Raw genomic sequence first — 230686 nt, forward strand, 5'->3', positions numbered from 1 at the left:
TATTCTCTTCATACCCTTCAGGCAGACCATCACCAAAATTCCAAGACCAATCCTGTCCTTTATCCGCATCAGGAATCAAGCTATATGTACTCCTGTCACTTTCACTGAATTTATATTGAAACTTGTAACGGAATTGCAAGAAAGTGGCTTTCGCAACCGGCTCACTATAGGTCAATTCTGCTGTATAACCATAACTTTGAGTGGGAGAAGTAGTATACCGTTTACGATCATCATCCTTTTTTTTCGCGTTATCATCAAAATAACGCGTCAACGATTCACTAAACTGTTCACTATCATTATCTCCATAACTAAAAGTACCACGAAATGTAATGTTTCGCCCCTGATTATTCAATTTCCGATTCACCTGTAAAGAACCGTTCGCAGAAAGAGATTGACCTTCGGATTTTGATTCACTATTACTAGCGTTAACACGAATAGCATCCAAAGGATCGTTTGTATTTCCCCAAAAAATCTTATTCAAAAACTCATTAGGATTAGACACCAGATTAAATGGATCTTCATTAAAAGTACCCGATTCGGATATGGAATAGCTATTAGACTTTCCATAAGAAATGTTCGGACGGAAAATAATGTTAGTCAACGTATCCGGTTTCCATTCCAAACGAAAGTCAGCATTGAAGTTTATATTCTTGTTACGACCTTTACTGTTTGAGTTGGAGTAAGAATTTCCATTTTGAAGGAAACGTTCCGAGTAGTTTGTGGATGTTGCATCCCGATCACTGAAGTTATAACGGGCACTACCACCCAGTTCCAGTTTATCGGTCTGAGTAGCAAAGTTAGCTCCAAGCATCTTGGTAGCAGTTAAACCGTTACTGTTCCGGAAACGAGGTCTACCACCTCCGCCGGAAAATCCCTGATCATTTACATTGTTGGCCGAACCAATTAAAGAAAATTGGCTATTTTCGACAAAACGATTCAACATCAAGTTACTTCCATAACGGTCTTCTGTGCCACCGGCAACACCTGCGTTACCAAACCAACCTTGATTCATACCTTTCTTAACTTTCAGGTCAAGAACCGTTTCTTCTTCCCCATCATCTATCCCAGTAACACGTGCCAGATCCGATTTCTTATCATATGTTTTCAGCTTATCAATCATGTTGACCGGCAAGTTCTTCAATCCGGTTTTCACATCACCACCAAAGAACTCTTTACCATCCACCATAATCTTCTTTACTTCCTTACCATTGATTTTAACATTACCGTCATCATCAATCTCGGCTCCCGGCAATTTTTTCACCAGTTCTTCGAGCATCGCTCCTTCCGGGGTACGATAAGCCGCCGAGTTATATTCCAAAGTATCTTCTTTTACAGTCACCTGTGGAGCCTCACCGGTAATCACTGCTTCCTTCAGCATAACAGCATCCGGATCCAATGCAATGGTTCCCATTTTTTTATCAGTGGTATTAGCTGATAATTGCACTGGTACAAGTTTGGTACGAAACCCGATATAGGAAACTCTCAACACATATTTTCCGGCCTTCACTTTGGGAAGAGTAAACCATCCCTGATTACTACTGGCTATACCGGCAGCATAAGCGCTATCGGGTAATGATAACAATTGAACTGTAGCCTGCGCTGCAGGCTCTTTTGTGTCAGCTTCCACCACACGTCCCGAAACGGTAATAACCTTATTCTGTGCAAAAATTGAGAAGGTGCATAGCAACATCAGCACCAACCCTGCTGAAAATCTTTTCATTTACCTTATTTACGATTATATTAGTAGCAATAACAATGTCTTTTTGACAAATCGAATCGCAAAAGGTTTAATTGAAAAGAAAATTATCTTTTAAAGAATCGATCAACAAGCGCTTTTTTCAGACCAAACTCCAGGCAAAGCACATTAAAAACTAGAAAAGTCAGGAAAGAGGAAGTATCGACATTTATCACATCTCCTTGTATAACACGCCACAACATGCCACCAAAGACGAACAAAAATGTTAAAAAGATGGCATTACGAACAGACAAATTACGAATCTGCTCCGTTTCACGGCTCTCATTTTTGCTGAATGCAAAGATTATCAACAAGCATCCCGCCATCATCAGTAATTTTGTACATTCTTTGTAAAACAGCAAGTTATTATCAGTTACTACTCCCTGCATCATTAGAATAAAAGGGATGAACAGAGCTACCAACAAGACCACATATCCTAAAGGACGACAATACACAGGTAATAATGCTTTCATAATTGAACGTTTTAATGAGACAAAAGTAAGTAAAAAAAATATTTTATATACATTTGCAAAATAAAAAAGCAAAAGAATCATGAGTAAACAAGAAGTTATTCTCTGCGAAAGCTTGGAAACAAGCCTCGGTCGTGCCATTGAATCATGCCCACATGACAAATTATTCGTCCTCACAGATGAGCATACCCAGCGTCTTTGCCTTCCTTCCTTAAAAGCATCGGGCTTACTGAAAGATGCCATAGAAATCTGCATCGGAGCTGAAGATATGCACAAAACTCTAGAGACGCTTGCCTCCGTCTGGATGGTATTAAGCAGACAAGGAGCGACCCGGCACTCTTTGCTTATCAATCTCGGAGGAGGAATGGTGACGGATCTCGGAGGTTTTGCTGCAGCTACATTCAAACGTGGTATTTCTTATATTAATATACCGACTACTCTGCTGGCTATGGTAGATGCATCAGTAGGTGGTAAAACAGGAATCAACTTCAACGGACTGAAAAATGAAATCGGCGCCTTTGCGCCAGCAAGCAGTGTATTGATTGAAACTGAATTTTTACGTACACTGGATGCACACAATTTTTTCTCCGGATATGCTGAAATGCTAAAGCATGGTTTAATTAGCCATACGGCACATTGGGTGAAATTACTCCATTTCAACACTTCCAATATTGACTATGCAGCTCTCAAACAATTGGTAGGTCAATCGGTGGAGGTGAAAAAAGATATTGTAGGCCAGGATCCCTTTGAACATGGAATCCGCAAAGCATTAAACCTCGGACACACTGTAGGACATGCATTTGAAAGCATGGCATTGGCAGAAACCCGTCCGATATTGCATGGATATGCGGTAGCTTGGGGAATCGTATGCGAACTATATCTTTCCCATCTTAAAGCAGGTTTCCCGAAAGAGAAAATGCAACAAACGATCCAATTTATCAAAGACAATTATGGTGTATTTACTTTCGATTGCAAGAAGTATGACCAACTATATGCATTAATGATGCATGACAAAAAGAATACTTCAGGTACAATCAATTTCACTTTATTGAAAGACATCGGAGATATTTGCATCAATCAAACAGCTGATAAGAATACCATCTTCGAGATGCTCGATTTCTATCGCGAATGTATGGGAATTTAATCCATCCGATATCAGATATATCGCAAAATTAAAAATTATTGCCTATTGTGAAGCAATTGTCCTCGCTATTATTCAAAGCTACTTATTCGATACTGTGAAAGCGACATTCCTGTATGCTTTCTAAAAAAACGTCCAAGCGACGATTGATTCGCAAAATTCGTTCTAATTGCTATTTCCTGAATATTCAGACTTGTATTTTTCAATAAAGCCTTGATTTCTAATATAATGTACTCAACAATCCAATCTTTGGCAGATTTTCCACTTGTTTCCTTGATTACCATAGTCAGGTATTTGGAAGTAATACACAGTTTGTCTGCATAAAAAGCAACATCCTTATTTTCCTTAAAATGCTTCATGATAAGCCTAAAGAATTTATTAGCCAACTCTTCCTTACGGGTATCCCCGCGGACAGTCATCAAGCTCGATTCCTCTTGATAAGTATTGAACAGTCCCAAATACAGATACCTCAACAAATGAATAATCAGCTCCCGCCTATATATATCTTGAGAAGTAACTTTATCTTTTATCATACCTAGATAATTATACATCCGTGGAATGTCGCATTCCGATTGCGGATACCAATAATGACTCCGCATATAGAAAAAGAAATGCGGCGAAAATCTAGGCACGCCACTTAACACATCACTAAACAGTGAAGTAGATATTGCCATTGTAATGGTCGAAAAATCTTCACTTGGCTCACTAAATGAGACAAAATGTCCGGGTAATAATATAATCAATTCCTCCGGTTGTGTCCAGTGTACATCCTCATGCACTGTGATCTTAGCCGTTCCACTTAAGCAATATATAATCAACGCTGATTGATTATTAGAAGGATAAGAAGTCAGAGGGAGATATTTCAGATTTTGATAGAATTTAAAATCGTCACCCAAGACGTATATCTCTAACGTCTCTCTATTTCTAATGTCTAACATTTAACACCTTTCTAAACTAAGTCTTTTTTTACAAATGTATAACTTCCTGAATTACTACACACCCCATATGGAAATATAGTATCACACTAAGGAAATCAAAATCTTTTTATTCACATTAATTCATAAACAAACTAACAGAGAGTTAGTTCATCTGTCATTCTCCTATTTTAGTTTTATTATAGACTCCCCAGCTTTTTTATAATGCTTTTAATACAAAGAATCAGAATCATATCCATAAATCATATTAGAAAATTCAACGGATTATTTGCTATTTAAAAATTAATGAGTACCTTTGCATCCGCAATTCGGGGTGTAGCTCAGCCCGGTTAGAGTACGCGTCTGGGGGGCGTGTGGTCGCTGGTTCGAATCCAGTCACCCCGACTGAAAGAAAGGCATTGATAATCTGACGATTATCGATGCTTTTTTGCTTTATTGGCTGTTTCTTAAATCTTGCGGTTGACGCTATGGTTGACGCGAAAAGTCAACCAAGAAGTCAACCAAAATTTTATGAAAGCATCAGTTTCTGTAATCTGCTACAAGCATAAAGTGCTTGCAAATGGTGAATCACCACTAATGTTAAGAATAGCAAAAGATGGCAAACGTATCATGAGAAGTTTAGGATTATCCGTAAATCCTATCTATTGGGACTTCGGTAAGAATCAGCCCAAAAGTAATTGTCCGAACAGAAATCTCATCAAACAACTAATTCTTAAAACTGAAATGGAGTATCAATCAAAGTTACTTCAAAAAGAAATGAAAGAAGAAGAATTCACAGCCTCATCGTTAATCCACGAAAAGAAAGATGAAATCAAAGCTATGACTGTAGATGATTTTTATAGACTGATTATCAAAGAACTTAAAGAGAAAGGGCAGATAGGCACAAGTTATGCTTATCTCAACTCTTACGACACCCTCAAAAACTTCAATAAGGGTAAAAAGTTGAACTATACATTTAGCTATATTGACGTAACTTTCTGCAAGAATTTTGAGGATTGGATGCGCAGAAAAGGTAACAAGGACACCACTCTAAGCTATCAGTTTCGAACTTTAAGAGCCGCATACAATCGTGCCATTACTGCCAAAGTCGTAAGTAAAGATAAAAATCCATTTACTGAGTTCAAGTTAAGCCACCTCAACACTAAGACCATGAAGCGAGCTTTGTCTAAAAATGATATTCTCAAAATAATGAACGCAGATTGCCACGACAAAAGCGAGCTAAGCCAACTTGCACATGATTTGTTCTGTTTCTCTTATCTTTGTGGCGGAATCTCATTAGTTGATATGGCTAATCTGACACCACTTAATATTATCGAAGGTCGATTGATATACCAACGACAGAAAACACACGGCAACATCAATCTACAGTTATCAGATAAAGCCATGCAGATAATCAACAAGTACAGCAATTATCAGAAAGAAGCCGACTACTTCTTCCCCATCCTACACTGTAAGCGACATATCACACCGATGCAAAAACATAATCGTGTCCGAAAGTTCTGCCTACATATCAACCATGAATTAAAGATATTGGCAAAAGAGCTAAACATTACAGCCAACGTAACAACTTATGTTGCCCGCCATTCTTTTGCTACCATTCTTAAAAAGTCTGGAGTAAACATCGGCATCATATCACAAGCATTAGGACACCAAGACATAAAGACAACCCAAATCTATCTTAGCAAATTCGACAATGAGCAGGTGGATGAAGCAATGAAAAACCTGCTATAATATCAAATAATCCTGTCTGTAATTGCCATAGGCAGGATTATTAGCTATTTTTGCAAGAAAACAGTAATATGAAATATATAGAAATACCGATGTCCGCTTTCCTCATAATCGAGCCAATGACAAAGGAATGTTACGGGATAGACCGTCACACAATCTCCGGACATATATGCGATTCTGTTGATGCACGTACTTTAAAAGACGATCCAAGAGTTTCCGGATATTGCGATGAAAACAATACGGTGAACTTGTTCTCATACGCAATGGACACAATCGAAAAGATTTTAATACCTGTATCCGATGAATACGACATGGAAGAATTTAATCAGTTCTACGGGAACCATCCTGTAGATGATATTTCGAGAACGGTCTTACAGTTTATGTACATATTGACAATGAACAGGAGGAAAGACCGTCTTACAGAATCCGAAGAGGCGGAAACGGCTTATTGGGAATACGTCAGATACATACGTCCCGAAATGCTGCGATTATACATCGCCCTGCAAAAGAACCACCTACGTTACCAATGCAAAATCACAATAGGATATGACAAACCGGTAGTTATTGACAAGCAAGAACCGTGGGCACAGATGGCATTGGAAAACTATTTAAATAAATTTCTTGGCGTGGATAGTCTGAAAGATGCAGAACGGGAGCTGATGACCATTTACGGAAAGAAAACGGGTGTGCCACTGGATAAAGAAGAAACTCGTTATATGTGGGGAACATACCAGCTATTGCAAACAATAACCACGATGAAATCCAACAAGAAAAAATCGGTAACTAATGAACAAAGCAGGTTTATAACCGATTACCTTATACTTAACAAAATGATTGGTGTGGATGAAGCGGACAGCAACAACATACGTGTACGACTGAAACACTTTCTAAAGAACTATGACACTCTTGAAGAATTATTGGACGAACAAAATTACAAGACATCGCCCAATAATCCCGATTCGAAATACGGGATATATTTTTAAATCATTAAATATCAAACAAATATAAAGCACTTTTCCGATATGGCAAGGTGCTTTTTTTATTGTGGTAAAAAACTCGCTTAAACTCCATTGATTTTTTTACCGACTTCTCCTAACAAGCCTTACTAATTTTGCAACGTCAAAAAGGAACAAACGAGCAAGTGCGCATAGCTTCAGTAGTTCTTTAATGATATTATTATCTATATGTTAAATATTTAAAAATGAAAATTATGAAAAATATTAAATTTTCAGAAGAGTTAAATAACAAAGTAGAGAACATAGTAGAAAACACTAAAGTAAGTGCAGAGTTTGTGCAAGCATTGAAAGAAGCATTTCTTATGTTCCCTGTCAAAACGGACATGCGTTTCAAACAATCTTCAAAAGGCGAACTGGTCATATCGGTCACAGTCGTTTACAGTTCCGGCATGACACAGCATTTTGAAGGCGCAGGAGATGCAGACCTTATTTCGGCAATACATCTCGGTATGGCTAAAATAATAAACGGCTTACATGACTACAAAGCGGAGGAGCACGAGGTAGAGACTGCCAAAGAGGGGGAAAGCCTGATGATGGAACTATTCAAACAATACATGAACTCTACCATGAGGGGCTATATTGAAGCAGACTGGTACAGTAACAGCGGGGAGCGTTACCGTTGCGTGAGATTCTCATCCACATTCAACGGGAATGTGAAGTTCTGTATGAAAGCAACGGATGAAGTGAACAGTCTTATCAGGGAAGCCTGCAAACCCGAATGGATGAAGAAAACGGAAGCCGAACAACAAGTTACCGGACAGAATGAGGTAGCCTAAGCAGTCAGTCTGAAAGAAAGTCGAGACAATCTCGGCTTTCTTTTTTAATTGGAACAGAGGAAATGAAACAGATACAATTTACCCAAGCATATAACAATGAAGTTGCACACAGGCAGGTGAAGCTGTTGATGAGGCAACACAAGCAGCTTTATATCCAAATGAACGGTGAAGCATGGATAAGCAGCCAAGGGGCAACGGGAATAAGGTACCAACTCAACGAACAAGGCTGGCAATGGATTCTTAACTATCTGCAAACAGGAGACTATGAGGATTTCGGAATCTTTCCGTCCGATACTTCACATACGATTACAGACTTCCCGACAATTTGTCTTAAAGAACTGATAGAACAGAAATACAACATTGCAAGAATCCCATTTTTACGGGAGACCGAAGCCTATATAAAACTTAGGGGGCTGTTCCGTTTCGGAAAGCTCTTTTTCAGCATAACCAGAACCGATGAATTTATGGATTATCTAAACAGCAAAGGATTATGATTACACTGCACAAAGGACAATACTTATCAGACGTAATGGATAAAATTCCGTCAGACTGCATACTTTCCAAAAGAATACCCGGCTGTGGTGCCACGACTTTGGAACTTGAAACCAAAAGACATTCCATTATCGTAGTTCCCAATGTACCCGTTATTAAAAGCAAATGCAAAAAACACCCCAATCTGTTAGGTGTTTATGAAGATGTCACAATAGATAAGATCCGAAATTATCTGACTAATAACAGACTGCATAAAATAATGACCACACCCGAAAGTTTCGGCAAAGTGAAGACCGCCTGTAGCAATATCGACATCTACAACCATTTCTTCCTGCTGATGGATGAATGTCAACAGCTGATTAAAGACGTGGACTACAGGATAGACATTGTGCTGCCCATGAATGACTTTTTCCGCTTCAAAGGCAAGGCGCTTGTTTCCGCCACCCCTATCGGATTCAGCGACCCGAGATTTAAAGGGTTTGAAACCGTGGAGGTAAGTGCCGATTATGATTACAGGCAAGAAATAACGGTTAAACATACTTATAATATAGCCAAGGCGATTGGCGAATATCTGGAGAGCCATAACGGGACTATCTGTTTCTTCATCAATTCGATAGTTGAAATCTACTCTTTAATGAAACACTTCAATATGCTTGATGAGGCAGCCGTTTATTGTGCTCCCAAAAGCCGTTTGAAATTGAAAAGTGAATACTCCTTTGATAATGCCTATAATGATTGGAGCGCAGATACCATGAAGAGATACAATTTCTTCACCGGCAGGTTCTTTACGGCATTTGACTTGGACCTGCCCTATCAGCCCGACTTGGTGATGGTTACAGACCCTTATGTCTCCGAATACACCCTGCTTGACGTTGATACGGACTGCATACAGATTTGCGGAAGATTCCGTAACGGCATAAAATCGGCAACACATATCTACAGAGTAAATCCACAAATAATAACTAAGGACAGGGAACAGATAGAATGGGAAATATCAGCGCATGAATTTGCCTATAACACGATACAGACTTTATATAACAGTGCCGATAACAGGGAAAGCAGGTTCGCGTTCGGTGCCGTACTTGAAACTATGCCATTCCGCAAATTCCTATATCCCGACTTTACAAAGAACTGGTTTGCCATAGACAATGAAATCAACTCAGTATTGGTGGACAACAGATACCGGTCAAGGCAGGAAATAATGAACTGGTACAATGACTGCCATTTCTTCAATCCCATATTTGAGAATTGCGAATATAATGGGAATGACGAGAAATTAAAGATTATCAAGGCTGCACGCTCGGTAAAGGACAAACGCAGAAAAATGGTGCAAATCCTTAGTGAAATGGAAACCCCCAATTCAGAATACGCCTTAGACTTCATTAATGATATACGGAAGATTGACCCGTTCATTGTGGAAGCGTTTGAAACTTTGGGCAAAGAGAGGATAGAGGAACTGAAATACAACAAGAAGAAGATGAACGAGGAAATGATACTCTCACAACGCAAAGGGAACAAGGTTGTCAAGCTCATTAAGAATATATTTAAGGTTGGAAACAGATATTCCAATGAATTTATAGTAAATGAGTTGACCCGGATCTTTGACTTGATGAACATACACCCCGAAAAGGACATCACACCGAAGATGATTAAGGATTATTTCCAAGCCGTGAATTGTTGGGCTGGCAAGGAGAAAGGTTATCAGCTGGTAAGTGAGCTGGTTTAGCCAATACCAACCTTTTCTTCAATTCTTGTATTTACTATACCCGATACAGAAATTCGCAAAAAGGTTGGTCGTACCCTGACCTATTGACAAAACCGCTGCATAACTGATGATTCTGAATCTTTAACTTGGGACTTTTTCAGGATATGAATACAATAACACAGACAGGCAATCAGAGGAAACGGCAGTTCCGAAAAAATCGCCAAAACCTAATTCTAATGTCCGAAAAAGTGGTGTTCAATTTAGCAGGTGCGGAGGGTTCAAATCAGCAGGCTTACTTACTGATACCTATATACTAATACCTATTGTTCAGACTTTATAGGAATAGATACCCTACTATATTTTCAGAATCTTAGTAACCATATACTAACTTTTATAGTGGACTGATACAGAGCCGTAGGTGAACAAAAACTTGCGGCTCTTACTGTTTGGTTGGCGGACAACCCCAAAGCCTGCAAAAGGCTGGATCGGAAATTTTAATGGGTTCGGGCTAAAGTTTAGATTTTATATGGCATACTCCAAAACCAGCCCAGCATGAACAATGCCATTAAAATGGCTGATTAATGAATGAAAAGCCATCCCCCAATTTAGCTGAAAGCCAAGGGTATGAGAATTCCCCCAATAAAGCCCCCTCCCATAAAGTTACTATACCTTATTATATTATAGAGTTAGTCAAGAGAGGGTTCTACCATTAAAATTCCCCTCCCTATGGACTTATTGGAAAAACAAATGATAAATAACCGTATATAATCCCTGACATAATTATAGTAAACAAAAAGTATCATTTAAAATTTTATACATTATGAAAGATTTAACCATTATGCCTGCTATGGCAAAAAAACGTGAGAGAATGAACTGGGGTGAATATGCGGAAGAAGCTACCATAATTGTAACCGCAAAACCAAGTGTCAGTTTCTTGGAAGCCAATACAGATTCCATCACATTGGACGAGCTTGCAAACAAATGTGTTGTTCCGACTTGGGCTAACCAGGAACTGACCATCGCACACCAAGACTTTATCTCCTGCGTGCATGATGCGTCTTGTTCATTCTACGCCGGGGAAAGAGTGAACACTCCGGAAATAAGAGTTTCGCACATTGTACGCGGCAGGATACCCTCCGCACTGGGAAAAAAGGCTTCGGAACTGCTGGAATGTGAAAAGACACAATTCTATCAAAGACTTGCGTTTGCTTTCACTGTTCCAACCATTTTTGAAACAATTAGAGGACAGAAACTTGAATTGTGCATCGGTGGGGTAAGGAATTATTCAGACCTCAATCTTTATCGTGCATCCAAAGGATTGGAGAAGTTTTCTGTCTTTATCGGTTGGAGAATGAAAATCTGTTCCAATCAGATTCTTACCGGTGAGGGTGTCAAATTCAACATGGAAGTAACCAACATCAGTGAACTTTACAGAAATGTGCTGGAATTGTTTAACAGCTTCAACCCTGCAAAGGAAATACATTTGATGCAGGCATTATCAGAAACTTATCTGTCCGAAACACAATTCGCACAGATTGTTGGAAGAATGAGAATGTTTCAGGCACTTTCACCAGCAAGACAGAAAGCAATACCCAGACTTTTAATCACTGACAGCCAGATAAACAGCGTATGCCGTGACTATTACACAAACGAAGTGTTTGGAGTGAAAGATAATGCCATATCTCTTTTTGATTTTCATAATTTACTCACCCAAGCAAATAAGGCTAGCTATATTGACAGCTATTTACTACGAGCCGTAAACGCCACCGAAGTCAGTGTAGGAATTAACAATGTCCTGCAAGGGATTGACAACAAATACGCTTGGTTCTTGGGCTGAGTGGATGATTGATTGGAAGAGGGCATCCGATGGGTGTCCTTTTCCTGTTGTCTTACCGATTAACTATAATACAGATGAATACAGATTATAAAGTCGCAGAAGTGGAACTTAGCTATAAGAACAGGGTTCCAAAGAAAGACAGGAAACAGGTACTTGATTCATATACTGCCTACAAAGTCCTGATAGGAAGCTTTTCAGATGGTACGATAGATTACAGGGAGACGTTCAAAGTCCTTTACCTGAACCATAATTGCCAAGTCCTTGGGTGTTCCACAGTTTCAGAAGGTGGGATAACCAGCACCATGGCAGATGTCAGACTGATTTTGCAAGGCGCGTTGCTGACCAATGCGACCGCAATGATATTGGCGCACAACCATCCGAGCGGCAACCTAAAACCGAGCAAGGAGGACGACACGCTGACCAAAAAGATTGTGGATGCCGCGAAGTTGCTGGATATAACAGTGACAGACCATATCATCCTGACAAGTGAGGACTTTTACAGTTACAACGATGAGGGGAGAATCTAATACCTTATTATATATATGGAAACGAACTATTTGATACTGCTTGATTATTCCGTAGGTGAAATAATCAAGATTAGATTGACAGAACAAGAGAAGGCAGAATCCGAAAGCTATGAAGATTTCGAGGAATTTATCCGCACATTGGAGAAGAAATACGGTTTCCGATTATCTGACTGCTCTTGGATGAGTTGCGAGGTCTTAAGTGAACGAAGTTATTAAACAATAAGGAGGGGGCACCGAAATGTCCTTTCCTTAAATAACTCTATATAAATTTTGAGGTCTCATTTTTTAGACCTATATTTGTGTTACATTAAAAAAGAATAAACATGCCAACAATATTAGTGATATTTGGATTACGTTTCTATTTCTTTGCCAATGAACATTTACCTATCCACGTTCATTTGGAAAATGCAGATGGTTTGGCAAAGATAGCATTGGAACCCGAAATAAAATTGGTAGAAAACAATGGCATCAAGCCCAAAGACATCAAAAGGGCTATGAGCATTGTTGAACAGTATAGAGAAGAATTTATTGAGAAGTGGAAAGAATTTCACGGTGAATAACTTAAAACAAAAGATTATGGCTAAGATTGAAAAACTTTGGTTTGATTCTGATAGAATCTGGATTACAACAGACGAAGGACAGACGCTTAGTCGCCCTTTGGAAGCTTTTCCTACCTTGAAGGACGCTACGGACACGCAACGTTCAACTTTTAAGATTGGACGTTTTGGAAATACCATCCGGTGGGAAGAAATAGACGAGGATATTCACATCAGTAGTTTCTATGATACGGAAGAACCGGACTATGATAATGAAATAGCAAGAATATTCCGCAGATTTCCGCAACTGAATGTTTCGGAAGTAGCAAAAAGCATGGGAATCCATAAAAGTTTGCTTTACAAATATATCTATGGAATGAAACGACCGAGTGAACAAAGGAAAGCACAAATCAAAGAATCGCTTCATTTATTGGGACAAGAATTAATGGCAGTCTAATAATACATTTAATAAGAGAAAGGATATCTATCCAGTCAGGTGTCCTCTCGTTACAGTATTAAATATTGCAATTATGAAAAGAATAATTACCTTTGTAAAAAATATGTTTGAAAATGAATGATAAAGTTACATATTGGATAGAAATGTCAGATTATGACTTGGAAACCGCAGATGCAATGTTGGTTACGGGTCGCTATCTGTATGTTGGCTTTATGTGCCATCAAACTATTGAAAAGATTCTGAAAGCATATTGGAGTAATTGTTTGGAAGAGGTTCCATTAAAAATTCATTCATTATCAAGATTGGCTGAAAAAACGGGAATCGACCAAGAATTATCAGAAGAACAGTTTGATTTTATTGATAGACTTGAGCCATTAAATATAGAAGCTCGTTACCCATCATACAAGGAGCGACTAATGAAAAGTCTATCTAAAGAATATTGCCAACAACTTCTTAAAGAAACAAATGAGTTACAACAATGGATAAAGAACAAGCTATAAACCTCGCAAAAAAATACAAGGAAATGGTGGCTGAAAAGTTGCCATTAAAAGCTTTATATCTTTACGGCTCTTACAGCAAGGGGAATTATAGAGAGGATAGCGATATTGATATAGCTGTCGTTGTTGACCATTTGAACGATAACTATTTTGAAGATACTCCGCTATTGTGGCAATTAAGACGCAAGATAAGCAACCTCATTGAACCGGTCTTATTAACAGAGGATATGAATAATCCGCTTTATTGCGATATTACAAAAACAGGAATACTTATTTAATCAGTTACTAATCAAGAGAAAGGACATCCATTCAGTCAGGTGTCCTCTTTTAACTAATAATATTTGTAGGTACGCGAATAAGTACATATATTTGTAACTGAATAAAAAGGAAGTAATATGAGAACAGCCAATTACACAGATTTCAGAGCCAATTTAAAAGGTTATATGGATGCCGTGATTGATGATTGCGATACAGTTATTATCAACCGTGGCAATGACAAAGGTGTGGTATTGATTTCTTTGGAAGAATACAATTCATTAAAGGAAACAGAATACATCATGTCTTCTCCCGAAACAATGGAAGCTATCCGTAAAGGTGACGAAGATATTAAGAACGGCAATTTCATTTCCCAAAATGAGGGTGAAAGCATCGAGGATTTCTTGGAACGCATATCATGTACAGAATAACATTATCAGGACAGGCGCAAAAGGAATATCGCTTTTTCTGCCAATGCGGAAACAAAGCTGTTCTTAACAAGATTAAAGATTTGCTGAATGACATCGCGGAGCATCCATATACAGGAATAGGAAAACCGGAACCGTTAAAATATGCTTTGGCAGGAAAATGGTCAAGAAGAATCAATTCGGAACACCGTTTGATATATTCCGTGAATGAGGATATCATTACGGTTTATGTGTTCTCCATGAAATACCATTATCCCAAGAAATAACATTTATCATTTATAAGAGAAAGGGCATCTATTCAGTCAGGTGTCCTTTTTTAATATCCAAACATTCGGATTTATGAGTAGAATTATAGAACATATAAGAGGATTAGTCAAGCTGATAGAACTGTTTAATCATAGTTCCATTACTAAAAGATACTTGGGGAGAAGAACTGTTAAATACTTATGACTGTCTAACTTTCTAATCAGTTGGAAAGGGACAAAGTTTAAGATTTCTGTTGTTATCATACCATTTTCAGAAATAAAGAACTTTGTCCCGTTCTCTAATATACAGCAATTATCAAAAATTGCAATGTAAGAAAAACTAAAAATAATGGTTATATATAAATATGATAGGGCATAGTTCCAAGCAAAACAGATGGCGATAATGTAGCTAGTTCCGCATTGAAGCGAGCGTAAGAAAAATATCCTTCTAAATAGTCGTTATAATGCTTATAGGTTATCGTCTTATATACCCTCCCCCAATTTTTATACCGCTATAAAGTTACGAAGAAAAGATACTGATGACTTAGTTAGAATACAAACCTATATACCTTCTTATATATATCTTAATTACTTCTTTAGTCTGATTTGAGTGTCAATAAAATACAAGTCTTTGTCAATACCATACAGCACATTGTTAGGGACAACGTCAAACACTTCATATTGGTCGTTATGAAATTCGTCTATACAATCCATTTTAAAGCCAAGAGCTTCCATATATTCAGCAATTTCATCTTCTGTTGCTTCCCGTTCTGCTAATATATAGGGCTGTATGAGAACTGCACTGAACTCTTGGCGGCTGTTATAAGAGAAGCCAATCATCTGATAGGGCACATTACTAAAGAACCTATTGTGCGCGGTAATGCGAATAAAGAAGTTCTCCAAATCATCCCCTGCGTACTCAAAGTTGTTCAGCTTGATAACAGACACATTACTGTCATGGAACACTTCATTCTCACCGCCCTTATCCATGTAGGTAATGTTGAGGTGTGATAAGTCAATCCATAAATTGTTGACATTAGCAAATTCTATCAATTCTTTAATTTGCCTTCCCTTATAGCCCTCTGTTGGTTCAACTTCTCCTGTTGTTTCTTTACTTCTTCTGATGATACAGGCTGCTTGCTCCAAGAGATTATCGATTGGCGGGTACGCTCTATCCATTGCTTGTGAAATTCATTAATATATTCCATAATTCATATAATCATGAGTGTATGCAAATGTAGTCAATCTATTTGAATCTGACAATATAAAGGTGTATTAGTGTACTACCTTTTAATAAGATAAGCCTTATTGCCCTCAAATCTGAATTATGAAATTTTATTGTGGAATATTTGCAGATTATAAACAAATAATATATATCTTTGTGCAGATAGTTATAAAAGGTGGTATGATACAAGTTCCCACACCTTATTTTTTATTAACTGCTTTCTCCGGGGAATTGGGAAAGCACAAAGCATAGTTATTATGGAGAACAATAAAATGAACATTTTAGTAGAATTTGAACTTAGTGGAGAACCTGTCAGTTTGCCTTATTACACATCTGGCAATTTTGAAAATGGGGATGAGGAATCTGCTTTAACAGCTGTATGTACAGTGCTTCAACATAGAAAACAGAAAGCAGGCTGCGTTGTCATTCACAACTTAAAAATTCATTATAATGGTCAACTGGTGTTTGAAAAGTCTGAATACTGCATACCTAACTACACTCCTGCATTATAGTTTTAGAAGTCAAAAAGAGGAAGATATATTACTTGTTGCTATAATAGGTGTAATTCTCCCACCTCATTTTTACAATCCGCTTTCTTTGGAGAATTTGGGAAGCATAAAATATAAATTCATGAATAAAACGCAGATACAAGAGTACTACTATCAACTGTCCGAAGACACACAACTCTGTCTGTATGTTGACAAAGACGAATGGAAAGATTCTTTTATTGCCATACAACGCTATGATATAGTTTATATACTTCGTGGTGAATCCGTATATCGAGCAGACGAAAGTCCTGTTAGAAGTGTTATCGCAAATCTGAAGACTAAAGAAGATTTCGAAATTTCCAATCTTACAAAAATTCAATCAAACAAAGTTAACCCTGATTTCAAAAAACTCATTAAAAATTTTATCGATAAGAAAAATGAAAGTATTTAGATTAATTGGAATGGCGTTATTAGCCTTGTGTATGAACTTTGCTTCTTGCAGCAATGATGATGATGAAAACAATGCCGGAGGTACTGTTGTATCAGGCAAATTATTGCTTAGAATGACAACGACAGATAGTGGTAATAGACCTTTTCAATTTAACTATAATGAAAAGAGACAATTAACTTCTATACCTGTCACTCCTTGGGATGAAAAACTGGATATTGAATGGTTAAATTCAAAAGTCTTGGCAAAAACGGTAAGGACAAGCGACAACTCTTCTTTGGAAGAAGCGTATTTTACAATTGACAAAGAGAAGGGAGTTGTAACCCATACAGACGTAATGTGGGTGGGCGACTACAGGGGGCTTCAGACAACTACTTTAACTTATGACAAAGATAATCATTTAATAAAAACAAGTGGTGCACACAAATGTACATGGTCGTGGGAAAATGGGAATGTTGTTAAATTCACTCTTTATAGCAACGATGGAGTTACAATAGACCACACATGCACTTTTACTTACCACACAGATAAGGAGAATAAACATCCAGTTATGGATATTGAGTGGGTAGGGTTTTACTATACCAGTACTACTGAAATGGCAGACAAATTATTCGTAGTTCATCCCTACCTTTTAGGAACACCTAACAAAAACTTGCTGAAAAGCGTAACTAGGACTGACTACTGCCACAATCCCAAACGGGAATGGACAACTAGTTTTACTTATGAATTTGATAGTGACGGCTATCCTATCAAAGTTATACGTAATAGTGATGATAGTAAATATGGTAATGAGACTTACACTCTGATGTGGGATTAATCAAATTTCTCTTCTATTAACAACAAAAAGCCAACCTGCCCAATTGAAGTATGCACCTCAAACAAATGGATAAGTTGCTTTTCAAATTCTAAACAAATATCTATTAAAGTAACGTGCAAAAAGAAATTGCCACACTTGGACAAACAATTGACTTATTAATGAACGATTCCAGCTAAAAGTAAAGCAGTTTTTTTTAAGTTACTAAACAATAATATTTGAAAATTATAGAAACAACTTAAAATCAAACAGAAATGAAAACATTCAGATTAATCGGAATGGCTTTAATAACCATTCTTATGTGCATTACAGCTTGCAGTGATGACGATGATGATGACGAACCGGAAACCACAACGCAGCAAGCACTTATAAAAACTGTGACGCTAAAAGCTGCCGGAACCTTAGAGAATCTGCTTGGAGACCAATATCTCGAAATCGAAACATTGAAAATTATCGGTCCTTTGAATAGTGATGATATTCGTATTATTAGAGAAATGGGAGGTAGTGATTATGAAGGTCTTCCTACTTATGGCAAATTATCTTACTTGGATTTGTCTGAAGCTTCGATAGTAGAAGGAGGGGAGTATTATTATCACGATTTTGATAAGCAGTATTATTTTACTTCCAATGATAAAATAGGGAACTATATGTTTCGCAGTTGTTATCAATTAAAAACTATCACGCTACCTAATAGTGTGACGACTATTGGATATGCTGCTTTCTCGGAATGTACAGGATTGACAAGCATTACCATTCCGAATAGTGTTACTACTATTGGAAGTTATGCTTTCTATGATTGCACTGGATTGACAAGCGTTACTATTGGTAGCGGTGTTACTACTATTGGAAGTTATGCTTTCTATGATTGCACTGGATTGACAAGCGTTACTATTGGTAGCGGTGTGAATACTATTGAAGAGAGTGCTTTCAGGAATTGCAGAGGATTGACAAGCATTACCATTCCGAATAGTGTAACGACTATTGGAAGTTATGCTTTCGAGTATTGCACTGGATTGACAAGCGTTACTATTGGTAGCGGTGTGAATACTATTGAAGAGAGTGCTTTCAGGAATTGCAGAGGATTGACAAGCATTACTATTGGTAATAGTGTCACTACTATTGGAAGTTATGCTTTCGAGTATTGCACTGGATTGACAAGCGTTACTATTGGTAGCGGTGTGAATACTATTGGAGATTATGCTTTTGGGGATTGCACAGGATTAACAAGCATTACTATTGGTAATAGTGTCACTACTATTGGATATGATGCTTTCCGGGATTGCACGATTAAAAATTGCCATATTTACGCCACAACACCTCCTAATACATACCAGTCTTTTAGTACTGTTTATGCTGAATCAACGCTATATGTTCCAAAAGGATATGCAGAAGCTTATAAAGATTGGTTTAGTTACTTTTATAATATTGTAGAAATGGAGGAATAACAAATGAAAAAATTAGATTATACATTTCCAATAGAAAAGAGAGGAATATTACCGCCAGATGAGGAACATTTTTTTTATTACGATATTATGCGCAATACGGAAAATAACAATCAGAATATTTATAACTGGAACAGTGATATTCAAAAATTCTTGGATAATAAGGGAGTGATTGTAGATACAAAAGAAACTCTTCCTGATAAAGCTATGAAAGATGAATTGTATTTTATTATAGAAAAGAAGGATAAAGAGAACAAAGCTGCCGCATTTTTTAATCATCTGCGAAATGCTTTCGCTCATTTCCGAATTGTACATGTAGGTGAATATTTAAGAATAGAAGACGGACGCTGGGATACTAAAAACAAATGTTTGGAAAGAACCATGATAGGACAGATTAAATATGAAGATTTAAAAGAGCTATGTTTTTTATTCTTTCAGCAAGAAGATAAGTTCATAGAGGAAAACAATATTTAAAGCTGTTACTCTATTAACAACAAAAAGCCAGCCTATCCATTTGAATTTACCATTTCAAACAACGGATAAGTTGGCTTTTTCTGTTCCGGTATTAACGCTTTCCCTTTTTGAACTTCATGGCTGGATTAGGGCTAAGTCCATACACACTTTTAGGAAAATAAGTCCGGAGAAATTCTTCACTTAAACTATAAGTGGGATGCGTTTTCATATAACCCTTTGTGTCTTTTTTCATCAAATCTTTCATAGCTATAAAATTTTAAGTTTCACATATACAAGAATATACAAAAAATAGGAATAGTACAACTGAATTGAACGATACTTGCTACATGATAAGTGGGGATAAAATAATCTCTGAATATTGAGTGATTAGAAAGCTTCTATATACTGGAATATATAGTAAGTTGAATCGTAGAGATAAATGATAGCCCAACAATCTACTAGACAATAATAATTTTGATAATTACACAGATTATCGCTATCTTTGTGGCGGTAATAATAAGTTTAATGGATTGACTATTCAAAGTCAACCATAAAGTCAACCATAAGAAAAGGGAAGATAGCCATCCTACTGATAACCAAGATTATAATGACTTTAATAATAAAAGTCTGGGGGGCGTGTGGTCGCTGGTTCGAATCCAGTCACCCCGACTGGTGAAAGAGGTTGGAAGCCGGATGGATTCTAACCTCTTTTTATTATAGAAAACAATGAAAGAAGATCCTAAACATATCCATATCAGTGAATACAGTTATCCTCTTCCGGATGAACGTATTGCAAAATACCCGTTGCCTACCCGTGACCAGTCCAAACTCCTAATATATCGTCGTGGAGAAGTAAGTGAAGATATTTTCACCTCTTTACCGGAGTATCTTCCGCAAGGCAGTCTGATGATATTCAATAATACGAAAGTCATTCAAGCACGTCTTCACTTCCGGAAAGAAACAGGAGCACTGATTGAAGTATTCTGCCTCGAACCTATTCAGCCGAATGATTATGTATTAAACTTCCAACAGACAGAACATACCGCCTGGCTTTGTATGATTGGCAACCTGAAAAAATGGAAAGATGGAGAATTAAAGCGAGAGATGACAGTCAAAGGACTTACGATCACATTAACCGCCGCCAAAGGAGAAAGCAGAGGAACCAGTCACTGGGTAAATTTCTCATGGGATAATCCGGAAGTAACATTTGCCGATATTCTTGAAGTATTTGGAGAACTTCCTATCCCTCCTTACTTAAACCGGAATACGGAAGAAAGTGATAAGGAAACTTATCAGACTGTTTACTCTAAAATTAAAGGTTCGGTAGCTGCACCTACGGCCGGTTTACATTTCACCCCGCGAGTGTTGGATGCACTACAGAAAAAAGACATCGATCTTGAAGAGTTAACATTACATGTAGGAGCCGGAACATTCAAACCTGTAAAAAGTGAAGAGATCGAAGGTCATGAAATGCATACAGAATATATGTCGGTCAATCGGAGCACGATAAAAAAATTAATAGACCATGACGGTTGTGCCATTGCCGTAGGAACTACTTCTGTACGCACTCTCGAAAGCTTATATCACATTGGGGTTATTTTAGCAGATCATCCGGATGCTACGGAAGAAGAACTGCACATCAAACAGTGGCAGCCCTATGAGAAATACGATCAGATTCCTCCTGTAGTTGCCCTGCAAAAGATATTGGGTTATCTCGATAGAAATGGTCTCGAAACTCTCCATACGAGCACACAAATTATTATAGCTCCTGGATATCAGTACAAGATAGTAAAAGCGATGATTACTAACTTTCATCAGCCACAAAGTACCCTGTTATTATTAGTTTCAGCTTTTGTTAAAGGAAACTGGCGTACGATTTATGATTATGCTTTATCACATGATTTTCGATTCCTAAGCTATGGAGATTCCTCCTTATTAATACCATAATATATACATCCAATAGAATCGTTCTAGTTCACTAAAAAAGTACCATGTTAAGCGATAATAATCAAGAGATGTTTCCTGTCGTAGACGAACAAGGAAATATCACCGGGGCAGCCACTCGTGGGGGATGTCATAGCGGTAGCAAACTACTTCACCCGGTAGTCCATCTTCATATTTTCAATACCCGTGGAGAGTTGTATTTGCAGAAACGTCCGGAATGGAAAGACATCCAACCTGGGAAATGGGATACAGCCGTAGGCGGGCATATAGACTTGGGCGAAAGCGTAGGAATCGCTCTAAAGAGAGAAGCCCGTGAAGAATTAGGTATCACGGACTTTACTCCTGAACTACTTACCAATTATGTTTTCGAATCCGAACGTGAAAAAGAACTTGTCTTTGTTCACAAAACAGTTTACGATAGAGAAATCCATCCCAGTGAAGAACTTGACGGAGGACGATTCTGGACTATCGAGGAAATAAAAGAGAATTTAGGAAAAGGACTTTTTACTCCCAATTTCGAAAGCGAATTGCAGAAAGTCTCTCTCATACCTTCTCTATCCAAGTAAGTTAGAAAATATCCTGTCATTCAATAACAGCTGCAAACCCTCCATTTCTAACCATCTTTATAGGTAACTGCTCTCCGGCTTTCACCTGCGATGACTTGCAACGATAATCCATCGCCTGACGTCCTGCGTTGATACCATCCTCAAAAGACGTCATCTGATAAGAACGACCTTTATTCAGGAAATCCAACTTTATGGTAAACTCACGTTCCTTCTCGCTATTGTTAGTCATTCCTCCTATAAACCACTTATTGCCTTTCCGTTTTGCTACAATGACATATTCGCCCACTTTAGCTTCCAGTGGCACAGTCTCATCCCACGTCACAGGAACCTGCGTGATGAAACGGGTACAATCTTCATTACGATAATAAAGAGTCGGATTATCCGCCAACATCTGCAGACCGCTTTCAAAGACCACAAATAATGCCAACTGATAAGCACGTGTTCCGATACTGGCAGCATTAGGGCGCTCTGCTCTATATACATTAGGCTGCATACTAATCATCGCTCCGGGAGTATAATCCATCGGACCGACAGCATTACGCATAAACGGTAAATACAGACTATTATCAGGATAACACCCTCCCATTTGTTCCATACCACGTACTCCTTCGTAGGACAGCACATTCGGGTATTTATATTCCAATCCGGCGGGTTTGAAAGAACCATGAAAATCAACAAACAAATGATACTTGGCTGCTTCCCGGGCTACCCGTTCGTAATAGTTGACCATCCACTGATCGCTTCTGTCCATAAAATCAATCTTAAGTCCTTTTACTCCCCATTCACTGAAAGTCTTGAATAGATCAAAATTGTTTTCTACAGTCAACCATGTCAACCAAAGCACAATCCCTACATTTTTTTCTTTGCCATAACGAATCAACTCGTGTAAGTCTACTTTGGGATTAGGCGTATAAGGATCACGTGTACTTTTAGCCCAGCCTTCATCCATAATGATATATGGAATACTGAATTTAGAAGCAAAATCAATATAATACTTATAAGTATCCAAGTTATAACCGGAAACAAAATTCACATCCGGTCCGTAAGGAGAAGCATCATTCCACCATTCCCAGCTCACCTGTCCCGGTTTAATCCATGAAACATCCTGAAGTTGGTTCTTTTCAGCCAGTTTATAAGTCATTGTGTTTTCAAGCAACTGCTTATCATTTTTACTTATCACAAAGTAACGCCAAGGATAGTTTCTCGCACCTTTTGTTTTAGCAATGTAATCAGCTTCTTGAGTAATCTTCACGCTACGGTCACTGCTCTCGGCAAACGCAAGCGGAGCTTTAGGAAAAACAGAGATTGCTCCGTTTGTACCCGTTCCTTTGAGAAACATGCATGGATAATCAGACAAATCCGACTCACTGATTAATATTTTATAGTCTTTGCGTGTATCAATCAATGCCGGCAAAACAGCTATCCGTTCTTCAGGCTTCCACATATTACTTTGAACATGTGTGTAAGGTTCTTCATAAGCAGTGTGGAATCCTCCCGGTTGTTGCAAATGAAGCAAATAATCCGACGGAAAGTTAATAGCAAACTCTTCGTCCATTACTTCAACATCACCTTTTTGTGAGGTTATAAACCGGTAAGCAACCCCATCGTCAAAAGCGCGGAATTCTACTGAATAGCCTTTGAAAGTCAGTAGCAATTGATTATAACGATTAGTAATCTCCGAATACTTCAAAGGAACAACAGGGGTCAACCGTTCATCGACACTCATACGCTTCTGACGACGCAACTTAGGGTTCTGTCCCAACACTTGATTTTTCAGGACCAACAGAAGAGAGTTGTCTTTCAACAATACATCTCCGTTATAATCTATACTGTAATAAATTTTATCCGAGAGCTTTAATGACACTTTCAGCTCTCCATTGGGAGAAGCTAACTCTAACCGGTTCTGCGCATGAAGAAATGATACTAAACACAAACACACAATTAACAGGATATACCTTCTCATGATTCAGATTTTTAATTAATAATCGTTTTATATTGGCAAATATAATAAAAACATCACTCCGTACTATCAAACGGGTTGGGTAATACTCCTTCAAAAGTCATTTCCACTGGTTTGATATATCCGTTCTCATCAAAATACATCCGGTCGATGCAAGTTTCACGACTATTGGCTGCTGTTTCACTTAACGGACGACGATGATAAACAATATACCATTCATCTTCTCCGGCTCCTTTTATCACCGAATGATGTCCTGCTCCGGTAGCTACCGAAAGGTCCTGCTTCAGGATTTTACCAACTCTTTTGAATGGACCAAAAGGAGAATCTGAAATGGAATATGCTACACTATAGTTCGGGAGTCCCCAGCCACCTTCCGACCACATAAAATAATATTTCCCATTACGTTTCAACATGAATGGTCCTTCCACATAGTTTTCCGGGGTAACTTCCTTATACATTGTTCCGTCCTCAAAAGGAACAATACTCAATAAATCAGGAGCCATTTTCACCATATTACAATGTCCCCAGCCACCATAATACATGTAATATTGCCCGTCATCATCCTTAAATACAAACTGATCAATAGGTTGAGCTCCATGAACTATCTTATTAATCAACGGTTTACCCAAAGCATCCTTAAAAGGTCCGGCAGGACTATCTGATGTAGCTACACCAATCCCTCCTATTTCATCATTATTCTGGATATCATTCGCTCCGAAAAACAGATAATACTTATCGTTCGCAAAAAGCACCGCCGGTGCCCAAAGGGCACGACGAAGCCAACTAATATTCTCTTTTGATACTACTTTCGGATGCTTTGTCCAATTCACCAAGTCTTTAGACGAAAAAGCATCCATAAAGGTTTGCTCATCATAAGGCGCCGAATACGTAGGATAAATCCAATATTCATCTCCAAACACGACTCCTTCCGGATCGGCATACCAACCTTTAAAAACAGGATTACCACTCTTTTTCTTCTCTGAAAGAGTTGCCTGATATTTCATTGTCTTTTCAGGCAACGACAAAGAAGGGGCTACCGCTTCATCCGATACCGCACGTTTATAATTCGGTTTACTGCTCATGACAAAACGTAGTTTCACACCATCACGTATATCCTCATATTTCAAATAAGATTTGTCATACTTCTTGCCATTCACATACAACTCCTTTACATACACATTCTTCGGCGACCAATTATCTGCTACCATTTCAATCACCTTTCCATTACTCATCCGAACAGTTATTGCCTCAACGCAAGGAGAACCGATGTTATACATATTGCTTGAAGGAGCCACCGGGTAAAAGCCAATGCAATTGAACATATACCAAGCCGACATCTGTCCGCAATCGTCATTACCACTTAATGCATCCGGAGTATCGCCATAGAAACGTTCAGCAATCGTCCGTACCCACTTCTGACACTTCCAAGGTTCTTTCAAGTAATTATAAAGATACGCTACATGATGGCAAGGTTCATTTCCGTGCCAATAAGCTCCAATACGTCCTTGAATATCATGTGCTCCCGGAATGTCATCCGGCAACTCTACTGTAAACAGTTCATCCAACCGGTTGCGGAACCAGTCTTCGCCAACTTCGTTCATATATCCTTGTACATCTTGTGGCACATACCAAGTATATTGTACAGTAAAGCCTTCCGTAATATCCCCCCATCCATTTACAGAACCGGGTCCCTGATAAGCTACCGGTGTAAATGGTGTACGCCAGTTGCCCCGACTATCCTTGCCACGCATATACTTCGTTTCCGGATCAATCAAAGTCTGATAAGAGAGTGCACGATTCAAAAAATAACGATAATCCTCCTCTTTCCCCAAAGCCTTGGCAGCCTGTGCCATGCAATAATCATCATACGCATATTCCAAAGTTTTAGATACTGATTCCGCCTCTTTATCGAAAGGCACATATCCCATCATACGATATTCCGGCAAACAGTCATAATTCGGATTCATCGCTGTGGTCTTCATTGCCTCATACGCACGTTCGTAATCGAACCCTTTCACCCCCTTCACAATCATATCAGCCAATACAGAAACGGCATGATAGCCAATCATACACCAAGTTTCATTTCCATAAAACGACCAGACAGGCAGCATTTTTTCTACACTTTTATCATAATGAGCCAGCATGGAATTAGCAATATCGGCATTTACTTCCTGCTGTACCAGATTGAACCAGGGATGCAAAGCCCGATAGGTATCCCAAAGAGAGAATACCGTATAATTAGTAAACCCTTCGGCTTTCTCTATGTTTTTATCTAATCCGCGAAACTGTCCGTCTGCATCCTGAAAGATAAACGGATGCAAAGCCGCATGATAAGCCGACGTATAGAATGTTCTTTTCGTTTTACGATCGGCAGTAAGCTTATATTTTCCAAGTTCTTTTTCCCATAGCGCTTCTCCTTTGGCCTTCAGATCATCGAAAGTGAGTCCGGCAAGTTCCGCCATATTATTCTTAGCCCCATTTGTACTGACCGATGAAATAGCTGTTTTTACAATCACTTCCTCTCCGGCTTTCGTATCAAAAGAGAGACAAGCCATCAGATTCTTGCCCCAAGCCTCATAACAACTACGAAACCGGGAGGTATTGTAAATCACCGGCTTCTTATTCTGCATAAAGCGCACGCCGGTCAACTTTTTAGAGAAAGTAGCCGTAAAATAGATATGCCGTTCCGGTCCCCAGCCTTTTACCAATTTATATCCGGTAATGGTAGAATCATTTTCCATGCGTAGATTCGCCCATTCGCAAGATTGCCACAACGTATGATTCATATCGATCATAATAAAAGCTTTATCCGATTGAGGATAGGTGAAGCGAAACATTCCACTACGTACCCCCGAGGTCATTTCAGCCTTTACTCCATAATCAGAAAGCTCCACTGCATAATAATTAGGTGATGCCCACTCCTTTTCATGAGAATAACGTGAACGATATCCCTTTTCCGGCTCCTCACCTGTCCCCGGCTCCAATTTCATCTCTCCTGTTCCGGGAATAAACAAAAAGTCTCCCAAATCAGGTATACCGGTCCCGCTTAAATGAGTCAGACTGAATCCTAACAAGGTGGAATGATTATATTTATAACCAGAGGCCGCATCATAGTACTTACTATCAGTATCCGGACTCATCTGGATTCCCCCGAAAGGAATCTGCGCCCCCGGATACACATTACCATAACCATCTGTTCCTACAAATGGATTCACATAGTCAATCAGTTTCCCGGTTTGAGCCATGCCCGGCAACATACTCACCAGACACGACCAAACCAAAAACAATCTTTTTTTACCCAATCTACTGAACATCTTTATTCTTATTACGCCTGTATATCCCCTACTGCAACTTGATATTCATGCCACAGTTCATCAATATTGTATTCATTCCCTAAAACATGTTTGATAGCACCATCAAACGACCAAGGTACCACCTCCAACGTACTGCGATTGAACTTACGCAGGAATTCAGGATCTTTGTTATCACGCAGCCAGACAAAGAAATAACCCGCCGTACGATATCCATCCATATAATTTCCACCTTTCGGACGGGCATTGGGACCATCGAAACCACCGTTTGCCACACGTACAGCATCGGCCATACCTTCAATAAAAGCCCAGAACACACGGTTAGTTCCATAAGAACCAATTCCCTGCGGCTCCAGCTGATAGGCATGTGTCAGTTCGTGCAGCAATACTCCGCGCGTCTCGAAAAACAACTTTGCCGTATCATTCTTCGCAAATGACTTCTCAATATGCCGCGTACTATAGAAGATCGTAACATCACCATTACCACCGCCTTTAGCAGAAACGCCTTCAATATCTTCCAACGTATAATGTATCTTATTCACTGTCGGGATACTATCAGCCGGAGAATTATAAAGAGTAGCCAAAACCTCACGTGCCTGGGCTTTGATATACGATTCCGCATCGGGAATAATCCGGTGATAAATATCCGATCCTTTCGTTTCCGGTGCTTTGTCCTCAAACTGGATAGTACCCACATTATATTTTCCCCATGCGTCCGTCACAACTTCAGACTGCTTCTTTGAAGTTGCCGAACAAGCTCCCATAGCAATAAGCATACAGGTTACATAAATCAAGTTTTTCTTTTTCATATTTTTATTTTATTATTTACTTATTCCATCGGTTAACGAGTAAGGTTTGTCTTCTTTTGCCAAACCACGATGCTTGTTGGGCGATGCAGACATCTTAAACTCCCATACTCCACCTTTTAATATATCCTCATGTGTAATGTACATCTTATCATATACCGTCCCGTTCAGTTTCAGAGATTGTACATAACGTTTCTTGTCACTGACGCCCGGTGCTTTGATTTCCAATGTATTTCCATTGGGAAGCTTCAGCTTCAAATAAGGCAAATACGGGGCTCCCAATACATACTCGTCCGTTCCGGGACAAACCGGATAGAAGCCCATTACGGAGAAAAGATACCAGGCAGACATCTGTCCGCAATCATCGTTGCCCCCCAATCCATTGATGTCATTACGATACATTTTATTCAAAATTTCACGCAGCCAGTACTGCGTTTTCCAAGGTTCAGAGGTCCATGCATAAAGGTAAGGAACATGATGGCTCGGTTCATTACCATGCACATATCCGCCAACCAAGCATTCTTCCGTTATATCTTCATTGTGCTCATAATACTTTTCCGGCAGATGCATGGAGAACAGCTTATCCAGTTTGTCAACAAACACTCTTTCCCCTCCCATCAGGTCCATCAGCCCCAAGACGTCATGCGGCACATGGAAAGAAAAGTTCCAGGAATTTCCCTCAATGAACCCCTCACCATAAGTCTGCAACACATCAAACTCCTTCTTAAATGAACCGTCACTACATCGGGGATGGGCAAAACCCATTGTCGTGTCATAAATATTACGGTAGTTCAAAGCACGTTTCCGATACGTTTCGGCAATCTCTTTCTTTCCGGATTTGATGGCAGTTTGATAAATAGTCCAATCATCATACGCATATTCCAGTGTAGACGAAGCTGCCGTACCACTTTTATCTAGCGGGATATATCCCAGTTTCATATAGTCTGCCATTCCTTCATAATAAGGTACGGTAGAAGTACTGACCATTGCATCCAAAGCTTCGTCTACATTCGAAAATATTCCTTTAGTAAAGGCATCCGCCAACACCGATACGGCATGGTAGCCACTCATACACCAGTTTTCATTACCCATCAGACTCCAAACAGGTAGCATCCCGTGCACACTTTGCTGTTCATGCTTAATCATGGATTCCACCATATCTGCACTGCGTTCCGGCTTCACCAGATTCAGGAACGGATGTTCCGCACGGTAAGTATCCCACAGTGAAAATATGGTGTAATTAGTGAAATCTTTTACCTGATGAATATTGTGATCCACCCCACGATAAGAGCCATCCACATCCATATAGATCGATGGATTAATCATCGTATGATAAAGCGAAGTGTAGAACATCGCTTTCTGGTCCTCTGTTCCTTCTACTTCAAAAAGATCCAGTTCATTGTTCCAATCCGTTCGGGCTGCCTCCGCCAGTTCTTCAAAGCTTTTTCCGGAAGCTTCGGCATGTAAATTCTTGATAGCTCCTTCGGCACTGACAGCCGACAGTGCCACCTTTACAACCAATTCGGATTCTTTGGCTATATCGAAATTCAAGTAAACCACAATCTTACGTCCTGTAATCTCCGGAAAGTTCTTTTCCATATTGAAACGACGCCAAAAGCCATTATAACGTACTTCTTCTTTATCCTTATACCCATATTCCCTTATAGGTTGTGAAAGAGAAATTGCGAAATAAGTATAGTTCGTTCTTGCCCATCCGTTTGTTATGCGATAGCCCGTAAGTAAGGTATCATTTTCAACCCTCAGGTTTGCCCATAATACCTTACCATCATAGTTATAGATACCATGTACCAGATCCAGAATCAGATGACCGTCTTTTCCTTTCGGGAAAGTATATTTATGCACACCTACACGTTGCGTTGCGGTCAACTGTGCCTTAATGCCGTAATCATCCAGCATCACTTCGTAATATCCGGGGGTAGCTTTTTCCGTGGCATGATTAAAACGGGAACGGTACCCTTCACCCGGATAATCCGCCCTGCCGGGATTCAGTTTCAGTTCACCGATGGCAGGCATCAGTAAAATATCTCCCAAGTCAGAATGACCGGTTCCACTAAGATGCGTATGACTAAAACCCACAATTGTCTTATCCCGATATTGATAACCGGCACAATACTCATAAGCATTTTTCTGATAGGCCCCGTTTACATTATGTGGAATTGTGTCTGTGTCCGGACTCAACTGTACCCATCCGAAAGGCGTGCAAGCACCGGGAAAGGTATGTCCCATTCCATTAGTACCGATTATCGGATTCACATAATCCACCGGCTGTTGAGCCATGGCGAACGATACTGTAACCGCCGCCATAGCTATAATCCCTAATCCCTTCTTTATACCCATATTCTGTTAGTTTTAGTCACGAGAGAAAGAATACGGATAATCTGATTCATTCACTCCTCTTTCCATATTAGGTTTGTTATCCATATTAAATAGTAGCCGCCCACCTTTTAATAAATCAAAATGGTTCAAATAGTTCTTCGTATAATTCTTTCCATTATAGCTTAATGAACGGATATAACGATTTTCATCACTATTCTTGGGAGCAGAGATTTCCAGCTTCTTTCCATTTTCCAATGTAATAGTTGCCTTCTTAAAACAGGGAGTTCCCACCACATATTCATTGCTGCCCGGACATACCGGATAGAGGCCTAATGCCGTAAAGACATACCAAGCAGAAGTTTGTCCGTTATCCTCATCACCGCAATAACCATCGGGAGTAGCAAAATACAGGCGGTTCATCACCTCACGCAACCAGTATTGTGCTTTCCAAGGTTCGCCGGCATAATTATACAAATAAATCATGTGTTGGATAGGCTGGTTACCATGCGCGTAATTCCCCATGTTGGCAATTTCCATTTCGCGGATTTCATGGATTACCCCACCGTAGTAACTATCATCGAATACCGGCGGAAGACTGAATACGGAATCAAGCATACTGACAAACATCTTCTTACCCCCCATCAAGTCGATCAATCCCTGTACATCATGGAATACCGACCAAGTATAGTGCCAGCTATTCCCTTCAGTAAATGCATCACCCCATTTGAAAGGATTGAAAGGTTTCTGAAATGTACCATCGGCATTCTTTCCACGCATCAGTTTCGTTTCCGGATCAAACAGGTTGCGATAGTTCTGACTTCTTTTTTTATAAACTTCCAGTTCCTCGGCAGGACGTCCCAGCTTCTCTCCCATACGGTAGATACACCAGTCATCATACGCATATTCCAATGTACGGGCTGCGTTCTCATTGATTTTTACATCATAAGGCACATACCCCAGTTTATTGTAATATTCATACCCACGACGTCCGGTAGTAGAAACCCGTGGATGCACGCTATTGGCTCCTGTCAACAGTCCTTCATACATTTTTTCGGCATCTGCTTTAGTGATATTCTTCATAAAAGCGTCCGCCACTACCGAAGCAGAGTTATTGCCAATCATACATCCTCTATGTCCCGGACTTGCCCATTCCGGAAAGAAGCCACTTTCAAGATAAGTATTCAACAAGCCTTCTTGCATTTTCTCTCCCATGGAAGGATATACCAGATTAACAAATGGGAACAAGCAACGGAAAGTATCCCAAAATCCGGTATCTGTAAACAGATAACCCAAACGGACTTCACCGTTATAAGGGCTATAGTGCACAGTCTCACCTTTGCCATTTACCTCGTAAAACATACGGGGGAAAAGTACGGAACGATACAAACAAGAATAGAAGGTACGCATACGGTTCTCATCGCTATCCTCTATCTTGATACGCCCTAACACATCATTCCAGACTTTGCGTCCGGCTTCTTTTGTCTGTTCGAAAGTCTTATTGCCTATTTCTTTCAGGTTCAGTTCCGCCTGCTCCGGACTTATAAAAGAAGAAGCCACTTTGGCATGTACCTGCTCACCTTTTTTCGTTGCAAAACCGATGGCTGCACCTACATGATTGGATTGTAATTCCAAGTGTTTTTCCACCAGATGATAATCTGCCCAAACTTTATTGAACGTGAAGGGTTTATCAAACTCTATTACAAAGTAATTCTTGAAGTTTTGAGGAACACCACCACTGTTGCGTGTCGTATAACCGATGATTTTATTTTCTTCGGGAATCACTTTCACGTAAGAACCGCGATCGAAAGCATCAATGACAACATAAGCATCCTTCGTTTCGGGAAAAGTAAAACGAAAATAAGCACAACGTTCTGTCGGAGCAATTTCCGTTGTCACGTTATATTCTGACAGATATACGCTATAATAATAAGGAGTTGCCTTCTCTGCCTTATGCGAGAACCAACAGGCACGCTGTTCCTGGTCAATCTTTAATCGTCCGGTCATCGGCATGATGGAGAACTGACCGTAGTCATTGATCCAGGGGCTGGGCTGGTGAGTTTGTTTGAAGCCTCTGATTTTGTCAGAATCATAAGTATATGCCCAGCCATCCCCCATTTTACCGGTTTGCGGCATCCAGAAGTTCATACCCCACGGCAGTGCGATAGCGGGGTATGTATTCCCATTGGATAACGAAATCTTAGAATCGGTTCCCATTAAGGGATTCACATAATCTACCGGAGTTTTTTGCGCAAACGCGGAAGCGCCCAACAAAAGCGCAAGAGAGAGAGAAAAAAAATTCTTTCTGTTCATAGTTTATAAGTTAAGTTATTTAAAACTTAGTTATTCAGAGTACATCGTGTCACAAATAAGGGCCGTATAATAGGATAGTAATTAACACATATACAAAAAAGTATGGTCAAATAGAGGACAACGAGAGTACACGGTTAATTTACAAAGAATGGGCAAGAAAGCCAAGCTTTCCTTGTGTCTTCCTGCCCAATCTGCAAACTAATACTAACTATTTTATCCTAAACCATTGGCCTGTTACCGGGCTAACAAAGTATGTATAGCCTTCATTATCTGAGAGTAAGCAAAGACCTTTTTCTGATTTACAAAGATTCAAGAATTTTCCATAGTCACGTTCCACAAGTGCATAATCATTCGGATTGTTGTTCCAACCGAACAAATCGAAAGGATCTGCCAACTTTATGAAAATACGTCCAGTTTCATTATCTGCAGTGATGGTAGGTTGGAAAGTAATATAAGAGCCCATGCCATTCCACGGACATGCAATAATATTTCTCGGAGAACGATCGTCAAATTCCACATCCGCATGGAATATCCCTCGTAAATCTGCATGGATATTATCCCTATCCACTTTATTCGTTTTCCAATTAGAAGTATAAGTATTCAACCAATCCACACCGTTGCGCAATGCAAAATTAGAAGAATGAAAATCTTCAGAAATGCTAACATCAGAATTACTTGTGCTCAAAATCTTGTCTGCATAGCGATAATTGATTGACTGAATAGTAAACGGAGAATCCGTAACAGCCATCACCATATACTCGTCGCCTGTCATATCAAGAGAAACAGCACATGTTTTATTCTGTACTTTCCCATCTTGGAACCAAGTAAATTCAACATTCCATTCATCAGCATCATTCCAAGTAAAAGCATATTGAGCAATAAATGCCTCCGAAGAGTTACGTAACAATCCATTAGACAATTGTTCTTTCAGCACTTTTACAGACTGTGCTTTATTATATGCAAGAATAGCCGAACGCTTTTCCTCTTTCGCCTGTTGCAACTGAGTGGCAGTAATGGCAGTCAACACCATTTCTTCTCCGTATGTACTTCCTGTTGCTTCAATATTCCGATCAGAAAAAGAAGAAATTCGCCAAATCTGTTCTGAGGTTTCAGTCAAGAATTGCAAAGCACCAGAATTATCCAAATCCAATGTAATGATGTCCTCGCCCTGAAAATCGAGATGATATACTGATGACACCTCATTCTCAAAAATAGTCTTATCCGTATTAGAGATTACGGTGTTATCGTCAGCAAATTCAAAATAGAACTTCTTACCTTGATAAGTCATTTCCCATCCATCAGCAGCACAAAGAATCTTTTTTAGTTCTGACGGCCGTAAACGGTCTTCACTCATATTACCTTCGTTCTCCCATTCTTTCCAGGGTTCTGTCATGCCACAACTATAAAGAGCAAAGCAGCACAACGAATACATTATATAAATTAATTTTTTCATACTATTCTTCTTTTAAGATTTGAAATTAAAAATTAGGAATATATCCTCCCAAGTCTGGTCCTACACCATAATTTTTGGCTGCTCCCGGTGCACAAATACGCAAATCAATCATCGGCGGAATCCGGTTATCATTTTTCACTTTCATGACTCCGTCAGTAGTTCCTCCCCAAGGATTACGCATCTTGAATAGATGAGAGCCATCATCCGGCAAAATAAATGTATACGCATGTCCACTAGTAGTCTGCCAGTTTTCGTCCACCTGTTCACCACTTCTTGTGAAACCACCAATAACCAAACGACCTTGTTTAAGTGATACTTCTACAGCACGTTGCAAGTCTTCAGCAATTAATGCACCTGCGCCAAAGCCTACGCTCTCTCCATCACCGGTAAAGATTGCAGATACATATTCCGTACCGATACCTCCGATATTAGAACTGCCCAAATAAACCTGACGCCACTTCATCATCGCCTTTTCAAGTATCGTAGCCCAAGTAACTTCCTTATTTCTTCCACCTAATGCACCTAAATCACCACTGTTACCGATAAAATAATCTCCACCGACACCCACAGGTATTTGCTTTCCTGTCGGATCATACATAGTAACCGTATATGTCTTGTCTTTATTATCCTTAATAATATGCTTAATGAAGCGAGGATAAAGATAGGCCATCGAAGCAAACACTGCACATGCACAACAATCGCCCACCCAACGTTGATTTACATCAGACAAAGCGGGACTTCCATTTGGATAAAGCGATACTACATTAAATGTATTCCAAGCCATCTTCTTTCCGTTGTCTCCAAATGGTTCCGGTTCTTCCATAGGATCAGCAAGCCATTTCAAATCCGCTGCCGTAGCCTCCAAATCATTTTCATGCTGTTTACCCATTGGAGTAATAGCGCTAAACGTGCTGGATCCTTTACTGGAAATCAAGTCATTAATGTTTTCTGTATATGAACGCATAGCCACCAACTTCCATTCGGCTATTTGCGTAGCAGTACCACCATTGTTTGCTTCCACAAGAAGTTGGTAATAACGATAGGCAGTTGCATTATCTACCTCGTAGTTTTTTTCTTCTTTTCTCGCTGCAAAAATTTGGTTATCCTGTACATCCAATATCGTCCACGTCTTATTATCATTCGATCCGTAAAGTGTCCATGCTTTCGGATCCATTTCAGGTGTATCAGCAGCAGATGTCAGAGAATATGCAGTCATGGCCTTACTGCTGTTCCCGTTCCAAGTGATACGGAAACTGCTATGGTAAGTGACATACTTCGTATCAGCATTATCATCTACCAAACCCTTAATCTCCGAACCAACAGGAGCATCCGCATATTCAGCAACAATTGTACCACTAGACGGCATGTTAGTATTTCCCGAACCGAGTACATAAGAAACCGGAGTTTTTCCGTTCGAGTCTTCTCCTCCATTGCCTCCTCCATCGTCGTCAGATGAACAACCGGTAAAATAGACAGGAATGAATAAGACAAAAAGAAAAAAGAATTTCTTCTTTATGCTCGTACCGATCAATCTTATTTGAGATATCTTCATTGTTTTCTTCTTCTTAGATTCTAAAATTATTTATAGATTGGAAAACGGAGTATATTACTCCGCTGTCCATCCAAAATTTTGTACCATCTTCGGATTACGACGTACATCTTCGTCCGGAATCGGGAAAAGATAATGTTTAGGTAAGAATGTACGTGTCTCCACCACAACTTTCTCAAAGAATGCAGGAGCATCTGATCGGAATGCCATACCATGAATAGCTCCACCTTCTCCCCCTCTGTGATAGCTAGGATAAATCCAGTCATCACCAACAGCCATATTGGCCACTTTCCAACGACGCACATCAAAGAAGTGATTCCATTCAAACATCAGCTCGATCAAACGTTCACGACGGATACGTTTGTCCACTCCATCACGTGTATCTTCATAAGGGATGCATTCAAATCCGTTATCATCTGTTGTACCTGCTGCACCATACCCCGGGATACCAGCACGGGCACGTATTTTATTCACATATTTGATGGCTTCAGCACGTTGTCCACATGCACTCAATGTTTCAGCATATCCCAAATACATATCGGCCAAACGAAGCAAAGTAGCACAATGTCTATTAGCCCCACTACGTCCTTCTTTCGGTGCCATTTTACGCATACCATAACCCGTATAAGGCGCATCCCAATTAGCATTCGCATAACCGGAATTACCGTTAAAAGTTAGCTCTGTCGTTACCTCTCCACGCGGAGTATCCGTCTTCAACCAAGTAGAACCATTAAATGTGATATTTGTATAGAAACGCGGTTCGCGATTAGCCCATTGTTTCAATGTCTTATTTGAATTGGCTTTGAAATAAGTTCTAGTATTCACGACAGCATCCTTATAATCTGTAGGCCAACCCAAATACTCACTGGAAGGTACCCCATTATACTCTTTATAGTCCTCATCATCCACAATTCTACGACCGTCTTTCGTAAAATACAAATCCACCATCTCTTGAGGTACGCCATATCCCAAACCACCTCTCAAAGCACTACCGTTATCATCATATCCTTTATGATAAGGTGTGGTTTCATAAGCACGCATATCATGATCTGCCAACCGAATAAAGATCTGTTCCTTGTTCTCGATACCATAAAACACCCCTGATGTTACTTTCCTGTATGATTCATAAAAATCAATCTTTCCATCAGCAGTCTTTTCCGTATACAGAGAGAAAGTGCTTCCATATTCATTGAAAAACTCCTGATAAGCATCGCGTGCAGCCTCCCACTTTGCCTTTTCCTGTGATTTATCTTGTGGGAAAAGCTGTTTACCACTTTCCGGATTAACGATACCGGCATAATCTGCATTACAATTAAACAACGGACTTGCTGCATACAACAACATTTTCGCTTTAAAAGCTTTACAAACAGCTCTGTCTATACGCCCCAAGTTAGAACCATCATATCTATCAGGGAGATCATTTGCAGCAGCATCAAATTCCCCTACCATGAAATCCACACACTCGTCTACCGAATTACGTTCCTTCAACAGTTCACTTGTTGAAATATCCAACGGTATAGGTTCTTCTCCCAAAATCACAAACGGACCATAAGAACGGAAAATCATGAAATAATAGAAAGCACGCAACGCTCTGGCTTGCGCCTTCCATTGTTTGCGTTGTGCAGCCGAAGCTTCCAGACAACGATCTACATTCATTATAAACGTACTAGCGCGAGAGATACCTTTGTAATACTCAATATACCAGAAGTTAATCCATGAAGAACCTGCATAAGTAGCTCCAGAAGCCCACTCGCTACCATTATTTCCATCCCATGAAAGTTTACATTCTAACGATCCGGTCGTCCAGATTCCCGACATTGTATTTCTTGCACTACGTTCAAGTGTTTCATCGGGTACATAGTTATACACATTATTCAAAAACTGTTCTGTTTTTGAGCGATTGGTAAACGTATCCTCCAAATCATATTGCTGACCGGGGATTGCATCAAAAAAGTCATTGCATGAACTAAATCCGACTGCCAAAAACAGTGCCAAAGTTCCTATCTTAAATATATTTTTCATATCCTTGCTAACTATTTATAATTTAAAAACTCACATTCACACCCACTGAATATGTGCGTACATTCGGATAAGATGTACCATTATTGGTATTCAACTCCGGATCCCACAACTTAAATTTAGAGAATGTCAGCAAATTAGTTCCCATCAAATAAATACGCGCACTCTTCAAAAATGACCGGTTAATCAATTTCTTTGGAAGTTGATAGGCGATTGTCAACTGTTTCAGACGCAGGAAACTGACATCTTTCTGCCACCATGTACTAGTTTTCATATTATTCTGATTAGCATTATTTCCATGATGCAGACGCGGATAAAATACATCCTGATTAGTCGGGTCATCGGCAGACCATCTATCGGTAATGTTCGCAAACAAGTTAGTAATACCCGAACCATCGTTAAAAGGATAAATGGCATTGCCTCCCAAACAGCGATCCGCCTTGGCATTACCGGCAAAGAGTGCTCCAATAGAGAAATCACCTAGTTGCAAATCTGCACCGAAACCATAATAAATTTTAGGCACATCTCCCTGTCCTATCAAACATTGGTCATCATCGTTAATCACTCCGTCACCGTTCAAATCTTTATATTTAATGTCGCCTACTTTAGAAATCTGTCCCGGATATCCTTCGCCAAACTGCTTGGCGTGGTCCATAATTTCTTCTTCACTGGTGAACAATCCTTCAGCAATCCATCCCCAGCGTCCGTTTACGTTTGTTCCTCTCTTTTCCAACCATGGATACCGTACAAGAGGATCATCGTTTTCAATGATTTTATCCTCATTCCATGAGAAATTTCCGCGAACAGTCAAGAAACTTTGTTTACCGAGTTGTTGGGTATATTCTAATGTAGCTTCAAATCCTTTATTGTCTACCACTCCCAAATTAGCATAAGGCATTTCTACAAATCCTGAATAATCAGGAATAACACGTCGAGTAATAAAGATATCCTTACGATGTTCTTTAAAGAAATCAAAAGTCAATGAAAGATTGTCTTTGAGGAATTTTAAATCAACACCCAAATCTTGCTTACGAGAAGTAGACCAACCTACATTAGCTCCATATTTACTGAATCCCCAACCACCAACACCATTATTTTGGTCGCCAAAACGATAACCATCTACACTAGCCATCTGATCGAGATACATAAAACGACGTCCCGTCACAGCGTCCGTACCTACCAAACCATCTGTATAGCGTACCTTTAAATAAGAAACAACATCTTGCAAAGGTGTCCACCAAGATTCATTAGAGACAGCCCAACCAATACCAAATGCAGGGAAGAAACCGAAACGTTTGTCGGGACTAAAATTCTCGGAACCATTGTATCCGGCATTTGCTTCAAAGAAATAGCGGTCATTCCAGGAATAAGTGACACGAGCAGCTAGACCTTGTTGTTTATAAGGTAAAGAGCCTACCAGATTATCGGAACTTGAACGATAAATTTTCTGATTATATAACAAGAGTCCACCTATACGATGCAATCCCCAAGAACGGTCATAATTTAAAGATGCCTCAAAATAGGTACTTCTGGAATCAGAAGCACTTTGTTCGAAAGCCAAATCCTTATGTCCGGTATATGTCAACGCATAACGATAATCACCGTTTTCATCAAATACATCGTCATTCCATAACCCGTTTTCATCTTTGGTTCCAGCAAAGTTATATGTATCTTCACGCTTGTTGTATTTTAGATCACGACTGTTATGCACGTCGAAAGCCAACATGGCAGAAACGGTGAGTCCTTTACTCCATTTCCAAAAGCCAAGATCTTGTGTCAAACGAATGTTGGAGTTCAACTGATTTCTTGATTCATTCTTATAACCACGACGAGTCAAATCTGCATACGGATTGCGAAGATCACCATTGGTAGAAATTCCAGGTATGGAACCATCAGGCATCATCAACGGCAAATACACCGGATTGATTTCCATAGCTGACGCAAACAATGCGCTGGTAGACTGTTGAGGATAATTACCCATAGAAAGAAAACCGTTAAAACCCAAATCAACAGTAGTTGTTTCCGTCGGCTTCAAATTTAAGTTAGCTGTGTAATTATAGCGGTCGTAGCGTATATTAGCATCATAATTTTCCATTTCAGCAGTACGTGTCAGACCTTTTTCATTATAATAGCTTAATGAAACGTAGTAAGTAGCATTGGGCACACCACCACGTACACTAACATTTACACGACGATTGTGTCCCCAGTCATTAAACAATTCGTCCATCCAATTCACATTTGGATATAGATAGGGATTGAACATTAGCGGATTATCGTTCGGCAGCAAGCCATGGGCTTTCTTTGTGGCTTCAATGTATTGCTGCGAATACAACATACTGCCTTTGGTATCCATATAAGCTTCGTTAGCCGCATCCATATAGGTAAAAGCATCTGCCATTTCCGGTTTTTTAGTCAATGTCACAAAACCTTCATAGTAATCGACTGAAAACTGAGGTTTCCCTACTTTCCCCGGTTTAGTTTTAATCAAAATTACCCCATTAGCACCACGCACCCCATATACAGCTGTAGCAGAGGCATCTTTCAAAACTGTAAATGATTCAATATCTTCAGGATCAATATTGTTGAAACTGCGTTCTACACCGTCCACCAATACCAAAGGCTTAGAATTTTGACCAGTCAATGTAGAAATACCGCGAATCCAAAGATCCGAATCATCGTGTCCCGGCTCTCCTGTACGTTGTACAGCCACTACCCCCGGTAAACGACCGACAATGGCAGAAGACAAATTGGCTGTCGGCATCTTTATGTCCTCTATCTTCATTGAAGACTGCGCTCCAACTACTGATACCTTACGCTGATGCCCATAAGCCACGACCACTACCTCATCCAAAGCAGAGATATCTTCTACTAAAACTACATCAAGCACTTTCTGCTTAGCAACCTTTACTTCCTGAGACTTATATCCTATATAAGAAACTACCAAAATAGGATTTTTAGAAGATAACTTAAGATTATACTGCCCATTGGTATCAGTAATAGTACCATTGGAAGTACCTTTTTCCTGAACACTCACTCCTATGAGCAACTCCCCTTTTTCGTCAGAGACACGTCCTGTAACCGAAGTGCCTTGTGCACACACCGTTGTACTAAAAGCTATCAAGACTGCCAATAGCCACAACGACTTCATGTGATGTTTTTCCATTCTGAACAAACTCATGTTACTTGTTTTTAATTAATAATAAGGTTATCAAACATGTTTAATTTCTTGTTAACGGGGCAAATTAAATACATTTCCAGTTATTATTAGTCCTCTAGCGTGACAAAAAACAGGGAAAAATCAGATGTCCATTCAGAGCACAAACGCAAAAATTAGAGCACAAACTAAAATCCTAATTATCATATATATATCATTCCATTAGTACAATGAGCGCACAGATTAAGATACAAAATATTTATTATTATTCTAAGTTATTCATATATCTTTCGAGATAAAGTGCAAGAAATAGAACAAGAATTGCTTTAAAGGTGTTTTAATATTCAGCGATTTCAGTCTCTATTTAAATCAGGGAATACCAACATGCGATGCCGTGTTACTTCGATCCAATGGTAAATTTGGAAATGAAAGCATCACCTTTGTCTAAAGCGATGCTTTACGCCTCTTAAAGCAATGCTTTAGACTTGCTAAAGCTTAGCTTTAGAGTTAATACAATACCATGTTCTTACGGGAAAACAGGTGTTTCCTTACAAAGGAACAGGTGATAGATGAAAGATGCGGTGATAGGTTAACAACAACCTATCACCGCTCTGTAACTACGATGGATAAAGAGTTTCAGAACGATGGTGATAGGTTGAAAGAGGAATTGACGAAATCAATAGGAAGGAGGATCGGTAATAACACCCGTTGATGCATCAAATAGATCTGCAGTAACCATGGCACATCCAACCCTCGGATGTCGAATCAAGAAAGGAAGTTTCCTAATTCTTCGTTGCTGTAATACATAATCAAGCGGTATCAATGTTACAGCAGCGAAAGTAATCGTTATTACTCAATCTGTGCTTGGACGCTTACTCAAGTTCATTATCTTAATTCTTTTTTAGTGACCACATATTCAAAAATAATGAATGGCATACGCCTTTTCTAATTTATTCTCCAAAATATCCATATTGCGATTATTTAAATAATCCATGGTATCCTGTTGAGTAAAAGGCGAAATATTCTCTGCAGGCATCAGGAACACGTTACTTCCTTTGCCATATCTCTCAAATGTTCTCGTCAGCATCAATGGCCCGGTTGTATCCAATATTTCTAAATTCCGATGTGAATAAGACGCATCGAAATTTCGTTCAAAAACTTCAATGATGATTCTCTTCATAAAGGCATGATTGGGTACAGACATCATTATTGCGTTATTTATAAGTAGTGGAAGTCCCAAAACAGCAGCATGCTCTTGTGGCTCCACCGAAAAACAACATTCTTTATCTTTAAGAAAAGGGTCAAGAGATTTCAAACATTCCGTATCGAAATCTGCATATATTCCTCCTATCTTGTCAAGAATTAAATAGCGTATAGCATCCCAACGTTGAATATTGTATTTAAAGTTCTGGTAAACATTCCAATATTGAGGATAAAAATCCAGAATGAAAGTATTTATTCTCCCATGATCCCAAAGTTCATATTTCCAATCCGGATGATGCTCTTTCCATGTTTCTCCCAATGCCCTGAACTTTTCCGGTAGCGGATTTTCAATACCAGACCAAATTTGATGTATAATTCGAGGTATTCCAGCCATGCTCTATAAACTATTATATAAGGTTAGCATTTTATTTCTAAACAAAGATATTTCATATTTCTCAAGAAATTCTTTTCGCCCGTTTTCCGCTATCTCCGATGCGTATCGTTCATCTTCCAGCAATAATGCTATTTTTGCAGATAAGACTTGATAAGATATAGTTCTTTTTCTTTTGAATGTTATTATAGGTACTTTGAGTCCGGTTATATTATCCTTAATTATTTCCGATAATCCTCCTGTATTTCCTACAACAACCGGCAACTTATACATCATCATCTCTATTGCTACCAATCCAAATTCTTCGTGAATGGAAGGGACCACTCCTATATCCGCTATTTGATACAACTCTTGAATCTTTTTTTTACTGAGTCGGCCGGTAAATGTTATCCGAGTACAACATTCGAAAGCTTCAGCGAGCAATGGATTATAATTCCCATCTCCCACTAATATTAAATGAATATCGGAATGAGATTGAAGTATCTTTTTAAAAGCCTTGATAAGAGGACTGACGCCTTTGATCTCATCCAGACGTCCGACAAACAATATAACTTTTCTGTGATCAGCTATCCACCATTTGGCTCTCAAAACTCGTTTTTGAGTAGTGTCAAGTTCCTTGTAGTCGTCCTTCAATGCATTATTTATAATTTGGCATTTTGTTTTTTCTATGTCACTTACTTTTAGAAATGTATTTAAAGTATGTTCGGCAACACAAACAAAACGGTCACATTTCCGGATCATTCTGATGTCTTCTTTCAATTCATTATAATTTAGTTTATCGGCAAGACTCTTTCTTTGTGCACTCTCTTTTACTATGGTTAATAATCTTTTTTCATCTCCAAGTAAAGAGAAACTCCAATTCGTATAATGGCAAACCAAAATTATCTTACAGTTATATCTTCTTTTTAAAGCAGATACCAAAAGAGGGTTTGTCATGAAGTTTAGGTGAAATATACATTGCGTATCCTTACTTTGAATGATATACTCATCCAACAAATAGGCTACATTCCTATAATAATATCCGGCTTCTTTGACGCTTCTATAGCGAGCGGCAGATATCAATATTTGGCGATACCCTTTTTCCTCCGTAACAGCCACCTCTCTCCCTTCTCCATTTAAATATATGATATCGAAATCAATGTCAGAGTTCTTTAAATATGAAGTTAACTGATTAATATATGTGCCTATCCCATAATTTGCCGCTCTGCTGGCACTATTGAATATATAAACTTTTCTCTTTTTCATTTTTCTTTCAAAATTAGCTGTAATCCTATGCCTGCATATCCGTTATTACTAATACCGAGAGGGCGATTTTCATTAAACAGATTTTTTCGAGTATACTTAGTCTTGTGTATCAAATCCGTCAATACGTTATCTTTCATTCTACAACATTCACCCGCTACAGCATTTTTCAGTGTAGCAACCATTCTTTCTCTCCCGTTTTTTTCCAAAGCCATGCATAATTCTGATATATAATCTCCGGGAATGGCAATACTTCTAGTAGGTTTGCCCGTACAACGGGCTAATACATAATAAGCTATGCCTTCCAAACAACTTCACTTATATAGATTCCCATTTCCAACGTTGTTGTTTTTCGCAATTATTCAACTTGATTTCCTGCATTCCGGTAATGAGTTGTACCATGTTGCTTTGATTGGTGGAGGCTTGGGTGAATCGGGCGTTATCCAACTTCCGACGGTAACGCATGAAAGAAAGTATCCACAATACATATAAAGCATTCCCTACGAGAAACACTGTCAATATAGCCAGGTTGTAGTAAGCCATAATAAAGGCAAAGATAAAAAAGTTAAAGAAGGAGAATACGGTTGATAAAGTTGTTCCAGTCATGAATGACTGAATACGTCCATAATCGCCTATTCGTTGCATGATATCTCCTATATTTTTTGCATCAAAAAACCGGATAGGTAATCTCATGAGTTTGGCAAGAAAATCCGAAATTAAAGTTATACTTATTCTGGTATTCATATGGAGGCTGATCCAACTTTCAATAAATCCCACTCCCATTTGAGTCAACGATAGTACAAGTTGCGCTATAAGTACCAGAGTTACAAAACTTAGATTACTGTTTCCAATACCTTGATCCACCACAGCTTGCGTAAGAAAGGGAAAAATCAGAGAAAAAACACTTCCTAACAACATTCCTACAATGAGCTGGAATAATTGCGATTTATAAGGAAGCAAATAGCCAAGATAAAATGACAAGTTTCTTTTTTGTTGTTCTTTATCATCCATCCGTTCGTAAAAGTCGGGAGTCGGGAATAACAACAGGGCTACTCCCGAATCCTTCCCTTCTTCTTTAGTGCTGACCCAACATTTCTCAAATCCGCCTTTATCAAGTTGATATTTACCCTTTGCCGGATCAGATATGCAGAATTTATATTCTTTTTCTTTCCCCCAAACCATCCTTCCTCTTTTAATGTCATATAGAACAACAAAATGGTTCTGATTCCAATGAAGGATGCAAGGCAAAGGTACATCTTCAATAAGTTGTTCAATCCCTATACGGACTCCCTGTGACCTCAAACCTATACTTTCAGCCGCATCACTGATTCCCAGCATGGAAACTCCCTGACGAGTAATAAAACTTCGTTCCCGCAGATTTTGCAAAGAATAGCTACGGCCGTAGTATTTGGCAATCATACGCAGGCAGGAAGGACCGCAGTCCATAGAATCTAATTGTTGGTAATAAGGAAAAGTTTTTTGCATCTCTATTTTTACAGATTCCTCCACAAACTTTCGCACCGCCCGAATTTTCTTTCCAGCCACAGGTAGTTGGCGTTCCATACTGCCCTCCTACTACATTTCTCATCTCAAAATCACTCATTTCATGAAACTCTTTTAAGTTTTAAATTTCTCATTTTTTCATATAAACATACTTATAAATAAAACCATGGCGTAAAAGAAATATTATTCACAACACTTACTATTCATAAGTTCATTTACTGTTCTTTTCAAATCTTCCCCTCTAAGATCTACTGCTATAATTTTCCTGTCCTCATCAAGCAAAAAGTTTGCAGGCAAACGAGTAATTCCAAATAGATCTTTTAACATGTTTGCTTCTGTTGTTCCGGGTATAGCATTGACGTGAATAAATAATTGTTCAGGATCAAGCCTTCCTACCGCTTTTTCCCATAATGTATACTTTTCATCAATAGAAATTGCGTAAATGTTCAATGAATCCTTATATTTTGTCCGTACTTCAAGTAATTCTGGATAACTTTTACAACAAGGGGCACACCAGCTTGCCCAAAAATCAATAAGAATATATTTTTCCTTAATATCAAAAAGCCTTTGAGATTTTCCATTAATATCCTTCAATTCTATGTCGGTAACTTTATTCCCTAATACATAATGAGGAGACTTATTATTTGATAAAAACTCTTTGGTAGGAGAATAAAAAGACTTAAAGGATTTTGTTCGTCTTTGAATAATTTCCCTATACCTTTGAAATACAGCTTCTCCTTTTTCTGTAGCAGGGGCAGGAATTGAAGAAGAAAAATATTGTTTAACAGATTCGCTATCAGGAAAACGTTTAAGCATTACGTTCTCTAAACTATCTAACAACTCTTTAGGAATAGTATTATCATCACGCATAACAAGTAGTTTAGTACAATAGTTTTGTGCTGATTTTGTCTCTTTCAAGAATTGGAGTTGATGCCCTATAGCTCGAAATTCCGTGTAATATTGTATACTATCCATTATATTCTTATATATAGCACTATCTTTCATATTTATCAATGCACTCCCTAATTGCTCAATTTTTTGATTAAGCCACTTACGTTCTTTTACATATTTATATTGTTCCATTGTACCAATAGAACCGACTGTCAAAGGGAATCTAGAAGTTTCCGAGGTTGCATACACTGTGACATGCTCTTCCGGTTCCAATATAAGTTCCATTTGTAAAGGCCCCTTTTTTTCAAAAGTTATCCAACTCATAAAACAATCATTTTCCATTTCTTTTTCAAAATAGAAAGTTTGTTGTCCCTTTTCTAAAAAGAATGAATCTACTAAACATTCATTTTCTATAAGAAAAAACCAGTATATCCATTGAGAATCAATAGTAAACTCATCATTTACTATTCCTTTTATCTGTATCGTTTTTTTATTTAATGTAAAAGAAGAACAGAGGATACACAATAATAACAGTCTAAATTTCATATCTCACAATTTTATGAAAGGGGATAAATATCACCTATACTTCAAAAACTATATATAGATATTTTTATATACTACTAAACATAGTACTAAAAATTAGCTATTTGATGAATAGATATTTACCCCTTATCCTTTTATTTATCTACACGAAACTCCAAAACTCTCTACTCCTTGCTTAGATAAAGTTTCTCTCACTTTCTGACTAGCTTCCCTGCAGGTTCTTGCACAAACAGCACCCAATTCGACAGTTGTTTCCGGATCTCCATATGTGGGACCGACAAAATCAGCCATACAATAAAATAAATATTCTCCTTGGGAGTACCATGAAGACTCTGTGTATTCCGCATGTCCTCCCACAACATTTCTCATCTCAAAGTCACTCATTTCATGAAACTCTTTTAGTTTCAGTTTACTTAACTTTTTCATACAATTATAAATTAAATGATGTTACAGTTTTTTCTTACTCTGTAACTTTAGCAATGTTTATTTAGGACCGATCTCTAAATCAATAAAAAGGTTCCTCGCCTTGTTCTCTTGCATTTATATACTGCATAGTGAATATAGTTTCTTAAGTTGTTCATTATCTCTAATTTCTATAAATTCCCATGTTTGATTTGGATAGACTAGTATACAATGAGGTACTCCAACAACAAAATATTTATCCTCAATATTTTTAATATCCTTGTATGCCAATAAGGTACGCCATGGAATCTTTTCTTTATAAATTAGTTGCTGAAAAGAAGCACCTTCATTTTCCTCATCCAAAGATATATAGGTAATATCTAAGCAAGAATTTAAATCCTTGTAAATCTGCTTTAAAAGAGGAATTTCCTCTATACAAGCATGACACCATGAAGCTGTAAATACAAGTAAATTATATTTTAAACTATCTTGAACAATATTTTCATAACCTGCATTGTCGAATGTTGGCAGAGAGCTATTTGAGAATTTTGAATATAAATAACGCTCTATCTTTTCACCCCAATGGGTATTTTTAGAGCTATCAGAAAGATTTTGGTAAATACTCAATACATCTTCTTTGGTCTTAAAAAGATAAAGTGAAGAAGCAAGGCTACTTATCAAATACCAAGAATCCGGATATTTCTGTGATAATCTCACATACTGTTTCATATATTCATCATAAGAAATATCTTCATTCCTAGAATTAAGGAAAGCACAAAAAAAAGGGTCTTGTGATCTAACGGTAATATCTGAATTATCCTCTTTGAGAACTAGTTTAAAATCTTCATCAACAAGCTCTCCCAACATAATCGTATCTTTTTCCCCTATTTTAGTAAAGAAATACTCATTCGGGAATATACTTTCTCCTACATAAATTGCATGAATATAGTTATTTCTGCCTTGTACGCCAATATTACCAATAACGTTCTTCTTACCATTAACCTCATGAAGAAATCTTATCGATTTAGATTGTTTGTTTATATAATCGTATTTAGATAATTTTAAACGCATATCAGTAGAATTATGGATTATACTATCAGGTATCGTAAATTCCCATGTAAATTCACTTGTTTTTTCTCCGGAAAAAAACAAATACCTATCTTGGGTACACTCAAGAATATATAAAGAATCAAAAGGCGCATTCTCTAACGTAACATATAGTTTATAATTATCGGAATGTGAAATAGCTTGACAGGAAATTAATATCCATATCAACAGAAGCGAATATACTTTTTTCATAAACTATGTTTTATATCACTTTTAGAGAATAATGAACAAATTTTATCAGCCACATTACTATGGATATTGATTTGCTTCTCTACCAAAAGATAACCAATATATACTCCTGCTAAATTTAGTATCAACAAGAGGAATAGCCCGGCATTTTGAAGAATATGATTTTCATAAAGTGCTATACCTGTCAAAACGATCCCTGCTAGCAACAATAAAACTTTTTGAATAGAGGTTGCCAACTCTTCCTTTCTATGCTGCTTATATCCGGATTCAATTGAGTTTTCATCAGCTTCTTCGACAAGCAATGTTCCCGACCATATATAGAAAAAATCGTCTATACGAATCGTGAGATCTTTTTTATGCCATAAATAACTGATTTTTTCTTTGGAAAGTTCGTTAAAGTATGCATTAGCATGCTTATTTGTATACTTTACATCTAATAAAGAAAGTATAGACGTTAAAGTATTGGTGGGTTGTTTAGAAAGTATTGTCATATATAATTCATATTAGCCTAACATCTAAAGCATAATTTTTTTAAGGTGCACAAATTAAGTTCTTTTGAAATAAATATCTGTGCTCTATCGTGCCAAAGTTTAAATAAAATACAATTGTAAAATTAGAGCACAACAGAAGTAATTAGAGCAAAAATTAAATGTCTGATTATCAAACAACAATATAATTCACTGTCTCATTAAAGCACAAGTAGGTAGACAAACCAATTCTTATTAAAATTGGATAGAAATACTTTTATCTGACAAAAGGAGTATCCAAGGCTAGAAAAAGGGCAGAAACCTTATTCTCTTAGCTATGTGATCATAAACAATATATAGATAAGTTATATGTGATTAATACGATAGAAAAGTGGAATGGTTCTCCTTTGAAGAATAAGCAAAGCTGGATTTTAACGAGTATAACTTTCGTAAACCATAATAATTATAAAAGTGTGCAAGTTTTGTACTGAAAATATTGCTTACAAGGAATGGAGCTAATGTTTTTGTTTTTGAAGAGTCAGAATAATAAAAACGCTCAATAATTGTAAAAGTCAAATACACAAGTGTTTTTTGAATAAAAGTACTCATATTGTCAATCATTTTATATATCTTTGCATTTAAATTAAAGAATATTGCGAATGAAAGATTTGAATCGCATCAAAGTTGTGCTTGTTGAAAAGAAACGAACGGCTAAGTGGCTTGCTGAGGAATTTGGAAAGAATCCTGCCACCTCTGTATACATTAGACAAGATTGCAATGCTGCTCGACATTGACAGACGAAAACTCATAACTAACTGGTAAAGATTAAAGCTGTGACAGATATTATACAAATTCAAGAATCCGAGTATGATGCAATTCTGCGACAGGCTGTCGCAGTTATTGACCGGACAAGAGCAATAGTGGCAACAACAGTATGTTCTGCAATTGGTACTGCTCATTGGGAAATAGGAAAGTTGCTACACAACACAAAAGTTGAAAGTAAACATGGAAGTGGTGTGGTCAATCGCTTGTCTTATGATTTGAAACAACGTTACCCACAGATGGGTGTTTCTCCAAGAAATCTGTGGGACATGAAGAAATTTTATGAGCGCTTCTGTAACAGCGATCCAAAACTGCGACAGGTTGTCGCAGTTTTACCATGGGGACATATACTGACCTTGATGCGCAAATTCGGTGAAGATGACAATGCCATATTATATTATGCCCAGGAAATCACATCAAAAGGCTGGAACCGTGAGCTTCTATCAAGTGCTATCTCTCTGAAAATACACATGAGAAAGAACGAACTATCGGACAATAATTTCAAGCAAGCGTTACCTGCTACACAGGCGATGTTTGCTAATGAAGTGTTCAGAAGCGGTTATAATCTGGGATTTCTTGGTATCAAAGACCCTATATTGGAAACAGAACTTGAAGCTCGATTGGTAGAAAAAGTAAAGCAATTCCTTTTAGAGCTGGGCAAGGGCTTCACCTATATTGGCAATCAGTATGTGCTCGAATACAACGGAAAACGGAGCAAAGTTGACATGCTTTTCTTTCATCGTGAGCTGCATTGCCTTGTAGCTATTGATTTGAAGATTGGCGAGTTTAAGCCGGAATATGCAGGTAAGATGAACTACTACTTGTCATTACTTGACCGTTTGGAACGCAGAGCAGATGAAAACCGTTCTATCGGCATCATTTTATGCGCCGAGAAAGATCGTGTGGAAGTGGAACTGGCATTGGAAGATATAGGTAAACCTATTGGTGTCGCTGATTATCAACTGATAGTTCCACAGGAAAAACTAAAGAAAATAATAGCAGAAGAAGTAGAGGCCTTCGGGAAGGAACTTCCTCTTCGTACTGAAACGGAAGAGGGTGTCAAACAAGAAGGGAAATGACACTGCCGAGGCAATGATTCAACTTGCCTTATGTAAAATCATGCTTAACAAATTTATTGGATAATTTTTAAACAATTTCTAAAATTGGATAGAAATACTTTTATCTGACAAAAGGAGTATCCAAGGCTAGAAAAAGGATAGAAACCTTATTCTCTTAGCTATGTGATCAATTTATGATTATACGCAATTATGCGCAGGGAATACTAATATGTGATGCTGTGTTACTTCGATCCAATGGCAAAGTTAGAAATGAAGGTATTAGCTAAGAGGATAATCAAATTAGCTCATTAGCAAAATAATTTTAGCTAATAGCTAATCATAATCTTCCTAATATTTGCAGACAATCATTGGGACGTTTATTTCAAAAATGCTAAATGATTAAAACAAACTTTGCGATGATTGTAGACGGTACAAAACTTTAGTATTATAGTTCTGTACGTGAAGGATAGCAGATACTACTCCCCATTATTAGCAAAATTATCAACCATATTTTTCTGCCATTCATTACCTTTATTAATATCCATCACATTCACATTTATATTGATTAGTTACCGCCAACACCACTTATATATCCCCATTCTCTACCTGTACCACATCGGAATTATTCTTCCTGCGAAAATCTTTCGGTGTCATCCCAAACTTCCGGGTAAATTCTTTGTAGAAATAGGAACGGCTGGAGATACCTACAGCCGTAATGACGTCTTGAATGGAAAGCTCTTCATTCTGCAAAAGGCGGGCAGCTTTCTCCATGCGATAATTTTTAATCAGGTCGCTAGGAGAAACAGGAGAGATTTCTTTAAATCTACGATAGAATTGACGCGGACTTATAGACATACAATCGGCAATCAACGTAGTACCAAGATCTTCTTTATCAAGATTCTGTTCGATCACCCGTAATAGTTTTCGAATAAAGTCTGCCTGCTCTGATGTCGTATAGGTAAACAGCCCGGACAATTCTCCCAAATCCTCCAAATAAATCTGCGCAGGTTCCCGTCTGCCATAGATAGCTTTATTCACCGCCTCTTTCAAAAAAAGAATATCATAAGGCAATACGATATAAGAATCTGACCATAAAATCAATTCACGCTGAATGGCTGAACTGGCTTTCCATGTCAGCATCGGAATAAAAACAGTTTTCGACAACACGGAACGATTCTTTCCTACATATTCCATAAAAGAACTTTCGGCCTCTGTATACATCGCCATATCAACTAGAAAGACTGCGGGAGCGGATTGACTAATTTCATCAAATGCGGTTTGCACACTCTTGACAACAGAGACGCAATATTTCTCTGAGAGCAGCCCTGTTATTAACCAAACCATTTCTTCCCGATCCTCTAACAGTAAGATTGTCATCTTTTCTTTTGACTGTTCTTCTGTTAATGCCGCAGGCGTAAAGACAAGGGTCAGACTACAACAACCGGATTCCATTACTTTATAATGTAGAGAGGTATGGAGTTGTTCCAAAGCAGATTGCACAAAACAAAGCATCAATTGGCTACTAAATGAGTGATCGATATCTTTTTTATCAGGTACAGAACACTGCGTACCAGTCAGCTGTTCATACAAATTTTTAAGTATATCATTGGCGGCAGACGACAATGTTAACCACATTGTTTCCTCCTTTTCCTGCGCATCAATTGTGACTTCTGACGATTTTGACTGTAAGCAAACATATTGATAACAATAATACAAGATACAACGCAAAGCGTTCTTGTATACAGGGAAAGTAAAACCAACAGAAATGGATGAATGCAGGGAAGAAGTATCAACCCCTTGTCCCTGCAATGTATGCAACACCTCCATTGATAATTCTTGCATACACATGCGAGCGGAAAGGATAAAAGTAGTAGGATAGAAATGCTTCAACTTCTCCGAATGGAGCGTTTCCGGACGGAACAGGGTAGCCATAGCAGTTTCCCGTATCAACTCAACCTGTTGATTCCGTTGCTCGTAAGAAGTATTTTCTGCACGCAATTGATCGCAAGCATGATAAATAAGTGTAAAACTATCAAGCAATTCTCGGCTATAAGTAACATGTCCTGTTACACTCTGTTGACTTTCGGTATGAAGTAACCGTTTCAATATTCTTTCATGAAGGAAATATCTGCGAATCAAATAAAACAGATAGCCAGCAAGGAGGGTTAACACCAAAAGATAAAAGAGATAAGCCCATACTGACTGATACCAAGGAGGAAGAATATGTATAGGAATAGAAAATAATTTATATTCCGTATCGAACACATCTTTCCTATAACGGACTTTAAAAATATAATCACCTGCAGGAACATCAGTATATGAAGCCTCATTGATGCTGCTGAATGAAGTCCATTGATTTTCATATTCTTCCAGGATGAATGAATATTCCACTTCTTCACCGGTTAAATAATCAGGCACGACAAAAGAGAGAGAAAAAGAAGCGGCGTCTCCGTCCAGTTGCAAACTTTTTCCGTCGGCTGCATAATAATCGCCTAAACTTACTTCCTTGCGCCCTATCCACAGACGACGCAGCAAGATGTCGGGGTAAAATTCGGGGGCTGCCGCCACCTTACGGTCCAGATAAAGTAATCCGTTAATACCTCCAAAGAAAAGACTGCCTGTATAAGGGCATTGGTAATAAGCGTCATCGCTGAACTCACCAATCTGTACACCAGCTGTATAATAATAATCGTGCGATGCACCATTTTGGGGATTATATTTGATAAGTCCGCGATTAGTTCCTAACCAAAGAAAACCATTCCCATCTTCCAGTACGCCATGTATCATATCATTAAGTAGCCCCTGCTCTCTACCGATATAGCTAGCCTGTATTTTCTTCTCACAAAAGGTTAGACAAACCAAACCAGAAGTAGTTCCTACATACATTTTACCATCTTGAGCCCAATGCAAACTTAATATATCATCCACCGATTTATGAAGCATCTCCTTCAAAGATATAACCTGATATTCTTCCGTCCGTTTATCAAAACGGACAAGTCCTTTTTCTCGGCTTCCTAACCATAAAATAGAATCACCTTCTGCCAACATGGGATAGAACATCGTAATTTCCTGTTGTTCATGAAAGAAATGATAGCGTTTCTGTTTTCGCACACTGATAGTTTTCGAGCCTTTTTCTATTATCAACTTATAAAATCCCACTCCTGCCGTAACAGCATAGAGCACACTATCGCTTCCTTCATAAATATCATGTATCTCGATAGGTGGATAATCTAAAGCATTTTCTACTTGATGTATCTCGTCATCTTTAAATGAGTAATAATACAATCCCGGATTTCCGGCTCCAATCCAAAACCTATCGCTGTAGCGACTTTGTACCAATTTATAAACATGGAACTCCTGATCCCATTTCACATACGAAGATATAGACTGCTTTTTCCCGGGAGAATAAGCTGTAGCATCTACAAGCATGTTCTTGTCTGCATCCCGAAAATTAGGCAGATGCAAAAGTCCATCTCCTTTTGTTCCAAACCATAATCCTCCATACTTATCAGTCATGACCGAACGTACCTGCCGGCTCAAATTAGTCGACATACGGTTCAATATCAGATTAGTGGCAATTGAATATTTTTTTGCATAAATCACAGCTCCTTGTCCATCCGATGCAATCCAAAGCATACCTTGAGGCGATCCACGATACATTCCATAAATACGGATATTTCGATTAACGATCTCTTCTTCGTATTTTCTCGATGTACGTAAACGAACTAAACCGTTTGCACGAAATCCAATAACAATATCTTCATAAAAGGGAACGATTCCTGCTATTACTCCATATTTTTGTACTAATGATGAAAGATTACGAATATAAATTTTAGATTTACGGGAAATATCATACATATACAAATCTTTGTCGCAATCTATAAAACAAAAAACACCATTCTGATAGAAAATATTTTCAATAACTTTCGAATGAAATTGTATGGGTGAGACAGTCAATTTCGCTGATAAGCTATCAGTATCAAAAGCGTTTAGTGAGTAATATTGAATCTGTCCAGTATGAGGTGGGAAAAGCCAAAGTACCCCATCATCAGTTACAAATGCCCGCTGCTCCATACCATCCATCGATAATGCAGCTGTGCCTACTGAAACAAATTTCTGATATTTTGTATTATAATAGAAAATTCCATCGTCCGTAAGTGCCCATGTATTTCCTTGCTTGTTAGAATGAACGTAATAATTACCCTGAAAATCGTAATTACCAACAATTTGCTTCGTTTTTTGTGAGAAACGATTTATTCCTAAATGGGTGGCAATCCACAAACAACCGTTATCTGCCTGAGAAATAGAATGGATAACATTGTTACTTAACGTCTTATCTACTGAAAAATCGGTTCGAAACACCTCCATGGTTTTACCATCCCAACAATTGACCCCATCATAAGTTCCAAACCACATCAGTCCATCATTATCTTGAAAAAGACAAAGCACTGCGCTATGAGATAATCCTTGTTGATAATCTACCTTTGAAAAGAAATAAGAATCTTTCTCATTATCAGCAACAACAATCATTGAAGGTATTAGCGCAATAAGAAATATAATCAGACGTGTTTTCACCATATTTTCCAAGTTATATACATCGGTTAGATAGTAATATTCATAATAGCGCAAATATACTAAAAAAATAAATGATATCTTAACAAAATATGGTAATAACCAATATTGTCCTAAATAAATTGGGGGAACAAATAAAAAGGAAGTAGAACTAAGGTAAAATGACTACCTTAGTAGCGAGCCACCAACTCATCTACTTCCTATGGCAAATATAACACTTTTCGCACAGGTAATATCACATCTCCCGAAAGAAAATATCAGGAAAATCATAAAATCTTCGGGGTCAGACAAGCATTGCAAGGGCTACAATACATGGAGTCAGTTTGTTAGCATGATTTTCAGCCAATTCTCAGGATGTGATTCAGTCAGAGATATCTCAAACGGGCTGAAATCAGCCACCGGCAACCTCAATCATTTGGGAATCAACCGTGCACCATCCAAGTCAACGGTAGCATATCAGAACGCCAACCGAGACAGTTCGGTTTTTCGAGGCATATTCTACTCGTTGTTTCAGTATTTCGGACAGCAAGCCCTATGGCAACGAAGAAAGTTCCGTTTCAAGATGCCGATAAAACTGCTCGACTCCACATTGGTGTCATTGACTCTGTCAATATATGACTGGGCACATTACACTACCACCAAGGGGGCGGTCAAGATGCACACGCTATTGGACTATGACAGTCTTTTGCCGGAGTTCGTGAATATCACCGATGGCAAAACCACCGACAACAAAGCTGCTTTTGATATTGAGTTACATCCGTATAGTATTGTAGTAGCCGACCGAGGCTACTGTGACTACTCATTGCTGAATAATTGGGACAGCAGCAACGTGTTCTTTGTAGTGCGTCATAAAGACAATATCCGGTACAAAGCCATAGAGGAGTTGCCTTTGCCTGAAAAACACGCTCAGAATGTACTTATTGACGAAATAATCGAGTTCGAACTCTCGGCGGCCAAATCCAAATATCCCAAACGTTTACGTCGCATCGCAGTATGGAACGATGAACACGGTTTTGAGGTTGAGCTACTCACAAACAACTTCACATTGGCAGCATCAAGCATAGCGGCTCTGTACAAGGCTCGGTGGAACATAGAAATCTTCTTTCGCAACCTCAAGCAACTGCTACGCATCAAGAGCTTTATCGGCACATCCCGCAATGCCGTAGAGACCCAAATATGGACTGCTATGACTACAATGCTGATTCTGACATGGCTAAAGCACATCGCAAGATACAAATGGGCATTGGCTAACCTTGTGGTCACCCTCCGGCTGAACACATTTACCAAAATCGACCTCCAAAAATGGCTTGATCAACCATTTACACCACCTCCCGAAACCATCGAAAACGATTAGGGGGGATTGATTTTGAACTCTCGAGGCTATACTTAACAGTATAGTCAGTTAGCTCATGCTCAAAATTTATTTAGGACAATATTGGGTAATAACAGAAAAGTCGTATCAAAAATGATACGACTTTTCTGTTATTATGTGTTTTTAGTTACTTCTTATTTCTTTGCCAATTCATTAATCACATCCATTATTTTCAGACCGATTTCTTCAGCCGCCTCCATAGTAGATGCTTCGCTATATACACGGATGATTGGTTCCGTGTTACTTTTACGTAGGTGTACCCATTTATCGGCAAAGTCAATCTTCACACCGTCGATATCGTTGATTTCTTCATTCTTATAGATTTCCTTCACTTTGGCAAGGATGGCGTCTACATCTGTGTCAGGTGTCAAATCAATGCGGTTCTTTGCCATAAAATAAGGAGGATAAGTGGCACGAAGCTCGCTAACTTTCTTTCCTTCATGAGCCAGATGGCTAAGGAACAAAGCGATACCTACCAATGCATCACGACCATAGTGGCTGGCAGGATAGATCACTCCACCATTTCCTTCACCACCGATAACGGCATTGGTTGCTTTCATCTTCGTTACAACGTTCACTTCGCCTACAGCAGAAGCATTGTATTCCATACCATATTTACGGGTTACATCACGCAGGGCACGGGTAGAACTCAGGTTAGATACGGTATTACCCGGAGTATGTTTCAGTACATAGTCAGCCACAGTGACCAGTGTATATTCCTCACCGTACATTACACCATTTTCGCAAATCATTGCCAAGCGGTCAACATCAGGATCTACAACGAATGCTACATCGGCCTTGCCCCCTTTCATCAGGTTCATAATGTCACCCAGGTTCTTTTCAAGCGGTTCGGGATTGTGCTGGAAGTTTCCGGTAGGTTCACAGTAGAGTTTTTCTACCTGTTTCACACCCAGACGTTCAAGAAGTTCGGGAAGAATGATACCGCCTACCGAGTTTACGCAGTCGATAGCTACACGGAAATTGGCTTTCTTGATAGCTTCTACATCTACCAGGTCAAGAGCCAATACACTGTCAATATGCTTTTGATTATAAGTCAGGTCTTTGCGGTAAGATCCCAGATGATCGACATCGGCATAGTCAAATTCCTCTGCTTCCGCAATACGAAGTACTTCGTTGCCTTCGGCTGCATTCAGAAATTCACCGTGTTCATTCAGGAGTTTCAATGCATTCCACTGTTTGGGGTTATGAGAAGCTGTCAGGATAATGCCACCACAAGCACCTTCCATGGTAACAGCAAGCTCTGTGGTGGGGGTAGAAGCAAGATCAATGTCCACTACATCCCAGCCCATTCCCATCAAGGTGCCTACTACCACGTTTTTTACCATTTCACCAGAGATGCGGGCATCACGTCCGACAACAATCTTGTTGCTATTCACTTTGCAGATCTTACGAATCAAAGTGGCATAAGCCGAGGTGAATTTTACAATGTCAAGCGGGTTCAGTCCTTCTCCCGCTCCTCCGCCGATAGTTCCGCGGATTCCAGAGATCGATTTGATTAGAGTCATCGTTTTTAACTAAAATATTTATTTAATGTTAGTGTCTCAACTTTTGGCTTTCTCAAACTTCCAGATATCATAGAAGTAGGGATTGACATATTGTTGCGCAGTTGTATGCCCCATCTTAGAGGGTACAATCAAGCGTACATGAGCATCGTTACGTAAATATGGTAAAGCAATCAACCATCCGGATGGAATCGCAGTTCCATAACCATTACTATTCCATAATAAATCGTAATTCAAAGCATCGGATAAAACGATTCCATAAACAGTAGACGCATTTTGTACATAACGGAATGTTAATGGAAACTTGTAATAATCCGGATAATCCATCCATTCTTCCAAAGGTACATTGAAACAGGTAATCTCTCCTTTCATCATATCCTTTTCCACATAACGAGTACAAATGATATCATTGTCAGCAAAAGTATCTGCCTTATTAATAAATTCCGTTCCATTCTCCCCGATCTCCTTTCCGCCACGATCTACGATCTGCATATATACCCCATTGGAGAAAGCAACATATTCGTCATAATCATCCCCAGCATCTTTCGAAGCCGTAACAGTGTCCCGTTCAAACTCTTCCAGTGAAATGACATGGATATCATTATCTTTGATGAACTTATTCACCGCATTTTTCTCATCTTCCAGCATTTCCGCATAAGTCTTCGAATCGTCGCATGCCAGAAACAGACTTCCGGCGGTTAACAAAGAGAGAAATAAAAATACAAGTTTCTTCATTATCTGTTATTTAGCTATATTCCGTACAAATGTATCTCAAAATCATTAAAAGTTGAAAGAGGAAAGTTGAAAGTTCGTATCTTTTAACCTTTTCACATTCACTTTTAACCTTCCATTTTTAGCTTTTCGCTGTTAGCAAAGATTTATACTTCTCAAGCGCTTTCTCAAAGACTGCTTTTGCCTCTTCCATCGTTCCGAAAAACTCACCACCCGAAGCATTCAAGTGACCTCCTCCATGGAAGAACTCGGCAGCCAACTGATTGCAAGGAAAGGTTCCTACTGAGCGAAGGGATATTTTAATCATCGGTTTCTCCGTATCTTCCCTCAAGAAACAAGAGAAACAGACATTCTTAATGGAAAGGGGAATATTTACAAAGCCCTCGCTATCGCCTTTTATATAGTTGAATTTACTTTGTTCAGCTTTCGTCAGTGTGATGAGTGCCGAATTGTAATCCGAATACACGGTCATGTTCGACAATACATATCCCATCAAACGTAGACGACTCTCTGAATAAGTATTATATACCTTACGGTAAATATCATCTTTATCAATCCCCTTAGAAAGGAGTTCACTGATGATAAAATAAATTTCCCGGTTGTTCGAGTTATAAGTGAATCCGCCGGTATCTGTCATCATCCCTGTGTAGATGCATTCTGCACCCTCCTTAGATATATCACTGAAATACCCCATACGACAAATGAGACGAAATATCAGTTCGGAAGTAGAAGATATTTTAGGATAGGACATCACTATCTTACAGAACTCTTCGGGATGCAAATGATGATCAATCATTATTTTACGTGCCGGAGAAGCAGCCACGACATCTGCCATATCGCCAATACGTTTCAGCGCATTGAAGTCGAGACAACAAATGACGTCTGCTTCGGCTATTAATTTATCTGCAAAATCTTTGTAACGGTCATACAAAAGAATATCCTTGGTGCCCGGCATCCACCGCAGGAAATCAGGAAAGGCATTCGGCACAATGACGTTTACAGTTTTTTCCTGTGAATCCAAGAAATGATATAGTCCCAGTGAAGACCCGATAGCATCACCGTCAGGAGAAACATGAGATACAATTACTATTTTGTCAGCTCGTTCAAACCATTTGATGAAATGGTCGATTTTAGCTTGTTCAATTACTTTCGTCAACATACTCTTTATACTTTATCACGGTGCAAATGTACGATAAATCTTTGTACTTAGAGCAAAAAGCGGACAGAACCTTCGTCGGATAGCGAGATAAACCGCAGACCGGATTTTTTACATTCGCTTTCAAGAAGGTGTTTGCGGTATTCCGGGAGAGATGCGTCCAATATGACGTAAGAGAAAGAAAAGACCCGGTTGAGTTCCTCCAGACGTCCGTCATATCCTTTGCATAAGTAAAGATAATGAATATATAACGGAGAAGCGGTGGTTTTGTTGCGCCAACGATTGTCATTGATCACACCAACATGACAACCATGATAAGATACAATCTGCTGCCGACGGTTCAGTTCAACATACCGGCAATCGGTAGTTATTTCTTGGGGAGGCAGAAGGTGATGACGTCTCCAATAATTAGCAGCCACGCGTTCCAGACGTTTTTTATCGGGGATAGAATCTACATAGCTTATCCAAGAGCGCCCGTCATTCCCTATGCAATGCACTGCAGGACAACCGCGCACGTTATAAAAGACCAAGCCCGTCCGAGGACGATCCAACCCATACAATGTTGCATGATAAGTACCCAGTAATAAGAGAGAAAAAAGACCAATCAATAAATTCCGATATCGACGATTCTTGAAATAATAAGCCCATAAGCAGCCGACAATATAAATACCCCATATTTCCGACTGATAAAGCCAGATTCCATCGATAGAAGCGTAAGGAAGCTGTTCCACCCAACGGACGAAAAAATTAAGTCCTTCCAATAGCTTCTTGACACCTTCGGCCACTATCACCTGAAGCCATGAAAGAGGAGTCAGAAGAAGCATCACGACAGCAGCGTATAAGAGAATCGTAATCAAAGAGATAACGACCAGATTCGTCAATAGGAAATGCACAGAGAATCGGGAGAAATAAAACATGACAAGCGGTGCCGTTCCTATTTGTGCGGCAATAGACACACTCATCACTCCCCAAACATACTTTCCGACTCTACCTTTCACCGTAATCAAGTGATAGATCGACTTTTGCATCAATAGAATGGAAGCAACAGCAAGAAAAGAGAGTTGAAAGCCAACATCAAACAACCATGCCGGATTACAAAATAACATCAACCATGCAGCTGCTGCCAGTGTATTTAGAGATAGCGGTTGACGCCCAACCACATCTGCCATTGCTAAAATAGAGAACATACTGACCGACCGTACCACAGAAGGAGAAAGTCCTGTAAAAAAGGCAAAAGCCCACAATAGAACCAGAAGAAGAACAGAACGCATACCTCTACCTATATTTCCTCTTCGGGCAACGGGCTGCAAAATGAGAAAGAGCAGTGTATATAAAAGCCCGATATGCAAACCGGATAAAGCAAGAATATGACTGGCACCGGCTACAGAGTAACTCTCACGAACCGAATCACTTAATTCAGTCTTGTCCCCTATGGTCAGTGCTAAAAGTACAGCCAGCTCATCACCGGTAAATCCTAGTTCCCGATAAAGTGAGATCACCTTTCTTCGGCAAGAACCGGCTACACTTTTGAGATCAAGGCTATTCTTTCCACCCCGTTGCAAAGAGACAGGGGAGTTACCCGGAGATAATGGTGGTTTGTTTGAAGCTAAGATTGTCCATTTCCCAGACGCAACATATCCTGTTCCACAGATTCCTTTGTACATCAGGAAGCGTTCATAATCAAATTCATCAAAGTTCCGATTGTTGTGAGGAGGAGAAATACGGGCAGAGATCAACAGTTCATCTCCATTCTTTAACAGGGCGGCAGCCGAATCTTGCTGTAGATAAAGAAGCACAGCACGCCCTATCGGATATGTACCGATAGTGTCACGACGTTCTTTCAATTGTGTCTGACAAAGATACGTATGTTCTTTTGCTTGAGGTGCATCCGTTATCAAAATCCGATACACAGTTTCATCTTCAGGAAAAGAGTAAACAGCCTGTTGCAATTGCCAAGTTATCCCAAGCCATCCTCCCATGAAACAAAGGATAGAAACTGCCAATCCAAAGCACCATCGCAATGAATAGCGTTTCAGGAAATAAAGGACAAACAATAAAGCAATGCAAAGTCCAAAGGTCAGCACAGGCCATAAGAGTTCCCATGAACGGTCAAAAAAATGATCACCACAAAAAACGCCTGCTACCCAAGGGATAATCAGGCGTATATAAGGATATCGATGGATGTAAAAAGTACTCAACAAATCAGTTACAGTTCGTGTAGCTGACGAATCATAGCTTCCGGATCCGGTGCCGCAAAGACAGCATTACCAGCCACTAGCGCATCAGCTCCTGCCTCAACCAAGCGGGCACCTGTTTCCAGATTCACCCCACCGTCTACTTCAATCAGTGCTTTCGAGCCTATCCGTTCAATCAGGGCACGCAGTTCATGAACCTTTTCTACAGAGTGTTCAATAAACTTCTGCCCACCGAATCCCGGATTGACGCTCATGACAAGCACCATATATACCTCCCGTATAATATCTTGTAAAAGAGCTACCGGAGTGGCCGGATTGATCGTTACAGCAGGTTGCATCCCTGCTTCTCTGATCTGCTGAATCACCCGATGCAGATGCGGGCAGGCTTCATAATGCACATTCATCGTATGAGCACCCAGTGCCTTCACTTCCGGAATAAACTTTTCCGGATTCACAATCATCAAATGCACATCCAACGGTTTCTTGCTCAACTTCGCCACATATTTCAGTACCGGAAATCCAAATGAAATGTTCGGAACAAATACTCCGTCCATAATATCAATGTGTACCCACTCCGCTTCACTGCGGTTTAACATTTCAATATCCTTTGCCAGATATCCAAAATCGGCAGAAAGGATGGAAGGAGCGATAATTGGTTTCATCATTTTTCTATTTTTAGGTTATAGTCGTCTCTTATTTTAATCACCTCATCGGATGAATCACCTCCATCTTACAATCATCTCCCAGGTGATACCCACGAAGAAATTCATCTACTTTCAGACGTTTTTTACCGGGAAGCTGTAACGAAAGAACAGACACAAATCCATCCGTTACAGCCACTTTCATGAATTTCTTCCCATCTGTCAGGATTGTTCCTGTGGCCAATGAATGTGATTCATACACCTTCTCACTTTCAAATATCTTCACCACCACTGCTGTCTCTTCTTTAGAAGTAATCAGTTCACTCCAAGCAGCAGGATAAGGTGATAATCCACGGATAAAGTCGTATATCTTCTTCACCGGCTGATTCCAGTCAATCCGGCAAGTCTCTTTAAATATCTTTGGAGCCGGACGAAGTTCACCGACAACTGCCATCTCTTCTTGAGGAATCGTTTTTACCATTCCACTCAATATGGCATCCACCGTTTCAAGAACCAGTTTTCCTCCCAACATCATCAGCTTATCATGTACCACTTCCACATTATCGGTATCTGCGATAGGCACGCGCACTTGCTGAATCACTTCTCCGGTGTCTATCTCATGTTTCAAAAAGAAAGTGGTAATCCCCGTTTCCGTATCACCGTTGATAACCGCCCAGTTGATAGGAGCAGCGCCACGATATTGAGGGAGCAAAGAAGCATGAAGATTAAACGTGCCCAATCGGGGCATATTCCATACCACTTCGGGCAACATACGGAAAGCAACTACAATTTGCAAGTCCGCCTTCCATCCACGCAACGCTTCTACAAAAGCCTCATCTTTCAATTTCTCCGGTTGAAGCAACGGCAAGTTTTGTTCAAGCGCATATTGCTTTACAGGAGAATACTGAATCTTATGTCCGCGTCCGGCAGGCTTATCGGGCATAGTAATCACCCCCACCACATTATAACCGCCTTCTACCAATTGACGCAGGGCCTCTACCGCAAAATCGGGAGTCCCCATATATACAATTCTTAAGTCTTCTTTTTTCATTAATTCGACATGTTATCATTACTTAAGCACGAATGATTGCCCTTACGGTTGTTAATCTTCAGAGAAATGCACCAATACTTGCCGGTATGAATTAAATATCTTCGATTTAGAGACAAACCCCTGATATCGTCCTTCTTCATCCACTACCGGAAGATTCCAGGCTTTCGTCTCATCAAACGTCTGCATCACCTGTTCCATTCCATCCGTATTGAATATCTTGGCAGGGGCAGATGTCATCAATTTATTAACAGTGAAACGATGATAAAGTTCTTGCCGGAACATGATGTTACGAATGTCGTCGAGAAGTACGACTCCCAGCAATTCACCCGTCCTCTTATCTGTCACCGGGAACACATTTCGATGAGAAGCAGCAATTGCTTTCACCAATTCGCCCAAATCCATTTCCGGATGCACAACAACGAAATCGTCCTCCACCACATTTTCCATTTTCATTAATGTCAATACGGCCTTATCCTTATGGTGCGTAATCAGCTCTCCCTTCTTGGCCAGACGCATCGAATAGATGCTATGAGGCTCAAAAGCAATGATAGTCAGATATGAACTAACGGATACAATCATCAACGGAAGGAATAAATCATATCCACCGGTTAGTTCGGCTATCAGAAATACCCCTGTCAACGGAGCGTGCATGACGCCACTCATCACTCCCGCCATTCCCATCAACGCGAAATTCTTCTCCGGCAGATAAGCAGAGAAAGCAAAATCATTGCTGAAATGAGAGAAAACAAACCCGGCAATACACCCCAGATAAAGCGAAGGTGCAAAGATTCCACCACAGCCGCCGCCACCATTCGTTGCACTGGAGGCAAATACTTTCAGCAAAATTATCAACATCAAATAAACCAGCAGCAGATTACCGTAACCGTAAAACATAGAATTGTTCATCACCGTATCCCACTCTGCCGCAGATGTTCCATTCAGCAAAAGCTCAATCGTATCATATCCTTCACCATAAAGAGGCGGGAAAAGGAAAATCAACACACTCAACATCACACCACCGAAAGCCAGTTTCTTATAAGGGTTATTAAGTTTACCAAAGAGGCCTTCCACCGAATTCATGGCACGCGTAAAGTACAACGAAATCAGTCCGCAAAAGATTCCCAACAAGATAACAAAAGGAATACGTTCCAGTTCGAATGGCTGATCAAGATGAAACTTAAACATAGCTTCCGTACCGGTAGTAATATAAGATACGGTAGCCGCGGTCACTGCAGAAATCAGCAACGGAAGCAAAGAATACATAGTCAGGTCAATCATCAGGACTTCCAATGTAAACACGAGCCCGGCAATCGGAGCTTTGAAAATACCGGCAATGGCACCTGCCGCTCCACATCCCACGAGCAGCATCAGCGTGCGGTGTTCCATCTTGAAGACGCTACCCAAATTGGAACCGATAGCTGAACCGGTCAGCACAATCGGCGCCTCCGCCCCGACCGATCCTCCAAATCCGATAGTGATGGCACTGGCGATAGTAGACGACCAGATATTATGTCGTTTGATACGCCCCTGCCTGCGGGAAATGGCATATAGAATCTTGGTGACTCCATGACTGATGTCGTCCTTGACTATATTGCGCACAAACCAGCCTGCCAAAAAGATTCCGACTACCGGATATACCAAATACAGGTAGTTGGCTTGCGTCGCACTGAAATTATCGGTCAGGAAATTCTGTATCTGATGAATTAAGAATTTCAATATTAATGCAGCAAACGCTGTAAAGATTCCCACAAGGAAACTTAATATCAGGATAAATTGCTTCTCCTTTATATTCGCTTCCCGCCATTTGATGCAACGCTGTAATAAACTAAGTTTTTCTTCTTTCATTTATTCGCGAATTATCTTTATCACTCCACCTTTTTCCAACTTAATAATACTTGAGGGTTTCGGCCGGCTCCTATCATCCTGACGAAAGCCAACGATATAATCTACCGCCGATTTGATTTCATCACTGATTTCACTAAAATTAGCCGCACCCGGCTGCCCGCTGACATTCGCCGAAGTAGAAACAATCGCTTTGCGAAACTGTTGACAGAGTCGTTTGGAGAACTCTTCATTCGTCACCCGAATCCCCACACTGCCATCTTCGGCGAGCAAATTCGATGCTAAGTTACGCGCTCCGGAATAAATTATCGTCAACGGCTTGTCGGCAACTTCAATCAAATCCCATGCAACATCAGGCACCTCCTGTACATAAAAATCCACTTTAACCGGAGAGTCTACCAAAACCAGCATAGCCTTACTGTCAGCGCGTTTCTTGATCTCATACACGCGGCGTACAGCCTCTTCATTCGTCGCATCACAGCCTATACCCCATACGGTATCGGTGGGATAAAGGATCACCCCCCCTTCATTCATCACCTGACAGGCTTTTTTAATATCTTCTATCATTTCTCGATTAATTTCCGTTAAGAACGAATGGCAAAAATAACACTTTTATTCCATTTAGTGAAATCTATCCCAACGTTTTTAAGTCCACAGACACAAACATGAAGGAAAAGACAAGCTCTCCCACAGGTAAAAATGAAAATCCTCTTTCATCCTATCACCGTCGTCCTGAAACTCTTTATTCATCGCATCTACAGAGCGGTGATAGGTTGTTATTAACCTATCACCTCATCTGTCACCTATCACCGCCTGTTTTTTTGAAGAAGTGTTTTGAGACATGAAAGCGTGGTTTCGCTCAATGTCAAGCGGAGTATATAAATAGAGCCTCTATCGGGGTAAAACAGAGGCTCTATTTAGGTGAAACAGAGCCTCCGTTTGGGTGAAATGCAAGCTCCGTTTCACTAAAACAATTCCTTTATTACAAGATATTGTAGTAAAAAAGGCTGAAACCATACACTTTTGCATTCAGGTGTGCCTTCAGGCAAAACCTTCGATGAAAAGGGCTTTTTTGAATAAGCTGAAGGCTGAAAGCAGTTTTCTACTTGTATTATTTAGTAGTAAAATTGACTGCAACAAGCATGAAACTCTATGAAATGATGCAATGGCTATTCATAAACATAAATGATATTGGACACTCCGCGTTCTCCGGCATGATCGAAACGTTTATTATCACAAGGATAATTGACAACGCCATTCTCCGGTGCTCCCGACAGCCATAATGTTGTGGAACCGCCGCCATCGAGGTTCAACGCATCCTTACCGCCTAATATCCGAAGCAGGTGTGCCAGTTCGGGGATATTCACCCCTTCGGCACGCCCCGGAAAACGTCCGTTCACCGTGACGAGCAGTATCTTTCCGTCCTTCGTCATGCAAACAGCGCTACGGGGATGCTTGGTCCGTACGAAGTCCGGACCACACAAGCTCCAGTCGCACACCCGACCGTCCTTTAATAATAACGGACCGGCTGCCAATACTGTACCCGCCTTTCGCTTATATTCTTTTTCTATCTTTCTGTTCCAAGGAATCAGCTTCATCTTTCCTTTCCGTTCATAAACGGCTCCCGTGACACGCAGTTTAAACTCGCTTATCGTTGTCGTATCCATCACTTGCCTGCCCGTCTTCAGGAAACAGACAGAATTCCCATGCTTCATATCAAAATAAGAGCCATTGATTGCTGCAAGCGCATGATGTTCGGAAGCTATCCGGCTTGTCTTTTTCATACCGTCCGATAGGGCAATACCCGTCTTCATCCCTCTGCCGGGGTCAATCTCTATCAGGTTGATAACCTGGGGACACTGATAAAGCTGCGGTATAGATGCGCTCTTGCAGATAATTCCCTTTTGAGAATGTACTATCTCCCATTGGGCAGAAACGATTGCCAGAGAATCTGATGCAGTCTGCCCTTTCAATGTTCCGATGGAACAGAGAGCAAAGACAAGGATACCGAAGTATTTTCTCATTGTAAACAGACAGATAAATATGTTAAGTTAATAAATTAATTAACAAAGATAGATAAAAGAAGTTATCTTCCCAAAGCCGGTCTTGAAATATTTTCGTCATATCTACTTCCACTTCCGGTTTTTTTCGTACTTTTACCCCTCGTTGGGAAGAAGTGCCTTTCTCAACCCTTGAGAACAGAAAAAGAAAAAACAATATATAAAATGAATCACAAATGGAATTATCGGCCCATTACACCCGAACAGACAGAGACAAGCCGGACATTGGCCCAGGAATTAGGGATTAGCCCGATCCTTGGACAACTTCTGGTACAGCGGGGAATAACGAAGGCAACGGATGCCAAGAAGTTTTTCCGTCCGCAATTGCCCGACCTGCACGACCCGTTCCTGATGAAGGACATGGATGTGGCAGTAGAACGTCTGAACAGGGCGATGGGAAAGAAAGAACGTATTCTAATTTATGGAGATTATGATGTAGACGGTACTACTGCTGTGGCATTGGTCTACAAGTTTATTCAACAGTTCTATTCGAACCTTGATTATTACATACCCGACCGCTATAACGAAGGGTATGGCATCTCGAAAAAAGGAATAGACTATGCCGCTGAAACCGGTGTGGGACTGATTATCGTACTCGATTGCGGAATAAAAGCTGTAGAGGAAATTACGTATGCCAAAGAGAAAGGGATTGACTTTATCATCTGCGACCATCACGTGCCGGATGATATTCTCCCGCCTGCCGTAGCTATTTTGAACGCCAAACGCCTGGACAACACGTACCCGTACACCCACCTTTCCGGCTGTGGAGTCGGTTTCAAGTTTATGCAGGCATTCGCTATCAGCAACGGCATCGAGTTCCATCACCTGATTCCTTTGCTCGACATTGTAGCTGTGAGTATTGCATCGGACATCGTTCCGATTATGGGTGAAAACCGGATCCTCGCCTACCACGGTTTGAAGCAACTGAACAGTAACCCGAGTATCGGCATGAAGGCTATTATCGATGTATGCGGACTTTCTGAAAAGGAAATCACCGTCAGCGATATTGTGTTTAAAATCGGACCGCGCATCAATGCATCGGGACGTATTCAGAACGGTAAAGAAGCTGTAGACCTGCTGACGGAAAAAGATTTCTCGGTAGCGCTTGAGAAAGCCGGACAAATCAACCAGTACAACAAAACCCGAAAGGATCTTGACAAGAGTATGACGGAAGAGGCGAACAACATCGTTGCCCATCTGGAAGGGTTGGCAGACCGGCGTTCTATTGTGCTCTACAACGAAGAATGGCACAAAGGAGTGATCGGTATCGTAGCTTCTCGCCTGACAGAAGTGTATTATCGCCCCGCTGTAGTACTGACACGGACGGATGACATGGCGACAGGCTCCGCACGTTCTGTTTCCGGATTCGATGTGTATAAAGCAATCGAGCATTGCCGCGACCTATTGGAGAACTTCGGAGGGCATACATACGCCGCCGGACTATCGATGAAAGTGGAGAATGTGGAGGCTTTCTCCAAACGGTTCGAAGAGTACGTTTCACAGCATATCCTGCCGGAACAAACCAGTGCTGTGATTGACATTGACGCTGAAATCGACTTCAGGGATATTTCGTCCAAGTTCTTCAACGACCTGAAGAAATTTAATCCCTTCGGTCCCGATAACACAAAACCTATTTTCTGCACTCATCATGTCTATGATTATGGAACGAGTAAAGTGGTGGGACGCGATCAGGAACATATCAAACTCGAACTGGTGGACAATAAATCGAATAATGTAATGAACGGCATCGCGTTCGGACAGAGTTCACACGTGCGTTATATCAAAACGAAACGCTCGTTCGACATCTGTTACGCCATTGAAGAAAACACGCACAAGCGTGGTGAGGTGCAACTTCAAATCGAGGATATAAAGCCGATTGAATAAGTACCAGGAGATATTAAAACAATATTGGGGATATGACTCCTTCCGCGACTTGCAGGAGGAGATCATCACCAGTATCGGCGAAGGCAAGGACACGCTGGGACTCATGCCGACCGGAGGCGGTAAGTCCATCACTTTTCAGGTGCCTGCTCTCGCTCAGGAAGGGATTTGCATTGTCATTACTCCACTTATCGCCCTGATGAAAGACCAGGTGCAGAATCTCCGCAGACGTGGTATCAAAGCTCTTGCCGTATATTCCGGCATGACGCGGCAGGAAATCCTCACGGCATTGGAGAATTGCATATTCGGTGATTACAAATTCCTCTATATTTCTCCGGAACGTTTGGACACGGACATATTCCGTACCAAACTACAATCGATGAAAGTCTCCATGATTACAGTTGACGAAAGTCACTGTATCTCACAATGGGGATATGACTTCCGACCCGCTTACCTGAAAATTGCCGGGATACGGGCGCTGTTACCGGGAATTCCGGTACTGGCACTTACCGCCACCGCCACTCCGGAAGTGGTGAAAGATATTCAAGCCCGCTTGAATTTCCGTGAAGAAAATGTTTTCCGCATGAGTTTCGAGCGGAAAAACCTGGCGTATATGGTCCGACAAACGGATAACAAGACGCAAGAGCTGTTGCATATCTTACGAAAGGTACCGGGCAGCGCCATTATTTATGTCCGCAACAGACGACGGACCAAAGAAATCACGGAACTACTGGTAAACGAACAGATTACCGCCGACTTTTATCACGCCGGACTGGATAACGCCGTAAAAGACCTGCGTCAAAAACGGTGGCAAAGCGGTGAAGTTCGTGTGATGGTAGCAACAAATGCCTTTGGAATGGGAATCGATAAGCCCGATGTACGTATCGTATTGCATCTCGACCTCCCCGATTCTCTCGAGGCCTACTTCCAGGAAGCCGGACGTGCCGGAAGAGACGGCGAGAAAGCGTATGCCGTAATCTTATACACTAAAACGGACAAAACGGTGCTACACAGGCGGGTAATGGATACTTTTCCCGACAAAGAATATATTCTCAATGTGTATGAGCATCTGCAATATTACTACCAGATGGCCATGGGCGACGGTTTCCAATGTGTCCGTGAATTTAATCTGGAAGAGTTTTGCCGGAAGTTCAAATACTTCCCGGTCCCGGTAGACAGTGCACTGAAGATACTGACTCAAGCCGGTTACCTGGAATATACGGACGAACAGGACAACGCCTCCCGCCTTCTTTTTACGATTCGCCGGGACGAACTGTACAAACTGCGGGAACTGGGAACGGAAGCCGAGGCACTGATACAGATGATTCTCCGTTCTTACACCGGAGTGTTTACCGATTATGCCTATATCAGCGAAGCCACCCTATCCGTACGTACCGGACTGACCCGGGAACAGATTTATAACATATTGGTCACGCTTTCCAAACGCCGCATCGTGGATTATATTCCGCACAAAAAGACTCCTTATATTATATATACGCGCGAGCGGCAGGAACTTCGTTTTGTGCACATTCCCCCTGCTGTCTACGAAGAGCGTAAAGCCCGGTATGAAGATCGCATCAAAGCGATGGAAGAATATGTCACTTCGGAGAATGTATGCCGTAGCCGGATGCTACTCCGCTACTTCGGAGAGAAAAACGAGCACAACTGCGGACAATGCGATGTTTGCCTTAGTCACCGTGCAACAGATACGCTGACCGGGGAATCTCTTGAAGAACTGAAAAAGAAAATAGCAGAATTACTTGTCCAAAAGCCGCATACACCGGCAGAAATAGCTGAAAAAATAGAAGCGGAGGCAGAGAATATCAGTGAAGTCATCCGGTATTTATTGGAAGAAGGTGAGTGGAAGATGCAAGACGGAATGATACATATTCCAAAATAAGTTACTACCTTTGCGAGGTAACTCAAAAATAACACACCATGTCGAACTTTTTTAAATCTTTCTTCTCCGGAAAGTCGGAAACGCCGGAGAGTGAAAAACAGAAAAACGATCAGAAAAACTTCGAGATCTTCAAATATGACGGTTTACGTGCGCAACGCATGGGACGTCCGGATTATGCAGTAAAATGTTTCACAGAAGCTCTTGCCATCCGGGAAGAGTTTGAAACAATGGGCTATCTGAGCCAACTCTACATTCAGATGGAAGAAATGGGAAAAGCCCGTGAACTGTTGGAGAAAATGGCTGCCATGGAGCCTCAGGTCACAAGTACTTTCCTGACACTGGCAAATGTATGTTTCATCCAGGAGGATTATCAAGCCATGGAAGAGGTCGCCCATCAAGCAATTGCCATCGAAGAGGGAAATGCCGTAGCTCATTACCTGTTAGGAAAAGCCCGCAAAGGACAGAACGATGATCTGATGACGATTGCCCATCTCACCAAAGCAATCACGTTGAAGGACGATTTCATCGAAGCCCGTCTGTTACGTGCGGAGGCTCTGCTAAATCTGAAACAGTATAAAGAAATGATGGAGGATATAGACGCTGTACTTGCCCAAAATCCGGAAGAAGAGACAGCAATGCTCCTACGCGGAAAAGTGAAAGAAGCTAACGGTCAGGACGAGGAAGCGGAAGAAGATTACAAACTGGTGACGGAAATAAACCCGTTTAACGAACAGGCATACCTTTACTTAGGGCAACTTTATATCAATCAGAAGAAGTTGACGGAAGCCATCGGACTGTTTGATGAAGCGATCGAACTGAATCCCAACTTCGCAGAGGCCTACAAAGAACGCGGACGTGCTAAATTGCTGAATGGTGATAAAGATGGTTCCATCGAAGACATGAAAAAATCTCTGGAGCTGAATCCGAAAGAGGAAGCCGCACTGAACGGAGAATTCAAGAATCTGGGACCGAAACCGGAGACACTTCCGGGTATCTTCTAAGTATCCTTTTTATATATTTTAGGTAAGGAAACAAAAAAAATATCGTTTTTTGTTTGCATCTAACGGAAAATTATTACTTTTGTCCCAGAATTAGAAACCAAAGCAAAAAAGATTCAATGAAATCATTTACTTATGCATATTACTTCTTTTTTTACTTTTACTTTAGCAGCAAAGTAGAGCGGGAGTTTGTATGTATCAAGTGACAGTGATGCTTAAGGACTGAATAGAGAAATCAATCATATAAATCCCGCTCCAAGATGGACGCGGGATTTTTTTATATAATACATTTAGAACAATGAAGAAAATAGCAATTCAAGGAATACTCGGCTCATACCATGATATCGCCGCACACAAATACTTCGAGGGAGAAGATATAGAGTTAATCTGTTGTGCCAACTTCGAAGACGTGTTTACTTCGATACAGAAAGACAATCAGGTTATCGGAATGTTAGCTATCGAAAATACGATTGCGGGAAGCTTGCTGCACAACAATGAGCTGTTGCGACAAAGCGGCACACAAATCATTGGTGAATACAAACTGCGTATCTCGCACAGCTTCGTCTGTCTTCCCGATGAGAATTGGGAAGATCTGACTGAAGTCAACTCCCACCCTATTGCCCTGATGCAATGTCGTGAATTTCTGAATCAACATCCGCAATTGAAAGTAGTGGAAAGTGAAGATACTGCCGGCAGCGCGGAAATCATTATGAATGAAAATCTAAAAGGGCACGCCGCCATCTGCTCCAAGGCGGCAGCCGAACGTTATGGCATGAAGGTCCTTCAGGAAGGCATTGAAACGAACAAACACAACTTCACCCGTTTTCTGGTAGTTGCCGATCCCTGGCAAGTGGATGAGCTCCGTCAACATCATGCCAATGCAACCAACAAGGCGAGTATGGTATTCACTCTTCCGCACGCGGAAGGCAGCCTGTCACAGGTTTTGTCTATTCTATCATTCTATCATATCAATCTGACAAAAATCCAATCGTTGCCAATCATCGGACGAGAATGGGAATACCAATTTTACGTAGATGTAGTCTTCAACGATTATCTAAGATACAAGCAATCTATTGCCGCAATCACTCCATTAACCAAAGAACTTAAATTATTAGGCGAATATGCAGAAGGAAAGTCAAACGTATAAAATCGCTCCTGCCGACAGATTGGCGAGTGTTAGCGAATACTACTTTTCAAAGAAACTAAAAGAGGTAGCGCAGATGAATGCTGAAGGAAAAGATGTCATCAGTTTGGGCATCGGCAGTCCTGATATGCCTCCTTCAAAGGAAACCATCGAAACATTGTGCAACAATGCTCATGATCCCAACGGACACGGTTATCAACCGTATGTAGGTATCCCCGAACTGCGCACAGGTTTCGCCAATTGGTATCGACATTGGTACGGAGTAGAATTGAATCCGAATACGGAAATACAACCATTGATCGGTTCGAAGGAAGGAATCCTCCATGTTACACTGGCATTTGTCAATCCGGGTGAACAGGTGTTAGTCCCCAATCCGGGATACCCCACCTATACTTCTTTGAGTAAAATACTTGGAGCGGAAGTTGTAAATTATGACCTGAAAGAAGAAGACGGTTGGATGCCCGACTTTAAGGCACTGGAGAAGATGGATCTTAGCCGGGTAAAACTGATGTGGACCAACTACCCGAATATGCCGACAGGTGCCAATGCTACTCCGGAAATCTATGAGCGTCTCGTTGATTTTGCACGCCGAAAGAATATCGTGATTGTGAACGACAATCCGTACAGCTTTATCCTGAATGATAAACCTATCAGTATCCTAAGTGTACCGGGAGCCAAGGAGTGTTGCATTGAGTTTAACTCTATGAGCAAGAGTCATAATATGCCCGGCTGGCGCATCGGTATGTTGGCATCGAACGCGGAGTTCGTGCAATGGATATTGAAAGTGAAAAGTAATATCGACAGCGGTATGTTCCGTGCCATGCAACTGGCTGCAGCAACTGCTCTTGAAGCAGAAGCTGAGTGGTACGAAGGCAACAACGAAAACTATCGCAACCGTCGCCACCTTGCCGGTGAAATTATGAAAACATTGGGATGCATCTACGACGAGAAACAAGTAGGTATGTTCCTTTGGGGAAAGATCCCCGCTTCCTGCAAAGATGTAGAGGAACTGACGGAAAAGGTATTGCATGAAGCAAGAGTGTTTATCACTCCGGGATTTATTTTCGGCAGTAACGGAGCAAGGTATATCCGTATCTCTCTTTGTTGCAAAGACAATAAGTTGGCGGAAGCATTGGAAAGAATTAAAAGAATAATAAACAAATAAGAATATGGAACTCGAATCAATTTTATTACCGGGCATTGAAGCTAAAAGACCGATTGTCATTGCCGGCCCTTGCAGCGCAGAAACAGAAGAACAAGTAATGGATACAGCCAAACAGCTGGCTGTCAAAGGACAGAAGATATATCGTGCCGGTATTTGGAAACCACGCACCAAACCAGGAGGTTTCGAAGGTATCGGTGTAGAAGGCCTTGCCTGGTTGAAAGAGGTGAAGAAAGAAACAGGAATGTATGTTTCTACGGAGGTAGCAACAGCTAAACATGTTTACGAATGTCTGAAAGCGGGAATCGATATTCTCTGGATAGGTGCACGTACCACTGCCAATCCTTTCGCCGTACAGGAAATCGCTGATGCGCTAAAAGGGGTTGATATCCCCGTATTGGTTAAGAACCCGGTGAACCCGGATCTCGAATTATGGATCGGAGCACTGGAACGTATCCACAACGCCGGTTTAAAACGTCTGGGTGCTATCCATCGTGGGTTCAGCAGCTATGACAAGAAGCTCTACCGCAATCTTCCCCAATGGCATATTCCGATCGAGCTGCGCCGTCGCATCCCTAATCTTCCGATTTTCTGTGATCCGAGCCATATCGGTGGCAAACGCGAATTAGTAGCTCCGCTTTGCCAACAAGCAATGGACTTGAACTTCGACGGTCTGATCATAGAAAGTCACTGCAACCCGGATTGTGCCTGGAGCGACGCTTCTCAACAGGTTACTCCGGACGTACTCGACTATATCCTCAATCTGCTGGTAATCCGTACTGAAACGCAATCTACGGAAAGTCTGGTACAACTCCGTAAACAAATTGACGAATGTGACGACAATATCATTCAGGAACTATCAAAAAGAATGCGAATAGCCCGCGAAATCGGCACCTACAAAAAGGAGCATGGAATCACCGTTCTCCAAGCCGGACGTTACAATGAGATTCTGGAAAAACGTGGCGCACAGGCCGAACAATGCGGTATGGACAGCGAGTTTATGAAGAAGATCTTCGAAGCCATCCACGAAGAATCGGTTCGTCAACAGATGGAAATTATTAATAAATAAACATGATGAGAATATTAATCCTTGGAGCCGGTAAAATGGGCTCTTTCTTTACTGATATATTGAGCTTTCAACACGAAACGGCCGTGTTCGACGTCAACCCGCACCAGTTGCGCTTTGTTTATAACACGTATCGATTCACCACATTGGAGGAGATTAAAGAATTTGAACCGGAACTGGTTATCAATGCTGTAACAGTGAAGTACACGTTGGATGCCTTTCGCAACATTCTACCTGTATTACCCAAAGATTGTATCATTAGCGACATTGCCTCTGTGAAAACAGGACTGAAGAAGTTCTATGAAGATAGTGGTTTCCGCTACGTCTCCAGCCACCCGATGTTCGGCCCCACTTTCGCCAGTCTTAGCAATCTAAGCAACGAGAATGCCATCATCATCAGTGAAGGCGACCACCTGGGAAAAATATTCTTCAAAGACCTCTATCAGACATTGCGTTTGAACATCTTCGAATATACGTTCGACGAACACGACGAAACAGTAGCCTACTCGCTTTCTATTCCGTTCGTATCTACTTTCGTATTCGCTGCCGTGATGAAGCATCAGGAAGCTCCGGGAACTACGTTCAAAAAACACATGGCAATTGCCAAAGGCCTATTAAGCGAAGATGACTACCTGCTTCAGGAAATTCTGTTCAATCCACGCACTCCGGGTCAAGTAGCCAATATCCGCACGGAGTTGAAGAATCTTCTCGAGATCATTGAAAAAAAAGATGCGGAAGGAATGAAAATGTATCTGACAAAAATCCGGGAAAAGATTAAATAATCCGTATTGGCATAGATAAGATTTAACGATCCCCTGTAAAAAAGTGCTTTGCAGGGGATTTTTTTATATGTACCTTTGTATCCGCAAAACGGATTCACAAGAGAAAGAATGATAGATCAAGTTACCATAGACCGGATATTAGACGCGGCACAAATTATGGATGTCGTTTCGGATTTTGTCACCCTACGCAAACGTGGAGTCAATTATGTCGGTTTATGCCCGTTCCATGATGATAAGACTCCTTCTTTTTATGTCTCTCCCGCCAAAGGATTATGCAAATGTTTTGCTTGTGGAAAAGGTGGAAATGCCGTGCACTTCATTATGGAGCATGAGCAAATGTCTTATCCGGAAGCATTAAGGTACCTTGCCAAGAAATACAATATTGAAATCAAGGAACGGGAATTAAGCGATGAAGAGAAGTTGGTGCAAAGCGAACGCGAAAGTCTGTTTATCGTCAACAACTTTGCACGCGATTATTTCCAGAATATACTAAAGAATCATATAGACGGCCGTAGTATCGGTATGGCTTATTTCCGTAACCGTGGCTTTCGCGACGACATTATTGAAAAATTCCAATTAGGCTACTGTACCGAAAGCCACGATGCATTCGCTAAAGAGGCCGTACAAAAAGGATATAAGAAAGAGTATCTGGTAAAAACCGGACTTTGCTACGAAACGGACGACCACCGGTTACGGGATCGTTTCTGGGGACGTGTTATTTTCCCTGTCCATACGCTTTCCGGTAAAGTGGTGGCTTTTGGAGGACGTGTACTTGCCAGTGCAACGAAAGGGGTTAAAGTTAAATACGTCAACTCACCCGAATCGGAAATCTATCATAAAAGTAATGAGTTATACGGTATCTATTTTGCTAAGCAGGCGATTGTAAAACAAGACCGCTGCTTTTTGGTTGAAGGGTATACGGATGTAATCTCCATGCATCAATCCGGCATAGAGAATGTGGTTGCTTCTTCGGGAACAGCGCTTACACCGGGACAAATCCGTATGATTCACCGGTTCACCAACAACATGACTGTGCTTTATGACGGTGATGCGGCAGGTATCAAGGCTTCTATCCGGGGAATTGATATGTTATTGGAGGAAGGTATGAATATCAAAGTCTGTCTTCTTCCCGATGGGGACGATCCGGACTCTTTTGCCCGCAAACATAACTCTACGGAATTTCAAGCCTTTATCTCGGAACATGAAACGGATTTTATCCGCTTCAAAACAAACTTGCTGCTGGAGGATGCAGGAAAAGATCCCATCAAGCGTGCGGAACTAATAGGTAACCTGGTGCAAAGTATTTCTGTCATCCCGGAAGCGATCATTAGAGATGTCTATATCAAAGAATGTGCGCAACTACTTCATGTAGAAGATAAATTGCTGGTATCGGAAGTTGCGAAAAGACGGGAAACTCAAGCAGAAAAACGGGCTGAACAAACGGAACGGGAACGCCGGATGGCTGAAAGAACAGCTATAATGTCGCAAGAGACTACTCCTTCTGAAAATGCTCCAATGCCTAACGGAGATATTCCGTTGTCTCCAGAAGTGGATGGAGGGTATACAGAGGTGCCTCCCACTTTGCAGGAAGACAACTATGATTCTTTTATCCCCCAAGAAGGAAAGGAAGGGCAAGAATTTTACAAATTCGAACGACTGATATTGCAAGCGGTAGTTCGTTATGGAGAAAAAATCATGTGTAACCTGACGGACGAAGAAGGAAACGAAACTCCGGTGACCGTCATAGAATATGTGGTTAATGATTTGAAAGGGGACGAGCTAGCCTTCCATAATCCACTACACCGCCAAATGTTATCGGAAGCTGTCGAACACATGCACGATCCCAATTTCATTGCCGAGCGTTATTTCTTGGCACATCCTGATCCGGTGATCAGTAAATTGAGTGTAGACTTGATTAATGTGCGTTATCAGCTTAGTAAATATCACTCCAAGTCACAGAAAATTGTTACAGATGAAGAACGCCTCTATGAACTGGTTCCAATGTTAATGATTAATTTTAAATACGCAATCGTAACGGAGGAATTGAAACACATGCTTTATGCTTTGCAAGATCCTGCTCTTGCCCATGACAATGAAAAATGCAACTCACTCATGCAACGCTATAATGAGTTGAGAACAGTGCAAAGCATCCTGGCAAAACGTTTGGGAGACAGGGTTGTTTTGCGATGATTCCTCATCGGTGCCGAGACATGTCCTCATCGATGCCGGAACAAAGCTGCATTTCTTACCAGTTTTCTCTACAAAGTCCCATGCTGAATGAGATTCATAAACTCTTCACGAGTCTTTGCCTGATTGAAAGCCCCGGTAAAATCTGAAGTAGTAGTAATAGAGTTTTGTTTTTCCACACCACGCATCTGCATACACATGTGTTTGGCTTCCACAACTACCATTACACCCAGTGGATTCAGTGTTTCCTGGATACACTCTTTGATTTGCAACGTCATGCGTTCCTGCACCTGCAGGCGGTGAGAGAATATATCGACTACACGGGCTATTTTACTCAACCCTGTGATATAACCGTTAGGAATATAGGCCACGTGCGCCTTCCCGTAGAATGGCAACATATGATGTTCGCAAAGAGAGAAGAAATCGATATCTTTCACAATCACCATCTGGCTATATTCTTCTTGGAATTTAGCAGAGCGAAGCACCTCATGGGGATCCATGTGATACCCTTTCGTCAGACTTAACATCGCCTTAGCCACCCGTTCCGGAGTTTTCAGCAGCCCTTCCCTTTCGGCATCTTCACCCAATAAAGTTATAATACTACGATAATGACTCTTCAACTCCTCCAGATTCGGAGAAACAATTTCTTCTTTTTCTAACATAATATAATTATAAAGGAATATTGATCTGGTCTTTTACAATGGATACCTCTTTAAACACACCGGTAGCTTTCAACCGACGCATCATTGCGTCCGCCTCTTCAATGCTCTGGAAATCACCTACGCGACAAAGCCAACGAGGTGGATTGAACGAAGTATATACCGTCAATTCAGGAAAATACTCTTTCACGCGTGATGCCACATGATAAGCCTCATTCTTCGCCTGACGAGTATTGTTTCCGGCATACGCCTGTATTCTGAACCCGGAAGTCTTTATTACTTTCTGTTCACCTGTTGCAGGACGTTCCATCCCTATCAGAGCCTCAATACGGGGATCTTGATGAATAGTCACCTTTCCTTGTCCCGGGACATTGCGTTCCAGACTTTTGACAATGTTCTGTGCCTGTACACCGACAACTGCCAATACCAACAACAAAGTAAGTAAAGCTAGCTTTCTCATTTGATAAGGAGATAATTCACCACAGATTTCACAGATTAGCACAGATTAACTCCATCCAATCAAAATCTGTATTAATCCATGAATCTGCGGTGAAAGTTAATTATACGTTAAAAGCATCAATGATGCCTTTGAAATCAGATACTTTCAAAGCAGCACCACCAATCAGACCGCCATCCACATCCGGGTTAGAGAACAGTTCTTTAGCGTTAGAAGGTTTGCAGCTGCCACCGTAAAGAATAGAAGTATTGTCTGCGATTTCTTTGCCATACTTGTCAGCTATGATAGAACGGATGAAAGCATGGATTTCCTGTGCTTGTTCAGGAGAAGCAGTTTTGCCTGTACCGATAGCCCAAACCGGTTCGTAAGCCAATATAATTTTAGAGAAGTCCTCAGCCGACAGAGAGAATACAGATTCCATCTGTGCAGCAACCACTTCGTTCTGCTTGTTAGCTTCGCGTTCTTCCAGCACTTCACCGATACAGAAAATCGGAGTCAGGCCGTTAGCCAAAGCCAATTTTACCTTTTCTTCAAGGATAGCAACTGTTTCACCATAATATGCACGACGCTCAGAGTGTCCTAAAATTACATATTTTGCACCAGTAGAAGCAACCATTTCAGCAGAAACTTCACCTGTATAAGCACCTGATGCTTTGTCTGCACAGTTTTCAGCACCTACACCAATCTTAGCAGCGTCTACCAAGGGAGTAACAGAAGCCAGGTGGATAAACGGAGTACAGATGATCACATCACAGTTAGGCTTTTCGTTAGCCAGTACTTCGTTCAGTTCTTTAGCCAAAGCGATACCCTCTTGAAGGGTTTTGTTCATTTTCCAATTTCCTGCAACAATGTTCTTTCTCATTTTGTTTTTTATTTTAAAGGGTTAATAAATCGACGATTTCACGATTGACCATTGAAACGATTCAGGTTAGTGCTCGTTACAGAGGGTCGCTCGTTATCATTTATTTTTTTTCTTCTTGTTCTTCTACTCCTTGATTATTTTCTTCCGGTTCTTTGATTTTCATCTCTTCTTGTTGCTGCCGCTTCGCGATTCTCCGTTCCCGACGGCGAACGACCAGCACATCCACCCCAAGCACTAACAACAATGGAATAACAAACCACAAGAAGACATATCCTATGGTATGAGCGTCGCTGCTCATTTTCTGCTTTCCTATCGGCAGATTTTCCAGTTTGTCCGTCAGTACGTATTCATCCGGTATATCCTCATCACTCCATTTATTCAGAATTGTTCCGTTCTTAATCAAGATCAATCCCGGATTAGAACGAACCATCGTCTTCAATGTAATATCATCCATCTGACAGAAAGGATATTCGGCTCCCGACTTGTCCTTCCACAATTCTATCTGTTCCTCCGATGAAGAAGTGAGGCAATAAAAATTATAGCCATGCTCCACCGAATAGTCATATATCTCATTAATCAAATCAATGTTACTATCATCCGCCTCTTCAATCCGATGTGTAACCAACAGAAAAGTATATCCCATATCCGTCAGTACATCTTCTGTGATATCTTCGCCCGTATTCAGATCTATCATAGAGAAATCATGAATAGCCGGCTCATATCCTTTTTCCTTAAGGATGGTACGCGTATCGACAAATGTCCAGGTACTATCCGGATAGTTCTCCAACGTAAATTCTTTCTTCTCTCCCTCCTTCTCCAGGATAAAGATGGTTTCATATACGCTTGGTTTAGCTCCTTCGGGCATTGTCATCCCCTCCGGAATATTCTTTCCGATCTTGTAAGGGCGAAAATCTAAAACCGGCAGACGGTCCAGGCAATAGAACGACAAGGTAAACACAAAAAACAGCGTATAAAGAGAAACCAGCCACTCCATCTTCACACTGATAAAACGAATCAGCATCTTCTTGTGAAGGAAAACCATTATTGCCGCAAGCAACAGAATGATATTCTTACCGAATGTTTCCCAGTTCGTCAACACCCAGGCATCGCCAAAACAACCGCAGTCCGAAACCGGATCAAAGATGGCAAGATACAAAGTCAGTGGTGTCATGAAAATCATCAGCATCAAAGCCAATGAAGTAGCCAGCGTTCTTCTGATAGCAAAGAACAAGGAGATACCAATAAAAAATTCAACGGCTGATAAGGTGATTCCTCCCAACAAAGGGAAGAATGAAGGAAACCAGGAAGCCATTCCGAATGCGGTCAGATAATCCTGTATCTTATACTGGAACCCCAGTGGATCAACGGCCTTTACAAATCCGGAAAAGATGAACGATGCTGCCAAAAGAAAACGACAGACATTCGCTGCTACCTTCTGAATGATATGTAAGTTCTTATCCTTCAAATTCTATCTTAATCAGTCCGAAAACAGAGTAATTAATCATATCCATATAATTGGCATCGACCCCCTCAGACACCAATGTGTTACCGGCCAGGGTCTCAATCTGCTTGGTACGGTAAATCTTCATCAAGATCAAATCGGTATACGAGCTGACACGCATACTCCGCCAAGCTTCATCATAATCATGGTTTTTGGCAAGCATAAGTTCTAATGCCTCTTTTGCATACTTATCGTATAGAGCCATCGCTTCTTCATTGCTGATGTCGGCAGATTCGGCATACCCCAGTTCCAACTGGATAAGTCCGACAATACCATAATTGACAATCGCAATAAACTCGGCACGGATTCCCTCGTCAATCAAAGTCACCCCTTTAGTTTCAATACTACGAATCCGATTGGCTTTAATAAAAATCTGGTCAGTCACCGAAGCCGGACGCAGGATACGCCATGCAGGCCCATAATCGTGCAGCTTCTTGGAAAATAGGTCACGGCACAAAGCGATGACATGTTCAAATTGTTGCTTGGTATCTTTCATCTTCTTCCAAATAGTGCGCAAAGGTAACAATAATTAAGTAAAAACAGAAAGAGGGCACTCTAAATTATATTAAAGTGCCCTCTTCTAAAAATATTGTATTACTGTTTTATAAGCTATATTTCTTATGAACAACGCAAAACCTGTCCGATACGCAAAATGGTAGTCGGTTTGATACGGTTCAGTTTGCAAAGTGTGCTGACTGATACACCACGCAACTTAGCAATACGGGACAATGTATCACCGCTCTTCACCTTATGATAACGAATAGCGCCATCAGCCACTTGGGTATCGTGAGAACCGGCACGTTTTACACCTTTTGCTTTGCGGAACGTATAAGTATCGGCAACGATATCCTGTTTCGGGAAGTCGAACATATAAACCGGATTAATGGCAATTCCCAAGAAACGGGTTTCGAAATGAAGATGCGACCCCGTAGAACGTCCAGTATTACCACCCAGCCCGATTACTTCTCCGGCTTTCACCAGTTGGTTTTCTTCCACCAATTGCTTTGACAAATGGCCATACACTGTTTCCAATCCATTATCATGACGGATAACGACATACTTTCCATATCCTCTACGCTCATATTTCACAATACGTACTTTACCGTCAAAAGCTGCTACGATAGTATCACCTATGTTCACCTTCAAGTCCAACCCATTATGCATTCTTCTCCAACGAGGACCGAAAGGCGAAGTTATTTTTGTACTTGGAGTCGGCATGTGAAAACCCGTCAGGTCGATTGTATACGTTTCAGGGATAATGGCATTTCCGTAAGCATGCACATACTGATTGTTCCAGTTTGGATAAAGACTTAGGGCGGGATATTCGGACTGTTCGGCACGGATTTGCCTCTGCAATGCCAAAGAGTCTACTGATTTTAATTTCTTGTCTATCGGTGCTTGACGGGCAATCAGGTCTTGCGAGAAAGAGCTCAGGCTGACCATCGCCGCAACAACGACTAATCCTGTTTTAATAATGCTAAAATTCATTCGTTCTTCGTCAATTCAATTAATATTCGTCGTTCGCGTACAGGTAGTCAAATGTTGCCTGCTTGTAATCGAATATCTCTTCCGGTTTAAAAAATCTCGTCAATTCAATAGCTGCAGTCTCCGGAGAATCGGAAGCATGAACGATATTCTCTTGAAAGCTCATACTGTAATCCCCACGAATAGTGCCCGGGGCAGCTAAACGTCCATTCGTCGGTCCCGCCAACATACGGACAGTCTGGATAGCATCCACACCTTCAAAACAACAGACAATGACAGGAGCTGCCATCATCGAATCTTTCACACGCTGAAAAAAAGGTTTGCAGCTAAGGTGAGCATAATGTTCGCTTAACAATTCATCAGTCAGTTGCATCATCTTCATGCCAGCCAACCGTAATCCTTTACGTTCAAAACGATGAGTAATCTCACCAACCAATCCCCGTTGAAGGGTACACGGTTTTAAAATGACCAGCGTTTTTTCAAGCATAATACTCGACTTTACTAATGGTTAAACAATACATTTACTAAAAAATTCCCTCAAAGGTAGTATTTTCCGATGAAAAGGCAAAAGGATTATTAACTATTTTTCAGACGCTTAGTACGAAAAGAGAAGGCTTTCGGAGCATTAAACGCCTATAAATAGGGAGGATAGAGGCAAAACATGTTTTGCAACACATTTACGTAAACAAGCTGCATGTTTAACCGTTTTTCAACTTATGGCAGCCCAGTTAACATTCGTTTTCCGCAAAGCCTTAAGCTGGCGCCACAAAATTTCATTCTCGGGATTCTGTGCCGCAGGGTCTTGCTCCACAATATTTTCAGCTATGGCGCGAACGTATTGTAACAGTTGCCCGTCGCGAACAATATCCGCAATCTTCAAATCGAAAGCGATGCCGCTTTGCTGCGTACCTTCAAGATCTCCGGGACCACGCAATTTCAGATCAGCCTCGGCTATTTCGAAACCATCATTAGTGCGCACCATGATTTCCAATCGTTTCCGGGTGTCCTCCGTCAACTTATAACTCGTTACCAGAATACAATACGACTGTTCCGCTCCACGTCCTACCCGGCCACGCAACTGATGCAACTGCGAAAGCCCGAACCGTTCTGCATTTTCGATAATCATCACGGAAGCATTCGGAACGTTGACCCCCACTTCGATAACGGTGGTAGCCACCATAATCTGCGCTTTGCCCGAAACAAAAAGCTGCATTTGCTCATCTTTCTCAGCTGGTTTCATTTTACCATGCACTTTACAAACCGTACACTTCGGGAACGCTTCCAAAATATGCTGATACCCTTCTTCAAGATTCTTCAAATCAATCTTCTCGCTCTCTTTAATCAGCGGATAGACAATATAAACCTGGCGCCCTTCGTCGATCTGCTTACGTACCGAACGATACATGCTTTCCCGGCGATTGTCGAATTGATGAATGGTAGTAATCGGTTTTCTTCCGGGTGGGAGTTCATCGATAACAGACACGTCCAAGTCCCCATACAATGTCATTGCCAAAGTACGTGGAATCGGGGTAGCAGTCATCACGAGCACATGTGGAGGTTGACTATTCTTACTCCAAAGGCGGGCACGTTGGGCCACGCCAAAACGATGCTGTTCATCAATCACAACGAAACCTAAAGAAGAAAAATTGACAGTATCTTCGATAACGGCATGTGTACCTATTAATATATGCACATCTCCGGTCAACAATCCGGTCAGAATCGCTTCTCTCCTTTTTCCTTTAATAGAACCCGTCAATAACTCGACACGGATATCCATGCCGAAAAGCAGTTCTTTGATTGTCTCATAATGCTGGTTTGCCAGGATCTCGGTAGGTGCCATCATACAAGCCTGATACCCATTATCCAATGCCAGCAACATACTCATCAAGGCAACCAGTGTTTTTCCGCTTCCTACATCTCCCTGCAAAAGGCGATTCATCTGCCTGCCACTGCCGACATCGTTCCGTATCTCTTTCAATACCCGTTTCTGGGCACCCGTCAGTTGGAAAGGGAGATTCTTGGTATAAAATGTATTGAACACATCTCCCACTTTCTCAAATAGGTATCCACGATACCTTTTCTGCCTGTCTTTGGCATATCGGAGAATGTTTAACTGAACATAAAACAGTTCTTCAAACTTAAGACGGTATTGTGCTCGACGGAGGAGATCGGGATTGGTCGGGAAATGGATATTCCGGAGCGCTTCCGTCAAAGGCATCAAATGATGCTCCTTCAGCAACTTGGGAGAAAGTGTTTCAGGCAAAGGCTCCTGTATCTGCTGAATCACTGTAGCCATCATCTTCTCAATCGCGTGAGAGTTGAGGAAACTGCGTTTCATCTTCTCCGTCGTACTATAATAAGGCTGCAACCCCACCGAGGAAAGTTTCAAATCATCCGGCTTATCGATATCGGGATGCGCCACATTGATACGTCCGTTGAAAACAGTCGGTTTACCGAAAATGATATATTTCTCGTGAAGTTTATACTTTCCCAAGATATACTTTATGCCTTGGAACCAAACCAAATCCACGACTCCTGTGCCATCCGAAAAATGCGCAGTCAGACGGCGTTGTCGTCCTTCACCAAAGGTCTCGAAACCGAGGATTGCTCCTTTCAACTGGATATACGGCATATTGCCATCTATTTCATGAATGTAATAGATGCGGCTCCGGTCAATATATTTATAAGGGAAATAATAAATTAAATCGTGTAAAGAGTAGATTTCCAGCTCCTTATTTAATACAGCGGCTTTTTGAGGGCCTACACCGGAGATAAATTTTATGTCGCGTGTGGCTAAATCGAACATTTATAAAAGAGCCCTCCCCACTTTTAAATCGAAAGGAGTTGTTATTTTTATATTTTCACGGTTGCCTTCCGCCAAATAAACAGGCACTCCCATCGCTTCCACAACGGAAGCATCATCTGTAAAGAAGGGGGTAAATTCCCGGGCATAGGCTTGTTTCAGCAACTTGACATCAAACACTTGCGGTGTTTGTACCAGTTTATAATCAATCCGGCTGACTGTTTCACTTCCTGTAGCTGTCAAATGACGAAGCGTCTCTACCACATCCACCACAGGAATCACGGCTTTTTGCACCTCTGCCAACTCATAACATCGGCGAATCACTTCTACTGAAACAAACGGGCGTACCCCATCATGCACTCCCACCAGTCCCGGTTCTTGCACCAGTGCCAAACCATTCTTTACGGAATGGAAACGTGTTTCCCCTCCTTCCGCAAGGAGATGTTTCACCGTAAAATGATGTTTATCGCAAAGTTGCTTCCAGAAACTCTGTTGCTCCTGCGGAAGTACCAATATGATTTGAAGCGTCTCGTCATATCTCCTGAAGACTTCCAGCGTATGCATCAACACCGGTTTATCACCTATGGGAAGGAATTGTTTGGGGAGATCACTTCCCATTCGCAAGCCCTTTCCACCGGCGACAATGATTACATATTTCTTCATGGGCAGTTTAGCGTTTAACGCACATCGCTTCTACCAGCTCGTCTACTTTTTCTTTACCTACCAACAGGTCGACGATTGCCAAGGCAAATTCCATAGCAGCCCCCGGTCCCATACCCGTAATGATATTTCCATCACGTACAACAGGTGCATTTACACATTCGGCACCATCCAGATATGGTTCAAACCCCGGATAACAGGTAGCCTTCTTTCCTTTCAGCAACCCCAGTTTACCCAGCACCATCGGAGCAGCACAAATGGCAGCAATGGGTTTACCTTTTGCTGCAAAATCAAGAATCACTTTACGCAACCCTTCGTGCTTGTCAAGTGTAGCAGCTCCCGGCATTCCTCCCGGCAACAACAAAAGTCCAGCATCGAAGAAATCGCAATTCTCGAAATTAATATCGCAAAGAACAGATACATCATGCGCTCCCACTACAATTTCATCCGGTGTAACGGATACAATTTCGACATTCAGTCCGGCACGTTTCAACGTGTCAATAGCAGTAAAGGCCTCAATTTCTTCAAAACCATCTGCAAAAAAAGCGTATACAGTTCCCATAATGCATATATATTTGGTTAATGATACTATCTCAAGTTAAAATAATAAGTGATTGTCCCTGTCTGGTTACTCACTCCATCGATTGTATTAAAACGGGCTTTCTTAGCTGCATCCTCCGCCGCCTTACGTAAAGCGGAATTTACAGTATTCGTTTGAGGGCTAATGCTGGTCGACACCACTCGTCCTGCAGGATTCACTGTGATATTCACCACTACACGCCCTTCTTCCTGCACGTTATATACAGGTTTCGGCAGACTACCCGTACCTAAAGAACGTCCGCCAAGGTCAAATGTTCCATAACCACCGGTTCCGGTTTTCGCTCCGGTAGAAGAGTTCCCCTCCTTGCGACCTTCAGTTCCCGTGCCACCGGCTGCTGTTCCTTTATTTCCTGTCATCTGTGCTCCTTTTCCAAACGCACCGGCCACCCTCTTTCTGGCAACTTCTTCGGCAGCCTTACGTTCACGCTCCGCTTTTTCTTCTGCCAGTCGTTTCGCCTCCGCGGCTTTTTCCGCTTCCGTTTTTTCGGGCTTCTTCACCGGTTCTTTCGGCTTGACCACCTCTTTAGATTTCACCGTTTCTTTTTTCGGTTCTTCCGTCTTAGGTTTCAGAGTCACTGTTTCCTCTTCAGTCTGCGTCAATAAATCCTGTTCCGAAGGAAGATCCGGTGCTGTTTCCGCGGGTGCTGCCGCATCTTGATCCATGATATCCACGTCTACCAGAGAGGGATCATCGAAACCACTCGCTGTGTCTACATTTCCCAGCATCACAGGCACTCCACCCGCATCCTCATCCGGTTGGGGGACAGTAAAACTCACCAGAATCAAAAGAGCAATCACTGCCATATGCACCAACAGTGCACCCAGCGCTCCTATGTATTCACCCTTTTTTCTTCTGTCCATTGTTTCTTATTTATTTTCGGGCGGGCGGGTAGCCAGCACCATCTTAAAATGATTCTCGTTTGCAATGTTCAATACCCTTACAATCTCACGGTAAGGCACCGATTCATCCGCATACAGTGCCACATACATTTCCGGTTCCTTCTCCGCGCAGCTCTGCAGGAATGAGGTCAGATCGTTCAACGCCACCGGCCGCTCTTTCTCATTGCCGAAAGCGGCATAGAAATTCAGGTCTTTATCGATAACCACCCTTGTCAGCGGTTTGGCCGAAGTCTGCTGCTTGCCTTGCGGCAACAATACCTTGATGGCATTAGGCGACACCACCGTGGAGGTTATCATAAAGAATATCAGCAACAGGAAGATGACGTCCGTCATGGAAGCCATGCTGAAATTGGGCGATACTCTATTTCTTCTTTTTAATCCCATCTGCCAATTATTTTGCAGGCTCGTTCAACAAGTCCATAAACTCCATTGTACGAGATTCCATTTTATTTACCACACGGTCTACCAGCATCACCAGATAATTGTAGGCAAACATAGCGATGATACCGACAATCAGACCACCGACCGTCGTAATCATAGCTTCATAGATACCTCCGGAAAGCAAGGTGATATCAATGTTCCCACTTCCGGCATTCGCCATTTCGTAGAATGCACGTACCATACCCGTCACCGTACCGAGAAATCCGAGCATCGGAGCACCTCCGGAAATAGTTGCCATAACAGTCAGTCCTTTCTCCAGCTTCGCAACTTCAATATTACCCACATTCTCAATAGCTACCTGCACATCGTTAATAGGACGTCCCAGGCGGCTGATTCCTTTTTCTATCATACGTGCCGAAGGTGTATTCATCGTACGGCAATAGTTAATCGCCGCTTTGATCTCTCCACTATGAATATAGTCTTTAATCCGTTCCATAAACATAGGGTCTTCTTTTCCAGCTTTGCGGATCATGTAGTTACGTTCAAACAGGATATAGAAACAGATAACCGACAGCACCCCCAACAAAACCATAATCCATCCCCCCTTGACAGCCATATCAAGCATGTTCATTTCAGGAGCATTTACCTCCGTCAGCACGGGGTTGGCAGTAGCCAGTGAGTCAGCCATATTCATAGCCCCTTGGGCTAACAAGATCATTGCATTCATGAGCGTAGACAGCTTTTATATTCCTGAATGGTACGTTCGAGCCCCAGATACAGTGCATCGCTAATCAATGCATGCCCGATAGACACTTCATCCACCCAAGGAATGTTTTTATATAAATAATTTAAATTCACCAGACTCAAATCATGACCGGCGTTCAATCCGATACCCAGTTTACGGGCACTCTTCGCAGCTTCAATAAAAGGAGCGATGGCAGCTTCCGGATTCTTTAGATACCCCGTTGCATAAGGTTCGGTATACAGTTCGACACGATCCGCCCCTGCTTTTGCTGCATATTCCACCATTTCAGGATCGGCCGCCACAAAAACGGACGTGCGAATACCGGCACTGTTAAACTGATCGAGAACTTCCGTCAGAAATTCCTGATTTGCTTTGGTATCCCAACCGGAGTTGGAGGTGATCTGTGAAGGATCATCTGGAACTAAAGTAACCTGATGAGGTTTTACTTTCAACACCAAGTCTATAAACTCCGGGGACGGATAACCTTCGATATTGAATTCAGTCCGCAACAGAGGACGCAGATCATATACATCCGAACAACGAATATGGCGTTCGTCAGGGCGGGGATGAACAGTGATGCCGTCTGCCCCAAAAGATTCACAATCAAGCGCCACCTTTACTACATCGGGCACATTTCCTCCGCGAGCATTTCTCAGTGTAGCGACCTTGTTTATGTTTACACTTAATTTAGTCATAGTTCTACGTTATATTTGCCGCAAAAATACAAATATTATTATTAGTTGCCTAATAATACGAAACGCTTTCTCTACTCTTTTTGGGTTATTTAAAGCAGAAATCCAAGAAAAAATGCCAAATTTGCATGCTGAACTAATGATATTGCTTATGAAATTTGCCATTTTCGGAAATACTTATCAGGCTAAAAAGTCTGCTCATGCTGTCACCCTGTTTAAACTTTTAAAAGAACAAGGGGCGGAGATTTGTATGTACAGGGAATTCTATCAGTTCCTGACTACCGATCTAAAAATGGGAATAGAGGTCGATCACTTATTCGACGGTGATGATTTTACAGCCGATATGGTAATCAGTATCGGAGGCGACGGCACATTTCTGAAAGCTGCCCGCCGCGTAGGAAGAAAAGGGATCCCTATTTTGGGAATTAATACAGGGCGACTGGGGTTTCTGGCAGATATCTCCCCGGAGGAAATGGAAGAAACATTTAATGAGATCCGGGCCGGCAGATATAGCGTGGAGGAACGGAGCGTACTTCAACTGTTCTGTGAAGACACACATCTCCAAGACTCTCCTTGTGCCCTCAATGAAATAGCCATCCTTAAACGGGACAGCTCATCCATGATTAGCATTCGGACAGCAATCAATGGCGCGTACCTGAACACGTATCAGGCTGATGGACTGGTGATTGCCACTCCTACCGGTTCCACGGCTTACTCTTTGAGTGTAGGCGGTCCGATTATCGTTCCCCATTCCAGTACCATCGCCATTACGCCGGTAGCTCCGCATAGCCTCAACGTCCGCCCCATCGTTATCCGTGACGATTGGGAAATCACACTGGATGTGGAAAGCCGGAGCCATAACTTCCTTGTCGCCATTGACGGACGAAGCGAAACTTGCAAAGAAACAACTCAACTCAAGATTCGGAAGGCGGATTACAGTGTAAGAGTGGTGAAACGCTATAATCATATCTTTTTCGATACGCTCCGCAGTAAAATGATGTGGGGAGCAGACGGAAGACGATAAATACGTCATGCCACTCACGACAGTGGTAACACGCAACAATTTAGTTTAACGTAAACGTCTGCGAACCAATCAGATTTCCCCCTTCGAAAATATCCACACGATAGTTTCCGGCATACAGGAATTCTTCTACATCCCAGAATACATTTACAGGTTGTTCTTCACCATTGTATTCGATATACTTCTTGATAGAGTAAGTCAAAGTACGGTTCTCATAGGAGAACGTATCGGATGCACTCTTGGTCAGTACATCGTTATCCGGTTTAGTGATGCGGATATAAAGGGTACGTTCACCGTTTTCAGCAGTTATATTCTTCACGATCGTGAAACTGATAGCGAATTTTACCACATCTTTCACTTTCTTCGCTATTTTACCACGTTTGTTGCGTGGTTCAACACGAATATTAGTTGCATCCAACTGCGCTGCCAGCGTCACTTTCTTACTCAGGTTCTTCTTTTCTTCGGAAAGATTACTGATTTGCTGTGAAGCCTGATTATATTTTTGGGTCACTTCTGCTATGACTTGTTTCTGTTGTGCAGTCAGTTTATTCAATGAGTCAATCTGGTTTATATAACCAATCATCACCTTACGCAAAGTAGCCAATTCTTTTTTCAAACGACGGATTTCCGTTGCATTCGAGCTTTTCACCGTACGAAGTTCTTCCAGGAGACGTTGAGTTTTCAATTGTTCCTGCTCCAGTAATTGAGATAAAGAGTCATTAGAGATCGTCATCTTTAACTCATCATATTGTTGTGCAAAACGGGTATATTCGTTTTCCAGTTCTTCCTTATCTAATTGGAATTCCTGCACTAACTCCCGGTTAGCTTGTTTCTCGGTAAACAATAAATAAGTAACACCAATCATAGCTATCACCAAGACAGCCACGGCCGCAATAAGAAGGCTTTTTTTATTCATAGTTTCAGTTGTGAATTGATAACGTGCGCAAAAGTAATCATTTCGTGACAGAAGTCAAGCAGAAAAGCAGAGAGTTTTTTATAACTCCCTGCCAATCCATGTAATTTTAACTAATCACCCTATCAACCAACCTAAACCAGCAGGCGTCATTACAACCCAAGGATATTCGTTCGTAATCCTCCTTTTTCTTCAAAGGTAGAGAGGATGAAATATCAATCCCGGAATACATTCCGCTACGTACTTAAGATTCTCTACCAAGATACGCTCTTTACTTATTCCTCTGCCTACTATTATTAATTTCATTGCCTATTATTACTTCGTTATACTATAGTCTCCCTTTCGGATAACTATAGTTATACGCAAGGGAGACTATAGTTATCCTTGCGTATAACTATAGTCAAACGAAGTAAGGGTAGCGAACGAAGTAAATCCGGATAGGCAAGCAATGATAAAAAAACAGCTTCTCTTGCCCTTGCTTTTCATCCTACCTATTATATTATGGGAAAGTTAGACCTTTAACTAAAATTATTACGGAAAAATTTCTTTAATTAGGATTATCGTTGTAATTTTGTCGCGCTAAAAAGAGAAAACAAATTATCAACTTTTTAAATAGATAGTATTATGTCAAAAGTAACCGTAGTAGGCGCAGGTAACGTAGGTGCTACATGTGCAAATGTACTTGCTTTTAATGAAGTAGCAGACGAAGTAGTAATGCTGGACGTTAAAGAAGGCGTTTCAGAAGGTAAAGCAATGGATATGATGCAGACAGCTCAATTGCTGGGCTTCGACACTACATTGGTAGGCTGCACGAACGACTATGCTCAGACTGCTAACTCTGACGTTGTTGTGATTACTTCAGGTATTCCTCGTAAACCGGGTATGACTCGTGAAGAACTGATCGGTGTGAACGCCGGTATCGTTAAATCGGTAGCGGAAAACCTGTTAAAATATTCTCCTGATGCAATCATTGTTGTTATCTCTAACCCGATGGATACAATGACTTATTTGGCATTGAAAGCTCTGGGCTTACCGAAGAACCGTGTGATCGGTATGGGTGGCGCTCTGGATAGCTCTCGCTTCAAATATTTCTTGTCTCAAGCTATCGGTTGCAACGCCAATGAAGTGGAAGGTATGGTTATCGGTGGTCACGGTGATACTACGATGATTCCTTTGACTCGCTTCGCTACTTACAAAGGTATGCCTGTAGCTAACTTCATTTCTGCAGAAAAATTGGAAGAAGTTGCTGCCGCTACAATGGTAGGTGGAGCCACACTGACCAAATTGCTGGGAACTTCCGCATGGTATGCACCGGGTGCGGCAGGAGCATTCGTAGTTGAATCTATCCTTCACGACCAAAAGAAGATGATTCCTTGTTCAGTTTTATTGGAAGGCGAATACGGTGAATCAGATCTTTGCATCGGTGTTCCTGTAATCCTTGGCAAAAACGGTGTCGAAAAAATCGTTGAACTGAACCTGAACGAAGACGAAAAAGCGAAGTTCGCAGCTAGTGCAAAAGCTGTTCACGGAACCAACGCTGCTTTGAAAGAGGTCGGTGCTTTGTAATTAATCCCCTTACTGTATATATCAAGAAAGGCTGTTCTTCACGATGAGGGACGGCCTTCTTTCTTTTCAACAGAATCTATCCTCACTATATTTCTAAAAAAAGCTAATTCGTTTTGAGTTCTCATAGAAAGCGCATACATTTGCATCGTTGTTTATGCAATTATTGTCGAGGCCAACAAGTTCAAACAAACGGACCGCTCCAATAAACAAATCGCATAAGAACAGGGTTATTTAAAATAGAAGTATTATCTTATTAATATACGCAAGATGCAATGAAAAAAGTCTTTCTTTTGACAATTTTGTCAAGTCTCGCTTTTATAGGAAAAGCGCAGAACTTACTAAGTCTGGATAGTTGCCGTGCATTAGCTCTTGCCAACAACAAAGATTTGTTGATAAGCAATGAAAAAATAAATGCTGCTCATTATCAACGGAAAGCTGCATTTACAAATTATCTGCCTAAATTCTCGGCAACCGGAGCTTACATGAGAAACCAGAAAGAGTTTTCACTATTAAACAATGACCAGAAAGCCGCGCTTTCGGGATTAGGAACGAATCTGGCCGGTCCCATCCAACAAGCTGCCACCGAGATTGCGACAGCACACCCGGACTTGGCACCCCTGATTTCCTCCCTAAGCGGAAAACTGGGAGTGGTGCTGCCCGCTCTCGATCAGGCGGGAAACTCTTTCGTGGATGCACTCCGCACAGACACCCGAAATGTCTATGCTGGCGCCATCACATTGACACAACCTTTATACATGGGTGGAAAAATCCGGGCATACAACAAAATAACAAAGTATGCCGAAGAGTTGGCCCAAGAGCAACGTCACGGTGGCATGCAGGAAGTAATCATGAGCACAGATCAGGCTTATTGGCAAGTTATTTCACTGGTTAATAAAAAGAAATTGGCGGAAGGTTATTTAAAGCTTTTGCAACAGCTGGACAGCGATGTCGAGAAAATGATCAATGAAGGAGTAGCCACCAAAGCAGATGGTCTGTCTGTACGTGTTAAGGTAAATGAAGCGGAAATGACACTGACTAAAGTGGAGGACGGATTGAGTCTTGCACGAATGTTGTTGTGCCAACTATGTGGAATAGATCTCAGCTCTCCCATCACGCTGGCAGATGAAAATATGGAAGATATTCCATTACTGACAACGGACCCTCATTTCGATCTATCCACCGCTTATGAGAATCGTCCGGAAATACGAAGCCTCGAATTGGCGACACAGATTTATAAACAGAAAGTAAATGTAACCCGTGCGGAGCATCTTCCATCTATCGCATTGATGGGCAATTACATGGTAACCAATCCTTCTGTCTTCAACAGCTTTGAAAACAAATTCAAAGGTATGTGGAATGTGGGAGTGATGGTACAAATACCGATATGGCACTGGGGAGAAGGTATTTATAAAACCAGAGCGGCAAAGGCCGAAGCCCGCATTGCCCAATATCAGCTTCAGGATGCACGTGAAAAAATAGAGTTACAGGTCAACCAGGCTGCATTCAAGGTAAAAGAAGCCGGTAAGAAACTGGTGATGTCCTCTAAAAATATGGAAAAAGCGGAAGAAAATCTACGCTATGCAACACTTGGTTTTAAAGAAGGAGTGATTGCCACCAGCAATGTTCTTGAAGCACAAACTGCGTGGTTGTCTGCTCATTCGGAAAAGATCGACGCACAAATAGATGTGAAGCTGACGGAGATTTATCTGAAGAAGTCTTTGGGAACACTGAAATAATTGAAATCATTTATAATCAAATAATATGGCACCTATAAAATCACAAAATAGCAATATGCTGCTTGCATTTCTTACTCTGCTGGGAGTTATAACAATCGTTGCTGTCGTTGGTTTCTTCATGCTCCGCAAAGGTCCTGAAATAATACAGGGACAGGCTGAAGTGACCGAATATCGCGTTTCAAGTAAAGTTCCGGGGCGTATACTGGAATTTCGTGTGAAAGAAGGGCAAAGTGTTAATGCCGGAGATACGCTGGCCATTTTGGAAGCCCCTGAAGTGATAGCAAAAATGGAACAGGCACGTGCTGCTGAAGCAGCTGCACAAGCACAAAATGCAAAGGCAATCAAAGGCGCACGGGAGGAACAAATCCAGGCGGCTTATGAAATGTGGCAAAAAGCCCAAGCGGGTGTTACCATTGCCGAAAAATCATATCAACGTATCAAGAATCTCTACGAGCAGGGAGTGATGCCAGCACAGAAGTTAGATGAAGTGACTGCACAACGGGATGCAAGTATTGCTACAGAAAAGGCAGCCAAAGCACAATATACCATGGCGAAAAACGGAGCGGAACGTGAAGACAAGATGGCTGCGGAAGCTTTGGTAAACCGGGCGAAAGGAGCTGTTGCCGAAGTTGAATCGTATATAAAGGAGACTTATTTGATCGCTCCGGCTGCGGGAGAAGTCTCAGAGATCTTCCCGAAGGCAGGCGAACTGGTGGGTACCGGTGCTCCTATCATGAATATTGCAGAACTCAACGATATGTGGGTAACATTCAATGTACGCGAAGATCTGCTCAAGAATCTGACGATGGGCTCGGAGTTCAAAGCGGTCATTCCTGCTCTGGATAATAAAGAAATCCGACTCAAAGTATATTATCTGAAAGATTTGGGCACTTATGCAGCCTGGAAAGCAACCAAAACAACCGGACAGTTCGATCTGAAAACATTCGAAGTGAAGGCTTCGCCGGTAGAGAAAGTGGAAAATCTCCGTCCGGGTATGTCCGTTATCATTGACAAGTAACCATGAGAGAGAGAAAAAAGAAATATATGGCTTTGTGGCAGGTCATGCAAAGAGAGTGCCGGCGATTGGTATCACGTCCGCTCTACCTCTTCTGCATGGTCATCGCCCCACTGTTTTGCTATATATTCTTCACCACTTTGATGGATTCGGGACTCCCAAAGGACCTTCCTGCGGGAGTAGTCGACATGGATGATTCGTCTACTTCCCGTAACATTGTCCGCAATCTGGATGCTTTTTCACAGACAGGGGTTGTAGCTCATTATAGTAATGTGACGGATGCACGTATCGCCATGCAAGAGGGAAAAATCTATGGATTCTTCTACCTCCCTAAAGGTTTATCGGCAGAGGCACAGAGCCAACGGCAGCCGACAATCTCCTTTTACACCAATTATTCCTATCTGATTGCAGGCTCCCTATTGTTCAGAGACATGAAAATGATGGGAGAACTCACCTCCGGAGCTGCCGCCCGGACAATGCTGTATGCCAAAGGTGCTACGGAGGAGCAGGCTATGGCCTATCTGCAACCGATTGTAATTGATACACATCCACTAAATAATCCGTGGCTGAACTACTCGGTATACTTATGCAATACAATGATACCGGGGGTACTCATGCTATTGATATTTATGGTTACCGTTTATTCGATCGGTGTGGAAATCAAGGATCGTACTGCCCGCGAATGGTTACGGATGAGCAACAGCTCCATTTACATTGCATTGACGGGGAAATTGCTACCCCACACTGTAATCTTTTTTATCATGGGGATATTTTATAATGTATACCTGTATGGATTCCTGCATTTTCCTTGCAACAGCGGCATATTCCCGATGATATTTGCCACGCTGTGCCTCGTACTGGCCTCTCAATGTTGTGGCATTGTCATGATAGGAACCCTGCCGACCCTACGCCTCGGATTAAGTTTCGCTTCCTTATGGGGAGTCATATCATTTTCCATTTCCGGCTTTTCATTCCCGGTCATGGCCATGCATCCTGTTTTACAGGCTTTGAGTAATCTATTCCCGTTGCGGCATTACTTCCTTATTTATGTCGATCAAGCGCTCAACGGATATAGCATGGCTTACTCATGGAGCAACTATATGGCACTATTAATATTTATGATGCTCCCCTTCTTTGTGATACATCGCCTGAAGGAGGCATTGGTTTACTATAAATATATACCCTAAATGAAAGATATAAAATTAAAAGATAAGATAGCCCAAGGCATCAATGACCTGTTTTATATCTGGAAGCGGGAGTTTCAGACAACTTTCCGCGACCAGGGTGTACTGATATTCTTTATACTCGTCCCGTTAGGTTATCCGTTGCTGTATAGTTTCATCTATGACAACGAAGTAGTGCGTGAAGTTCCCGCTGTTGTTGTAGACGATTCACATTCATCTCTGAGTCGTGAATATCTGCGCAAGGTAGATGCCACGCCCGATATTCAAATCGTCTCTTACTGTGCCGATATGGAAGAAGCCAAACAAATGCTGAAGAACCGGCGTGCGTATGGTATCATTTATATCCCTTCGGATTTCAGTGACAATATCGCCAAAGGAAAACAGACACAAGTGAGCATCTATTGCGATATGAGTGGATTGTTGTATTATAAATCGATGCTGCTTGCCAACACTGCCGTTTCTCTGGATATGAACAGGGATATCAAAATTGTACGTAGCGGAAACACGACCGACCGTCAGGATGAAATCACCGCCTATCCGATAGAATATGAAGAAATCTCCATCTTCAACCCTACTGCCGGATTCGCCGCTTTCCTGATTCCTGCTGTATTGGTATTGATCATCCAACAGACATTGTTGCTCGGCATCGGTCTCGCAGCAGGCACAGCTCGTGAGAACAATAGATTTAAGGATCTTGTACCGATGAACCGTCATTACAACGGAACTTTACGAATTGTGTTAGGAAAAGGGTTGAGTTATTTCCTGATTTACATACTGGTAGCCTTTTATGTACTTTATGTAGTTCCAAGATTGTTTAGCCTCAACCAAATCGGGCAACCCGGTTCGTTACTGTTGTTCGTTGTTCCCTATCTTGCGGCTTGTATTTTCTTTGCGATGACAGCTTCTATTGCCATTCGTAACCGGGAAACGTGTATGCTGATTTTTGTATTCACATCAGTCCCCTTGCTATTTATTTCCGGTATTTCCTGGCCGGGAGCAGCTATTCCTCCTTTTTGGAAGTATATATCCTACATCTTCCCCTCAACGTTTGGAATTAACGGCTTTGTAAAAATCAACAATATGGGAGCCACTCTCAGTGAAGTCGCTTTTGAATACAAAGCTTTATGGTTACAAGCTGGTATTTATTTCCTTACCACTTGTTGGGTATACCGCTGGCAAATACTGATGAGTCGCAAACATGTAATAGAGAGATACAAAGAGTTAAAAGAGAAGAAGACAAAAGGCTGTCTAACAGGTCTCAGCAATTAGAAGTCGAGGGTGTGTAAAAATCGTTAAAATAGGATTTGTTGGACAGCCTCATTTAATAAGTCAGGACCACAAAAGAGGGATAAAAAAATCCCTCGTTCCAAGAGAGTATGGAACGAGGGGTTTTAAAGATTATTATAAAGAGAGTATAATAAGTTTAGAACTTGTAGCCTACACCAATAGAGAAGTTCATGTTCTTCACGCTTGTTTTTTCTCCTTTAGCATTAATACCATCACAAAGTTTGGTCAATCCAAAGCTACCAGTCAAGTCTACAAAGAATTTGTTTATTTCATAAGCAACACCGACTCCAATACCCAAATCAAATTTCTTAGCAGCAGCGTAAATATCGCCATCTTCATCTTTAGTATCCTTGAAGATATCATACTTAACTTCAGCACTTTCCTCACCATCAGACCAGCTATTTTTAACCTTACCTCCAATACCATATGCAAGATATGGACCAGCTTTAACTACAATATTCTGATTCTCTGCAACTGCAAATCTTGCAGCAGCCATGATAGGTAATTCCAAGTACATCGGACTATAAGTAGATTCATATTTTTCGCCATTCTGGCTAAAATCCTGTTTTGCTCCTTTCGCAGAAAACATCAAAGATGGTTGAATAGACCACATTTCTGTGAACTGATATTCCATTCCAACACCAACATTGAAACCTACTTTCATTGAACTTTCCTCCAAACCTGAAAGATTGCTCATGTTCATTCCCACTTTGGCATTCCAAGAAATCTGAGAATAAGAAACGATAGAAACCAGTGCAAATAGCACAAAAATCAACCCTTTTTTCATATCATTCATTTTTTAGTTTGCCTTCCTCTTCCCTTTTGGTTGGCATTATTAATTAATAGTTATGTTAAAGTGCGAGGGAATTATTCGCAACCGATTAAAGTATTGAAACGCACCCTTTCGTATTTTAACGTATATTTTGCAGCCGCAAATATAATTCATTTATTTTATATAAAAATTCTTGAGAGGCCATTTTTTTGTATAAAGGTTATTAAATAGTGACTATATAAAAGAATGTTCATCCGGTCTTTTTTATGCTTAAATGATTTCCGAGCAACCATACGATCCAAATATTCTTGCAAAATTTACACATTTGCAATTATTAACCGGCTAGTTATTGACAATTTACGAAACATTCGTAAATTTGCGAAGTATTCGTAATTAAACAATATATCCATGGAAAAGTTAACTATACAAGAAGAAGAAGCAATGATCTACATTTGGGAGTTACAATGCTGTTTCGTAAAAGACATTGTTGCAAAGTATACACAACCGGCACCTCCTTATACCACAGTAGCATCTATCGTAAAGAATCTCGAGCGGAAAGGATATGTTACACCGAAACGTGTGGGTAATACCTACCAATATACTCCTGCCATTCAAGAAAATGAATATAAACGCCATTTTATGAGTGGCGTAGTTCGCAACTACTTTGAGAACTCTTACAAAGAAATGGTTTCTTTCTTTGCCAAAGACCAGAAAATTTCGACCGATGATCTCAAAGATATTATCGAACTTATTGAAAAAGGAAAAGAAAATTAATAGGAAACATTCATCACCATGACTCCGGAACTAGCTTATTTCCTAAAGATAAATGTAGCGATAGCCCTGTTCTACGCATTCTATCGGTTATTTTTTCATAAGGACACCTTCTTCCATTGGCGTAGGATCGCTTTGCTAGGTTTCTTTGCCACCTCTCTGCTTTATCCCTTGCTAAATATTCAGGGATGGATAAAAGCTCACGAACCAATGGTGGCAATGGCAGATCTTTATGCAACCATCATCCTTCCGGAGCAAGTCGTTACTCCTTTACAAGAGCCTGCAATGGACTGGCAAGAGGTGATCATACAGTTCTCGAAAGTTATCTACTGGAGCGGAATATTATTACTCGCCACACGTTTCTTCGTGCAACTGGGTAGCATCATCCGGTTACACCTCCAATGCTCAAAAAGCACAATACAAGGAGTACGCGTACATCTATTAAAGAAAGAAACCAGTCCTTTTTCTTTCTTCCGCTGGATATTCATACACCCGCAATCACATACGGAATCTGAAATCAGTGAAATCATTACTCATGAAGAGACGCACGCCCGTCAATACCACTCGGTAGATGTGCTCATCAGCGAGGCAATGTGTATCTTTTGCTGGTTCAATCCATTCGTCTGGCTGATGAAACGGGAAGTCAGAGGAAACCTCGAATACATGGCGGATCACCGTGTATTGGAGACGGGACATGATTGTAAATCATACCAGTACCATTTATTGGAGCTGGCACATCACAAGGCTGCAGCAAATTTATCAAATAGTTTCAATGTTTTACCACTTAAAAATCGTATCAAAATGATGAATAAACGAAGAACGAAAGAAATAGGAAGAACAAAATATCTGATGTTTCTTCCCTTGGCTGCTATCTTGATGATTATCAGTAACATCGAAATGGTAGCGCGTACCACTGAAAAATTTGCAAAAGAAATGATGGGACAAGTGACGGAAGAAGTTGCCATGCATACTGAGGCCACAAATATTCCAGAACTTCCTACAGAGAAAATTGAAGGAGCCGCACTTCCAGTGGCTAAGCAAGGAAAAGAGAGGATGGAAACTCAAATCAAAAATGTACCAGACTCCGTTGTCTTCCAGGTTGTAGAAGAAATGCCCGTTTTTCCGGGAGGAGTACAAGCACTAATGGAATACTTGTCGCAGAATGTCAAATATCCGGCTGAAGCACATGCAATCGGTGCACAAGGACGCGTGATTGTAAGCTTTACAGTTAAAAAGGACGGAAGTATAACCGATACGAAAGTGGAGCGAAGTGTCAATCCGTATCTCGACAAAGAGGCCATGCGTGTAATTGCCGCGATGCCTAAATGGAAACCCGGTAAACAAAGGGGGGAAGCGGTAAATGTGAAATTTACGGTTCCTGTTGTTTTCAGACTGACTGGTCCGAAACTTCCCAAGGCAGAAGAGGTAAGACAGTCCGATATGGATGAAGTAATCGTAGTGGGCCATGCCGCAAAAGATGATTCAACTCCAGAAGCAGTAAGTGCAAAAGGAGAAAATGAAGACGAAGTATTCACCATGGTAGAAACAATGCCTAAATTTCCGGGAGGACAAGCCGGCCTGCTCCAGTATCTAGCTAGAAGTATCAAATATCCCGTTATCGCTCAAAAGAGTAAGGAGCAGGGCAAAGTCATCATACAGATGGTTATTGGTAAAGACGGAAGTTTGTCGAATATCAAAGTCTTACGCAGCGTATCTCCGTCACTGGATGCAGAAGCCATACGCGTAGTAGGCAATATGCCTAAATGGGAACCAGGAATGCAAAAAGGACAACCGGTTTCTGTCAAGTACACCATTCCTATCGTATTCAGATTACAGTAATTTCTCTTTCTGGTGTCGCTCCCTTCCTCATCGGAGAGAAACGGGAGCGCACCACAAAAGTCCTCCAAACGCCCCACACCTTTATTTATGTATTTCTACGATTTGAGTCGGAGCCATCTCTACATTCCGGCGATCTACCTGACGGACAACACTCGCAGCCAAGGATAAGAAAGCACGTCCGGTTACAGAGTCTTCATTCAATGCAACGGGGGTACCATTATCTCCTCCTTCACAGATACTTTGTACGATAGGTATCTGTCCCAACAAAGGAACCTTCATCTCCTCAGCCAGTTTCTTGGCACCTTCCTTACCAAAGATATAATATTTATTCTCTGGAAGTTCGGCGGGAGTAAACCAAGCCATATTTTCAACCAAACCGAGAATCGGCACATTCACCTTATCATTAGTGAACATATTGATTCCCTTACGGGCATCTGCCAAAGCAACCGCCTGCGGAGTGCTGACAACAATCGCCCCCGTCATAGCCAGTGTTTGAACAACCGTTAAATGAATGTCGCTGGTTCCGGGAGGAAGGTCTATCAGGAAATAATCCAAATCTCCCCAAGCTGCATCAGCTATCAACTGTTTCAACGCATTACTTGCCATTCCGCCGCGCCACAAGGTTGCCTGATCCGGATCGACAAAGAAACCGATAGACAATAATTTCACACCATACTTCTCTACCGGAATAATCATGTCACGACCATCTATACGTTCAGCATAGGGACGCGCATCCTCCACCTGAAACATCTTAGGCATAGAGGGACCGAAAATATCTGCATCGAGCAAACCAACCTTATAGCCTAATTTAGCTAAAGAAACTGCCAGATTCGCAGACACCGTAGACTTACCCACTCCACCTTTACCGGAAGAGATACCGACTATATTCTTTACTTGCGGAAGGAGCTTGCCAACTTCCGGACGAGCAGCTTGTTTACTCTCTGTTGTGATGGTTACCTGCACATCAGGAGAGACATACGTATGAATAGCTGTCTCCGCCGCCTTCAACATCGATTTCATAAACGGATCGGTCGGTTTCTCAAAAATCAATGAAAAGCTGACAGCCATACCATCAATACGAAGATTATCGGCAACCATCTCCGCTTCCACCAGATTCTTTCCCGTACCGGGATAACGCACCGTTGCCAATGCATCCAATATCAATTTAGGATAGAGAGTCATTTGAATAAAAAATTAAAGATTAAATTTTAAAGATGGAATCCGCAAACTCCTTGAACAATTAAAAGGAGATGCGGAGACCCTATATTAATGCTGTTCTATTTACTTGTATTTAGTCCACTACGCTTGCTACGGTTATAACTACGATAAGGATCAAGCTCTATTTCCACATCCGGTTCTTGCAATTTACCTTCCTGCGGAAGCCGGAACCTGATATACTTAATATCTAAGCCGCGATCCAACCACTGTTGTTCATAATAGGTCTTAATACCGAGAATATGATCTACCAGACCGGAATGATATAAATCTTCAGTCATAAACTCAACGGGAAACCTGTTCGCTTCAATCATGTACTTTGTATAGGTAAACATGAAGTTGCTGTCCGTTTTCAGATGGATAATACCATTCGGCTGCAAGAATTTGCGATACCGCTCCATAAAATAGGTAGAGGTCAGTCGTTTGGTTGCTTTCTTCATTTGCGGATCAGAGAAAGTCAGCCATATTTCACTCACTTCGCCTTCGGCAAAAAAGCGTTCGATGATTTCAATATTGGTGCGCAGGAAAGCAACATTCTTCATTCCGGCCTGTAATGACTCCGTTGCTCCCGTCCACATACGAGCACCTTTTATATCCACTGCTATAAAGTTCTTTTCGGGAAACATCTTACCCAAGCCAACGGTATACTCGCCACGTCCGCAACCCAGTTCGAGCACAATCGGATGATCGTTTTTAAAAAACTCCTTGTGCCATTTCCCCTTCATGTCAAAAGGCACGTTATCTACTGCCGAATAAGGATATTCGAATACGTGCGGATAACTTGCCATATCGGCGAACTTTTCTAATTTATTCTTTCCCATATCCATCCTGATTAGGTCGCAAAGGTACTGATTTTGATGCAACCGACAAAAAGAAATGGAGTACAGATCTATTTTTGAAAAGCACAAAACATCTGCCATCTGCAACAAAATCATGCTAAATCAATGAATACGAACAACTTATGCTGTTGCAGATACCTGTTGCAGATGGTTGCAGATAAAGTTATCTGCAACATACTATTCAAATACCGGATTTGTACAGGTTACCTACACACGCAAAGTGTTCAGCGCTTTGAAACAAAGTGTTCAGCGCTTTGAAACAAAGTGTTCACCGTATTGAAACAAAGTGTTCCACCTTATTGAAACAAAGTGTTCAGCGCCTTGAAACAAAGTGTTCCACCCTGTTGAAACAAAGTGTTCACCATATTGAAACAAAGTGGTTCGCTGAAATAACAACAAATACAAAATAGCAAAGCATACGAGTTTACTTGTGAGATTGAAAGAGTAGTTTATCATGTTGTCAGACCATCATGAGCTAAAACAGATGTGTTGCAGATACTTGATCTGCAACATATCTGCAACAGGTATCTGCAACGCCATAAGATATTATGTTTCAATCATATACAACGAAATTGTTGCAGATGGCAGATAATTACCATAAATATATTCTTCTGTGTAGGAATCGGATGTAGGTTCCTCCGGTATTCCTTTCTGAAGGAAAATCCTACGAATATATTCCTGTTGTTCAGGCGACAAATACCTCTCTTTACGGTAAACGGAACCTTGACACCATCCAAAGGATTGTTCACGCTCTGTTCGCTATTTGGAAAGGATGCCGCAAAAAGAGGTCTGACAAAAGAAAAGGCATGGCTGAGCTGATGAGGGGATTCTCCTTGAATTTTACCAAGCTGCTGCAATTCTTGGTCCCCAAATAAAAAAACGAATTTCAATAGAAAGATAATTGACTGACAGACAAACATCAACAAATTACCCGGCTCACATTGAACCGGGTAAAAGGAAGTATGGCTATATTTTATCTTAAATGAAAGAGCCATGCTCCATTCTTCTATCATACTAATTTGTCTTATCCAATCTCAACATTCACTTCAACGTCTACTTTACTTCCGCATTTCCGCTTTGTTGTGCCTTCAGATCTTCATAAAAAGCAGAGCGGGAAACACCCACATACGGTTGTAAAAAGAGGAATCCAATACCCAAAGTAAAGAGACAAAGGATAGCCCAACCAATGAAACTTAAATCAAGCAGGAACAACTTCATCTTATTTCCATCCATCATAGCCATACTTTTTTCGATAGCCGCGTTGTTTTTCATTTCCGGTTCATCTTTCAAGATAAAGTCGGTCATTGCATAAGAATAAGCCTTAATGATACCCGGTATAAGCAGCAACAGTGACCACAAAAAGGTATAGACCCCTTGAAGCAGCTTAGTGACAAAAATACGTCCATAATCCTGAAAACCTTCGAATAAAGTACCAAAGTCAATGTCTTTGCCTCTACATACGCCAAGCATTACAATAGCAAAACCGTACGCAACCGGTAATCCGACAAATAACGAGCATAACCCTCCAATCACAGGAATAACTGATAAACCACCGACAATAACTGAATAAATAAGTGCAGCTACAGCCGCCATCACCCACTTACCTCGAAGTGCCTCACGTGCCTGCGCACGCAATTCTGAATTCTGTTTTAACATAATGAATAATATTAATTGATACATGTGACATTTTCAAAAATACAGTTATTCCACTATGGTCACCCAGCCATGCGTATCCGGTTCGTCACCATACTGAATTCCACGTAACTTGTTATACAATTTCGTACAGATGGGTCCCGGCTTACCGTCTTTGGAGATCACATAAGATTTTCCATTTTCCAAATCATCGATACGTTGAATAGGGCTGATTACTGCGGCAGTACCACAAGCACCGGCTTCTTCAAATGTTTCCAGTTCTTCTTCCAGTATCGGACGTCGTTCTACCTTGATACCCATATCTTCTGCCAACTGCATCAAGCTCTTATTGGTAATGGAGGGTAAGATAGAAGATGATTTAGGAGTGATATACGTATTATCCTTAATACCGAAGAAGTTGGCAGCACCGCATTCATCGATATACTTCTTTTCTTTCGCATCGAGATAGAACTCGCAGGAATAGCCCAGATCGTGTGCTTTCTTGTTAGCACGAAGACTGGCAGCATAGTTACCACCCACTTTATAAATACCTGTTCCATGAGGAGCGGCACGGTCAAACTCACGAATAATAACATACGGATTGGTTGAAAAGCCACCTTTGAAGTACGGTCCTACCGGAGTTACGAATACAACAAACATATATTCATCGGCAGGATGTACGCCCACCTGGGCACCTGTTCCGATCAACAGCGGGCGAATGTAAAGAGAAGCACCGGTTTCATAAGGAGGAATAAAACGTTCATTCAGCTTCACCACTTTCAGAATTGCCTCTTTGAATCGTTCTGTCGGAAGTTCCGCCATCAGAATTCCCTGACAAGTAGATTGCAGACGGGCAGCATTTTCTTCCAAACGGAAAATACGAATTTTACCATCTTTTCCACGGAACGCTTTCAGCCCTTCAAAGGCCTCCTGACCATAGTGTAAACAGGTTGCCGCCATGTGCAAATTAAGATATTCTTCACTGCTTACCTCCAGTTCTCCCCATGCACCATTACGGAAATTAATTCTCACATTGTAATCTGTTTTCATGTATCCAAACGACAGATTCGCCCAGTCTATTTCTTTCATACTGTTATGTATTAGTTTATTTTCCATGCAATCAAGTCACAAAAATAGCTTTTATTCTTCAGATAGCCTCTTTTCTTGCAATAATTTTTCGACTTCTCGGTCAGCTTTTGTCAGTTTATCCTTGCAAAAGGCGATAATTTCATTGGCTTCTTTTATTTTTTCACTTAAAATATCGATATCCAGTTCGTTGTTGTCTATCTGGCGAACGATCTTTTCAAGACGTTCCATTGCTTGAGAATATGTTTCTTTTTTTGCTCTCACGATATTGATATATAATGTTAATGATGAATGTTTTTACAAATACACGTTTAGCGGATAGTTACTTTTCTACCACCGAATGAACTTCTCCTCTCGATAGCCGGGTTATCAAATGGTCTCCCGGCTTCAGTGAAGCCGCATCCGTCACCGCCTTCCCATTCTTTATTGTAATACTATATCCCCGACTCAATAGTTTATCAGGAGAAGCATCCGCTATTCGTTGTTGCAAAAGTTCCAGACGGTAAGATTGACGGGCTACCAATGCTTTCATCACCTGTGACAAATCTTTCTTTACTGCCAGCAAAGAAAAACGGGCGTCCGCAAGTTTGCGAAGAACAAGATTGGGAATACGGGTTTGGAGAGTTTCCAACTTTCGTCGTTCCTGATCAAGAAGCATATAAGCTCCTTGTTGAATCTGCATAGATAATTCTTCCAGATGCTCCGCAGCTTCCGCTACCCGGTGAATCAGGAGTTCGGCAGCAGCCGTAGGAGTTTTCACCCGGGTATGAGCGACGGAATCAAGCACTGTATCATCGCGTTCATGTCCAATACCGGTAATAATAGGTAACGGAAATTGCGCACATGCAGCTGCCAACAGATAAGTATCAAAGCCGGACAAATCGGAAGTAGCCCCACCACCACGAATGATGACTACTACATCAAATTCACTGATGCGGGCATTAATACGGTCCAGAGCAGCCAACACGGATTCCTCAACCTGATTTCCCTGCATTAAAGCCGGAAAAAGCTCCGTATAGAAAAAGAATCCACTCGGATTATGCTGCAACTGATGACAGAAATCTCCATATCCGGCTGCAGTAGCAGAGGAAATAACGGCAATATGTTGCGGAAGAACCGGTATTTCCAACTCCTTATTCAGTGTCAGTACGCCTTCCTCTTCCAACTGCAATAATATTTCCCGGCGACGACGAGTCATATCTCCCAATGTATAAGCAGGATCAATGTCAAGCACTGTCAGACTGTAACCGTATAGCTCATGAAACTGAACCGTCACTTTCACCAGCACCTTAATGCCGGAAGTAAATTGCTGTCCGGTAGTTTCTTCAAAATAAGACTTCAACAGGCGGTAGATGTTATTCCAAATCATACCGCGCGCCTTGGCTACAAGATTATTGCTGCGAGGATCTTTCTGCACGAATTCCAGATAACAATGCCCTGTCGTATTGGAACGGACATCGCTCAACTCTGCCTGTATCCAATATTCATCAGGCAGACATTGCTCCAGACTACGGCGGACAAGTGCATTCAGTTCTAAAAGAGAAAGCCTCTCCCCACCCTCTCCCCAAGAGAGAGAATCTGATAGCTTCGACTTATTCACAACATTTATCATACAACGGTCACATTATTTCTTTTCCCTGGAAGAGGACTCAAAATAAGCTTTCCACAAATCGGGAATACCGTATCCATAGATGTTATCGGGAAAATCGGCCCTGTCACCCGAGCGACGAACCAATTCTATTACTTCTTTTGCCGTCAGCTTCGGACAAGCCTGCCACAAGCAAGCCACCATTCCGCACATAATCGGAGAAGAGAAGGAAGTGCCGTTAGCATGTCGAAGATTACCGTTTGTTCCCATTACATCCGAGTCCTGTCCTACAGCAACCACATCCGGTTTCACCCGTCCGTCCGATGTATTTCCTACGGAAGAAAATGGAGCCAGTTCTCCTCTTTTATTAATAGCCCCTACAGTGATTACATTCTCCGCATCTCCCGGCGGGGTAATCTTCTTCCACGAACCCGCACCGGAATTTCCGGCACTGCAAACAACAACTATTCCTTTATCCGCAGCTTTCGCTGCTTCACGGGACATCAACGCATAATGTCCGTTCAAATCACGAAAGCGATAATTCTTTGCCGGATCGTCAAACGAATAATATCCGAGGGATGTATTTACCAAATCCACTCCTACACTGTCGGCAAACTCGATTGCCGCCGCCCAATAATCCTGTTCCACCAGATTCTCCGAATATTCATCCTCGCTACGCAACAACCAATAGGAAGCTTCGGGAGCTGTGCCGATCATCACATTCGGCTGATTCATTGCCATGCAAGAGAGAACAGACATGCCGTGGCTGCTTTCCGCATAGATATCCGCTTCGGGATTTACAAAATCACGCACGCCAAGAATGTTGATGTTCTTCATCGCCTCTATCCTGTCCACATTATGAAATCCGGCATCAATAACAGCGATTGTCATCCCTTGTCCCTTAAAACCTGCCTTATGAAGAAGATTCGCACGGCTCATCCTTATTTGTGTAATAGCAGGACCATAAAGACTATCGGTGCGTAACGGATTATTTATCAACGAATCCCTTTGGGTAGATTTCTCCACTTTACCCATCCAAACCCTTTCAGTAGAAAGAACAAAAGGCAATCTTCTTATTTCATCTATCAGCATACTATCATTACAGGAGACAGTAACGAAGTTATCCCATTTTCCGGTAACAAGTACGTGAACGCCTTTCTTCCGTATCGCATCTACGTATTTCCTACATACCGGCAAGTCGGTGGAATCTATTGCCAATCCCTGTCTTTTTCTCCGTTCAATAGATTTCCCGGACAAGTATTTTTCAGGTTTCTGCAGAGAGTATTCCGTAGCCGCCTTGTCTTTCAGACTAATACGGTATTTCAAAGTATCGCCCGGCGTGAATTGAGCCGACATGCTGACTGCTATGGCTGTAAAGAGAATCAATGTAATTAGTTTCTTCATATTATGATTGCTTTATTTTATTTCATTATTGGGGTCTTCACTCATCTTTATTCGTCCCGTTCTCTAAAATCACCAACCCGATTCCCCGCTGCGAAGCAATAAAAGCTCCACCCAATACACGTTTTCCGTCATAGAACACAGCCGATTGTCCGGGAGCAACAGCCGAAGCTGTTTCAAGGAAATGCACCAATAGACGACCATCTTCCAAACGTTTCACCCGGCAAGGTAACGGACGACTTCGATAACGAATTCTCACAGCCAGATTCTCACACCGGAACAACTCTTGTTCATCCACAATGTTATCCTGTTCCACCAGCATATAGTCGGTTTTCAATTGCTCGGCGTCACCAAGCATCACCGTATTTTTCTGCGGACTGATTTTCAACACGTAAGCCGGTTTACCTAAGGCAATCTCCAATCCTTTCCGCTGACCGATCGTATAATAAGGCGCCCCCTTATGTCGCCCCAGTTTCACACCTTCGGAATTGACAAACCATCCCGTTCCTATCTCGGTGTCCAGTTCCGGACATTGCTCACGGAGAAAGTCGCGATAATCACCTTTAATGAAGCAGACTTCCATACTTTCTCCCTCTTTTGACTTGGCTTCATAGCCTTTCTCAGCAAGGTATTCCCGAACTTTCACCTTTGTATAATCTCCCAAAGGAAAAATACAACGCCTCAGTATATCCTGTCCCAATCTCCAAAGGAAATAGGACTGATCTTTCTTCTCATCGTCTCCGGCTACTACATACATGTATCCGTTCCGTTCTTCCAGTCGTGAATAATGTCCGGTAGCAATCCATTCACAACCCAATTTATCTGCCCATTCCTTCAGAACACGAAACTTGAACAAAGGATTGCACATCACGCATGGATTCGGCGTACGTCCCTGCTTATATTCATCTATGAAGTTTTTTACAATAGTCTCTTTAAAAGGTATACGTTCATCCGCCACATAATGTTCGATTCCCATCCGTGCAGCCAATTCCCTGGCATCTTGCGGTTCATCGCCCCATACACGCATGGTCACTCCTACTATTTCGTATCCTTGTTCTTGCAACATCAGACAAGTGGCGGTACTGTCAATACCACCGCTCATCCCGACCAACACTCGCTTATTTCGTTCTTTCATCCGAATTTTATAAATTACGTGGGCACAAATGTACAAGATTCTATTCAAATAGCCATAGAGAGAATGGGGAAAAGCTAGTTGGCCAATAACGTATCCACAAGTTCATAATGATTGATAAAATCATACAACGCAATCTTACGTAACATATAAAACTGATACCACACCGTTTGTATCGAAGAATAATACCTCTTCAAAGCCTCATACAAATCCTTTTGCACCGACGTTATTTCATATATCGAAACCTTGCCCAATCGGAATTTTGCAGATAAAAGTTCATATTGCTCCTGTGCCAACTGATAGGAACGTTTAGACAGAAAATATAATTTCACGCCATGGTTGTAAGAACTCACTTTATCCAATAAATCATTTGCATAACCCATCTCCTCTTCCTCCAATTCCACCATCGTATTACGGTAATTGTTTTTAGCCATCTGTAACTTATTCCGATTTATTCCCCATTGAAAAATCGGAATCTGAAAACCAATCATGACACCTTGACTATAATCCGGCTTCCTGTAGGCATCCGAAAAATGTTCCGCATACTGATTTAATCCGTAACTGACATTGATGTTCGCATTGAAACGATTACTTAATTTTGCATTAAACAATGTCTGCTCCGCCTCCAAACGTTTAGCTTCCTGTGACAAGGCAAACGGATTATTTTTTCGGGCATATCTTGCCACTACTTCCGACTCAATCGTCAACGGCAACGTAAAATCCGGCATAGCCACCTCTACACTATCCGGTATTTCATGCTTTCCCAACAACGCCCAAAGCTGCCTAAGCAACCTTTGATAATCTTTTTGAGACGTTTCATACACATAAAGATTATTATTAGCCTGCAACTCCAACTGTTTATACTCATATTCAGTGAAATGACCATTATCCAACAACGCTTTTCCCGCAATCAATAACGTATCACTAATCGCTATATTTCTCAAGGCCAACTTCCGTGTGATATCAGCTAGAAAGAGACTCAAAAAGCCATTTAATGTTTTTATTTGTATTTCAGCCATATCCGAACAATATTGCCTTGCCGCATTACGTATTTTTATTTGCTCTATCTTCTTCAACTTCTTATAAGTATAATAACCTCCCCAAAGCTGCTGTGAATAATTCAAAGCCAACGGAGTAGTATTAAAATTGTTCCGACGAGTTGAAAATTCAGTTAATACACTCAAATTGGAGCTGACAGAAAATACTCCTCCCGTGACCCCAATCCTCTGCTGAACAGTAAGCCCCACATTACTCGTATTCGAATAATCGTTTACATAAGAATAACTGCCATCGGTAGGATTCTGCATGAGCCGGAGAGAATGATTGAAAGAAACCGGATTCATATTAAAAGCGATTGAAGGCAGAAAACCTTTCAAATAATTCTTATGAGCCAACGATATATTCTCATAAGCCAATCTTAATTTCTCCGCCGAAGGCGAATGGAAGCTCCACTCATTCACAACTTTTTCCAAAGTAATCTGTGTCTGCGCCCACAATCCCGTCATGTTCAAAGACAATGCCAGAACAAGACCTATTTTCTTTACCATCATACTATTCCTGTGACGATACCAATGAATAATAATATCCTTTCTTCTCCATCAACTCATCATGCTTTCCTATTTCTACGATATAGCCTTGATTCATCACTACAATCTGGTCTGCATTTCGTACCGTACTCAGTCTGTGTGCAATGACCACCACCGTCCGGTTATGAAATGCACTATTCAATGCTTCCACAATCTTTCGTTCATTTATCACATCCAGAGAATTTGTAGCTTCATCCAGAAACAGGAAATCCGGATTGCGATATAATGCCCTCGCTATCAACAATCGCTGCTTTTGTCCTCCGCTCAATCCTCGCCCTGCCTCCCCGATCATTGTGTCATAGCCTTTAGGCATGGAATTGATTTCATCTTCAATCTGTGCGATACGGCAAACCTCATGCAGACGTTTATAATCAATATGCTCGTCATCAAGCACTATGTTATTCACAATCGTATCGCTAAACAATTTACCTTCCTGCATCACCACACCACACATATCCCGCCAATGCCGTAAGTTGATAGTCGACACATTCATTCCTCCCATTTTGATTTCACCAAAACTCGGTTTGTATAGCCTCACTAATAGTTTCAGCAATGTAGATTTACCGCTTCCGCTCCCACCCACGATAGCGGTAACCTTGTTTTGGGGTATACGCAGGTAGATATTTTTAAGTACCATAGGCGCATTCACCGAATATTGGAAATGTACATTTTCCAACGTAATATCCCGGCATTCCGGCACGATAGAAGTGCTACCGATAGCCAACTGTTCTTCTTCATCGTCCAATTGGCGAATCTCATTCATCCTCAAGAAACTAATCTTGGCATATTGCGCCGAGATAACGAAATTGATGAATTGAATCAACGGTCCGTTCAGCATGCCGATAATAAACTGGGTAGAAATCATTATACCGAAGGTGATATCCCCCGTAATCACTGCACTGGCACAATAAAAAACAATCGCCATATTCTTGATATTCTCGATAAACTGTGCTCCCAAATTCTGCGAATTGGTTACATTCAGTACCCGTTTGTTTACTTTATAAAGCCGTGCCTGAATCTCTTCCCACTTCCATCGCCGATGTTTCTCATAATTATAGATTTTAATATCCTGAATAGCCGACACCGTTTCCACCCAATAACTTTGGTCTTTCGACACCAGCTCAAAATATTCCCAATCCAACTTCTTACGGATACTCAAGAATAGCAACACCCATAACACATACAATAGAGAACCTGCCAGAAAAATATAAAAAATAACCGCATTATAAACGAGCAATATAATACCGAATACAGCAAACGTGAGCATTGAGAATATCAACGAAAGAGAATTGTTCATAATAAAGCTACGTATACGCTCGTGGTCGCGGGCTCTCTGAAGTATATCTCCCAGCAGTTTATTCTCAAAGAAAGTGACCGGAAGCTTCATCAATTTTATCAGATAATCAGATATAAGGGCTATGTTCACTCTGGAGGTGATATGTAAAAGAATCCAATCACGCACCACATTAAATATCGTTATGCTCAATAAGATACTGATATTACCGATCAATACCATATGGATGAAATTGAGGTCGGAAGTTTTAATGCCGACGTCAATCACTGCTTTTGAGATAAAAGGAAGTATCCCCTGAAGCAAGGTGACAAGCAGCATAACAATAAAAATCGTCGCAAAGTTCTTTCGGTAAGGCATAAAATAACGAAGGATACTGATAAAGCTATTCTTCTCCATCTCTTTCTGCTCCCTACTTCTTTGAAAATCAACCGTCGGTTCAACTGCCAACAACACTCCCTTTTCCTCCCCCTTCGGATACCATCCGCGACGAAACTCCTCATGCGTATATTTTATACGTCCTTTGGCGGGGTCGGAAACCCATACATGACGTTTATCGGCATGATAAATCACAATAAAGTGGTTCTCATTCCAAAAGAGAACAGCAGGAAACGGTACACTGCCCACTACCTCTTCTATTGTACACTTAATCGCCAATGTCCGTAATCCGATACTCTCCGCCCCTGTACTCAAATCGAGTAAAGAAACGCCTTGATTGGTAATTCCGCAGCGGTCCCGCAGATATTGCAAGGAATAATATCTTCCAAAATATTTAGCTATTATTTTCAGGCTCGCAGGTCCACAGTCCTGCGAATCCATCTGGTATTCAACCGGGAAACGTTTTAATATCATCAGTCACCAAGGGTTTTATTTTTCTGTTTTTGCTTTCAGATTGTCGAATAACCTTTCAATCAATCTTTTAGGTTTTGTTATTATCTCCACATTGCCGATACTCTCAAAATCAAGCATCAGTTCTTTCCCGAAATTTGTATGCGCTCCGTTGGGAAACGAAATTATGACCCGATAAGCATTCGCACTCTTGCCGTCAGCCATCTGCATTTTATGCGACAGGCGCGAAACCGACTGCACCTTTCCTCTCAACAGTCCATACTCATCATAAGGGTAGTTCTCAATCTTCACATTAGCGGTCTGCCCTACTTTTATCTTACCCACCCCGTAAGAAGGTATCATCACCTCTCCCACCATTTTATTCTTTGAAGGGATTATTGAGAAGAGTTCCTGCCCGTTCTGTACAAAACCGTTTTCCCGCCAGAATCCTAGAAATTCCAGTTCTCCGCTGACAGGAGCATACTGCACATACTTCTCTTTCCACATCCGAATCGCATTTGTCAGTTCATTCTTACGCGCCAACAGTTCGGCAAATAGCTTATCTCTATTTTCCTGTTCCTCCAAACCCACCTGCTCCAGTTCTTGTCTGTTTTTATAGATTTGTGCCTGCCGGGAGAGCATCTCATTCCGAAACGCTTCATAATTATCTTTATGTGACAAATACTCGGAAGATTGCCTCAAATATTCCTCTTCACTTATTGCTTTCTGAGCAGCCAATGTGCTATCCTTTCTCGTTCTATCCCCGCTTATATGCAGCAATTGCTTTTTCAAGGTATCTTCTTTCTTCATATTTCGGATAATTTCTTCGTCAATCCTTATCTGGCGTTGTAAACCTAAACGCCGGATTTTATACATATCCGACTCCACAAAACGCAAATACTGCAAATGAGCAATCATAAATGCACTAAAAGAGGAAGCAATTTCGCCTAAGGTCAGCGAGGGAGGGACGGACAACTGACCAAGGAAACGGATATTATAGACAGACAACAGTGAGTCTATCCTAAGCACATCCTCATAATTGACACCACTCTCAATGTAGCCGATTACATCCCCTTCCGATACCCTGCTTTTATCTGTTATCAGAAGATGAACTTTCCCGGTACTATTAGCAACCAAGCGCACGGGAGCGGAGTGGGCAGTAATAATAATCTGCCCGTCCACCGTATCCGGATACTTGATGATAAATCCCAGCAAAAGAACGACTCCTATCAGTATACCGGTTATGACAGCCACCCAAGTAGCTCCATTGGTTGGCATACGGTCAATGATGGCTTGGACTTCTTCACTACGCTCCGTTGGAGAAGCCGCTTGCCGTTCTTCAGAAATATCATTTTTCACCATATCTTTTCATAGAAAGTTTATTGTCAGAAAGTTTGAAGAAGTATCTCCGGTTGTTTCAAATTCGGCTGAATCACTCGAACCCAAATTTCTCTGCTATTTACCGGACGTCCAGGCAACCGAAAACTAACCTCTAATAAATTCTCAGAGATGAATCCGAACTCAAGCTTACTGTCTGCACCTGTCAGTTCTGGTTCTGTTACCGATTTAAAGATTTTCTCCACATAAGTGTTGTCCGATGTTTGTTCATAAGTTCCCATTGCCGTTATGACAGACCTTCCATTCATAGTGGATAAATGCATATTGAAAAAATTCTTATCTGAAGAAAATATCTTCAAATAAGGTCCGGTTTGAATATCAAACTTTCCGTAACCTAGAGGCTTGACACGGGTACAAATTTGCCAGATTCCCTCCAAAGAGGCTTTTATATTCTTATTCACCGTCACACTATTACTCGAAGATGCCGACTGGCTTTTCCCCGTCAATCGGAAACTAACCGGAATAGTATACGACACCGGAACTTTCTTTCCTTTCTCTCTACCAGGTATCCATTTACCGGGAATTCCTTTCACTGCCCGAAGAGCCTCTTCATCCAACGACGGTTCAACTCCCCGCACGACTTTAAAGTCTGAAATTTTACCGTTCTTCTTTACCACGAATTGCACAAGTACGTTTCCCGATATTCCTTTTTCCTGAGCCTCTGTCGGATATTTCACGGTCTCTGTCAAATATTTCATTATTCCTTCTTGACCACCTTGGGAGTATACAGGCATTTGATCTACATACAAATAAACTCCGTCTTCACGCACTTGAATCATTTTCTTTTGAGCAAACATTTGGATACTGTTACATATCCAAACTAATAATAAAAAACTAAAGGTAAACTTTTTCATAATACTTAATTTATTGATAATTTAATATGTCATTTTATCGTTTTTTTTCTTGCAGTTAGCAGTAATGGAATTACAAATAATCGTTATGTGATTACATTATACCTCTATTTCAAGGTAAAGAAACAGAAGCTTTCCCAGAAGATATAGCAAAAGCTGCTTTCATGTCTTTCACAATCATTGGATATTTCTTTTGCATTTTGTCATGCAATTCAGAATACAGACGTATATCTTCTTTTGTTGAATGTAAACTATGAAAGAAAAAATACCAAAAAGAAAAAACATCTTCTTGTCTTAATAAGGACAAACGTTGAAACATCACTTCCGGTTTCTTTTGCATAGCTTTTCTGACAACCATTTGCAGATAATTAGGTGCATCAGCTTCCCATCTTCCACCGATACTTAGTGCTATCAATTTATCACAATAAATAGAGTCAGGCAATAAAGTTACCAGATTTCCTAAACCATTCACAATATGATCATACCCCAATTTATACATAGTCAAATCTTCCTTAAGATAAAAATCATAAGTGCTCAAAAAAGATTTCCATGTATCAGGAAATGCGTCAAGGAATTCTTTCTGAACTTCTACAGACTTTTTATTTCGTACCAACTCTCGATAAGAAGAGTTCAACCGTAATGTATCAACATTATTTTGCGCAGCCAATACAGCCGAGCAGAACAATAAAAGAGAAAACAAATAAGTTCTAATCATAACAATCATCCATAAATATTAATAGTTACTCCACTTGAGCCATTTCTTTCAAAGAAGTCAAACAATTCCGAACAAGCACTACGACTGTTAGATACTGTAGGATCTCCTACTCCCGTCACACCCGTTGTACCAGGCAACAGACACCCTAAAGTATCATTGCCTGTATTTCCCGGATGTATCAAAATGGCACTTCTCCCAGAGACTCCTTCCACTTGGTAATAACCAGATTGCCCATGATAAGTAGAAGGAACTACATTATAAGTCCCAGAAGGGATTGCTGTATCAGACCCGGCAACAGTCTCCCTGTCATAATCACGTCCCGGCTCAAGCATTACTCCTGTTATTTGCCCCACTACACATCCTGCAGCATCATATGCAGTAGCCATATAATGTCCCAATGTTGAATCGTTTCCAAAATCTGTTCGATTCAAATTCACTACAACACGAACTCCACTAGTCATTGTACACTCCTGACCATTATAGCTACCTGTTGTTCCATAAGAACCTGTCGGACCTGCTCCACCAATATTGTCTCCATAATTTCCTCCAGCATACCCTGTATTATCGCCATCATAAGGACCTACCCAGCCAGTTATATTGTCCACGCCTGTAGTGCCAGTATATCCTGTAGAACCTGTATACCCTGCCGTACCACCTACATACATTTTCTGATTTTCTTCACTGATAATCGGCATAACCTTTGCCAATTCATCCAAACTCTTACGTGTTACTTTTCTCATAAATCAATTTTTTAATTAAACAATATATTAACCACTATAGCAACTGACGATAAATAGAAACCGTCCGTTCTGTCATTTGCTCCAAAGTCAGTTTTTTCAAATACATCTGCCTTGCATTATTGCGTAGTCGTTGTCTCTTCTTTTTATTATCAATCAGTTCTATCAACTTATCTTCCAACATCTTTACGTCCACTTTCAGACCACCTTCCACAGAGAAAGTAACGCCTACTTTTAAAGCCGTCACTCCATCCGTGAACATTTCGTCAAGCCCGTCTACTGCGGTGGTAACCACCGCAAGCCCAAACATCGCCATCTCTAGCGCCACATAACTTGCCTGTTCCTGCAAAGAAGCAATCACACCGATATCACTATTCCGATAAACCTCTTTCAACTTATCAAAAGGCAGTAAGCCCAAAAATCTGATATCCAAATCGCGGTATTGCGAAGCCAAAGAACTGACAAACCGGGGATGCCCTCCGCCCGCTATCTGCAATTGTATATTATCATATCCCCTCTGCTTCATGCCACGCAACGCCTCCAGAATAAACTGCAACCCTTTACTGGGAGATAACGCACCTGCATAAACCAAACGAATCAGTTTATCTTTTTTACGCCCCACCGTTCTTTTTTCGTAGAAATCATCCATACCATTAGGGATAATATCCATCGGAGGTAACGCTCCTGTGACACCTTTACGAATAAAATCGGCACCACACCGGGTGACACAGATAAGACGATCCGCTTTCGTATAAGAACGATATTCCCAATCACTAAGAATTAACTTACGGTCGGTTTCGAGAGTAGGATGCAGGTAAGCCATTTCATATAAATGATTGAAATGTCTCAAATTACGGTTATAAATTCCTTTCCATGGGATGCAGTGCAAATGAGTAATAATCTTACAATCCACCTTCGAACGTATATAAAGTGCCAAATCTATCAGATTTAACGTATGCGTATGGAGTATAATATTACTTTTCCCCTCAAAAAGATGCCCTATAATATGGAATACTACTGAATTATATTTCTGATTCCAGTATGATTCATTAATGATAGGATCCATAGACAACGGCAGAGGTATAATATACTCAAGATGATTACCTACCCGTCCCAAACGATGAATCAACTTGCTTCGCGAATGAACCAACCGTATCCAACAAACCTCGATGTCCGGACAAGCCGACAGTCCGCGAAGAAGAGTCTCCATATAGCGAGTGACACCCGTTGTGGTGCCATCCTCGCTCATATCCATTAAAAACAAATTTATCTTTTCCATTGCGGCAGAGGATTGAATAAGCGGGAAAATCTCGAAGTATCCAGACCACACTTAAGAGATTCGACATAAACGGCATAGAGCAACCAACGCGACAAGCCACCGCCATAAGAGATGTTGACGCCTTTCGGACTCATGATTGCCAGCAGTTTGCGTTCCAATTCATCCTCGGAAGCGGAAAAGAAGAACGATTCCAGCCATTCTATTTCTTCGCGGTTGCGTTTTTCGTCACAGCGTAACAGATAAAGCCGGTCTATACACACGGACAAAGGAGTATCGGGGATACTCGCAACAGGAAGCAGTTCTCCGGTGAATGCCTGCAATTGCTGTTCCTGCTTGCCAAACAGTTCGTGGATATCCGCATCTACAAAACGATGTTCGACCAAATAGAGCAATGCAAAACGAATACCGGAATAGCCTTTATGGAAACTCAAATCGTCTCCTTTATAAAGCAGGGATTCTTCGAGCAATTCAAAGGCACGCTCTTCCAGATAGTCATCTTTCATCAGACCGGATACTTCGAAAAGAGCCAAAGAGACTCCCGCCTTTCCGGTATACAGACCCGAAGAGTGAAGCGAACAAGCGTTCAGCAACACATAATCGGTGATTTTAGAGATAAGATTAACATTCATCATATATAATGGTATTATAAGTGCTTTGTATATAAATAGGCACACAAAGGGGGACAACCCCACATCGGGCATATCTGTTTTATATTCTATTAGCAAGTTATCAAAGAACACTTTGCATACAAATTACTTGCCAAAGAGTAATGACTTTCAATGATGATAAAAGACAGATACTGCGCCTTGCAAGGGCTTTCCGTCCGCTATACCTTCACGCACTATCGTATCAATCAAACTAGAATTAAAACAAACTTTTATGTCACGTTGTTCGTTACGCACCATGAAATGCTGCAAAATGCCTTGCATGTATAGCCTCATGAATCAAAGTAACCAATAATGCCTCATCAGATGTTTTCACTCTACTCCAGTCTAAAATTCTTCGAATTATTTACACTGGTATTCTTTCAAAAAACGCGATATTATAACAATATCATTTTTTTGCAATAGAATAAACGGTCCCATACTTCCAATGCTCACTTGAATTATATGAGCTAGCGATATCTCTACATCCAATAATTTTTAACCTTACCATAATTCTTCCAAGTCCTTTGTATATATGCCTTCTCTATACGCTTATTCAACAACTCTTTCGGATAAAACAGGGGTTTACTTTCTCTGATATAAATGACTCCATCCATATAATATGACAACGAAGAAAGATTAACATACAGATTATCTTTCACAACCGATCCAAATCCCCTGATCATACAAGCCAAATAGGAATCATGGCGAACAGAAGCATAGCAATAATCCTCCCCCAGTTCCTCCATAACAGATTCTAAACTATTATAAACCGGTGGGTTAAGCTTCTTTATCACAAATTTATCAGCATCTATGGTCAAAAAAGAACCTCTACCCGCCTTAAGCCTATGCAAATATAATCTTTTCCATATTTCTGCCGCATATAAGTTCCAAGCATCTTATTTTGGTAAATAGGGTCACGTGAGAAAGCGGAATGTCGTAGATGAGTATACATCATCACCTTTTCTTCTGACAAATCAACTAACTCATCTATTAAATAGCCAGCATAGGAATTCATCCAAGAATCTCTTAAAAGCATGACATCGGATGAGGAGACTTTTCTTTTTCCTAATCTATCTTTGACATGTTTCAACGTATGAAGAAAAACATTATACTCTTTCCCACTCAATATTTCCTCTAATTCGGGTATGGATTGAGCTTTATCCACTATATTATCAATATTTTCCCCCTCAATCAATTGCCAGCAGAGAGAATCTATCCCACTTATATTTTTTCCCCTTTTAATATTCGCAAGTATTCTCACAGCCAATATACCTCGTCTTTATCTATCATTTCAATATCAATGCCATACAAGCCCACCTTTTTCCCGGATGTTTTGTTATAACTTCTCAACCAAAGCATAAACTCTTTCAATTCTTGCCCAAGGGGAAACTTATCTGCGAACAACAAACTATCCGGACATACAGAATCATCGCCTTGCACATATCGGTTTAAGGTCAGCCATTGGGTAATAGGCCTTTCCAAAAGAATCAGTTTACAATGATTATGCAGAATCTGATATTTCATAATGTCTGTCGCTACTTTAGTCATGGAAGCACTCCCATGAAACGTCTCTCCAAGAGCCAACACTTTCGACTTACCTAAAAGTTTAATTTGGGAATATTCTTTCTCTGTATCAAAAGATAATGGAAACGGATTTTCTATTAATAAATCCCGATCTCCATAAGAATCTTGTACTGCAAATCTATCAAGGGAACAACTATCTAACTGAACATCCAAATGGTCTAATAATAATTTTTGAGGGATTTTATCATAATTTCCTCTAACTTCTATCTGTATATTCAACATCACACTCCCTTTCAAAGGGACAACGCATGAATATGCTTGCCAATCGTTATCTTCTATCAAAAATACTGTATCCGTAGCCATAGCCTCTCCCTTATAATCAAGAGCAGTACCAATCATATATGCCCGATACAAATTTTGTCCTTTACAATGCAACGTAAGCTTTGCATAAGAGGCATTGTGTGTTCTAGGCAATAATACATTTTGACATACATTGACGTTGATCGGAAAATGAACGTTCCACAAGCATTGCTGGAATATACCTAATGGGTGCTTGTTGTTTTTCATAACTGTAGTGTCATGCATGACGACGCCTTGGGTCTTATCCCTACTAATATACCAATTAAACAGACTGTCCTTTTCCTGATGAAAATCTAAATAATACATTTGTGTATAGGTTCTATCCTGAGCGTGAACACAAATCGAAAATAATAAAAAGAAAACAACATAGGTTCGCATAGAGAATTAACGTTATAGGATTCTAGAAGTTATTATTTTACCAGTGGACACATCATAAACATCAAACCTAACATCTCCTGTTAATGTTCCTGGCATATTAGTTCTTTTAATAAAAAACACACTATCTTTAGTATAGCCTCTTCGTAATAATTCACTCTGAATATCCAATGTCATATTTGTATATTTCTTATTGATATTATCATACACTTGGCCAAAGATAGGTATCGAAGTAGCAATTTGGTTTAAAACTCTATCCATAGTATCAGAGCGTAATGATCCTATATATTCAGGGAAAGTATATGTTTCTCCTTCTCCTGCTATTTTATTAACTGCGACTTTAGATATGTATACACTTTCATCACCTATCTGAACATATCCTCCACTCCAAGTGCCATTATCAGCTTCTATACAATAATTATTATAAGAACAAGGATTATATTCCTGAATCCATAGCACCATCAAACAAACTTCCGTTATTAGGATAGATAAGATTATTCCCAGCCATTCCAGGTACTACCAGTCGTTCCATAATATCCCGTTGTCCCAGTAAATCCAGAAGTACCACCGACATATATCTTTTGGTTCACTTCCCTGATAACTGGCATTACTTTTGCCAATTCATCCAAACTCTTACATGTTACTTTTCTCATAAGTTGTACTTTTTAGTTTAACAATAGTTTTATCACTATAGCAACTGACGTTCAGTCCGATCTTGTGTGCATTTTCCGATAAGATTTATCACCGCACTCTTTATTTTTTCGAGCATCAACAGTTTTTCCCAGTAGTCCCTGCTTCGCCTGAGCCAAACCTACCGTTTTGAAAAAATCCAATACATTCTTCTTTTCGGCTACCGTAAATGTTGCCGGCATCAAAGATTCCATCTCCTGAACAGACATTTCTTTACCATCGTTGAGATATTTCGCCATAATATAATTGATACACACATTTGCATCGGGCTTCTTTTTCAATTCTTCGCCCAAAAGTATGAAAGATTTCTGATAAGCACAGTGCATAGCCTTCAGTTTTCCGTTTTTCTCCAAATAAATACCTTTCAATGTATAATAATAAGGATTTTCCAATGCGTACTTCTCAGCAGATAGACAGGTTTGCAAAGCTTCCCGAACTCTCCCCAATCTGTCAAGACATTGCGATTTATGCGTATAAGCCAAGACATAAGAACTATCGATAGCAATCGCCTCGTCCAATAAAAGAATGGCTTTCTCTAACGAATCCTGACGAAATATCAATTTTACCGCCTGATTGTTTTTTTTTCAATGGCAGTTGGTACATACTCTTGCTCAAATGTTACGGAAGAGCTAAGCAAGAATAAAAATGAAATACAGTAATGTACCCAACAGACTTCGATGTAGTCCACGAAGAAGAGTCTCCATATAGCGAGTGACACCCGTTGTGGTGCCATCCTCGCTCATATCCATTAAAAACAAGTTTATCTTTTCCATATTGCGGCAGGGAATTGAATAAGCGGGAAAATCTCGAAGTATCCAAACCACGCTTAAGAGATTCGACACCTTTCGGGTATACAGACCCGAAGAGTGAAGCGAACAGGCGTTCAGCAACACATAACCGATGATTTTAGAGATAAGGTTAACATTCATCATATATAATGGTATTATAAGTGCTTTGTATATAAATAGACACACAAAGGGGTTGACCCCACATCGCACACACCAATATTACAGAAAATTAACATAGTAAGGAAACAAAATGATGTGTGAATGAATAGGGGCCAAATACTATTTTTATTTCTTTTTTTGCCTGATCAGATTCGCTCCGTTAGTTATTCTTTTTTCGTATGACTATAATCTTCTGCAAGGATAACTATAGTCTCCCTTGCGTATAACTATAGTTATACGCAAAGTACACTATAGTCATACGAAATAAAAGTAGCGAATGAAATAAGTTTGAATGGGGAACCGGCTATAAAAGAATGGCTATAGAAATCAATAAGAATAAGGGACTATCTTTGTTTAATTCATAACCGGTATGAAAAGGAAAATATCAGCAAAGTAGTTGCTTTTCCAAATAAAAATTCCTATATTTGAAATATAACAAAAGCGAGAACAATTATGGCTAACCCTAGATTACCGGGCATTTCCGAAAACGAGCAAGCCTTATTGTATGCCAAACTGAATGAATACAACCGAGGCAGAGCCTCTTTCAAAGAGGCGGGTGTTTACTTGGTGGTGTTACCCCGACCGGGAAAACCCAACTATTCCCTTTGGCTCTACTCTCCCCTGCCCGAAAAACAATCGATTCTTTACATACATGACCTGTCACCGGATATTAATGAATCTCTACGGATGGCAAGTACCCTATTTTATTACTCAAGACGTTGCCTTATCCTTGTGAATTATAACGAGAAGAGAATGCAGAGTAACGGTGACGACCTTATCTTCTTCGGGAAGTATCGCGGACATTTCCTGCATGAAATACTGAAGATAGATCCGGCTTATTTAAGTTGGATAGCCTATAAGTTTACTCCGAAAATTCCGAAACAGGAACGATTCGTCAAGATAGCACAGGCTTACCACTCCATACATCTGGACATTATGCAGAGAAAGTCCAGAGAAAAACGTGCGTTAAGCCGGTATTTGGGAGAGATAGGAGAAAAACTCACAGACTTAAAACTGAAAGTGACCCGTGTACGGCTGGAAGACGACCCGTACAAAACAAGAGTGAACGGCACCACTCCACAGTTTTTTGTCAAACAGACGCTCACGCTGACGGATGCCGGCGGAAACCTGGTCGTCATGAGTGTTCCGTCAAAAAATCCCAGTGCGGTATCATGTACTTTATCCGGGATAGAGCATGAATACCGACTGGGAGAGATTGTCTACGCCGCATCGGCGAAAGTGTCACGCCGGTACGAAAGCTATGGTGCTAAATATACACGTCTGAGCCATGTGAAGTTCGCAAGTCTCAACGTTTAGTCCAATCGTCCTTGACAAAGCTTGCCGGATAAAAGACTTTATCCACAATGCCGTCTTTCTGACGAATCCAGGAAGTGAATGTGCGGGCGCCTTCATCCAATACGATGATGCGGGCACCGTTCGGCAAATGATTATACACCGTATTTCCACCGGTATAACGCCCGTAAGCCAAAAGGATATTTTTCCACATGACCGCATAGTCGTTGTCATGGTCGTGTCCGACAAATATCCCCATCACGTCTCCCGCTTCTTTCATGGCGGCAAACATTCCTGTATTTATTCTAGGGGCACAGACTTCTTCCATACGTGTCCCACGAAAAGCTGCGTTTTCATCGCGAACGGCTTCGTGATATTCGGGCAAAGGTATATGAAAAAAGGCAAGGGCAGGTAGCGGTTTCCCACCATTCTGTTCTTTATACGCGGCGCTCTGCTGACGATACCAGTTTATCTGGTCGAACGTAAGCCAATTATATCCCTTCACATCTTTCAAAGGTGAATAAGAGTGAGAGTCCATACAATAAAGCAGGGCTGCATCCTTCTTTGAATCGGAAGACGATTTGACGGTCAATACATAATCCGGTGACAAAGCAGTTCCTCGGTCAGGCAGTAAATTACCTGGAACGGTGCGAATGATGTCATATAGCTGCGACCGTGTCAATCCCTGTTCATCATCATGGTTGCCAAAAGTCACAACGAAAGGAAGCTTGCGCTTGGATACCTGTTCCAAGACCTTCAACATGCCGGAATCGGCAGGTGCTGCGTAAACGACATCGCCGGTAAAAACAACCAAATCCGGTTGTTCGGCATCAAGTACTTGATTGATACGTTCCAATGCTACATCAGAAGCCGGATTACCATACTTGAAGTGCACATCGGTGAATTGCACAATCTTGAACTTACCATCTTTACCAAACTTCAGTTCACTCTTTTGAGCCATACAAAAAGTAGTTGCCAACAGTAAGATTAGTGTTAAGTGAAATCTCAAAAGTCGAATCATAATTATTCATATTAGGGGGTTAATTATTCTTCTCTATCAGTACTGTGGCATAGGCTGAGATACCTTCTTCGCGACCTGTAAACCCGAGTTTCTCGGTTGTAGTCGCTTTTATGGAAATATCATCTGTATCGATGCCCATGACTGTTGCCATCGTCTCCTGCATCAAAGGAATATGTGCTTTGAGTTTCGGACGCTCGGCACAGATGGTGGCGTCAATATTGCCGACCTTATATCCTTTGGTAGCAATCAATTCCACAGTCTTTTTCAACAGAATCTTGCTGTCTATATTTTTATATTCTCCCGCTGTATCGGGAAAGTGATAGCCAATGTCGCGCATATTTGCCGCTCCCAACAAGGCATCGCAAACGGCGTGCAATAATACATCAGCGTCCGAATGTCCCAACAATCCTTTCGTATGCTCCAAAAGGATACCGCCGATCCACAGTTCGCGCCCTTCGACCAACTGATGTACGTCGAAGCCAAAACCTACTCTTATTTTCATAATTTGTTTAATAAATGAGTACTGACAATTGTGATAGTGGTTGATGATGAATGTTTGAAGCTCAATCAACGGATATAAAAATCCAGCAGTTTCTCCCCTCCCAGATAGCCTTGCAAGTGTTGTCCGATACTGACAGGTCCGACACCTGCAGGAGTACCGGTGAACAGCAAATCACCGATTTTCAATGTAACAAATCGGCTGACATACGCTATGATATCATCTACTTTGAAAAGCATGTCCGCCGTACAGCCTTGCTGCACTTCTTTACCGTCAATCAACAGGTTGAAGTTCAGATTCCGAATATCCTTATAGCGATCTACGGGAACAAAATCCCCGATAGCGGCAGATGAATCGAAACCTTTACACAACTCCCAAGGATGTCCCTGTTCGCGGAACTTCCGCTGAAGGTCACGGGCTGTGAAGTCAATGCCTACCGTCACTGCATCATAATACCGGTTCGCAAAACGGGGAGCGATATTCTTCCCCAATCGGTTGATTCGGACGACCAGTTCCGTTTCATAATGTATCTCGTCAGAAAAGTCGGGAATGAAAAACGGTTTGCCATCTTTTAGAATAGCAGAGTCCGGTTTCATAAAAATGACCGGTTCCGTATTTACCCGTGTATGTCCCAGTTCTTTGTTATGCTGGGCATAGTTCATTCCTACTGCGATAATCTTCATTATTTCTCGTTAAAATTCAATCGGTTAAACATCACGGCCAGGTGGGCATAAAGGGAAGTATTCTGTACGACAATATTCTCAGGCACGCGAATACGGAAAGGAGTAAAGTTCCATACCGCCTTTATGCCACCGTCTACCATCTTGTTTGTAATCTCCTGAGCAATATTAATAGGCACTGTCAGCACACCGATATTCACATCGTATTCTTTCATCTTCGCTTCAAAATCGTCGGAATGAAAAATAGGGATTCCGTCCAAGTCCTTTCCTACCAATTCCGGATTGACATCAAAAGCCGCGACAATCTCCAATCCGAAATGCTGCAAACCCGAGTCGCGAAGCAAAGCTCCACCTAAGCTACCTACACCAAACAAAAAGGCTTTGTGCATATTGGTAAATCCAAGAAAGCTCTCCAGCACTTCAATCAGTGCGTCGATGTTATAACCGACTCTCGTACGTCCCGAAATATTAACGTACGACAAATCCTTGGCGATTTGGGAAGCGTCAATATTTATTTCCTTAGAGATTTGTGTGGAAGAGACATATTGCTCTCCTTTTTCTTTCATTAGTTTCAGATTAGACAGATACCAGGGAAGTCTGCGCAAGGTAGGCTCCGGCACTTTATCCGCCTCTTTCCGTATATAAGTGCTCATATTTCTTACAAAATTTGCTCTTTTGCAAAAGTACATTATTTTTTGAAATTGACAACCGTATCATGGAAAACCTTAATAGAGATTAAACAAAACAATGAAAAGTGGTACAAATTTTGCTCTTCTCCATAAGTTTGATACTTTTGAGAAGAAATAAAAATGACGAATATGAAAAAAAATGATTGGAAAGACAGACTGAACATCGTGTATTCCACGAATCCTGACTTCGGTTATGAGACGGATGACGATGAAGAACAGACCACCCTTGATAAAGCCAAACAAAACCTGCGAGTTTCCATCGATAAAAAGAACCGTGGCGGAAAAGTGGTAACATTAATTACCGGGTTCGTCGGTACGGAGAATGACCTGAAAGAACTCGGCAAACAGCTGAAAAGCAAATGCGGTGTAGGTGGTTCGGCAAAGGACGGAGAAATCATCATACAGGGAGATTTCAAGACTAAGATTATGGAACTGCTTGTCAAGGAAGGATATGCTAAGACAAAAGGTATAGGCGGTTGAACATAAGAAACGGCCACTGCGAACATTCGTGTGACCGTTTTCTATCTACTATATTTTAAAAGAAGATTATTCAGCTTTCAAAGTGAAACGCTTGAAGTCAACAATCTTCAGTTCAGGATCAGCGGCAGCCAATACTTCTCTTACAGTCTTCTTACCTTCCATGATATCTTCCTGGTTCAGCAAGCAAACTTCTTTCAAGAACTTACCCAGACGACCTTTAGCGATGTTCTGAATCATTTGTTCAGGCAGGTGTGCAGCCTTCTCAGCAGAAACAGTAGCAATGATTTCTTTTGCTTTCGCTACATCTTCAGCAGTAATCCAGCCTTTAGCCATGTTGCTTTCCATGTGTTCTTCGCTGTCCACATGAGCCGGGTTGATGTTAGCTTTCTTCAGTGCAGCTTCTACAGCTTTCTGTACCTGTTCAACTTTTGTCTTCTCAATGGCAACCTCGATTTCTTTCTGTTTTATTTCTTCAGAAACACCGTCTTCATCAATAGCAATCGGGTTCATGGCAGCAATCTGCATAGCTACTTGCTTAGCCAGCTGCTCGTTAACTTCCTTGTTGAAAGCAACAATAGTACAAAGGCCATTTCTGTTCATGTGGTTGTAAACAGCTGTGCATACCCCCTCTACAGTCATGTAACCGTCAAGTTCCATTTTCTCACCTGTGATACCACTACGGTCAGTCACTGCATCCTGTACAGTACCGTTACCCATTGGCAATGCTTTTACTTCATCCAAAGTCTTACATTTGTTAGCCACAGCAAGATCAAGAATATCCTGAGTCAGTTTCACGAAATCAGCATTCTGAGCCACAAAGTCAGTTTCACACTTCAAAGCAACGATAACAGCACGGTCACCGGTAGTTTTTGCCAAAACGCAACCTTCTGAGGCTTCACGTTCCGAACGCTTAGCAGCAACAGCTTGTCCTTTCTTGCGGATAATTTCCATTGCCTTGTCGAAATCGCCTTCCGCTTCGGTCAACGCGTTTTTGCAATCCATCATACCAGCTCCGGTCATTTTGCGCAGCTTGGTAATATCAGCCATACTTACAGCCATAATAATTTCTTTTATTTAAATGAATAATAATTTTCAAAACAAAAAATGTGCCAATCTGCCAATCAAGATACAAGCGTATAAGCATACTCTTGCACATCAGCAAATTGGCACATTTTATATATTAAGCCTCTTCGTCTTCCTTGATGAAAGCAGCAGCTTTAGCTGCGTTGATAGCTTCTTCGTCAGACTTGTCGAGTCTAGCTTTCACAGATTTTTTCTTGCCTTTGTTGGCAGGAGCTTCACCGGCAGCTTCCATGTCGATCTTTTCAGCTTTTCTTTCTTCCAAGCCTTCGATCATAGCAGCGCAACAAGCATCCAGGATAACTTCTACCGATTTAGTAGCGTCATCGTTAGCAGGAATTACGAAATCTACGTTTGAAGGATCAGAGTTAGTATCAACGATACCGAACACAGGAATACCCAAACGGTTCGCTTCGCGAACAGCGATATTTTCTTTCATTACATCGATAACGAACAGTGCAGACGGCAGACGAGTCAGGTCAGCGATAGAGCCCAAAGTCTTGTCCAATTTTGCACGTTGACGTGAAATCTGAAGAATTTCTCTCTTAGAGAGGTTAGAATAAGTACCATCGTTAGTCAATTTGTCGATAGTAGCCATTTTCTTCACAGCCTTACGGATAGTCGGGAAGTTGGTCAACATACCGCCCGGCCAGCGCTCGATTACATAAGGCATATTAACAGATTGAGCTTTCTCAGCTACAACTTGTTTAGCTTGTTTTTTAGTAGCAACAAAAAGAACTTTCTTGCCTGATTTGGCAATCTGTTTCAAAGCTTCAGCAGCTTCGTCTACTTTTGCAACTGTTTTGTGGAGGTCAATGATGTGAATACCATTGCGTTCCATGAAAATATAAGGAGCCATTGCAGGATTCCACTTTCTCTTAAGGTGTCCGAAGTGGCATCCGGCTTCCAATAATGTATCAAAATTTGTTCTTGACATCTTGTTTTTCTTTAAATCGTTTACTTTCTTTTTTGTTTTTCTAAACCAACCGCCGGGTAGTCTGTAAGCAGAGTCCCAGTAGTTTAGATACTAAACATATTCCTTGACCAGGCAACCCATTAACGTTTGCTGAACTGGAATCTTCTACGAGCTTTCGGCTGTCCCGGTTTCTTACGTTCAACAGAACGCGGGTCACGAGTCATGAAGCCTTCTGCACGAAGAGCAGCTTTATCTTCAGCGTTGATTTTAACCAGAGCACGGGCAATTGCCAAACGCAAAGCCTGAGACTGACCAGTGAAACCGCCACCGCACAAGTTTACTTTGATGTCATACTTCTCAGCAGCACCCAACTTGTTCAATGGTTGTTTTACAACATACTGAAGAATAGTTGATGGAAAGTACTCTGCAAGGTCTCTCTTGTTAATAGTAATCTTTCCTGTACCTTCGCTTACGAAAACACGTGCAATTGCACGTTTACGTCTGCCTAATGCATTTACTACTTCCATTATATCTTATTTATATGAATTAATATCAATCATTTTCGGGTTCTGAGCTGCATGTTTGTGTTCGCTACCAGCGTAAACATACAGGTTGTTCAGCAATTTAGCTCCCAGAATGTTCTTAGGAAGCATGCCCTTCACTACTTTTTTCAGTAATCTCTCTTCACCGTTCGGTTTAGCAATCAAACGGGCAGGAGTCATCTCTCTCTGACCACCGGGGTAGCCTGTATATGACAAATAAACTCTGTCATTCCACTTGTTACCAGTCAGTTTTACTTTGTCTGCATTGATGATGATAACGTTATCACCGCAGTCTACGTGAGGAGTAAAGTTCGGTTTGTACTTTCCTCTCAACAATTTTGCAACTTTTGCTCCCAGACGACCCAATGTTTGGTTTGTAGCGTCAACAATAACCCATTCTTTGGTTACAGTTGCTTTGTTGGCAGAAATGGTCTTGTAACTTAAAGTATCCACTCTAATTTTTGTTTTTTAAATGTTACTACTAAAAATTTTCTTCACCACTCATTAGTCTTCCCCGGACAAAGGAGTACTAACTTGCTATGAATTAATCTCTTATCATTTTTGATAATAATCGGCTTGCAAAAGTACGGCTTTTCTTTGAATTGGCAAACTATTTTTGTATATTTTTCCGGTAGATACCAATATTGTCCTAAATAAATTTTGAGCATGAGCTAACTGACTATACTGTTAAGTATAGCCTCGAGAGTTCAAAATCAATCCCCCCTAATCGTTTTCGATGGTTTCGGGAGGTGGTGTAAATGGTTGATCAAGCCATTTTTGGAGGTCGATTTTGGTAAATGTGTTCAGCCGGAGGGTGACCACAAGGTTAGCCAATGCCCATTTGTATCTTGCGATGTGCTTTAGCCATGTCAGAATCAGCATTGTAGTCATAGCAGTCCATATTTGGGTCTCTACGGCATTGCGGGATGTGCCGATAAAGCTCTTGATGCGTAGCAGTTGCTTGAGGTTGCGAAAGAAGATTTCTATGTTCCACCGAGCCTTGTACAGAGCCGCTATGCTTGATGCTGCCAATGTGAAGTTGTTTGTGAGTAACTCAATTTCAAAACCGTGTTCATCGTTCCATACTGCGATGCGACGTAAACGTTTGGGATATTTGGATTTGGCCGCCGAGAGTTCGAACTCGATTATTTCGTCAATAAGTACATTCTGAGCGTGTTTTTCAGGCAAAGGCAACTCCTCTATGGCTTTGTACCGGATATTGTCTTTATGACGCACTACAAAGAACACGTTGCTGCTGTCCCAATTATTCAGCAATGAGTAGTCACAGTAGCCTCGGTCGGCTACTACAATACTATACGGATGTAACTCAATATCAAAAGCAGCTTTGTTGTCGGTGGTTTTGCCATCGGTGATATTCACGAACTCCGGCAAAAGACTGTCATAGTCCAATAGCGTGTGCATCTTGACCGCCCCCTTGGTGGTAGTGTAATGTGCCCAGTCATATATTGACAGAGTCAATGACACCAATGTGGAGTCGAGCAGTTTTATCGGCATCTTGAAACGGAACTTTCTTCGTTGCCATAGGGCTTGCTGTCCGAAATACTGAAACAACGAGTAGAATATGCCGCGAAAAACCGAACTGTCTCGGTTGGCGTTCTGATATGCTACCGTTGACTTGGATGGTGCACGGTTGATTCCCAAATGATTGAGGTTGCCGGTGGCTGATTTCAGCCCGTTTGAGATATCTCTGACTGAATCACATCCTGAGAATTGGCTGAAAATCATGCTAACAAACTGACTCCATGTATTGTAGCCCTTACAATGCTTGTCTGACCCCGAAGATTTTATGATTTTCCTGATATTTTCTTTCGGGAGATGTGATATTACCTGTGCGAAAAGTGTTATATTTGCCATAGGAAGTAGATGAGTTGGTGGCTCGCTACTAAGGTAGTCATTTTACCTTAGTTCTACTTCCTTTTTATTTGTTCCCCCAATTTATTTAGGACAATATTGGGTAGATACTTCTATCAAGTGGCTCACTAGTAACCGTTATTATCCATTCCAATTCAAAAACATCATTTCAGTTTGAGGCACATCATTATATACATATATGCCTTCTGCACCGGAATCCAGCAACGTATAAGACCTTATTGAATGTATCATAAGCTGCCTAAAATTAAAGCAACTTTCACATTCCTATATTTTTATCGCACAATATCTTCCGGAAACTTAGCCGGCATCTCCACCCGTTTCCAAGTTTCATAGTACCAAGTATTCAGTTCGTTTCCATTCAAATCATTCTTGATAAAGTATTTTAAATACAAAAAGTCACTGTCCTTAATCTCAAATTCGAGAATATTATCCTGATTGTCCAACATCGGAAGATGGATATTCTTTTCTATACTTTCTTTATAAGAATCATCCGTCAGCAGTTTCCATGTCCCATATCCTGTAATAATCGCACTGGAACCGGGGATAACGGTGAAGTTCACGATTCTTCCGTCTTCACTCAATACCTTAAAAGTATTACTGGGTTTCAACTCTCCCGGAACATCGGGAGATTCCGATACATAGTGGCAAAGTTGCCAGATTCCTTTCAACTCGGTCACCTTGATTTTAGTTTTCTTCTGGGCCATCGCACCTGTTACCGCCAACAACATGATTGAAAGCATGGTAAAGAAATAGAGTTTTTTCATTGTCGTATTATTTTAGTTAACACTCTCCTATGCGTATCCCCAAATATAAAAAATTATTTTGAGAATAGAACAATGAACGGCATAAAAAAACTCGCATAACCGAAAGATTATGCGAGTCTTACATAACTTATACCGAAATATCAGAAATCTGCATTTCTGGGTGTACGCGGGAACGGTATCACGTCACGGATGTTCGACATACCTGTTACGAAAAGTAACAAACGTTCGAAACCGAGTCCGAAACCGGAGTGAGGACATGTACCGAACTTGCGGGTATCCAGATACCACCACATATCCTTCATCGGGATATGCATCTCTTCGATACGAGCCAGCAGCTTGTCATAATCCGCTTCACGTTCGGAACCGCCGATAATTTCACCGATTTTCGGGAAAAGAACATCCATGGCACGTACGGTCTTACCATCCTCATTCTGCTTCATATAGAAAGCCTTGATGTCTTTCGGATAGTCAGTCAGGATAACCGGACGTTTGAAATGTTCTTCCACCAGATAACGTTCGTGCTCGGAAGCCAAGTCCACGCCCCAGTAAACCGGGAACTCGAACTTGTGGCCTTTAGCCACAGCCTCTTCCAGAATCTTGACACCGTCTGTATAAGGCAAGCGCACGAAATCATCTTTCAATACACCTTGCAGACGCTCAATCAATCCTTTGTCGAACATATCGTTCAAGAATTTTACATCGTCCGCACAGTTATCCAACGCCCACTTCACACAATATTTGATGAACTCTTCAGCCAAATCCATATTATCCGCGATATCGTTGAAAGCAACTTCCGGCTCAATCATCCAGAACTCTGCCAAGTGACGGGGAGTATTGGAGTTCTCGGCACGAAACGTAGGTCCGAATGTGTAAATAGCTCCCAAAGCAGTAGCAGCCAGTTCACCTTCCAACTGACCGGAAACTGTCAGACTTGCCTGCTTGCCGAAGAAGTCGTCATTATAAGAAATGGAACCTTTCTCGTCTTTCTTCAGGTCATATAGGTTCATGGTAGTCACCTGAAACATCTGACCGGCACCCTCACAGTCCGAAGCTGTAATGATCGGCGTATGGAAATAGAAGAAGCCTCTCTCATGGAAAAACTTGTGGATAGCAATCGCCATGTTGTGACGGATACGGAATACTGCGCCAAAAGTATTCGTGCGCGGACGCAAATGAGCAATCTCACGCAAGAATTCCATCGAGTGACCTTTCTTCTGCAACGGATATGTATTATCGCAAGTACCCAGCACTTCGATTTCACGAGCCTGTACTTCCACCTTTTGGCCGGAGCCTACAGATTCCACCATTTCACCGTTCACGCTAATACAAGCACCAGTGGTAATCTGTTTCAGCATCTCTTCGTTGAAATTAGCCAAATCGACTACGACTTGCAGATTATTTATTGTAGAACCGTCATTCAGTGCGATAAAGTTTACTTGTTTGCTACCTCTACGGGTGCGAACCCATCCTTTCACGTTGACCATAGCGCCGATGTCCGTACGCTTCAACAGATCAACAATTTTTGTTCTACCAATCTTTTCCATTTAACTTTTTCTTTTTAGATACAAGAAGACGAGGTTTAAAACGCAAGATTCATTTCTTCCTGCTTTCTTTCCTCGTCCTCTGTCAAGTTGTTATTTATTAACTTATTATTCAAACGATCCCATGCGGAGGTAGTTTACTTCTGCTTCTGACAGGTAACGCCAGTCTCCGCGACGCAGCCCTTTCTTGGTCAGCCCGGCGAAGAACACACGGTCGAGTTTTACTACTTTATAACCCAGTGATTCGAAAATACGGCGAACGATACGGTTCTTACCGGAGTGAATTTCGATACCGACCTGATCTTTCTTGAAATCATCTGTATAACTGATTGCATCTGCATGGATTTCACCATCTTCCAACTGTATACCGGCTGCTATCTGCTCCATATCCGCTTTTGTCAGGTTCTTGTCCAAATGAACATGATATATTTTCTTCTTCAGGAATTTCGGATGCGTCAGCTTGGAAGCCAGATCACCGTCATTCGTCAACAAAAGTACACCAGTCGTGTTACGGTCAAGACGTCCTACAGGATAGATACGTTCGTTGCAAGCGCCTTTTACCAGATCCATCACCGTGCGGCGTTCCTGCGGATCATCCGATGTAGTAACCGTATCTTTCGGCTTATTCAGCAATACATATACCTTACGTTCGATGCTTACCGGTTCATCGTGGAACTTAACCACATCCGAACGTTTGATCTTTGTACCCAATTCCGTTACCACTTCACCGTTTACAGAAACCACACCTGCCGTGATAAATTCATCAGCCTCTCGACGTGAACAAACACCGGCATTAGCCAAAAACTTATTCAGACGGATCGGTTCATTCGGATCAACAAACTGTTCCCTGTACTCGATCTGTTTCTTTATGCTATACTTAGCATTCGGATCATAATCGCCGATACGCGGACGAGGACGATAGCCTCCTTGTGAACGGTCATTATTATATCTCGGACGGTAGCCACCACCGTTGTTGCTACGATAGCCACCACCTTCGACATTGTTGAAACGAGGACGATACGGACGGTCACCACCTTCACGATTGTAATAAGGACGTTGAGGACGGTCGTCACCTCCACCGTTATTAAAGCGGGGACGGTAAGGACGGTCGCCACCTTCGACATTATTGAAACGGGGACGTTGAGGACGGTCACCACCTTCACGGTTGTAGAAAGGACGTTGAGGACGGTCATAAGAGCCGCCTTCTCGGTTGTAAGAACGTTGAAGACGTTCGCCTCCTTCATTATTGTTATTGAAGCGAGGACGATACGGACGATCGCCACCTTCACGATTGTAAGAAGGACGTTGGACGCCATAAGAGCGGTCGCCATACGAACGCTGCGGACGTTCGCCTCCTTCATTGTTGGCATTAAATCGCGGGCGATACGGACGATCCCCACCTTCACGGTTGTAAGAAGGACGATACGGACGTTCTCCACCATCTCTGTTATAAGTCCTGTTACCATCACGGCCGGCACCTGTATTCTCTTCATTAAAAGAATTTTCGCGCCATTCTTCGTTTTCTGTGCTCATTTTTTTATTCGAATAAAATTAGACTTTGGCCTCACGGCCTATTAAAAAACACGTTTATTATATAAGTAAACAATTAAAGCCCCGTATAAGTATGCGGAGTGATTGCTCTTAACTCTTTTTTAATATCTTCGCTTACATTCAATTCTTCGATAAACTCTTTAATAGAACTTTCTGTAATAGCCTGATTAGTCCGGGTTAAAGCTTTCAAGGCTTCATACGGATGCGGATAAGCCTCACGGCGGAGAATCGTCTGAATAGCTTCTGCCACCACGCTCCAGCAGTTATCCAAGTCACGATAGATAGCCGGTTCGTTCAGCAACAATTTACGCAATCCCTTCAAAGAACTCTGAATGGCAATCACGATGTGACCGAAAGGCACACCTACATTGCGCAGCACTGTCGAGTCTGTCAAGTCACGCTGCAAACGGGAAACAGGAAGCTTCACAGCCAAGTGTTCCAGGATAGACGTTGCTATACCCAAGTTACCTTCCGCATTTTCAAAGTCGATCGGATTCACTTTATGCGGCATGGCACTCGACCCCACTTCTCCGGCTTTGATCTTCTGCTTGAAGTACTCCATAGAGATATACTGCCAGAAGTCACGATTCATATCGACCATAATCGTATTGATACGCTTCATGCTATCAAAAACAGCAGAGAGGTTATCATAGTTCGAAATCTGCGTAGTATATTCTTCACGTTCCAGCCCCAGTTTTTCTGCAACAAACCGATTACCGAATTGCTTCCAGTCATATTGAGGATAAGCTACATGATGCGCATTGTAATTTCCGGTAGCACCACCAAACTTAGCGGTAATCGGACATGCCTTCAACATGGCCAGCTGGCGTTCGAGACGATAAACGAATACCATCACCTCCTTGCCCAAACGAGTAGGAGAAGCCGGTTGACCGTGAGTTTTTGCAAGCATCGGAATGTTAGCCCATTCTGTTGCATAAGTTTTCAACTGCGCAATCAACTCTTCAATCAACGGATAGTAAACATGTTCCAATGCTTCTTTGATAGAAAGGGGAACAGACGTATTGTTAATATCCTGAGAAGTCAGTCCGAAGTGGATGAATTCTTTATAGTCATCCATCCCGCCCATCTTGTCAAATTCCTCTTTCAGGAAGTATTCTACGGCCTTCACGTCATGGTTAGTCACACTTTCGATATCTTTAATGCGCTGTGCGTCTGCTTCAGAGAAGTTACGGTAGATATTCCGTAAAGTTTCAAACACGTTGCTATCGATTCCTTTTAATTGCGGCAAAGGGAGTTCGCACAAGGTGATAAAGTATTCCACCTCTACCTGTACACGGTATTTAATCAGTGCAAATTCTGAGAAATAAGCTGCCAAAGCTTTAGTTTTGCCTCTATATCGACCATCAATCGGAGATATGGCCGTTAATACATCAAGTTCCATACGTTCTCTTAGATAATTATCAGGTTGCAAAATTAATTCTTTTTCCTGAGTTATAAGGCAAAAGAAGAAAGAAAGTTTGTATAAAAGAGGTAAGAAATAAAAAAAGTCTCACGAATCCCTTCGTAAGACTTTCAAGACTTCGACATCTATATCTGTAATGCTTTCGCGTGGGCGTTGACGGATTCGAACCGCCGACCCTCTGCTTGTAAGGCAGATGCTCTGAACCAGCTGAGCTAAACGCCCTTGTTAATGAGCCGGAAGTGCTTGTTTTTTTGTGGGCGTTGACGGATTCGAACCGCCGACCCTCTGCTTGTAAGGCAGATGCTCTGAACCAGCTGAGCTAAACGCCCTTACACTTCCGTTTCAAAAGCGAGGCAAAGGTACGGCATTTTTTGAAATCTGCAAACTTTTCATGTATTATTTTTCAAGAAAGTTTTTGTATAGTAAAGAAAAACTCTGATTATCAACAAATAAAACAAAAGAGTTTTTTTCTTACGACTTTCACTTCGTCCAGTCTGCTAATAGATAAAGCAACCTATTCCCGCTCCTATCACACAACGAGTGCCTTTATATTTCCTTACCGTTCGTAAATACAAACTTCCTTTCGTTCGATAGAGATTCGCTAAACTCAAATCCTTCCCAGGAGAAGCTTTTCAGATCCTCCGGATTCTCAATCCTGTTTTTCAGGATAAAACGTGTCATCTCACCGCGGGACATCTTTATATAGATAACTATCGAAGCCAGCTTTCCGTTCTTCCATACTTGAAATTCGGGAGTAATGACACGTACTTCTTTCTCCACCCGCTTCCAGTCGAACAGGCTTTTCATTTCGTCACTAGCCAGATTACAAAGTATTCCGCCCGCTTTCTTTATATCTTCGATGAATATATCCGTCAAACGTGACTGCCAATAAGAGAACAGGGTTTGATACCCCAATTCCGGTAACACGACATCGCCCTCCAAACGATAGGAACGGATGGCGTCCAACGGCCTCAACAACCCGTAACAGAAAGAAGTCAGCCGCAGATGTCCCTGCGCATACTCAAATTCCTCATTAGAGAAATCTTTGGCATTCAAACGTTTGAACACGATACCGGTATAAGCCAGCAGAGCAGGCAGTTCCGGTGCGTCCTCGGCATGAAAGACCTGATAACGTTTATAATTCTCCACAGCTATCTTAGCATTTACACGCAACAGACGTTCCAACTCATCCACCGAAAACTGCGACATCTGCAGTGCAATTTCAGACGCTTCTTTTTGAAAACGCGGAATTGTATTCAAAGGAACTTTCACCTTTGAAGTCTCACTCATTGTCTTGGCACAGGATAAAAGTACTAACATGCTTCAATCTAATTTTATCTTTTCAAGAAACAAAAATAAAAAATAATTCGCTTCTCTCACTGAAGAATAGCTGAATTATCCTTATTTTCACCGCATAATTAACTCTAATCATTCATTCATAACAAAAAATACCTTATGAAACACACACTGATCGCCCTAAAAGTGCTATTCTTATTAACGATCTTCTGTTTGACCGGGAATTTATCCTACGCCGCCGTTAATCCGAAACCGTTCGTTATCCCCGAATTGAAACAATGGACAGGAAAGAATGGCAACTTCATCCCCGAAACGGATACGAAAATCGTCTGCACTTCCTCCAATCCCGAACTGCAGAGAATAGCCCGACTGTTTGCCGATGATTATCGACAGATGTTCGGACAGACATTGAGCGTGACAGAAGGCAAGGGCAAAGCCGGAGATTTCGTCCTATCCCTGTCGACCGACAAAAAACTGGGACAAGAAGGTTATGCCATCCAAATAGCCGACCGCGTGGCGCTCTCCGCCCCGACTCCTACCGGACTTTACTGGAGCACGCGCACCCTTCTGCAGATAGCGGAACAAACCACTGACCACCAACTTCCTAAAGGAGTCATCCGCGATTATCCCGACTATCCCATCCGGGGATTCATGATAGACTGCGGCCGGAAATTTATACCGATGTCTTACCTGCAGGATTTGGCGAAAATCATGGCTTATTATAAGATGAATACCTTGCAAGTCCATCTGAACGACAACGGATTCAAACAATATTTCGATCACAACTGGAAGAAGACATACGCCGCTTTCCGCCTGGAATCGGACACTTACCCGGGACTGACTGCCCGGGACGGCTCTTATTCCAAAAAAGAATTTATCGATTTCCAGAAACAGGCGGCAGCCAACTTTGTAGAAATTATACCGGAAATAGATATTCCCGCACATTCACTTGCATTTACCCATTACAAACCGGAAATCGGCAGCAAAGAATATGGCATGGATCATCTCGACTTGTTCAAGCCGGAAACTTACGAATTTGTAGACGCGCTGTTCAAGGAATATCTGGAAGGAGACAATCCCGTATTTGTAGGCAACCGCGTACACATCGGTACTGACGAATACTCGAATGCCAAGAAAGAGGTAGTAGAAAAGTTCCGGGCTTTCACCGACCGTTACATCCGTCTGGTAGAGAGCTTCGGCAAGCAAGCTGTAATATGGGGCGCACTCACTCACGCCAAAGGCGATACTCCTGTCAAATCAACGGATGTGATCATGAACGCCTGGTACAATGGATATGCCGATCCGACAACCATGATAAAGGATGGTTATCAGCTTATCAGTATCCCTGATGGAATGGTTTATCTGGTTCCTATAGCCGGATATTACTACGATTACCTCAACGAATCATTCTTATATAACAAATGGACACCCGCACATATCGGCAAAGCCGTATTCGAGGAAAAGCATCCTTCCATCCTCGGTGGTATGTTTGCCGTTTGGAACGACCATGTAGGTAACGGAATTTCCGTGAAAGACATTCATCACCGTGTATTCCCCGCCCTGCAAACCCTTGCCGTAAAAATGTGGACAGGCAAAGAAACCAGCCTGCCTTACGAAATATACAATGAAAAGCGCGCCGCCATCAGCGAAGCACCCGGAGTCAACCAGTCGGGAAAAATCGGCAAGAGCCCCGCATTGGTTTATGAACGCTCCACTGTTGCTCCCGGCAGCGTTTCCGATTATCCTGAAATCGGCTACGACTATACAGTCAGCTTCGACATCACAGGAGCACAGGAGAAAAGTGGAACAGAATTATTTCGCTCGTCCAATGCCGTGTTCTACCTGACAGACCCGATTCGCGGCATGATGGGTTTTGCACGCGATGGTTATTTGAACACTTTCCCATATAAGATAAATCCGGGAGAGAAAGCTTCGATCCAGATTGAAGGTGATAGCCGTAGCACAACACTTAGAGTGAACGGAAAAGTTATCGAAGAAATGAATATGCAGAAACTTTACTTCAACGAAGGAAAAGACTCTATGAATTATATCCGCACATTGTTTTTCCCACTGGAAAAAGCCGGAAATTTTAATAGCCGGATAGAAAACCTGAAAGTATACAATTACCGTGTAAGCAAGCGACAGTAAGCCCCCCAAAAAAGGAAAAGTTCTCCCAAAAGAGAGGCCATCTAACAAGTCCTATTTTAACGATTTCACCCCTGCCAGAATACGATTTGGCAGGGGTGATTTCCAATTACTGAGACCTGTTAGACAGCCTATTTTCTTGAGATAAACTGTTAAAGCAGCTTATTTATATTCCTGCCAGCTCTTGATCTGAATATCACCCAATTTCAATTCGCAGAATGCATCGATAAAGGCACTTGCCAGACGAGCATTTGTAATCAAAGGAATGTTGTGATCGATTGCACCACGACGGATACGATAGCCATTTGTCAATTCGCGTTTGCTGTGATTCTTCGGAATGTTTACGATCAAGTCAAACTTATGGTCTGCGATCATCTTCATTACATTGTTCTCCGCACCCGGTTTTTCATCCGGCCAGTAAACCGGAGTTGTGTCTACTCCATGAGCATTCAGGAAGGCAGAAGTTCCGGCAGTAGCGTAAATCTGATACCCCTTGGCAAACAACATACGGCTGGCATCCAGCAAATCTACTTTCGATTTCATTGCACCGGAAGAGAACATGATAGCTTTTTCAGGAATCTTGAATCCGGTAGCGATCATCGCATTCAGCAATGCTTCAGAAAAATCATCGCCGATACATCCGACTTCACCCGTAGAAGACATATCCACACTCAATACCGGATCAGCCTTATGCAGACGAGAGAAAGAGAACTGAGATGCTTTTACGCCAATCCAGTCGATATCAAACGCTGATTTGTCCGGACGTAAATATGGAGCATCCAGCATGATGCGGGTAGCAGTTTCGATGAAGTTACGCTTCAGAACTTTAGAAACAAACGGGAAGCTACGAGAAGCACGCAAGTTACATTCAATAACTTTCACTTCGTTGTTACGAGCCAAGAACTGGATATTGAACGGACCGGAGATATTGAGTTCTTTGGCAATCTGACGACTGATCTTCTTAATACGGCGTGCTGTTGCAAAGTAAATCTTCTGTGCCGGGAACACCAATGTAGCATCACCGGAGTGAACACCGGCAAATTCCACGTGTTCGGAAATTGCGTATTCCACAATTTCACCATTCTGAGCAACTGCATCAAACTCAATCTCTTTTGTATTTTCAAGGAATTGAGAAACAACCACCGGGTATTCTTTAGAAACTTCAGCAGCCATCTTCAGGAAGTTTTCCAACTCTTCGTCATCATAGCAAACATTCATAGCCGCTCCCGAAAGAACGTAAGAAGGACGAACCAATACCGGATAGCCGACTTTTTCTACGAATCCTTTCACCTCTTCAAGACTAGTCAGTTCCATCCATGCCGGCTGGTCAATACCCAGTTGGTCAAGCATCGCAGAAAATTTGTTACGATTTTCAGCACGGTCGATAGAAATTGGAGAAGTACCCAGTACAGGAACCGACTGCCGATAAAGTTTCATTGCCAAGTTGTTCGGAATCTGTCCGCCTACAGAGACAATCACACCGCGAGGTTGCTCCAGATCGATTACATCGAGTACACGTTCAAACGAAAGTTCGTCGAAGTACAGACGGTCGCACATATCATAGTCAGTAGAAACCGTTTCAGGGTTGTAGTTAATCATGATAGACTTATACCCCAACTTGCGGGCTGTCTGAACGGCATTTACCGAACACCAGTCAAACTCAACCGAGCTACCGATACGGTAAGCACCTGATCCCAGTACCACTACTGATTTTTCATTCTTGTAATAGTTTACATCATACCCTTCCACTGCATAAGTCATATACAGGTAGTTAGTCAGTTCCGGATGTTCGGAAGCGACGGTATTGATACGTTTCACAGCCGGAAGAATACCCAAAGCTTTACGACGAGCACGTACAGCCAGATTTTCTTTCTCCATATTTCCAGATGGGTTCAATACGAAACGGGCAATCTGGAAGTCAGAGAAACCTAGCACTTTAGCTTCACGCATCACATCGGCAGGTATATCTTCCACCTTATTGTAAGCAGACAGTTTTGCTTTGTAATCTACGATATTTTTCAATTTGCCAAGAAACCACGGATCAATCTTCGTCAGCTCATGGATACGTTCGATGGTGTACCCCTCTTCCATGGCCTGTGCAATAGAGAAGATACGCAAATCTGTCGGATGGGAAAGCTCTTTATCAAGATCGTCAAAATGCAGTCCGTCGTTACCCACAAAACCATGCATACCCTGACCAATCATACGAAGACCTTTCTGGATAATTTCTTCGAAAGAGCGACCGATAGACATGATTTCACCTACCGACTTCATGCTTGAACCGATTTCACGAGACACACCGGCAAACTTAGTCAAATCCCAACGAGGAATTTTACAGATATAGTAGTCAAGTTGCGGAGCTACGTATGCGGAATTCGGAGTGCCCATCTCACCAATCTGATCGAGTGAATATCCCAACGCAATTTTAGCAGCAACAAAAGCCAATGGATAACCGGTAGCTTTAGAAGCCAATGCAGAAGAACGGCTCAAACGGGCATTTACTTCAATTACACGATAATCGTCTGTTTCAGAGTTGAAAGCGTACTGAATATTACATTCACCAACGATGCCTAAATGGCGAATACATTTCGTAGATAGTTCTTGCAACATTTTCAGTTCTTGGTCGTCCAACGAGCAAGTAGGAGCCACTACGATTGATTCACCGGTATGAATACCCAGCGGGTCAAAGTTTTCCATGCTGGCCACGGTGAAGCAGTGGTCTTTAGCATCACGAATAACTTCAAATTCGATTTCTTTCCATCCTTTCAGCGATTCTTCTACAAGGATTTGTTTAGAGAATGTGAAAGAGCTTTCGGCCAGTTTCAGGAATTCCTCTTCGTTGGCACAGATACCGCTACCAAGACCACCTAATGCATAAGCAGAACGTACCATGATAGGATAACCGATTCTGCGTGCAGCAGCAATGGCATCTTCCATGTTTTCTACTGCCTGGCTCACCGGAGTCTTCATCTTGATTTCATTCAGTTTCTTCACGAATAAATCACGGTCTTCTGTATACATGATAGCTTCTACCGATGTACCAAGTACCTTTACTCCGTACTTATCAAGAATACCCTGTGTATAGAGTTCCGCACCGCAATTCAGTGCTGTTTGTCCGCCGAATGCCAGCAAGATACCATCCGGACGTTCTTTCTTGATAATTTCTTCTACAAAATAAGTGTTTACGGGAAGGAAATACACTTTATCGGCAATCCCTTCAGAAGTCTGAATAGTTGCGATGTTAGGGTTTACCAATACTGAGCTGATACCTTCTTCTTTCAAAGCTTTCAGTGCTTGTGAGCCTGAGTAGTCGAACTCTCCGGCTTGTCCGATTTTGAGTGCTCCAGAACCCAAAACGAGAACTTTCTTGATTTCCTTTTCCATTTCTTTTGTTGTTATAATAAGTTGTTGTTTCTAAATTCGTCCATAAAAAAAATGCGTTACCCTCAAAAAAGGATTAACGCATTACTAAAGAACTAAAATATCGTTTTTGAAGAAAAGAGAAGAAACCTGTCGTCTCCGGGTGCAAAACATCCGAATGTAGATAATACTTACTTCTGATTTCTTGTTGATTCATTGTCGATTTCAAAGTTTGTGCAAAGTAACGACATATTTTGCACATAGCAAAAAGAAACACCTACTTTTTTACCGAAGTAGTTTGCTGTTTTTTCTAATAGAAAGCACATTTTCAAAACAAACAGTAGTAAGCATAAATCATGAAGTAACTACATTTTAGTGCTCCTTTCAGTTTTTATCGCTATCTTTGCCGCCAAATCTATATTAATAAGGTACTAACAATGGGAAAAGAAAAAATCATATTGACGGGAGACCGCCCTACCGGCAGACTTCATATCGGACATTATGTAGGTTCATTGAAACGCAGAGTTGACTTGCAGGATGCAGGTGATTATAGTAAGATGTTTGTCTTCATTGCCGATTCACAGGCATTGACAGATAATATAGACAACCCGGAGAAGGTACGCCAGAATGTGATTGAGGTTGCTCTTGACTATCTGGCATGCGGAATAGACCCTTCCAAAACGACCATCTTCATCCAGTCGCAAATACCGGAACTGTGCGAACTCAGCTTCTACTATATGGACCTTGTAAGCGTATCCCGCTTGCAACGCAACCCGACTGTGAAATCGGAAATTCAGATGCGCAACTTTGAAGCAAGCATTCCCGTAGGTTTCTTCACCTATCCCATCAGCCAGGCTGCGGACATCACAGCTTTCCGTGCAACGACTGTCCCCGTAGGCGAAGACCAGGAACCGATGCTCGAACAGGCTCGCGAAATCGTCCGCCGTTTCAACTATATATATGGTGAGACATTGGTAGAACCGGAAATCCTGCTGCCGGACAATGCTGCCTGTCTGCGTCTGCCGGGAACTGACGGTAAGGCAAAGATGAGTAAGTCACTCGGCAACTGCATCTACCTGTCCGAAGAACCGGAAGAAATCCAGAAGAAAATCATGAGTATGTACACCGACCCGGGACATCTCCGCGTACAGGATCCGGGAAAGATTGAAGGCAACACGGTATTTACGTACCTCGACGCTTTCTGCCTCCCCGAACATTTCGAACGTTACTTACCGGATTATCCGAACCTGGCTGAACTGAAAGCCCATTATCAACGTGGCGGACTGGGTGATGTGAAGGTAAAACGTTTCCTGAATTCTATCATGCAAGAGACGTTGGAACCGATTCGCAATCGCCGCAAAGAGTTCAGCAAGGATATCCCCGCTGTTTATGAAATGTTACAGAAAGGTTGCGAAGTAGCCAGAGCCGCTGCTGCCGAAACTTTGGCTGACGTAAAGAAAGCAATGAAGATTAATTACTTTGATGACAAGGAATTGATTGAAGAACAGGTGAAGCGTTTCTCTCAGGAGTAAAAACATTTCGTCCAAGAATAAAAAGCATAATATAAGGTAAGAGGCGGTCTAACAAGTTTAGGCGGTCTCTTTTCGTTTTGATTACAGGCAAAAAAATAAGGCTTTCTCGCTGAAACTCAGTTGGAAATCCTTTTTCATGTTAAAGATTTTGCGTATTTTTACAATAAAGAAACCCTTTACTTAAAAAACAAGATATTAAGAACAGAAATGAATCCATTATTCTAATTATGACGGACTAAGCAACACAGTCATATCGGATATTTGCAGCGTATAACTTATTCTGTAAGATTTCGCTTTCAGCTTCTTCAGCCACTCTGAAATCCTTTATCCATCGGCATCTCGGCTGAAAGCAGACCTCAAAAGTAAAAAATATTGCTTTCAGCCGTTTCATGATACCCCTTCATCATTTATTTGTTAAATCTCTATCTAATACGATAATCTCGTGTTCTTTCGCAGGATTAGATCTCTTCAATTGATAAATATCAATCTGACACTCGCCCTGAAAAGAAGATATCCCCTCTAATGATTTACGCAAACGGCAAATTGCAACATACAGCCGTTCCGCTACCATTCGACCACAAGAGAATGTCTATTTCTCTTTGAGTAAATTTATATTGATTTGCTTTCAAAAAAGCTTCCCAAAGCACTACCTGTTGTAAAAACTCAATTTTTCTACATCCTCATTTTCCTTTAGTATTCGTTGATGTACATCAAAAAAACATCTTCTTCCAATTGGTATAAAGGTAATCTCTCTGCTTTTACAATTACATCAGCCGCCTTCTCCTCCTTTCATGTAAGAATCTATTTTTCGAATAATGATAATTTTGGCATCTGCAACACCTTCACAAACAAAAAATCTGGAATGAAATAACCGGCTAAAAGTAATATTATCATAATAGACAATCGGCCATCAAATACATCCCATCAATGATAAAAAACAAATCCCATTATTTCCACCTCATGGTTAGGCCCCAAGTAAAAACGAAAACAAACTATCATTTGATATACCAATAACGGAAACAACAAAGGAGATATCATTCTATATGCGAAGCTCAATACATCAATAACCTGTTGGTCGAACTAAACTAAATTATCTTTTAATTTACTAAAGATCAGCAGTATATACAACTTTTTCATTATAAATATTTTATCTGTTTAATTCAACCAACAGGTTAATAGTTATTTTTAATAAGTCACAAAAATCTATAGAACCGATACATGACATCTGAATATTTAGAATACAATTTCTAAATTAGAAACAACATTTCCTTAACCGAAATTCATTTCAAAATTTCGGAGCCTTAAATTAATGCTGCTACACACTTATTTTTTATTGGATAAATTCAGGGAGTATTCCTAATTTTCAGATGCCATAATAAGAAATATCTAAGTTGAATTTAAGTTCGTCTACCACTACCACCCCTTGCGCTACCGCCTCTTCTGCCAGAGTCTCCCCTATTACCAGATTCTCTTCTACCATCTGTCCTACCACCGCGAATACTTGAGTACTTCATACGGAAAGCTGAGTTATCTTTAGTATAGTTGCCCTGACAAAATACCGGATAGCCAGGATTATACAATGAGTAGGCAAGGTTAAAGGAATTTTTAATATTGTCTAAAGTGTAAAATGTATGCCCGTTCGGATCATCATCAGAAATAATAAAGAGTGTGATTCTGGATTTAGAAAGAATTTCCATGTCACTTTTACTATAGCTACCTCCAGCAGAGAATATCTTATACTTGATACCTGCTTCGACAGCCGTTTTCACCTGTTCAAAGGAATATTCACTTTCTACTGAAATAAAGGCCACTTTGCCATATGTCATAGAATAAACATAGACCGGATTTTCCGGAACTGTATCTTTAGCAGGGTCTTTGAAGAATCCGTCAACAGGTATGTCCATTGATACGGTGAAATTCTTAGAAATTAGCTGTCCAAACAAACGGCTTTTCACATTGACTGACTTGGTGTTGTTCTTTATCTTTGTAGAAAAAATACCTGCTAATCCAGCACTTCCAGAAAGCGCTTTTTCAATGTCCGAATAGGAGAAGTATTCAGTACACGAAAATTCAAACGATTCTTTGGCTCCTCCTTTCAAGAACTGCTCATACTCTTTGGAATCCAATGCTTGAATGAATAGTTTTTTGTATCCGATTGAGCCGTGCTCTTTGGTCACTTCACCAAAAAACGGTCTTGTAAAATTGAAAATCACATCAATAGGGTTTCTCGGGTATAAGATTTCAGGCTTGAATGATTTCCCGAACTCTTTCTCCGGGAAAGCAGCTCCTAAATATACTGGAATGGGATTGGATATAAAAATATCTTCAGTTCTATAGTTTTCATCTGTACTACTGCTGCCTCTTCGCGCGCTTCCACTTCTGTCTGTTCTGCTTCCATAGCTCCTGCGGTTAGTCGTGGTTCGTGTCGTTACTGCTTCATTAAGCCCAGCCTGCATCAAGTCTCCGATAAAAATTTGATTACTGTCTGTTTCTTCCTCCGTAGAATAGGTATAATCCCAAACAAAAGGGATGTCATCAAAGCGGCCCTGTATATTTTCTATTTTGTTGGCTTGTGGAACAACAATTGAATCAAGTTCATCTTCATTTGAACATGCGCCTAGAAGACTTGTTGCCAAACAACATAAGGCAACGAAATAAATGTAATGTTTTTGTTTCATTTTAAATCTTTTTAAGCGTTGATACTTTGTTTACGTTACTCAAAAAATTGTATTGTCTTTCGTGTATACTCCCTGACAATATATTGGATATCCATACAAGTGTTCGTTAAATGGGGTTTTCAAGAATTCATCCAAATCCTGAAAGCTCGTATATACATTGGCCGTCTGCCGGTTGTCAGACACAATAAACAGCGTGATTGTAGAATTCTTTAAGATCTCAGCTCCTTTGACCGCGTTGCTCAAGGATAGTTTCGACTTTACGGCTTCTTCCACCTCTTTATAAGAATACGGACTTTCGATAACAAAATATGCTGTCTTTCCATAAGTGATAGAACGAATATAAACAGGATTTTCCGGGTTTTCATTCATGTCTTTATTTTCAAAGAGTCCCTGTACCGGGATGTCTGCATAGACAGAAAAACTTCTATTGGCCAAGACACCCGTTGTCCTGCTTTTGACGCCTTTTATCTTTGATGTCTTTTTAGCCTCTTTAGATAAAAGTTCGCCCAATGCCTCGTTGTAGGGAAATGCTTTCTCTATATCTTCGTAGGTATAGACTTCTACCAGGTTAATATCAAATGGAGAAAGCCTGTCATTCATATACTCTTTATATTCATTTGACTCTAAAGCATCGGCCAGCAACTCTTTATACCCTATCGAGCCCTGTTTATTCTCTATGGTACCGGTAAAGGGTTTAATAAAATCAAAGATGACATCCAGAGGATTTCTAGAAGCTGTAATCTCCGGTTTAAAAGAGATTCCAAAATTCTTTTCACTGTAAGCAGCACCGATATACAAAGGCGGCGGGGTTACCATATATCGGTTGTTCACTGATATATATAAGTCACCAATGAATAAATCATCTTCAGAGACAGTGGAAAACTTGTAGTCCCATGCAAAAGGTGTTTTATCAAACCTTCCTTTCTCTGGTTCCTCTGGAAAAGTAGGGACTACACCCTTATTATTTGTTTCTTCTTTCTCACATGCAGATAAAAAAACAAAAGCAAATAAACAGATAAACATCAAAGTCATACGTTCTGGTTTCATTGTTTACAAGATTTTAGTTGATAATATAATTCGCTCACTCATATTTTTATACAAAACATTATTACATCCTCCAACCGGACAATTACTATAAAGGGTGTTAATATCCTGTCTACACACCAACAGGGCACATAGACAACTTATTATCATTTAGATAGCAATAAAACGAAAGTTCCCTAGTAACTCACCAGTTAGATGGATAAAGTAAAAATGCTATATGCTATTTCATTGGTTGTTTTTTTATGTTAGAAGTTAGCTGACTTGAATATTATGGAATAATTTTCTCCCTATTTTCGATCCAATAGAACATTTAAAATCATCTACATCCGCATCGAAAGTATTACCTATAGTTTCTATATCCAAGTCTAATACAAATATTTCCATTCCATACGGACTGACAATATAGTGTTTACTTTTATACATTTTAGTACTGTGAAGGTATAAAGTGGCTGAATAATCAGTCTTGACTTTTTTGTTCCATAAAGCCACTTTTTTCTTCGTATTAAATAAAACAGCGAAGGAATTCGCCATTCGTCCTATAGTCATTGTACTTATAGCATTTTTATTTTTGACTGATACTGTAGCTTTTTGGAATCCGACAAAATTCGTTCTGTTTGCCCCGAAGATAGCAGCTCTTGTAGCAACAGCCGTTTCATCCATATCATAAGTAGGCGTATTTTTTTGTGGAGCTTTCAACTCATTGCCTATAACTACATAACCTTTTATATTGCCTACAAGTGACAAATCGTTATCAGTAAAAGAGAAATAGGGTGTTGCGTCATACTTGTCAAATGCATTGAATGAAAAGAGACGTTCATATTTTATTTTGTATTCACCAATAAGCTTCTCCATTTGCAAGGTATCAGCATTATCAAATATCTGGTCGAGTTCTTCGTCAGCTTGGCTCCAAAGCGTATAAGCGCCATTAAAGCCAAGTTCTTTGAAATATACCTTCTTCTTTTCGGCACTCATTTCATTAAGTTTTTCAATGGTCTGAAAGTATACTTGCTCGTTTCTAAAATGAAGAACCGGTATATTGAAGTCTGCATCGGAATCATTTCTGGTCCCCGGCAACCATTTACCCATCTCAGAGACCTCAATATCCTGGGAGATATGGTGATCTGAAGTGTTGATTTCTTCTTCGTTATCGACGCATGAGCAAAGGCTTATTGATAAACATACTGCCAACAAACTGACAGGCTTCTTGAATAATGTAATTATTTTCATCATTATTTATTATTTGATTAAGTTACTACTATATAGATACATTTTTTAACCACTCTGTTTCCTTAACCTGGCATCCACCCATAACGCCGAGTCCGCCTTCTATATTACTAAATTGATAGAGTACGGGCGAGAAACTATGATTGCCTAAGCTGTTTTTATTTATTTTGTTCAGCGTCTCAAGATACTTAAAGAACTCAGGTGAAAATGTATAAAGATAAATTTTATACTCTACTTTATAAGTATGATCACTCCATTCTGAATCATAGTCTTCCTGATACTCCATGGCCAGGTGAAGAGTATATTCCTGTCCCTGAATCTTTTCATCGCCCCAAATGTAGAGATTTTGAAAATACCCGTGTGAGAATATAAATATCTCATCCAGATCAGAGGTATTATTCAGTAAAGGCTCTTCTTTCAAATCAAATTCAACGGATTCTAAAGATGAATTTTCCACATTATCCATCATATTGAGCTCTTTTTTCATTAACCTTATTCCGTAATAATCTTTAGTGGCAGAGTTATCCTTGAATGTAACCTGCACCTGCAAAACACTTTCCTCTTCTTCTGAAGGCACCAGATGGATAGCTTCCAACGGAAACTCTCCCGGCATCGAAGTTTGGGCAGTTATTGTAGATATCCCTTCCATGCAGGTTCTTATCCTAATTATATCCCCTGTATCGCATTTGCCCAGTGTATAGTAACATTGTGCCGGGAGGGATGAGGTGGAATCTTCATTCCAGTAAACCTCCTGCTCTTTTCCATTTACAGAGAAACGGACATCTGCATTCCTTATACTTGCATTTCCTTTACCGTTCTGACCAACAGGAATGCTCCTGGAGAGTTGAATGACGGTTGTGTCAGAATTAGAAGGGAAACAATAGAGTACTAATTTCTCCTTAGCACCCGCAGTGTCCAAATCGAGATGATAGGTGCAGGACACCAAACAAGTTATCAGTAATAGATATATTATCTTTCTCATACTCATCTTAGAATTTTAACGTGTAAATAAATGAAGGAATGATAGGAAAAACTCCCGTCGCCTTGCTTGTAAACTTGCTTGCCGGCAGGTCCTCCACCTCCGCATACAGCACATTCATCCGGCAATAGGCGTTATAAATGCTTATGTTCCATATTCGTTCAAACCCCCGCTTTGTAACTTTACGAAAATTGACTCCCAGATCCAGCCTGTGATAGGCAGGCAATGTGGCATTATTAGGTTCTTCATACACCCATTGTCCCGGCTCCTTTCCGGTTATACCCGGAAGTGAAGGGCTATCAATGTATTGGCTGGGAACAGTAATCTTATTTCCGGAATGATAGTTCCATGCTGCATAGCCCTCTATCCGCGGAGTGAATTGGTGTCTGACGGCTATGTTAATGTTATGCCGGTTATCAAACTTATTGGGATACCAGCCCTGATAGATATCGTTGAATTTTCTTTTGCTCCATGATAGAGTATAAGAAAAACCGGCTGATGTTCTTAATACCTGGCGGGAAAGAGCCAACTCTACTCCGTAAGCCTTTCCTTTGCCCCGTATTACATCTGACTCCCAGTTTTCAACGGTAGGCGCCAACTGGTTCCTGCCGTCATACTCCAATAAATGGTGCATCGTTTTATAGAAGCCTTCTACACTGAGGTTAATATGGCAAGGTAGCCGCATATATAACCCCGCAGCATATTGCCAGGAACGCATGGGACGGATATTGCCCGTAGAAGGCACCCAGTAGTCCGTTGGAAAATTTAAATAACTGCTGGATAACAAATGCATGAATTGGTTCATCTCCGTATAAGCAACCTTTATAGCCGTATGTTCATTCAACCGATACCTGATTGCCACTCTTGGTTCTATGGAATGATAAGTTTTATCGGAAACTTTAAACAAAGTGTAATGCATGCCGATATTAAACCGCCATTTCCGGCTCAAAGCAATATCATCCTCGGCGAACAAGGTAAATTCATGACCCCTATAGAAATGATAACTGGAATGCCTGATAGTATCGGCCTGAACTTCATTTCTTGAGTATTCATTCAATATCCGACTTTGGGGATGGAAAACATGAAAAAGGTAATTCGACCCCATACGGATATGTTGGCTTGTACCGGGTCTGTAATCAAACTCCATTCGGTAACCGGCATCAGCAATAACTGAGCGGTTATAACGCTTAACATAAGCAAAGCGTGTAACTTCTCCTTCATTCAGAAACTGGTCTTCTTTCTCATAGTTGAATGAAGAGCGGCTCCGTGAATAAACACCTGTAACATTCGCGAATAGTTTGGGAGAAAGCCGGTAATTCCAATGAACGGCCGTTGTTGCATTACCCCATTGCAGATTGAATTTTGTTGCATATAATTCTTCATCAGAATCCTCGGCATAGTCATGAAAGGTTTGGTCATTGTTTATCTTCAACATGTCATTCCCGGTATAAAAGCTAATAGATACTTTACTTATATCCGAAAAGTAATGGGTCAGCTTTGCATTAATATCATGAAAGGCGTATTTCCCTGTTAGCTTGTCATCCTTATTAGATTTATTGCGAAAATACAATACCGGAGCCGAAAATGCCTCCAGCCAACTTCGGCGCATGGCAATGTTGAAGGATGTGCGGTTCTTGATGATGGGGCCTTCATACTGGATTCTACCATCCAGCAATCCCATCGAAAATATCCCGTGATATTCTCTCATATCTCCATCATTGGTGCGCACATCGACAACCGAAGACAAACGGCCACCATAACGGGCAGGAAAGCCACTTTTATAGAAATCTATATTTTTTATTATATCAGTATTGAATACCGAGAACACTCCTCCCAAATGGCTTATTTGGTAGAGTGGTGTCCCGTCAAGAAGGAACAGGTTCTCATCATTGTTACCACCATGTACGTACAATCCGGAGAGCATTTCTGTACCGGAGGCTACACCCGGAAGACTTTGGAGTGTCTTTACCACATCTGGCGAACTGAACAGGGCGTATCCGGTCCGCAAGTCATGGGCATTAAAAGAAGCTTTGCCTGTCTGGGTAGTGTTTATCGGTGAGTTCAGGTCACCTACCACCAGCACTTCGTCCAATGAATAATCTTCCACTAAATAAACCTTCAACATTGTGTTCTTATTTAAATCTATGGTTTTCACTTTTTCGCCAAAGCCGACGTATGTGACCCGAAGGGTATGCTTTCCTTCAAGCAGTGTAAGACTAAAAAAGCCATATTCGTTGCTCAGCGTTCCGGCTTTGGACTCTACATCACGGATGGTTGCGTTGATCAGCGGTTCACCGTTTTTCTGAAGAATGTACCCGCTGATAGTGAACTTGCCCCTCTTTTTAAGCAACACATATTTGTTTCGTACTTCCCATTTTATATCAGTTGTAACGAATAATTGCTGCAAACTCGTTTCCAGGTCCAAGCTTAAAAGCGACCGCCCCTGGTAGATAATATCCAGATCCAAGGAAGAATCATATACAAAATTGACATGATGAAGTCTTTGGACAAGCTCCATTTGCTCTCTGAGAGTACTTGCCGTTTTGGTTTGAGCACTTAGCGGCAGGTAAGCACATGCAAAAAGTATGAAAAATATTAGCTTGCTCATCGACTTATCTCTTTTGTATCTTAACGTCCATAACATTCTCAATCAGATTAATAATCTCATCCAGACTATCCGTATCAAACTGGCTGCTTAACTTTTTATCGGTTTCGTCACAGGTTAATTGTACATGGTAGTAATCTGACAATTCTTTTAGAACGGTTGAGAGGGGAGTATTATCAAAGATGAACAGACCGGTCGCCCATGCAGTCTGGTTGATAGTGCCGGTGGTTGAAAGGGAGGGCATTTTCTCTCCATACACCAATTCAGCCCCCATTCCTTTTGTAAGAATCACACCTTCTTCCTGGTCCTTGGCTGTAAAGAGGACTTTACCGGAAACGACGCATACTTCTGCACTTGAGGAACTCTCAGCCACCTGAAAGCATGTACCCAACACCTTCACATGAGCAAATGAGCCATCGACTTCGAACGGGAGTTTTTCATCTCTTTTGACAACAAAATAAATCTTCCCCGACATATTGACCCGACGTTTTTTATGCGCAAAGACCGCAGGCTGGTAGGACAAAAAAGAGTGCGGGAAGAGAGTGACCACAGTGCTGTCAGGCAATGTATATGCCCTGACGGAGTTATCGGCAACAAGTCTCATCCAGTCGTTATTCGCATTCGTATTCATATTATAAAGATAAATGCCGGATACTATAAAAAACAGGATAGCGGCAGCAACACCGGAATACCAATATATTCTCCGATTACTCTTCGGGGCAATTCCATTTTTTTGCTCAAAACGGCGAATTGCTTTCTGTGTATCCCATGCCCCGGGCTTATAATACCTGAGCACAAACTGGAGACATTTTCTTTCTATATCCTTCATGGTTTTATTGCTTTTTTAAAGCCAAGACTGCAATCCATAAAAAAACCACTACGCAGAAATGAAAAGAATCAGCTAAAAAAGAAATAATAAATCTTCTTGGAACCTTCTTTGAGTATTCGAAGAGCCTTACTCATTTGATTTTCAACGGTATTAACAGATATATCCAGTTTATCGGCAATCTCTTTATATTTTAATCCGTCACGTTTACTTAGAAGAAAAACTTCCCGGCACCGCCTGGGAAGAGAGTCGATGGCCATCCAAAGCCTGGCTTCAATCAGCGAACGATCTTCGCATTCCTCGTCTGAAATGATATCTTCCAGATCGGATGGAGACAAATCACACTGAGTAGGGTTGTCTTTCTTTAGAATATCATAGCAATGGTTTCTGACCATCATATAAAGATATGCCTTTACATTTGAAACTTCTTTCCCGGTAATGAACCCTTCCCAAAGTTCGGTAAAGCAATCCTGCACGGTATCTTCCACCAATGCCATGTCATGAAGATAGTGCATTGCATACAAACAAAGCGGACGATAATATCGACGGAAAGCGTCATCTATATTTTTCTTGGCTTCGTTCATATCATGTACATCTTAGTAATTTAACAAAGATAACTATAAAAATGAAATTTAAAGAAAAATAGCAGGGAAATATAGGGTCACTGATTGATTATCTCTAAATGGGCAATGGCCCTTCACCACTTTGGGAATAACCTGCTTACTTGTATCTCTTATTCAAGGTGGCTTCTCTTCGATGGCATCTGTATGCCAGGTACTGAGTATTCGGATGTCCCCTACCTTGCATCTGTGAGTTATCCTATCTCACACGTCAAGCCACCTCACCGACGTATCACCGAATATACATTACCATACTCCGTATGCTTCCGCCCCACTCCCATTTTCGTCAATACTTGTGCAAACTGGTTCGGATTAAAACCTCTCAATGCGGCTGAATTCATTTTCTTCAATACCTGATATATCTCCGCGGCGGACAACTGTAAGCATTCTTCTTCCGGCAAGGCAATGCGAAAACAGCAGTTAAAGACATCCTCAGCTGGACAGGCATGATAAAAAGCCACATTGTGCCGTTGCAATTCCCGCTCCTGTTCTTTATTGAACCAATAAGGAACTCCCTGTTCCAGTTCAGCCTTCAGTTGGGCAAAGAGTTGCGCATGTTCGATCCCCTCGCAATCAATAGGTTTCGTTACTTCCACGCAAAGAAAACGACGACTGCCCGTAGGGTCAGTCAATAAATCATAGCGATTGGAAGTGCCTATAAATGATGCGACACGCGGCAAGTCACGATAGTTTTTCTGATATGCCTTACAGATGTGCAGGCTCGACATTTGCATCAGATTTTTCAATAAAGGCATCTTACCCGCAGCATACTTGTCAAACTCATCCAGATTAATCAGCCCCATCTCCGACATAAGACGTTCCGCCTTACCCTCCGAAGTCAGTCTGAGATTATCCAGATAGTAATGCTGCAAAGCTACGGGCATCAATGATTTGCAGAAAGTAGACTTCAACCTGCCCTGTTCCGAGCTTACGAGAATGGGAGCTACACTATTGGCATGAATTCCTGTTTTTCCCGACCATTGGGCGGCAACTCCCAAAAGCCATGTATGAAAACCACACACCCACAGAGGCAAATCGGAGACGCGCAATGCCAACGGAGTGATGCGATCAACGCCATCCCAAATGGGTAATTCATCCATATAAAGCCGGAAAGGATGGTACTCGGCAATACGGGTAGAGTAAATATAGCGACTCACGTCCTTATCCCAACAACAGATTCCCTCTGTATGAGCTTCCATGCAAAAGGTGTTCAGAACACGTTTGCTCACCGGTTGGAAAATACCGCTTGCTTTACCCGCATCATCCAACGGGCGGAATTCCGTTTCTTCCGTCAGGAGATTGTAGCGGAAATCATACCGGGTACGCAAAAAGGCATTTACCTGATCCGTCAGACAGACAGAACCGGTTTTCTTACTATCCGGTTGGGATAGTGACACATCCGCCAATCCCAATAATGCCGAACATTCCGGATGTATTTCTTCCGGGACAGACAGTCCTGCCTCTACTTTTTTCGTTCCGACCATTTTCAGTCCGTTCGTTTTCGCTTCTGCAAAAGCAGTCTTTCTTTTCATTCCAGTTCTCCACACCTTCATCAACATAGAGAACAATTTTGCGACTTTTTCCATCTTACTTTTTTGTTTTTATAATGATTTCGTATGCCAAATATACAACCGAATGATAGCGGTTTGCAAACCGATTGCAAGTTTGTCCTTAACTAATTGCGTTTATGAAATAAAGCCTTTATTATTAGGTTAGCAAGCCTTTATGTTGTATCTTTGTAATAGGAAATTGCATAAGCTAATTAAGATGAGCCGATAGGCTAACTATCGTTATCTTATACGCTAACCTTGGTTAACATATAAGCTGATTAAGATGAGCCGATGTATGTAAAGGAAGAATAACCCTCAGAAACTATAGGAGAAACAGGACAGAAGTACATATATAAAAGAAAGGAACTATGGCTATATTATTTGACTGGTACGAGAATCCGGTATCACCGGACCGTCCCCAAAAGAAAAGATTCCATCCGCGCATCATTGCCAACGGTCAGGTAGATACTGATGAACTCAGAAGCAGAATCCAGTCGCGATGCACACTGAACGAAGTAGACGTGACCGCTGTGCTGGACGCTCTCTCGCAGGTAATGGGAGAAGAATTGGGAAAAGGAAGACAGGTACACTTGACTGGTATCGGTTATTTCTACCCCACGCTGACTGCCACCGAGGAAATCTCTGCAGATACTCCCCGCAAAAATTCGAAAGTGAAATTAAAAGCGATACAATTTCGCTCGGACAAGAGATTGAAACAATCTGTCGGAACAATAAAAATTAAACAAGTGAAGCAGGGCAGACATTCCGCCAAGTTATCGGAGATAGAGATAGACATGAAGTTGAAAGAGTATTTCACAAACCATCAGATCATGCAGCGATCTGATTTTCAAACTATTATGAAAATGGTACGCTCCACAGCCATGATTCATATCCGCCGGCTCCGCAAGGAAGGCAAGCTGCTGAATATCGGCATACCCAACCAGCCGATATATGTGCCTGCTCCCGGATTTTATGGAAAATCCAGAGATTATCAACCTGTCCGATAAGCTAGAGCTAAGGATTAGAATTGAAACAACAGAGATAAAAAAAGGGCTGAAAGCGAGGACCATCCATTTTAGGGTCCGCTTTCAGCCGCTTTTCCTTTACAGCAAGCGATTACAGAGAATCGCTGAATGCTGAAATCACTTTATCACTTTGCTGTTTCTATCAGTACGACACGGTTCAGAATCGGTTGACCGAACTTATCGACACCACCACCGGCGGCAACTTTCAAGCGATCGGCAGGAATACCATACTTCTTCACCAGCAAGTCTTTAACAACCTGTGCACGTTCCAAACTCAACTTCTGATTGAAAGCCGGAGTACCCGTTGCAGAGTCTGCATATCCGTTGATGGCATAGGTAGTGCCCGGGAATTCCTTGATGCGGTTGGCAAGATAAGACAAGTTCATTTCTTCCTGCGAAGAGAGTTGGTTCGAACCAATCTTGAAGAATACGGTACGCGGAGCGATATTCGGGTCTGTAACGACTTTCACTTCTTGCTCTTCTACTTCAACCGGCTGTTGTGCATTAGCCAACTGCTCTTGCAACTGTCTATTGGCAGCTGCCATCGCCTTCATCTGGTCACGCATCTGGTTCAGTTCGAGTTCAGAAATAATCTGCTTCGCAGGACGTTGGAATCCGCGGGTCGGGAAATAATAAGTCAGACCTACAGTAGCACCGAGGATACCGTCATAATCAGGTTTGCTACCATGTTCGCCGTCAAATTTTCCTTCCAAACCTGTTGCACTCAATTCAATGTTCAAGTCAACAGCACTCGACAGACGGAAACGGTTGATGATACCTGCATTGAAAGTAGCGGCATCGGTGTGAGGACGCGAGTAAGCATGAGCCCAACCGGCACCGATATAAGGGATGATTTCATATACACGGTTCGGATTGTATCCACCGAAAAGCGCGTTCAGGTTAATCATCAAATCACCGTGAAGGTTCATGTAATCCCATTTCTGTTTGTAAGAACCGTTTTCTCCCGGAGCACCTGCATAATTAGCCGTCCGGTTCATGGTGAATCCTTTAGCTTGCAGTCCGCTGTACTGCATACGCAATCCGAAGCCCGGAGTTACCCATTTACCGACGGACACGTTGAATGTAGGGGCAACACGGTCTTTGAACTTACCGATATGGTCATTGTTCCCATACAATACCTGAGCACCCCCTCCTACAGAGAAGAACCAGTTGCTCCAGAAAGGATTCGTTACTACTTGATATTTATTTTGCACCTGAATCGCTTCGTTTTCAGTTACACTCATTGTCTGCTGCGCAGAAGCGGCAGACGAAACACCGGCCAATGCCAGCAACATCAGAATCTTTCTCATATACCCAATTAGTTAAGTAATTATTTAAATCTTTTTTTTATTGAACTATTTAAATAACACGCACTGAAACTAAAAGGTTTTAGAAAAGATAAATTTATTTGTTTTATTTGAATAATCTTTCGATCTCCTCCTCCTTAATGGTTGTCAAAACAATTTTCCCATCGGGTGTGTAATTCGGTGAAGGACAGGCAAAAAGATTATCTACAAGGCTCACCATTTCTTCATTGCTCAACACCTGCCCGTAGACAATAGCCGCTGCCCGCGCCAATGTGATTGCCAGAATACTCTGGATCTCTTCCTTGACGTCACTTCCCTTTTCCATCGCTGTATGTAGCATATTACGCACCAGCTCGACCGGATTCAGTCCTTCGATACCCGAAGGAATCCCATTAATAGCATAGCTGCCACCTCCCAGATTACTCAAATCGAAGCCGACCGCCGACAAATCATCCATAATACTTTGAAGAACAGCAGCTTCCGAAGCCGGCAGTTGTAATATTTCCGGGAAGAGAACACCCTGTGACACTCCCAGTTTCTGTTGAATCTGTACCATATAGCGATCATAAAGCACCCGTATGTGTGCACGGTGTTGATCGATTAGCATCAGACCCGATTTGACTGAAGTCAGAATAAAACGCCCTTTAAACTGCAAATGTTGATTTCCTTTTTCCATTACCGGCTCGTTGGCATACAATGTAGAAGAAGAAGTAGCTGCTGTCACCGTCTCTGTCTTCTCTTCCATAAAGGCCGGTTCGCCTCCCATAGCAGAATCCTCCCCATCCATTTCGGGTTCCGGCTGCGGATTATTCATCTTACTGGCTTTCGTCAGCCCTCCGTACAGTTCTTCCCATTCTACTACTTTCGAACGGCTGTACGATCCGCCACCGGCAGAAACTTTAAACGGATTATAATCTGTATTATAATGTACCTTCGGAGGTTCGGAAAATACCTTTTCCTCCAATGCCGGAATGTCGGGCATATCCTCCGTATCAAAATCAATGGAAGGGATGGCACTGAACTTACCCAACGATTCCTTAACGGATGCTGAGAGTATCTGCCATATGGCCTGCTCATTCTCAAACTTGATTTCGGTCTTTGTCGGATGAATGTTCACGTCAATGTTAGCCGGATCTACCTCGAAATAGATAAAGTAGGAAATCTGCTCACCGGCGGGAATCAATTGTTCATAAGCCTCCATGACCGCCTTATGGAAATAAGGATGACGCATGTAACGCCCATTGACAAAGAAATACTGATGCGCTCCCTTCTTACGGGCAGTTTCCGGCTTAGCTACATATCCGTAGATTTTCACCATGGTAGTGTTCACGTCTATATTCAGCAATTGCTGGTTGAGCTTCTTACCGAAAATAGCAAGAATACGCTGACGTAACTGCGATACTGGAAGATTGAAGAGTTCCGAATCATTACTATAAAGTGAAAAGGCAACCTCCGGATGCACCAAAGCGATACGTTCAAATTCGGCGAGAATGTTACTCAATTCTGTAGAATTAGCCTTCAGAAATTTACGACGGGCAGGCACATTAAAGAACAGATTCTTTACAGAGAAGTTGCTCCCTTTAGAACAGGAGACAGCCTCCTGACTCTCCACTTGAGAACCTGCAATCACCAACTTCGTCCCCAGTTCTTCCGACTCCGGACGCGTCTTTAATTCCACCTGCGCCACCGCCGCAATGGATGCCAATGCTTCTCCGCGAAATCCCATGGTACGCAAAGCAAACAAGTCCGCCGCTTCACGTATCTTGGAGGTTGCATGCCGCTCAAAAGAGAGACGGGCATCCGTTTCGGACATTCCTTTTCCATCATCAATCACCTGAATACAAGTTTTACCCGCATCAGTCACTAATACATGTATATTTTGCGCATCTGCATCAATTGCATTCTCCACCAGCTCCTTGATAACAGACGCCGGACGTTGTATCACTTCACCGGCAGCAATCTGGTTAGCTACCGAATCCGGCAACAAATGAATGATATCGCTCATACTTCACACATTTACAATTCAAAATTAGAAATTCCAACTGCCTGTCGATAAATAATGCCACAGATAGAGAAGGAAGGCTATGATTATCAGTATGACTCCGAAAGAAACCGGTTTACGGCCACTTGCTTTTCTTCTTTTCAAATGCGTAGTACCTTCGATGAATTTACCGCGAATATCTTCCGGATTAAACTCTTTCTCCGGCAGCATACCCAAGTCGCGTTTGGCGTTCTCCTCCATCTTAGCAAGCTTTTCTTTCCGCTCGTCTACATAAATGTATTGATGATGAAAGCCACGTGGCTTCCTCATTGAGTTAAACATTCCCATACTACTTCATATTTATTAAGTTTCGCTTATCGGTCTTCGGTCGCCGATCTGTCGTCGGCTTCAATACTTCTCCCGCACGCTTACTGCGCCAGTTGAATATATCATCCTTATTTAGCGGACGAACATAGTCGAACCATGCAAAAGTAGGAAGACGCAATTTATCAGGTGGAATCTGGTCCATCGGATACATTGTCCCGTTCGATTTACCGATAAAGAGTCCTTTTTCCATTTTCTTATCCTTCATATAAAGATGGAGCATACTGCCCTCCAGGCAATTAAATCCGGTCATCGTACTATCTTTTTCTTCCGGATAGAAAGCTGTCAGCACATTACCAACCACTTCAATATGACGCATATCCCCATCGATGAAATAGGCTTTTATCTCCTTGCCGGACACCTGATTATAGTGGACAGAATCTTTCATCTCCACAGTCAACGCCTGATTGATAATATGCGCCCAGTCAATCGTACTGTCATTCATATAAATCTTGATCTGCTCACCAAGTAGTTGTTGCCCGTCATTCCAAAGAATAGGGTCGGTATACATAGTCATACAAGAATCCTTCGTATCATAAACCAACGAGTCGCATACTCCTTGAACATCCTTTCGATACATGCGCACCTTGTGGTAAGCCTTCATCAACCGGAACACAGAATCTGTATTCAGATTGTAAGATACCAGCTGCAATGTATCTCCATGCATATAAAGGCTGTCAGGCCCCTGCGAATAGTCGATTGCTACAGCACGTTTCGTTGCAAACGCGGAATCCGTCAATTCATTATAGAAACAATAATCACTCGTCAGCATATTCTTATGAATGGAATCTGTCATCTTCACATTATCAAATGCCTCTCCATAACCGATGATCCGATCATAGAACAGACTGTCGCCCACCAGTTTCTTTCCCTGATTGGTCAAGACCGAACGGTCCAACAGTTCCGCTTGCTCGGTCAATGTATTGTAGAATCCCCGTTCCGAGTAGATATGATTTTTGTCACTGACGATATTGGAAGGTCCGAGAATCACTGCGATTTTGCTTTCCGTATGATACCTCAACGTATCGGAAGTCAACACGAACTTGGCGTTCACTAACTTCACATCGTGGTTGAATACCGATTGTTTCGTTGCAGGACTGTATTCACCCCAATCGGAAGTCAACACATTCTCTTCATCCATCAAGGTCCCCCCCTCGAAATAATATCCGAGATCGTAGAGACGATCGTAGTTCAAGCTGTCCGTCAACAAGGTCGTGTTCCGGTTAATCATCTTCACATTTTCACGAAGCTGTGCAATTTGCGTCATCCCGTCATAATAAAGATAATCACCATAGATAAACAAGGTATCTCCCTGTTCCATACGCACATTGCTAAAGGCTTCTACAGAGTTCGTTTTCTCAAAAATCAGTGCACTGTCACAGTACATATACATACTGTCATGGCGCAACTTTACGTTCCCAATCAACACCTGCACATCCGGACGTGCCAACTTATCCGCCTGCCCTTCGTCAGCATGAAGCAAATAGACTTTGGTCTTCTTATGCTCCGGTTGTTTCTTATTATCTTGTGCAAGACATACACCAAACAGGCATAGAAAGCCTATAAGAAGCCATCTATGCCTGTCCTGTTGTTTACTATTCTTATCTCTTTTCAGCATATAAAATCAGAACAAGGTTACATCAATCTTTCTTGATCCAACCCGGATACTTGAAATCACACTTCTGCCAATTTTCGTTGATGCGTACATATGTATGTTTCTGTTTATCCAGAATCCATTTCTGCAACATCTCTTCACGACGTCTATCCATTACAATCTCTTTCAGATCCTGATAGTCTTCTGCAATGGTTGCTTTATGACCATTAATTCTCGCTTTCAGTTTCACGATAGCACATACCTCTTTTCCATCCTTCTCATTAATCATTGTAAAGGCTCTGGAGATTTCACCAACATTCATCTTATCCACCACTTTAGCAACGTCTTGTGGAAGATCCTGCATCTGGAATTTAGAAGTAGTCACACCGGAATTTTCATTGATATTCACCATAATACCGTGGTTGTTGCGGGTATCCTTATCGTGTGATATCACGGCAGCTGCATCATCAAATGTAAATTTGTCGGCACGAATATCATCGGCTATGGAATCCAGACGGGCACAAGCCTCAGTCAGTTCTTTTTCCGAAACTTTCGGACGCAACAGAATATGGCGTGTGTTGACACGGTCACCACGTTTCTCAATCAACTGGATAATATGAAAACCAAATTCCGATTCTACAATTTTGGAAACTTTCTTCGGATCCTGTAAGCTGAATGCCACATTCGCATAAGCAGGATCCATCATACCACGTCCCATGAATCCACATTCACCACCTTTCATAGCGGAAGCCTTGTCTTCGGAATACAAACGCGCCAATGTAGAAAAATCAATGTCCCCTTTTGTCACACGATCCGTATAATCGCGTAACGTTCTCTTTACCTCTTCAATTTCCGAAACCGGTATTTTGGGTTGTAGAGTAATGATTTGCACTTCCACCTGTGTCGGAATATAAGGGATACTATCCAGCGGAAGGTCTTTGAAGTAACGACGTACCTCTGCCGGAGTCACTTTGATTTCTCCAACCAGTTTCTGTTGCATCTTCTGAACTGTTAAGCCGTCACGTGCATTCTCGCGCAGAGTCTCACGAATCTGGGTGGATGTTTTATTGAAATATTCCTCCATTTTCTCTTTGGAACCGATCTGCTGGATGTACATATTGGTCAACGCATCCACACGCTGAATGATTTCCGCTTCAGAAACCTCGATACTATCCAACTTCGCCTGATGCAGGAACAACTTCTGCACAGCTATTTCTTCAGGAATTATACAATAAGGATCGCCGTCGAATCTGCGTCCATTATACAAGGCATCCATCCGGGCCTCTTCTACATCTGATTTTAAAATAGCTTCGTCACCTACCACCCAAACTACTTCATCAATCACATTATCTTGTGCATAGGTTGCCACATTGGCAAATAGTGCCAAGACAAGAGTAACAACAAATCTAAAGTTCACAAACTTCTTCATCCTTTGTATTTAATAATTATATATAATCTTCTTCTTACTTACCGCCTGCTGATACAAGTCGTTCTTTACCTGTTCCATAAAGCCCACCCGTTTCTGGTTCACCAGCAAGTCCTTCACTTCCGACCGGGCAAATTCATACGGTTTCTCCTCACCAACTCCGCGATAATCGCTCACATTCAGAAAATAATAATAAGCCGTATCTTTCAATTCTACCTGACGGTGTTTGCTTACGTACTCTTCCGGTGCCTCTACTTTCAACGGAATCATGTCCAAGACATCGGTCACGGACACCCATTTATCATAGAAATATTCATATTTCACCGCATTCTGCAAGCTATATTTTTCCAGACTTTCGATAGCATCCTGTTTTTCCGACTTATACCATCTGCGCACTTTGTTCAACTGCGGAGCGGTCAACGGCACTTTAATAAACAATCCTTTGATTAACGGATGTTCCAAATTAAACAGTTCTTTGTTTCTCCCGTAATACTCTGCTATCTCCTGTTCGGAAATATCATTCGTCAATTTCTGGTTTATCAACTCCTGCTGATACGTGTGCATAATCAACGCTTTCCGATAATTCTCCACCAGCTTGTCCACATCCACATTATCAGGGATATTGTCCGCAGCTTTCTCATATAATAGAATATCTTCCGCCCAACTACGAATATAGTGCTCGGTGAAGAGAATACTATCATCTTTTGACAATCCGACCGGAAGCACGGGCGTCAAATCTTCTTTATATAAGAAGTTACCGTCCACCTCTACCAAAGGAGTCTTTCCTTTATGGTCGCGCTGTTCCTTGCACGCTCCACAACCAAGGAGGGTAATCAGTAAGAGGACTAATATTCGCATCGGCAACTAAAATCTACTTATTTAAGGTACGAAGATAGTGAATAATCGGTTACATCAGTTATTATTAACTGTTTTTAAAACCTCTTGGTTTATTTCAACCTTACCAGATTCCCTCAATTCCCGCATCCAGCACGTATCAAGATAACTTCGATAATCCTTTCGGACCCGCTCTATTACTTCCCGATAATCATCCGGACCTTTCACTTTCTTGCCCACTGTAATAGTAAAAGGATAAGACATTAAAGGTTCAAAATCCCCCTTCTTAAAAACTAATTTATCTATATATTTATTGTCTCCGTCGGCAAAAAGTCCTTGTTCAACCTGTATCTTTTCCTCTCCGGCTGTATTAAAAGTTTGCCGAAGCTTGTCCGTCCATTCTTTTTCCGGCACTTTCTTCAGCATTTTTTTGGCTTGCTTCGCTGTCTTTTTATCAACGCAATGAAGCACGACTCCTTTATAGCGGGGACTCTCCCATCGATAATCCGATGAATGAAATTTAAAATAAGTAGCCAATCCCGCGCGGTCATTGGCTGCGGGCAAATCTATTTTCTGCCGTGTTATCTCTTCCACCAAATAGTTTTCATCAGATTCCCGCAGGGCATAAGATATTTCAGGATGCTTCTTATCGATGTTCCGGCTTTCATAATCCAACAACGACTTGGCTATAAATCCTTCTAACTGTCGTTCTACAGCCTGAGGATGAGAAGAGGAAAAACGCATGAACATAGTTCCGGTATATGCCTGCCCATCAATCGTAAACAGAGTTTGTGCTGTCCGGCCGTTCGCCAGCAGCTCTTCCATTGCTGCCTGATTCGGAGCATACTGCCATTCTTTTTTCAAGCGCTCGAGCACCGCACCTGTACTTCTGCTCCAAACTCCCTCGCGTCGTAATCGTCCTATCAACCTGGCTCTGACATTTTCATAAGTAAATGTTTCCTCCCGATCGACCACTTTCAAGATATGAATCCCCTCAGGAGTGAAAAAAGGCTGTGACACCCTACCTTTCCCCAAAGAGAAGGCAATATCCTCCAACTCGCTCGTTGTTTCCAGACATTCGATCCACCTACTTCGCTTATCATCCGAGTAGATTTCGACCAAACGGTTAAAATCCATATCCGGCTGATTCTGTATCACCCGGTATATAGAATCCATCCGTGTTTTTTCTTCTTCTAAATACTGCGAGCTGATTGTCTGCGGCAAACGTTTGAAAATCTGTATTACCTGTACCCTGCCGCTACGTGCCTTCAATCCCATCTTTTGATACGCGTCACGAACACAACTATCCATCATCTGCCTGTCTATGAGACAAGATTCCACTAACTCGGTCCGGAATTTTTCGTGTTGCTTACGGAACACTGAAGTTGTATCAAGTCGGGCAGCCTTGGCTGCTTCCACCTTCAACTTCGATTGAGCGAAAAGTACCGCATACTCTTTCGGCGAGAGTTTGACATTTAAATGTTCCGCATCACGGCGGTACGCATATTCAAATTCCGAACGGAGTATCTCTCTTCCGTTCACACGCATCAACACAGGATCTTCCTGTGCAAAGACCACGGCTACAAAGAGAGAAACACATCCCAATAACAGGTTTCTTTTCATCCTCTATTTTATTATCCAACCAATTAAACAACAAGCATCACAACAATAACAGATAAATGACAAACGGTGAGCAGTGAACACCCTGCTGATAGCACAGCCTGTTCACCGTTCACCGTTAATAGTTCACCGTATCTATCTATTATTCCGGACGACTATAGTTAGGCGATTCACTGGTAATCGTCACGTCGTGCGGATGGCTTTCCATTACACCGGCATTGGTAATGCGGGTAAACTTAGCGTCATGAAGTTTCTCAATGTTAGCGGCACCACAGTATCCCATACCTGCACGCAAACCGCCGGTCAGTTGATAAATAACTTCGAAAAGCGTACCTTTATAAGGGACACGGGCAGCGATTCCTTCCGGAACAAGTTTCTTCACATCCGTAGTTCCACTCTGGAAGTAACGGTCTTTCGATCCATTTTCCATTGCCTCCAATGACCCCATGCCACGATAGGATTTGAATTTACGACCATTGAAAATAATAGTGTCGCCCGGAGATTCTTCTGTTCCGGCAACCAATGATCCGATCATTACACTATATCCTCCGGCAGCCAGCGCTTTCACCACATCGCCCGAATAACGTAAACCACCATCGGCAATCAAAGGAACACCTGTACCCTTCAACGCTTTTGCTACATCATAGACCGCAGATAACTGTGGAACACCTACACCGGCAACCACACGAGTAGTACAGATAGAACCAGGACCGATACCAACTTTCACTGCATCCGCACCAGCTTCCACTAAAGCTTTTGCAGCTTCTCCGGTAGCAATATTACCTACCACAATATCAATATTCGGAAAACGTTTCTTCGCTTCTTTCAGTTTTTCAATCACATACATGGAGTGTCCGTGGGCAGTATCAATCACAATCGCATCCGCACCGGCATCTACCAATGCCTGCATACGATCCAGCGTATCAGCAGTGACACCTACACCGGCAGCTACACGCAGACGCCCTTTGGCATCTTTACAAGCCATGGGCTTATCTTTTGCTTTCGTAATATCCTTATAAGTGACAAGACCGATCAACTTTCCGTCCATTCCGACAATCGGAAGTTTCTCAATCTTATGTTGCTGAAGGATCTGTGCAGCGGATTCCAAGTCAGTAGACTGGGTCGTAGTTACCAATCTGTCTTTGGGAGTCATGACAAGATCAACATGTTTGGTCATGTCTTTTTCGAAACGCAAATCTCTGTTAGTAACAATACCAACCAAATAACCTTCATCATCTACCACAGGGATACCACCGATTTTATATTCCGCCATGATGTCCAGTGCATCCCGAACAGTAGAACCTCTTTTGATAGTTACAGGATCATAAATCATACCATTTTCGGCACGCTTTACAATAGCAACTTGTCTTGCCTGTTCTTCGATAGACATATTTTTATGAATCACACCGATACCACCTTCACGAGCAATGGCAATCGCCATTTTCGCTTCGGTAACCGTATCCATGGCAGCCGTCACAAAAGGTATTTTTAACTCAATGTTTTTTGAAAACTTTGTCGTGAGATCGACAGTGCGCGGTAAAACTTCAGAATAAGCGGGGATCAACAATACATCATCGTAAGTCAATCCATCCATTACAATCTTATCAGCAATAAATGACATAGGGCTATGCGTTTAAAATTTATTGCGTGCAAATATACGGTTTTTATTCAAAACCACATACCTGCACGCCTATTTTTTCGCTTTTTTAATTAGCCATTTCAGAGATGAACTTAATGCGAACCAAGCGAACTTCCTCTTCCGTAAAGTCATCACCTAATTCATCAAGTGCATCATCAATCTTATCTGTAGTAGATTCCTTGAAATAATCGTAGATATCGAGCATGTGATCTTCATCCATGATTTCTTCCAGGAAATAATCTATGTTCAGTTTGGTTCCCGAATAAACAATGGCTTCTACCTCGTCCAGCAGTTCACCAAAATCAATTCCTTTGGAAAGAGCGATATCATCTAACGCAACTTTACGGTCAATCGCCTGAATAATAGCTACCTTCATCTTAGATTTATTGGCAACCGTACGTACCCGCAGGTCTTCAGGACGTTCGATCTCATTCTCTTCACAGTGGCGTTTGATCAATTTACAGAACTCTTCACCGTAACGTTTTGCTTTTCCGGCACCTACGCCTGGTATATTCTGCAACTCTTCCAATGTCACCGGATAAATGGTAGCCATTGCTTCCAAAGAGGGATCCTGGAAGATCACATAAGGTGGCACTTCCAGTTTCTTCGAGAGTTTCTTCCGCAAGTCCTTCAACATGGAATAAAGAGCCGGATCCACCGCACAGGAACCACCGCCACGTGCCGGGACTTCTTCTTCCGTCTCTTCGAAGTCGTTGTCTTCGGTAATCTTGAATGACTTCGGCTTCTTCAGGAACTTATGTCCCTCCTCCGTCACTTTCAAGAGTCCGTAATTCTCCACATCTTTGCTCAAATAACCCGCAATCAGTGCCTGACGAATCACTGCGTTCCATGTCTTATCCTCTTCACCCATACCGGAACCGAAGACCTCGAGGTCTTCATGCAAATGCGCCTGTATTTCGGAAGTTTCTTTACCTTGTAGTATGTCTATAATATAATCTGCCTTAAAATTTTCTTTCACCGCGATAATCGCTTCAATCACGGTACACAATAACTCTTGAGCCTCCACTTGTTTTTTAGGATTTAAACAGTTGTCACAATTTCCACAATTTTCTTCCGTATAATCTTCACCGAAATAATGCAGCAACGTCTTGCGTCGGCATACGGAAGATTCAGCATAAGCAGCGGTTTCCAACAGAAGCTGCTTGCCAATTTCCTGCTCTGCCACAGGTTTTCCCTGCATGAACTTTTCCAGTTTCTGCAAGTCTTTATTTGTATAAAAGGTTATGCACTGACCTTCACCGCCATCTCTACCGGCGCGCCCGGTCTCCTGGTAATACCCTTCCAGACTCTTGGGGATATCGTAGTGAATCACAAACCTCACATCCGGCTTGTCAATTCCCATACCGAAAGCGATAGTTGCTACAATAACGTCTACTTTTTCCATCAGAAAATCATCCTGATTCTTGGTTCTGGTCAACGAATCCATACCAGCATGATATGGACGCGCATTGATACCGTTTGCCTGCAGGATTTCAGCAAGTTCCTCCACTTTTTTCCGGCTAAGGCAATAGATAATGCCAGATTTCTCCGGATTATTTTTGATAAACTTGATAATATCCCTATCGATATTAACGGTCTTCGCGCGTACCTCATAATAAAGGTTCGGACGGTTGAACGAAGATTTGAAGACTCGAGCATCTACCATTCCCAGATTTTTCTGGATATCATGTTGCACCTTGGGCGTCGCCGTTGCGGTAAGCGCAATCAACGGAGCTTTTCCTATTTCATTGATAATAGGGCGAATCCGCCGGTATTCCGGTCGAAAATCATGTCCCCATTCAGAAATACAGTGAGCTTCATCCACTGCATAGAACGAAATCTTTACCGAACGCAAAAAATCTACGTTTTCTTCTTTCGTCAGCGACTCCGGCGCTACATATAGCAATTTTGTCTTTCCGGCAAGGATATCCGACCTCACTTGGTCTATCGCGCCTTTATTTAATGAAGAATTGATAAAATGAGCGACACCATCTTCTTCACTGAAATTACGCATTGCATCCACTTGATTCTTCATCAACGCTATAAGCGGAGAAATTACGATTGCCGTACCTTCCATCAAGAGCGAAGGCAGCTGATAGCATAAAGATTTCCCGCCACCGGTAGGCATCAGTACAAAGGTATCTTTACCATCGAGCAGGTTATTAATGATCGCTTCCTGGTTTCCCTTGAACTTATTAAATCCGAAATACTTTTTCAGTTCATCTGTTAAATTAATCTTCCTTGCCATCTTAACTTAAGTTGTTTTATTCAGTTCATGGTTTAACTTCAAGTATGTCCTCTCCTTTAAGAGAGCCAAACAAAGTTATAAACAACTTCGTAATTACCAAGCAAAATACGACTAATATTTTCAAGAAAAAACAGTTACGATCATTTTCTGTAGCCTTATTCTTTGATTTTAAGCAGTTTGTAGTCGTGCCATATTCGCTTTCTCCAGTTGCATCTTTGCATAATCCAGCGTTACCTCATACTCTTTTTTGTCCTCTGAAGGGATTTCAAACATGACATCCATCATGATTGTTTCCACAATAGAGCGCAATCCACGAGCACCCAACTTATATTCTACCGCCTTGTCGACGATATATTCGAAGACATCCTCTTCAAATGTCAGCTTGATGCCATCCATTTCAAACAGTTTGATATATTGTTTGATGATAGAGTTTTTCGGTTCGGTAAGAATCGCACGAAGCGCATTCCGATCCAACGGATTCAAATAGGTCAATACCGGAAGACGTCCGATAATTTCGGGAATCAGCCCGAATGATTTCAAATCCTGTGGAGCGATGTACTGCATCATGTTATTCTTGTCCACCATCGCTGTTTTCTGCAATGCTGTATAACCTACGACATGGGTATTCAACCGCTGGGCGATCTTCTTCTCGATGCCATCGAAAGCACCGCCACAGATAAAGAGAATATTCTTGGTATTTACCGGAATCATCTTCTGGTCCGGATGTTTACGGCCTCCCTGAGGAGGTACGTTCACCACAGAACCTTCGAGCAATTTCAATAATCCCTGCTGTACACCTTCACCACTCACGTCGCGAGTGATCGAAGGGTTATCTCCTTTACGGGCTATTTTGTCGATCTCGTCGATAAACACGATGCCCTGTTCAGCTTCAGGTACATTATAATCCGCCACCTGTAGCAAACGGGTTAAAATACTTTCGATATCTTCGCCCACATAACCGGCCTCCGTCAGCACCGTAGCGTCTACAATGGTAAACGGCACGTGCAGTAACTTAGCAATCGTGCGTGCGAGCAACGTTTTTCCGGTTCCGGTACTACCTACCATAATAATGTTCGACTTTTCAATCTCCACATCATCACCACTGTCTTTTTGCAACAGACGTTTATAATGGTTATAGACCGATACGGAAAGGAAACGTTTCGCATCATCCTGTCCGATCACATACTGATCGAGGAATCTCTTGATTTCTACCGGTTTGGGCAGTTCTTTTAAGTTGAGTTTGGTAGTTCCTGTGCTTTTCTTACCCAATCCCAATGCCTCCTGAGTAATCTCATAAGCCTGAGTAGCACAGCTGTCGCAAATATAACCATTCATTCCCGTAATCAGGAATCCCACCTCATTCTCCGACCGTCCACAGAAACTACATCTTTTCTTTGTTTTTGATTCAGCCATTTTTATTTCTTAATCAATACCTCATCAATCATACCATATTCTTTCGCTTCCTGAGCTGTCATCCAGTAATCGCGATCAGAGTCCGCCCATACTTTATCAAAATCAGTATGCGAATGATCGGCGATAATCGTATAAAGTTCTTTCTTCAATTTTTGAATCTCACGAGCTGTGATTTCAATGTCTGACGCTTGTCCTTGCGCACCCCCCATCGGCTGATGAATCATCACACGTGAATGAGGCAATGCAGAACGTTTGCCTTCAGCACCGGCAACCAACAATACAGCCGCCATTGAAGCTGCCATACCTGTACAGATGGTAGCAACATCACTTGAAATAAACTGCATCGTATCATAAATGCCCAATCCGGCATATACGCTTCCGCCCGGAGAGTTGATATAGATAGAGATATCTTTACCCGGATCCGCAGAATCCAGATACAACAACTGTGCCTGAAGCGTATTGGCTGTATAGTCATCTATTTGTGTACCGAGGAAAATGATGCGGTCCATCATCAAACGGGAGAAAACATCGAGTTGAGTAACGTTCAACTGTCTTTCTTCCAAAATATAGGGATTCAAATACCCGGCCTGCGACTTAATCACATCATCCAATACCATACCATTCATTCCTAAATGCTTGGTTGCGTATTTTCTAAAATCATCCATGTTAATCATTCCTTTCTTATAAATAAAAAATAAACGTGAGTACAAAGAAACAAAAAGAATACAGAGACACAAAAAAACACAGAGTTATAATTTTATAAAAACTCTGTGTTTCTATGGCTTTCGTTTTTATTCAGCCGAATGATTATTCAAACATCTTATTGAATTCTTCGATCGAAACGTTCTTGTTCTCCAAAGTAACCTGCGCTTTCAAAGCAGCAGCAAGCTTCGCTTCTACGACACGACCTACCAAATTATTAATAGTTTCTTTCTTCTTCAACATTTCCTGTGCATAGTTGTCAAGCACATCGTCAGGAATAGACAACATACCATATTGAGCAAACTGCGCCTTCGTTGTTTCTCTAGCCATCTTCAGAATATCTTCCTGTTCAACTTTAATTTCGTTTGCTTCAACCAACTGTTCCTTAATCAGGTGCCAAGTCAGTTCTTCGATGCTCTTATCATAGTTTTCAGCAACATATTCTTCTCCCTTTTCTTCGTTGTTCAGCAACATGATACGTTTCAGCAGGGCATCAGAGAATTCCAGTTTACCCACTTTTTCCATCATCACTTTGCGAATGTCGATCAGGAATTTATAATCGCTTTCAGTCACAAATCTAGCTGCGATTTCTTCTTTAATCTTAGCGCGGAATTCTTCTTCAGTCTTCACAACACCTTCACCGAATGCCTGGTCGAATACTTCCTGAGTCAGTTCACCCGGAACAAAACGGGTGATTTCTTCTACCTGGAAGCTGAAATCAGACTTCACGTCTTTTGCAATTTCCTTGTCAATCTTCAACAAAGAACCCAGTTCGGCAGCATGTCCGTCATAAGCCACATTCGGATTGAACACCAATACATCATTTACTTTTGCATTAGCAAAAATAGCTTTCTGATCGTCGTTCTTCATGTAAGCAGGCATCAACACTGCGGCTTCTACCTGAATACCGCCTTCTTTGGTGTTGCCTTCTTCGTCCAACTGTGCCAGCAACCCCTTCAACATATCATTATCTTCGTAAGCGTCTACCTTATCATACTTGCCAGTGCGTTGAGTATACATCTTCACCTGATTGTCGATCATTTCTTCAGAAACTTCGATCGTATAATAATCCACTTTATCTTTAGCATTTACTTCTGCTTTAAATTCAGGTGCCAAAGCGATGTCGAATACGAAATCGAATTCTTCCATTGTATCGAAATCAATATCCTGTTGCTTTTCTTCGTTAGGCAACGGCTCGCCCAACATATTCACCTTATTTTCTTTAATATAATTGTAAACAGCTTCTTGCAGTGCCTTATTCACAACCTCTGCAATTACCGACTTACCATACATCTTTTTAATAAGACTTGCCGGAACCATCCCTTTACGGAATCCCGGAATCTGTGCCTTCCGGCGGAGTGACTTCAACTCTTTATCTACTTTCTCCTGATAATCGGCTTTCTCAAGCTTTACAGTAAGCTCTGCGCTTACTTTGTCAATGTTTTGTAATGAAACGTTCATTCTGACAATTATTTATTTGATTTATACTTTATTCTATACTCAAAGAGGGTGCAAAATTAGTGCTAATCTTTCAAATTTCAAAAAACATTGCAGATTTATTTCAGCAACGCCACCCATCTTTCACCCATCTCTTATTGATATTCCGCCCATCTCCCACACCTAAACAAAAAAACATCATCAACACCCACCTCGCCAGATCCCCCCAGCCAACTTTTTTCTCCGCCAAACAAAAGGGAAGAACTTTTTTTCTGATCATCCGCAAATTAACTTTCCAAAAAGATGGTTAATCCAAAAATTATTCTTTCCTTTGCTGCGGATTGATGGACCATTAGTTTCTCGATTTGATTACAAGGTTTTTACTTCCGTTACCCAAACGCATTTGTAAACTCTCTGTCGTTTTAATCTTTTTATTAGTAACCATCTATCCAGAGAGTTTTATTCATTTATTTATTTTTTTATCATTCTCATTATGAACATTTATGTTGGAAACCTTAACTACCGTGTTAAGGAAGGAGATCTGCAACAAGTAATGGAAGATTACGGAGCAGTATCATCAGTCAAAATTATTATGGATCGTGAAACCGGTAAATCCAAAGGATTCGCTTTCATCGAAATGGAAGACGATGCTGCAGCTGCAAAAGCGATTGCTGAATTGAACGGAGCTGAATACATGGGTCGTACAATGGTCGTCAAAGAAGCCAGACCCAGAGGTTAATTGCCGACGCTAACATAGCTAAGAAAAAAGGAACTTCTGTCACCCGATGGCAGAAGTTTTTTTATTACCCTTCCATTCCTTGCACTTCCACGTCCTTCACCTTACGGAGCAAATCTGAAGCAAAGATAAAGTTATTCAGTCTCTCATTGGTAGAGGTAAAGATATCATCTTTTGTACCTTCCCACTCTTTATGTCCCTCATAAATATAAATCACCTTCTCACCAATTCCCAATACAGAGTTCATATCATGCGTATTGATAATGGTCGTCATGTTATATTCCTGCGTAATATCATGGATCAGATCATCAATCACCAATGACGTTTTCGGATCCAGTCCTGAGTTCGGTTCATCACAAAACAGATATTGCGGATTCAAGGCAATCGCACGCGCAATAGCCACACGCTTCTGCATCCCCCCACTGATTTCTCCCGGAAACTTATCTTTCGCTTCTCCCAGATTCACACGATCCAAACAGAACATCGCCCGTTTGGCCCGGTCACGCAAGATATCGTTGCTAAACATATTCAGTGGAAACATCACATTATCAAATACGGTCATAGAGTCAAAAAGAGCCGCACTCTGGAAAATCATTCCCATTTCCTTGCGAAGCATCTTCTTCTCCTTCTTCCCCATCAAAACAAGGTTACGTCCGTCATACAAAACTCCACCCTTTTCCGGAGTAAGCAATCCTACAATACATTTCATCAACACCGTCTTACCGGAGCCACTCTGACCGATAATCAAGTTTGTCTTCCCATTTTCAAAGTCAGCATTGATATCACTCAATACCGTCTTATCATCAAATGATTTATAAAGTCCTTTAACCTCAATCATCCCATTAAAAGTTTAGTTAATATCAAATCTGCAAACAGAATCAATACACTGCTGGATACTACGGCATCCGTAGAAGCCTTCCCTACAGCAATCGAACCGCCATCTACCGTATATCCGAAGAAAGCGGACACACTTGCAATAATAAACGCAAAAAAGAGGGATTTAATAATACCGGCCCAGATAAACCACTCCACAAACATATATTGCAATCCATATTCGAGATCGACAGCATTCATCACCCCGGCGAACCAACACGTGCAAAAGGCACCGATGATTCCGGCAAAGATACTGAATGTCACTAGAATAGGAATAACAGTTACCATCGCTGTTATCTTAGGCAGAATTAGATAATTCGCCGAATTGATACCCATAATTTCGAGTGCATCAATCTGCTGCGTCACCCTCATTGTCCCTAACTCCGAAGCGATATTTGACCCGACCTTTCCTGCAAGAATCAAGCACATGATGGAGGAAGAAAATTCCAGCAGCATAATTTCACGTGTCACATATCCCACTGTCCAACGAGGCATCCATGGGCTTTCGATATTCAACTTAATCTGAATGGTAATAACTGCACCGATGAAAAAGGAAATCAACAGTACAATACCGATGGAGTTCACACCTAGCTGCTCCAACTCGTTAAAGTATTGCCGGAAAAACATACGCATACGTTCAGGGCGAGAAAAAGTCCGTCCCATCAGCATGAAATATCTCCCGACGGTTCTCAATGCTTTTATCATAACTCACACTATTTGTCTGCAAATGTACATTATTTCAGCTTATTTTTACTACATTTGCCGCAAAATAACTAGAATATGGAAGAAAGCAAGATGGTGCTCCGCACGGAAGACCTGGTTAAGAAGTACGGTAAACGAACCGTTGTAAGCCACGTTTCCATCAATGTGAAGCAAGGTGAGATTGTAGGGTTGCTGGGGCCGAACGGTGCCGGTAAGACAACTTCATTCTATATGACTGTAGGGCTGATCACTCCTAACGAAGGCCGCATTTTCCTCGATGACCTGGAAATTACCAAATATCCGGTTTACAAACGTGCGCAAACAGGAATCGGCTACCTTGCACAGGAAGCTTCCGTTTTCCGCCAGATGAGCGTGGAAGATAATATCGCCTCTGTACTGGAAATGACCAACAAGCCTAAAGAATATCAGAAAGAGAAGCTCGAAAGCCTGATTGCAGAGTTCCGCCTGCAAAAGGTACGCAAAAATAAAGGTAACCAGTTGTCGGGAGGTGAGCGCCGCCGTACGGAAATTGCCCGTTGTCTTGCTATCGACCCCAAATTCATTATGCTTGACGAACCTTTTGCCGGTGTTGACCCGATTGCCGTAGAAGATATCCAGCAAATTGTATGGAAATTGAAAGACAAGAATATCGGAATCTTGATTACCGACCACAACGTACAGGAGACACTTAGTATCACAGACCGCGCTTACCTGCTGTTCGAAGGAAAAATTCTTTTCCAAGGGACACCGGAAGAATTATCGGAAAATCAGATTGTGCGTGAAAAATACTTGAGTAACAGCTTCGTGTTACGCCGAAAAGATTTCCAATTGGAAAAATAGGGTCACCACAGAAGACACGGAGGACACAGAATTTTATTCTATAAGAAGACACGGATTGCCCCGATATATATTTATATAGTTGAGACAGTCCGTGTCTTTGATTTATTATTTCTTTGTGTCCTCTGTGGTGAATCTTTATTTCTGTCGAATATAAATATTAACCGGAGTACCTGTCAGATTCCATTTCTCACGCATCTTATTTTCGAGGAAACGTTTGTATGGTTCTTTCACATACTGCGGTAAGTTGGCGAAAAATACAAATGAAGGCACCTGTGTATTCGGCAACTGTGTGATATATTTAATTTTGATATACTTACCTTTATTTGAAGGAGGCGGATAAGCCTCGATCAATGGAAGCATTTCTTCATTTAAACGCGCGGTCGGGATCTTTGTTGTCCGGTTCTCATACACATTACGTGCTTCTTCAAGCACTTTCAGAATACGTTGTTTAGTCAATGCAGAAGCAAAGATGATCGGGAAATCAACAAACGGAGCAAAACGCGAGCGAACAGCTTCCTCAAACGTTTTCTGTACCTTCACAGATTTATCTTCCACCAAATCCCACTTATTTATAACCACTACCAGTCCTTTCTGATTCTTCTGAATCAAAGAGAAGATATTCAAGTCCTGCCCCTCAATACCTCTTGTAGCATCCAACATCAGAATACAAATATCAGAACCTTCGATGGAACGAATCGAACGGACGACTGAATAATATTCCAAGTCTTCGTTTACCTTGTTTTTTTTACGGATACCGGCTGTATCTACCAAGTAAAAATCAAATCCGAATTTATTGTAACGAGTATAGATAGAATCGCGGGTAGTTCCGGCAATCTCTGTCACAATATTACGTTCCTCGCCGATAAACGCATTTACAATGGAAGACTTTCCGGCATTCGGACGTCCTACCACAGCAAAACGGGGAATATCATCATCCAGAATTTCAGATGATTCTTTCTTGAAATTGCTGACAATCAAGTCCATCAAATCACCTGTACCACTTCCTGTCATAGCAGAAATGCAATACGGATCGCCCAATCCCAGTTTATAGAATTCGGGAGCGTTATATCGTAAATCGTGATTATCCGTTTTATTGGCAACCATAATCACCGGCCTATTAGCACGACGCAAAATAGCAGCTACCTGCATATCCAAGTCAGTCACTCCATTCATCACATCCACTACAAACAGAATGACATCCGCTTCTTCCACGGCCAATAACACTTGCTTACGGATCTCCTCTTCAAAAACATCATCCGAATTGACCACCCATCCACCGGTGTCCACCACGGAGAATTCACGGCCCAGCCACTCAGACTTGCCATATTGTCGGTCACGGGTTGTACCCGCTTCTTCATTCACAATAGCCTGACGAGTCTTCGTCAGACGGTTAAATAAGGTAGACTTGCCCACATTCGGGCGTCCTACAATTGCAACTAAATTACCCATAGTTCAATACCTTGTTTTTTACGACTATCACAGTCGCATGAATACTCTTAATCTAACTGATAACCAAAATTACGGAGTTCCTTATCCGAACTACGCCAATCCTTATCCACTTTCACATACGTTTCTAGGAAAATAGTCTTTCCAAAGAAACGTTCCAGTTCGCGGCGAGCCTCGGTAGCCACCTTCTTCAAAGCCTTTCCCTGTTTACCGATAATGATTCCTTTCTGCGAATCACGTTCCACGTTTATCACCGCCCGAATAAAAATCTTCCTCGACTCTTCCTTAAACTCTTCCACGGCAACCTCCACCGAGTAGGGGATCTCTTTATCGTAGTAGAGTAAAATTTTTTCCCGGATAATCTCATTCACGAAAAAACGGGCAGGCTTATCCGTCCACTGATCCTTTCCAAAATAAGGAGGAGAATCGGGCAGCAGTTCTTTGATCCGCTTCATCACATAATCTACATTAAACTTCGATGTAGCAGAAATCGGAATAATTTCGGCTTGGGGAAGCAGCTCTTTCCACGCTTCCACCAGCTTTACTAGTTTTTCCTGATCTGTAAGATCGATCTTATTGATAATCAAGAGAACAGGCACCGTCATCTGACGCACCTTTTCCATAAACTCATTATTCTTATCCGGCGTCTCCACCACGTCCGTTACATAAAGCAAGATATCCGCATCCGTCAATGCAGAAGTCGAAAAATTCAGCATTGACTCCTGCAATTTATAATTGGGCTTCAACACACCCGGAGTATCAGAAAAGACAATCTGCATCTCATCCGTATTATAGATCCCCATAATCCGGTGACGAGTAGTCTGCGCTTTGAAGGTAGCGATTGAAATACGTTCGCCTACCAAGACATTCATCAATGTTGATTTTCCTACATTCGGATTTCCTACGATATTTACAAAACCAGCTTTATGCATTTCTCTTTATTTTATTGGTTGAGACAAAAAAACGCATCGAATCGAAGTAGGATGCGTTTTTAAGTGTATAGTTCAGTAACTTACGTTATAATTCTTTCTTTCCGTCATAACCCCACTTCACGTACGCTGCGCCCCAGGTAAATCCGGCACCGAATGCAGTGAAAATGATGTTATCGCCTTTCTTGAGTTTATCTTCATAATCCCAGACACACAGAGGAAGTGTAGCGGCACTCGTGTTACCGTAATGTTCAATATTTACCAATACTTTATCCATCGGCACCTCCATACGGTGTGCCACAGCCTCGATAATACGGATATTCGCCTGATGTGGAATAATCCAGTTGATATTATCTTTCGTCAGACCATTCTTTTCTGCGATTGCAGCAGAGACATCCGACATGTTGGATACAGCATATTTAAATACTGTTCTTCCTTCCTGGTGCAAATAGTGCATTTTATTGTCCACTGTAAAATAAGACGGAGGACAAACCGAACCACCTGCTTTCATGTGGAGGAAAGGCAACCCCTTACCATCTGTTCTCAGTATCGAATCCATAATTCCATAATCTTCCGTCGTCGGTTCCACCATAAAAGCAGCAGCACCGTCACCAAAGATAGGACATGTAGCACGATCTGTATAATTGACCATTGACGACATCTTATCGGCACCGACAATGATAATTTTCTTATATCTTCCCGAACGGATGAAATTAGCAGCTGTCTCCATCAAATACAGGAATCCGCTACAAGCAGCCTGTAAATCGAAGGCAAAAGCATTCCTCAGTCCGAGTTTATCACAAAGAATAGAAGCCGTAGAAGGGAAGTGATAGTCAGGAGTAGTAGTAGCAACAACCACTAAATCGATGTCGTCAGGATTAGCACCAGTCTTCTTCATCAACTGTTTTGCAGCTTTACGCGCCATATATGAGCTACCTAATCCTTCCTCATTCAGAATATGTCTTTCCTTTACTCCGATACGAGTCATAATCCATTCGTCGTTGGTATCCACCATTTTTGATATCTCGTCGTTAGTCAAGATATAATCAGGTACGTACCCGCCGACTCCTGTGATTACTGCATTTATTTTTTCCATCAAACCTATTTTTAATTAGTAATATATACTACTTAAAGCAGCCGGAGAGTTTCACCCCCAGGCTGTTTCAGTATAACTGTACTAATTATACAGCTGCTTCTTTCTCAATAGCAAGCTTACCCCTGTAGTAGCCACAAGCGCCACATACAGTGTGGTATACGTGCCATTCACCGCAATTCGGACAAATAGCCAATGTAGGAGCTACTGCCTTATCATGAGTTCTTCTCTTCGCTGTTCTTGTTTTTGATTGTCTTCTCTTAGGATGTGCCATTTTCTTAAAACTTTAATTATTATTTAATATTTTCTTTAATTCATTCCAGCGAGGATCAATTTGTTCCTCCACTTCTTCCCCGATTACGATGTCATCTCCACCTGTGTCGAAAGTATCATCGCTATCCTCATTCGCATTTGTTTTCAAATGCTTGTTCAATTTACTGGTTACCGCCTTATTACACTTACCGGGAGCATGCACATGCTTCATGGGTATAGAGAGTGCAATAAACTCATACATGAACCATGCAACGTTGATTTCCCCTTCTTCCTCGGGAATCACAATCAGGTTGTCACCTTCTTCTGCATATTCATGCCCAAACTTTACTATCAGTTTATCAGAAGAGCTGATAGGTAGCTCCATATCATCCAGACAACGGTCACATGGTACCCATACCATCCCGTCAGTCTGAAAACTCAGTTCGAAAGCACGAGAGGATCTTTTCACAGTCAATGTAACATTCACCTTTCCTTTCTGAACTTCAGGACCATCAATGTGAGCGAAGTAAAGGTTATCCAATACAAACTCATACTTAGCTGAGTCTGTTTGCATTCCTTTCAAGTCAATTTTATATTTATCAAACTTTCCCAAAGCTTCTCTCTTTTTAAATCGTTAGCTTACAATTCGGGCGACAAAGATACAAATAAATATCCTCATAACATACAATTTATCAGTAAATATTCAGATTTTTAATAGGTATTATGAGGTTTATATCCGTCAAAAACGGTGATATGAATGCCAAAGTAATGTCGCAAAGTACCAAACACAGCAAGCCCCTTGACTCACTTTAGAATCAAGGGGCTTCTTCAAAAACGGCGGCTACCTACTCTCCCACTGTTACGCAGTACCATCGGCGTGACGAGGCTTAACTTCTCTGTTCGGAATGGGAAGAGGTGGAACCCTCGTGCTATAACCACCTGAATAAAGTCATGACATGATGAAAAGTAAAAATTCAGTTATTACAAGCTAAATGTATACAACCAACCGATACATCTCCGAAAGAAAGTCGACGGGCAATTAGTAATGCTCGGCTTTGATGTTACCACCTTTACACCTGCATCCTATCAACGTCATCGTCTTTGACGACCCTGAGAAATCTAATCTTGTGGCTGGCTTCGTACTTAGATGCTTTCAGCACTTATCCAATCCCGACTTAGATACCCGGCAATGCACCTGGCGGCACAACCGGTAAACCAGAGGTCAGTCCAACACGGTCCTCTCGTACTAGTGTCAGAGCCACGCAAATTTCATACGCCCACGATAGATAGAGACCGAACTGTCTCACGACGTTCTGAACCCAGCTCGCGTGCCACTTTAATGGGCGAACAGCCCAACCCTTGGGACCTTCTCCAGCCCCAGGATGTGACGAGCCGACATCGAGGTGCCAAACCCCTCCGTCGATATGAGCTCTTGGGAGGGATCAGCCTGTTATCCCCGGAGTACCTTTTATCCTTTGAGCGATGTCCCTTCCATACGGAAACACCGGATCACTATGCTCTAGTTTCCTACCTGATCGACTTGTAAGTCTCCCAGTCAAGCGCCCTTATGCCATTACACTCTGCGGACGGTTACCAATCGTCCTGAGGGCACCTTTAGAAGCCTCCGTTACGCTTTTGGAGGCGACCACCCCAGTCAAACTACCCACCAAACAGTGTCCTCCAGTAAAGGAGTTAGAACTCAAATAATCAAAGGGCCGTATTTCAACAGCGACTCCACAGATACTGGCGTATCCACTTCATTGTCTCCGGCCTATCCTACACATCAATTACCCAAATTCAATGTTAAGCTATAGTAAAGGTTCACGGGGTCTTTTCGTCCCATCGCGGGTAATCGGCATCTTCACCGATACTACAATTTCACTGAGCTCACGGTTGAGACAGTGTCCAGATCATTACACCATTCGTGCAGGTCGGAACTTACCCGACAAGGAATTTCGCTACCTTAGGACCGTTATAGTTACGGCCGCCGTTTACTGGGGCTTCAATTCAACGCTTCTCTTGCGATGACGTCTCCTCTTAACCTTCCAGCACCGGGCAGGTGTCAGGCTGTATACATGATCTTTCAATTTTGCACAGCCCTGTGTTTTTGTTAAACAGTTGCCTGGACCTATTCTCTGCGCCCAACTCACGTTGGGACCCTTTATCCCGAAGTTACAGGGTCAGTTTGCCTAGTTCCTTAACCGTGATTCACTCAAGCGCCTGAGTATATTCAACCCGACTACGTGTGTCCGTTTGCGGTACGGGTACCTTAGGGATTAAGTTTAGCGGATTTTCTCGGGAGTATGATTACACGCACTATTGGATTGTTCCGAGGAACGCTCCATACTATCAGGTTCGACTCTCTTTGTGGATTTGCCTGCAAAGATCAACATCTACACCCTTCAACGGACTATTCCGTCAGTCCGCGGCGTTGTCACGACTCCGTCTCCACGTCACTCCATAAGGTAGTACAGGAATATTAACCTGTTCTGCCATCGGCATCACCATTCGGCTGAGCCTTAGGACCCGACTAACCCTGATCCGATTAGCGTTGATCAGGAAACCTTAGTCTTGCGGCGAGGGGGTTTCCCACCCCCTTTATCGTTACTTATACCTACATTTGCGTTTCCACACGCTCCAGCAAGGCTCACGCCCCACCTTCGACGCTGAGTGGAATGCTCCCCTACCGATGTCAATTCAATACTGACATCCCATAGCTTCGGTAAATTGCTTTATGCCCGATTATTATCCACGCCAAACTCCTCGACTAGTGAGCTGTTACGCACTCTTTAAATGAATGGCTGCTTCCAAGCCAACATCCTAGCTGTCTTAGCAATCTGACTTCGTTAGTTCAACTTAGCAATTATTTCGGGACCTTAGCTGATGGTCCGGATTCTTCTCCTTTAGGACATGGACCTTAGCACCCATGCCCTCACTCCTGTGATCAAACTAATGCGCATTCGGAGTTTATCAAGACTTGATAGGCGGTGAAGCCCTCGCATCTTATCAGTCGCTCTACCTCACATTAGTAACCCACAAGGCTGCACCTAAATGCATTTCGGGGAGTACGAGCTATCTCCAAGTTTGATTAGCCTTTCACCCCCACCCTCAGCTCATCCGGAAGCTTTTCAACGCTTATCGGTTCGGTCCTCCAGTTAGTGTTACCTAACCTTCAACCTGGCCAAGGGTAGATCACTTGGTTTCGCGTCTACTCCTTCCGACTCGACGCCCTGTTAAGACTCGCTTTCGCTTCGGCTGCATGTCTCAAGACACTTAACCTCGCCGGAAAAAGTAACTCGTAGGTTCATTATGCAAAAGGCACGCCGTCACTGCATCAAGCAGCTCCGACCGCTTGTAGGCGCACGGTTTCAGGGACTATTTCACTCTTCTGTTCGAAGTGCTTTTCACCTTTCCCTCACGGTACTGGTTCGCTATCGGTCTCTCGGGAGTATTTAGCCTTGCCGGATGGTCCCGGCGGATTCACGCAAGATTTCCCGTGTCCCGCGCTACTCAGGATACCACTACGCTTCATTCGGCTTCGAATACCGGACTATCACCGTCTATGGTTTCATTTTCCAAAGAATTCTTCTCACCGAATCTCATGCGATATCGTGGTCCTACAACCCCGGTATTGCCGTAACAATACCGGTTTGGGCTGATCCCCGTTCGCTCGCCACTACTTGGGGAATCATTATTATTTTCTCTTCCTACAGGTACTAAGATGTTTCAGTTCCCTGCGTTTGCCTCCATCTGAAAATGGATGATGTTCCTTCAGAACACCGGGTTGTCCCATTCGGAAATCTCCGGATCAAGGGTTATTTGCACCTTCCCGAAGCTTATCGCAGCTTATCACGTCCTTCATCGCCTCCGAGAGCCAAGGCATCCGCCATGCGCCCTTATTTACTTTCTTTCAAACGTCTTGTCCGTGTAACGGTATTGACATTGGAATTGCTCCCTTTATCAATATTGCATACGCGGACACGTACGGTTTGATATATACTTTTAGCTCTTACTAAAATTTTACTTTTTGTACATCATGTCAAAGATCGTTTCTCATTGCTGAGACTGTGGAGAATAACGGATTCGAACCGTTGACCCTCTGCGTGCAAGGCAGATGCTCTAGCCAGCTGAGCTAATCCCCCAAGAAGTGATTCAAGAATCTATCTCAAGGCTCGCGCACATGGACATCTCTTGAGCTTGGTAGTCCCAGGCAGAGTTGAACTGCCGACCTCTACATTATCAGTGTAGCGCTCTAACCAACTGAGCTATAGGACTATGTTCTACGCATTATCGGCTGCTTTCGGCATAATCGATGCAAGCATCGCTTCTGCTATCTCTTGCTCGATAATCCAACCTTGTCTACCTGTATGTTAGACTCGGCTTCTGTTTTCTCTCGTGTTGATCTATATCTATACTTCTATAGATGGTTGATCCATATCATAAATAAACAAGTACCAGTAGTACAAAAAACAGAACCTTGAAAGGTATCCGGGTGGAGATGGACCTTACATATGATACATATCAAACATACGATAAGGACATCCGACCCCTACGGCATCACTCCAGAAAGGAGGTGTTCCAGCCGCACCTTCCGGTACGGCTACCTTGTTACGACTTAGCCCCAATTACCGGTTTTACCCTAGGACGCTCCTCGCGGTTACGTACTTCAGGTACCCCCGGCTTTCATGGCTTGACGGGCGGTGTGTACAAGGCCCGGGAACGTATTCACCGCGCCATGGCTGATGCGCGATTACTAGCGAATCCAGCTTCACGAAGTCGGGTTGCAGACTTCGATCCGAACTGAGAGAGGTTTTGAGGATTGGCATCCTGTCGCCAGGTAGCGGCCTTCTGTACCCCCCATTGTAACACGTGTGTAGCCCCGGACGTAAGGGCCGTGCTGATTTGACGTCATCCCCACCTTCCTCACATCTTACGACGGCAGTCTCTTCAGAGTCCTCAGCATCACCTGTTAGTAACTGAAGATAAGGGTTGCGCTCGTTATGGCACTTAAGCCGACACCTCACGGCACGAGCTGACGACAACCATGCAGCACCTTCACAAATGCCTTGCGGCGGACCAGTCTCCTGGTCATTCATTTGCAATTTAAGCCCGGGTAAGGTTCCTCGCGTATCATCGAATTAAACCACATGTTCCTCCGCTTGTGCGGGCCCCCGTCAATTCCTTTGAGTTTCACCGTTGCCGGCGTACTCCCCAGGTGGAATACTTAATGCTTTCGCTTGGCCGCTTACTGTATATCGCAAACAGCGAGTATTCATCGTTTACTGTGTGGACTACCAGGGTATCTAATCCTGTTTGATACCCACACTTTCGAGCATCAGTGTCAGTGACAGTCCAGTGAGCTGCCTGCGCAATCGGAGTTCTTCGTGATATCTAAGCATTTCACCGCTACACCACGAATTCCGCCCACCTCTACTGTACTCAAGACTGCCAGTTTCAACTGCAATTTTACGGTTGAGCCGCAAACTTTCACAACTGACTTAACAGTCCACCTACGCTCCCTTTAAACCCAATAAATCCGGATAACGCTCGGATCCTCCGTATTACCGCGGCTGCTGGCACGGAGTTAGCCGATCCTTATTCATACGGTACATGCAGAGTCCCACACGTGGGACCGGTTATTCCCGTATAAAAGAAGTTTACAACCCATAGGGCAGTCATCCTTCACGCTACTTGGCTGGTTCAGACTTCCGTCCATTGACCAATATTCCTCACTGCTGCCTCCCGTAGGAGTTTGGACCGTGTCTCAGTTCCAATGTGGGGGACCTTCCTCTCAGAACCCCTATCCATCGTCGTCTTGGTGGGCCGTTACCCCGCCAACTAACTAATGGAACGCATCCCCATCGATAACCGGATTCCTTTCACAGCATCCCCATGCGGGGATGATATGGCATCGGGTATTAATCTTTCTTTCGAAAGGCTATCCCCGAGTTAACGGAAGGTTGGATACGTGTTACTCACCCGTGCGCCGGTCGCCATCAAAGGTTTGCAAGCAAACCTTCATGATGCCCCTCGACTTGCATGTGTTAAGCCTGTAGCTAGCGTTCATCCTGAGCCAGGATCAAACTCTTCATTGTAAAAATATCATTGAATATCCAATCAAGGATATCATATTGCTCTGTTCAGGACGCCGTAATTTCATTGACCTTTATTCCAATACCTGTGCCTGTACATATATTTAATATATACCAGACAAGTATTGACGGTTCTATTTCTTTACTTGTACTACTTGTATTGTTTATCAATATTTCAAAGAACTGACGTGTCAGAAACACGCGCTTTCTTTTAGAAAGCGGATGCAAAGATAAGGACTTTTATTTATTAACTCCAAACTTTTTTCAAAGTTTTTTTTGTCTTTATTTTAAAGGTGCCTTATGCGGCAAGCATCATGTCAAACCTGTCAGGCTGTCCTCCCTCGGAAAGCGGGTGCAAAAGTACCACCTTTTAATTTACAATCCAAATATATTCGACTCTTTTTTCTGAACTTTCTTGCATATCTATACTAACACGCTGATTGACAACGATGTTGTAGAACATATTTTTTCTACTTTGTGAAGCTGTCCGGTAAAGAATCGGAAGAAGAACGGAGCAATTTAGAAACAGGACAGGTAAAGTATAAAGCGGATTCACTCATGCTCAAGGGGAATTCACTCATACTCCGGCAAGGCGGCGTTTTAGAGAACGTAAAGCACAGCTTTAGCACTCGTAAAGCACAGCTTTAGCAACCGGAAAGCGTAGCTTTAGAAACCGGACCGGATTCTTTGTTTATAAAGGGCGGGGACAGTGGGGACACTTGTCCCGATTCACTCACACACACGCGTGCGCGTATATTGTGTAGAAAATGATCACGCATGGGGGATGCCGCAAACATCAGAAATGCAAACGGGACATGACTTATCTGCAAAACCGAACCGATGAAGTAACGAACGGAATACCAACCGGGGACAAGGAGCAAGGGGGAGATATATAAATAAAAAGGGATAAATCTTGTTACGCGCGCACGTGTGTGCGTGTGTGTGTGTGTGTGTGAGTGAACCGGAAAAAGTGTCCCCACTGTCCCCACCCTCCGGTTATGATGATTAGGAAATAAACAATTAATGTATAAAAACAAAAAATGGCTACTCATCACGAGCAACCAATCTTTTGTTAACCTTAAATCTAATACTTATGAAAAAAACACTGTACAAAGATACCATATTTCAGGTAAATAGCAAAATTCAGAGTCTAAACAGGGAATATTATAACAGGGTTTAATACGTCGAGAAGCAAATTAACATTTTAAACTTCATACGTTAACATTTAACAGATTCATTCACACAAAAGTCTGGATGCCTCATTATTGATAAAAAAGATCGCCATATAGTATGATATCACTGTATTGTTTCATATTGGGTATTTGTTCGGGTCGCACACTCTTTTTTTTCCAAAGAGGATCTTGTAGCACGGCTACGCGACATAGAATGGGACGATTTCGAGGTCAAGGCTGCGAAATCCGATTTACCGAAGAGTATCTGGGAAACCGTCAGCGCTTTCTCTAATTGCTCTGGTAGTTGGATTGTGCTTGGCGTGAAGCAAGTCGGACGTTCATTTGAGATTGTTGGGGTCGATAACATCGAAAAGCTCGAACAGGATTTTTTCGGCACTCTGCGTTCCAAGAAATTCAATGTTCCTCTTTTTGCTACGATTCATCGCTACGATATCGACGACGACAAGAGTATCATCGCCTTTTATTTGCCATCATCCGAGACAAAACCTGTGTATCTCGGCTCGCTTGAAAACACTTTTATCCGCATGGGTAGTGGTGACCAGAGATCTACACAGCAGGAAATAATGTCGATGATCCGAGATCAGTCATTCGGCATCCAATCGCAAAAATCCATTCTCGGAACTAACATTGACATGCTCAACCGTGATACGCTGACAGACTTTCGTGGCGAAGTGCGTCATTGAGGATTCGTCTCACATCTTGACAGCGTGAGCGATGAGGAATTTTGTAAAGAGATAGGTATTACTGACCATTCCGGTCAGTTAACTTACGGCGGTTTGATAATGCTTGGCAAAAAACCTTTTAAAATCTTTGGGAGGCCAGTCGTGTTATTCTCCGTCGCCTACGCACTCTCGTCAACACCCCGATGGTTGGAATAAACGAGCGCGGGCAGTCTGTCGAAGATTTGTCAGAAAACCTCGGCTACGGTCTCCGCAAGCTCATACGGTGGCAAGAAGTAACAGGTCGTCCAATGCACATCGAGACAACGATCAACGCAGTCAAAGTAATCTCCGACCTCCAGACCCGTGACACCGGAAAGACCGATGTCGCTAAAAATGTCGCTAAAAAATTGACCGAGCGACAGCAACAAATTGTAGCTCTAATTAGCGAGAACCCGCATACCAGAGCAGAAATAGCACTTGCAATCGGTGTAGCCACCAATAACAATCGAGCGCGAACTCGCAGCTCCATCCGACATAGTCCGCTACGTTGGTTCCAAGAAAAGAGACCATTGGGAGATTACAACCATTAAGTAAGATTAAAAGAGTATTATGGCTTTTGACGCAAAAGAAGACAAGATAGTTAAACTATTATCTCAAAATATATTAGAGATACCACGCAATCAAAGAAAGTATGTGTAAAATAAAACTAATTAGATTACTACTATTAATTCGTTCTACCAAGATTACTCTTTAGTTCCACCTAGGTTATCGTTTGGTTCTACCTAGGTGTTTGTTTCGTTCCACCTAGGTGGAACGAATCGTTGTTTGCTACAAAAGCAGATAGTTTATGTAAGCAGCGATTGATGCGACTGCCGATGTCAGGTCATTATAGTGTATGTCGTTGAGCCAAGTAGAAATAAGAGAGGCTGCGTTGAAAGTCTGCGATGAACGGATCCACAGATTAGGCTCTATAAAATTACCTTCAGGAATAAGTCGCTTTGCGTCAGCCACAACTCCGTTGATGCCGCTGCTTGCGCTTGAAACAATAACACCAATATTTTTGCCTGCCATCTGCGAACTGTAATTGAACAGGAATGCCTGGAACGGAGCTGCCATCTGGCTCCACCAAAGTGGACAGGCAATTATCACCATATCGTATTTTGCCAAGTCAACATCGACATTGTCAATCGCCGGATATGAGGAAGCCGAGTTGGGATCTGCCTTGATTGCATTCAACAGTTGAGTTCCAAGGGCGTAGTTATTGGCGGCATAGTCCAGCCCCTTTTGAGCAGGTTCAAATTCAACGATGTCAGCGTTGATTTGAGAACGAAGTTCAGTCACTATACGCTCCACATTATTGGTGTAGCTGTAATATGCAATAAGTGTTTTGTGCTCTGAAGGAGTTTTTGGGTCATCCGAATTTTCACCACCGTTTTCACCCTGATTTTCGATTTCCGTAGTGTCTGAAAGTTCTGGTTCGTCATTGTCGCAAGATGCCGTTGTGAACGTCAGGCATAAGGAGAGCAGCATACTTAGTACGATTTTCATGCAATATTCATTTATAGGTTGTTGTATTCTTCGTCAGTTACGGGCTCTCCCCATATTACGCACTCTTCGCCTTGAAAATCAGTCACAACAAGATGAACAAAGCGGCTGTCGGCAGCTGCACCATGCCAATGTTCCACTCCTGCCGGTATTACATAGACATCCCCTTTCTTCAACGGCACAGCCTTCTTGCCTCGTTCCTGATACCAACCATGCCCTGCTGTTACGAACATGGTCTGACGTACTTGGTGAGTATGCCAGTTGTTGCGGGCACCCGGCTCGAAAACGACATCGGCAACGGCGTATGCAGTGCTGTCACTTTTAGGAAGCAACTCGTTGACGTATGCTGTTCCAATAAATTTCTCAGCAGAAGCCTTCAATCCCATGGGAAAGATTAAGGTTGTGCTATCGTTTGCTACAGCACCTATCTCGACAGGTTGCTGTGTATTTCCGCTGCATGATGAAAGTATGACAGCGGAAAAGGCTAAAAGGAATAATAAATACTTCACACTATATTGAATTTTATTTGTATTCACGATGCAAAGTTAATCCGTTTTTTTGCAAATAGTTTTGTTAACCGGCTCAAATGGTTTTGCCATGAGGCTCAATTTAATAAACGAGGACTTCATTAGGTTTATGCCATTCCATCGGATTGGAAACGGACTCTTTTACAACATCAAGCAGGTGTAAAGGCTTGTCAGCACAGTCGAAAAGTCACTTTTTTACTTCCGGGTTTCTGAATCAGCAGGGACAACACTGCTTCCGTAAGTTTGAACCTGTATAAAAAGGAATATCAGACAGATTGTTTTTAATGTTTTCATTAGTGTCCTACTTGTTTCTGCTGTTCAGCGTTATAACGATCGCCAACCACAGGAATGGTAACCATGCGGTGTTCAAGTTCGTCCCATTCGCTGTCAGCGAGGTCGAAGTCGAGTGTGTGGAGGTTTTCTTCGAGGTGCGAAATTTTTGTCGTATCGGGGATAGATACAAGCCACGAAGCTTTATGGAGCAGCCAACAGAGTGCGACCTGCGCGAAGGTCATACCACGAGTGCGTCCGAAATCCTGAAGCACATTAACTATGCAGTAGTTCTGACGCATGGCATCAGGTTGAAAGCGAGGCAGAGTGTGGCGGTTGTCGTTGTTGGTGTCGAACACGGTGTATTCGTTTATGCAACCGCCCAAGCCCCCCGGTTGATAGGGTTGTAAGGAACGAAAAGTTGCAGACAATAAAGGGTCCTTTACTCATATCCTGTCTTCGTTGTGCGTCAGAGGCAGTCACCATACCGATCACCGACAACAATATCAATAAGAATTTCTTCATAGGAGTTCATGTTATTTTGGGAGTTTATTATATTCTTCGTCTGCCACAGGTTCAAGCCACTCGTTAGAAGTATCCTTTCCGGGTATTTCGAAGGCGAGGTGGGCGAACCAACTATCGGCCGCTGCACCGTGCCAATGCTTTATATTTGCCGGAATATGGATGACCGTACCGGGCAGAATCTCTTGTGCCGGTTTGCCTTCTTCTTGATACCATCCGCGACCTGCTACACCGATAAGCATCTGTCCACCGCCTTCAGCAGCCTTGTGTATGTGCCAGTTGTTGCGACAACGTGGCTCGAAGGTCACATTTGATATTTTCACCTGACTGCTTGATATTGGGGCAAGATAACTATTCCCGGTAAAGTATTGCGCATAGGCGGTGTTCGGTTCGCCGACAGGAAAAATCATCTGACGCTGAAATGCTGATTTAGCATCTTGAGCGACAGTTTCTTCAGTCCACACTTCCTTTGCCATCTTGAAAGCGGCCCATGCTTTTGGCCATCCTGCATAGAACGCGGCATGCGTCAGAATTTCTGCAATCTCGGTGCGTGTCACTCCGTTTTTCTTAGCCTCCTGAAGATGATACATGAATGATGAGTCGGTCAATCCCTGCGACATCAGGGATACGACTGTCACTATCGAGCGGTCGCGGAGCGAAAGAAGGTCGTTGCGACTCCATACTTCTCCGAAGAGTATGTCATCATTCACGCGTGCGAATTCAGGAGCAAATTCTCCAAGTTGGTCACCACCGGCGGTCTGTACTATTTTTTGCTGTGCCATAACATTAAGTGTTAATATGCTGAATAATAAAATTGAAATTGTCTTTTTCATTTGTTCGATAATTACGTTATTTAAGAATATTGTTACTTCGAGTCCAAACCTGCTGCCGGTTTACTGCTGAAGGTGTGTTCTGCGCCATTACACCGACAAGAGGATGCGGCACGTAACATTCATCCAGATAGGCGATTTCTTCAGATGTCAGGTGTAAGTCCACCGCATTTACCATTCCATCTACATGATGCTTTTTTGTTGCTCCGGCGCCGATCCATGCTTTACGACAAATACGAACCGGTTTACAAGTAATGATGTTGCGATGTTCAAGGTCATGATTGTTGGAAATAAGTTGCACATTCGCGGCAATCAATGCCTCATCCTCAATGGTGATTCCCCCGGCAGACATCATCAGGCAACCGTTCATAATCACCACATTCTTGCCAATCTTCACTTTGTGAGGACGTACTGCTGTCAAAGGGGTGTTAATACGACTGTTTTCGCCCATTTCAGGGAATATTTCATGGACGAGTGCATCATATTCCTCGGTCATAGGCATCGTGTGGTTTAGCTTGAACATCAACTGAGCCTGTTTCTTAGCCAATGCCAATTCTTCAGCAGTCTGATTATAACAGTCTATTCTGATTTCTTCCATATTATCATGCCGTTACTAGTGCAGTGGGAGCCATACCGTATTTCTCCTTGAATACCTTGGAGAAATGAGACAAATTCTTGAAGCCAACTTTATAGCATACATCTGTAATGTTACTCCGTCCTTGTTTGATTAAATCGTATGCTGCTTCCAGTCGACGATTAATTATCCATTTGAGTGGTGACATTTCGCTCACTTTCTTGAAATCACGCTTGAATGATGCAAGACTACGACCGGTGTAACTTGCCATTTCTTCCATTGACAACTCCTGCATATAATTTTCATTCATAAACTCCAGCAGATCTATTTTCCACGGATCTGTAAAGTCAAACAGTGACGCATAGAGATTCTTGTCAGTATTCAATAGGACATACAACCCTTCTATCATTTTCAATTGCAGAAGGGCATCTGCAGGTCTTGCTCCCGATTCAAAGTAAGGTAGGATTGATTCAAACAAACTTCTGATGTCAGGACGGTGAGCCGGAAGCAGCATCAAGCTCTTCTTATTACGTTTTGCCATTTCAGGTAGTGATTTTTTATCAATCCCAGAAAAAAACTCATGCAGGAATTTACGGTTGAACTTCAAAACAATGGAATGATAGGGCACCCCTTCTTTTACTCGCTTCTGTAGCATCATCTTGTTGTCACGACGCATGAACGCACAATCACCGGGGTGAAGAATTGTCTTCTGTCCATTGTCGGTAATTTCCAGCTCGCCGGAAACCAGATATATCAATGTATGCTCTGCATTCGGATGGGCGCACTCACGGTCTTCAGTAAAATAACTGGCAATAAATACATTGGAATAATCAAGTACCTTCAACTGTTCCATAACAAGATATTCTATTACAGTTGCAAAATTAGCTATAATTTTTGAAACTCGCTTTGTTTGCAAGCTTATTTTACTTTGTTTATAGGCTCACGACAATTTTACACTCACCAACCAATGGAATACGCATTAATGGCAGTGAAAGGCTGCATCAAATTCAGACAAGTTTTCCGAACCCAATTCGATTGACAGGCTATTGTAATTTTCAATGACTCGTTTTTCAGATGATGTTTTTGGAATTATAATAACACCCTTGTTGCAAATAACCCATGCCAGTGTTATCTGCGCAGGTTTCATTTCCACCATATCAATATTACTCACTCCTCCTACATCCGTACTACCTTTGTCCCCTTAAAAATCATCTCTTGAAAAGGAATCAATCGATTCGCTCAACATGAAGTTCGATATTATTCGTCCCCCTTCATTTTCTTTGGGAAGCAAAAAAAGAGACTAATATATCGTTGTGATTGCATGATTTTAATCACCTTATCCAGCACTTCCCCCAAACTACTTAATTTATTTCTCTTGAATAACCTTTGATTATCAAACAAAATCCGTATTTTTGTCCCAATATGCATGTTTAATCCAATGTAGATAACAACATCAACGAAAAGGAATGAAAGTAATTGATTCAATAAATAATAATAAAGGTACAGCTTTTTCTTTCGAGATTCTCCCTCCTTTGAAGGGAACCGGAATCGAAAAGCTCTATCAGACAATTGACACTCTCCGAGAATTTGATCCGAAATATATCAATATCACCACGCATCGCAGCGAATATGTCTATAAAGATCTCGGCAACGGACTTTTTCAGAGAAACCGCCTGAGAAGACGTCCGGGAACAGTTGCCGTAGCGGCAGCCATTCAGAATAAATATAATATCACTGTAGTTCCTCATATTCTGTGCAGTGGTTTCACACGTGAAGAAACCGAATATGTTTTGTTGGATTTGCAATTTCTAAATATTACAGATTTGCTAGTACTCCGTGGAGATAAAGCTAAACATGAATCGGTTTTTACCCCCGAAGGAGACGGATATCATCATGCGATTGAATTGCAGGAGCAGATTAATAAATTCAATAAAGGAATCTTCGTTGACGGTTCGGAGATGAAAGTCACCAACACTCCTTTCTCGTATGGCGTAGCGTGTTATCCGGAAAAGCATGAAGAATCTCCTAACATAGAAACAGATCTTTACTGGCTGAAAAAGAAGGTAGAAACTGGTGCGGAGTATGCTGTAACACAACTGTTCTACGATAACAAGAAATATTTCGATTTTGTGGAGCAGGCTAAGGCGGCAGGAATCAACATACCCATCATTCCGGGGATCAAGCCTTTTAAGAAATTATCACAACTAAGCATGCTCCCCAAAACATTCAAAGTGGATTTGCCGGAAGCTCTGGTGAAAGAAGCATTGAAGTGCAAAAATGACGCGGAAGCCGAACAAGTAGGTATCGAATGGTGCGTGGCTCAATGCAAGGAGTTGATGGAACATGGGGTTCCGAGCATCCATTTCTACTCCATTGGAGCAGTAGACAGTATCAAGGAAGTAGCCAAAATTATTTATTAATATGTTTTTCAAAGACGTAATCGGACAAGAAGAAATTAAAAAACGACTCATTCAGGAAGTAAAGGAGGGGCGTATTCCGCATGCCCAACTCATTTGCGGTCCCGAAGGAGTAGGCAAAATGCCTTTGGCTATCGCCTATGCACGCTACATCAGTTGCACCAATCGGGGCGAGGAGGATGCTTGCGGTGTCTGTCCGTCTTGTGTGAAATTCAATAAGCTGGTACATCCGGATGTGCATTTCGTATTTCCCATCGTGAAAAGTGCAAAAGGAAAGAAAGAAGTGTGCGATGATTATATTGCCGACTGGCGGTCATTTGTTATCAGCCATCCTTATTTCAACCTCAACCATTGGTTGGGTGAAATGGATGCGGAAAACTCTCAAGCGCTAATTTATGCCAAAGAGAGCGATGAGATTCTGAAGAAACTCAGTCTGAAATCCAGTGAGGGAGGATTCAAGATTACGATTGTATGGTTGCCCGAAAAAATGCACCCGGTATGCGCCAATAAGTTGCTGAAGTTGCTTGAAGAGCCACCCGAAAAAACGGTTTTCCTGCTGGTATCCGAAGTTCCTGATATGATTCTGCCCACTATTTTGAGCCGTACCCAACGTATGAATGTGCAGAAGATTGATGAAGCCAGTATCGACCGGGTACTACAGACGAAATATAATATTTTGCCTGCCGACAGTATTGCCATTGCCCATCTGGCAAACGGGAACTTTATCAAGGCACTCGAAACGATTCATCTGAATGAAGAGAACCAGTTGTTTTTCGACTTGTTTGTCAGCCTGATGCGATTGTCTTACCAACGGAAAATCAGGGAGATGAAAATGTGGAGCGAGCAAGTGGCGGGCATGGGACGTGAGCGCCAGAAGAACTTTCTGGAATATTGCCAGCGCATGATTCGGGAGAATTTTATCTTCAACCTGCACCAACGCGACCTGACGTATATGACTATCAACGAACAGAATTTTGCAACCCGCTTTGCGCCCTTTGTCAACGAACGTAACGTGATGGGCATCATGGACGAATTAAGCGAAGCGCAACTACATATAGAACAGAATGTAAATGCTAAAATGGTATTCTTCGACTTCTCACTGAAGATGATTGTACTGTTGAAGCAATAATAAATTATATAAACTTATGGAATATAAACTTCATAATGGAAGCAACGGCCTTTGCTGCAAAGGATGCTCCCGACAAGATAAAAAGCTAAACACCTACGATTGGCTGGCAGATATACCGGGCAACGCGGAGGAGAGTGACATGGTGGAAGTGCAATTCAAGAATACCCGGAAGGGATATTTCCGGAACAGCAACAAGATTAAATTGGAAAAAGGAGATGTGGTTGCCGTTGAAGCGGCTCCCGGGCATGATATCGGCGTGGTTACATTGACCGGTCGGCTTGTTCCCCTACAAATGAAAAAAGCTAATTTCAAGACAGATATGGAAATCAAGCGTGTTTATCGGAAAGCTAAACCGGTGGATATGGAAAAGTTCAACGAGGCCAAAGCCAAAGAACATGCCACAATGATTCGTGCACGTCAGATTGCGCTGAATCTCAATCTGAATATGAAAATTGGTGACGTAGAGTATCAGGGAGATGGTAACAAAGCTATTTTCTACTATATCGCCGATGAGCGGGTAGACTTCCGGCAACTGATTAAAGTATTGGCCGAGGCGTTCCGCGTACGTATCGAGATGAAACAAATCGGTGCCCGTCAGGAAGCAGGACGTATCGGCGGAATTGGCCCTTGCGGACGCGAACTGTGCTGCGCCACATGGATGACCAACTTCGTTTCTGTTTCTACCAGTGCCGCCCGTTTTCAGGATATCTCATTAAATCCGCAAAAACTTGCCGGACAGTGTGCCAAACTGAAATGTTGCCTGAACTATGAAGTAGACTGTTATGTAGAAGCACAAAAACGCCTTCCTTCGAAAGAGATAGAATTGGAAACGAAAGATGGCACTTTCTATTTCTTCAAAGCAGATATTCTAAGCAATCAGGTTTCTTACTCTACGGATAAGAACCTTCCAGCCAATCTGGTTACAATCAGTGGTAAACGTGCTTTTGAAGTCATCTCCATGAATAAAAAAGGGATAAAACCGGACTGTTTGATCGAAGAAGAAAAGAAATCGGAACCGAAGAAACCGGTTGACTTACTGGAGCAGGAAAGCGTTACCCGTTTTGACCGTAGCCGGAATAATAAAGATGGCGGCAATAATGCTAACCGGAATAACAAAAAGAAAAAGAAAGGGAACAATAATAACGGTAACCGCCCGCAACAACAAACGGCAGGTGGAAATCGTCCGCAGTCATCGGAAAACGGTAACAAGGGAGAAAGGGACAATCGACCGAGAAATAACAATAACCGGAACAGAGGACAGAACCAGGGACGCCCGCAACAACAAGACCGACAACGGGAGCAGCAAGGACAAGAACGTCAAGAACGTCGTCCTAATCAGGAACGCCCTTCCAAGCCGGAAAGAAATCAGAATCAGGAGAAACTGCCCAATAATGAAAAGTCTACTCAAGAATAGTTTATTTATTCTATTCAGTGCTTACTTACTGACAGCTTGCAATGATAATACAGTGTATCACTCTTATCAATCCCTCCCCGATGAGGGATGGGAAAAGAGGGATACACTCTCTTTTCAAATTGCCATAACCGACAGTATTCCCACTACCCTCCGGCTTTTTGCGGAAGTCCGCAACAGAATAGGGTATCCTTATCATGACCTCCATTTATTTATCAGTCAGAATCTACAGGATTCTACGGTATGGCACACTGACACGATTGCCTTCAACCTGGCTGATTCTACAGGAAAATGGACTGGACATGGATGGGGTAACATTTACCAATCGGAGACTTTCTTTAAATCTGTCCTTCCCTTGCATTCCGGTAACTATACCATCAAAGTGATAAACGGAATGAAAGATGAAAAGCTACAAGGATTGAACGATATAGGCATCCGTATTGAAAAACAATAAAAGTTTAAAGCCTTCTGCCACGACCTGCATCAATCCGCAGGAAAATGAACAGCAAGATCGTAAATCCCCATAAAGAAGAACCTCCATAACTAAAGAAAGGCAATGGAATACCAATAACCGGGGTCAAGCCCAACACCATACCGACATTGATAAACAAGTGGAAAAGAAAAATACTGGCGACCGAATATCCATAAACCCGGCCAAAGTTCGAAGTCTGCCGTTCGGACAAAAAGATTAATCGCAAAATCAGAATAAGGAATGCCAACAGGACAGCGGCCGAACCAATAAACCCCTGTTCTTCACCTACTGTACAGAAGATAAAGTCGGTATCCTGTTCAGGCACATACTTCAATTTCGTTTGCGTACCATTCAGAAACCCTTTCCCTGTTAATCCACCGGAACCGATAGCAATCTTAGATTGGTTCACGTTATATCCGGCACCAGTTAAATCTTCTTCCAAACCCAGCACTACTTTAATACGGACTTGTTGATGAGATTCCAACACATTGTCAAATACATAATTACTAGAATATAGGAATCCGACAGAGCCAATTGTAAATAGAGCAATCAGGAAATACGTGCGTTGCCGCTCACTTAATGCCAGATAAATCAGATAGCCTATCATTACAGCACAAAGTCCCCATTGCACCCAAACCAGACTAAAGTGCATCCAATATTCCGATATTAAATAGGCTATTAGCAATATGATCAGACTTCCACCAATGATATTACGGGTAGCAGTCCATTTCTTGCGATATACCCATACCATGCCACCGGCAAATGATAGAATCAACAGCAATACGATAAATTCACCCAGCGGCGTAGGAGTATCGGCAATAAAAACTTCATCAAAACGGATGCCGACCACAAAGTAGATTACCGCGCATACGCCTGCGAAGAGGACTACCCCCGGCATTCCTTCACGATAAAGAACCAGAAAAAAAGCGAGATAGACTAATGCCGACCCGGTCTCCCGCTGACCGATAATCAATAACATTGGAAGCAGAATGATAAATCCCAAGATAAAGGCACACTTCTCTTTTTTGACACTGAATGAATAAGCGTTCATGTATTTAGCCAAAGCCAAAGCCGTGGCAAACTTGGCAAATTCGGCAGGTTGCAGGCTAACCGGGCCCATCACCAACCAAGAGCGTGAACCTTTTGTATCCGGTGCTATGAAGATGGTAACGATGAGCAAGAGAATCATTCCTACATATATAATGTACGCGAACATATCATACATACGGTCTTCCAGCATCAACAACACAAACCCGAGCCCGAAGGAACAGATAATCCACACAAACTGTTTACCGGCACGGGTCGAAAAATCCAGAAAATCACGTTCACCATAGTCGTAGCTGGCTCCGCAAACACTGAACCATCCGCCAATAATCAGGAGCAGGTAAATACAAATCGTTACCCAGTCTAATGATTTCCACAAACTATCGTTCCTCGTTACCATACAATATCACTCTGTTACTAATTTCTTCCGCTCTTAATTCATTTTCCGGTGATAACTTCCCATTTATATATTGTTCCATCATCAATGCACCAACCGGCACTCCATAAGTAGCTCCCCAACCACCGTTCTCCACATAGACAGCAATTGCTATCTTGGGGTTATTCATCGGTGCAAAGCCCATAAATACCGAGTGGTCGTGTCCACGATTCTGTGCAGTACCTGTTTTACCACAGGCCTCCAACCCCGGAACCATTACAGACAGCATACGGCAGGTACCGCCAGTAGCAGCATTCCGCATTCCCTCCACCACTGATTCATAATGCCTCTTCTCAATAGTGGTATAACGCGGTACACGATAGAGGCTATCTAACTGGTTATCCTGGATTTCCTTTACAATATGCGGTGTCACGAAATGTCCTCTGTTAGCAATCGTCGCCCCCAAGTTAGCAATCTGAAGAGGAGTGGACAGAATTTCTCCCTGTCCGATAGAGATACTGATTACGGTCAGCCCGTTCCAATGTCCGCGATAAGCTTTATCGTAAAACTGTGCATTCGGAATCAAACCACGTTTTTCTCCTGGCAAATCGACCCCTAGTTTGTAGCCGAATCCCTGCGAAACCATGTGGTCTTTCCAGACCGTTATGGCATTTTGTGGTGAACCGTATTTACGATCACCGAACATACGGAACAGTCCCCAACAAAAATAGGAGTTACACGAGGTGGCAATGGCAGGAATCAAAGGCAAGGGAGAACCATGGGCATGACAACCTACTGTCAACCTTCCGTAATGGAATCCATGCGAGCAAGGAAAGGCCGGACTTTGCTCGGTAATAATTCCTTCTTGTAGGAAGGTCAGTCCCTGCGCTGTTTTAAAAGTAGATCCCGGAGGATACACCCCCATCAAGGCACGATTCAGAAGCGGTTTGGTAAGGTCGCGTTGCAAGGCCAAATGGTTCTTGCCACGCTGACGACCAATCATCAAGTGCGGATCGTAATTGGGAGAGGACACCAGACAAAGGATTTCCCCGGTTTCCGGCTCGATAGCGACGATACTTCCAATCTTATTCTTTAATAAACGCTCGCCCAGCATCTGTAAGTCAATATCCAGACTCAATGTCAGATTCTTACCGGGGACAGAAGGGCGGTCATATTCACCATCCATATAATGTCCCTGAATACGACCGTGAGCATCACGAAGTAGAATCTCAATACCTTTCTCGCCACGAAGATACTTTTCATAAGATTTTTCGACTCCCAGTTTGCCGACATAGTCACCACGAATGTAGTATCCTTCTTCATCGGCCTCCATTTCTCTTGCGGAGACTTCGCCAATATCCCCTAAAGCATGAGCGGCAGCGTTGTATGTATATTGGCGAATAGTACGCCGTTGAATATAAAAGCCGTTGAACTTAAATAGTTTTTCCTGAAAAACGCCACATTCTTCTGCCGAAAGCTGCGACATAAACAACTGGTTGGTATAGCGGGAATATCCCGGATTACGGCGACGGTCTTTCATGTCGCTCATAATTTTGAGAAACTGTGCAGGGGTAATATTAAGCGATTGGCATAAATCGAGTGTATCCAGATTCTCTATTTCTTTCGGCACAATCGTTATGTCGTATGCCGGCTGATTGAATACCAGCAGTTTGCCGGTCCGGTCGTAAATAGCACCGCGCGAGGGATATTGGATTTTATTCAGAAAAGCGTTACTATCAGCATTCTTTTTGTAGTCATCGGTGGTGATCTGCAATATAAAAAGACGTATCAGATAAATCAAGACAATGGAGATAGCAATACCTCCGATTACAAATTTGCGCTTCTCTAAGGTATAATCTTTTGCCATCGTTACTTCTTAATCCCTTCTATAGCTATGATACAGGTGACAGTCAGAATAGTGCAAAGAAGCACTCGCAGCAGTAACAGCCAAATGCTGGTAAATGAAAAAAACTCAATGGAGAGTAATGCCAAGCTGTGCACAAAAACACTTACAGTCGTATATTTTAAGAAAGGACTGATTCCCATCGTCTTAAAAGAAGGGACAAGACTCTCCGGGTTGTCACGGGGCATGAACAGACGAAGCAAAGAGGGACGGAAAAAGGCAAGCAATACGGTAGCTGCCGCATTCATTCCCGGAGTATCGGAAAATATATCAATGATTAGCCCGAAGAAAAAAGCCCACAACATCAGTTCATTCCGGGAAGTGCCGGAACTGAACTTCAGTATAAAATAGATATAGAGAAAAGGTGTAGCATAGCCGGAAATATGTACATTATTAAGGATTAGCACCTGAAGAAGTACCAAGCCGATAAACCACCCGAATCTATGTAGATAAGTAATAATCATTCTTTCATCACCTTGTTTTCAAGTTTCTTCTGTTCCTCCTGACCTATGCGGGCTATCACCCGAACGTCACTCAACTTACCGAAATCAGTAGCCAGTTTGATTTTCAACAGGTAAGAAAGTCCGTCATTAGAGTCGGACATATCATCCACCGTTCCCACCATTATACCTTCGGGAAAGACGGTCGAGAAACCACTGGTTACTACTGTATCTCCCAAATTAAACTCTGCATGACGAGGCAGGTCTTTCAGATAAGCATAGCGCGAATCTCCGTGCTCCCACTTCAGGTAGCCGAAATAATCGCTACCGACAATCTTACAACTGATATTCGATTTACTGTTCAGTACTGAAATCACCACCGAATAGGAAGGAGATGTTTCATAGACAATCCCTACAATTCCATTACCGCCCACCACTCCCATTTCAGAACGAATACCGGAAGAGGAGCCTCTATCAAGCGTGACATAATTATCAACCAGATTCAAACTGTTCTTTATCACATGCGCCTTAAACAACTGATAATCCGCCTGCGACACCTCCCGAAGGCTGTTAATTGTCATAGAATCGAGCTGACGCTCTCTCAATGCTTTTTCCAGATTAGTGATCTGTTGTTCGAGCACCATGTTACGGTCCAACAGATCCTCGTTGACCGATTTCAGATGGAAATAAGAGGAAATCCCTCCCGAAACTTCATAAACCGCCCCCACAACCGTATTGGCAGAAGTGAAGAATGCACTCTGCTGATAACGGTTGAACCGAAATAACAAAACAAAACTGGCTACCTCTAATAAAATGAAGAGGAACCAGTAATTGTATTTCAGAAGGAAGTTTAATAAATTCCTCATTCCCGATTTATCTCATTAAGAAAGAGAAACGGTCTACGTTCTTCAATGCCACACCTGTACCTTTGGCAACTGCGTGCAAAGGATCTTCCGCGATATGGAAAGGAATATTGATCTTATCGGTCAAACGCTTATCCAATCCACGAAGCAATGCACCACCTCCGGAGAGATAGATGCCATTGTGCACAATATCAGCATACAGTTCAGGAGGCGTATTTTCCAATGCGCTCAAGATAGCTGTTTCGATCTTTGAAATAGATTTCTCCAGACAGTGAGCTACTTCCTGATAACACACAGGCACTTCCATCGGAAGAGCTGTGATACGGTTCGGACCATGAACGATATAATCTTCCGGAGCATCATCACCCAATTCGGTTAAAGCAGCACCAACATTGATTTTGATACGCTCTGCCATACGTTCGCTGACTTTCACATTGTGCTGACGACTCATATATTCCCGAATATCCTCTGTCAGATCATCACCGGCTGTACGGATGGAGTTGTTGGAAACGATACCTCCCAAAGAGATCACGGCAATTTCCGTAGAGCCACCACCTATATCGACAATCATGTTTCCTTCCGGAGCTTCGACATCGATACCGATACCGATTGCCGCAGCCATCGGTTCAAAAATCAGATAGACGTCACGACCACCGGCATGTTCCGCAGAGTCGCGGACTGCACGAAGTTCGACTTCCGTACTTCCCGAAGGGACACCAATCACCATGCGAAGAGAAGGTGAGAACAAATGGTTGCGAGTATTCACCTGCTTTATCAAACCGCGCATCATCTGCTCGCAAGCATAGAAGTCGGCAATCACTCCGTCTCTCAACGGGCGGATAGTACGTATGTTTTCGTGGGTTTTTTCATGCATCATCTTCGCCTTCTCCCCCACGGCAATCATCTTTTCCGTACGGCGATCCAAAGCTACAACCGAAGGCTCATCCACCACGATTTTTCCGTTCGTGATAATGATAGTATTGGCTGTGCCCAAGTCCATTGCTATCTCTTGTGTAAAAGAAAATAATCCCATTCTTAATTCTTATTTTTAGTGTTTAAAATGACGGATACCGGTAGTTACCATCGCCATACCATGCTCATTGCAATAAGCAAAGGATAAATCGTCTTTTACCGAACCTCCCGGTTGGATTACAGCCGTAATACCTTCTTTATCTGCAATTTCCACACAATCGGGGAATGGGAAGAAGGCATCGGAAGCCATTACTGCACCCTTCAAATCGAAACCGAATGATTTGGCTTTTTCAATTGCTTGTTTCAATGCATCTACGCGCGAAGTCTGTCCCACACCGCTTGCAAGAAGCTGCTTGCCCTTTGCTAATACGATGGCATTCGACTTGCTGTTCTTTACAATTTTGTTAGCAAACAGCATATCTTCCACTTCTTCCGGAGTAGGAGCTTTGTCTGTCACGGTTTTCAGGTCGGCTACCGTTTCAACATTAGTATCTTTATCCTGCACCAATACGCCATTCAGCAAAGCGCGAAATTGCTTCTTAGGCATTTCAGACTCTTTACGAACGAGAATGATACGGTTCTTTTTCTGTCCTAGGATTTCGAGTGCATCCACATCATAATCGGGCGCGATGACTACTTCGAAGAAAATTTTGTTGATTTCTTCTGCCGCTTCCTTGTCGATGACACCATTCGTAATCAATACACCTCCAAAAGCGGAAACCGGATCACCTGCCAACGCGTCCTTCCAAGCTTCCAGAGCTGTGGGACGGGAAGCCAGCCCACAGGCATTGTTATGTTTCAGGATAGCGAAAGTGAGATCATCGAATTCATCAATCAAGTCAACAGCTGCATTGATGTCGAGAAGATTGTTATAAGAGATTTCTTTCCCGTGAATCTGGTCGAACATAGCCTCCAGATTTCCGTAGAAATAACCTTTCTGATGTGGGTTTTCACCATAACGAAGTTGCTTCTGACTATTGGCCGAGCAACGGAAAGCAGAACCTTCGCCTGCATCGAAATAGTTGAAAATAGCCGAATCATAGTGAGAAGAAACAGCAAATGCTTCTTTCGCCATCCAACGGCGTTCTTCAAGTGAAGAAGTGGCACCGTGCTCCATCAACATATCCAGCAACGGTTTGTATTGAGCTTGAGAAGCTACAATGATTACATCTTTGTAGTTCTTGGCTGCAGCACGAATCAGTGAAATTCCACCGATATCGATTTTTTCAATAATTTCTGCTTCAGATGCACCGGAAGCTACGGTAGCTTCAAATGGATACAAATCAACAATAACCAAATCTATCTCGGGGATTTCATATTTCTCAATCTGTTGCATATCCTGTTCCAGACCTCGACGACAAAGGATACCTCCGAAAATTTTCGGATGTAATGTCTTTACCCTACCACCGAGAATAGAAGGGTAAGTGGTCAAATCTTCCACTGCCTTACAAGGATATCCCAATGATTCAATAAACTGACGAGTTCCGCCTGTCGACAAAAACTCTACTCCCTCTTCATGAAGTTTGGTAATAATTTCGTCCAAACCTTCTTTATGGTATACAGATACCAATGCAGTTTTTATTTTTTTTGACTCTGACATTGAATTGCTTATTAAGTATTTGGTGTGCAAAGTTACGAAATATTGTTTATCGTACGTAATAAATAAAGTGTGAATTAATAAAAAAAAGCGTTGACCTTCCTCAATAGAAAATCAACGCTTCTTCGCGTATGTTAGTTCTTATCAAAAACTATTACCAGATAGACACTCGTTTCTCTTCAGGTACGAACATCGGATCTTGTTCGGTGATTTTGAATGCTTCATACCAATTCCGGATATGAGGAAGAGCACCATCCACACGCCATTTACCTAATGAGTGAGGATCAAGTTTGGTTAACCGGAGGATTTCTTCCGGACGGATATTCCCGGCCCATACATTAGCATAAGCAAGGAAGAAACGTTGTTCCGGAGTAAATCCGTCAACAACTCCCAGTGGTGTTGCTTCAGTTGCTTTTTTGAAAGCCTGGAAAGAAATTTGCAAACCACCATGATCGGCAATATTCTCTCCCAGTGTCAGACTACCATTGGCATGTACACCCGGAGCAACCTCAATACTGTCAAAGAAGTTCACCATAACTTGGGCGCGTTCTTCGAACTTTTTAGCATCTTCTTCTGTCCACCAGTCTTTCAGGTTTCCGTCTTTATCATATTGACGTCCCTGATCGTCAAATCCATGAGTCATCTCGTGACCGATTACCACACCGATTGCACCGTAATTCATAGCATCGTCCGCATTCATATCGAAGAATGGAGGTTGCAAGATGGCTGCCGGAAAACAGATTTCATTGGTTGTCGGGTTATAATAAGCGTTCACAGTTTGAGGAGTCATCAACCATTCATCCTTGTCTACCGGTTTGCCGGCTTTAGCAATCATTTCGTTGTAATCCCATTCGTTAGCACGTTCTATATTCGCCCAGTAAGAATCATTTTTGATCTCCAATGCGGAGTAATCTTTCCATTTATCAGGATAACCGATTTTCACATGGAAGGTAGCCAGTTTCTCCAACGCTTTTTCTTTGGTTGGTTCACTCATCCACTCCAGACCTTTGATGCGTTCTCCCAAAGAAGTTTGCAGGTTCTTCACCAGTGTAACCATACGTTCTTTGGCTGCAGCGGGGAAGTACTTTTCTACATACATCTGTCCTACCACTTCACCAAGCACACCATCGACAGTGCCCACAGAACATTTCCAACGAGGTTGCATTTCTTTCTTGCCGGACATTGTTCTGCTGTAGAAGTCGAAGTTCTGTGCTCCAAAAGCATCGCTTAGATAAGAAGCGGCAGCATCTATCAATCCCCATTGGAGATACAGTTTCTGATCGTCCAATGATACGGTGTTAATCACATCGGCTACTTCCTTCATCGCAGCAGGCTGCCCGATGTTCACTTCCTTCAGATCTTTCAAACCGGAAACTGTGAAATAAGTATCCCAATCAAAAGTTGGGAAGTTTTTTTTCAGTGTTTCCATGTCCATCTTGTTATAATTCGCATGAGGATCACGCAATTCCACTTGTGAACGAGCAGCTTTCGCCAGGCGAGTTTCGATGTTCATCACAGCTTTCACAGCTTTCTGTGCAGTAGCCTCATCGTAACCCGCCAACTGGAACATTTTGGCGATATGTTCCTGATATTTATTACGGATATTCTTAGTCTGCTCGTCATTCTCCAAATAATAGTCACGTTGTCCCATTCCGATACCACCTTGATAGGTCTGTACGATATTCATAGCACTATTCATATCATCCGCACCTACAAACATGGTGAAGTAAGGACGGACACCTTTCTTCTGGCTCTCTGCGATATAGGCATAAATTTCTCCTTTATCTTTGAGAGCGTCAATAGCTGCCAGTTCCACTTTGATCGGATCCACCCCTTCCTGATTCAGTTTCACACTATCCATTGCGATATTATAAAGATCGCCTACTTTCTGGGCAGCACTGCCCGGTGCATTATCTTTCTTTGCAGCCAATTCGGCAATCAATGCTTTCAGTTGCTCACGGCTGTTTTCACGCAACATATCGAATGTACCGAAACGTGAATACTCGTCTGTCAGCGGATGTTCTTTCACCCAACCTCCACAGGCATATTGATAAAAACTTGTACCCGGCACAGCCGTGGTATCCAGATTAGCAAGGTCGATACCGGATGTCAGCACGACCTCTTTCTTACTGTTACATCCTGTTGTCATAAGGCATACGGCAAGAATTGGTAAATACTTGGTTACTTTCATACTTATATAATATGTGATAGAATTATCATATCATTGGAAAAGAAGTTCTAACCTTTCACTTCTTCCAGCTCCATCGAAACTCGCTCCCACTCTTCAACAATGGTATCCAACTGCTGTTTCAGCTTCTGATGCTGCTCATACAGTTTCATATCCGAAGCTCCTTCGGGAGTTGCCATTTTCTCCTCGATGATGGCTATGGCAGCTTCGGTCTCCTCAATCGAAGCTTCGCAATCCGCAACCTGACGTTCGAGCTTCTTCAGTTTCTTATTCAATTCTTTTAGAGCCTCATAAGAGAGTTTATTTTCCGAAGGTTGTGTCGCTCCCTTTTCATTATTTCCTTTGACGGATGCCGTCGTAGAAGAAATGGATAAGGCCGTTCCTTTTTGAAGTTCGTTCAAGCTATCTATTTTTTTCTTTTGTAAAAAATCATAGATACCTCCGAGGTGTTCTTTTACCAGTCCGCCACCGAACTCGTATACTTTAGTCGCGAGTCCATCCAGAAAATCACGGTCGTGGCTGACAAGAATCACTGTTCCGTCAAATTCGCGGATCGCTTCCTTCAAGACATCTTTCGAACGCATATCCAAATGGTTAGTCGGCTCGTCCAGAATCAGGAGGTTGACAGGTTCCAGCAGAAGTTTAATCATCGCCAATCGCGTACGTTCTCCACCGGACAGGACTTTTACTTTTTTATCCGAAGCTTCGCCTCCGAACATAAAAGCTCCCAATATATCACGTATCTTCAGACGAATATCTCCCGTAGCTACCCGGTTGATCGTGTCAAATACAGTCAGATTCTCGTCCAGCATCTGTGCCTGATTCTGCGCAAAATAGCCAATTTGTACATGATGGCCGATAGTTAACTTCCCTTCGAAACCGATCTCGCCCATAATGCATTTCACCAATGTAGACTTACCTTCTCCGTTCTTCCCGACGAAAGCAACTTTCTCTCCCCGGTTGATGGTGAGGTTTACATCATGAAAAACGACATGGCTGCCATACGCTTTGCGCACATCTTCGCAAATCACAGGATAGTTTCCGCTACGACTGGCTGGAGGAAATTTTAAACGCAAGGTGGAATTATCTTCCTCGTCCACTTCGATGCGGTCTATTTTTTCCAGTTGTTTGATACGGCTTTGTACCTGTACTGCTTTCGTTGCTTTATAGCGGAAGCGTTCGATGAACTCTTCCGTATCCTGTATCTGTTTTTGCTGGTTCTCGTAGGCACGGAGTTGTTGTTCGCGACGTTCCTTACGTAGGACCACAAATTCATCGTATTTCACTTTATAGTCATAAATCTGCCCGCAGGTGATTTCGATGGTTCGGGTAGTTACGTTATTCAGGAAGGCACGGTCGTGGCTGACTAGTACGACTGCATTGGCACGGGTCGCCAGGAAGTTTTCCAGCCATTGGATACTTTCAATATCGAGGTGGTTGGTCGGCTCATCGAGCAAGAGGACATCCGGGCGACGCAACAGCAGTTTTGCGAGTTCAATACGCATACGCCATCCACCGGAAAATTCCGAGGTGGGACGTTTAAAATCTTCCCGGCTGAAACCGAGTCCGAAGAGCGTCCGTTCGATTTCCGCCTGATAGTTTGTGCCGCCCATCATTAGATAACGGTCGTTCTCATGGGTGAAATGGTCTATCAATTGATGATATTCTTCCGAATCATAGTCTGTCCGTTCGGCAAGTTCCTGATTCATCCGTTCCAACTTCGCCTGAAGCTCAAAAATGTGTTCGAATGCCAGTTCCGCCTCTTCCATCACCGTCCGGTTGTCGGAGAGAATCATGACCTGTGGCAAATATCCGATGGTAACATCTTTCGGAGTGGCTACAACTCCATGCGTCGGCGACTGCAAGCCCGCCAATATCTTCAGCATGGTGGATTTTCCCGCACCATTCTTGCCGACCAGCGCAATGCGGTCTTTCTTATTTATAACATAACTGACTCCCTCAAAAAGAGGCGTTGCATTAAATTCTACTGATAATCCTTCTACTGAAATCACTTCTGTTTCTGATTTATGACATTTTGGACTGCAAAGATAATGAATATTTATCGGATACAGGTTAGTATGATACGTTATGAAAAACAAAAAAGCAGTCATCCGAGAAAATGACTGCTTTTTATATTAATCAATAGTGTTTCCTTAGAACAACTTAGCTGGATATTCACCGGCATCAACCAACGCCTGAATCTTATCTACTACGCTCTGACGGTCTTCCGGATAGGTTACACCGAACCATTTGCTGGTAGTATCCAGTACTTCAACAGTAGCGGTTCCGTCATTAATCAATTTATCCACCATCAACGGGATAAAGAATTCACTCTTCAGGTTTTCCATGTTCTTCGGGTCGCTCAAGAAAGTCTTGAAGAACTCCTGACTGTAAGCGAAGTAATCAGGAGTGAAGCCCCAGAAATTCATACTTACCGGAGTAGTATCGGGAGTCGCTGTCCATTCACCGTTGTCGTCGATATACTTCACTTCACCGTCCAAACGTTGAATCTTAGTACGTTCTACAACAGAAGTTAACAGTCCTTTAGCATCTGTACTACAAATACCACGGGATACTGTACCGCTCTCGCTCAATGTATTTCCTACACGGAATCCTACCATTGAATAAACGTTCTTTGAACCTTCAGGAAGCGCAGAAAGGAATTTACCCATTACCCGGAATGAGTCACGCCCGTAAAAGTCGTCACAGTTGATTACCGCAAACGGTTCTTTAATTACATCGACACCCATCATCACCGCATGGTTAGTACCCCATGGTTTCGTACGGTCTGCCGGACAAGTGAAACCTTCGGGAAGATCATCGAGAGACTGGAAGACCAGTTCGCAAGGAATGTGGCCTTCGTATTTGGAAATAATTTTATCACGGAAATCTTGTTCAAAATCTTTGCGGATTACAAATACAAGTTTACCAAATCCGGCATTAATAGCATCATAGATAGAGTAATCCATAATAGTTTCGCCATTAGGACCCAGACCGTCCAATTGTTTCAAGCCTCCATAGCGGCTGCCCATACCGGCTGCCAATAAGAATAAAGTTGGTTTCATAAATTGTGTAATATTAAAAGGTTAGTGATGTCAACGCCATCAGATTTCGTTGCAAATATACGAAAAGCGCAACAGAGTATGTAAAATTGCACCGTTTTTTTCCTGACAATGTCACGACACTCTCATAGATAAAAATGAAAATCCTCTTTCATCCTATCACCGTCTTCCTGAAACTCTTTATTCATCGTATCTACAGAGTGGTGATAGGTTGTTACTAACCTATCACCTCATCTGTCACCTATCACCGACTATTTTCTGAAAGCCTGATTTGTTTCAAGATGTTTCAATTGCTTGAAACACTTTGTTTCAACACGGTGAACACTTTGTTTCAAGGCACAAAAACACTTTGTTTCAAGGCGCTGAACACTTTGTTTTGACTTATACTAGAAATGGTTGTCACTTTTAGAGGCTAGTTACTAAATAAGTTGTCACATTCTGTTATTCATAACTAAAACAGTTGTTAGTTTCTTCCCTTTGCTCCTAAGATAGTTGTCATACGTAAAAACAATGGACAAATCTGAGTGTGCTCGGGCTCTCGGTAAAAGTCAATAGGGTTCGACACCCTATTGGCTTTTGTGAGACAATGGCTTAAACCGTCATGTCCCGGGTTCTCGGTATCGCAAATATAGTATTTATTTATCATATGGAACCTTATTTTTTCCACAATGATTTTCCCGGCACCTCTCCATGATATACGTCCATGGGTTTTTTCATACCTATGCTCATATGCGGTCGTCCATTATTATAGAAGTCAATCATTCGCGTAATCTGCTCCCGTGCCATCTCTTTATCCCTGAACAGCGACATGCCGTATATCCATTCCGTTTTCAGGATGCCATTCATCCTTTCTGCTACCGCATTGTCCGTCGGGTTGTAATCTTCAGTCATGCTCACACGTATATGATGAGTGACCAGTGTGTCGATATAGGCATCGCAGGCATACTGTACCCCCCGGTCGGAATGGTGGATTGTGCCGCAAAGATTGCCACCTCCAGCCTCATTGATGGCCTGTTCCAGTGCCTGTAGCGTATATTCGGCATGCAAACTGGGAGAGAGCACCCATCCTAAAACGGCATGTGAGTACATGTCCGTTACAAGATGGAGGTAGCATACGCCACCTTCAATCCAGATGTAAGTGATGTCACATACCCAGATATGGTTCGGGTATTGTGCCGTTACCCCCTTGATCAGATTCGGATACTTCTTGTAAAGATGGTGGGAGTCCGTCGTATGCCTGGGTTTCTTCGGGGGCAGCATAAGGCGTTCCGAACGCAGCAGATGAAGGAAGGCATCCCGCCCTCCGGTTATCTCGCTTCCATAAAGGGAGCGGAGCTCATGGTATAATTTCAAACCACCGATGCCCGGAGCCTTTGAGCGGTAGAAGAAGACGGCATCCAAGATGGCTGTTCTGATCTGATGACGCGACAAAAGATTTTTTTTCTTTTTGTAATAGGCCTGGGAAGACATGCCAAACAGTCCGCAAAGGGTTTTCACACTGATGTGAGGAAACTCTTCACGAAGGCCGGTGACTATTTGGCACCATCTTTTTTTAAGATGGAAATCCCTTCTTCTCTTTCTGTGAGTTCAATCAGTCTTTCAAAGGCATGGGAACGAAGTTTTTCAAGTTCCAAAGCCTTTCTCAGACGCAAATTTTCCGCTTCAAGAAGTTCTTCTTTAGATTTTGATTTTGGATTCTTTTTCATTTGAAGATCTGACAGAAGTTCGGGGGACAAAGATAAGGAATCCGAATCAATTGCATAACACTTTTGCCAACGCAGAATATAAGTATGGTTGGGTAAACCCCATTTCTTGGCAGTAGCAAACATTGACAAACCGCTACTGAAGTAATCACGGAGAACTTCCAATTTGAAAGTCTCAGAATAAATCTTACGAGATAATTTAGACATAATTTTTCTTTTTTTATGTCTCTAAAAAGGTGTCAACCTAAATCCGTATAAGACATTTCAAGGCGCTGAACACATTTCAAAGGCATTATTGGCAAAGCTTCCCGACAGCCTCATCCAGCATCTTTTCTCCACGCAACTGATTGGCAACAATCTTTCCATCTGCATCAATAAGCAACATCATGGGAATTCCGGATACATTATACAACTTGGCTACCGGACATTGCCATCCCTTCAAAGAGCACACATGAAGCCACGGCAACTGATGCTTTTCAATAGCTTGCGTCCAGTTTTCCTTTTTATTATCCAACGAAACAGAAAGAATTTCAAACCCCTTGTCATGATACTTCTCATAGACTTTTTTCACGCCAGGTATTTCACGGATGCATGGGCCACACCAAGATGCCCAAAAATCAAGCAATACCGGCTTACCACGCAAAGAAGAAAGGGTGAGTTCCTTTCCGTCAGGAGTTTGCAAAGTGAAGTCAGAAGCCGTCTGTCCTATACCTGTTGTCCGCATCGAAGCCAAAGTCTGTTGTAATTTTTGTCCGGGAGCGGCATTCTTCACACGGTCGGAAAGTTGCAGATAGAGCGTTTCGAGTTCTTCGATGGGACGCTCCTTGGCTAGATGTTGCTGGATAACCAACGCACTCACATAACTATCTTTATTATAGTTCACAATGCTGTCATACAACTGTTTGCTTTCTTCTTTCGCCCGGATAAAAGACGCATTCAGGGTCTCCTTCGTCGCCTGATCTTTTTCTTCACCCGACAAAGACAGAGCCAGCATGACAAGCATTTCTTTTTGCAACACCTGATTCATTCGCTGCAACAAATATTGATCGGCGTCTCCTTTTACAGAAAGACGGACAGAAGGAATAACCTTACCCCTTACCTCCCGAGAAACAGTAGAGCATGTAATGTAAATGGGATTCTCATCCAGCAAAATATGCTGTTGCGTCTTGCCTACGCTGATTAGCATCGGCTTCACTTCCAAAAGTTTGTTTTGGATCCTGAACTTACCGTCGGCAACAACTGCCGAATCAATCGGTGCTTTTTTATACTCTTTGAGGTATATCATCATACCGTCCATTCCCGGTGCTTCACCTTCGATACAATAATCTTGCGCCGACAACCACACAGGAGCGCATATTAGCAATAAAGTAAAAAGAATCTTCATAACCATCTTATTATTTTAAATAGAATCTTTGATCTCTTTCATTCGTTGTTCGTCTATAGTCTGATAAACCTGTTGCAGCTCTTTTGCCTTTTTCGAGTTACCGAGCTGCCGGTATATTTCAGCCATCGTCCGATACATATGATAACTGAAATCCCTTTTTTCACCTGTAGCCTGAAACTGCTCCAGCACATCCAAATAATCCTTCAAGGCAACTTTTCCAACAGAGTAGTGAATCAGGAAACGGATATAATCATGCACCGCCGCAGACGTAAAACTCCTGATTTTCATCCGATGACACAACAAAATGCTTTCCCATGCCTCTTGATACTCCCCTTTTAAGAGTAACTGATGGATATACAATTTAGCCAAATAACTGTCACGATAGTTCAAATCCGCTTTCTCCATATAAGCTATCACCTTCCGGGCAGTGGCGGTATCACTCGATAGGGCATGCGGCTGCCCCTGTTCGTCGAAATTCAGTTTGAACAGCGAGCGAAGTTCCTTCTCACAGCAAAACTGAAGTTGAGCATTGATTTTATAATAATCCCGGTTCAACTTCCGATAGTAACGGTATGCATTGTTCACCAAATATTCAAAAGCTGCGGAACGGACATCCTTCACATAAGCACCATACACATCCCACACTTCATCCTTGTCCAGTTCTTTCGGATCTATTGCCGCCAGTTGCCGGCGAGTAATATTGTTCACACTATCTCGCAAGAAAGCGGCATTCAGACTTTCGATATACTCTTTCATGAAAGTCAACTTCCGATTTCCTGCTTGATACTCGGCAGCAAGAGTAAACAAATCACGTCCTTTGGCAGCTTTCTGGATTCCTTGTATCAGATGATCCGCTTCCTGATATCCTGCCATTTGCTGCAACACCTTACCGTTTTTATCAATCAACAACAAGGTAGGATAACCGACAATATACGATTTATACCTCTCCTGGAGCATTTTTCCGTCTCCTTTCTCCATATCATATTTCACATTGATAAACTGCGGATTGAAGAAATCACCCACTTTCTTCTGAGTGAATACATTCTTTGACAATGCTTTGCAAGGTCCGCACCAACTGGTATAACAATCCATGAATATCAATTTATTCTCTTTCTGTGCCAAGGCAATCATCTCCTTCCAAGGTTCGTTTTCATGAAAAATGATTCCACCACTGGCATTTTCCTGCGCTGTCGATAGTGTGAAATGTCCCACCAACAGCATACACAAAAAAGTAAATTTCTTCATCGTTGAGGAATATACATATTAATATTTAAAATCATCCATCGTTACTTTATCATTCGGGAATGCCGCATTCTGCACAGCTATCAGGTCTTCCCCATTCGCCTCCATGCAGTATTCCATAAAGAGAGTAGCCCGCCAGGCAATACGCCAGTAAAAACCTGTAATTTTCCGTATCTCACTCCCCGGGTTCTTCGTCAAGAAAGTCATATAATCGGCATAATCCTGTATCTCATTAGGCACACGCGTACGTGCAGAAAGGTATCCGACAATATAACCGCATACGTTGGCTATATGGTCCGGATTATCAAAATCAGGTTTTATCTTTTGCTCTTCCTCTATCGCCGGGTCTTCCGGCCAAGTAAGAAGACTGAATTTTACAGGTATCCGACTCTCAAAAAACTTATCGGGACGCTTGCTCAAACTATTGAAGAAAAACGTATTAAAGATATTGCCCAATTCGGAATCGAACTTACTGTTGGCAAAAGGCGAACCACTCTTTTGCAAATAGCCCACCAACATCGCATCCTGTCCATTAGAAAGCGCTGTTGTCCATGCGGATGACAACGAAGAATCTCTCGAACGCAACTCCTTCATCAAAAACACTTTGTAAGGAAGCGACCTTCGAAGCGTCTCCTCACCATATTTAGAAAGCAAATTACTCTCTATCACCTCCAGTTGTTTTTCCAACATAGCCATATCTTCTTCGCTTTCCGCATTCCAAGGCTCGTAGTAACAGAGGAAAGTGCCGCTCCACAGCCAGTGCACGTCTTTGTCATTAAACTTATAAAGGAATGCCGTATTGTACTTCTTATACCACTCATAAATAGTTTTGTCCGCTTGCGAAGCGTTTTCATCGACAGCCAGTATTTTCTCGTATTCGGGAGTCGTATCCAACTGGGGTGTAAGTGCTTCTTCCGAACAACCGGTCAGTAACAACAGGCCGGACAAAAGGTATATCGTTATTTTTTTCATATCCATTTTCTAATAGATGGTTATTATTGTGCGTTAATTACTCTACGGTCGTAGACCTCGATTTCGGTACTGTAAGACGTTTCACTCTTAGGCAAGGCAAGTGTATAGTTCTTGTCCCCCTGTTCAAGAACAAAAGTTTCCGGTACAGAGGTACTTGTCACATAAAGTTTATGTTCAATACGCGGCATGCCATAGCGCCGTAAATCATTCCAGCGGTGAGTCTCTTCAAAGCAAAATTCACGCCGGCGTTCGTCCCGAACAAATTGAAGAAGCGTTTCCGCATCGGTAAAATCAGAGACAGCCAGTTCTTGATATTGTCCGGCAGTGAAACGACATTTTCTCAACTCATTCAATAAAGCGACAGCAGACTCCTTGTCATTGCCAGTATTTCTATGTACATATGCCTCTGCCATGTTCAGCCAGACTTCAGCACTACGGAATGCCTGAGTGTAACACTGCTTGTTGGAATTGATATCATAATGTTTGAATGGAATCTTCCGATAATCATCATACGCCCAATACATCTTCCAATCCGCATCATAATCGATGTAATCCTGCATAAAGAAAGCGTACATACGGTTGTCTCCTTCTTCATAAATACGGATCAAATCATTCTCTTCTGTTTGAGAAGGCACGAATATAGCTCCTCTAATTAAATCCATGAAAGCATGATACCTCATTCCCGCATTTCCGAATGTGAACAGAACCTCCGGATTCTTACCGGTCAAGAATACGAATTTGGAAATCCTATTACTCATATCGTCGGCTGTTAATGCACTTATATCATATAGCTTGATGCCTTCCTCCTTCAGAAGCTCTCCATAACGGATGACCTCATCCCACTGATGGGTGTATAACGCTACGCGAGTTTTAAGCAGTAAAGCAGCTTTCTTGGATACAACAAATATGTTTTTGGTGGGTTGGGCCGTTTCAAACAGCTTCAAAGCTGTATCCAAGTCTTCATTTATTTGCTTGTACACTTGTGCCACCGTCGAACGCCGAGGCTGGTCGCGACTCACCTTACTTTCCAGTCTGATAGCCACTCCCATATCTGTATCAGCCGTCAATTCGTTATAAGGGAGCCCGTACCAATTAAGCAGGCAAAAATAATTAAAAGCCCGTAATGTATACGCCTGAGCCAGACACGAGTGCACACTTGCCCTGTCACCTAGCATATCTTCACCGATCTCAATGACCGTATTGCACGCCATGATATTTTTATAACGGTTTTCATAAGGACTGCCATAATTTACCAAGTAATATTCGATATCATACGCCCAGCAGAATGCTCCCCGTCCGGTAGCAATCAAAGAAGTTGCGTCCCCTTCAACTTGCATACTTTCAGCTGCTGCACGCGGAGATATTTCTACATCATCCGTCATCAAATCCATCCATTCCACATCATCCGTATATGAGTCAGGATATCCTTCACCGTAAAGAACAGACTGAAATTCTTCCACCTTTTCCGGAATCAGCAAATCGCCGGAACTCTCGTTCAGATAATCGGAACAGGAGATTGTCACGATTGCCAAAGCCAGACTTCCTATTACAGGATATAATTTAATTTTCATAATATACTCACTTTTATTTAGTTGTTAATTTAAAATGTAATGCTGGCTCCCACACTGTAACTTGGCATCAAAGGCATATTAGCATATGCTGTTGTCGGGTCGAGCCCGTCCCAGGCTTTGGGAGCCCAAGTCTTTAAGTTGCTTCCCTGCAAACGGATGGTCATCTCTTTTACATTTAGTTTATTAAGTACACTACTGGGCAAACGATAGCTCAGTGTCACATTGCGCAAACGCAGGAAATCATTCTTTGCAATGCGCAAATCGCTCATATCATACATTTCAGGCATCATCACATCCGAATTTCGGTTATTATCATAAAATCCTCTCAACTCATCCGGAAATCCGTTTGCAATTTTTTCATCATACAATGCTGGAATATTAGTGAAATGTTCATCACCAGGTTGTTTCCAGCGGTTCGCCAGGGCTTTGGGCAGATTAGCGGAAGGGTCGAAAGCCTTTTCTGCTTTATTATAAATAGATGGCAGACGTTTGACAGCTCCCAATTGGTAGCTGAAACCAATGGAAAGACTAAGATTGTTCTTATAAGTGAGGCGAGTATCAAACCCACCGGACAAATCTGGATAAATACTACCGGAAGGTACCAATTCCATCGCTGCATAATCACCGTCGTGTACCTTTCGCCCGTCAGTGGTATAAAACAACGGATAACCGTTCTCACTCGAAAGTCCGGCAAACTTGAACGAATAGATTGTCCCGAGCGGCTGTCCGATAGTGGCAACATTACCTGCCAACATTTGTTGGTATACCTCTTTACCTGTCAGATTGGCATCGAAGGCATAACGCACCTCATTTGTATTGTGGCTGAAGTTATAGGAAACATTCCAACTGAAAGTCTTATTACGTATCAGGTCGGCGCTAATGACACCTTCAATTCCTTTATTAATAGCTTCGCCCGCATTCATAAACATATAATTTCGCCCGGTGGTAGGAGACACCTGCATGTCTGTAATCAGATCAGTCGTTTTCTTCCGATAATAATCTACCGTCAGATTGAGTCTGTTTCTGAAAAACGAAAGGTCAAGTCCGATGTTATAGGAATGCGTCTTCTCCCAGCGCAAATCCGGATTCGGAAGTCGTTTAATAGTGCCGGGACGGAGTCCGGATACTGGATTTTCCTTATTCATAGAGACAATCAAGTACGGAGTCGCATCATCATGAATGTTTCCTTGCAGCCCATAAGAAGCACGAAGAGAAAGATTATCCATAAAGCGGGCAGTTTCCATGAAACGTTCGTTGGATACAATCCATTTCCCGGCAAGCGACCATGTCGGTAACCAACGATATTCCGGATTGCTGCCAAATTTATTGGCACCGTCTGATCGTATATTGGCATTCAAGATATAACGTTCATCATAGCAATAGCTGGCAGAACCTATATACGAAGCAATCTGCGTCACTCGTTCCGTAATAACAGGATTGAACAGCCCAACCGTTGCCAGAGAGATATATGAAGAGGTAAATACGGGAGAGACGGACTGCCCATAGTTGGGGTCCCAGCCATAAGACAGCACCTTGTTTCCACTATACTTCTCCGAACGAATCTCAATACCACCAAACAAGTTGACACTATGCTGTTCAGCAAACGTATTCACATAATTCAATGTATTCCGGACTGTATAAGATCGACTTTGAATGAAATCCTCCTGCAATTTTCCACCAAACGGCAGGCTGGAACGTTCATATTCTGTATCCCCTTTCTGATATTTTCCATAATCATACTGACGTATGCTACCGACCTCATAAGAGTGATCGGTTGCCCACGAAGTGGTACGATTATCACTCCAATAATAAGAAACCGTCCCTGTATAAGTAAGCCCCTTCAACAGACGTGCATTGAAGTTCAGTACTCCGCCCAAACGACGGGTATTATTTTTCCGCCCAGTCTGTTCCAGCTCATTTAGCACATTGTATGTAATATAATCGGGAGCAACCCCACCTTTTGCATAAAAATACCATTCACCGTTATCACCATAGATCGGAATAGCACGCGACGTATTAAAAGCATAAGAAAACGGATTGACCGAAGAGTACCCTTCGTTATTCTGATTGCTGATTTCCATTTTAAGGTCTACATCAAAAATCCGGTTAATTTTAAAATACAACTTGCCCAACCCCGTAAAACGATCGCTTTCCGATTTCTTCGCAATGCCAGGACTCTTGTTATAACTCAATGAAGTATAATAACGTACCTTTTCTGTTCCGCCGGTCACAGACACATTATGATTCTGTGTTATAACAGGACGAAACAGTGCCTTGAACCAATCGCTGTTCATTGTTTCATATTTCCCGACAAGTGAAGAGAATTCACTCTGGCTGATTTTTTTGTTAATCAACTGCTGCAACGCACCTTCATAACTCTCCTGAATAGGAACACGCGGATACTCCAGACGCGCCTCATAAATATCCTGAGAAAGCTGTACCCTTTCCTGAGAATTCATCAAATCAAACTGGCTATAACGAGGGCGGGTGTTTATATTCACAACCGCATCATACGTCACTACCGGAGCGGATACGGTTCCCCGCTTGGTAGTCACCACAATCACCCCATTTGCCGCCTTCACCCCATAAATGGCAGTAGCCGACGCATCTTTCAAAACACTAATACTTTCAATATCCTGCGGACTCAATCCGGAAATACTATTGCCTATCAAATAAGCTGCATCGGGGCTATTTAAGTCAGAAGCCGTAAATGGCACTACATCGGACATAATCACCCCGTCTACCACCCAAACCGGAGCCTTATTGCCATTAATTGTCGAATTACCGCGAATTCGGATGGTTGGCGTACTACTCGGCTCACCCGACTGTGTCATCACCGTCATTCCGGGAATTTTTCCTTGTAGCATCTGGTCGATACTCATGGCTTCGGGAGCGATAACATCTTTCGCTTTAACCGTAGCAATTGCACTTGCCAATTCGCGCCGATTCATGGCTTGATATCCAGTCACCACTACTTCATCTATGGCCGACGCATTGCTGGTCAGTTTCACATGCAGAGAAGAACCTGTCCGTTCGGTAACATGTATCTCCCGTTTTTCCATACCTACATAGCTGAATTGAAGAACAGGTTCCGCCCCACTGACCATTATACTAAACTCACCGTCCATATTGGTTGTGGTACCTACATTCGTATGCTTAAGATGCACATGCACGCCGGGCAACGTTTCTCCCTCTTCTCCCACCACCTTACCAACAATTCTCTTATGTTTTAGAAGGACAGGATCGGATTTCCGAATAATAATCGTGCTTTTCACGATACTATATTCAAGTCCTGTCCCATACAACAGTTTATCAAGAATCTGACCGATAGTCATTCCGGTATATGAGCCCGAAATGTACGGCACATTTTCCAATACCTGCTTCTGATAAACAAAGTCATAATCCGTCTTTTTCTTTAAATCGGCAATGACTCTCTCGATAGGCTGTTTGTCGTAACTGACATCCAGGCTCTGTGCCCATCCTTTCAAGGGAAAAGCGATGAGCAGGACTAATATACTCCGGCAAACAAAACGCTTTTTACATGCTAACATAATGTCTTTTTTTTAATGAAACGTATATAATAATAGCTATCTCTTTGACAGGATAATGTTTGGTCCTTTCATTTCCAGTTTTATTCCACCGCTTTTTTCAAGAATACGAATCACATCATCAAATTCCGCATAACGTGGGATACTTCCCATAAACACAGTAGCTTTCAGACTCTCATCTTTAAATGTATAAGTAAAGTTATACCATCGGCTCAATGTACACATGATTTGTTCCAGATTCTGCTCTTCGAACACAAACATACCGTTTTTCCAACTAACGAACACCTCCGGATTGACTGTACGCAGAGAAGCTGTCGCATCCTTTTTGTTGAATAACGACTGATGATTAGGAGCAAGTATCAACTCCCCCTGCCCTGTTCCGACCGGCCGAATAGAGATACTTCCTTCGACAAGAGTAGTACAAACCGCTTCATCCTCCTCGTAAGAACGAACATTAAATTCGGTTCCATAAACTCGTATCAATTGCCCGTCCGTCTCTATGTAGAAAGGCTTCTCCGCATCTTTATGCACCTTAAAATAAGCTTCTCCCTGAACAGACACTCTTCGTTCCTCACTCCCGAAGGTTTCGGGATATGTCAGCCTGGACTCAGCATTGAGCCACACTTCTGTCCCGTCTTCCAGAACAATCTTAAACTCCCCTCCTCTTGGAGTAATCAAGATGTTTGCTTTTACTTTCTCCACCTCCCCAACAGTCGAGGCAGAAACAGCTTGTGCCTGAACAGAAGAGAGCGCCTTCTTTTGACTGGTGATAAGTGTGTCCGAATCCAGTGTAAGATTTTCACCGGTACTCAAAATCAGGGTGGCCTGTGTCTGCCCGGGACGAATCTCAACGGCCTGCAATAATTCCTCTTCCTCCACGGAGGCCGAATGATGTATCCATCCGTTCACTTTCCAGACAAGTATCAATAGAGCGATTGCGGCAACTCCCGCCCATAACCGGAAAATGTACTTCGTGCGTTCCGGACGAACAGCCAAACGAGCTATCCGCCCTTTCATATCAGCCAACGGACGTTCTATCCCGACCGATTTCATCAGTCTATACTCTCGGGCTAAACGCTCCTTATCTGTCAGTCTTTGATAAAGTTGTTCATTCTTATCACTCTGCCGACGCCATTCATCCAACATCCCATGTTCATATTCTGTCAGTTGACCAGTCAGTTCTCTGCCAATCAGCACAGCAATACGCTTTATATTTTCTTCTTCCATATTTACATTGTTTTTACCTATAACGCAAACGATTAAAAAAAGGACAGTAAAAAGAAGAAAAAACTAAAGAAAAGTTAGAAAAAGATTATTTTATAATTACTTTTGTATCTGTGAATGATTTGCAAGCAGATAGATGGAGCAGATATTTAGAGATTTCAAGGCAGGCAGAATCGATACGTTTTACCAAAAAATGTATCCTCAACTCTTACTATATGCCGGAAGGCATTTGGGAAAAGATTACGCATTTCTGGCAGAAGACTGCGTACAAGACGCAATTTACCAGACATACCTTCATAAAGATTCGCTAGCCTCTACATTTGCCTTCAAATCTTTCCTATATTCCTGCATTTATAACGCAACTATATCCCTCCTACGCCACCAAACGGCAAAAGAGAACTACCTGTCTGCCCATGCAAAAGAAGAGGAGGAGGAGAACTTCCTCAACAGCCTAATCGAACAAGAAACATTGGACATGCTCTGGAATGCCATAGAACAACTTCCCTCCAAATATCGAGAGCTGTTTGAACTAAGTTTCGAGCAAGGCCTGAAGAATGCTGAAATAGCCAACCGACTCAACATTTCCGAAAGTGCCGTTAAGAAAAGAAAGGCGCAGTTCATTGCATTACTACGCCAACATCTTTCTCAGCAAACAAACGATGAGATAAAACTCATTCTCATCGTACTTTTCAGGTTATTGAACTCATAATCAGAACGGATAACCGATAGCAAAGTGTATCCCCAGATTCTTAAAGAAGGCTCCGGTGACATTGTAATACCCACTTCTTTCTGTGTCATAAGGCATATGCAAAGGAACACCGAAATCGAGACGGAACACAAGAATATCCATGTCGTAACGGACACCTAGCCCTGTGCCCAAAGCAATCTGTTTCGGGAAAGTTTTCAAACGAAGCTGTGACTTGGGGCGAGCCTCATCCTTACGCATCAGCCAAACGTTTCCTGCATCCAAAAAGGTGGCTCCCCAAATGCTCTTGAAGATGCGGAAACGATATTCCACATTCGCTTCGAAACGGAAAGTTCCTGTCTGATCAAGATAGGAATAACGGCTTTTTTCAGGATGGTAGCCACCCGGTCCGATGCTGCGTACGGTAAAGGCACGGATACTGTTGGCACCACCTACGTAGAATTGCTCGTTATATGGAGCTATGGTAGAATTACCATAAGAGAAGAGAGCCCCCAGTGCTACGCGGGAAGCGATCTTATTGTTCTTATCCATATTCCATAAATAGCGGAATTCGGTGTTGAACTTCATAAATTGGGAGAACGGCGCCCCCAGGAGTTTTTTCCCTTCTTCATCATACGGTCGGCCGAAAGCACGGTAGCTGGTGGATGTCAAGTTTCCGGCAGAAGTAATGGTGGATTGCCACCAAATAGGGTTCTTTACCCGGCGTGCCGAAGCGTTATCGTAGGTATATGTGTATTCCATAGCCGGGATAAATTGATTGTCCAAGCTGATATATAACGCAGGATTGGCAGCCGCTATTTCCTGAAATTCTTTCGTTCGATGCTGTAAGACGTTAAACGTCAGTTTGAAAGGCGTAATGCTATGGCGGCTGGTGCGGGTCGGCTGAAAATCATAGGTTGCATTTCCACCGAATGACAATAGCTTGTAATACTTGGCACGGTTCAACTGGTCGGCGTATAGACGGAATGTAGTGGTAGCCGGATAGTCAAATTCCATCTTACCCAGACGGGGGAATACGACTCTCGGAAAAGTGAGAGATGTGGAAAGTCCCATTTCCCAACTATTCATTAACGAGCTTTTATTTCCACCGCCGGTTTGCCATTCATAAGACCCTTTCAGTTTTACGTTCCAGCTTTCTCCACCACCGAATACATTGTTACGAGTGACCCCAAATGAGGCGCCGGGCCCCGTCTGGTCATTACTTTTGGTAACTACATTCAATTCCAGTTCGGCATCCAGCGGTTTGGCGAAGGCAGCCTGCATCGTGATGTCCAATGTATCGCAAACGGCTGTCGTATCCCTGGGAGCGTACTGTATGTCCGTATAGCTGAATATTCCCAATTGACCAAGTTTTTCCTGCACCTGCTCCTGGCGGTATTGGCTGTAAAGGCGGGTACGGTTGGAAGCACGCATCTGAGCATTACGGACAAACTTCTGATAATTCAGCCAACGATACAGCATATTGGGGCGGACTTGTAATTTATTGTAATAGTGAATCTTAAGATTCTTGTAGAACAAACTGTCATTCGGGGCTTCACCGTTCTTTCCGAACAGATAGACAGATGCGTCACCTACATAATAGGGACGTTGCGCAGCAGCGGGCAATCCCGGAACAGGAATCAAACGCAGGCTGATATGACCGCCGGGGATTAGGGTGGTATCTGCCTGGTATGTCATATAGTCGGGACGGAAATAAAAATATCCGCGGTTACGTAGTAGCGTGCTGATGCGGGTACGCTCTTCGTCCAGATCCACCACGTTGAACTGTTCACCGGGGCTGATGTAAGACATCCGGCGCCCACGCTCCATAATCCGTAAAGTTAGAGGAGTGAAACGCTGATAATAAACCGTATCAATGAAGTAGGGATTCTTCATATCTACCGTATAGACAATACCTGCCTTCAGGCTGTCTTTCTTGTCGACCTCTGTTTGGTAAGTCACCTTTCCGTTAAAATAGCCATAATCACGCAACAGATTGGTTGTTACCTTGATGCGAACATCCGGATTGACGGTAGAGATAAAAACAGGCGGATTGGCAGCAAAGCGGTTGAATATCCACTTGCCGAGGCCTTTTTCATATTTCACAAAACCATTGTACATCCACATCTTAAAAGGAATAGGCAGAAAACCTCCGAGCATCTTTGTACTGGGAGTTTTGTCAAGAGCTGCGTCAATCTCAGTCATAGCTGTCACACCTACCGGCGTGGTCGATTTATTTACTACAACGGTTTTGCTACCGGTATAGAGCATCTCCCCTTCAGGCAGATGCTTTGTCACCGAACAACCAGCAAACAGGATGATACCAATCAGACTTATTGTCACTATATGACTATATATACTTTTCATGCTTACTTCTTTTTCTTAAAGATGAACAGTTCACTGAGTTTATCCAGTTTCTTGCGAAGTACCAGACCGACTCCGGTTTCCGTAATCTCGCCTTCGAGCACACTCTCATAGTTCTTGTCATAGAACAGACGGACGTAGCGTGTTCCCGTCCTATCCAAACGGTATTCCAAAGAGATATTATCGATAAAGGATTCGGCATCGTTCGCCACATTCTCACCTGTGGATACCTTACCGCCAATCACAATTTGGAAACGATTGTTGAAGAGACGTTGCGAATAGCGGAAACTATAATCCGTACGCTTGCCACCCGTATCCGAATTGTCATGATCTTCGACACCGACAGAGAGGCTTGCATTTTTCAGATTACCCATCAATGAGTTAATCTGACTGCTCAATACGGAGGTCAGGGCAGCGCCCATGTTCAGCTTGCCGAGTCCACCGCCGCCACCGCCAATCGGTCCGGTGCCGAGGTAGGTTTTCATCACCATGATATACAGTGCCTGTTTACCGCGTTCTTCAGCCCCCATAGCGGTCAGTTCGTTTTGCACGGTCGCGTCTTCGGGAGCTGACACATCGAATGCGAACGAGAGATTATCCAAGCGGTTCTTCACTATAACGGAAACATCGAAGTTGACCATGCGGCTTCCCCCGTTCTCGCCTTCAGATACGGATGCACGGATGCGGTCGGTCGCTTTGAAGTTCAGCATCGGGTCCATCGGGTTTCCCGTCCATTCCACATAGCTGCCGTTGTCGATGGCAAATTCTTTTGCCGCAATCACCGGCAAAGCATATTTCATCAAACCGCCACTCAAGGTGTAGCGTCCCGTCAGTGTCAGATCTCCTTGCGGAATGTATTTCATGGAGAGGTCACCGCCGCCTTCCAATTCAATACGGTTACCATTACTTGTATCCAAATCAACTTTCACCCGGACAGACGGGTCGATATGTACCATCATTACCATATCCAGCCCACCTAATGAAACAGTCGGCACCTCCTGGTGGACAACGGTTGTAGTATCACTGAATGAGGTGAATGCCACAAGACTTCCCAAGCGGTCTTGTACGGTCAATGGCGAGTCGGTCAAGATATACGAAACATCGGTATTACCCAACAGGCTTACGTTTCCACGCATATTCAGCCCGTCCAAAGGTCCTTTCACCGTTGCACGGAAATCGGCAAATACTTTGCCGTAAACCAGACTTTCACGGGTGCGTTTGGCATCCAGCAAGGTATAGTTCTGTGCCAGCATATTCAGATTTGCCATCGGACAACTCATGTCTCTGAAATCAACATAGCCATCAATGGTAAACGGATTCTTCGATGTAGTGTAGATAGCGAATTTATCAAACAACAGCCGGTTATTTTTTATCTGCACAGGACGGTTGTCAAGCATGAAGCGGGCACCATACTGCCGGGAAAAGGCGGCAACGCTATCCAGTATCAGTTCACCGTTTATCAAAGGTTGTTCGGTGCTGCCCGTGATGTTCAGATCACCATCCATATCACCGGACAAGGTGACTATCCGGTCGGGAATAAATACATTGGCTACCCGAAGCGGGAAATGTTCCAAAGTCGTATTCACCTCCAGACTGTCTTTCCCCGTTCGGGTGGGAAGCAGTTTTCCATCCGCTACCAATACTTCTATCCGGTCATGGTTCAGGTAACCATTCAGATATTGTTCCCCCCTTCACCCGGCAACCAGGTGGCACCCAATGCAACGTCACCGATACGTTGGCGCTCATAGGTCAATTCATCAATAGATGCCTCGGCCGAGAGCTGCAAATCGTTTTCCGTCTGTATATAATGAGCCTCCAACGAAAACAATCCGGTTATTTCAGGGAAATAAGGCAATACGCTCGTTATTTCTTGCAAGCGGATTCTGCGTATTTCAACATCTATATTCTGCAAAGACACCGTGTCTCCTTGCACAGAATGAACTCGGAATCCCATTCCTTCCTCATCCCACATATCCACGTTGGCATATACACGCATATTCTTATGCAGGTATATCCAGTTGTGATTCTCGTTAAAATGGAATTTTCGGAAGGCGACAATCGGATGTTCCGGAATCAGCCTG

The 230686-nt window shown here is 41.9% G+C and carries 190 protein-coding genes, 5 tRNA genes, 3 rRNA genes and 5 pseudogenes (2 of these 203 only partly in view); 56 read left to right on the forward strand and 147 right to left on the reverse strand.

Annotated features, from left to right (window positions below):
• Positions 1–1720, reverse strand: partial view of a TonB-dependent receptor gene (locus tag AB9N12_RS03340; protein WP_369889661.1) — the 5' portion only. Its footprint begins 1217 nt before the window's first position; 1720 of the gene's 2937 nt are visible here — the first part of the coding sequence; it begins with the start codon at positions 1718–1720; its stop codon lies off the left edge, out of view.
• An 83-nt stretch (positions 1721–1803) separates the two neighbouring features.
• Positions 1804–2208 (reverse strand): hypothetical protein, encoded by a 405-nt coding sequence (locus AB9N12_RS03345; protein WP_369889663.1) that lies wholly within the window; start codon positions 2206–2208, stop codon positions 1804–1806.
• A 79-nt stretch (positions 2209–2287) separates the two neighbouring features.
• On the opposite strand from AB9N12_RS03345, the gene aroB reads away from it, so the two are divergent.
• Positions 2288–3349 carry a 3-dehydroquinate synthase gene (aroB, locus tag AB9N12_RS03350; RefSeq protein ID WP_369889665.1) on the forward strand — a complete coding sequence of 354 codons (1062 nt, stop codon included), beginning with the start codon at positions 2288–2290 and terminating at the stop codon, positions 3347–3349.
• A gap of 68 nt (positions 3350–3417) precedes the next feature.
• Here aroB and AB9N12_RS03355 read toward each other — a convergent pair whose 3' ends face one another.
• Complete coding sequence (locus tag AB9N12_RS03355; RefSeq protein WP_369889667.1) at positions 3418–4284, reverse strand: helix-turn-helix domain-containing protein; 867 nt, start codon at positions 4282–4284, stop codon at positions 3418–3420.
• A gap of 306 nt (positions 4285–4590) precedes the next feature.
• Between AB9N12_RS03355 and AB9N12_RS03360 the strand changes: the two genes are divergently transcribed.
• From AB9N12_RS03360 to AB9N12_RS03430, 15 genes are all read left to right on the forward strand, one after another.
• Positions 4591–4665: transfer RNA gene (locus AB9N12_RS03360), tRNA-Pro, on the forward strand.
• Positions 4666–4791: 126 nt separating this feature from the next.
• Positions 4792–6012, forward strand: coding sequence for a site-specific integrase (locus AB9N12_RS03365; protein WP_369889669.1), 1221 nt, complete (start codon positions 4792–4794; stop codon positions 6010–6012).
• Between the two features lie 68 nt (positions 6013–6080).
• Positions 6081–6992: a hypothetical protein gene (locus tag AB9N12_RS03370; protein ID WP_369889670.1), complete on the forward strand. Its 912-nt coding sequence runs from the start codon at positions 6081–6083 to the stop codon at positions 6990–6992.
• Positions 6993–7219: 227 nt separating this feature from the next.
• Positions 7220–7801 (forward strand): hypothetical protein, encoded by a 582-nt coding sequence (locus tag AB9N12_RS03375; RefSeq protein WP_369889671.1) that lies wholly within the window; start codon positions 7220–7222, stop codon positions 7799–7801.
• A 62-nt stretch (positions 7802–7863) separates the two neighbouring features.
• Positions 7864–8295: a hypothetical protein gene (locus AB9N12_RS03380; RefSeq protein ID WP_369889673.1), complete on the forward strand. Its 432-nt coding sequence runs from the start codon at positions 7864–7866 to the stop codon at positions 8293–8295.
• A complete protein-coding gene (locus tag AB9N12_RS03385; RefSeq protein WP_369889675.1) occupies positions 8292–10019 on the forward strand; it encodes a hypothetical protein in 1728 nt (575 codons plus the stop codon). The genes AB9N12_RS03380 and AB9N12_RS03385 overlap by 4 nt, the downstream gene beginning before the upstream one ends.
• A 799-nt stretch (positions 10020–10818) precedes the next feature.
• Positions 10819–11835, forward strand: coding sequence for a DUF3871 family protein (locus tag AB9N12_RS03390; protein ID WP_369889676.1), 1017 nt, complete (start codon positions 10819–10821; stop codon positions 11833–11835).
• Positions 11836–11909: 74 nt separating this feature from the next.
• Positions 11910–12362 carry a JAB domain-containing protein gene (locus AB9N12_RS03395; protein ID WP_369889678.1) on the forward strand — a complete coding sequence of 151 codons (453 nt, stop codon included), beginning with the start codon at positions 11910–11912 and terminating at the stop codon, positions 12360–12362.
• Positions 12363–12377: 15 nt separating this feature from the next.
• Complete coding sequence (locus AB9N12_RS03400; protein ID WP_369889680.1) at positions 12378–12578, forward strand: hypothetical protein; 201 nt, start codon at positions 12378–12380, stop codon at positions 12576–12578.
• Between the two features lie 107 nt (positions 12579–12685).
• Positions 12686–12922: a DUF4160 domain-containing protein gene (locus tag AB9N12_RS03405; RefSeq protein ID WP_369889682.1), complete on the forward strand. Its 237-nt coding sequence runs from the start codon at positions 12686–12688 to the stop codon at positions 12920–12922.
• 16 nt (positions 12923–12938) lie between these two features.
• Positions 12939–13355 carry a DUF2442 domain-containing protein gene (locus AB9N12_RS03410; RefSeq protein WP_369889684.1) on the forward strand — a complete coding sequence of 139 codons (417 nt, stop codon included), beginning with the start codon at positions 12939–12941 and terminating at the stop codon, positions 13353–13355.
• A gap of 113 nt (positions 13356–13468) precedes the next feature.
• On the forward strand, positions 13469–13855 hold the full coding sequence (locus tag AB9N12_RS03415; protein WP_369889686.1) for a HEPN domain-containing protein: 387 nt from the start codon (positions 13469–13471) through the stop codon (positions 13853–13855).
• Positions 13834–14130 carry a nucleotidyltransferase domain-containing protein gene (locus AB9N12_RS03420; RefSeq protein WP_369889687.1) on the forward strand — a complete coding sequence of 99 codons (297 nt, stop codon included), beginning with the start codon at positions 13834–13836 and terminating at the stop codon, positions 14128–14130. Before AB9N12_RS03415 ends, AB9N12_RS03420 begins: the two co-directional genes overlap by 22 nt.
• 117 nt (positions 14131–14247) lie before the next feature.
• Positions 14248–14538: a type II toxin-antitoxin system Phd/YefM family antitoxin gene (locus AB9N12_RS03425; RefSeq protein WP_369889689.1), complete on the forward strand. Its 291-nt coding sequence runs from the start codon at positions 14248–14250 to the stop codon at positions 14536–14538.
• A complete protein-coding gene (locus AB9N12_RS03430; RefSeq protein WP_369889691.1) occupies positions 14526–14801 on the forward strand; it encodes a Txe/YoeB family addiction module toxin in 276 nt (91 codons plus the stop codon). The genes AB9N12_RS03425 and AB9N12_RS03430 overlap by 13 nt, the downstream gene beginning before the upstream one ends.
• Before the next feature lie 567 nt (positions 14802–15368).
• Here AB9N12_RS03430 and AB9N12_RS03435 read toward each other — a convergent pair.
• Entirely contained in the window at positions 15369–15959 is a 591-nt protein-coding gene (locus AB9N12_RS03435; RefSeq protein ID WP_369889693.1) for a hypothetical protein, read from the reverse strand.
• 303 nt (positions 15960–16262) lie between these two features.
• Here AB9N12_RS03435 and AB9N12_RS03440 point away from each other — a divergent pair, with 303 nt between their 5' ends.
• From AB9N12_RS03440 to AB9N12_RS03470, 7 genes are all read left to right on the forward strand, one after another.
• On the forward strand, positions 16263–16517 hold the full coding sequence (locus AB9N12_RS03440; RefSeq protein ID WP_369889696.1) for a hypothetical protein: 255 nt from the start codon (positions 16263–16265) through the stop codon (positions 16515–16517).
• A 118-nt stretch (positions 16518–16635) separates the two neighbouring features.
• Positions 16636–16944 carry a hypothetical protein gene (locus tag AB9N12_RS03445; RefSeq protein ID WP_369889698.1) on the forward strand — a complete coding sequence of 103 codons (309 nt, stop codon included), beginning with the start codon at positions 16636–16638 and terminating at the stop codon, positions 16942–16944.
• Positions 16931–17758, forward strand: coding sequence for a DUF4595 domain-containing protein (locus AB9N12_RS03450; protein ID WP_369889699.1), 828 nt, complete (start codon positions 16931–16933; stop codon positions 17756–17758). The genes AB9N12_RS03445 and AB9N12_RS03450 overlap by 14 nt, the downstream gene beginning before the upstream one ends.
• 296 nt (positions 17759–18054) lie before the next feature.
• Positions 18055–19200 carry a leucine-rich repeat domain-containing protein gene (locus tag AB9N12_RS03455; protein WP_369889701.1) on the forward strand — a complete coding sequence of 382 codons (1146 nt, stop codon included), beginning with the start codon at positions 18055–18057 and terminating at the stop codon, positions 19198–19200.
• Positions 19201–19203: 3 nt separating this feature from the next.
• The gene (locus AB9N12_RS03460) at positions 19204–19671 is read left to right on the forward strand and encodes a hypothetical protein (RefSeq protein ID WP_369889703.1); all 468 of its coding nucleotides are present in this window, start codon (positions 19204–19206) and stop codon (positions 19669–19671) included.
• Positions 19672–20376: 705 nt separating this feature from the next.
• Positions 20377–21597, forward strand: coding sequence for an S-adenosylmethionine:tRNA ribosyltransferase-isomerase (locus AB9N12_RS03465; RefSeq protein WP_369889705.1), 1221 nt, complete (start codon positions 20377–20379; stop codon positions 21595–21597).
• A 44-nt stretch (positions 21598–21641) separates the two neighbouring features.
• Positions 21642–22160: an NUDIX domain-containing protein gene (locus AB9N12_RS03470; protein WP_369889706.1), complete on the forward strand. Its 519-nt coding sequence runs from the start codon at positions 21642–21644 to the stop codon at positions 22158–22160.
• 16 nt (positions 22161–22176) lie between these two features.
• Here AB9N12_RS03470 and AB9N12_RS03475 read toward each other — a convergent pair whose 3' ends face one another.
• The 10 genes and pseudogenes from AB9N12_RS03475 to AB9N12_RS03520 all read right to left on the reverse strand — a co-directional run bounded on the left by AB9N12_RS03475 (position 22177) and on the right by AB9N12_RS03520 (position 41083).
• A complete protein-coding gene (locus AB9N12_RS03475) occupies positions 22177–24123 on the reverse strand; it encodes a glycoside hydrolase family 97 protein (protein ID WP_369889708.1) in 1947 nt (648 codons plus the stop codon).
• A gap of 53 nt (positions 24124–24176) precedes the next feature.
• Positions 24177–25124, reverse strand: a complete 948-nt coding sequence (locus AB9N12_RS03480) for a glycoside hydrolase family 43 protein (RefSeq protein ID WP_369892794.1) — start codon at positions 25122–25124, stop codon at positions 24177–24179.
• Positions 25104–27434 (reverse strand): annotated as a pseudogene (locus tag AB9N12_RS03485) (GH92 family glycosyl hydrolase); the annotation flags it as partial. The pseudogene AB9N12_RS03485 and the gene AB9N12_RS03480, both read right to left, overlap by 21 nt.
• Before the next feature lie 11 nt (positions 27435–27445).
• On the reverse strand, positions 27446–28240 hold the full coding sequence (locus AB9N12_RS03490; protein WP_369889710.1) for a basic secretory family protein: 795 nt from the start codon (positions 28238–28240) through the stop codon (positions 27446–27448).
• 12 nt (positions 28241–28252) lie between these two features.
• Complete coding sequence (locus AB9N12_RS03495; protein WP_369889711.1) at positions 28253–30595, reverse strand: GH92 family glycosyl hydrolase; 2343 nt, start codon at positions 30593–30595, stop codon at positions 28253–28255.
• 12 nt (positions 30596–30607) lie between these two features.
• Positions 30608–32884, reverse strand: a complete 2277-nt coding sequence (locus AB9N12_RS03500) for a GH92 family glycosyl hydrolase (protein WP_369889712.1) — start codon at positions 32882–32884, stop codon at positions 30608–30610.
• Between the two features lie 208 nt (positions 32885–33092).
• A complete protein-coding gene (locus AB9N12_RS03505) occupies positions 33093–34337 on the reverse strand; it encodes a hypothetical protein (protein ID WP_369889714.1) in 1245 nt (414 codons plus the stop codon).
• 25 nt (positions 34338–34362) lie between these two features.
• Positions 34363–35889 carry a C2 family cysteine protease gene (locus AB9N12_RS03510; RefSeq protein WP_369889716.1) on the reverse strand — a complete coding sequence of 509 codons (1527 nt, stop codon included), beginning with the start codon at positions 35887–35889 and terminating at the stop codon, positions 34363–34365.
• Between the two features lie 54 nt (positions 35890–35943).
• Positions 35944–37908, reverse strand: a complete 1965-nt coding sequence (locus AB9N12_RS03515) for a RagB/SusD family nutrient uptake outer membrane protein (RefSeq protein ID WP_369889718.1) — start codon at positions 37906–37908, stop codon at positions 35944–35946.
• A gap of 22 nt (positions 37909–37930) precedes the next feature.
• Complete coding sequence (locus tag AB9N12_RS03520; RefSeq protein WP_369889720.1) at positions 37931–41083, reverse strand: SusC/RagA family TonB-linked outer membrane protein; 3153 nt, start codon at positions 41081–41083, stop codon at positions 37931–37933.
• A gap of 538 nt (positions 41084–41621) precedes the next feature.
• On the opposite strand from AB9N12_RS03520, the gene AB9N12_RS03525 reads away from it, so the two are divergent.
• On the forward strand, positions 41622–41771 hold the full coding sequence (locus AB9N12_RS03525) for a hypothetical protein (RefSeq protein WP_369889721.1): 150 nt from the start codon (positions 41622–41624) through the stop codon (positions 41769–41771).
• Between the two features lie 204 nt (positions 41772–41975).
• Here the strand turns inward: AB9N12_RS03525 and AB9N12_RS03530 are convergent, their stop codons facing one another.
• The 8 genes and pseudogenes from AB9N12_RS03530 to AB9N12_RS03565 form a co-directional block, all read right to left on the reverse strand.
• Positions 41976–42656, reverse strand: coding sequence for a glycosyltransferase family 32 protein (locus AB9N12_RS03530; protein WP_369889723.1), 681 nt, complete (start codon positions 42654–42656; stop codon positions 41976–41978).
• 3 nt (positions 42657–42659) lie between these two features.
• Positions 42660–43898 (reverse strand): TIGR04157 family glycosyltransferase, encoded by a 1239-nt coding sequence (locus AB9N12_RS03535; RefSeq protein ID WP_369889725.1) that lies wholly within the window; start codon positions 43896–43898, stop codon positions 42660–42662.
• A complete protein-coding gene (locus AB9N12_RS03540) occupies positions 43895–44203 on the reverse strand; it encodes a hypothetical protein (protein ID WP_369889727.1) in 309 nt (102 codons plus the stop codon). Before AB9N12_RS03540 ends, AB9N12_RS03535 begins: the two co-directional genes overlap by 4 nt.
• A gap of 13 nt (positions 44204–44216) precedes the next feature.
• Positions 44217–45380 (reverse strand): annotated as a pseudogene (locus tag AB9N12_RS03545) (peptidase domain-containing ABC transporter); the annotation flags it as partial.
• Between the two features lie 201 nt (positions 45381–45581).
• Positions 45582–46835 (reverse strand): TlpA family protein disulfide reductase, encoded by a 1254-nt coding sequence (locus AB9N12_RS03550; protein WP_369889728.1) that lies wholly within the window; start codon positions 46833–46835, stop codon positions 45582–45584.
• 135 nt (positions 46836–46970) lie between these two features.
• Positions 46971–47258 (reverse strand): TIGR04149 family rSAM-modified RiPP, encoded by a 288-nt coding sequence (locus tag AB9N12_RS03555; protein ID WP_369889729.1) that lies wholly within the window; start codon positions 47256–47258, stop codon positions 46971–46973.
• Between the two features lie 114 nt (positions 47259–47372).
• A complete protein-coding gene (locus AB9N12_RS03560; protein WP_369889730.1) occupies positions 47373–48533 on the reverse strand; it encodes a TlpA family protein disulfide reductase in 1161 nt (386 codons plus the stop codon).
• Positions 48530–49021: a hypothetical protein gene (locus AB9N12_RS03565; RefSeq protein ID WP_369889732.1), complete on the reverse strand. Its 492-nt coding sequence runs from the start codon at positions 49019–49021 to the stop codon at positions 48530–48532. Before AB9N12_RS03565 ends, AB9N12_RS03560 begins: the two co-directional genes overlap by 4 nt.
• 635 nt (positions 49022–49656) lie before the next feature.
• On the opposite strand from AB9N12_RS03565, the pseudogene AB9N12_RS03570 reads away from it, so the two are divergent.
• Both AB9N12_RS03570 and AB9N12_RS03575 read left to right on the forward strand, forming a co-directional pair.
• Positions 49657–49749: pseudogene (locus AB9N12_RS03570) on the forward strand (XRE family transcriptional regulator); the annotation flags it as partial.
• An 81-nt stretch (positions 49750–49830) separates the two neighbouring features.
• Positions 49831–50898, forward strand: coding sequence for a YhcG family protein (locus tag AB9N12_RS03575; RefSeq protein ID WP_369889734.1), 1068 nt, complete (start codon positions 49831–49833; stop codon positions 50896–50898).
• A 564-nt stretch (positions 50899–51462) separates the two neighbouring features.
• Here the strand turns inward: AB9N12_RS03575 and AB9N12_RS03580 are convergent.
• Positions 51463–55455, reverse strand: coding sequence for a helix-turn-helix domain-containing protein (locus AB9N12_RS03580; RefSeq protein WP_369889736.1), 3993 nt, complete (start codon positions 55453–55455; stop codon positions 51463–51465).
• 196 nt (positions 55456–55651) lie between these two features.
• Here AB9N12_RS03580 and AB9N12_RS03585 point away from each other — a divergent pair, with 196 nt between their 5' ends.
• On the forward strand, positions 55652–56803 hold the full coding sequence (locus tag AB9N12_RS03585; protein WP_369889338.1) for an IS4 family transposase: 1152 nt from the start codon (positions 55652–55654) through the stop codon (positions 56801–56803).
• 152 nt (positions 56804–56955) lie between these two features.
• Here the strand turns inward: AB9N12_RS03585 and glmM are convergent, their stop codons facing one another.
• From glmM to AB9N12_RS03630, 9 genes are all read right to left on the reverse strand, one after another.
• Positions 56956–58347 carry a phosphoglucosamine mutase gene (gene glmM / locus AB9N12_RS03590; RefSeq protein ID WP_369889739.1) on the reverse strand — a complete coding sequence of 464 codons (1392 nt, stop codon included), beginning with the start codon at positions 58345–58347 and terminating at the stop codon, positions 56956–56958.
• 36 nt (positions 58348–58383) lie between these two features.
• Positions 58384–59079, reverse strand: a complete 696-nt coding sequence (locus tag AB9N12_RS03595; RefSeq protein WP_369889741.1) for a DUF4827 domain-containing protein — start codon at positions 59077–59079, stop codon at positions 58384–58386.
• Positions 59080–59197: 118 nt separating this feature from the next.
• Positions 59198–60235: a bifunctional oligoribonuclease/PAP phosphatase NrnA gene (locus tag AB9N12_RS03600; protein WP_369889744.1), complete on the reverse strand. Its 1038-nt coding sequence runs from the start codon at positions 60233–60235 to the stop codon at positions 59198–59200.
• 47 nt (positions 60236–60282) lie between these two features.
• Positions 60283–62430 (reverse strand): ComEC/Rec2 family competence protein, encoded by a 2148-nt coding sequence (locus tag AB9N12_RS03605; protein WP_369892795.1) that lies wholly within the window; start codon positions 62428–62430, stop codon positions 60283–60285.
• Between the two features lie 8 nt (positions 62431–62438).
• Entirely contained in the window at positions 62439–63089 is a 651-nt protein-coding gene (gene rpe, locus AB9N12_RS03610) for a ribulose-phosphate 3-epimerase (protein ID WP_369892796.1), read from the reverse strand.
• A gap of 40 nt (positions 63090–63129) precedes the next feature.
• Positions 63130–64119 carry a methionyl-tRNA formyltransferase gene (gene fmt, locus AB9N12_RS03615; RefSeq protein ID WP_369889746.1) on the reverse strand — a complete coding sequence of 330 codons (990 nt, stop codon included), beginning with the start codon at positions 64117–64119 and terminating at the stop codon, positions 63130–63132.
• A 51-nt stretch (positions 64120–64170) separates the two neighbouring features.
• The gene (locus tag AB9N12_RS03620) at positions 64171–65964 is read right to left on the reverse strand and encodes a chloride channel protein (RefSeq protein WP_369889748.1); all 1794 of its coding nucleotides are present in this window, start codon (positions 65962–65964) and stop codon (positions 64171–64173) included.
• Positions 65965–66528 carry an L-threonylcarbamoyladenylate synthase gene (locus tag AB9N12_RS03625; RefSeq protein ID WP_369889750.1) on the reverse strand — a complete coding sequence of 188 codons (564 nt, stop codon included), beginning with the start codon at positions 66526–66528 and terminating at the stop codon, positions 65965–65967.
• Between the two features lie 602 nt (positions 66529–67130).
• The gene (locus AB9N12_RS03630) at positions 67131–67985 is read right to left on the reverse strand and encodes a phosphodiester glycosidase family protein (protein WP_369889752.1); all 855 of its coding nucleotides are present in this window, start codon (positions 67983–67985) and stop codon (positions 67131–67133) included.
• Between the two features lie 201 nt (positions 67986–68186).
• On the opposite strand from AB9N12_RS03630, the gene recJ reads away from it, so the two are divergent.
• From recJ to dnaG, 8 genes are all read left to right on the forward strand, one after another.
• On the forward strand, positions 68187–69905 hold the full coding sequence (recJ, locus tag AB9N12_RS03635) for a single-stranded-DNA-specific exonuclease RecJ (protein WP_369889754.1): 1719 nt from the start codon (positions 68187–68189) through the stop codon (positions 69903–69905).
• Positions 69898–71802 carry an ATP-dependent DNA helicase RecQ gene (locus AB9N12_RS03640; RefSeq protein ID WP_369889756.1) on the forward strand — a complete coding sequence of 635 codons (1905 nt, stop codon included), beginning with the start codon at positions 69898–69900 and terminating at the stop codon, positions 71800–71802. Before recJ ends, AB9N12_RS03640 begins: the two co-directional genes overlap by 8 nt.
• Before the next feature lie 38 nt (positions 71803–71840).
• Positions 71841–72803 (forward strand): tetratricopeptide repeat protein, encoded by a 963-nt coding sequence (locus tag AB9N12_RS03645; RefSeq protein ID WP_369889759.1) that lies wholly within the window; start codon positions 71841–71843, stop codon positions 72801–72803.
• A gap of 295 nt (positions 72804–73098) precedes the next feature.
• Positions 73099–73947: a prephenate dehydratase gene (locus AB9N12_RS03650; protein ID WP_369889762.1), complete on the forward strand. Its 849-nt coding sequence runs from the start codon at positions 73099–73101 to the stop codon at positions 73945–73947.
• Positions 73922–75109: a pyridoxal phosphate-dependent aminotransferase gene (locus AB9N12_RS03655; protein WP_369889764.1), complete on the forward strand. Its 1188-nt coding sequence runs from the start codon at positions 73922–73924 to the stop codon at positions 75107–75109. The genes AB9N12_RS03650 and AB9N12_RS03655 overlap by 26 nt, the downstream gene beginning before the upstream one ends.
• 4 nt (positions 75110–75113) lie before the next feature.
• Complete coding sequence (locus AB9N12_RS03660) at positions 75114–76175, forward strand: chorismate mutase (RefSeq protein WP_369889766.1); 1062 nt, start codon at positions 75114–75116, stop codon at positions 76173–76175.
• A 5-nt stretch (positions 76176–76180) separates the two neighbouring features.
• Positions 76181–76954: a prephenate dehydrogenase gene (locus AB9N12_RS03665; RefSeq protein ID WP_369892798.1), complete on the forward strand. Its 774-nt coding sequence runs from the start codon at positions 76181–76183 to the stop codon at positions 76952–76954.
• Between the two features lie 108 nt (positions 76955–77062).
• Positions 77063–79144 (forward strand): DNA primase, encoded by a 2082-nt coding sequence (gene dnaG, locus AB9N12_RS03670; protein ID WP_369889769.1) that lies wholly within the window; start codon positions 77063–77065, stop codon positions 79142–79144.
• Between the two features lie 68 nt (positions 79145–79212).
• Here dnaG and folE read toward each other — a convergent pair whose 3' ends face one another.
• From folE to AB9N12_RS03740, 14 genes are all read right to left on the reverse strand, one after another.
• A complete protein-coding gene (gene folE / locus AB9N12_RS03675) occupies positions 79213–79803 on the reverse strand; it encodes a GTP cyclohydrolase I FolE (protein WP_004324710.1) in 591 nt (196 codons plus the stop codon).
• A 7-nt stretch (positions 79804–79810) separates the two neighbouring features.
• Positions 79811–80260, reverse strand: a complete 450-nt coding sequence (locus tag AB9N12_RS03680; protein WP_369889771.1) for an SPOR domain-containing protein — start codon at positions 80258–80260, stop codon at positions 79811–79813.
• Between the two features lie 100 nt (positions 80261–80360).
• Positions 80361–81119, reverse strand: a complete 759-nt coding sequence (gene tpiA / locus AB9N12_RS03685) for a triose-phosphate isomerase (protein ID WP_369889773.1) — start codon at positions 81117–81119, stop codon at positions 80361–80363.
• A 100-nt stretch (positions 81120–81219) separates the two neighbouring features.
• Positions 81220–82584 carry a BT_3928 family protein gene (locus tag AB9N12_RS03690; protein WP_369889775.1) on the reverse strand — a complete coding sequence of 455 codons (1365 nt, stop codon included), beginning with the start codon at positions 82582–82584 and terminating at the stop codon, positions 81220–81222.
• Positions 82574–83116: a DUF1599 domain-containing protein gene (locus AB9N12_RS03695; RefSeq protein WP_369889777.1), complete on the reverse strand. Its 543-nt coding sequence runs from the start codon at positions 83114–83116 to the stop codon at positions 82574–82576. The genes AB9N12_RS03690 and AB9N12_RS03695 overlap by 11 nt, the downstream gene beginning before the upstream one ends.
• A 122-nt stretch (positions 83117–83238) precedes the next feature.
• Positions 83239–84108, reverse strand: a complete 870-nt coding sequence (locus AB9N12_RS03700; RefSeq protein ID WP_369889779.1) for a peptidoglycan DD-metalloendopeptidase family protein — start codon at positions 84106–84108, stop codon at positions 83239–83241.
• 19 nt (positions 84109–84127) lie between these two features.
• Positions 84128–84592 (reverse strand): nucleoside-diphosphate kinase, encoded by a 465-nt coding sequence (gene ndk, locus AB9N12_RS03705; protein WP_369889781.1) that lies wholly within the window; start codon positions 84590–84592, stop codon positions 84128–84130.
• Positions 84593–84814: 222 nt separating this feature from the next.
• Entirely contained in the window at positions 84815–86911 is a 2097-nt protein-coding gene (gene recG, locus AB9N12_RS03710; protein ID WP_369889783.1) for an ATP-dependent DNA helicase RecG, read from the reverse strand.
• Entirely contained in the window at positions 86912–87571 is a 660-nt protein-coding gene (locus AB9N12_RS03715) for a 2-C-methyl-D-erythritol 4-phosphate cytidylyltransferase (RefSeq protein ID WP_369889786.1), read from the reverse strand.
• A gap of 7 nt (positions 87572–87578) precedes the next feature.
• Positions 87579–88130 carry a DJ-1 family glyoxalase III gene (locus AB9N12_RS03720; RefSeq protein WP_369889789.1) on the reverse strand — a complete coding sequence of 184 codons (552 nt, stop codon included), beginning with the start codon at positions 88128–88130 and terminating at the stop codon, positions 87579–87581.
• Between the two features lie 26 nt (positions 88131–88156).
• A complete protein-coding gene (locus AB9N12_RS03725) occupies positions 88157–89029 on the reverse strand; it encodes a cell envelope integrity protein TolA (protein WP_369889791.1) in 873 nt (290 codons plus the stop codon).
• A 6-nt stretch (positions 89030–89035) separates the two neighbouring features.
• Positions 89036–89452 (reverse strand): ExbD/TolR family protein, encoded by a 417-nt coding sequence (locus tag AB9N12_RS03730; RefSeq protein ID WP_369889793.1) that lies wholly within the window; start codon positions 89450–89452, stop codon positions 89036–89038.
• Between the two features lie 7 nt (positions 89453–89459).
• Positions 89460–90176 carry a MotA/TolQ/ExbB proton channel family protein gene (locus AB9N12_RS03735; RefSeq protein ID WP_369889796.1) on the reverse strand — a complete coding sequence of 239 codons (717 nt, stop codon included), beginning with the start codon at positions 90174–90176 and terminating at the stop codon, positions 89460–89462.
• Positions 90173–90889 carry a pyridoxine 5'-phosphate synthase gene (locus AB9N12_RS03740; protein WP_369889798.1) on the reverse strand — a complete coding sequence of 239 codons (717 nt, stop codon included), beginning with the start codon at positions 90887–90889 and terminating at the stop codon, positions 90173–90175. The genes AB9N12_RS03735 and AB9N12_RS03740 overlap by 4 nt, the downstream gene beginning before the upstream one ends.
• 148 nt (positions 90890–91037) lie before the next feature.
• On the opposite strand from AB9N12_RS03740, the gene AB9N12_RS03745 reads away from it, so the two are divergent.
• Complete coding sequence (locus AB9N12_RS03745; RefSeq protein WP_369889800.1) at positions 91038–91910, forward strand: NAD kinase; 873 nt, start codon at positions 91038–91040, stop codon at positions 91908–91910.
• A 40-nt stretch (positions 91911–91950) separates the two neighbouring features.
• Here AB9N12_RS03745 and AB9N12_RS03750 read toward each other — a convergent pair whose 3' ends face one another.
• On the reverse strand, positions 91951–92823 hold the full coding sequence (locus AB9N12_RS03750; RefSeq protein WP_369889803.1) for a hypothetical protein: 873 nt from the start codon (positions 92821–92823) through the stop codon (positions 91951–91953).
• 621 nt (positions 92824–93444) lie between these two features.
• Here AB9N12_RS03750 and mdh point away from each other — a divergent pair.
• The 5 genes from mdh to AB9N12_RS03775 all read left to right on the forward strand — a co-directional run bounded on the left by mdh (position 93445) and on the right by AB9N12_RS03775 (position 99590).
• Entirely contained in the window at positions 93445–94386 is a 942-nt protein-coding gene (mdh, locus tag AB9N12_RS03755) for a malate dehydrogenase (RefSeq protein ID WP_369889805.1), read from the forward strand.
• A gap of 272 nt (positions 94387–94658) precedes the next feature.
• Positions 94659–96122, forward strand: coding sequence for a TolC family protein (locus tag AB9N12_RS03760; protein ID WP_369889807.1), 1464 nt, complete (start codon positions 94659–94661; stop codon positions 96120–96122).
• A gap of 25 nt (positions 96123–96147) precedes the next feature.
• Complete coding sequence (locus tag AB9N12_RS03765; RefSeq protein ID WP_369889810.1) at positions 96148–97140, forward strand: HlyD family secretion protein; 993 nt, start codon at positions 96148–96150, stop codon at positions 97138–97140.
• Between the two features lie 2 nt (positions 97141–97142).
• On the forward strand, positions 97143–98324 hold the full coding sequence (locus tag AB9N12_RS03770) for an ABC transporter permease (protein ID WP_369889812.1): 1182 nt from the start codon (positions 97143–97145) through the stop codon (positions 98322–98324).
• Positions 98325–99590, forward strand: coding sequence for an ABC transporter permease (locus tag AB9N12_RS03775; protein ID WP_369889814.1), 1266 nt, complete (start codon positions 98325–98327; stop codon positions 99588–99590).
• A gap of 154 nt (positions 99591–99744) precedes the next feature.
• Here the strand turns inward: AB9N12_RS03775 and AB9N12_RS03780 are convergent, their stop codons facing one another.
• On the reverse strand, positions 99745–100395 hold the full coding sequence (locus AB9N12_RS03780; RefSeq protein ID WP_369889817.1) for a porin family protein: 651 nt from the start codon (positions 100393–100395) through the stop codon (positions 99745–99747).
• A gap of 393 nt (positions 100396–100788) precedes the next feature.
• Between AB9N12_RS03780 and AB9N12_RS03785 the strand changes: the two genes are divergently transcribed.
• Both AB9N12_RS03785 and AB9N12_RS03790 read left to right on the forward strand, forming a co-directional pair.
• Positions 100789–101154 (forward strand): BlaI/MecI/CopY family transcriptional regulator, encoded by a 366-nt coding sequence (locus tag AB9N12_RS03785; protein WP_369889820.1) that lies wholly within the window; start codon positions 100789–100791, stop codon positions 101152–101154.
• Positions 101155–101172: 18 nt separating this feature from the next.
• Positions 101173–102990, forward strand: a complete 1818-nt coding sequence (locus AB9N12_RS03790; protein WP_369889822.1) for a TonB family protein — start codon at positions 101173–101175, stop codon at positions 102988–102990.
• 81 nt (positions 102991–103071) lie between these two features.
• Here the strand turns inward: AB9N12_RS03790 and AB9N12_RS03795 are convergent, their stop codons facing one another.
• The 24 genes from AB9N12_RS03795 to AB9N12_RS03910 form a co-directional block, all read right to left on the reverse strand.
• Positions 103072–104172: a P-loop NTPase gene (locus tag AB9N12_RS03795; protein WP_369889825.1), complete on the reverse strand. Its 1101-nt coding sequence runs from the start codon at positions 104170–104172 to the stop codon at positions 103072–103074.
• 95 nt (positions 104173–104267) lie between these two features.
• Entirely contained in the window at positions 104268–105026 is a 759-nt protein-coding gene (gene trmB / locus AB9N12_RS03800) for a tRNA (guanosine(46)-N7)-methyltransferase TrmB (RefSeq protein WP_369889827.1), read from the reverse strand.
• 564 nt (positions 105027–105590) lie between these two features.
• A complete protein-coding gene (locus AB9N12_RS03805; protein ID WP_369889829.1) occupies positions 105591–105740 on the reverse strand; it encodes a DUF6078 family protein in 150 nt (49 codons plus the stop codon).
• Between the two features lie 357 nt (positions 105741–106097).
• Positions 106098–106700: a DUF975 family protein gene (locus AB9N12_RS03810; protein WP_369889831.1), complete on the reverse strand. Its 603-nt coding sequence runs from the start codon at positions 106698–106700 to the stop codon at positions 106098–106100.
• A 45-nt stretch (positions 106701–106745) separates the two neighbouring features.
• Entirely contained in the window at positions 106746–107792 is a 1047-nt protein-coding gene (locus AB9N12_RS03815; RefSeq protein ID WP_369889833.1) for a branched-chain amino acid aminotransferase, read from the reverse strand.
• A 24-nt stretch (positions 107793–107816) separates the two neighbouring features.
• On the reverse strand, positions 107817–108026 hold the full coding sequence (xseB, locus tag AB9N12_RS03820; protein ID WP_369889836.1) for an exodeoxyribonuclease VII small subunit: 210 nt from the start codon (positions 108024–108026) through the stop codon (positions 107817–107819).
• A gap of 58 nt (positions 108027–108084) precedes the next feature.
• The gene (xseA, locus tag AB9N12_RS03825) at positions 108085–109374 is read right to left on the reverse strand and encodes an exodeoxyribonuclease VII large subunit (RefSeq protein ID WP_369889838.1); all 1290 of its coding nucleotides are present in this window, start codon (positions 109372–109374) and stop codon (positions 108085–108087) included.
• Positions 109375–109386: 12 nt separating this feature from the next.
• A complete protein-coding gene (locus AB9N12_RS03830; RefSeq protein ID WP_369889840.1) occupies positions 109387–110754 on the reverse strand; it encodes a S8 family serine peptidase in 1368 nt (455 codons plus the stop codon).
• Between the two features lie 37 nt (positions 110755–110791).
• Entirely contained in the window at positions 110792–111886 is a 1095-nt protein-coding gene (gene mnmA / locus AB9N12_RS03835) for a tRNA 2-thiouridine(34) synthase MnmA (protein ID WP_369889841.1), read from the reverse strand.
• Positions 111887–111960: 74 nt separating this feature from the next.
• Complete coding sequence (locus AB9N12_RS03840) at positions 111961–113433, reverse strand: TolC family protein (RefSeq protein WP_369889843.1); 1473 nt, start codon at positions 113431–113433, stop codon at positions 111961–111963.
• Between the two features lies 1 nt (position 113434).
• Positions 113435–115612 carry a peptidase domain-containing ABC transporter gene (locus tag AB9N12_RS03845; protein ID WP_369889845.1) on the reverse strand — a complete coding sequence of 726 codons (2178 nt, stop codon included), beginning with the start codon at positions 115610–115612 and terminating at the stop codon, positions 113435–113437.
• Between the two features lie 15 nt (positions 115613–115627).
• Positions 115628–116950: an HlyD family efflux transporter periplasmic adaptor subunit gene (locus AB9N12_RS03850; protein ID WP_369889846.1), complete on the reverse strand. Its 1323-nt coding sequence runs from the start codon at positions 116948–116950 to the stop codon at positions 115628–115630.
• 23 nt (positions 116951–116973) lie between these two features.
• Positions 116974–117840 (reverse strand): TonB family protein, encoded by an 867-nt coding sequence (locus tag AB9N12_RS03855; protein ID WP_369889848.1) that lies wholly within the window; start codon positions 117838–117840, stop codon positions 116974–116976.
• Positions 117841–117949: 109 nt separating this feature from the next.
• Complete coding sequence (locus AB9N12_RS03860; protein ID WP_369889849.1) at positions 117950–118552, reverse strand: hypothetical protein; 603 nt, start codon at positions 118550–118552, stop codon at positions 117950–117952.
• A 5-nt stretch (positions 118553–118557) separates the two neighbouring features.
• Positions 118558–119292 (reverse strand): DUF5675 family protein, encoded by a 735-nt coding sequence (locus AB9N12_RS03865; protein WP_369889850.1) that lies wholly within the window; start codon positions 119290–119292, stop codon positions 118558–118560.
• A gap of 34 nt (positions 119293–119326) precedes the next feature.
• Positions 119327–120568 (reverse strand): glycosyltransferase family 4 protein, encoded by a 1242-nt coding sequence (locus AB9N12_RS03870; protein WP_369889851.1) that lies wholly within the window; start codon positions 120566–120568, stop codon positions 119327–119329.
• The gene (locus AB9N12_RS03875; RefSeq protein ID WP_369889852.1) at positions 120556–121200 is read right to left on the reverse strand and encodes a hypothetical protein; all 645 of its coding nucleotides are present in this window, start codon (positions 121198–121200) and stop codon (positions 120556–120558) included. Before AB9N12_RS03875 ends, AB9N12_RS03870 begins: the two co-directional genes overlap by 13 nt.
• A 494-nt stretch (positions 121201–121694) precedes the next feature.
• Positions 121695–122009: a hypothetical protein gene (locus tag AB9N12_RS03880; protein ID WP_369889854.1), complete on the reverse strand. Its 315-nt coding sequence runs from the start codon at positions 122007–122009 to the stop codon at positions 121695–121697.
• 20 nt (positions 122010–122029) lie between these two features.
• Positions 122030–122482 (reverse strand): hypothetical protein, encoded by a 453-nt coding sequence (locus tag AB9N12_RS03885; RefSeq protein ID WP_369889856.1) that lies wholly within the window; start codon positions 122480–122482, stop codon positions 122030–122032.
• Positions 122473–123477 (reverse strand): erythromycin esterase family protein, encoded by a 1005-nt coding sequence (locus AB9N12_RS03890; RefSeq protein ID WP_369889858.1) that lies wholly within the window; start codon positions 123475–123477, stop codon positions 122473–122475. The genes AB9N12_RS03885 and AB9N12_RS03890 overlap by 10 nt, the downstream gene beginning before the upstream one ends.
• A gap of 12 nt (positions 123478–123489) precedes the next feature.
• A complete protein-coding gene (locus AB9N12_RS03895) occupies positions 123490–123939 on the reverse strand; it encodes a hypothetical protein (protein WP_369889859.1) in 450 nt (149 codons plus the stop codon).
• Positions 123940–123968: 29 nt separating this feature from the next.
• Positions 123969–124127: a hypothetical protein gene (locus AB9N12_RS03900; protein ID WP_369889861.1), complete on the reverse strand. Its 159-nt coding sequence runs from the start codon at positions 124125–124127 to the stop codon at positions 123969–123971.
• Between the two features lie 51 nt (positions 124128–124178).
• Entirely contained in the window at positions 124179–124724 is a 546-nt protein-coding gene (locus AB9N12_RS03905; protein WP_369889862.1) for a hypothetical protein, read from the reverse strand.
• Positions 124725–124793: 69 nt separating this feature from the next.
• A complete protein-coding gene (locus tag AB9N12_RS03910; RefSeq protein WP_369889864.1) occupies positions 124794–125096 on the reverse strand; it encodes a hypothetical protein in 303 nt (100 codons plus the stop codon).
• Positions 125097–125564: 468 nt separating this feature from the next.
• Here AB9N12_RS03910 and AB9N12_RS03915 point away from each other — a divergent pair, with 468 nt between their 5' ends.
• The gene (locus tag AB9N12_RS03915) at positions 125565–126428 is read left to right on the forward strand and encodes a hypothetical protein (protein ID WP_369889865.1); all 864 of its coding nucleotides are present in this window, start codon (positions 125565–125567) and stop codon (positions 126426–126428) included.
• On the opposite strand, the gene AB9N12_RS03920 is transcribed toward AB9N12_RS03915, so the two are convergent.
• The 4 genes from AB9N12_RS03920 to AB9N12_RS03935 all read right to left on the reverse strand — a co-directional run bounded on the left by AB9N12_RS03920 (position 126418) and on the right by AB9N12_RS03935 (position 129257).
• The gene (locus AB9N12_RS03920; RefSeq protein ID WP_369889867.1) at positions 126418–127425 is read right to left on the reverse strand and encodes a metallophosphoesterase; all 1008 of its coding nucleotides are present in this window, start codon (positions 127423–127425) and stop codon (positions 126418–126420) included. The genes AB9N12_RS03915 and AB9N12_RS03920 overlap by 11 nt on opposite strands.
• Positions 127426–127444: 19 nt before the next feature.
• Complete coding sequence (ispF, locus tag AB9N12_RS03925; RefSeq protein WP_369889869.1) at positions 127445–127927, reverse strand: 2-C-methyl-D-erythritol 2,4-cyclodiphosphate synthase; 483 nt, start codon at positions 127925–127927, stop codon at positions 127445–127447.
• A 65-nt stretch (positions 127928–127992) separates the two neighbouring features.
• A complete protein-coding gene (locus AB9N12_RS03930; RefSeq protein WP_369889870.1) occupies positions 127993–128607 on the reverse strand; it encodes a fumarylacetoacetate hydrolase family protein in 615 nt (204 codons plus the stop codon).
• Positions 128607–129257, reverse strand: coding sequence for a redox-sensing transcriptional repressor Rex (locus tag AB9N12_RS03935; RefSeq protein WP_369889872.1), 651 nt, complete (start codon positions 129255–129257; stop codon positions 128607–128609). Before AB9N12_RS03935 ends, AB9N12_RS03930 begins: the two co-directional genes overlap by 1 nt.
• A 165-nt stretch (positions 129258–129422) precedes the next feature.
• Between AB9N12_RS03935 and AB9N12_RS03940 the strand changes: the two genes are divergently transcribed.
• On the forward strand, positions 129423–129773 hold the full coding sequence (locus AB9N12_RS03940; RefSeq protein ID WP_369889874.1) for a translation initiation factor: 351 nt from the start codon (positions 129423–129425) through the stop codon (positions 129771–129773).
• Between the two features lie 66 nt (positions 129774–129839).
• Here the strand turns inward: AB9N12_RS03940 and tsf are convergent, their stop codons facing one another.
• From tsf to yaaA, 12 genes are all read right to left on the reverse strand, one after another.
• Positions 129840–130832, reverse strand: a complete 993-nt coding sequence (tsf, locus tag AB9N12_RS03945; protein WP_369889876.1) for a translation elongation factor Ts — start codon at positions 130830–130832, stop codon at positions 129840–129842.
• Between the two features lie 121 nt (positions 130833–130953).
• A complete protein-coding gene (gene rpsB / locus AB9N12_RS03950; protein ID WP_024987603.1) occupies positions 130954–131790 on the reverse strand; it encodes a 30S ribosomal protein S2 in 837 nt (278 codons plus the stop codon).
• A 119-nt stretch (positions 131791–131909) separates the two neighbouring features.
• Positions 131910–132296: a 30S ribosomal protein S9 gene (gene rpsI / locus AB9N12_RS03955; RefSeq protein ID WP_369889878.1), complete on the reverse strand. Its 387-nt coding sequence runs from the start codon at positions 132294–132296 to the stop codon at positions 131910–131912.
• A 6-nt stretch (positions 132297–132302) separates the two neighbouring features.
• Entirely contained in the window at positions 132303–132764 is a 462-nt protein-coding gene (rplM, locus tag AB9N12_RS03960) for a 50S ribosomal protein L13 (protein WP_369889880.1), read from the reverse strand.
• 270 nt (positions 132765–133034) lie between these two features.
• Entirely contained in the window at positions 133035–134186 is a 1152-nt protein-coding gene (locus AB9N12_RS03965; RefSeq protein ID WP_369888970.1) for an IS4 family transposase, read from the reverse strand.
• Between the two features lie 290 nt (positions 134187–134476).
• Positions 134477–134968 carry a DUF4488 domain-containing protein gene (locus tag AB9N12_RS03970; RefSeq protein WP_369889882.1) on the reverse strand — a complete coding sequence of 164 codons (492 nt, stop codon included), beginning with the start codon at positions 134966–134968 and terminating at the stop codon, positions 134477–134479.
• 140 nt (positions 134969–135108) lie between these two features.
• On the reverse strand, positions 135109–136512 hold the full coding sequence (gene asnS, locus AB9N12_RS03975; protein WP_369889884.1) for an asparagine--tRNA ligase: 1404 nt from the start codon (positions 136510–136512) through the stop codon (positions 135109–135111).
• A gap of 105 nt (positions 136513–136617) precedes the next feature.
• A complete protein-coding gene (locus tag AB9N12_RS03980; RefSeq protein WP_369889886.1) occupies positions 136618–138042 on the reverse strand; it encodes a pseudouridine synthase in 1425 nt (474 codons plus the stop codon).
• Between the two features lie 73 nt (positions 138043–138115).
• A complete protein-coding gene (purB, locus tag AB9N12_RS03985) occupies positions 138116–139462 on the reverse strand; it encodes an adenylosuccinate lyase (RefSeq protein ID WP_369892799.1) in 1347 nt (448 codons plus the stop codon).
• 168 nt (positions 139463–139630) lie between these two features.
• Positions 139631–139705, reverse strand: a tRNA-Val gene (locus AB9N12_RS03990).
• A gap of 32 nt (positions 139706–139737) precedes the next feature.
• Positions 139738–139812: transfer RNA gene (locus AB9N12_RS03995), tRNA-Val, on the reverse strand.
• Positions 139813–140029: 217 nt separating this feature from the next.
• Positions 140030–140803, reverse strand: coding sequence for a peroxide stress protein YaaA (gene yaaA, locus AB9N12_RS04000; protein ID WP_369889888.1), 774 nt, complete (start codon positions 140801–140803; stop codon positions 140030–140032).
• A 135-nt stretch (positions 140804–140938) separates the two neighbouring features.
• Here yaaA and AB9N12_RS04005 point away from each other — a divergent pair, with 135 nt between their 5' ends.
• Positions 140939–142927 (forward strand): family 20 glycosylhydrolase, encoded by a 1989-nt coding sequence (locus AB9N12_RS04005; RefSeq protein WP_369889890.1) that lies wholly within the window; start codon positions 140939–140941, stop codon positions 142925–142927.
• Positions 142928–143086: 159 nt separating this feature from the next.
• On the opposite strand, the gene carB is transcribed toward AB9N12_RS04005, so the two are convergent.
• Positions 143087–146308: a carbamoyl-phosphate synthase (glutamine-hydrolyzing) large subunit gene (gene carB / locus AB9N12_RS04010; protein ID WP_369889893.1), complete on the reverse strand. Its 3222-nt coding sequence runs from the start codon at positions 146306–146308 to the stop codon at positions 143087–143089.
• 413 nt (positions 146309–146721) lie between these two features.
• Between carB and trpS the strand changes: the two genes are divergently transcribed.
• A complete protein-coding gene (trpS, locus tag AB9N12_RS04015) occupies positions 146722–147816 on the forward strand; it encodes a tryptophan--tRNA ligase (protein WP_369889895.1) in 1095 nt (364 codons plus the stop codon).
• A gap of 1397 nt (positions 147817–149213) precedes the next feature.
• Here the strand turns inward: trpS and AB9N12_RS04020 are convergent.
• The 8 genes from AB9N12_RS04020 to AB9N12_RS04055 form a co-directional block, all read right to left on the reverse strand.
• Complete coding sequence (locus AB9N12_RS04020; protein ID WP_369889897.1) at positions 149214–150494, reverse strand: thiol-activated cytolysin family protein; 1281 nt, start codon at positions 150492–150494, stop codon at positions 149214–149216.
• Positions 150495–150533: 39 nt separating this feature from the next.
• A complete protein-coding gene (locus tag AB9N12_RS04025) occupies positions 150534–151541 on the reverse strand; it encodes a thiol-activated cytolysin family protein (RefSeq protein ID WP_369889899.1) in 1008 nt (335 codons plus the stop codon).
• A 249-nt stretch (positions 151542–151790) separates the two neighbouring features.
• Complete coding sequence (locus AB9N12_RS04030; protein ID WP_369889902.1) at positions 151791–152768, reverse strand: DUF4848 domain-containing protein; 978 nt, start codon at positions 152766–152768, stop codon at positions 151791–151793.
• A 25-nt stretch (positions 152769–152793) separates the two neighbouring features.
• A complete protein-coding gene (locus AB9N12_RS04035) occupies positions 152794–153744 on the reverse strand; it encodes a DUF4249 domain-containing protein (protein ID WP_369889904.1) in 951 nt (316 codons plus the stop codon).
• A 7-nt stretch (positions 153745–153751) separates the two neighbouring features.
• Positions 153752–156349 carry a carboxypeptidase-like regulatory domain-containing protein gene (locus tag AB9N12_RS04040; protein ID WP_369889906.1) on the reverse strand — a complete coding sequence of 866 codons (2598 nt, stop codon included), beginning with the start codon at positions 156347–156349 and terminating at the stop codon, positions 153752–153754.
• 4 nt (positions 156350–156353) lie between these two features.
• Positions 156354–157175, reverse strand: coding sequence for a FecR family protein (locus AB9N12_RS04045; RefSeq protein WP_369889908.1), 822 nt, complete (start codon positions 157173–157175; stop codon positions 156354–156356).
• Positions 157176–157243: 68 nt separating this feature from the next.
• Positions 157244–157756, reverse strand: coding sequence for an RNA polymerase sigma-70 factor (locus AB9N12_RS04050; RefSeq protein WP_369889910.1), 513 nt, complete (start codon positions 157754–157756; stop codon positions 157244–157246).
• Positions 157757–158013: 257 nt separating this feature from the next.
• Entirely contained in the window at positions 158014–159378 is a 1365-nt protein-coding gene (locus AB9N12_RS04055; protein WP_369889912.1) for a VapE domain-containing protein, read from the reverse strand.
• Between the two features lie 332 nt (positions 159379–159710).
• Between AB9N12_RS04055 and AB9N12_RS04060 the strand changes: the two genes are divergently transcribed.
• Positions 159711–160349, forward strand: a complete 639-nt coding sequence (locus AB9N12_RS04060) for an HU family DNA-binding protein (protein ID WP_369889914.1) — start codon at positions 159711–159713, stop codon at positions 160347–160349.
• 143 nt (positions 160350–160492) lie between these two features.
• On the opposite strand, the gene AB9N12_RS04065 is transcribed toward AB9N12_RS04060, so the two are convergent.
• The 12 genes from AB9N12_RS04065 to tig form a co-directional block, all read right to left on the reverse strand.
• On the reverse strand, positions 160493–161677 hold the full coding sequence (locus AB9N12_RS04065) for an OmpA family protein (RefSeq protein WP_369889916.1): 1185 nt from the start codon (positions 161675–161677) through the stop codon (positions 160493–160495).
• Positions 161678–161780: 103 nt separating this feature from the next.
• Positions 161781–163679: a DNA mismatch repair endonuclease MutL gene (mutL, locus tag AB9N12_RS04070; protein ID WP_369889918.1), complete on the reverse strand. Its 1899-nt coding sequence runs from the start codon at positions 163677–163679 to the stop codon at positions 161781–161783.
• Between the two features lie 24 nt (positions 163680–163703).
• Positions 163704–164003 (reverse strand): hypothetical protein, encoded by a 300-nt coding sequence (locus AB9N12_RS04075; protein WP_369889920.1) that lies wholly within the window; start codon positions 164001–164003, stop codon positions 163704–163706.
• Between the two features lies 1 nt (position 164004).
• On the reverse strand, positions 164005–165657 hold the full coding sequence (locus AB9N12_RS04080; protein WP_369889922.1) for an OstA-like protein: 1653 nt from the start codon (positions 165655–165657) through the stop codon (positions 164005–164007).
• 22 nt (positions 165658–165679) lie between these two features.
• The gene (locus AB9N12_RS04085; protein WP_369889923.1) at positions 165680–167062 is read right to left on the reverse strand and encodes a peptidylprolyl isomerase; all 1383 of its coding nucleotides are present in this window, start codon (positions 167060–167062) and stop codon (positions 165680–165682) included.
• Between the two features lie 9 nt (positions 167063–167071).
• A complete protein-coding gene (locus tag AB9N12_RS04090) occupies positions 167072–167917 on the reverse strand; it encodes a peptidyl-prolyl cis-trans isomerase (RefSeq protein WP_369889925.1) in 846 nt (281 codons plus the stop codon).
• A 54-nt stretch (positions 167918–167971) separates the two neighbouring features.
• A complete protein-coding gene (locus AB9N12_RS04095; RefSeq protein WP_369889927.1) occupies positions 167972–169516 on the reverse strand; it encodes a peptidylprolyl isomerase in 1545 nt (514 codons plus the stop codon).
• A gap of 139 nt (positions 169517–169655) precedes the next feature.
• Entirely contained in the window at positions 169656–171134 is a 1479-nt protein-coding gene (gene guaB, locus AB9N12_RS04100) for an IMP dehydrogenase (protein ID WP_369889929.1), read from the reverse strand.
• 85 nt (positions 171135–171219) lie between these two features.
• Positions 171220–173400, reverse strand: coding sequence for a DNA helicase RecQ (recQ, locus tag AB9N12_RS04105; protein WP_369889931.1), 2181 nt, complete (start codon positions 173398–173400; stop codon positions 171220–171222).
• A gap of 168 nt (positions 173401–173568) precedes the next feature.
• Positions 173569–174813 carry an ATP-dependent Clp protease ATP-binding subunit ClpX gene (gene clpX / locus AB9N12_RS04110; protein ID WP_369889933.1) on the reverse strand — a complete coding sequence of 415 codons (1245 nt, stop codon included), beginning with the start codon at positions 174811–174813 and terminating at the stop codon, positions 173569–173571.
• Between the two features lie 2 nt (positions 174814–174815).
• Positions 174816–175478, reverse strand: a complete 663-nt coding sequence (clpP, locus tag AB9N12_RS04115; RefSeq protein ID WP_369889935.1) for an ATP-dependent Clp endopeptidase proteolytic subunit ClpP — start codon at positions 175476–175478, stop codon at positions 174816–174818.
• Positions 175479–175620: 142 nt separating this feature from the next.
• Positions 175621–176976, reverse strand: coding sequence for a trigger factor (gene tig / locus AB9N12_RS04120; protein ID WP_369889937.1), 1356 nt, complete (start codon positions 176974–176976; stop codon positions 175621–175623).
• Positions 176977–177445: 469 nt separating this feature from the next.
• Here tig and AB9N12_RS04125 point away from each other — a divergent pair, with 469 nt between their 5' ends.
• The gene (locus AB9N12_RS04125; RefSeq protein ID WP_369889939.1) at positions 177446–177691 is read left to right on the forward strand and encodes an RNA recognition motif domain-containing protein; all 246 of its coding nucleotides are present in this window, start codon (positions 177446–177448) and stop codon (positions 177689–177691) included.
• Positions 177692–177755: 64 nt separating this feature from the next.
• Here the strand turns inward: AB9N12_RS04125 and AB9N12_RS04130 are convergent, their stop codons facing one another.
• On the reverse strand, positions 177756–178526 hold the full coding sequence (locus AB9N12_RS04130) for an ABC transporter ATP-binding protein (RefSeq protein WP_369889941.1): 771 nt from the start codon (positions 178524–178526) through the stop codon (positions 177756–177758).
• A complete protein-coding gene (locus AB9N12_RS04135; protein WP_369889944.1) occupies positions 178523–179266 on the reverse strand; it encodes an MlaE family ABC transporter permease in 744 nt (247 codons plus the stop codon). Before AB9N12_RS04135 ends, AB9N12_RS04130 begins: the two co-directional genes overlap by 4 nt.
• Positions 179267–179341: 75 nt before the next feature.
• On the opposite strand from AB9N12_RS04135, the gene lptB reads away from it, so the two are divergent.
• Positions 179342–180103, forward strand: a complete 762-nt coding sequence (gene lptB, locus AB9N12_RS04140) for an LPS export ABC transporter ATP-binding protein (protein ID WP_004297152.1) — start codon at positions 179342–179344, stop codon at positions 180101–180103.
• A 135-nt stretch (positions 180104–180238) separates the two neighbouring features.
• Here the strand turns inward: lptB and der are convergent, their stop codons facing one another.
• From der to AB9N12_RS04190, 10 genes are all read right to left on the reverse strand, one after another.
• A complete protein-coding gene (gene der / locus AB9N12_RS04145; RefSeq protein ID WP_369889947.1) occupies positions 180239–181552 on the reverse strand; it encodes a ribosome biogenesis GTPase Der in 1314 nt (437 codons plus the stop codon).
• Between the two features lie 47 nt (positions 181553–181599).
• Positions 181600–182481, reverse strand: coding sequence for a GTPase Era (gene era / locus AB9N12_RS04150; RefSeq protein ID WP_369889949.1), 882 nt, complete (start codon positions 182479–182481; stop codon positions 181600–181602).
• Between the two features lie 85 nt (positions 182482–182566).
• The gene (locus AB9N12_RS04155) at positions 182567–183574 is read right to left on the reverse strand and encodes a beta-ketoacyl-ACP synthase III (protein WP_369889952.1); all 1008 of its coding nucleotides are present in this window, start codon (positions 183572–183574) and stop codon (positions 182567–182569) included.
• Between the two features lie 85 nt (positions 183575–183659).
• On the reverse strand, positions 183660–183845 hold the full coding sequence (rpmF, locus tag AB9N12_RS04160; RefSeq protein ID WP_002562387.1) for a 50S ribosomal protein L32: 186 nt from the start codon (positions 183843–183845) through the stop codon (positions 183660–183662).
• A gap of 12 nt (positions 183846–183857) precedes the next feature.
• Positions 183858–184436, reverse strand: a complete 579-nt coding sequence (locus AB9N12_RS04165) for a DUF177 domain-containing protein (RefSeq protein WP_369889956.1) — start codon at positions 184434–184436, stop codon at positions 183858–183860.
• A 219-nt stretch (positions 184437–184655) separates the two neighbouring features.
• A 5S ribosomal RNA gene (gene rrf / locus AB9N12_RS04170) occupies positions 184656–184766 on the reverse strand.
• 76 nt (positions 184767–184842) lie between these two features.
• Positions 184843–187733, reverse strand: a 23S ribosomal RNA gene (locus AB9N12_RS04175).
• A 158-nt stretch (positions 187734–187891) separates the two neighbouring features.
• Positions 187892–187965: transfer RNA gene (locus AB9N12_RS04180), tRNA-Ala, on the reverse strand.
• Positions 187966–188021: 56 nt separating this feature from the next.
• A tRNA-Ile gene (locus AB9N12_RS04185) sits at positions 188022–188098 on the reverse strand.
• A gap of 291 nt (positions 188099–188389) precedes the next feature.
• Positions 188390–189918 (reverse strand): 16S ribosomal RNA (locus AB9N12_RS04190).
• Together the 16S, 23S and 5S rRNA genes with 2 tRNA genes alongside form the textbook arrangement of a ribosomal RNA operon.
• A 1378-nt stretch (positions 189919–191296) precedes the next feature.
• Here AB9N12_RS04190 and AB9N12_RS04195 point away from each other — a divergent pair.
• Positions 191297–191791 carry a helix-turn-helix domain-containing protein gene (locus AB9N12_RS04195; protein WP_369892800.1) on the forward strand — a complete coding sequence of 165 codons (495 nt, stop codon included), beginning with the start codon at positions 191297–191299 and terminating at the stop codon, positions 191789–191791.
• Positions 191792–192598: 807 nt separating this feature from the next.
• On the opposite strand, the gene AB9N12_RS04200 is transcribed toward AB9N12_RS04195, so the two are convergent.
• The 7 genes and pseudogenes from AB9N12_RS04200 to AB9N12_RS04230 all read right to left on the reverse strand — a co-directional run bounded on the left by AB9N12_RS04200 (position 192599) and on the right by AB9N12_RS04230 (position 197194).
• On the reverse strand, positions 192599–193318 hold the full coding sequence (locus tag AB9N12_RS04200) for a flavodoxin (protein WP_369889958.1): 720 nt from the start codon (positions 193316–193318) through the stop codon (positions 192599–192601).
• 11 nt (positions 193319–193329) lie between these two features.
• The gene (locus AB9N12_RS04205) at positions 193330–193824 is read right to left on the reverse strand and encodes a cupin domain-containing protein (RefSeq protein WP_369889960.1); all 495 of its coding nucleotides are present in this window, start codon (positions 193822–193824) and stop codon (positions 193330–193332) included.
• Between the two features lie 311 nt (positions 193825–194135).
• A pseudogene (locus AB9N12_RS04210) lies at positions 194136–194530 on the reverse strand (aldo/keto reductase); the annotation flags it as partial.
• A 118-nt stretch (positions 194531–194648) separates the two neighbouring features.
• Entirely contained in the window at positions 194649–195467 is an 819-nt protein-coding gene (locus tag AB9N12_RS04215; protein ID WP_369889962.1) for a carboxymuconolactone decarboxylase family protein, read from the reverse strand.
• 16 nt (positions 195468–195483) lie between these two features.
• Positions 195484–196062: a hypothetical protein gene (locus tag AB9N12_RS04220; RefSeq protein WP_369889964.1), complete on the reverse strand. Its 579-nt coding sequence runs from the start codon at positions 196060–196062 to the stop codon at positions 195484–195486.
• Positions 196063–196066: 4 nt separating this feature from the next.
• Entirely contained in the window at positions 196067–196891 is an 825-nt protein-coding gene (locus tag AB9N12_RS04225; protein WP_369889966.1) for a helix-turn-helix domain-containing protein, read from the reverse strand.
• Between the two features lie 126 nt (positions 196892–197017).
• The gene (locus AB9N12_RS04230; RefSeq protein ID WP_369889968.1) at positions 197018–197194 is read right to left on the reverse strand and encodes an aldo/keto reductase; all 177 of its coding nucleotides are present in this window, start codon (positions 197192–197194) and stop codon (positions 197018–197020) included.
• Positions 197195–197504: 310 nt separating this feature from the next.
• Here AB9N12_RS04230 and metF point away from each other — a divergent pair, with 310 nt between their 5' ends.
• From metF to gldH, 4 genes are read left to right on the forward strand one after another with little or no spacing between them, the layout of a single operon-like run.
• Positions 197505–198458: a methylenetetrahydrofolate reductase [NAD(P)H] gene (metF, locus tag AB9N12_RS04235; RefSeq protein WP_369889970.1), complete on the forward strand. Its 954-nt coding sequence runs from the start codon at positions 197505–197507 to the stop codon at positions 198456–198458.
• 1 nt (position 198459) lies between these two features.
• Positions 198460–199584, forward strand: coding sequence for an ATP-binding protein (locus tag AB9N12_RS04240; protein WP_369889972.1), 1125 nt, complete (start codon positions 198460–198462; stop codon positions 199582–199584).
• Positions 199585–199600: 16 nt separating this feature from the next.
• Complete coding sequence (locus AB9N12_RS04245; RefSeq protein WP_369889974.1) at positions 199601–200998, forward strand: stage 0 sporulation family protein; 1398 nt, start codon at positions 199601–199603, stop codon at positions 200996–200998.
• Positions 200976–201449 carry a gliding motility lipoprotein GldH gene (gldH, locus tag AB9N12_RS04250; RefSeq protein ID WP_369889977.1) on the forward strand — a complete coding sequence of 158 codons (474 nt, stop codon included), beginning with the start codon at positions 200976–200978 and terminating at the stop codon, positions 201447–201449. The genes AB9N12_RS04245 and gldH overlap by 23 nt, the downstream gene beginning before the upstream one ends.
• 4 nt (positions 201450–201453) lie before the next feature.
• Here the strand turns inward: gldH and rodA are convergent, their stop codons facing one another.
• From rodA to AB9N12_RS04335, 17 genes are all read right to left on the reverse strand, one after another.
• Entirely contained in the window at positions 201454–202911 is a 1458-nt protein-coding gene (gene rodA / locus AB9N12_RS04255) for a rod shape-determining protein RodA (protein WP_369889979.1), read from the reverse strand.
• Positions 202892–204754, reverse strand: a complete 1863-nt coding sequence (gene mrdA / locus AB9N12_RS04260; RefSeq protein ID WP_369889981.1) for a penicillin-binding protein 2 — start codon at positions 204752–204754, stop codon at positions 202892–202894. The genes rodA and mrdA overlap by 20 nt, the downstream gene beginning before the upstream one ends.
• 2 nt (positions 204755–204756) lie before the next feature.
• Positions 204757–205254: a rod shape-determining protein MreD gene (gene mreD / locus AB9N12_RS04265; RefSeq protein ID WP_369889982.1), complete on the reverse strand. Its 498-nt coding sequence runs from the start codon at positions 205252–205254 to the stop codon at positions 204757–204759.
• Positions 205251–206096 (reverse strand): rod shape-determining protein MreC, encoded by an 846-nt coding sequence (gene mreC / locus AB9N12_RS04270; protein ID WP_369889983.1) that lies wholly within the window; start codon positions 206094–206096, stop codon positions 205251–205253. The genes mreD and mreC overlap by 4 nt, the downstream gene beginning before the upstream one ends.
• A gap of 7 nt (positions 206097–206103) precedes the next feature.
• Entirely contained in the window at positions 206104–207126 is a 1023-nt protein-coding gene (locus AB9N12_RS04275) for a rod shape-determining protein (protein ID WP_065537622.1), read from the reverse strand.
• Positions 207127–207141: 15 nt separating this feature from the next.
• On the reverse strand, positions 207142–208665 hold the full coding sequence (gene purH, locus AB9N12_RS04280; protein ID WP_369889985.1) for a bifunctional phosphoribosylaminoimidazolecarboxamide formyltransferase/IMP cyclohydrolase: 1524 nt from the start codon (positions 208663–208665) through the stop codon (positions 207142–207144).
• Between the two features lie 151 nt (positions 208666–208816).
• A complete protein-coding gene (locus AB9N12_RS04285) occupies positions 208817–210853 on the reverse strand; it encodes a M13 family metallopeptidase (RefSeq protein WP_369889987.1) in 2037 nt (678 codons plus the stop codon).
• A 47-nt stretch (positions 210854–210900) separates the two neighbouring features.
• The gene (locus AB9N12_RS04290; protein WP_369889989.1) at positions 210901–212862 is read right to left on the reverse strand and encodes an ABC-F family ATP-binding cassette domain-containing protein; all 1962 of its coding nucleotides are present in this window, start codon (positions 212860–212862) and stop codon (positions 210901–210903) included.
• A 141-nt stretch (positions 212863–213003) separates the two neighbouring features.
• Positions 213004–213915: an NDP-sugar synthase gene (locus AB9N12_RS04295; protein ID WP_369889991.1), complete on the reverse strand. Its 912-nt coding sequence runs from the start codon at positions 213913–213915 to the stop codon at positions 213004–213006.
• 651 nt (positions 213916–214566) lie between these two features.
• Positions 214567–215409, reverse strand: coding sequence for an IS3 family transposase (locus AB9N12_RS04300; RefSeq protein WP_369889013.1), 843 nt, complete (start codon positions 215407–215409; stop codon positions 214567–214569).
• 35 nt (positions 215410–215444) lie between these two features.
• A complete protein-coding gene (locus AB9N12_RS04305; protein WP_369889012.1) occupies positions 215445–215822 on the reverse strand; it encodes a hypothetical protein in 378 nt (125 codons plus the stop codon).
• A gap of 85 nt (positions 215823–215907) precedes the next feature.
• On the reverse strand, positions 215908–216999 hold the full coding sequence (locus AB9N12_RS04310; RefSeq protein ID WP_369889993.1) for a thioredoxin-like domain-containing protein: 1092 nt from the start codon (positions 216997–216999) through the stop codon (positions 215908–215910).
• A 15-nt stretch (positions 217000–217014) separates the two neighbouring features.
• Positions 217015–218244, reverse strand: a complete 1230-nt coding sequence (locus AB9N12_RS04315) for a thioredoxin family protein (RefSeq protein WP_369889995.1) — start codon at positions 218242–218244, stop codon at positions 217015–217017.
• A gap of 18 nt (positions 218245–218262) precedes the next feature.
• Positions 218263–219213: a hypothetical protein gene (locus AB9N12_RS04320; RefSeq protein WP_369889997.1), complete on the reverse strand. Its 951-nt coding sequence runs from the start codon at positions 219211–219213 to the stop codon at positions 218263–218265.
• Positions 219214–219236: 23 nt separating this feature from the next.
• Positions 219237–220784: a RagB/SusD family nutrient uptake outer membrane protein gene (locus AB9N12_RS04325; RefSeq protein ID WP_369889999.1), complete on the reverse strand. Its 1548-nt coding sequence runs from the start codon at positions 220782–220784 to the stop codon at positions 219237–219239.
• A gap of 29 nt (positions 220785–220813) precedes the next feature.
• A complete protein-coding gene (locus tag AB9N12_RS04330) occupies positions 220814–224335 on the reverse strand; it encodes a SusC/RagA family TonB-linked outer membrane protein (protein ID WP_369890001.1) in 3522 nt (1173 codons plus the stop codon).
• Between the two features lie 36 nt (positions 224336–224371).
• Positions 224372–225559 carry a FecR family protein gene (locus AB9N12_RS04335; RefSeq protein ID WP_369890003.1) on the reverse strand — a complete coding sequence of 396 codons (1188 nt, stop codon included), beginning with the start codon at positions 225557–225559 and terminating at the stop codon, positions 224372–224374.
• 133 nt (positions 225560–225692) lie between these two features.
• Here AB9N12_RS04335 and AB9N12_RS04340 point away from each other — a divergent pair, with 133 nt between their 5' ends.
• Complete coding sequence (locus AB9N12_RS04340; protein WP_369890005.1) at positions 225693–226265, forward strand: RNA polymerase sigma factor; 573 nt, start codon at positions 225693–225695, stop codon at positions 226263–226265.
• Here AB9N12_RS04340 and AB9N12_RS04345 read toward each other — a convergent pair whose 3' ends face one another.
• Both AB9N12_RS04345 and AB9N12_RS04350 read right to left on the reverse strand, forming a co-directional pair.
• Positions 226266–228608 carry a BamA/TamA family outer membrane protein gene (locus AB9N12_RS04345; RefSeq protein WP_369890006.1) on the reverse strand — a complete coding sequence of 781 codons (2343 nt, stop codon included), beginning with the start codon at positions 228606–228608 and terminating at the stop codon, positions 226266–226268.
• Positions 228609–228610: 2 nt separating this feature from the next.
• Positions 228611–230686: pseudogene (locus tag AB9N12_RS04350) on the reverse strand (translocation/assembly module TamB domain-containing protein) (it continues 2435 nt past the right edge of the window).

Origin of the sequence: Bacteroides sp. AN502(2024) (assembly GCF_041227145.1) — a bacterium.
GTDB lineage: Bacteria > Bacteroidota > Bacteroidia > Bacteroidales > Bacteroidaceae > Bacteroides.

Excerpts from the sequence above, each read along its gene's own strand:
- mrdA (WP_369889981.1), bottom strand. The coding sequence starts at position 204,754 with ATGGCAAAAGATTATACCTTAGAGAAGCGCAAATTTGTAATCGGAGGT.
- AB9N12_RS03665 (WP_369892798.1), top strand. The coding sequence starts at position 76,181 with ATGAGAATATTAATCCTTGGAGCCGGTAAAATGGGCTCTTTCTTTACT.
- mreC (WP_369889983.1), bottom strand. The coding sequence starts at position 206,096 with ATGAGGAATTTATTAAACTTCCTTCTGAAATACAATTACTGGTTCCTC.
- tpiA (WP_369889773.1), bottom strand. The coding sequence starts at position 81,119 with ATGAGAAAGAACATTGTTGCAGGAAATTGGAAAATGAACAAAACCCTT.
- AB9N12_RS03860 (WP_369889849.1), bottom strand. The coding sequence starts at position 118,552 with ATGATTAGAACTTATTTGTTTTCTCTTTTATTGTTCTGCTCGGCTGTA.
- AB9N12_RS03770 (WP_369889812.1), top strand. The coding sequence starts at position 97,143 with ATGAGAGAGAGAAAAAAGAAATATATGGCTTTGTGGCAGGTCATGCAA.
- recG (WP_369889783.1), bottom strand. The coding sequence starts at position 86,911 with ATGTTCGATTTAGCCACACGCGACATAAAATTTATCTCCGGTGTAGGC.
- AB9N12_RS03380 (WP_369889673.1), top strand. The coding sequence starts at position 7,864 with ATGAAACAGATACAATTTACCCAAGCATATAACAATGAAGTTGCACAC.
- AB9N12_RS03890 (WP_369889858.1), bottom strand. The coding sequence starts at position 123,477 with ATGCGAACCTATGTTGTTTTCTTTTTATTATTTTCGATTTGTGTTCAC.
- mnmA (WP_369889841.1), bottom strand. The coding sequence starts at position 111,886 with ATGAAAGAACGAAATAAGCGAGTGTTGGTCGGGATGAGCGGTGGTATT.
- recQ (WP_369889931.1), bottom strand. The coding sequence starts at position 173,400 with ATGGCAAGGAAGATTAATTTAACAGATGAACTGAAAAAGTATTTCGGA.
- AB9N12_RS03700 (WP_369889779.1), bottom strand. The coding sequence starts at position 84,108 with ATGAATTTTAGCATTATTAAAACAGGATTAGTCGTTGTTGCGGCGATG.
- AB9N12_RS03655 (WP_369889764.1), top strand. The coding sequence starts at position 73,922 with ATGCAGAAGGAAAGTCAAACGTATAAAATCGCTCCTGCCGACAGATTG.
- AB9N12_RS04320 (WP_369889997.1), bottom strand. The coding sequence starts at position 219,213 with ATGAAAAAAATAACGATATACCTTTTGTCCGGCCTGTTGTTACTGACC.
- guaB (WP_369889929.1), bottom strand. The coding sequence starts at position 171,134 with ATGTCATTTATTGCTGATAAGATTGTAATGGATGGATTGACTTACGAT.
- AB9N12_RS03430 (WP_369889691.1), top strand. The coding sequence starts at position 14,526 with ATGTACAGAATAACATTATCAGGACAGGCGCAAAAGGAATATCGCTTT.
- AB9N12_RS03510 (WP_369889716.1), bottom strand. The coding sequence starts at position 35,889 with ATGAAGATATCTCAAATAAGATTGATCGGTACGAGCATAAAGAAGAAA.
- AB9N12_RS04055 (WP_369889912.1), bottom strand. The coding sequence starts at position 159,378 with ATGGAAAAAGTCGCAAAATTGTTCTCTATGTTGATGAAGGTGTGGAGA.
- folE (WP_004324710.1), bottom strand. The coding sequence starts at position 79,803 with ATGTTAGAAAAAGAAGAAATTGTTTCTCCGAATCTGGAGGAGTTGAAG.
- AB9N12_RS04020 (WP_369889897.1), bottom strand. The coding sequence starts at position 150,494 with ATGAAACAAAAACATTACATTTATTTCGTTGCCTTATGTTGTTTGGCA.
- AB9N12_RS03850 (WP_369889846.1), bottom strand. The coding sequence starts at position 116,950 with ATGGTGAAAAATGATATTTCTGAAGAACGGCAAGCGGCTTCTCCAACG.
- AB9N12_RS03435 (WP_369889693.1), bottom strand. The coding sequence starts at position 15,959 with ATGGATAGAGCGTACCCGCCAATCGATAATCTCTTGGAGCAAGCAGCC.
- era (WP_369889949.1), bottom strand. The coding sequence starts at position 182,481 with ATGCATAAAGCTGGTTTTGTAAATATCGTAGGAAATCCGAATGTAGGA.
- AB9N12_RS03915 (WP_369889865.1), top strand. The coding sequence starts at position 125,565 with ATGGCTAACCCTAGATTACCGGGCATTTCCGAAAACGAGCAAGCCTTA.
- ndk (WP_369889781.1), bottom strand. The coding sequence starts at position 84,592 with ATGCTTGAAAAAACGCTGGTCATTTTAAAACCGTGTACCCTTCAACGG.
- AB9N12_RS03910 (WP_369889864.1), bottom strand. The coding sequence starts at position 125,096 with ATGATGAATGTTAACCTTATCTCTAAAATCATCGGTTATGTGTTGCTG.
- AB9N12_RS03730 (WP_369889793.1), bottom strand. The coding sequence starts at position 89,452 with ATGGGATTAAAAAGAAGAAATAGAGTATCGCCCAATTTCAGCATGGCT.
- AB9N12_RS03400 (WP_369889680.1), top strand. The coding sequence starts at position 12,378 with ATGGAAACGAACTATTTGATACTGCTTGATTATTCCGTAGGTGAAATA.
- AB9N12_RS03495 (WP_369889711.1), bottom strand. The coding sequence starts at position 30,595 with ATGGGTATAAAGAAGGGATTAGGGATTATAGCTATGGCGGCGGTTACA.
- AB9N12_RS03780 (WP_369889817.1), bottom strand. The coding sequence starts at position 100,395 with ATGAAAAAAGGGTTGATTTTTGTGCTATTTGCACTGGTTTCTATCGTT.
- AB9N12_RS03750 (WP_369889803.1), bottom strand. The coding sequence starts at position 92,823 with ATGAATAAAAAAAGCCTTCTTATTGCGGCCGTGGCTGTCTTGGTGATA.
- AB9N12_RS03405 (WP_369889682.1), top strand. The coding sequence starts at position 12,686 with ATGCCAACAATATTAGTGATATTTGGATTACGTTTCTATTTCTTTGCC.
- rpe (WP_369892796.1), bottom strand. The coding sequence starts at position 63,089 with ATGAAACCAATTATCGCTCCTTCCATCCTTTCTGCCGATTTTGGATAT.
- AB9N12_RS04325 (WP_369889999.1), bottom strand. The coding sequence starts at position 220,784 with ATGAAAATTAAATTATATCCTGTAATAGGAAGTCTGGCTTTGGCAATC.
- AB9N12_RS04080 (WP_369889922.1), bottom strand. The coding sequence starts at position 165,657 with ATGCTGAAAAGAGATAAGAATAGTAAACAACAGGACAGGCATAGATGG.
- trpS (WP_369889895.1), top strand. The coding sequence starts at position 146,722 with ATGGGAAAAGAAAAAATCATATTGACGGGAGACCGCCCTACCGGCAGA.
- AB9N12_RS03465 (WP_369889705.1), top strand. The coding sequence starts at position 20,377 with ATGAAAGAAGATCCTAAACATATCCATATCAGTGAATACAGTTATCCT.
- ispF (WP_369889869.1), bottom strand. The coding sequence starts at position 127,927 with ATGAAAATAAGAGTAGGTTTTGGCTTCGACGTACATCAGTTGGTCGAA.
- AB9N12_RS04040 (WP_369889906.1), bottom strand. The coding sequence starts at position 156,349 with ATGAGCAAGCTAATATTTTTCATACTTTTTGCATGTGCTTACCTGCCG.
- AB9N12_RS04335 (WP_369890003.1), bottom strand. The coding sequence starts at position 225,559 with ATGGAAGAAGAAAATATAAAGCGTATTGCTGTGCTGATTGGCAGAGAA.
- AB9N12_RS03515 (WP_369889718.1), bottom strand. The coding sequence starts at position 37,908 with ATGAAAAATATATTTAAGATAGGAACTTTGGCACTGTTTTTGGCAGTC.
- AB9N12_RS03785 (WP_369889820.1), top strand. The coding sequence starts at position 100,789 with ATGGAAAAGTTAACTATACAAGAAGAAGAAGCAATGATCTACATTTGG.
- AB9N12_RS04215 (WP_369889962.1), bottom strand. The coding sequence starts at position 195,467 with ATGAAAAAGACAATTTCAATTTTATTATTCAGCATATTAACACTTAAT.
- AB9N12_RS04340 (WP_369890005.1), top strand. The coding sequence starts at position 225,693 with ATGGAGCAGATATTTAGAGATTTCAAGGCAGGCAGAATCGATACGTTT.
- clpX (WP_369889933.1), bottom strand. The coding sequence starts at position 174,813 with ATGGCTGAATCAAAAACAAAGAAAAGATGTAGTTTCTGTGGACGGTCG.
- AB9N12_RS04085 (WP_369889923.1), bottom strand. The coding sequence starts at position 167,062 with ATGAAGAAGTTTGTGAACTTTAGATTTGTTGTTACTCTTGTCTTGGCA.
- AB9N12_RS04275 (WP_065537622.1), bottom strand. The coding sequence starts at position 207,126 with ATGGGATTATTTTCTTTTACACAAGAGATAGCAATGGACTTGGGCACA.
- glmM (WP_369889739.1), bottom strand. The coding sequence starts at position 58,347 with ATGACTCTAATCAAATCGATCTCTGGAATCCGCGGAACTATCGGCGGA.
- AB9N12_RS03650 (WP_369889762.1), top strand. The coding sequence starts at position 73,099 with ATGAAGAAAATAGCAATTCAAGGAATACTCGGCTCATACCATGATATC.
- AB9N12_RS03445 (WP_369889698.1), top strand. The coding sequence starts at position 16,636 with ATGAATAAAACGCAGATACAAGAGTACTACTATCAACTGTCCGAAGAC.
- rpsI (WP_369889878.1), bottom strand. The coding sequence starts at position 132,296 with ATGGAAGTAGTAAATGCATTAGGCAGACGTAAACGTGCAATTGCACGT.
- AB9N12_RS03345 (WP_369889663.1), bottom strand. The coding sequence starts at position 2,208 with ATGAAAGCATTATTACCTGTGTATTGTCGTCCTTTAGGATATGTGGTC.
- AB9N12_RS03450 (WP_369889699.1), top strand. The coding sequence starts at position 16,931 with ATGAAAGTATTTAGATTAATTGGAATGGCGTTATTAGCCTTGTGTATG.
- trmB (WP_369889827.1), bottom strand. The coding sequence starts at position 105,026 with ATGGGAAAGAATAAATTAGAAAAGTTCGCCGATATGGCAAGTTATCCG.
- AB9N12_RS04135 (WP_369889944.1), bottom strand. The coding sequence starts at position 179,266 with ATGATAAAAGCATTGAGAACCGTCGGGAGATATTTCATGCTGATGGGA.
- mdh (WP_369889805.1), top strand. The coding sequence starts at position 93,445 with ATGTCAAAAGTAACCGTAGTAGGCGCAGGTAACGTAGGTGCTACATGT.
- metF (WP_369889970.1), top strand. The coding sequence starts at position 197,505 with ATGAAAGTAATTGATTCAATAAATAATAATAAAGGTACAGCTTTTTCT.
- AB9N12_RS03470 (WP_369889706.1), top strand. The coding sequence starts at position 21,642 with ATGTTAAGCGATAATAATCAAGAGATGTTTCCTGTCGTAGACGAACAA.
- AB9N12_RS03475 (WP_369889708.1), bottom strand. The coding sequence starts at position 24,123 with ATGAGAAGGTATATCCTGTTAATTGTGTGTTTGTGTTTAGTATCATTT.
- AB9N12_RS03765 (WP_369889810.1), top strand. The coding sequence starts at position 96,148 with ATGGCACCTATAAAATCACAAAATAGCAATATGCTGCTTGCATTTCTT.
- AB9N12_RS03740 (WP_369889798.1), bottom strand. The coding sequence starts at position 90,889 with ATGACTAAATTAAGTGTAAACATAAACAAGGTCGCTACACTGAGAAAT.
- AB9N12_RS03715 (WP_369889786.1), bottom strand. The coding sequence starts at position 87,571 with ATGAAGAAATATGTAATCATTGTCGCCGGTGGAAAGGGCTTGCGAATG.
- AB9N12_RS04245 (WP_369889974.1), top strand. The coding sequence starts at position 199,601 with ATGGAATATAAACTTCATAATGGAAGCAACGGCCTTTGCTGCAAAGGA.
- AB9N12_RS03620 (WP_369889748.1), bottom strand. The coding sequence starts at position 65,964 with ATGAAAGAAGAAAAACTTAGTTTATTACAGCGTTGCATCAAATGGCGG.
- fmt (WP_369889746.1), bottom strand. The coding sequence starts at position 64,119 with ATGAAAAAAGAAGACTTAAGAATTGTATATATGGGGACTCCCGATTTT.
- AB9N12_RS03390 (WP_369889676.1), top strand. The coding sequence starts at position 10,819 with ATGAAAGATTTAACCATTATGCCTGCTATGGCAAAAAAACGTGAGAGA.
- AB9N12_RS03965 (WP_369888970.1), bottom strand. The coding sequence starts at position 134,186 with ATGGCAAATATAACACTTTTCGCACAGGTAATATCACATCTCCCGAAA.
- AB9N12_RS03365 (WP_369889669.1), top strand. The coding sequence starts at position 4,792 with ATGAAAGCATCAGTTTCTGTAATCTGCTACAAGCATAAAGTGCTTGCA.
- AB9N12_RS03645 (WP_369889759.1), top strand. The coding sequence starts at position 71,841 with ATGTCGAACTTTTTTAAATCTTTCTTCTCCGGAAAGTCGGAAACGCCG.
- AB9N12_RS03480 (WP_369892794.1), bottom strand. The coding sequence starts at position 25,124 with ATGAAATATCAGGCAACTCTTTCAGAGAAGAAAAAGAGTGGTAATCCT.
- AB9N12_RS03600 (WP_369889744.1), bottom strand. The coding sequence starts at position 60,235 with ATGTTGACGAAAGTAATTGAACAAGCTAAAATCGACCATTTCATCAAA.
- AB9N12_RS03720 (WP_369889789.1), bottom strand. The coding sequence starts at position 88,130 with ATGGGAACTGTATACGCTTTTTTTGCAGATGGTTTTGAAGAAATTGAG.
- AB9N12_RS04330 (WP_369890001.1), bottom strand. The coding sequence starts at position 224,335 with ATGTTAGCATGTAAAAAGCGTTTTGTTTGCCGGAGTATATTAGTCCTG.
- AB9N12_RS04305 (WP_369889012.1), bottom strand. The coding sequence starts at position 215,822 with ATGTCTAAATTATCTCGTAAGATTTATTCTGAGACTTTCAAATTGGAA.
- AB9N12_RS04095 (WP_369889927.1), bottom strand. The coding sequence starts at position 169,516 with ATGAAAAGAAACCTGTTATTGGGATGTGTTTCTCTCTTTGTAGCCGTG.
- AB9N12_RS03875 (WP_369889852.1), bottom strand. The coding sequence starts at position 121,200 with ATGATGAATGTTAATCTTATCTCTAAAATCACCGATTATGTGTTGCTG.
- AB9N12_RS04005 (WP_369889890.1), top strand. The coding sequence starts at position 140,939 with ATGAAACACACACTGATCGCCCTAAAAGTGCTATTCTTATTAACGATC.
- tig (WP_369889937.1), bottom strand. The coding sequence starts at position 176,976 with ATGAACGTTTCATTACAAAACATTGACAAAGTAAGCGCAGAGCTTACT.
- AB9N12_RS03680 (WP_369889771.1), bottom strand. The coding sequence starts at position 80,260 with ATGAGAAAGCTAGCTTTACTTACTTTGTTGTTGGTATTGGCAGTTGTC.
- AB9N12_RS03830 (WP_369889840.1), bottom strand. The coding sequence starts at position 110,754 with ATGAAGAAACTAATTACATTGATTCTCTTTACAGCCATAGCAGTCAGC.
- AB9N12_RS04285 (WP_369889987.1), bottom strand. The coding sequence starts at position 210,853 with ATGAAAGTAACCAAGTATTTACCAATTCTTGCCGTATGCCTTATGACA.
- AB9N12_RS04155 (WP_369889952.1), bottom strand. The coding sequence starts at position 183,574 with ATGGAAAAAATAAATGCAGTAATCACAGGAGTCGGCGGGTACGTACCT.
- AB9N12_RS03585 (WP_369889338.1), top strand. The coding sequence starts at position 55,652 with ATGGCAAATATAACACTTTTCGCACAGGTAATATCACATCTCCCGAAA.
- rodA (WP_369889979.1), bottom strand. The coding sequence starts at position 202,911 with ATGGTAACGAGGAACGATAGTTTGTGGAAATCATTAGACTGGGTAACG.
- AB9N12_RS04065 (WP_369889916.1), bottom strand. The coding sequence starts at position 161,677 with ATGAGAAAGATTCTGATGTTGCTGGCATTGGCCGGTGTTTCGTCTGCC.
- AB9N12_RS03845 (WP_369889845.1), bottom strand. The coding sequence starts at position 115,612 with ATGATATTAAAACGTTTCCCGGTTGAATACCAGATGGATTCGCAGGAC.
- AB9N12_RS03595 (WP_369889741.1), bottom strand. The coding sequence starts at position 59,079 with ATGAAGAAACTTGTATTTTTATTTCTCTCTTTGTTAACCGCCGGAAGT.
- AB9N12_RS03555 (WP_369889729.1), bottom strand. The coding sequence starts at position 47,258 with ATGAAAAAGTTAAGTAAACTGAAACTAAAAGAGTTTCATGAAATGAGT.
- tsf (WP_369889876.1), bottom strand. The coding sequence starts at position 130,832 with ATGGCTGTAAGTATGGCTGATATTACCAAGCTGCGCAAAATGACCGGA.
- AB9N12_RS03520 (WP_369889720.1), bottom strand. The coding sequence starts at position 41,083 with ATGAGTTTGTTCAGAATGGAAAAACATCACATGAAGTCGTTGTGGCTA.
- AB9N12_RS03395 (WP_369889678.1), top strand. The coding sequence starts at position 11,910 with ATGAATACAGATTATAAAGTCGCAGAAGTGGAACTTAGCTATAAGAAC.
- purB (WP_369892799.1), bottom strand. The coding sequence starts at position 139,462 with ATGGAACTTGATGTATTAACGGCCATATCTCCGATTGATGGTCGATAT.
- AB9N12_RS03775 (WP_369889814.1), top strand. The coding sequence starts at position 98,325 with ATGAAAGATATAAAATTAAAAGATAAGATAGCCCAAGGCATCAATGAC.
- AB9N12_RS03410 (WP_369889684.1), top strand. The coding sequence starts at position 12,939 with ATGGCTAAGATTGAAAAACTTTGGTTTGATTCTGATAGAATCTGGATT.
- AB9N12_RS03415 (WP_369889686.1), top strand. The coding sequence starts at position 13,469 with ATGAATGATAAAGTTACATATTGGATAGAAATGTCAGATTATGACTTG.
- AB9N12_RS04130 (WP_369889941.1), bottom strand. The coding sequence starts at position 178,526 with ATGATTGAGGTTAAAGGACTTTATAAATCATTTGATGATAAGACGGTA.
- AB9N12_RS04025 (WP_369889899.1), bottom strand. The coding sequence starts at position 151,541 with ATGAAACCAGAACGTATGACTTTGATGTTTATCTGTTTATTTGCTTTT.
- AB9N12_RS03460 (WP_369889703.1), top strand. The coding sequence starts at position 19,204 with ATGAAAAAATTAGATTATACATTTCCAATAGAAAAGAGAGGAATATTA.
- AB9N12_RS03810 (WP_369889831.1), bottom strand. The coding sequence starts at position 106,700 with ATGTTAAAACAGAATTCAGAATTGCGTGCGCAGGCACGTGAGGCACTT.
- AB9N12_RS04125 (WP_369889939.1), top strand. The coding sequence starts at position 177,446 with ATGAACATTTATGTTGGAAACCTTAACTACCGTGTTAAGGAAGGAGAT.
- carB (WP_369889893.1), bottom strand. The coding sequence starts at position 146,308 with ATGGAAAAGGAAATCAAGAAAGTTCTCGTTTTGGGTTCTGGAGCACTC.
- mutL (WP_369889918.1), bottom strand. The coding sequence starts at position 163,679 with ATGAGCGATATCATTCATTTGTTGCCGGATTCGGTAGCTAACCAGATT.
- AB9N12_RS03375 (WP_369889671.1), top strand. The coding sequence starts at position 7,220 with ATGAAAAATATTAAATTTTCAGAAGAGTTAAATAACAAAGTAGAGAAC.
- AB9N12_RS03625 (WP_369889750.1), bottom strand. The coding sequence starts at position 66,528 with ATGATAGAAGATATTAAAAAAGCCTGTCAGGTGATGAATGAAGGGGGG.
- AB9N12_RS03870 (WP_369889851.1), bottom strand. The coding sequence starts at position 120,568 with ATGGAAAAGATAAATTTGTTTTTAATGGATATGAGCGAGGATGGCACC.
- AB9N12_RS03745 (WP_369889800.1), top strand. The coding sequence starts at position 91,038 with ATGAAATTTGCCATTTTCGGAAATACTTATCAGGCTAAAAAGTCTGCT.
- AB9N12_RS03855 (WP_369889848.1), bottom strand. The coding sequence starts at position 117,840 with ATGAAAAAGTTTACCTTTAGTTTTTTATTATTAGTTTGGATATGTAAC.
- AB9N12_RS03695 (WP_369889777.1), bottom strand. The coding sequence starts at position 83,116 with ATGAAAGATACCAAGCAACAATTTGAACATGTCATCGCTTTGTGCCGT.
- AB9N12_RS03795 (WP_369889825.1), bottom strand. The coding sequence starts at position 104,172 with ATGACTCTCTATCCTAAATTGATATTGGATGCATTGGCAACGGTGCGT.
- AB9N12_RS04220 (WP_369889964.1), bottom strand. The coding sequence starts at position 196,062 with ATGGAAGAAATCAGAATAGACTGTTATAATCAGACTGCTGAAGAATTG.
- AB9N12_RS03440 (WP_369889696.1), top strand. The coding sequence starts at position 16,263 with ATGGAGAACAATAAAATGAACATTTTAGTAGAATTTGAACTTAGTGGA.
- AB9N12_RS04035 (WP_369889904.1), bottom strand. The coding sequence starts at position 153,744 with ATGAGAAAGATAATATATCTATTACTGATAACTTGTTTGGTGTCCTGC.
- AB9N12_RS03385 (WP_369889675.1), top strand. The coding sequence starts at position 8,292 with ATGATTACACTGCACAAAGGACAATACTTATCAGACGTAATGGATAAA.
- yaaA (WP_369889888.1), bottom strand. The coding sequence starts at position 140,803 with ATGTTAGTACTTTTATCCTGTGCCAAGACAATGAGTGAGACTTCAAAG.
- AB9N12_RS04200 (WP_369889958.1), bottom strand. The coding sequence starts at position 193,318 with ATGAAAATCGTACTAAGTATGCTGCTCTCCTTATGCCTGACGTTCACA.
- AB9N12_RS03865 (WP_369889850.1), bottom strand. The coding sequence starts at position 119,292 with ATGAGAAAAGTAACACGTAAGAGTTTGGATGAATTGGCAAAGGTTATG.
- AB9N12_RS03760 (WP_369889807.1), top strand. The coding sequence starts at position 94,659 with ATGAAAAAAGTCTTTCTTTTGACAATTTTGTCAAGTCTCGCTTTTATA.
- AB9N12_RS04090 (WP_369889925.1), bottom strand. The coding sequence starts at position 167,917 with ATGCGAATATTAGTCCTCTTACTGATTACCCTCCTTGGTTGTGGAGCG.
- AB9N12_RS03725 (WP_369889791.1), bottom strand. The coding sequence starts at position 89,029 with ATGGACAGAAGAAAAAAGGGTGAATACATAGGAGCGCTGGGTGCACTG.
- xseA (WP_369889838.1), bottom strand. The coding sequence starts at position 109,374 with ATGATAAATGTTGTGAATAAGTCGAAGCTATCAGATTCTCTCTCTTGG.
- asnS (WP_369889884.1), bottom strand. The coding sequence starts at position 136,512 with ATGGAAAAGATTGGTAGAACAAAAATTGTTGATCTGTTGAAGCGTACG.
- AB9N12_RS04295 (WP_369889991.1), bottom strand. The coding sequence starts at position 213,915 with ATGAAACCAACTTTATTCTTATTGGCAGCCGGTATGGGCAGCCGCTAT.
- AB9N12_RS04060 (WP_369889914.1), top strand. The coding sequence starts at position 159,711 with ATGGCTATATTATTTGACTGGTACGAGAATCCGGTATCACCGGACCGT.
- AB9N12_RS03660 (WP_369889766.1), top strand. The coding sequence starts at position 75,114 with ATGGAACTCGAATCAATTTTATTACCGGGCATTGAAGCTAAAAGACCG.
- AB9N12_RS03565 (WP_369889732.1), bottom strand. The coding sequence starts at position 49,021 with ATGACAATACTTTCTAAACAACCCACCAATACTTTAACGTCTATACTT.
- purH (WP_369889985.1), bottom strand. The coding sequence starts at position 208,665 with ATGTCAGAGTCAAAAAAAATAAAAACTGCATTGGTATCTGTATACCAT.
- AB9N12_RS03580 (WP_369889736.1), bottom strand. The coding sequence starts at position 55,455 with ATGGTGAAAACACGTCTGATTATATTTCTTATTGCGCTAATACCTTCA.
- AB9N12_RS03630 (WP_369889752.1), bottom strand. The coding sequence starts at position 67,985 with ATGAGAAAATACTTCGGTATCCTTGTCTTTGCTCTCTGTTCCATCGGA.
- AB9N12_RS03550 (WP_369889728.1), bottom strand. The coding sequence starts at position 46,835 with ATGAAATTTAGACTGTTATTATTGTGTATCCTCTGTTCTTCTTTTACA.
- AB9N12_RS04225 (WP_369889966.1), bottom strand. The coding sequence starts at position 196,891 with ATGGAACAGTTGAAGGTACTTGATTATTCCAATGTATTTATTGCCAGT.
- lptB (WP_004297152.1), top strand. The coding sequence starts at position 179,342 with ATGGAAGAAAGCAAGATGGTGCTCCGCACGGAAGACCTGGTTAAGAAG.
- AB9N12_RS03535 (WP_369889725.1), bottom strand. The coding sequence starts at position 43,898 with ATGAAAAAGAGAAAAGTTTATATATTCAATAGTGCCAGCAGAGCGGCA.
- dnaG (WP_369889769.1), top strand. The coding sequence starts at position 77,063 with ATGATAGATCAAGTTACCATAGACCGGATATTAGACGCGGCACAAATT.
- mreD (WP_369889982.1), bottom strand. The coding sequence starts at position 205,254 with ATGATTATTACTTATCTACATAGATTCGGGTGGTTTATCGGCTTGGTA.
- AB9N12_RS03420 (WP_369889687.1), top strand. The coding sequence starts at position 13,834 with ATGGATAAAGAACAAGCTATAAACCTCGCAAAAAAATACAAGGAAATG.
- clpP (WP_369889935.1), bottom strand. The coding sequence starts at position 175,478 with ATGGATGATTTTAGAAAATACGCAACCAAGCATTTAGGAATGAATGGT.
- AB9N12_RS03940 (WP_369889874.1), top strand. The coding sequence starts at position 129,423 with ATGAAAAAAAATGATTGGAAAGACAGACTGAACATCGTGTATTCCACG.
- AB9N12_RS03505 (WP_369889714.1), bottom strand. The coding sequence starts at position 34,337 with ATGAAAAAATTAATTTATATAATGTATTCGTTGTGCTGCTTTGCTCTT.
- AB9N12_RS03930 (WP_369889870.1), bottom strand. The coding sequence starts at position 128,607 with ATGAAGATTATCGCAGTAGGAATGAACTATGCCCAGCATAACAAAGAA.
- AB9N12_RS03490 (WP_369889710.1), bottom strand. The coding sequence starts at position 28,240 with ATGAAAAAGAAAAACTTGATTTATGTAACCTGTATGCTTATTGCTATG.
- AB9N12_RS03735 (WP_369889796.1), bottom strand. The coding sequence starts at position 90,176 with ATGAATGCAATGATCTTGTTAGCCCAAGGGGCTATGAATATGGCTGAC.
- AB9N12_RS03815 (WP_369889833.1), bottom strand. The coding sequence starts at position 107,792 with ATGGAAAATAAACTAATACATAACAGTATGAAAGAAATAGACTGGGCG.
- AB9N12_RS03970 (WP_369889882.1), bottom strand. The coding sequence starts at position 134,968 with ATGAAAAAACTCTATTTCTTTACCATGCTTTCAATCATGTTGTTGGCG.
- aroB (WP_369889665.1), top strand. The coding sequence starts at position 2,288 with ATGAGTAAACAAGAAGTTATTCTCTGCGAAAGCTTGGAAACAAGCCTC.
- recJ (WP_369889754.1), top strand. The coding sequence starts at position 68,187 with ATGAATCACAAATGGAATTATCGGCCCATTACACCCGAACAGACAGAG.
- AB9N12_RS04310 (WP_369889993.1), bottom strand. The coding sequence starts at position 216,999 with ATGAAGATTCTTTTTACTTTATTGCTAATATGCGCTCCTGTGTGGTTG.
- AB9N12_RS04240 (WP_369889972.1), top strand. The coding sequence starts at position 198,460 with ATGTTTTTCAAAGACGTAATCGGACAAGAAGAAATTAAAAAACGACTC.
- AB9N12_RS03935 (WP_369889872.1), bottom strand. The coding sequence starts at position 129,257 with ATGAGCACTTATATACGGAAAGAGGCGGATAAAGTGCCGGAGCCTACC.
- rpmF (WP_002562387.1), bottom strand. The coding sequence starts at position 183,845 with ATGGCACATCCTAAGAGAAGACAATCAAAAACAAGAACAGCGAAGAGA.
- AB9N12_RS03980 (WP_369889886.1), bottom strand. The coding sequence starts at position 138,042 with ATGAGCACAGAAAACGAAGAATGGCGCGAAAATTCTTTTAATGAAGAG.
- AB9N12_RS03920 (WP_369889867.1), bottom strand. The coding sequence starts at position 127,425 with ATGATTCGACTTTTGAGATTTCACTTAACACTAATCTTACTGTTGGCA.
- AB9N12_RS04345 (WP_369890006.1), bottom strand. The coding sequence starts at position 228,608 with ATGAAAAGTATATATAGTCATATAGTGACAATAAGTCTGATTGGTATC.
- AB9N12_RS03355 (WP_369889667.1), bottom strand. The coding sequence starts at position 4,284 with ATGTTAGACATTAGAAATAGAGAGACGTTAGAGATATACGTCTTGGGT.
- AB9N12_RS03500 (WP_369889712.1), bottom strand. The coding sequence starts at position 32,884 with ATGAACAGAAAGAATTTTTTTTCTCTCTCTCTTGCGCTTTTGTTGGGC.
- AB9N12_RS04045 (WP_369889908.1), bottom strand. The coding sequence starts at position 157,175 with ATGAAGGATATAGAAAGAAAATGTCTCCAGTTTGTGCTCAGGTATTAT.
- AB9N12_RS03425 (WP_369889689.1), top strand. The coding sequence starts at position 14,248 with ATGAGAACAGCCAATTACACAGATTTCAGAGCCAATTTAAAAGGTTAT.
- AB9N12_RS03840 (WP_369889843.1), bottom strand. The coding sequence starts at position 113,433 with ATGATGGTAAAGAAAATAGGTCTTGTTCTGGCATTGTCTTTGAACATG.
- der (WP_369889947.1), bottom strand. The coding sequence starts at position 181,552 with ATGGGTAATTTAGTTGCAATTGTAGGACGCCCGAATGTGGGCAAGTCT.
- AB9N12_RS04050 (WP_369889910.1), bottom strand. The coding sequence starts at position 157,756 with ATGAACGAAGCCAAGAAAAATATAGATGACGCTTTCCGTCGATATTAT.
- AB9N12_RS03790 (WP_369889822.1), top strand. The coding sequence starts at position 101,173 with ATGACTCCGGAACTAGCTTATTTCCTAAAGATAAATGTAGCGATAGCC.
- AB9N12_RS03370 (WP_369889670.1), top strand. The coding sequence starts at position 6,081 with ATGAAATATATAGAAATACCGATGTCCGCTTTCCTCATAATCGAGCCA.
- AB9N12_RS03900 (WP_369889861.1), bottom strand. The coding sequence starts at position 124,127 with ATGAGAAAAGTAACATGTAAGAGTTTGGATGAATTGGCAAAAGTAATG.
- gldH (WP_369889977.1), top strand. The coding sequence starts at position 200,976 with ATGAAAAGTCTACTCAAGAATAGTTTATTTATTCTATTCAGTGCTTAC.
- AB9N12_RS04315 (WP_369889995.1), bottom strand. The coding sequence starts at position 218,244 with ATGAAGAAATTTACTTTTTTGTGTATGCTGTTGGTGGGACATTTCACA.
- AB9N12_RS04030 (WP_369889902.1), bottom strand. The coding sequence starts at position 152,768 with ATGATGAAAATAATTACATTATTCAAGAAGCCTGTCAGTTTGTTGGCA.
- AB9N12_RS03455 (WP_369889701.1), top strand. The coding sequence starts at position 18,055 with ATGTGCATTACAGCTTGCAGTGATGACGATGATGATGACGAACCGGAA.
- AB9N12_RS04075 (WP_369889920.1), bottom strand. The coding sequence starts at position 164,003 with ATGGGAATGTTTAACTCAATGAGGAAGCCACGTGGCTTTCATCATCAA.
- AB9N12_RS04230 (WP_369889968.1), bottom strand. The coding sequence starts at position 197,194 with ATGGTGGAAATGAAACCTGCGCAGATAACACTGGCATGGGTTATTTGC.
- rpsB (WP_024987603.1), bottom strand. The coding sequence starts at position 131,790 with ATGTCAAGAACAAATTTTGATACATTATTGGAAGCCGGATGCCACTTC.
- AB9N12_RS03560 (WP_369889730.1), bottom strand. The coding sequence starts at position 48,533 with ATGAAAAAAGTATATTCGCTTCTGTTGATATGGATATTAATTTCCTGT.
- AB9N12_RS03530 (WP_369889723.1), bottom strand. The coding sequence starts at position 42,656 with ATGGCTGGAATACCTCGAATTATACATCAAATTTGGTCTGGTATTGAA.